The following is a 219,955-nucleotide window of genomic DNA, read 5'->3' as shown; positions in this document are numbered from 1 at the left end:
CCTAGTCAATGAAATGAAGATCGTCGCCGACCGCATGGGTATCGACATCTTTGAAGTAGTCGATGCCGCGGCGACCAAGCCTTTCGGCTTCACCCCGTACTACCCGGGCCCGGGCCTGGGCGGCCACTGCATTCCGATCGACCCCTTCTACCTGACCTGGAAGGCGCGCGAATACGGCTTGCACACCCGTTTCATCGAACTTTCTGGTGAAGTCAACCAGGCCATGCCTGAGTACGTGCTGGGCAAGCTGATGGATGGCCTGAACGATGCTGGCAAGGCACTCAAGGGTAGTCGTGTACTCGTTCTGGGTATCGCCTACAAGAAGAATGTCGACGACATGCGCGAGTCGCCATCCGTCGAAATCATGGAGCTGATCGAGGCCAAGGGTGGCGTGGTTGCCTACAGCGACCCGCACGTGCCGGTGTTCCCGAAGATGCGCGAGCACCACTTCGAGCTGAGCAGCGAGCCGCTCTCCGCCGATAACCTGGCAAGCTTCGATGCTGTGGTACTGGCCACCGATCACGACAAGTTCGATTACGCCCTGATCGAAGCCAAGGCCAAGCTGATTGTCGACAGCCGCGGCAAGTACCGCACGCCGACCGCGCACATCATCAAGGCCTGATTGGCGTCGCCAGCAAATTGATCCGCCTGCCCCTCAACGGGGCAGGCGGATTCATTCGTCTTCAAAGGAAGCCTCATGAAAAACTTTGCTCTCATCGGTGCTGCAGGCTACATCGCCCCTCGCCACATGCGCGCCATCAAGGACACCGGCAACCGCTTGGTCTCCGCGTACGACATCAATGACTCGGTAGGCATCATCGACAGCATCTCGCCTCAAAGCGAGTTCTTCACCGAGTTCGAGTTTTTCCTCGACCACGCCCACGGGTTGAAGCGCAACCCGACTACCGCCCTGGATTACGTCTCGATCTGCTCGCCCAACTACCTGCACTACCCGCACATTGCCGCAGGCCTGCGCCTGGGCTGTGACGTGATCTGCGAAAAGCCGCTGGTACCAACCCCGCAGCAACTGGACGAGTTGGCCCTGATCGAACAGGAAACCGGTAAGCGCCTGTTCAATATCCTGCAGCTGCGCCACCACCAGGCAATCATTGCCCTGAAAGACAAGGTTGCTCGCGAGAACAACCCACACAAGTATGAAGTTGACCTGACTTACATCACTTCCCGTGGCAAGTGGTACCTGCAAAGCTGGAAAGGTGACCCACGCAAGTCGTTCGGTGTGGCCACCAACATCGGCGTGCACTTCTACGACATGTTGCACTTCATCTTCGGCAAGCTGCAGCGCAACGTTGTGCACTTCACCTCCGAACAAAAGGCCTCTGGCTACCTGGAGTACGAAAAGGCACGCGTACGTTGGTTCCTGTCGGTCGACGCCAATGACCTGCCTGAGTCGGTGAAGGGCAAGAAGCCAACGTACCGTTCGATCACTGTCAATGGTGACGAGATGGAGTTTTCCGAAGGCTTTACCGACCTGCACACTACCAGCTATGAAGAAATTCTGGCAGGGCGCGGCTACGGCATAGAGGATGCTCGCCATTGCGTGGAGACCGTGGATGTCATCCGCAGTGCCGCTATTGCTCAGGCCAAGGACAACGAGGCACATCCTTTTGTCCTGGGCCTGTCCCGCTGACACAGCAGTGATACCGGGCGGCCTGCAGGCCGCCTTTCCTCGCGTAATATTCCTGCAAGGTCTTGGCCAGCTTGTCTAACAACAATGAAACATTGTCGCAGAACTTGAACTCGTTACGCTCGCGTAAGGACATGCGGCTGGACGTTCAAGGTTTGCGTGCGGTAGCGGTCCTGGCCGTTCTTGCGTACCACATGAATAACACATGGCTACCGGCGGGGTTCGTCGGCGTCGATGTGTTTTTCGTCATCTCGGGTTTCATCATTACGGCGCTACTGACGGAGCCAGGGCAGAAGATCCACCTGGCAGCCTTCTACCTGAACCGTATCAAACGCATTGTTCCCGCGTACGCCGTCATGCTGGCGCTTGTCAGCGTGGTGTCGTCAATGCTGTTTCTGACAGCGGACTTCGAGTTTTTCCATCAGAGCTTGAAGTCGGCAGCCATCTTTGCCAGCAACCTTTATTTCGCGGATTTTGGTAGCTATTTTGCGCCTCGTGCAGAAGAGCTGCCGCTGCTGCATACCTGGTCGCTCGCGATAGAGATGCAGTTCTATCTGTTCTTCCCCCTCCTGTTGCTGTGTTTGCCACGCTCTTGGCGTCTGCCCGGCCTCTCACTGTTGGCGGTTATTCTCTTCGTGTGGAGCAGCAAGAAAGTGCTGGGGGGGGGGCAGGGCAGCGAGTACTTCTCGCTCCTTGCTCGTGTGCCTGAATTCCTGGTGGGGGGGGTAGTGGCCCTTGGCCTGCGAAACCGTGAAATACCCGCACCTGTTTCGGCGCTTTTCGGCTTGCTGGGCTTGGGCTTGCTTGCAGCCAGCTTTGTACTGATCGATAAAACTCAATTCCCGGGTTTATGGTCGCTTGCACCCTGCATTGGTACGGCTCTGGTGATCGCGGCGCGGCGGGGGCCGATCAACAACCTCCTGTCCACCCCTGGGTTGGTATGGGTTGGTGGCATTTCCTACTCCCTGTACCTGTGGCATTGGCCGGTCTTGGCGCTCATTCGCTATTACATAGGACAGTGCGAACTAAGCGGCCAGTGGCTATCAGTCGCTTTGGTAGCTTCGTTTGCCCTGGCCTGGCTTTCCTATCGATTTGTAGAGCAGCCGGCGCGCAGATTGGTTGGTGTAGGACGCTTGGCGCCGAGCTTTGCGCTCGGAGTGGTCGGCATCGCTTTGGTTGCCCTGCTGAGTGCCAGGTACAACCCGCTGATGGTTGGCCCAGTGCCGGTCGAGCAGGCTCGCTATGCAGCACCTGAACTGATTTGCCATGGGCAGCAGGTGGGCGAATGCAAGCGGGGCCTGGCCGGCGCCGTCCCTTCGATTCTGGTAATTGGTGACAGCCACGCCGCTCAGTTGAACTACTTCTTTGATCAGGCCGGCACCGAACAGGGCGTTGCTTATCGCGTCCTTACTGCAAGCAGTTGTGTACCCATCCCGGGCTTCGACGTGGAGCGCCTCCCTGATTACGCCCAACAAGCTTGTCGCTCGCAGATCATCGCGGTGAAACAGGCACTGGTGACAATGGATAAAGTGATCATCGCAGGCATGTGGCAATACCAGATGCCAAGCCCGGCATTTGTAAAAGCGCTTCAGGCGTTCCTGGATGATGCTACAACAGCTCACAAGCAGGTCGTGATCTTGGGGCAAGTGCCCATGTTCCGTTCTGATGTTCAAAGGGTACGCAGGTTCAGGGAGCTTGGGTTACCGGCCACCCTGGCTTTCAATGATGAGTGGCGGGTTGCCAACCAGCAGGTGGAAAGGCTCGCTGCGGGCAGGGCTGGTGTGCACTTTGTGGACTTCTCCAATTCAGGCTTTTTTGCTGACGCACCCTATGAGCATGGAGAGCTTATCTACCAGGATACCCACCATCTGAATGAAATCGGCGCGCGTCGCTACGGGCATTTTGCAGGCGGGCAGCTACAACGGTTGTTCGACCAAACTCAATCCAGCGTGAGTCTCAAGCAATGAATCATTATCAGCATCCCAGTGCAATCGTCGATGAAGGCGCGCAGATTGGCAAAGATTCGCGCGTGTGGCATTTCGTCCATGTATGCAGCGGCGCTCGGATCGGCGCAGGCGTATCTCTCGGGCAAAACGTCTTTGTCGGTAACAAGGTCGTGATCGGTGACCGGTGCAAGATTCAGAACAACGTATCGGTGTATGACAACGTCACACTGGAGGAAGGCGTGTTCTGCGGGCCAAGCATGGTCTTCACCAACGTTTACAATCCGCGCTCGCTTATCGAGCGCAAAGACCAGTACCGGGACACCTTGGTGAAGAAGGGTGCGACACTGGGGGCCAATTGCACTATTGTCTGCGGAGTCACCATTGGCGAGTTCGCTTTTATAGGTGCTGGCGCGGTCGTCAACAAGGATGTGCCGGCGTATGCGCTGATGGTCGGTGTTCCGGCCAGGCAGATTGGCTGGATGAGTGAATTTGGCGAGCAACTGGACCTGCCATTGTCTGGGGAGGGAGTAGTATCGTGTGTGCACAGCGGCGCTACTTATGTATTGGCAGGGAGCGTTCTGCACAAGGAAATTTTGAAATGATCGAATTTATCGACCTAAAAAAACAGCAGGCACGTATCAAAGACAAGCTTGATGACGCCATTCAGCGTGTCCTGAGCCACGGCCAGTATATACTTGGTCCAGAAGTTGCTGAACTTGAAGAGAAGTTAGCTGCGTTCGTTGGAAGCAAATATTGCATTACGTGTGCGAATGGCACTGATGCGCTGCAGATTGCGCTTATGGCACTCGGTGTTGGTCCAGGTGATGAGGTAATTACGCCTGGCTTCACCTACATTGCAACTGCTGAAACTGTTGCGCTATTGGGTGCGAAGCCGGTTTACATTGATGTGGATCCGCGGACCTGTAATATGGATCCGGGCTTGTTGGAAGCTGCCATTACACCACGTACAAAGGCTGTTATTCCCGTCTCGCTGTACGGGCAGTGTGCTGATTATGACGAAATCAATACTATTGCAGCCCGGCATGGTGTAGTGGTGATTGAGGATGCTGCGCAAAGTTTTGGTGCCTCGTATAAAAATCGGCGGTCATGTAATCTGACGCAGATTGCCTGTACCAGTTTCTTCCCGAGTAAACCTTTGGCGTGCTACGGTGATGGCGGTGCATTATTTACCAATGATGATTCGCTGGCAGTAGTTTTGCGACAAATTGCGAGACATGGTCAAGAGAAACGCTACCACCATATTAGAGTGGGTGTGAATAGTCGGCTTGATACGATGCAGGCAGCTATTTTGTTGCCGAAGCTTGAGATATTCCAAGAAGAGCTTGAGTTGCGTCAATCTATCGCCAAGCAGTATGCTCGACATCTCGCTGAGGTAGATGGAATTACAGTGCCTCTTGTACATCCGCATAATATAAGTGCTTATGCTCAATATACATTAATTGTTCAAGATAGGCAGCGTCTGCAGAATGGGCTGCGTGAGGCGGGCGTACCATCAGCTATTCATTATCCGATTCCGTTAAATAAACAGCCCGCTGTTGCCGATGCGGCGGTATCTCTGCCTATTGGTGATCATTTGGCGGAGCATGTTATTAGCTTGCCGATGCACCCATATTTGTCCGAGGATGAAATTTCTTGCATAGCCTCGGTAGTAAGGCGCTGCGCTGAATGAAAGTCCCGGTGAAGCTTGATCACTTGTCGAAAGCGACCGGCATATTGATGGGGGGGACGGCCCTGGGGCAGGCTATTCTGCTTCTGGCGCTACCCTTGCTGACACGTTTATATACCCCTGAGCACTTCAATGTGCTCGCGGTATATGTAGCTATTGTCGGGGTTTTTGCGGGTGCTGCTTGCCTTCGCCTGGATGTGGCGATATCCATCCCTGAAACAGCAGACGAAGCAAGGCAGCTGTTGGTGCTCGCAGTAACCTGCGCCAGTATTGTATCGGTTGCTGTCGCAATAGGGGTATGGGCAGTTGGAGAGCTATTCTCAATAGACTATGGTGTTGATCGAGAATTTTTTTCGCTTTTGGTCGGAGCCGGGCTGTTCTCTATTGGGGCGCTGAATGCTTTTCAAGTTTGGTATGTGCGTGAAAAGAAATTCATGAGCATCTCGCTTGTGAAGTTGAGTCAGGCGATACTTTCGGTAATGGTACAGGTCGCATTTGGGCTACTGGAGGGAAAAACGTACGGTCTCCTTCTGGGGTATATAGCCAATAGCGCTGTTGGAGCTTCAGCTTTCGCAATGGGTTTGCTATGGAAGGCTATTCAAACGGCGCATATAGCGTTAAGCGAGTTGAAAAAGGTTTTCAAGGACTATAGCCGTTTTCCTAAGTATTCGACGCTTGAGTCACTGGCCAACGAAGGCGCATCGCAGGTACCTATCCTGTTAATAGCATTTTTCGTCGGTGGTGCGGAGGCGGGATTTCTGATGCTTGCGGCCCGGGTTCTGCAGGCACCTATAGCGCTGTTGGGTAATGCTGTCTCACAGGTTTTCCTTTCCGAAGCTCCGGAAAAAGAAAGGCAAGGTGTGTTGGGGGAGTTCGCGCTTGAAATGATGGTGCGTCTCGCCAAGGTAGGTGTGGGGCCTTTGATCGCAGCAGGTCTGTTAGCACCTGTACTTTTTCCTGTGGTGTTTGGAAGCCAGTGGCAACGCTCGGGTGAATTGATAAGCTGGATGACACCCTGGTTCATTGCCCAGTTTATGGTGTCCCCCGTCTCGTTAAGTTTACATGTTAAAGGGCGACAAAAGGTAGCATTGGTGCTGCAAGTGTTTGCGCTTGTTTTCCGAGTTGCGGTAGTTGGTGTTTGTGTGTTCGCTTTTTCAGGCTTCGTAGTTGAGGCCTATGCGATTAGCGGCTTTATTGTGTATGTCGTTTATCTTTTGTGTGTGCTTAAGGTTGTGGGGCTTCATCCTCTTAGTCTGCTGATTGCGCTTAAGAGAGCGCTTTTGCCAGTTGTGGCGTTCACGGGAATGGGGCTTTGCGTGCTCTTGGCTTTTGGTTTTCTTCAGGCTAAGGGAATAGTGTGATGCCAGATACTGCGCGACAAGGAATATCTGGTTTGGCCGGCCTGAGTATTCTGGTTATTATACCGTTATATTTTATTTATCAGTCTTTGGCTCAGGCGGGCTTGATTGCACCTGTTTTGAAAGGTTTTTTTACGGCGGGAATGCTTGCCACATCCCCGCTGCTGGTTCTTAGTGCTTTTTCTCAATTCAAAGTATTGGATTTTTTACAGCGGGGAACGTTTCTGGTTTTTCTTGTCTTCATGTTGATGTTTTTTGCATTGATGGTTTTTTCTGAGTTTTCGGGAGTCGATGCTGATATTGCCTATTACATTCAGCTGAGCTTTATGCGCTTTGTGTATATGTTCTTGCTTGCGTTGGCGCTGGTGAGGATGGGAAGTGTTTTTTCTAGGTTTATATATTATTTTATTGTCGGTTATTCGTTGTTTGTTCTGTTTTCATCATCTGGTGGCTTTGTCAGGCCTCCGGTTTGGCATGGGGCTTATATTTTTGAATTTGACTATCAGCAAGTTGCTTTTTGTTATTTGATTTTGTCGATGGTGTTACTGCCTTCCCTAGGGGCGTATCGTCGATATTTTTATTATTTGATGGTGGTTCCGGCGCTTTATTTAATCGGTGCGCGTTCTGAGTTTTTTGCGTTTTTCTTGTTGATGGTTATTATTGAAACAGTCAGGAACTGGCGGCTTATGGCGCTGGTTTCTGTATTGGTAGTGCTGGCTGGCGTTGCTGCGCTTGCCATGGCAGATGCATCGATTCTGAAAGATTTCAGAATGTTCTCGATATTTTTCGATGGGGCAGACCTGTCCATGGATGCCCGAACGATCTATGCGGCTAATGCGTATGATTTGATAGCCACAAACCCGATCTGGGGTGGCTTTGGCTCTCATCCGCCGGGCGAGTACATTCATAACCTATTAGCGGCATGGGTGGACATGGGCATTGTAGGGTTCGTTGTGTACCTGGCGATGCTAATAGTTCCCTTATGCGCACTTGTACTCTTGGGTTTAGATGCTTATCAGAAACCTGATTGGTTGCGCGCATTCTGTTTTGTCAGTGTCACGCTGTTTTTGCTGGTGCTCGCCAAAACCTATACCTATGGCTTGGTGCCTATGGTGGTTGCGGTTTATTGTGTTTACCGAAGTGGCGCGACGAGTGAGGCGCTTAAGTCAAGGTTGGATTGGTAACTATGACGCTCAAGATTTTGTACATTGATGGTGATGGTCCGATGGGGGGGGCTTCGAGAAGCTTGTTCGAGGCTGTTTCCCGTTTGGTGGGTTTGGGGGTATCGCCATATTTTCTCGTCTCATCGGGAACAGCCAGTGATTTTTATAGAAAAGTTTCTAATGAGCTTGTTGAAACAAGAGGGATGAGTAAGTTTGACAATACTCGATATGGCTACTATCGCGGTGTTCGTTGGCTGATTGTTCTGCGGGAAATTTTTCACGCTCCGTTCATGATTTCAGCCTTGCTTCGAGCCAAGCGAAAGTGGGGGGCGGTAGATGTCGTGCATGTAAATGAGTTTGTTTACATTCTACCTGCGCTGTTGGCCAAATGGCTCTTCCGAGCGCCCTTGGTTGTACATGTTCGTGCATTGGCGAGGGATCAGCAGGATTCACGGCGCGTGCGGATGTTGAATTGGGTATTCAACAGATATGTAGATAAGGTCGTGGCAATTGATGGTAATGTGAGGAATACATTGGCACCGGATCTGCCTATAGAAATTATCAATAACTCATTCAATACGGTAAGTTCTGGAGAGCCTGCCCCGGAATTTGTCGAGCGTTTGGCTGCGCTTGATAAGCAAAGTTTGAAGGTCGGTTTTGTTGGGAATCTTCATCTCTCAAAGGGGGTTTTGGAGATAGTTGAAGCCGCAGCGCTAATGCGAAAAACTGGAAGAAAAATCGATTTTGTCTTGGTGGGTGGTATCACCATTGAGGATAAGGGCTTCAAAGCCTGGCTTTTGTCAAAGCTTGGGTTTGCTCAAAACTTTGGAAGTGAAATAAAGCGATTGATCCATGAGGGGCAGTTGGAAGATACCCTGCATTTGATGGGGCCTACGCTGGATATCAAGTACGTCTATGATCGACTTGATGTTCTTCTGTTTCCATCGCATTTCGATGCGCCTGGGCGTCCAGTTTTTGAGGCGGGATTCTCGAGTGTTCCAAGTATTGTAGCGGCTGAAAACCCGACCCCCGATACATTTGTTCCCAATGAAACGGGTTTGGCAATCCCCGCAAGGAATTCTCGTGCATTAGCTGATGCTATCGCGTATATGTACGACTACCCGCAAGAGCGGGAACGCATGGGGCGGAACGCTCACGAACTGGCCCAGCAGAATTTTATGCCCGATACGAATGCAAAAAAACTACTGAGTGTGTATAAATCAGTCTTGGTCAAGCATCACGACTGATGCGAATGTGGAGATTCTGCTCGATGAGCAAAACGACGGATTATAAGATTTGTACTCGTTGCATCATGGATACCAGTGATCCGAACATTCGTTTCGATGAGCACGGCGTATGCGAGTACTGCGCAAATTTCGACAGTGTTATTAAACCCAATTGGGATACCGGTGCGCGTGGCGAATCGGAACTGATGGCACTTGCAGAAAAAATCAAGCAGCACGGTAAGGGCAAGGATTTCGATTGCATCATCGGTTTGAGTGGTGGTCTGGACAGCTCGTATGCCGCCTATATCGCCAAGAATGTCATGGGCCTGAGACCGTTGCTATTCCACGTTGATGCGGGATGGAATACTGACCAGGCCGTGGGCAACATTGAACGTCTGGTCGACGGGCTCGGTCTGGATCTCTATACCGATGTGATCAATTGGGAAGAAATGAAAGACCTGCAGGTGGCCTTCCTGCGCTCGCAGATTTCGGACCAAGACTTGCCGCAGGATGCTGCGTTCTTCTCCTCACTCTACAAGTTTGCGCGAAAGCACAAGATCAAATACGTCTTGACCGGTGGGAATTACTCGACGGAGTGCTGCCGAGAGCCGGAGGAGTGGGGCGGCTATCCGGGTATCGATAAAACGCTGTTCAACGACATTCATGGTCAATTTGGCAAGAGGGCACTGAAGAGCTTCCCTTTGGTTGATATTTTGACTTACAAGGTTTACTACCAGCGTATCCTGGGGATGCAGATTGTAAAACCTCTGAACCTCGTGCCCTATGTCAAAGCTGACGCAGAGGCCACGCTGGAGCGTCTGTTCGGCTGGAAGCGGTTCAAACATAAGCATCATGAGTCCCGCTTCACACGTTTTTACGAAGACTATTGGATGCCGCGCAAGTTCGGTTACGAAAAACGCCGCGCGCATTTTTCCAGCCTGATCATGACAGGTCAGTTGACACGCGAGGCGGCGCTCGAGCGCATTGCCAAGCCTGAGATGGACGAAAACTTCCTTAAGTCCGAGTTCGAGTACGTAGCGCACAAGCTGGACTTGACTGTGCCAGAGCTTCAAGGCATTTTCGAGGGTCAGAACAAGACCTTCCGTGACTACAAAAACAAGCGTTTCTTGATCGGCATCGGGGCGCGAGTGCTTAGCGCAATCGGATTGGAAAGAAGGCTGTTCAGATGATTACCATCATTGATTACGGCTTGGGCAACATCCAGGCCTTCGTTAACGTATATCGACGCTTGCACATTCCGGTGGCGGTCGCGCAAACGGCCGCACAGCTGGATGGCGCAACCAAACTGATCCTCCCCGGCGTCGGTGCCTTCGACCATGCGATCGAACGGCTGGATGCCTCGGGCATGCGTCCCACCATCGAGGAGTTGGTACAGCAGCATAAAGTGCCCGTGCTTGGCATTTGCGTGGGTATGCAGATCCTTGCCAACAGCAGTGAAGAAGGGCACCTGGCAGGCCTGGGTTGGGTGCCGGGGCGCGTTCGCTCCTTCAAATCCGTCCCGAATCTCAAGGACCTGCCGTTGCCTCACATGGGTTGGAATGACGTGGCTGCGCTCAACGACAACCCCTTGTTCAAAGGCTTCGAGGAGGAGGCACGGTTCTATTTCCTGCATTCATTCTTCTTTGAGTGCGAACAGGAGCAGCACCGAGCAGCGACGTCATCCTACGGGCTTGAGTTCAGCTGTGCCGTTCAGGCGGGGAACGTCTATGGCGTTCAGTTCCACCCTGAGAAGAGTCACCACTTCGGTGTCGGCTTGCTGAAAAACTTCGCGGAACTGTGAGCGGAAACTGACAAATGCTAAGACCCCGGATCATTCCATGCCTGCTCATCCAAGACGGTGGGCTGGTGAAGACGGTCAAATTCAAGGACCCGAAATACGTCGGAGATCCCATCAATGCGGTGAAGATCTTCAATGAAAAGGAAGCCGATGAACTGATCGTGATTGATATCGACGCCACTGCTCATGGCGTCGAGCCCAACTATATCCAGATCGCCAAGCTTGCAGCCGAGTGCCGCATGCCACTGTGCTACGGCGGGGGTATCCGCACCGCAGAACAAGCCAAGAAGATCATCCAGTTGGGTGTCGAGAAGGTGGCGATCAGTTCAGCCGCGCTCGAAAACCCTCAGCTTGTTACCCAGATTGCCGAGGAGATTGGCAGTCAGAGCGTGGTGGTGGTGTTGGACCACAAGTCGCGCCTGTTGAGCAAGCACCAGGAGGTGTGGACTCACAACGGCACGCGCAACACCAAGCGCAATGTCGTCGAAGTGGCACAAGAGCTGGAAAAGCTTGGCGCAGGGGAGATCGTCCTCAACTCCATCGAGAACGACGGGAAGATGAAGGGCTATGACCTCGATCTGGCCAGCAAGCTGCGTGCCGCCGTACATATCCCAATCACCATCCTGGGCGGCGGTGGCTCGCTCGAAGATATGGCCAGCGTGGTCAAGACATGCGGTGTAGTCGGTGTGGCGGCAGGCAGCTTCTTTGTGTTCAAGGGCGCCTATCGAGCCGTGCTGATCAGCTACCCCAGTGCCCAGCAGAAAGACGACATCATTTATTCCGCTCTACGAGCGCGCTAATTTCCAACCCGCGTTGCAAGGGTCAGATCATATGTTTAAAGGTAAGAAACTTCTCATCACAGGCGGCACCGGGTCTTTCGGCAACGCGGTCCTAAAGCGGTTTCTCGATAGTGACATTGCTGAAGTCCGTATTTTCAGCCGCGATGAGAAGAAACAGGACGACATGCGCAAGCGCTATGACAGTGCCAAGCTGAAGTTCTACATCGGTGATGTCCGCGACTACCAGAGCGTGCTCAATGCCACGCGAGGGGTCGACTACATCTTCCATGCGGCCGCGTTGAAGCAGGTGCCCTCCTGCGAGTTCCACCCGATGGAGGCTGTGAAGACAAACGTCCTCGGCACCGAGAACGTCCTTGAAGCAGCGATCCAGAACGAAGTGCAGCGTGTGGTCTGCCTCAGTACCGACAAGGCGGTATACCCAATCAATGCCATGGGTATTTCCAAAGCCATGATGGAAAAGGTCATGGTGGCCAAGTCGCGTAACCTCGACCAGACCAAGACGGTCATTTGCGGAACGCGCTACGGCAACGTTATGGCATCGCGCGGGTCGGTGATTCCGCTGTTCATCGAGCAGGTTCGCGCAGGCAAGCCATTGTCGATCACAGACCCGAACATGACTCGTTTCATGATGACGCTGGCTGACGCTGTCGATCTGGTTTTGTATGCCTTTGAGCACGGTAACAACGGTGACCTGTTCGTACAGAAAGCACCTGCTGCGACGGTCGAAACCTTGGCCATTGCATTGACCTCGCTGCTTGGCAAGCCCGAGCACCCTGTGCAGGTTATCGGTACCCGTCATGGCGAAAAACTATACGAGGCCCTGCTCAGTCGCGAAGAGATGGCCTGTGCCGATGACATGGGCAACTACTTCCGTGTACCGCCAGACCTGCGCGATCTGAACTACAGCAAGTTCGTTGAGCAAGGTGAAGAAAAGATCTCCCGAACTGAAGATTACAATTCGCACAACACCGAACGCCTGGATGTTACAGGCATGCAGGAACTGCTGCTCAAGCTCGAATTCATCCAGGCCATCCAGCGTGGCGAACATGCTACTCCGGAGGAGTGACTGATGAAGGTTCTGGTTACTGGCGGCAATGGCTTTATCGCACGCAACCTGCTGGTTCATCTCAAGGAACGTAAGGACATTGAGGTGAGCCTGTTTGTCCGTGGCGATGACCTGGGCACTTTGAACCGCAAGGTCGCCGAAGCGGATTGCATCTTCCATCTGGCAGGCGTGAATCGCCCCCAGGACCCCGCGGAGTTCGATAGCGGCAACAGCGAACTTACCCAGCAGCTGTGTGATGCGGTCAAGGCTTCCGGCCGCAAGATACCGGTGGTGTATTCGTCATCCGTCCAGGCGGAGCGTGATAACCCATATGGTGTCAGCAAGCTCGCGGCTGAGCGGGCCTTGACGACCTTGGGCCAGCAGAACGAAAGCCCTGTTTACATTTTCCGGCTGCCCAACGTATTCGGGAAATGGGCGCGACCGAACTACAACTCGGCCGTTGCGACCTTCTGCCATAACATTGCTCACGACTTACCCATCCAGATTCACGACGAGTCTGCGGCATTGAACCTGGTCTACGTAGACGATGTGGTCAGAAAGTTCCTCGCCATCATGGATGGTGAGGTAGTAAGCAGCGGCCTGGTGGATGTCGAGCCAGTTTACAGCACCACCGTAGGCGAACTGGCCGAGCAGGTACGCCGCTTCCGTGCCAGCCGCTCTACGCTGGTTACCGAGAACGTGGGTGTTGGCCTGGTCAGGGCGTTGTACTCCACGTACTTGAGCTACCTGCCGCCTGCAGCATTCACCTATGAAGTGCCCAAGTACGGCGACCCGCGTGGCGTTTTCGTGGAAATGCTGAAAACCCCCGAAGCCGGGCAGTTTTCCTTCTTCACCGCGCACCCGGGCATCACTCGTGGCGGTCATTATCATCACTCGAAAACCGAGAAGTTTCTGGTCATCAAAGGCAAAGCCAACTTCCGCTTCCGTCAGGTAGTGACAGGCGAGTTTTACGAGCTTCAGACCAGCGGTGAATCACCGACCATTGTCGAGACGGTACCAGGCTGGACCCACGACATCACCAATATCGGTGATGACGAGATGATCGTCATGCTTTGGGCCAATGAAATCTTTGACCGTGAACACCCGGACACCTATGCACTGCCGGTCTGCCCTTGAGCCGGCTGGCCCAGGAATGAGAATTGTATGAAAAAGCTCAAAATCGTCACCGTTGTTGGAACACGCCCAGAAATCATTCGCTTGTCCCGGGTCTTGAGTGCGCTCGATGAACACTGTGAACATGTGCTGGTGCACACCGGGCAGAATTACGACTACGAACTGAACGAGATCTTTTTCCAGGATCTTGGCATTCGCAAGCCGGATCACTTTCTGAACGCTGCCGGCGCTTCCGGCGCCGAAACCATCGGTAATGTGATTATTGCAGTGGACCGCGTGCTGGCCGAGGTGAATCCCGAGGCCTTGCTGGTACTGGGCGACACCAACAGCTGCATGGCTGTGATCTCGGCCAAGCGCCGCAAGATCCCTACCTTCCACATGGAGGCTGGCAACCGCTGTTTCGACATGCGCGTGCCCGAAGAGATCAACCGCCGTATCGTGGATCACACTGCTGACATCAACCTTACCTACAGCACCATCGCGCGTGACTACCTGTTACGCGAAGGATTGCCAGCCGATCGCGTGATCAAGACCGGCAGCCCTATGTTCGAAGTGCTCAACCATTACCGCGACGGCATAGAGGCGTCCGATGTGCTTGAGCGGCTTGGGCTTGAGGCGGGTAAGTTCTTTGTGGTCAGTGCGCACCGCGAAGAAAATATCGATTCCGACAAAAACTTCCTCAAGTTGGTCGACACACTCAATACTGTTGCCGAACAATTCGATCTGCCGGTTATTGTTTCTACCCACCCTCGCACCCAAAAGCGCGTCGATGCGATGGGGGTTACTTTCCATGCCAATGTACGCTTGCTGAAGCCCCTGGGTTTCAAGGACTACAACAAGCTGCAGCTCACCTCCAAGGCGGTGCTGTCCGATAGCGGCACCATCAACGAAGAGGCATCGATCCTCAACTTCCCGGCCTTGAACATCCGCGAGGCTCATGAGCGCCCGGAAGGCATGGAAGAAACGGCTGCGATGATGGTCGGGCTTGAGGCCGAGCGGGTCATGCAGGGGCTGAGCATTCTCGAAAGTCAATTGCGCGGCGAGCAGCGCAGCCTGCGATTGGTGGCTGACTACAGCATGCCGAACGTTTCGGACAAGGTGGTCCGCATCGTTCACAGCTACACCGACTACGTTAACCGCACAGTATGGAAACGGTACTGAACCCGTGGAAGGTATGCCTGAGAAGAAACTGAAAGTGTTGGTGGTCAGCCAGTATTTCTGGCCAGAGAACATGCGTATCAATGATATGGTCCGTGACCTCACGGAAAAGGGCCACGAAGTCACAGTGCTGACGGCTTGGCCAAACTACCCCGAGGGCAGGGTTTTCCAGCGATACAAGGATAATCCAGGGCAGTTCTCTAACTACGAAGGAGCTGAAGTCGTCAGGGTGCCACTGGTACCCCGTGGCAAGCGCAGTATCCAGTTAGTACTCAACTACCTTTCATTCGTACTTTCGGCATCTGTGCTAGGGCCACTCAAGCTCAGAGGCAAACAGTTCGATGCCATATTCGTTTATGCGGTGTCGCCGATCCTTGCCGCGATTCCGGCAGTGGTGCTCCGCCGCCTGAAGCGCGCGCCGTTGTTTATCTGGGTGCTCGACTTGTGGCCGGAAACGCTGCGCGCGGTGAATGTCATCCATAACCCCAAAGTGTTGGAGCTGGTGGGTTTGGCTGTGTCCTGGATCTACAACCGCACCGATTACCTGTTGTTGCAGTCTCACGGCTTTTTCGACAACGTGCGCCGTTACTGCACAAAGCCCATCGATGCAGATCGCCTGGTGTACTTCCCAAGCTGGGCGGAAGATGATTTTTCGGTGCAGGTGCTTGAGCCTTCGAAGCTGGTTAAACCCGATGATGCGACCTTCACCGTGGTGTTTGCCGGTAACCTCGGGGAAGCACAGGATTTTCCGGCAATTCTCGATGCCGCAGAGGCGTTGCGCGGCCAGGTTTCGGTGCGCTGGGTGATCGTTGGGGATGGTCGTATGAGTAGCTGGCTCGAAGAGCAGGTACGCAGCCGGGGGTTGGACAACATATTGCTGCTCGGACGTCATCCGTTAGAAGAAATGCCGCCGCTGTTCGCACAGGCTGATGCCTTGTTGGTGTCCCTGCGTACCAATGACGTCTTCGAGAAGACTATCCCCGGCAAGGTTCAGGCATACCTGGCATCCGGCCGCCCGATACTCGGCATGATCAACGGCGAGGCCGCGCGAGTGATCGAGGCATCGGGGGCTGGGTTTGCGTGCGAGTCAGGCAATGGCCGCGAGTTGGCCAGTATCACCCGGCAACTGGCTGAGTTGCCTGTTGCGCAACGCCAACAGATGGGAGCGGCGGGGCGGCAATATTACGAACAGGAATTTGCCCGGCCCGCACTATTGGCGCGCCTGGAACGCCTTTTTAGCAGTGCCACTTTGAGAAGGTCAGGACGATGAGCCACAAGGTTTTTCTTACCGGTGCCAGCGGTTTCGTCGGGAGTGCGATTCTGCGCAGGCTCGTGGCAGACGGGACGCCAGTGATTGCTGCTGTCAGGCAGGGGGGCGCGGCGCCGTCGGCGCTGGTACGAAGCGTAATGTTCCAGTCGTTTGAGCAGGACAACGACTGGGGTGGAGCGCTGGCTGAATGCGACGTCGTGGTCCATAGTGCGGCGCGTGTTCATGTCATGAACGACACCGAGACCGACCCCTTGGCAGCCTTTCGCCGAGTTAACGTAGAAGGGACACTGGCGCTGGCCCGCCAGGCCATTGCTGCTGGAGTCAAACGGTTTGTGTTCATCAGTTCGATCAAGGTGAACGGTGAAGGTACCCAGCCTGGCAGGCCTTATTCCGCCAGTGACACCCCTCGGCCGCAAGATCCGTATGGCGTTTCCAAACTGGAAGCTGAGACAGCATTGCAGGCATTGGCCCGGGAATCTGGCCTTGAGGTGGTAATCGTGCGCCCAGTGCTGGTATACGGACCAGGCGTGAAGGCCAATTTCCTTAACATGATGCGCTGGCTCGATCGGGGTATACCGTTACCATTTGGTGCCATAAACAATCGACGAAGCCTGGTAGCCTTGGAGAATCTGGTTGATCTGGTGGTTACTTGCATTGGCCACGCAGCAGCAGCCAACCAGGTATTTCTGGTCAGCGATGGGGAGGACCTGTCTACCACCGAATTACTGCGTCGAATGGGGATGGCGCTCGGCAAGCCTGCGCGCTTGTTGCCTGTTCCGGAGGGCCTGCTGAGTGCCGGTGCCAAAGCGCTCGGCAAAGGCAGTTTGTCCCAGCGCCTGTGCGGGTCATTGCAGGTGGATATCAAGAAAACGCGCGATTTGCTCGGCTGGTGTCCGCCGGTAAAGGTGGATGCTGCGCTTCGAGCTGCCGCTAGGCACTACCAGGAATACGATAGGAAATGATGCTTTTGTGGTTTCTTCCGGCCATTTTGATTATGTCACTCGTAATGACCGCGGGTCTGCGCCGCTATGCGCTGGCGCGTAGTGTGATCGATGTGCCCAATGCGCGGAGCTCGCATACGGTCCCTACACCAAGGGGCGGTGGCGTGGCTATCGTCCTGACATTCCTGCTGGCCATGGTTGGCCTCATGCTGTCAGGTGCAGAGCAGATCAGGATACTCTTGGCGCTCGGTGGGGCTGGAGCATTGATCGCGGTTATCGGCTTCATGGATGACCATGGTCACATTGCTGCCCGCTGGCGACTGCTTGGGCATTTCATCGCCGCAGCCTGGATGCTTGGCTGGTTGGGTGGGTTGCCCCCTCTGCTGCTGTTCGGCTGGACGCTGGACTTGGGGTGGTTGGGCGGCGCGTTGGCTGCGTTCTACCTGGTGTGGTTGCTTAACCTGTACAACTTCATGGATGGCATCGATGGCATCGCCAGCGTCGAAGCCATTACCGCTTGCTTGGGTGCTGCGTGGCTTTACTGGCTCGGTGGCCTCAGTGGTGCCGCTATGCTGCCGTTGCTGTTGGCGGCTGCTGTGGCAGGCTTCCTGTATTGGAATTTCCCACCGGCAAAAATTTTCATGGGCGATGCTGGCAGTGGCTTCATTGGCATCGTTCTGGGCGGGCTGTCGCTGCAGGCCGCCTGGGTTTCGCCGCCGATGTTCTGGTGTTGGCTGATTTTGCTCGGCGTATTCATCGTCGATGCTACCTACACGCTGGTGAGGCGCTTGTTGCGGGGTGATAAGGTATACGAGGCACACCGCAGCCATGCTTATCAGTTTGCGTCCCGCAAGTATGGCAAGCACTTGCCTGTTACGCTTACCGTGGCAGTGCTCAACCTTTGCTGGCTGTTGCCGGTTGCGTATTGCGTTGTGCAGCTTGGCTTGGATGGCGCATTGGGTGTGGTCATCGCCTATGTACCGTTGGTCGCCCTTGCGGTCCGATATCGTGCGGGCGACCTGGAAGACCAACGCTAGCGTTGGGTATAGCGTTTCGCTTAGGTAATGTGGAAGCCTTCAGAGGAATTATGGATAAGGTGCGTACAAAGCTGCTAGCTCTGCCACGGCGGCATAAAAGGCTGTTGCAGGTGATAACTGATATCGTGCTGATATGGGTTGCCTTGTGGCTGGCTTTTGTCGTGCGACTGGGCCTCGACGAGATGGCCAACCCGATCATTGATCACTCATGGCTCTTCGCGTGCGCGCCCGTGGTTGCGATCCCGCTGTTTATCCGTTTCGGCCTCTATCGCGCCGTAATGCGTTACTTCGGTAACGATGCGCTGATTGCCATCATCAAAGCCGTCACACTTTCAGCTTTGATTCTCGGTTTCATCATCTATTGGGCGAGCAACCATCAGAATGTGGTGCCACGCTCGATTACTTTCAACTACTGGTGGCTTAGCCTGATCCTTGTGGGCGGGCTACGTTTAGCCATGCGACAGTATTTTCTCGGCGACTGGTTCACCGCCGCAGTTCAGCATGTTCCATTCGCCAGTCGTGACGATGGCCTGCCTAAGGTTGCCATTTATGGCGCTGGTACAGCAGGCAATCAGCTCGTAGCGGCGCTGCGCATGGACAAAGTCATGCGCCCGGTCGCGTTCATCGATGATGATTCTAGTCTTACCGACCGTGTGATCGCTGGCCTGCAGGTATATCACCCGGAGCAATTGCAATGCCTGATCGATGTAACGGGTGCTCAGGAAATCCTTTTGGCAATCCCTTCTTCCACGCGTACACGTCGTCGGGAGATCCTTAACTTCCTGGAGGGCTTTCCGCTGCATGTCCGCACAGTTCCCGGCTTCATGGACCTGGCTAGCGGCAGGGTGACGGTGGACGACATCCGGGAAGTGGACATTGCTGACTTGCTGGGCCGTGATGCCGTGCCTGCGCAATCAGACCTGCTGGAACGCTGCATTGTCGAACAGACCGTGATGGTGACCGGTGCCGGTGGTTCGATCGGCTCGGAACTGTGCCGACAGATTCTGGGCCAGGCGCCGAAAACCTTGCTGCTGTTCGAGCACAGCGAGTTCAACTTGTACAGCATCCTCTCCGAACTCGAGCAGCGCATAGCGCGCGAATCGCTGTCGGTGTGCCTGGTACCAATCCTGGGTTCGGTCCGCAACCAGCCGCAACTGTTCGATATAATGAAAACCTGGCGGGTCGACACCGTCTATCACGCCGCCGCCTACAAGCACGTGCCGATGGTGGAGCACAACATCGCCGAAGGCCTGATGAACAACGTCATCGGCACCCTGCACACCGCCCAGGCTGCGCTGCAGGCTGGCGTTGCCAACTTCGTGCTGATTTCTACCGACAAAGCTGTGCGTCCTACCAACGTGATGGGCAGCACCAAACGCTTGGCGGAAATGACCCTGCAAGCCCTTAGCCGGGAAATGGCGCCAGTGCTGTTCGGCGACAGCAGCAATGTCTCGCAGGTGAACAAAACACGCTTCACCATGGTTCGCTTCGGCAATGTGCTGGGCTCGTCGGGCTCGGTGATTCCGCTTTTCCACAAACAGATCAAGGCAGGTGGCCCGCTGACGGTCACCCACCCGAAGATCACCCGTTACTTCATGACCATCCCCGAAGCGGCGCAGCTGGTGATTCAGGCCGGCTCGATGGGCAAGGGTGGTGATGTGTTCGTGCTGGATATGGGCGAGCCGGTGAAGATTGTGGAGCTGGCTGAGAAGATGATTCACCTGTCCGGCTTCAGCGTGCGCTCCGAACGTAACCCGATGGGCGATATTGCCATCGAGTTCAGCGGTCTGCGGCCAGGGGAGAAGCTGTACGAGGAGCTGCTGATTGGCGATAACGTGATTGCCACACGCCACCCGATGATCATGAGCGCCAACGAAGACTTCCTGGCCTGGGATATGCTCAAGGATGCGCTGCGGCAATTGCTGGCGGCGGTGGCGGCAGATGATTTTGTGCGGGTACGGCAGTTGTTGCGCGAAACTGTAAGCGGCTATTCGCCGGAAGGCGAGATTGTGGACTGGCTTTACCAGCAGCGACGGCTGGAACCCTGATTCAGCTGCAGTGCGCGGGTTAGTCTTGCTCAAGGCTCAAAAGTTTGCGCTTTCCCTGTGGGGCGGGGTTACCCGCGAATAATACGACGCCGTATTTGGCACCGGCTACGCCGGTGTTCGCGGGTAAACCCGCTCCCGCAGGGATAGTGAAGGCCTACCCCCACAATCTCCTGCCCCCATGCTTTACCTTTCAAGGCGGTTGAATGAAAGCAACCCCTCTCGCAATACCAGAAGTACTCCTGCTCGAGCCAAACGGATTCACTTTTCAGCAAACAACAAGTACCAAATCTGGGTACCGAAAGGCTTCGCGCATGGTTTCGTAGTGTTGTCCGACCATGCGGAATTCCTGTACAAGACCACGGCTCACTAGGCCCCCATTCGAACGTTGCCTAGCCTGGAATGACCCAGCGGTCGGTATTCAATGGCCTAATCGAGCAGCCGTTCCTATCAGGCACGGACCAATTGGGCAAAACGCTGCAAGAGTTGGAGTGCTTCGATTGAACGAAGTAACCCGCGCGGTCATGGTCGGGTGGTATATTGATGTCGCCTCTCGCTCTCGGATCAATCGCCGACAGGCTAGAATCCAGAAAGTGGGAGAGCAGAACATGACAGCGGAAGCAGACAAATATGACCATTCTGGTAACCGGCGGTGCAGGCTTTATCGGCGGGAACTTCGTGTTGGACTGGCTGGCCGGCAATGACGAGCCCGTGGTCAACCTCGATAAACTTACCTACGCAGGCAACCTGCAGACCCTGAGCAGCCTGCAGGACGACGCGCGGCACGTTTTCGTGCATGGCGACATTGGTGATTCCGCGCTGGTAGAGCAGCTGTTGAAAACCCACCAGCCACGCGCCATCGTCAACTTTGCCGCCGAGTCCCACGTCGACCGCTCGATCCACGGCCCGGAAGACTTCATCGAAACCAACATTGTTGGCACCTTCCGCCTGCTGGAAGCCGTACGCGCCTACTGGGGCGGCCTGGGTGAGCAGGCGCGCGTGGCCTTCCGTTTCCTGCATGTGTCCACCGACGAAGTGTACGGTTCGCTTGCCACCGACGAACCGGCCTTCACCGAAACCCACCAGTACCAGCCCAACAGCCCGTACTCGGCCAGCAAGGCCGCCAGCGACCACCTGGTGCGCTCGTACCACCACACCTACGGGCTGCCGGTGCTGACCACCAACTGCTCGAACAACTACGGCCCTTACCACTTCCCGGAAAAGCTCATCCCGCTGATGATCGTCAACGCCCTGGCCGGCAAACCGCTGCCGGTATACGGCGACGGCCAGCAGATTCGCGATTGGCTGTACGTCAAGGACCACTGCAGCGCCATCCGCCGCGTGCTGGAAGCCGGCAAGACCGGCGAGGTTTACAACGTGGGGGGCTGGAACGAGGTGCCTAACCTGGGCATTGTCCAGCGCGTTTGCGCGCTGCTCGATGAACTTCGCCCACGTGCCGACGGGCAGCCTTATGCCAGCCAGATCAGCTTCGTCACCGATCGCCCGGGCCACGACCGCCGTTATGCCATCGATGCCCGAAAGATCGAGCGCGAGCTTGGCTGGAAGCCTGCCGAAACGTTTGAAACCGGCATTCGCAGAACTGTTACCTGGTATATGGACAATCAGGAATGGGTCAACGGTGTTATGGACGGCAGCTATCGTGACTGGGTTGCGCAGCAATATGGGGCGAACAAAGTGTGAAGATTTTGCTGTTGGGGAAAAATGGACAAGTCGGTTGGGAGTTGCAACGTGCCCTCGCGCCATTGGGTGAGGTGATTGCGCTTGATCGCCAAGGCTCCGGTAGCTTATGTGGGGATCTGAATAACCTCGATGGTTTGGCGGTTACAGTACGCTCACTAGCCCCGGACGTGATCGTCAACGCTGCGGCCTACACGGCAGTGGATACAGCTGAAAGTGAGCCGGAGCTCGCCGCTCGGATCAATGCCGAAGCGCCCGGCGTTCTGGCGCGTGAGGCGGCCAAGCTGGGCGCTTGGCTGATCCACTACTCCACAGACTACGTATTCGATGGCGGCGGCCAGGCGCAATGGCATGAGGACGCCCCCACCGGCCCGTTGTCGGTCTACGGCCGAACCAAGCTCAATGGTGAGCTCGCCATTCAGGCCAGCGGTGCCTCTGCCGTGGTGCTGCGTACCAGTTGGGTGTATGCCGCGCGCGGCCACAATTTTGCCAAGACCATGCTGCGCCTGGCGGCCGAGCGCGATGTGCTCAATGTGGTGGCAGACCAGTTTGGCGCCCCCACTGGCGCAGAACTGATCGCCGATGTTACCGCTCATGTTCTGCGCCAGATATTCAGCGCGCAGGACGCAAGCCATTTGGCCGGCACCTACCACCTTGCTGCAGCCGGTGAAACCAGCTGGCACGGGTATGCCCAGTTCGTATTGGCACAAGCCAGCCGCAATGGCGTCGCCTTGAAGGTTTCAGCTGAACGGGTAGGCGCAATCAGTAGCGAAGCCTACCCGGTGCTGGCGCCACGCCCGCGAAATTCCCGGCTGGCATTGGCTAAACTCGAAGAAACCTTCAATCTCAAGATGCCGCTTTGGCAACAAGGTGTGCAACGCATGCTGGACGAAATCCAGCGCTAGGAGTTGTTATGGCACGTAAAGGACTCATTCTTGCGGGCGGCTCTGGCACTCGCTTGCACCCCGCCACGCTGTCGGTATCGAAGCAGCTGTTGCCGGTGTACGACAAGCCGATGATCTACTACCCGCTCAGTACACTGCTGCTGTCCGGCATTCGTGACATCCTGATCATCTCGACGCCACAGGACACCCCGCGCTTCGAGCAACTGCTGGGTGATGGTAGCCGTTGGGGCATCAACCTCTCGTATGCTGTGCAGGCTAGCCCGGACGGGTTGGCCCAGGCATTCACGATCGGGGCAGACTTCATTGGCAACGCCGTGTCCGCTTTGGTGCTGGGTGACAATATTTTCTATGGTCACGACTTCCAGGCGCTGCTACAGAGCGCTGACCAGCGGCAGACGGGGGCATCTGTCTTTACTTATCATGTCCAGGACCCGGAGCGTTATGGGGTCGCGGAGTTCGATGACAGCGGGCGTGTGCTGTCGATTGAAGAAAAGCCGAAGGTCCCCAAGTCCAACTATGCGGTCACCGGCCTTTATTTCTACGACAACCAGGTCGTCGACCTGGCCAGGCAGCTGAAGCCGTCGGCACGTGGCGAACTGGAAATTACCGACCTCAACAACTTGTACCTCCAGCAGCAGCAACTGCAGGTCGAGATCATGGGACGTGGTTATGCCTGGCTGGATACCGGTACCCATGACAGCCTGCTGGATGCCAGCCAATATATCGCCACCATGGAGCGGCGCCAGGGCCTAAAGGTCGCCTGCCCTGAAGAGATTTGCTACCGCGCAGGCTGGATCAACGCTGAACAGCTTGAGCGCCTTGCCCAGCCGTTGCTGAAGAACGGTTACGGGCAGTACTTGAAGAGGCTGCTTGAAGTGAAGGTATTTTGATGTTCGCTATTTCATTGGCCATTCCTGAAGTCTTCCTGTTTACCCCAAAGGTTTTCGGCGATGAGCGTGGCTTCTTCTACGAGAGTTTCAATGCGCGTTTGTTCAAAGAAGTGACCGGACTGCAGCCGGGCTTCGTTCAAGACAACCATTCCCGCTCGGTGAAGGGCGTGCTGCGCGGCCTGCATTACCAGTTGCCGCCCCACGCCCAGGGCAAGCTGGTGCGTGTGGTACAGGGTGAGGTGTTCGATGTGGCAGTGGATATCCGCCGTAGTTCGCCCACCTTTGGCAAATGGGTCGGTGCGCTGTTGTCGTCGCAAAACCATAACCAGTTGTGGATTCCACCGGGTTTCGCCCACGGCTTCGTGACGTTGAGTGAGACTGCGGAGTTTGTCTATAAGACCACTGACTTTTACGCGGCCCAGAGCGAGCGTTGCATTGCCTGGGATGATCCGCAAATTGCCATCGCGTGGCCGATAGACTTCGAGCCCACGCTTTCTACCAAGGACCAGATCGGCAAGGCGCTGGATCAGGCCGACCTGTTCGCCTGACGGTAGGGAAGGTCTGAAGCGAAGCCGTACCGAGGTAGCCATGCGATCTTTCGAGATCGCCACTCCTAAATGGGAAGATCCGTACCCAAGCCAAGCTGGCCAATGGCCCGAGTGGCTTTGTGCAATTTGCAGCCTGGTTCGAACGTCGTGCTGAATCTAGGCTCTGTACGAAATCCCGAGAAACCCAATCTGGGTAGCTATGGTGCTTTACCAACGACTTTCGAGTACGCCACGGGTGAAGATCTCGCGGCGCTTCATGCGCCCGATTTCCTCATGCTTGGCAAGCGCGTACACCCGGTTGAAGGCAGCACGTTGCACATCAGGGAAGTACTCGGCCAGTGCGCATTCAACCGCAGCATCGTAGTCCGCTTCGGTTATGTAGCGGTAGATTTCCCGGTAGTAGAAAAAGCCGAACTGAAAGCCCAGGGTTTCGCTGAAGAAATTGCCCGGCTCGGAGAAGCCGTTCTCCAGGTCGATGGCCTGCGCTTTGCCTTGTTGCGGGAGCATCACATTCGCGGCCCAAAGGTCCATGTGGGTGACCCCCGGCAGTGCAGGGCATGCAGCAGTTCGAAGGCGGCCTCGATTACCTGGTGCACCGCTTCGGGCATCCTGCGGATTCTTGCCAACCCGTCTTCGTGGCCACTGAGCAATTCGGTGATAAGGAAAAAGTCCTGCATCAGGCCGAACCTGGAGCGGCTGTAACCGTAGCCGACCAGCTTTGGCACCCGTGCACCGCGGCGGCCGGCTTCGCGCGTATTGATCAGTTCCTCGAGAGACCAGTCGTACATGCCGTTGCGCTTGGGCCTTCCGCGTTGCATGCGCAGCTTCTTTTTCAGTGAGTCGAGTTTTTCGCGCTTGGTGAACAACTGGCTCTGCACGCAGGCGAGCGGTGCGCTGACCCGTTTGGCGTTGGCGCTTTGCGCGATCAGCTCTTCGAAGGCTTGTCGGGTGTGAGGGGCAATGGGTCCCTGAAGGTGCAGGGTGGTGTCGCGATACCGCAGGGTGTGGGGGTATTCGTCTTGCCAGATCTGTGTGTCGCCAACCACGCTTCATCCTTGCGATATCAAAAAGCCATGTTTCAATGGATCCAATGTTACAGAACTTTCACGTTTTTCCTACAATTTATTGACGTTAGTTAACTTGATTGTATGGTACAGGGCCGCACCGGCGGCCTCTATTGCTCAAGCCTTGGGCGCCTTCTGCGCATCCTGCGCAACGGCAAAATCAGCGAGCGCCTGCACTATCCGCCCACACGCTTTACCATCGCCGTAGGGGTTATGCGCCACGCTCATCTCCCGGTAAGCCCCCTCATCCGTCAGCAACCTGGCCAATTCCCCGACAATAGTCTCAACCTCCGTACCCACCAGCTTCACCGTCCCCGCTGCCACCGCCTCTGGCCGCTCCGTGGTATCGCGCATCACCAGCACCGGCTTACCCAGCGCCGGCGCTTCCTCCTGAATGCCCCCCGAGTCGGTCAAAATTACATACGCCCGGCTCATCAGATAAACGAACGGCAGGTAATCCAGCGGCTCGATCAGGTAGATATTCCCCACATCCGCCAGCAGCCGGTTGACCGGCTCGCGCACATTGGGGTTGAGGTGCACCGGGTACAGCACATCCACCTCCGGGAACTGACGCGCAGTCTGTACCAAAGCCTGGCAGATGCGTTCGAAGCCACCGCCAAAGTTCTCGCGACGATGGCCTGTTACCAAAACCATGCGGCGGTTGGCAGCCAGGTAATCGAACTGGCGCTCGAACTGTGCCCTCATCGCCGGGCTCTCCAGTTTGTGCACCACTTCCAGCAGGGCGTCGATCACAGTGTTGCCGGTGGTGAAGATGCTCGCCGGGTCGATGCCTTCCCTTAGCAGGTTGTCACGCGAGGTGGCGGTGGGGGCGAAGTGCAGAGCGGCCAGGGTGCCGGTAAGGCGCCGGTTGCCTTCCTCTGGCCAGGGTGAATACAGGTTATTGGTGCGCAGGCCGGCTTCTACATGGGCGATGGGTATTTGTTGGTAGTAGGCTGCCAGGCTGGTAGCAAAAGTGGTCGCGGTGTCGCCATGCACCAGCACCACATCGGGCTTGAATTCGGCCAGTACCGGCTGGATACCCTGCAAAATCCCGGTGGTCACGCCGGTCAGGTCCTGGCCGGGTTTCATGATGTTCAAGTCGTAATCGGGGGTGATACCGAACAGTTCCAGTACCTGGTCGAGCATTTGCCGGTGTTGGCCGGTTACGCACACGCGCGACTCGAAGCGGGCGTCCTGGGCGAGTTGCAGGGCAAGGGGGGCCATCTTGATGGCTTCTGGACGGGGGCCAAATACAATGAGGGTCTTGAGGGGCACGGCGGTGATCCTCTTGCTGGACGGGCTGGTACGGGTGGGCCAAAAGGGGCCGGGCAGGCGCGCGGAGACTGGCCTTGTGGACGGGCCGGGAGCGAGGGCAAGCGGCGGGTGGGTGAGGGCATGCAGCTTGGGTCCTTCAAGCAAACGGCTGTCCATTGCTCAAAAAATCTAGCAGTTGGTTCATGTGATGCCAGTTGGCGTAGGGGGGGATGGCCCGCTGGAAAGTGCGGTTGTTCCTGCTCAGGCCGTGTTCACCGGAGGTTGTAGGAATGTGGGCAGGTTTTGCTGGGAATGCGGCATCGGACAAACGGGTATTCGGCTACAGGCCGTGATGCATGGCGCCAATGCTCTCGGGCTGGGGTGGTGGAGGGAAAAGGCGATTGTTTTTTGGGTTGGCGAAGTTGGCTGGGTGATTGATCGATTTGGTAACCATTCGCCGATGATGGTAGCTGTTTCGATGTCGGGTTTGCCGCTAGGGTTGATTACGCAGCCGAAGGAAAACGGCTGCTGGAAAATGACCAACACTAGGAGTGTTCACCATGCGTAACAACGTTCTGTCGTACTTGCTGCTGCCGCTGTTCGCCAGCCTGTCCTTTTCCCTCAGCGCTGCTCCGGCCAGCGCCCCGGCGATGCCCGAGCCAGTGCCGGTGGTGAGCCAGCAGCAGGCCCAGCAGCCGCAGCGGCTGGACCTGAACAAGGCTGATGCGGTCACCTTGCAGAAGGAGCTGAACGGGATAGGCAAGGCCAAGGCTGAAGCCATCGTGGCCTATCGGGAGGCCAATGGGCCGTTTGCTTCGGTGGATGAACTGCTGGAGATCAAGGGCATTGGCAATGCGTTGCTGGAGCGTAACCGGGACAAGGTGATGGTGGAGTAAGTGGGGGAGTAGGGCGAGCCTGTGGTTTGGGGTTGCCCTCTGGAACCGGGGCTGCAAAGCAGCCCTGTTTTTTGTCTGAAATGAGGCGGCTCAACACGAAAGGGGGCATGGATGACCGGCGATGGGTTCGCCGGGAGATGGAGTTAAGGCTGTCAGGTGTCCGTCTTGAGGTTTGAGGTGATGCGTATATCGAGCGCCGCCCGCGCGGCGCATCGCGAGCTGCGCTCGCTCCTACGTTTGTTTCGGGCCAATCATTCCTGTGCCATTTGCGCGCGAACGCCTCGGCACATGGCGCAATATCACGTCGTACAAACAAGGCGGTCGCGCGCGCCTGTCACAGGCGTTACTGGCCTGAAACAAACGTAGGAGCGAGCGCAGCTCGCGATGCGCCGCGCGGGCGGCGCTCGATCTCACCGGCACCACATAACCCACGCCAAGCAAAATGAGGCATTCAACCCCTTCTTAACCCCTAACGGTCCTGTGCATCCTTGGCATCCGCTTCGGCATTGCGCTCATGCACCTTGCGCAGTTGCTCTTCGGTCAGTGGCAGTTTTTTTGCCGTGTCGCGCAGCATCATCAAACCTCCGACGATGGAGCCGAGGGCTATGATGAGGATCAGCCAGGCATACCAGGGCATTGTCGTTCTCCTTTACAGAGTGATGTGCAGCGCTTGTACGATTTTTGAGCAATTGCACTTTCCAATAGTTCAATTATAGGAGCCAGCCCATGCTGGGCCAATTCCGTGACCTGCGGGCCCCAAAGCCTGCGTCACTTCGTTTACAATGCGCGCCGTTTTCGACTTGCAAAGAGACCCTGCCATGTCCGCCTGCCAGACGCCCCTGATCGTCGCCCTGGATTTCCCTACCCGTGAGGCCGCTCTGAAGCTGGCTGACCAGCTTGACCCTGCGCTGTGCCGGGTAAAGGTTGGCAAGGAGCTGTTCACCAGCAGCGCTTCGGGTATTGTCGAAACCCTGTGCGACAAGGGTTTCGAAGTGTTCCTGGACCTCAAGTTCCACGACATCCCCAACACCACCGCCATGGCAGTGAAGGCTGCAGCCGAGATGGGTGTGTGGATGGTCAACGTGCATTGCTCCGGCGGCCTGCGCATGATGGCGGCCTGCCGTGAAGAGTTGGCCAAGCGCAGCGGCCCGCAGCCATTGCTGATTGGCGTGACTGTGCTGACCAGCATGGAGCGTGAAGACCTGGCTGGTATCGGCCTGGATGTCGACCCGCAAGAGCAGGTGCTGCGCCTGGCCGCGCTGGCCGAGAAGGCTGGCATGGACGGTTTGGTGTGTTCGGCGCTGGAGGCCCCGGCACTGAAGGCGGCGCACCCGTCGTTGCAACTGGTGACCCCGGGCATTCGCCCTGCGGGCAGCGCGCAGGATGACCAGCGCCGTATCCTCACCCCGCGCCAGGCACTGGATGCCGGTTCGGACTACCTGGTAATCGGCCGCCCGATCAGCCAGGCTGCCAACCCGGCGCAAGCGCTGGCTGCGGTAGTCGCTGAAATTCGCGGCTGAACCTGACCAATGAAAAGGGCTGCGTATGCAGCCCTTTTTCATTTTGTGTCCTGTTAGCCCTGAGCTGTCGACCAGTCGATCCAGCCGAACTGCCAGGTAGCCAGAATCAATAAACCGAAGGCGATGCGATACCAGGCGAACGTCGCGTAGCTGTGGTTGGCGATGAACTTGAGCAGCGCACGCACGGCGATCATGGCGAAGATGAACGAGGTCACGAAGCCGATAGCGAACACCGGCAGGTCGCCGGGTTGGAACAGGTCACGGTACTTGTAACCCGAATACACGGCTGCGCCGACCATGGTCGGCATCGCCAGGAAGAACGAGAACTCGGTGGCCGCTTTGCGCGACAGGCCGAACAGCAGGCCGCCGATGATGGTGGACCCGGAGCGCGATGTGCCTGGTATCATCGCCAGGCACTGGATGAAGCCGATCTTGAGGGCGTGGCTCCAGCGCATTTCGTCCACGTGGTCCACCTCTACGCGGTGCTCGCGACGCTCGGCCCAGAGCATGATCACCCCGCCCACAACCAACGCCGCTGCCACAGTAATCGGGTTGAACAGGTAATGGTGGATCAGGTCGGCGAACAGCACGCCCAGCACTACTGCCGGCAGGAACGCCAGCAGCAGATTGCCGGTGAAGCGCCGCGCCGTGGGCTGGCTGGTCAGGCCGAACACCACTTCCAGGATCTTGCCGCGAAATTCCCACACTACCGCCAGGATCGCCGCCAGCTGGATGATGATGTTGAACGCTATCGCGCGTTCACCGCCAAAATCGATCAAATCGGCAACGATGATCTGGTGCCCGGTACTGGAAACTGGCAGAAACTCCGTGAGCCCTTCAACCACTCCCAGGATGATTGCCTGGAAGGCAGTCCATAAGTCCATTAATCCCCCGTTAGGGGCCGTGCTGCTTGCAAGGCCCATGCTCTTGATTTTTCTATGATTGTCGGTTCAGACAGCGAAGATTTTGGTGCGGGCCGGATGCTACCAGAGCAGCGGTTCGATGTGTGCGCCGGGACATCGGATCAAGGCTACCAGGTGCCGCCTTGGGTTTTGAGGTGGTGCGTAAATTGAGCGCCGCCTGTATGGCGGTAGAGGTGCGTCGCCTGTGAGATCGAGCGCCGCCCGCGCGGCGCATCGCGAGCTGCGCTCGCTCCTACGTTTGTTTCGGGCCAGTTATTCCTGGGGGATTTGCGCGCGAACGCTTTGGCGCTTGGCGCGATATTGCGTCGTACAAACAAAACGGTCGCGCGCGTCTGCCACAGGCGTTATTGGCCAGAAACAAACGTAGGAGCGAGCGTAGCTCGCGATGCGCCGCGCGGGCGGCGCTCGATTTCTGCAACACCATAAAACCCAAGGCAAACACACCCGGCCATTGCGCAACGTCATGCCAGGCGGTGTGACCTTGAGGGTATGGCGGTAGAGGTGCGTCGCCTGTGAGATCGAGCGCCGCCTGTATGGCGGTAGAGGTGCGTCGCCTATGAGATCGAGCGCCGCCTGTATGGCGGTAGAGGTGCGTCGCCGTAAGCGTCCGGCGAACTCACCTTCCGAACTCCAGCATTAAGGGCGATGGTGTCCGCGTATTTTTAAGCGGACGCGATCACCCTTATCGCCAGGATTTCCATGCGCCAACGAAGCTCTTATCCGAAACCATTCAAAGCCCAAGTCGTTCAGGAATGCCTGCAACCTGGCGCGACGGTGTCCAGTGTTGCCATCAGCCACGGCATCAATGCCAACGTCATCCGCAAATGGCTGCCGCTCTATCGAGATCAGCCTGCAGCAGCTTCACTACCGGCTTTCGTCCCGCTAAAAGCCCCACCTAAACGGCCAGTCGAGGCGTCAGTGATCATCGAGTTGCCCATGGCCGGGCAAGTGATCACGGTGAAATGGCCAACCTCAGATCCTGAGGGCTGCGCGCAATTTATCCGGGCTGTCTCTCAATGATCCGCATCGATGCGATCTGGCTGGCCACCGAGCCGATGGACATGCGCGCCGGTACCGAAACCGCTTTAGCCCGAGTAATCGCGGTGTTTGGTGCGGCGAAGCCGCACTGCGCTTATCTGTTCGCCAATCGCCGGGCCAACCGGATGAAAGTGCTGGTGCACGACGGCGTGGGCGTCTGGCTTGCCGCACGGCGACTGAACCAAGGCAAGTTCCACTGGCCCGGCATTCGCCATGGCTGCGAGGTCGAGCTCGACAATGAACAACTCCAGGCGTTGGTACTGGGCTTGCCGTGGCAGCGCGTTGGCGCCGGCGGTGTGATCAGCATGCTGTAAACGCCGGCCATTTGGCCGGTCTACTTGTCGTCGTCCCGCGCCTGCTCTGGCACAATCGGCGGCATGACTTTCTCGCCCAACCTCGACCAGATGACCCCGGAACAGCTTCGTGCCTTGGCGGCACAGGCGTTGCAGTTGCAATCACAGGTCGAGGCGATGAGCAGGAAGATCCAAAACGATGAAATCCTCATCGAACAGTTCAAGTTCGAAATCGCCCTGCTCAAACGGCACAAGTTTGCCAAGCGCAGCGAGCAAATCAGCCCGGCTCAAAGCAGCTTGCTGGATGACCTGCTCGACACAGACCTTGAAGCTATCGAGGCCGAGCTAAAACAGCTCCTCCCAGCTGCGCCACAGTCCGAACCACGGCAATCCCCGAAACGTGCGCCCTTGCCGCCGCAGTTTCCACGCACCGTCATTCGCCATGAACCCGAAAACACTCAGTGCGCCTGTGGTTGCCAGCTCCAACGCATCGGCGAAGACGTCAGCGAAAAGCTGGATTACACGCCGGGCGTGTTTACCGTCGAGCAACATGTGCGGGGCAAATGGGCCTGCCGTCAGTGTGAAACACTGATCCAGGCGCCGGTGCCGGCGCAGGTTATCGATAAAGGTATCCCGACCTCAGGTTTGTTGGCCCACGTGATGGTGGCCAAGTTTGCCGATCACTTGCCGCTGTATCGGCAGGAGAAGATTTTTGGCCGCGCCGGGCTGGCAATTGCTCGCTCGACCCTGGCGCAGTGGGTTGGACAAACCGGTGTGCGACTTCAGCCGTTGGTCGATGCACTGCGTGAAGCGGTGCTGAACCAGGGTGTGATCCACGCCGACGAAACACCGGTGCAAATGCTTGCGCCAGGCGAGAAGAAAACCCACCGGGCTTATGTCTGGGCCTACAGCACCACGCCGTTTTCGGCGCTCAAGGCGGTGGTTTACGACTTCAGCCCAAGCCGTGCTGGCGAACATGCGCGCAACTTCCTGGGTGACTGGAACGGCAAGCTGGTCTGCGACGACTTCGCTGGCTACAAAGCCGGGTTTGAACAAGGCATCACTGAAATCGGTTGCATGGCCCACGCCCGTCGCAAGTTTTTCGATCTGCATGTGGCGAACAAAAGCCAATTGGCCGAACAGGCGCTGCACTCGATCAGCGGCCTGTACGAGGTCGAACGCCAGGCGCGAGACATGAGTGATGAAGATCGTTGGCGAATACGTCAGGAACTAGCGGTACCGATCAGCAAAACACTGCATGAGTGGATGTTGGCCCAGCGTGACCTGGTGCCCAACGGATCAGCCACGGCCAAAGCCCTCGATTACAGCCTGAAACGCTGGGTAGCGCTGACGCGCTACCTGGACGATGGGGCTGTGCCCATCGACAACAACCAGGTCGAGAACCAGATACGGCCATGGGCACTCGGGCGCTCGAACTGGTTGTTTGCCGGGTCGTTGCGCAGCGGCAAACGCGCGGCGGCGATCATGAGCTTGATCCAGTCGGCACGCATGAATGGGCATGATCCGTATGCCTATCTCAAGGATGTGCTGACGCGGCTGCCGACCCAACGGGCCAGTGAGATCGGGCAGTTGCTGCCGCATCAGTGGGTACCGGCCTGACTTACGCAAGGTGAGTTGGGCGGACGCTTACGCGTCGCCTATGAGATCGAGCGCCGCCCGCGCGGCGCATCGCGAGCTGCGCTCGCTCCTACGTTTGTTTCGGGCCAATCATTCCTGTGGGATTTGCGCGCGAACGCTTTGGCGCTTGGCGCGATATTGCGTCGTACAAACAAAACGGTCGCGCGCGCCTGTCACAGGCGTTACTGGCCAGAAACAAACGTAGGAGCGAGCGTAGCTCGCGATGCGCCGCGCGGGCGGCGCTCGATCTCCCAGGCGACGCACCTCTACCGCCATACAGACGGCGCTCGATCTCCCAGGCGACGCACCTCTACCGCCATACAGACGGCGCTCGATCTCCCAGGCGACGCACCTCTACCGCCATACAGGCGGCGCTCGATCTCCCAGGCGACGCACCTCTACCGCCATACAGGCGGCGCTCGATCTCCCAGGCGACGCACCTCTACCGCCATACAGACGGCGCTCGATCTCCCAGGCGCTAAACCTCACAAGGCATGCACCCTAAACCCACCCCCCAATCAAACCTTCAACACCAACTTCCCAAAATTCTCCCCGCTAAACAGCTTCAGCAAGGTCTCAGGGAACGTCTCCAGCCCCTCCACCACATCTTCCTTGCTCTTCACCTGACCACTGGCCAGCCAGCCGGCAATCTCCAGCGCAGCCTTGCCATAGTCCTTGGTGTAATCCATCACCACAAAACCTTCCATGCGCGCGCGGTTCACCAGCAGCGACAGGTAGTTGGCCGGGCCTTTCACCGCTTCCTTGTTGTTGTACTGACTGATCGCGCCGCAAATCACAATGCGTGCCTTGAAGTTGATGCGCGTCAGCACGGCATCGAGGATGTCACCGCCCACGTTGTCGAAGTACACGTCCACGCCCTTGGGGCATTCTCGCTTCAGGCCGGCCAGCACGTCTTCGGCCTTGTAGTCGATCACGCCGTCAAAGCCCAGCTCGTCCTTCAGGTACTGGCACTTCTCGGCACCGCCGGCAATACCGACCACGCGGCAACCTTTGATCTTGGCAATCTGCCCGACAATGCTGCCCACCGCACCGGCCGCGCCGGAAATGACCACGGTGTCGCCAGCTTTGGGTTGGCCGACCTCCAGCAGGGCGAAGTAGGCGGTCATGCCGGTCATGCCCAAGGCTGACAGGTAACGGGGCAGGGGGGCCAGCTTGGGGTCGATCTTGTGCAGGCCCTGGGGCTCGCCGGTGAAGTAGTCCTGCACGCCGAGGGCGCCGCTTACGTAATCGCCCGGCTGGTAGCCGGGGTGATTGGAGGCAACCACCTCACCGACGCCCAGCGCACGCATTACCTGGCCCAGGGCCACGGGCGGGATGTAGGACTTGCCTTCGTTCATCCAGCCGCGCATGGCCGGGTCCAGCGACAGGTACAGGTTGCGCACCAGTACCTGGCCTTCGCCGGGTTGTTCGGCCGGTACGGTCTCGAAGCTGAAGTCGTCACGGCGCACGGCGCCGACCGGGCGTTTGGCAAGCAGGAAGCGGCGGTTGGTCTGGGTCATGGCGGGTCCTTGTGGGCTGTGGAGGAAGTAAGGCGTTCAATCTACCTTGTTGATGAAGGCGGTTCCTTAAAATCACTGACAAGCATGGTAGCCCAACCGTTGGTGTGATGATGCTGCCCGGCCGAGCGGTGGCTGACTATGCTCTGAACCCCACCAATCCCTCACAGGAGCACGCGATGAGCATGACCTTTTCTGGCCAGGTAGCCCTGGTTACCGGCGCGGGTGCCGGTATCGGCCGGGCAACCGCCCTGGCGTTCGCCCACGAGGGCATGAGAGTGGTGGTGGCCGACCTCGACCCGGTTGGCGGCGAGGCCACCGTGGCGCTGATCCAGGCGGCGGGCGGCGAAGCGCTGTTCATTGCCTGCGACGTTACCCGCGACGCCGAGGTGCGCCAGTTGCATGAGCGCCTGATTGCCGCGTACGGCCGGCTGGACTACGCCTTCAACAACGCCGGGATCGAGATCGAGCACCACCGCCTGGCCGAAGGCAGCGAAGCTGAGTTCGATGCCATCATGGGTGTGAACGTGAAGGGCGTGTGGTTGTGCATGAAGTATCAGTTGCCCTTGTTGCTGGCCCAAGGCGGTGGGGCCATCGTCAATACCGCGTCGGTGGCGGGGCTTGGGGCGGCGCCGAAGATGAGCATCTACAGCGCCAGCAAGCATGCGGTAATCGGCCTGACCAAGTCGGCGGCCATCGAGTACGCCAAGAAGGGCATCCGCGTGAACGCCGTGTGCCCGGCCGTGATCGACACCGACATGTTCCGCCGCGCCTACGAGGCCGACCCACGCAAGGCCGAGTTCGCTGCAGCCATGCACCCGGTGGGCCGCATTGGCAAGGTCGAGGAAATTGCCAGTGCCGTGCTGTACCTGTGCAGCGACGGTGCGGCGTTTACCACCGGGCATTGCCTGACGGTGGATGGTGGGGCGACGGCAATCTGAGGCGAAACACGCCGCCGGCTTCGCGGGTATACCCACCCCGGACGCAGGCGGCACTGTCGCCTATGGGCAGGATTCCCCCGCTCAGGCCTTCCTCCGATACGCAGGGCGACCTCGGCCAGCCTGATAGCGACACGTTCATAGCTATTTGACACTATTCTGGCGCCACCCTCTTGTTCATTGGCAGGCAACGTTGCCACCCTTAGCCTTCGGGATAACCTCACTGGCTGAAAGGGGATCGGCGATGGGCGCGAGCAAGCACGGTGTGCTGGCCAACCTGGGCATGGCCCGCAAACTTGGCCTGGGCTTTGCCCTGGTGCTGCTGCTGACGCTGGCGGTGGCGGCCATCGGCATCGTGGCGCTGCAAAGCGTTGGTCAGCGCTTCGACAGCTTGCGTCAGCTGGCCCAGTTCAATACCGACTTGCTGCGCTTGCGCGAGCATGAGCAGGCGTTTGCCCTGCGGTCCGACATGAAGGAGGCCGACGCTTTGCGTGTCGGCCTGCAGGGTTTGGTCGAACGCGCCCAAGGCCTGCCGGCGCTGGCGGCGGCGCAAACCGATCTCGCCGCCTATGGCCAGGCATTCGAAGCCTTTGTCGAGGCCGTGCAGGCCAAGGAGCTGGCGCTGGACATGGCCAGTTGGTCGGTGTCCAACGTGTCCAATAACCTTGATGTGCTGCAGGCCGGCCTGGCCGATGACGGCGCGTACACTCTCAAGCAGTCCCAGGGCCAGCAGGGTGGCGAGTTTCTTGAGCAAGCCGCGCAGGTGGCCCAGGTGTCGCGGCTGATGCTGCAGGCCATGGACGAAGCGCGGGTGCGTCTGGATAAAAGCCGCAAGGGCGAGGAGGATGTGAGCCAGGAGCGTATTGCCCAGACAGTGGAGGCCGCCGGCCTGGTCAGCCAGTTGCAAGGCGCGGTTGGCGATGCCGGTTACCAGAGCGTGCTGGGCGAAGTGGCTGGGCACATTGGCAGTTTCTCGGAAAAACTCAACGAATACACCGACCAGCTGGTCCGCGAGCAGGGGCTCAAGGCGCAGTTGCAGGCCAGCGCCGAGCGGGTTACCGGGCGTGTCGACCAAGCCTATCTTGGGCAGGAGCAGGCCCTGCAAGGGGAGCTGCAGCGTAATACCCTCGCCATCGGCCTGGCCACGGCGCTGGCGCTGCTTGTAGGCGTGTTGGCGGCCTGGCTGATTACCCGGGCTGTGGTCGGCCCGTTGAAGCATGTGATTGCCCGCGCCCAGCGCATCGCGGCGGGTGAGCTGGGCTTCGACGCCCAGGCGCCGCGCCGGGATGAGGTGGGGCAACTGATGCAGGCCATGCAGCAGATGGCGGCGGGGCTCTCGGGCATTGTCAGCGGCTTGCAGCAAGGCATCGAACAATTGGCCGGCAGTGCCCAGGCGTTGTCGACGGTGACCGAGCAGACCAACCGCGAGGTGGGCAGCCAGAAAGAGGAAACCGAACAGGTGGCTACCGCCATGCAGCAGATGACGGCCACCGTGCACGATGTGGCGCGCAATGCCGAAGAGGCGGCGCAGGCGGCCCAGGCAGCGGACGAGAAGGTCGACTCGGGTCAGCAGGTGGTGCGCCAGAGCATGCAGCGCATCGAGCAACTGGCGTCGGCGGCAGAAGCCGCCAGCGCCGGCATCGACAGCCTCAGTGCCGAAATCCACACCATTGGCGACGTGCTGGAAGTGATCAAGAGCGTGGCCGAGCAAACCAACCTGCTGGCGCTCAATGCCGCCATTGAGGCTGCCCGCGCTGGCGAGCAGGGGCGTGGCTTTGCCGTGGTGGCCGATGAAGTGCGTGCGCTGGCGCGGCGTACCCGGCAATCCACCGAGCAGATCGAGACCTTGGTGGCCAGCCTGCGCGGCAATGCCCAGCAGTCAGTGGCGCAGATCCGTGGGAGTACCGAGCTGGTGCGGCTGGCCGTGGCCGATGCACTGCAGACCGAAAGTGCGCTGGGCAGCATTGCCGCAGCGGTTTCATTGATTCAGCAGATGAACCAGCAGATTGCCGCAGCCGCCGAGCAGCAGAGTTCGGTGGCGGAAGAGATCAGCCGCAGTGTCACGCAGATTCGCGGCAGTGCGGACCAAGCGGCGTTGGCGATGCAGGACAATGCCCGGTCCAGTGTCGAGTTGGCGCAGTTGGGTACTGACCTGAAGGGGATGGTGGGGCATTTCAGGATTTAGGTGGCCTGGCGGGGGATGGTTGTTGGATTTGAGGCCTGGCGGGGGATGGTTGTTGGGTTTGAGGCCTGGCGGGGGATGGTTGTTGGGTTTGAGGCCTGGCGGGGGATGGTTGTTGGGTTTGAGGCCTGGCGGGGGATGGTTGTTGGGATTGAGGCCTGGCGGGGGATGGTTGTTGGGTTTGAGGCCTGGCGGGGGATGGTTGTTGGATTCGAGGCCTGGCGGGGGATGGTTGTTGGGTTTGAGATCGAGCGCCGCCCGCGCGGCGCATCGCGAGCTGCGCTCGCTCCTACGTTTGTTTCGGGCCAGTCATTCCTGTGGGATTTGCGCGCGTACGCCTTGGCGCATGGCTCGATATCGCGTCGTACGAGCAAGGCGGTCGCGCGCGCCTGCAACAGGTGTTACTGGCCAAAAACAAACGTAGGAGCGAGCGCAGCTCGCGATGCGCCGCGCGGGCGGCGCTCGATCTCACCATCAACACCGCTCTACCGCCATACCCTACCTCTACCATCAACACCACTCTACCGCCATACCCTACCTCTACCATCAACACCACTCTACCGTCATACCCTACCTCTACCGTCATACCCTACGCGGCCCAAGAATCATCAAGGCCAACACCCCCGCCACAATCCCCCAGAACGCCGAACCAATCGAGAACAAGGTCAGCCCCGAAGCAGTCACCATGAAGGTGATCACCGCTGCCTCCCGCTCGCGCGCTTCGCTCATGGCCACGGTCAAACCGTTCATGATCGAACCAAACAGCGCCAGTGCCGCAATCGACAGCACCAGCTCTTTCGGCAATGCCGCGAACAGTGCCGCCAAGGTGGCCCCGAACACCCCGGCAATGCCGTAGAAAATCCCGCACCACACTGCTGCGGTGTAACGTTTGTTCGGGTCTTCATGGGCATGCGGTCCGGTGCAGATCGCCGCGCTGATCGCAGCCAGGTTGACCCCATGCGAGCCGAACGGCGCCAGCACCAGCGAGGCAAAGCCGGTGGCCGAGATCAGCGGCGAGGCCGGCACCTGGTAGCCGTCGGCACGCAGGACGGCCACGCCGGGCATGTTCTGTGAGGTCATGGCCACCACGAACAGCGGAATGCCGATGCTGATGGTTGCTGCCAGCGAGAAGCTTGGCGTGGTCCACACCGGCTTGGCCACTTCCAGGTGGAAGCCGCTGAAGTCCAGCAGGCCCAGTGCACCAGACAACGCAGTGCCCACCATCAGTGCCGCCAGCACGCAATAACGCGGCGACAGGCGCTTGACCAGCAGGTAGCTGAAGAACATGCCCAGCACCAGCAGCGTGCGATGCTGCGCAGCCACGAAGATTTCGCTGCCGATCTTGAACAGGATGCCCGCCAGCAAGGCCGAGGCCAGCGAGGCCGGGATGCGTTTGACCAGGCGCTCGAAGCTGCCGGTCAGGCCGCACACCAGCACCAGCAAGGCGCAGGTAATGTAGGCACCAATGGCCTCGCCATAGCTGACCCCACCCAGGCTGGTGATCAGCAGCGCCGCGCCAGGGGTGGACCAGGCGATGGTGATCGGTGTGCGGTAGCGTAGCGACAGGCCGATGCTGCACACCGCCATGCCAATCGACAGCGCCCAGATCCATGACGAAATCTGCGCGGTGGTCAGCCCGGCCGCCTGACCGGCCTGAAACATCAGCACCAGCGAACTGGTATAGCCGGTGAGCATGGCAATGAAGCCGGCGACCACCGCCGACGGGGAGGTGTCTGCCAGGGGCCGCAGGCGTGCGGAAGTGGCATCGGTCATGAACAAAATCCTTGTAAAGGTGTAAGCAGTTTTTTCAGACTACAGCGAGCAAGGTTGATCCTTGCCATACAGCGGCCATTGCTTTTAGCCGTACAGTCGCCAAATATTGGGCGCAATTGCGAAACTGCTTTGCAGGGAGGGTCGATGTACAAGGTCTATGGCGACTACCAGTCGGGTAACTGTTACAAGGTCAAGCTGATGTTGAGCCTGCTGGGCCGGCCATATGAATGGCACCCGGTGGACATTCTCAAGGGCGAGACCGAAACGCCCGAGTTTCTGGCGATGAACCCCAACGGCAAGGTACCGGTGCTGGAACTGGAAGACGGTAGCTACCTGTGGGAGTCCAACGCCATTCTCAACTACCTGGCCGATGGCAGCGAGTTCCTGCCCAGCGAGCCGCGTCTGCGTACCCAGGTGCTGCAGTGGCAGTTTTTCGAACAGTACAGCCATGAGCCGTACATTGCCGTGGCGCGGTTCATCCAGTTCTACCTGGGGCTGCCGGACGAGCGCCTGGACGAGTACCGCAAGTTGCACAAGGGCGGCTACAAGGCGCTGAGGGTGATGGAGCGACAGTTGCAGATGACGCCTTACCTGGTGGGTGAGCAGTACTCGATTGCCGATGTGGCGTTGTATGCCTACACCCATGTGGCGCAGCAGGGCGGGTTCGACCTGGCAGAGTACCCGGCGGTAAGGGCCTGGCTGGAGCGGGTCAGCAGCCACCCTCGGCATGTGCCGATGGTGGGTTGAAACCGACCTGTTTTCCAGGCGCTTGCGCAACCCTTGTGGGAGCCGGCGTGCCCGCGAACACGGGCGCAGCCCGTGCCAACCACCGCGGTGTCTGCTTCGCGGGCTCGCCCGCTCCCACAGGGATCTGCTGCGTTAGTCAGATGGCGGCAAACCGCTCATCCAGGTAAGCAATGATTGCCTTGGACTCATACATCCAGGTCACCTTACCGGCTTCTTCAATGCGCAGGCATGGCACTTTCACCCGGCCGCCACCTTCTTGCAGGGCCTGGCGGTGCAGCGGGTCGTTCTTGGCATCGCGCAGCGCCACCGGCACGTTCAACCGGTGCAGGGTGCGGCGGGTTTTGACGCAGAATGGGCAGGCGTGGAACTGGTACAGCGCCAGCCCCTTGGCTGCTTGCTCGATGCGGGCCTGGGCGGCGGCGTCGCGCTTGCGCTTGGCCGGGCGGCTGATCCAGTCACCGAACACGATGAGCTGGCCGAGGCCAACCCGCAGGGCTTTGACGATCATGGACAACTCCTGAAATGCAAAAGCCGACCCTGAAGGGTCGGCTTGGGGCCAGCAACCAATCACTTGATCAGGCTGAGAAACTCGCTACGGGTGGCGGCGTTATCGCGGAACTCACCCAGCATCACCGAGGTGATCATGGTGGAATTCTGCTTCTCGACACCGCGCATCATCATGCACATGTGCTTGGCTTCGACCACCACGGCCACGCCTGCGGCACCGGTTACCTGCTGCACGGCTTCGGCGATCTGGCGGCTGAGGTTTTCCTGGATCTGCAGGCGGCGGGCGTACATGTCGACGATACGTGCCACCTTCGACAGGCCCAGTACCTTGCCCTTTGGCAGGTAGGCAACGTGTGCCTTGCCAATGAACGGCAGCATGTGGTGTTCGCACATCGAATACAGTTCGATGTCCCGGACCAGCACCATTTCGCTGTTGTCAGAGCTGAACAAAGCGTTATTGGTGACTTCTTCCAGTGTTTGCTCATAACCGCGGCAAAGGTACTTCATCGCCTTTGCAGCCCGCTTGGGCGTGTCGAGCAGGCCCTCACGGGAGACGTCCTCGCCAATCTGGCTGAGGATCTCGGTGTAGTTCTGTTCCAGGGACATGGATCTACCTGTGGGAAAAAATCGCAAAAACGAAGGGTACGGCGGTGAGGGCGGCGCTGCAAGCGCGGCGTTACTCGTCGCGCCCTTCGAGCATGGTTCGCTTCAGCATCACATACACAGCGCCAGTGCCGCCGTGGCGGGCACTGCACGAGGCAAAACCGAGCACTTGCGGGTGCTGGCGCAGCCAGGTGTTGACGTGGCTCTTGATCATCGGGCGCTTGCCGTCCAGGCGCGCGGCCTTGCCGTGGGTCACCCGCACGCAGCGCACCTCCAGTTTGGTGGCTTCGGCGATGAAGTCCCACAAGGTTTCGCGGGCCTTTTCCACTGTCATGCCGTGCAGGTCGAGGCTGCCCTCGAATGGAATCTGCCCCAGCTTCAGCTTGCGCAGTTGGCCTTCCTGCACGCCATCGCGGCGCCACATCAGCTCGTCTTCGGCGCCGACGTCGATGACAAACTGGTCGGACATGCCATCGATGACCAAAGCCTTGTCACTGCGCACGGTCGCTGCCTGGCGCAGGCCGGCCAGCTTCTGGCGGTCGGCCTTGGGCTTGCCGACGTCGGCACGGTCGTGGCTGATCGGCCTTACGCCGCGCACTTCGGCCTTGAACAGGGAAAAATCGTCGTCTTGCATGATGCCTCCACGTAGGCGACGTAGTTTACGCGACTGTGGGGCCGTGTGCAGCCTGTGCGGGCCTCTTCGCGGGTGAACCCGCTCCTGCATGGATATCACAGAGCCTGAAGGCGGCCGGGCACCTGTAGGAGCGGGTTTACCCGCGATGAGGCCCGCACAGGTTACGCAAAACCATCAATCGTGCTTCTTCATCAGGTGCGGCGACAGGTTCAGCTCCCGCCCGCGGCGCAAGCGGATACGGCTGCGCCGCCAGAAACGCACGCCCAGCCACAGCAGCAGCAAGCCAGCCACGGTGAGGATGCTGGACAACGGCTTGTTGGTGTTGAGTTCCTGCAGGGCAGGGTAGTTGCCCAGCAGGCCGGCGGCGCCGGCCATGGCCAGCAACACGCCCAGCGTCGCCAGCAGGGCCGACAGGCCGGCCGCCAGGCGGGCGCCCCAGTTACGCGGTTCGCGCGGGCGCAGGCGCTTGGCGTCGAAACTGCCTTTAAGCTTCATTCCGCTCTCCTCGGTGGATATCCGGAATTCGACCTGCTGCTGCCCATCGGGTTCCGCCCGGCTGCCGGGCGGTCCTGCAAGCCGCTCAGATGAGGCTGGCGGTGGGTGCCACGCAAGCGAAGTTGTCAGCCATCACGGCCATTTCGCACTGGTGAATCTGTGCGGCCGGAATGACGCCGTCCTTGAATGCCAGGTCGCGGGTTGCCGACGCGTCTTCTACCAGGGTGCACCGATAACCATAGTCCTTGGCGCGGCGAACGGTGGTGCTGACGCTGGAGTGGCTCATGAAACCACAGACGATCAGGTCAAGGTGGCCCAGCTCCTGCAATGTTTCATGCAGCTTGGTGTTCTTGAACGCGTTGGGCATGCGCTTTTCGATGACGATTTCACCTTCCAGCGGCTCCAGCCCCGGAATGAACTCGCCAGCCGGCCCCTGGGGGTCGAAGCGGCCCCCGACAGTGCCCAGGTGGCGAACATGGATGATCGGACGGCCGCTTTTACGTGCGGCGTCGAGCAACCTGGCGATGTTGGCCACGGCCTCGTCCATGCCCGACAGCTTCAGGGGACCACTGAGGTACTCCTTTTGTGCATCGATGATGATCAGGCTGGCGTGGCTCAGCTTGGCCGGCGGATAGTCGCGGCCAGTGAGGCGAAACATCGTGGTTGGAACGGACATCAAGGGCTCCTTGGATAGGGCTTTTGTATACCTATTCTCCCCTGCCTTGGCGCCAATGGGAATGGTTGACAACGCAAGCGGCATGGTTACTGGCCTGTGGCTAGCCTTTGGGCAAGGCAAAGGAACAAATGTGCGGGTGGGGCTGTTAGACTTTTGTCCGGTCTGAAAATAGGAGTACCCCGTGATCACATCCCGTCTGCGCACGCTGCGCGACTACATCCGCTGGGCGGTCAGCCGCTTCCACGAGCATGACCTGTTCTTCGGTCACGGTGCCGACAACGCCTGGGACGAGGCCCGCATGCTGGTGCTCGGTGCCGTGCACTTGCCATGGGAGGTGGCCGACAGCTACCTGGACTGCATGCTCGAGGACGACGAGCGGGTACGCCTGCAGCACCTGCTCAAACGCCGTATCGAAGAGCGTGTGCCGGCCGCCTACCTGCTGGGCGAGGCCTGGTTCTGCGGCATGTCGTTCATCGTCGACGAACGGGTGTTGGTGCCGCGTTCGCCCATTGGCGAGCTGATCGAAAAACGTTTCGAGCCGTGGCTGGCCAGCGACCCGGCGCGCATTCTGGACCTGTGCACGGGGTCGGGCTGCATCGGCATCGTCGCCGCCGACGTGTTCCCCGAGGCCGAGGTGGTGTTGGCCGACCTGTCGTTCCAGGCCCTTGAAGTGGCCAACCAGAACATCGAGCGCCATGGCCTGGACGGTCGTGTGTACACCGTGCAGGGCGACGGCTTTGGCGGTTTGCCGGGGCAACGTTTCGACCTGATCCTGTCCAACCCGCCGTATGTCGATGCCGAAGACTTCGACGACATGCCGGCCGAGTACCACCATGAGCCCGAACTGGGCCTGGCCTGCGGCAGCGACGGCCTGGACCTGGTACGGCGGATGCTGGCCGAAGCGGCTGACCACCTGACCGAGAAGGGGTTGCTGATTGTCGAAGTGGGCAACAGCCAGGTGCATGTCGAGGCGTTGTACCCCGAGGTGGACTTTGCCTGGCTGGAATTCGAGCGTGGCGGGCACGGGGTGTTCATGCTCACGGCCGAGCAGTGCCGCCAGCATCAGGAATTGTTCAAGGCCCGCGTTTAGGCTATTTGCGGCTGCTGTGCAGCCCATCGCGACACAAGCGTGATCCCGTGTGGGAGCGGGTTTACCCGCTAAGAAGACACCGCGGTGGATGGCACGGGCTTTGCCCGTGCTCGCGGGCAAGCCCGCTTCCACAGGGATCGCGCCAGCTTTGGAAATTGAGCAATACCTCGTGGGAGCGGCCTTGTGTCGCGATGGGCCGCCAAGCGGCCCCAAACTCCACCGGCTGATGCGGTCTTAGCGGGTTGCAATCCAGATCAACAGCCCTGCCTGGAACACGGCAAACGCCACCAGGCAGGTAATGGTGAAACGCAATCCGCCGTCTTCGCGCTGGTATTTGGCCACGCGCTCATCCCGCTCGCGCAGTTGCCCTTCCTTTTCCTGCAGTTGCTGGTCCGCCTGCTGCAGCAGGTTGGCGGCATCCAGAATCTCTACCCGCTGCAGGCGCTCGCTGTTCCAGACAGCCTTGAGCTGGGCCACCGTCATGTCCGCGGTACGGCCTTTCAGATGCTGGTTTTCCTCGTACTCCACCTCGATACCGACCCCGCGCAAGCAGTGGTCACGGCGCAGGCGTGAGTCCTCGTTCAGGGCGTCCTTGCTAGGCAGCGCCATACCTTCCACCCGGTAGTGCGACCACTTGCGCTGCAACCACTGGGCGGCCTGGGCCAGCATGAAACGGCCGATACCGCGGTTCACGGGCTCCACTTGCAAGCCATGTTCATTGCCAATACGCACCAGACGCTCGGCATGGTCGACGCGGATGTCCAGGCGGTTCTGCTCTTTGTGCACCTTCTGGCCGGGCAACTGGATTTCCATGCGCAGCAGGCTGTGTGCCTTGTCATGGCGCTCGGCATAGCCGAACTGCACAAAACGCAGCGGCCGCGCGCCGGTGCTGCGGTCGGTCGGCAGTGCTGCCAGGCGTAGCAGCTGGAAATGTTCGGCGGTCAGCTCGGCCCAAGGCAGGGCGGGGATTTCCTGGGGTTCTTCGGCCGGCTCGACGGCGGTGGGGGCGGTGGTCATCAGGGCTTGTCCTCAGCTATGCCTGCTGTATCGGCAGGCATGCCCGAGACCTGAGCCTGTTTGACTTACGCCGCAGGCAAATGCTGGATGAATGTCACAATTCGCTCACCCAGTTCGCGCGCCAGCGGTAGCTCGGGGTTGAGGTAGCTGTCGCGCTGCTGGCTCATGCCCTTGGGGCTGATGCGCAGCATGTGGTTCATGCCATCGATCAGGACCAGTTGCGCATCTGGTTTGGCCGCTTTCAGCCGCTGGGCGTCGGCCACGTCCACCTGCACGTCATTGCGCCCCTGCACGATCAGTGCCGGCATGGGCAGGCGGGCAAAGGCGGCTGCCGGGTTTTGCTGGAACAGCGAAATCAGGTATGGCTGCACGCTGGGGCGAAACACCTGGCGCAGCGGCGCTGGCACATCCAGGCTGGTCTGCCCGGCCTGCAGGCGGTCGAGCAGGGCACTGCCACCGGCCAGTTGCGCCGGCGGCAGGCGCTTGGCCAGTTGTTCGCGCAGTACCTCGGCCAGCGGCCGGCCGCTGCCGGCCAGGGTGATGACTGCGCTGGCCCCTGCCTGCTCGGCGGCCAGGCTGGCAATCAGCGCGCCTTCGCTGTGGCCAATCAGGATCAGCGGGCCGAAGCGCGGGTCGGCTTTGAGCTTGCGGCTCCAGGCGACCACATCGGCCACATAGCGCTCCACGCTGAGGTCACGCTCGTCAGGCGTGGCCGGCTGGCTGGCGGCCACGCCGCGTTTGTCGTAACGCACGCTGGCAATGTGCTCGTTGGCCAGCAACAGGGCCAGGCGCTTGAGGTTGTCGACCTTGCCGGAGGCCGGGTTGTTGCCGTCGCGGTCGGTGGGGCCGGAGCCGGCGATGATCAGCACCACTGGCGGCGGGGTGGCCTGTTGCGGCAGCAGCAGGCTGCCATGCAGCACGCCCTGGCCGGTGTCCAGGTCGATCGGGCGTTGCAGCACAGTGGGGGCGGCGGCCTGGGCCAGGCCGGTGCACAGCAGGAAGAGCAAGGCGACGAGGCGCGACATCATGCGGTACTACTTGGGGAGATATGGGTTTGACCCAATGTTTGCAGGAAGGTTCTGGGGGGCGAATTGCTGGTTCGGCCCTCTCGCGGGCACGCCCGCTCCCACAGGTATTTCACAGCATTTGGATCTGTGGTGATCCTGTGGGAACCGGCGTGCCCGCGAAGAGGCCCGCACAGGCGATCAAACCATCTGTATACTGCTGCTTTCGTCCATTTCAGGCAGAACTCGCGGAGCGTCCATGTCCGGCAATACCTACGGCAAGCTGTTCACTGTCACCACCGCTGGCGAGAGCCATGGCCCGGCGTTGGTCGCCATTGTCGATGGATGCCCACCGGGCCTGGAAATCTCCCTCGCCGACCTGCAGCACGACCTTGACCGGCGCAAGCCCGGCACCAGCCGGCACACCACCCAGCGCCAGGAAGCCGACGAGGTAGAAATCCTTTCCGGCGTGTTCGAAGGCCGCACCACCGGCTGCTCGATCGGCCTGCTGATCCGCAACACCGACCAGAAGTCCAAGGACTACTCGGCCATCAAGGACCTGTTCCGCCCGGCCCACGCCGACTACACCTACCACCACAAGTACGGTATCCGCGACTACCGCGGCGGCGGTCGCAGCTCGGCCCGTGAAACCGCCATGCGCGTGGCCGCCGGTGCTATCGCCAAGAAGTTCCTGGCCACCCAGGGCATCACCGTGCGTGGCTACATGAGCCAGTTGGGCCCGATCGAAATCCCGTTCAAGTCTTGGGAGTCGGTGGAGCAGAACGCCTTCTTCAGCCCCGACCCGGACAAAGTACCTGAGCTGGAGGCCTACATGGACCAGCTGCGCCGCGACCAGGACTCGGTGGGCGCCAAGATCACCGTGGTTGCGGAAGGCGTGATGCCCGGCCTGGGCGAGCCGATCTTCGACCGCCTGGATGCAGAGCTGGCTCATGCGCTGATGAGCATCAACGCGGTCAAGGGCGTGGAGATCGGCGCCGGCTTCGCCAGTGTGGCCCAGCGCGGCACCGAGCACCGGGACGAACTGACCCCGGACGGCTTCCTCAGCAACAATGCAGGCGGCATTCTGGGTGGTATTTCCTCGGGCCAGCCGATCGTTGCCCACCTGGCACTGAAGCCCACTTCCAGCATCACCACCCCGGGCCGCTCGATTGATGTCGATGGCAACCCGGTGGACGTCATCACCAAAGGCCGCCACGACCCGTGCGTGGGCATCCGCGCCACACCGATTGCCGAGGCGATGATGGCCATCGCGTTGATGGACCACCTGCTGCGCCACCGCGCGCAGAATGCCGAGGTGAAGGTCGCTACCCCGGTGCTGGGCCAGCTCTGATTTGCTTACGCCGGCCACTTCGCGGCTAAACCCGCGAAGCGGCCGGCACAGGTCCCACAAGGCCATCCCATGCAACCCATTCCCTACTGGCGCCTGTCCAGCTTCTACCTGTTCTACTTCGCCCTGCTGGGCTCCACCGCACCTTTCCTGGCGCTGTACTTCGACCACCTGGGCTTCTCCCCGGCGCGCATCGGCGAGCTGGTGGCCATTCCCATGCTGATGCGCTGCGTGGCCCCCAACCTGTGGGGCTGGCTGGGTGACCGCACGGGCCAGCGCCTGTTGATCGTACGCCTTGGCGCCCTATGCACCCTGGCCACCTTCGCCCTGATCTTCTTCGGCAAAAGCTACGCCTGGCTGGCGCTGGTGATGGCCCTGCACGCGTTCTTCTGGCATGCGGTGCTGCCGCAGTTCGAGGTCATTACCCTGGCCCACCTGCACGGGCAGACGTCGCGCTACAGCCAGGTACGTCTGTGGGGTTCGATCGGTTTCATCCTCACCGTGGTCGGCCTGGGCCGCTTGTTCGAGTGGTTGAGCCTGGACATCTACCCGGTGGCACTGGTCACGATCATGGCCGGCATCGTCGCCGCCAGCCTGTGGGTGCCCAATGCGCAGCCGGTGGAACAGGGCGGGCGCAGCGGCGCGGGGGGCTTCCTGCAGCAGTTGCGCGCCCCGGGGGTGATCGCGTTCTATGTGTGCGTGGCACTGATGCAGCTCAGCCACGGGCCGTACTACACCTTCCTTACCTTGCACCTGGAGCACTTGGGCTACACGCGCGGTGCCATCGGCCTGCTCTGGGCGCTTGGGGTGGTGGCCGAGGTGCTGATGTTCATGGTCATGAGCCGCCTGTTCGCCCGTTTCAGCGTGCAGCGTGTACTGTTGGCCAGCTTCCTGCTGGCAACATTGCGCTGGCTGCTGCTGGGCAACCTGGCCCAGGAGCCGACAGTACTGATCTTCGCCCAACTGCTGCATGCGGCCACCTTCGGCTGCTTCCATGCCGCCAGCATTGCATTCGTCCAGGCCAGCTTCGGCGCCCGCCAGCAGGGCCAGGGCCAGGCGCTTTACGCAGCGCTGTCGGGTACCGGCGGTGCGCTGGGGGCGCTGTACTCAGGCTACAGCTGGAAGCTGCTGGGCCCCACCTTCACCTTTGGTATGGCCAGTGCCGCAGCCCTGGCCGCAGCCGTTATCATTGCCCTTTGTTCGCAACCGACCAGGACCCGCCCCTGATGAGCATTCTCAGCGTTTTTCACCCCGCCAGCCCGGAACTGCCGAACAAGGTGCTGACTCACCACGACGATATCGCTGCCACCTTGGCTGAACAGGGCGTGCGCTTTGTCCACGCCGAACCTGGCCTGCGGGTGCGCCCGGGCACGGCCCAGGACGAGGTGCTGGATGCTTGCCGCGTGTATCTGGATGAGTTGATGACGGCGCATGGCAGCAAGGCCTTCGCGTTGCTCAACCGCGACGGTGAAGACCCGGCACAGGTCGATGTGCGTGATGAACATGTGCATGAGGCCGACGAGCTGTTCGCCGTGGTCAGCGGGCGGGCGCAGGTTGGCCTGCGGTTGGGCGACTGGGTGTATTCGGTGCTGTGCGAGAAAGGTGACCAGCTGCTGGTGCCGGCCGGGACGCGGCGCTGGGTTGAGCTGGGGGATGCACCGTTTTGCCTGGCGTTTCGCTTGTACGGCAGCGAGCAGGGCATGCAGGCGCGGTTTACCGGGGATGTAACGGCGCGGGCGTTTCTGGGGATCGACGAGTTGTAATGGCATTGCCGGCCTCTTCGCGGGTGAACCCGCTCCTACAGCGGTGGCGCCGCCCTTAGGCATCGCGCAGTCAATGTAGGAGCGGGTTCACCCGCGAAGAGGCCAGTTCAGGCAATACCCCCTCAGCGGTAAGTCGGCAAGGCAAACCGCTGCTGGCTCTGCAGCATCGAGATGACCGGCAACTCACTGGCCTCTTCAGCCAGGTCACGACGGATGGCACTGATTGCCCAGGACAGCTGTTCGGCACTGTGCAATTGCCCATAGGTCAGCACCCGGCGGGTAACCTTGCCATCCGCTGCGCGCAGGGTAAGCAGTACACCGCCATCGGGCCGGGCTTGGGTATTTACCTGATAGGCCGAAAATACCGAGGCGAACTTTTGCTGGATGAGGTCCATATCAACTCCTGGCTGGTGTGTGGCAGACATGAGTTGATGGTTGCAGTGACCGTGCCAGAATCCTGTTTGGCGAAAAATCCAGTAAATACAGGCTGTTACGGAGAATTTGCAGAAGCGGTATCGTGCAAGCTGCATGGTCGTGCATTTTGCACAGTGCATTTTGCACGGGTCAGCCAGTGCCTATCGGCCCGATAGAATCTGAACCTTTGACCGCCCTGGCATGCCTGACGAACACTTGGTCCATCAATTATGCCAGGAGGTTCCCTATGCCCAGCCAGACCGCACCCGCTACCATGACCGATGACGAAACCGCCGCGTTCGCCGAGCAGGTGTTCGAACGTGCCCGCCAGGGCGATGCCGACATGCTCGGGCGCCTGCTTGCCAGCGGCCTGCCGGCCAACCTGCGTAACCACAAGGGCGATACCTTGCTGATGCTGGCCAGCTACCACGGCAACCACGAGGCGGTGCGCGTGCTGCTGGCGCAAGGTGCCGACCCGCTGATTGCCAACGACAATGGCCAGTTGCCGATTGCCGGTGCCGCATTCAAAGGGGACCTGGCGATGATTCGCCTGTTGGTGGAGCATGGCGTGCCGGTGGATGCCGCCGCGCAGGACGGTCGCACCGCGCTGATGTTGGCGGCCATGTTCAACCGCAGCGAAATCCTCGACTACCTGCTGGCACAAGGGGCCAACCCGGCGCACCAGGATGCCCGCGGCATCACCGCCCTGATGGCGGCGCAAACCATGGGTGCAGCAGACACCGCCGCGCGCCTGCAAACGCTGGCCGGCTAACCGCCAGGGGGCATTTGCGGCTATCCTTGGCGACTTTTCACCCGTCGCAGGCCCCCATTCATGAAAACTCAGTTGCTCGAATTCATCAGCCTCATTGGCGCCGGCTGCATGCGTGAGGCAGACATCGAGCGTATTGCCGACGAGGCCGCCCAGGCCTACGCCGACCCTGTCGCCTTCCTGGCCGCCAACCCCGACATCAACTACGACGACACTTTCCCGATTCCCTTGGGCGAATGGGTGGTGCTCGGCAGCCTGCCGGATACCGTGGTGTTCCAGGCCGACAGCTACCAGGACCTGTTCCAGCAGATCAGCGACTCGTTCGACAACAGCGTGCCGTTTACCCTCAAGCCCAAGCAGTTGGCCCGTACCGAACCACTGACTGCGCTCAACCGCATTCAGGTGCAGATGGGCGCGCTGAACAAGGAGGCGGGTGGTTATGTGCTGCTCAACTTCAGCCAGTTGCTGGATGACGAACTGCAGATGGTCATGGTGGGGCAGCAGGACCTGGCGCGGGTGATGGAGCTGGGCGCAGAGCTGGGCATCAAGGTTGAGCCGGCGCTGGAGGCTTTGAAAGTCGCCGTCCACATCTGATACCAGTAATTGCTTGTTCGCGGGCATGCCCGCTCCCACAGGTACTCCACCGCATCAGGCCCTGTGATAACCCTGTGGGAGCGGGCGAGCCCGCGAAGAGGCCGGCTCACGAAACATCAATCTTCAGCCCAGCGCAGTGTCGAGAAACATCATCACCGCAAACCCGCCCATCAACCCCAGGGTCGCCGCTGTCTGGTGCCCATTGCGGTGGGTTTCGGGGATCACCTCGTGGCTGACCACAAAGATCATCGCCCCTGCCGCCAGCCCCATGCTGATCGGGTAGGCGAGGGCAAAGCCGGTAGAAATCCCCAGCCCGATCACCGCCCCTAGCGGCTCCATCAGGCCCGACCCAATCGCCACCAACGCCGCCTTGAGGTTCGAAAGCCCCGTGGCGCGCAAGGCCAGCGCCACGGCCAGCCCTTCGGGGATGTCCTGAATGGCGATGGCACTGGTCAGCGGCAGGCCGATGTTCATGTCGCCATTGGCAAAGCTCACGCCAATCGCCATGCCTTCAGGCAGGTTGTGCAGGGTTATCGCCAGCACGAACAACCACACCCGGCTGATGCGCTCGGCTTCGGGCCCGCACGGGCCGGTGCTTTCGTGTTCATGCGGGGTGAAGCGGTCCAGGCCCAGCATCAGCAGCACACCCAGGCCCATGCCCAGCACCACGGTAAACGCGGCGGCCGGGCCGTTGCCCGTGATCTCGCGGGCAGCCTCCAGGCCCGGCAGAATCAGCGAAAACGAGCTGGCGGCCAACATCATGCCGGCAGCAAAGCCCAGCATCACGTCCTGGGTGCGCGCGTTGACATCGCGCAGCACCACTGCCAGCACCGCGCCCAGCGCAGTGGCGCCAAAGCCGGACAACCCGCCCAGCATGGCCAGGTGCAGGTTGTCGGCATGGTCGCCGTTCACCGCGTTCCAGAAACTGGCGGCCAGCAGCACGCACACCGCCAGCAGGCTCAGCCCCAGGCCGGCGCTGAGCCAGGGGGTATCGGTGACCTGCTGGCGCCAGGCCTGCAGCAGTGAGGATGGGGCGGCGCTTTGGCTGTGGGCAGGGGGCATGCGAACCTCGAATCAATGAATGCAGTCAGTCTAACGAGGGACCCGCGACTTCCGCCAAGGATTCCCTTCTATTGGCGCGATAGCTGACTATGCTGTGCAGCAAAGCCTCTGACAGGAATTCAGACATGGGATCTACCTTCAACAGCCTGGTCGGGCTGATCATTCTGGCACTGGATATCTGGGCCATTCTCAACGTGATCAAGAGTGGCAGCGAGGTGGGCATCAAGGTGTTGTGGATCTTGTTGATCGCACTGCTGCCGGTGGTGGGGCTGGTGATCTGGGCGATTGCCGGGCCGCGGGGGAATGTGCGGCTCTAGGCGCGTTACTGACATAGCCAGAAATAGGGCCGTGACAAAATTTTCACATGGGTTTAAACAGAATCCGCACCCGCATAATGCTGCGTTGGTCTAGCGCCATCGCCTCTTCGCAAACCGCAATCCTAGGACCTTCCCATTCATGGCTAACACGGACGCCTTGAAGCAACAGGGCGCGCGAACGTCGTTTTCGCCGACCCTGAAATCCCACCTGGCCTACACGCTGCTCAGCGGCCTGGTGATCATGCTGATGCTCAGCCTCGTGCGCCTGGCGCTGCTGGCCTACAACAACGACATGGTCGGCGATACCCCTTATGCGACTGTCGCCGAAGGCTTCCTCAACGGCTTGCGCTTCGACCTGCGGGTGGTGGTGTACATCAGCATCCCACTGCTGCTGGCCATGCTCAGCCCTTGGGCCATGGCCCGGCGTGGTGTGTTCCGTTTCTGGCTGACCCTCGCTTCGAGCGTGGTGATGTTCCTCGGCCTGATGGAAATGGACTTTTACCGCGAGTTCCACCAGCGCCTCAATGGCCTGGTGTTCCAGTACATCCAGGAAGACCCTAAAACCGTCATGAGCATGCTCTGGTACGGTTTCCCGGTGGTGCGCTACCTGCTGGCCTGGGCCCTCGGTACCTGGCTGCTGAGCCTGCTGTTCAAAGGTATCGATCGCGCTACCCGAGCCGAAGGCCTGTACCGCGTTGCCCCGTGGTACAAGCGCCTGGCGGTATTCATGGTGATCTTGCTGGTGGCCGTGGTCGCTGCCCGTGGCACCCTGCGCCAGGGCCCGCCGATGCGCTGGGGTGATGCCTTTACCACTGACTCCAACTTCGTCAACCAGCTGGGCCTGAACGGTACCCTGACCCTGATCGACGCCGCCAAGAGCCGCTTCAGCGAGGACCGTGCCAACATCTGGAAGCCAGTGCTGGAGCAGGACGTGGCCACGCAAAGTGTGCGTGAGCAACTGCTGACGGCCAACGACACACTGGTCGACGCCGACGAAGCCGCTATCCGTCGCGACTTTGTACCGCCGGCTGACCGGACCCTGCCGATCAAGAACGTGGTGGTGATCCTGATGGAAAGCTTCGCCGGCCACTCGGTAGGTGCGCTGGGCAGCCCCAACAACATCACCCCGTACTTCGACAAGCTGGCCAAAGAAGGCCTGCTGTTCGACCGCTTCTTCTCCAACGGCACCCATACCCACCAGGGCATGTTCGCCACCATGGCCTGCTTCCCCAACCTGCCAGGTTTCGAATACCTGATGCAGACCCCGGAAGGCGGCCATAAGCTGTCGGGCCTGCCAGCCCTGCTCGGCGCCCGTGACTACGACGACGTGTATGTCTACAACGGCGACTTTGCCTGGGATAACCAGTCCGGGTTCTTTGGCAACCAGGGGATGACCACCTTCATCGGCCGTAATGACTTCGTCAACCCGGTGTTCTCCGACCCGACCTGGGGTGTGTCCGACCAGGACATGTTCGACCGCGGCAACGAAGAGCTGGCCAAGCATGATGGCAAGAAGCCGATCTACGCGCTGCTGCAGACGCTGTCCAACCACACGCCATATGCGCTGCCGAAGGACTTGCCGGTAGAGAAGGTTACCGGCCAGGGCCGTCTGGACGAGCACCTGACCGCCATGCGTTACTCGGACTGGGCACTGGGCCAGTTCTTCGAGAAGGCGCGTAAAGAGCCTTACTTCAAGGACACCCTGTTCGTCATCGTCGGTGACCATGGCTTTGGCAACCACCAGCAGGTTACCGAGCTGGACCTGGGCCGTTTCAACGTGCCGTTGCTGCTGATTGCCCCGGGCATTCAGGAGAAGTTCGGGGCGGTGAACCACACCGTGGGTACCCAGGTTGACATCGTGCCGACCATCATGGGGCGCCTGGGCGGCAAGACGCGCCATCAGTGCTGGGGGCGCGACCTGCTCAACCTGCCTGAGGGTGACCAGGGCGTGGGCATGATCAAGCCGTCGGGCAGCGAGCAGATCGTCGGGCTGGTGCAGGGTGACCGTATCCTGATCGAGTCCAAGGACATGAGCCCGCGGATGTACCGCTACCAGCTGGGCAGCGAGTTCAAGGCCGAGCTGATCGAAAGCCCGGACCAGCCGGAAATGCTCAAGAGGCTGGAAGCGTATATCCAGACTGCGACCAAGAGCCTGCTGGATAATACCGCTGGCGCAGTGCACAGCACGCAGAAGTAAACCGGGGCCGCGTTGCGGCCCATTCGCAGGCTTGCCCGCTCTCACAGGCATTGCTCAGGGTTCGAACCTTGTGCTGGCCCTGTGGGAGTGGGCAAGCCCGTGAAGGGGCCCCGCACAACTTTCCCGGACTGAACATTCTCCCCGCCCCAAGGTCAGTTATTCAGGCATCACACACCTGGTGTTCGTTGACTGAGAGGGTCCGTTCAATGAAAGAGTGGGAAGTCATCTTTGCCGACCAGAAGGGCGAACCGTCCGCATTGCTGTTGCATGCCGAGCATTGCCCCAGCGAGGAAGACGCTGCGCGGGCCATTCGCTCACACTTGTTTCCGGTGATGGACGAGCTGGACCTCAACGACTTCCAGGACCGTATCATCTCCCCGACTGCTCGCTGGCTCAAAGAGCACAGTGGTGTGACCATCACCAGCATTCACGAAGCACCCTGAACCACACGTTTGCGTGCTGCCTTGGCAGGCGCTACGCTAGTGGAGGGCCTGCCTGTTCTGCGGGTTGGCGCCGCCTCAATAATTCGCGTCTTGCATCAGCTCGAACTGCCCGGCCAATGCCGGCAGGTGCGTAGTGCACGGAAAGTCTATCCATTGCTTTATTCAGGAGGACGATTCATGAGCAGCCAGAACGACGATATCAGCAGCAACGTCCTGCGCCAGATGAAAGCAGGCGGTTTCGACTTCACCCAGATCCACCCCATCGAGTTCTATGCCGTATTCCCGGACGAAGCAGGGGCCCGTCGTGCCGCCGGGCAGTTTCGCGGGGAATCGCTCAATGCCCAGGTGAAGGAGCTGGGCGACGGTGCCTGGCACCTGGAACTGAGCAAGGTCATGTACGCCACCCATGGGGGGATTGGCGACTTTGAAGAGGCCTTCGAGCAGTTGGTGACACCGTATGGGGGTGAGGTGGAAGGGTGGGGCGTCAAGCACGAACGGCTCACGGCCTGACAGTTTTGTGTAGGCCCCTTCGCGGGTTTACCCGCGAAGAGGCCGTCAAGGCTTACGCGTTGCCATGTGCCCCAAATAGGCCAGCAGCGCATCCAGTTCCTGCTCATTCAACACACTTTCGGCAAACCCCGGCATCTTCGCCTGCGGCCACTGCCGCAGGCTCTGCGGGTCCCGTATCAACTTGCGCAAATAAACCGGCTGAAAATACTCGGTCGGGTTATGCGGCACATTCAAGTCCGGCCCCACCTGCCCATCTCCCGCACCGTTCAACCGGTGGCACACCAGGCAGTTCTGCTGGAACAGGGCAAAGCCCTGGCGCACCGGGCTGTCGGCCGGCAGCTTCGGGTCGGGCAGCAGTGCGGGAAACCGCTGGTCCACCGGGGCCAGCTTGCGAAGGGTGGCGATCTGGAAGGGCCACTGTTCAGGGCGGATGCCGCTGGCCTGCGGTGCAGTCCACACCAGGTAGAACGGCCCGGCACTTGGCTTGCCTTTACCCAGTGGCGGCCACGGTTTGCCTGGGTCTTCCACGGCCAACCAGGCCCTTGCCGGCCCTGGCTGCAGCAATGCCGCGGCGGGCATTTCGGCGGCAAAGCCATCCAGCGCCACGGCCTGCAGGTGATCGCTCGCGCTCACACCTTCCAGCAGCGTGGCCAGCGGCACCGCCCGATAGCGCATGGGGCGTTTGTAGGAAACGTCCTGTTCGATGCTGATATCCTGGGCCTCAGGATGGCCAAGCAGTTCGGCGCTGCTCCACTGGCGCGGTGTAGCCCCCAGTTCAAGGTGCAGTTGCGCCGCCGACAATGGCAGGCTCAGGAGCAACGCTAGCAAGGCAAGGCAGTGGCGCATAGGCAATCTCCGACCATCAAGGCCAGCAGGTTACCTGTGCGTTGCCCCTTGGCGCCACTGCCGCCGTCAGCCAAACAAACGTGTAAGGTTCGGCAAGATCAATAGCAATGTAGTGGCGAATAGAATGAGCCCAGCTTGGCGAATTTTCGATTGTCTGAACATGGCGGACCGCCTTCTTGTTGTTATTCCTGAATACCCGTTGGCTTCCTTGTCGCGTTTCGGGTCGATCACAGTGGCGTTGCGTGGCGCCTGACTGCTTGCCTCTTGAAAGTGGATATACATCCAACAGTAGGGTGTGCGTTATCCATGCTTGAGAACCCTTTGTTCTAAATGCTTGGTAAAAACATTTCTTTTGGCTATGAGGCCAAGTGCCAGCCAGCTGGCATGCTCTATCTAGACACTGGCGCAAGTGCCAGGCGCGCACCGACGAAATGTGACCGTTCGTCAGCGCAGCCTACTTGCTTGTACGTGCCTTTCGCGGCAGTCTCTACAGCAGATTCCCACCCATGTCGTTCAGGACTACCCCTATGTCGTTACGCATCTGCATCCTTGAAACCGATGTCCTGCGACCGGAGTTGACGGCGCAATATCAGGGCTACGGCAGGATGTTCGAGCAGCTCTTCTCGCGTCAGCCGATTGCCGCCGAATTTTGTGTGTACAACGTGATGCACGGCGACTATCCCGCCGACAGTGAAAAGTTCGATGCCTACCTTGTGACGGGCAGCAAGGCCGATTCGTTCGGTACCGATCCGTGGATCCAGACCCTCAAGGCCTACCTGCTCAAGTTGTACGAGCGTGGTGAGAAGCTGCTGGGCGTGTGTTTTGGCCACCAGTTGCTGGCCTTGACCCTGGGTGGCAAGGCCGAGCGGGCCGAGCAAGGCTGGGGCGTGGGTATCCATCGCTACTCGTTGGCGGCGCATGCGCCGTGGATGGACCCGGAGGTGTCGGAGCTGACCTTGCTGATCAGTCACCAGGACCAGGTGACCGAGCTGCCGGAAGGCGCCACGGTGATCGCCTCCAGCGATTTCTGCCCGAATGCGGCGTACCACATTCGCGACCAGGTGCTGTGCTTCCAGGGCCACCCGGAGTTCGTGCACGACTACTCCCGCGCACTGCTCGATGCGCGCCAGGAATACCTGGGTGACGAGGTGTACCACAAGGCCGTCGCCAGCCTGGCCACCGAGCACCAGGGCGATCTGGTAGGGGAGTGGATGTTGCGCTTTATCCAGCAGCCGTCAAAGGCCGGCGACAGCGCCGCATAATCGGTTGCAACCCTTCGCGGGTACGCCCGCTCCCACAGGTTGCGCACAATGCTGAAAATTGTGAGCAACCTGTGGGAGCGGGCGCGCCCGCGAAGAGGCCATCAAAGCCAACCCGATTTCTTGAAGCTGGCATACAACCCGGCACACCCCGTCGCAATCACCCCCAGTACCGCGAAGTAACCGTAGTGCCAGCTCAGCTCTGGCATGTTCTGGAAGTTCATGCCGTACACCCCGGCAATCGCCGTAGGGAACGCCAGAATCGCCGCCCAGGCCGCGAATTTGCGCTGCACGATGCTTTGCCGTGACGACTCCAGCAGCATGCCGATCTCGATGGTCTGGCTGGCAATGTCGCGGATGCCGGCCAGGTCTTCCATCTGCCGTGTCACGTGAATCTGCACATCACGAAAGTACGGGCGCATGTTCTTGTCGATGAACGGGAAGTTCAGGCGCTGCAGTTCTTCGCTCACTTCAACCATGGGCGCCACGTAGCGGCGCAGGCGCAGAATGTCGCGGCGCAGGCTGTGCAGGCGGCGGATGTCGTCTTCCTGCAGCGAGCCGCCCAGTACGCTTTCCTCCAGCTCTTCGATCTCGCCATGTATGGCCTCGCTGACCGGCTGGTAGTTCTCGGTGACGAAGTCGAGCAGGGCGTACAGCACGAAGTCTTCGCCATGTTCCAGCAGCAGGGGCCGGGCCTCGCAGCGCTGGCGTACCATGGCGTAGGATTTGGAGTGGCCGTTGCGGCAGGTGATGATGTAGCCGTTGCCCGCGAAGATATGGGTTTCGATGAATTCCAGCTTGCCTTCGTGGCGCACGGGCGAGTAGGTGACGATGAACAACGCGTCACCGAAGGTTTCCAGCTTGGGCCGGCTGTGTTTTTCCAGGGCATCTTCGATGGCCAGTTCGTGCAGGTTGAACTGGGACTGCAGGTTGGCCAGTTCCTCGGCATTGGGCTCTTCCAGGCCGATCCACACGAAATGCCCCGGCTTGCGCGCCCACTCGCTGCCTTCGTCGATGCTGATGTTGGTGACCTTTCTGCCGGCGCTGTACACCGCCGATGCCACGACTCGACCCATGGTTGTCCGCTTATTCGGTTGAACACGGATACAGCTTGGGCTGTACCCGGCGCCAGAGCAACCCGGATCAGGCCAGTTCTTTTTCCATGCGGTCAATGCACTGCTGCATTTGCCCCCGGCACTGCTCGATCAGCGCTGGCAGATCCTGCGGCGTCATGCCCGTCGTGGCAATGGGCGGCAGCGAGCGCACTATCACCGTGCGCTGACGCCAGCTGTTCAGGCTCAGGCGCCTGGCATAGCGGCTGACGCAGACCGGCACGATCGGCACACCGGCTTCGATCGCCATATGAAATGCGCCTTTCTTGAACGCCAGCAAATGCTCGCCGGCATTGCGGGTGCCTTCGGGGAAAATCCAGATCGAGGTGTCGTCCTGCAGAACCCGGGTGGTCTTCTGTATGGCCTTGCGCGCCTGATAGGCATTCTTGCGGTCGACCAGCACGTTGCCCCCCAGCCAGAACAATTGGCCGAACAGCGGGATCCAGCCCAGGCTCTTCTTGCCGATGGCGACGGTGCGTTGTGGCACCACTTGGCCCAGCACGAACAGGTCGAAGTTGGACTGGTGGTTGGCCACGATCACACAGCCGGGCGGGTGGTCCCACAATGGGCCGACTTCGGCCTTGACCTTGATGCGCATCAGCCAGGTGGCCGGCAAGCTGTAGAGCCGGGCGAAAACGCGGCTGTTGTCAGGGTTGAAGGGGCGGCACAGGCCAATGATCAGGCCCACGACGCCAACGGCAAGAAAATGCAGCCCCAGCAGGAACATACGCAATGAATAAAGCATGGTACGACTCACACCAGACAGTCGCCGGGCAGTGTACGGGTGTGCACTGGTTGGGGCAAACCTTGGTGCAGGCCTGTTCCGGCCCTTTCGCGGGCAAGCCCGCTCCTGCACAGGTTGCGTATGCCCGTTGAATTACGGATTTCCCCGCGTAGAGGGCGGATGTGCAGGCGCGGGCTTGGCCGCGAAAGGGGCCGTGCCGCTAGCCCATATGCTGCTGGTCCAACTCGATCGCCTTGTCCAGCGCCTCCAGCAGCCCTTTACGCACTTTCAGCTTGGTGTTCTTGTGCGCCAGCATGTTCAGCTTCTTCAGCTCCCGCGCCGCGGTCATTGCCGCTTCCTGCAACTGCTCGGCCGGCACGACCTTGTCGAGGAAGCCGGCATCCACTGCACCCTGCGGGTCAAACACTTCGGCGTTGATCACCGAGCGGTGGAAGGCCGAGCGTCGCAGGCGGTCGCGGGCCAGTTCAATACCGGCGTGGTGCATGGTCATGCCGATTTGCACTTCGTTCAGGCATACCTTGTACGGCCCTTCGACACCAATGCGGTAGTCGGCCGACAGCAGCAGGAAAGCGCCCTTGGCCACGGCATTGCCGGGGCAGGCGACCACCACCGGGAACGGGTGCGACAGCAGCCGGCGGGCGAGGGTGGAACCGGCGGTGACTAGGCTGATGGCCTCTTTGGGGCCGCTGGTCATCACCTTGAGGTCGTAACCGCCCGACAGAATGCCCGGCTGCCCGGTGATGATCACTACTGCACGCTCCTCGGTAGCGCGGTCCAGCGCTGCATTGAAGGCAGTGATGACGTCCGGCGAGATGGCATTGACCTTGCCGTTGTTCAGGGTAAGGGTGGCGATGCCGTCTTCGGCGTGGTAGGTAATCAGCTCGCTCATGGCAGAGTCCTTTTGTTGGCGTGGCGACGACGTTACCCAGCGTCAGGGGCGAGGTAAAGCAGCAAGGCTGACTGGTCGGTCAGCGCTCACGGCAGCCCAAGTGCAAATACATGAAAAAATTGAAAAAAATGCTTGCCAAAGGGAAAGTCTTTCACTAAATTAGCGCACCTCGACGGGCCGCAAGGCTTGAAGAGAAACGGTGAAGTGTCCGAGTGGTCGAAGGAGCACGCCTGGAAAGTGTGTATACGAGAAATCGTATCAAGGGTTCAAATCCCTTCTTCACCGCCACATTCTACGAAGAGCCCCCGCGCTGAAAAGCACGGGGGCTTTTTGTCTTCAGGGCCATTGGGGCTGCTTCGCAGCCCATCGCGACACAAGGCCGCTCCCACAGGCGTACCCGATTCCCTGTGGGGGCGGCCCCGGTAATCTAGAAGCTGATCGAAGCCGAAAGCCGAGCGGTACGCGGTGCCCCCTGGAACAGGTAGTTGTCCCCCAGGTAATCGCCCACATCGCGCCAGTAACGCTTGTCGAACACATTATCCACCGTCAGCCGCAGCACCGTGTCATACCCGCCGACCCGCGTACGGTAACGGCTACCCAGATCGAACACGGTGTACCCGCCAACCTCCACATTGCCCGCCTGGCTCGCATACTTGCTGGCGCTGTAGCGCGCCCCACCCAGCAGCGCCAGGCCCGTTACTGGCAGGCTGTATTCGGCATGCAACGCCGCGCGGAACCGGGGAACGTTGATTGCCTGGTGGCCTTCGTAGTCATCGGTACCGCTGTTCTGCACCCGCGCCCGGATGGCTGCCGCACTGGCCTGTACCTGCAGCTTCGGGGTCACCCAGCCGCTGGCGCCCAGTTCCAGGCCGGTATTTTTCTGCTGGCCTTGCTGCACGTAGGTGAAGTTGCCGGTGCCGTCCGGGCGCGCGTACTGGTAAGCCTGGCGGATCTGGAACAGGGCGGCACTCAGGCTCAGGCCTTGCCAGTCGTGCTTGAGGCCAAGTTCAAGTTGGCGGGAGGTGGTGGGTGCAAGGATCTCGAATCTGTTCTCAGTGGAAAATGGTGCGGTACCGCCTGCAGACAGCCCTTTGGCGTAGCTCGCATATACAGTGGTGTTCGGCTGCAGCTTATAGATAACTGCAGCATTGGGCAGCAGCTCGTATTGGCGGGTATGGCGCCCGGCTATGCCGTTCTCGTCCCAGGTCTTTTCATCCAGGCGCACTTCACGGGCACCCAGCACGGTCTGCCATTTCTCGTTGAAGCTGATTCGATCGCTGACGAACAAGCCGTACTGACGGCTGTCCAGTCGGCGCTCGCTGGCGCCTACGGGTTTGTCGGACGGGTCGAATGCAGGGGCGCCGGTGTTGATGTTGCCGGTGCCGACCCATTCCATATAGCTGGGGCGCTGATCCAGTGTGCGTCGCTGCGCACTGGTACCCACGGTCAGCTCGTGCCCTACGCCCAGCGCATCGAAGTGCCCGTTGAGCATGGCCTGTGCCTCGTCGGTACGACGGGTATCGTCGGGGCTGCGAAAGTCATAGATGTCGTAGTCACCATTGCTGCCGAAAAACGCCCCCTCGCTCGAACCCCAGGCAAACGCGCTGTAGTCGTCGATCACCACTTTGCTGCGGGAGGCGCTCAAGGTACCGGTCCAGGTATCGTTGAAGCGGTATTCGAAGCGCCCGCCCAGGTTCAGCGAGTCGTTCTGCACGGGCTTTGCCCAATGCTGGTAGGCCAGGCGGTCTTTCGGGTCGATGCCGTGGGGCACTTCAGTGCCTCCGAGCAGCTGGTAACCCGGCACCGACGCCTGTTCGCGGTGCTGGTACTCGGCATCCAGCTGCAGCGTGGCATCCGGGTTGATCTGCCAGTCGAACGCCAGCGAGGCGAAGTCGCGCTTGCCGTCAGCGTGGTCGACGTAGGCGCGGATGTCTTCATGGGCCAGATTGGCGCGCAGGCCGAACTGCTTTTCGCTGCCGAACCAGCCGCCAAGGTCGGTGGCCAGATAGCGTTCGCCCTGTTCGTTGGTCGAAACCGTGACGCTGCGTATGTCTTCGGCGCGCTTGGTCACATAGTTGATCAAGCCGCCCGGCTCCGACATACCGCTCTGCAGCCCGGACAGGCCCTTGAGCAATTCCACCTGCTGCTTGTTCTCCAGGGCTACGTTCTGCTCTCCGGCAATGGTCTGGCCATTGATGCGATAGCTACTGGCGGCGTTCAGCTCGAAGCCGCGCACATTGAAGTTTTCGTAGTAGCCGATGGGGGCATAGCTTTCGCCGACCGAGGCATCGCTTTGCAACACTTCGCTAAGCGTGCGGACCTGGCGGTCTTCCAGTAGCTGCTGGCTGAACACGCTGACAGAGGCGGGGGTGTCGAGCAGCGGCGCGGGCTGGAAACCGCCCACAGCCGCCTGGCGTGCCTGGTAGCCATCACTGGCGAAGGTGTCGGAGACCTGCAAGGGGGCAAGCACCACGCTGTCTTCGGCAAGCACAGGCGGGCACTGCAGGGCCAGGCTCAGGCTGAGCAGGCTCAGGGGCAGGCGGGGGTGATGCGGGGGCATGCGGTGGGGCTCCTGGATGCGCGATACCTGTACTGGCCCTTTCGCGGGTAAACCCGCTCCTACACCGGGTGGTGATACACCGGTTGGTGATATCCCTGTAGGAGCGGGTTTACCCGCGAAGAGGCCGGTAGAGGCCATGAAAAAGGCGGCATCTTACCAGCCGCCTTCTGCATAAAACGATCCAGACCCGGCGTATTCAGTCAGCCTGTCCTGATCGGCCGCTTGTGCTGCCGCCAGTTATCGTCGATCTTCGACCAGGTCTTGCCATCGGTAATGGCCATCAGCTTGCGTCCATCCTTGAATGTGGCCAGGAAGGTGGCTTCTTCTTCCTTGCCGCCCAGCCACAGCCCGGCCAGCAGCCCCACTGGCCCTGCCACCAGGGCGCCGGCCACGCCCCAGCCCAAGGCGCTGCCCAGGCTGCGGTTGGTTTCCAGGCTGGCCAGCCGCAAGTCGCTGATGCGTGCCAGGGAAATCCGTTCACCGGGTGAGGGGCTGCGCGCGGTCTTGAGTGTGAGCGATCCATTGCGATACTCGCCTTCACCTTGCAAGAAGTCGCCGGATTGCACCGTGAGTCTTGTCATAAAGTCATCCTGTCAGGGAAAGGGCATTTTCCAGCGCTTACTGAGCGCTGCCCCGGCAAGCAAGTCAACGGCATTGCGACGGAGGGTAGTGCGGTACTTTGTCGCCGTGGCCAATGGCCTCTTCGCGGGCACGCCAGCAGGTGTATCACTGCCCTGAGGTTTGTGAGGCACCTGTGGGAGCGGGCGTGCCCGCGAAGAATCCAGTGGTCATTTATCAGGCCACCTGCAAGGTGTTCTTGCGCTTACGCTCGGCCAGGCCCCACACCAGCAATCCCAGCCCGCCAGTCACCAGCCCAGCCACCACAATCCCCATCCAGCCCTGGCGCTGGAACAGCTGTGTGCCCAGCAACGACCCAAGCGCCCCGCCAATGAAGTAGCAGGTGATATAACCGGCATTCAGCCGCGTACGTGCCTCCGGCCGCAGGGCGATCACCGCGTTCTGGTTGCTCACATGCACCAGCTGTACCGCCAGGTCGAGCATCAGCACGCCCAGCAGCAAGGCGAGCAGCGACTGTTCGGCAAACCCCAGCGGCACCCACGACAGCAGCAACACCACCAGGCCCACGGTGGTGCCCAGCGACCCCTTGCCACGGTCCGCCAGGCGTCCGGCCCAGTTGGCCGACAACGCACCCGCCGCACCGGCCAGGCCGAACAGGCCGATCACCGCATCCGAATAGTGATAGGGGCCTTTCGCCAGCAGAAACGCCAGGGGTGTCCAGAACAGGGCGAACAGGCTGAATGCCAACAGACCGAGCAGCGAGCGCAGGCGCAGCACGGGTTCTTCGATGAACAGGCGGAACACGGAGCCGATCAGTGCAGGGTATTTCAGCCCGGCGTGGCTGTGGTGCTGCGGCAGGCTGCGATATAGCGCCAGCGCGGTAAGTGCCATCAGCACGGCGGCCAGCACGTAGATACTGCGCCAGCCACCCAGCTCGGCCATGAAGCCGGCAGCAGTACGCGCCAGCAGGATGCCCAGCAGCAGGCCGCTCATCAGCGTGCCGATCGCGCGCCCGCGCTGATGCGGCTCGCTCAGGGTCGCTGCCATCGGCACGAGGATCTGTGCCACCACCGAGAACAGCCCGGTCAGCGCCGTGCCGAGCAGCAGCCAGGGCAGGCTGGGTGCACAGGCGCTGATGACCAGGCCCAGGGTGGAGACAACGGTCATCACGGTAATCAGCCGGCGCTGCTCGAACAGGTCGCCCAGCGGTGCCAGCAGCAACAGGCCGGCGCCATAGCTGAGCTGCGCGGCAATCACGATGCTGCCGGCACTGGCGGTGCTCAAGCCAAATTGCTGGGCGATGCTGTGCAACAGCGGTTGGGCGTAGTAGTTGCTGGCCACGGCCAGGCCTGTGGCGGTAGCCATCAGCAGGATCAGGGCGCGGCTGAGAGTGGGGGTGTGCATGCAATACTCGTGGGGGCAGTCGTGTGTGGTGATGATTATCAGCAAGTGTCAGGCATGACACCAATGTATAGTTTTCAACCTATTCATCTTGAAAGCAGATAGATCGATGAACCTCAAGCAGCTCGAATATGCCCTTGCCGTGGCCGACACCGGCAGTTTTACCCGTGCGGCGGAGCGCTGCCATGTGGTGCAGTCGGCCCTTAGCCATCAAGTGGCGCGGCTGGAGGCGCAGCTGGGGGTGAGCCTGTTCGAGCGTAGTTCGCGGCGGGTACGCCTGACCCCTGCGGGGGAAGCCTTTGTGCTCAGCGCGCGGCCCGCGGTGGAAGCGGCCCGGCGCATTGCCGATGACGTGGCGGCGGCCTGCGGCCAGGTGCGCGGGCGGCTGGCGATTGGTGAAATCAGCTCGCTCACCGCGCTGGATCTGGTCGACCTGTTGGCGGTGTTCCACGGTCGTTATCCGGATGTGGATGTGCGCTGGCTCACGGCCAAGAGCGAATTGCTGATCGCTGACGTACTCGAGCGGCGCCTGGACGTCGGCTTTATCGGGCTTTGGCAGGGCGAAGTAGTGCAGGGGGTGCAGCATCGGTTGCTGGCCCGGGAAGAACTGGTGGCGGTGTTGCCGTTGGGGCATCGCCTGGCGGGCAGGGCACAGCTGGCGCTGGCTGACCTGGCAGGCGAAGTGTTGGTGGACTTCCCCGAAGGCACCGGGGCGCGACGACAGACCGACGAGGCGTTTCAGGCAGTGGGGTTGCAGCGTCGGGTGCAGTTCGAGATAGGGCATGTTCGTCTGGTGGAGAAATTCGTGCAGCGGGGCATGGCCGTTGGCCTGGTGCCTGAGCGGGTAGCTCAGGGCATCGAAGGGGTGGCAGTGGCGCGGTTGGTGGATGCGCCGGTGCGGCACTTGTATGCGGTGTGGTCGTCCAGCCCCACACCGGCTGCCCGGGCTTTTCTGGACGTGATGGAACAGTGCCTGGGGGCAAAGAAAGGCTAAGCCTGTGCCGGCGCTGTCGCGGCACAGGCAACCTTTCAATCAGGCTGCAAACCCACCGTCCACCGTCAGGCTGGTCCCGGTGATATACCCGGCTTCAGGCCCTGCCAGGTAAGCCACGAAGCTGGCAATCTCCTCCGGTTCGCCATACCGCCCAATGGCCATTAGCGGAATCAGGCTCTCGGCGAACTCGCCACTGGCCGGGTTCATGTCGGTGTCCACCGGCCCGGGCTGCACGTTGTTCACGGTAATGCCCTGCGGCCCGAGGTCGCGTGCCATGCCGCGGGTCAGGCCAACCAGTGCCGACTTGCTCATGGCGTACGGTGCACCGCCGGCAAACGGCATGCGCTCGGCGTTGGTGCTGCCAATGTTGATGATACGACCTCCCTGGCCCATGTAGCGTGCCGCGGCCTGGCTGGCGACGAATACGCTGCGTACGTTTACGGCCAGCATGTGATCGAAGTCGGCCAGGTCGAACTCGGTCACCGGGGCCACTGCCAGCACACCGGCGTTGTTGACCAGGATATCCAGCCGGCCCAAGGCCTTCACGGTGTCATCCACCGCCAGCTGCACGGCCGCGGCATCAGCGCTGTCAGCCCGCAGGGCCAAGGCTTTGCCGCCGTTTTCGGTAATTTCCCGGGCCAGTTCTTCGGCCGGGCCGGCAGAGCTGACATAGGTGAAGGCCACTTGCGCGCCTTCGCGGGCCAGGCGCCTTACGATAGCTGCGCCAATGCCTCGGGAACCGCCCTGAACCAGGGCCACTTTGCCTTCGAGTGTAAGTTGCTTGGACATGCTGTTCTCCTGCTGGAAGCCAGGCCGAAATGCCTTGGATGGGCACAGTATCGGCGCTCGATTGCCTACTGATAAGATGGTAATCACTATCAGCAGAGTAAACCTTTGGTTGCTAATCATGGCCATGGAATCATTCAGCGCGTTGGAATGCTTTATCCGCAGTGCCGAGGTTGGCAGTTTTGCCGAAGCCGCCAGGCGCCTGAGCCTTACCCCGGCTGCTGTGGGCAAGCACGTTGCGCAGCTGGAAGCGCGCCTGGGTGTGCGGTTGTTCCAGCGTAGTACCCGCAAGCTGACCTTGACCGAAGCGGGGCAGCGTTTTCTCGGCGAGGTCAGTGACAGCTTTCGCACCATTCAGTACGCCGTGGCCAACCTGGCCAGTGCCGAAGGCCAGCCAGCCGGGTCGTTACGGGTGAGCATGGGCACGGTGTTCGGGCGTTTGTATGTGCTGCCGTTGCTGGGGGAGTTCTTGCGCCGCTACCCGGCGATTACCCCGGATTGGCATTTCGACAACCGCCAGGTCGACCTGATCGGCCAGGGCTTCGATGCTGCGATTGGCGGTGGCTTCGAACTGCCGCCGGGGGTGGTGGCGCGCAAGCTGACCCCGGCGCACCGGGTGTTGGTGGCGGCGCCGGCCTATCTGCAGCAGCACGCGCCGATAGAAGACCCGCAGGTGCTGCAACGCCATGAAGGTATCCTGGTCCGGTCACCGCAGACCGGTCGGGTGCGCTCGTGGCCGCTGACCAGCCGTTGGCAGGTGCAGCAGCCACTGCAATTGCGCCAGGCGATGACCATGAGCGATTCGGACGCGGCATGCGCGGTGGCCGAGCAGGGGCTGGGCATTGCCCTGGTGAGCCTGCCGTTTGCCGTGCCCTACCTGCTGGCCGGGCGGCTGCTGCGGGTGTTGCCGGACTGGTATGTGGACGATGGGCATATCAGCCTGTATTTCGCCGAGCACAAGCTGTTGCCGGGCAAGACCCGGGCGTTCGTCGATTTTGTGGTGGAGCAGTTTGCCGAGCAGGGGCTGGCGGGGCGGTTCGATGCCTTGCAGGCCCTTTAGAGAATTATTGCCTGTGCCGGCCCTTTCGCAGGCCCGCCCGCTCCCACAGGGATATCACAGCCCTGAAGACAGTGGGCCCCTTGTGGGAGCGGGCGGGCCCGCGAAGAGGCCGGTTCAGACAACATCGACAATGAACGATACCTGCGCCCCCAGGCTCACCTCGTCATCCACCCGCTTGCCCAGCAACAGCTGCCCCAGCGGCGAACGCGGAGTAATCACCGTCACCAGCCCGTCCCCCTCGCCAATCTTCAGCCCCGCTGCCTCAGGCCCCAGAAACAGCCGACGGTGCCCGCCCTCTTCTTCTTCCAGGGTCACCAGGTTGCTTACCTGCACACCGCGCGCCGTGTCGTAGTCACGCAGCAGCAACTGCTGGTAGATCACCAGCGCCTGGCGGATCTCGGCACTGCGGCGGGCCTGGCCGGTGGCCAGGTACGAGGCCTCCAGGCCCAGCGTGTCATACTTGTTCTCGGCAATGTTCTCTTCGGCGGTGGCGGCCTCGTAGGCGGTTTGCGCCGCGCGGGTCAGCACGTCCAGGTCATGCTCGAGGGTGGCGACAATCAGCGCCAGCAGGTGGGGCTTGTCCATGGTCAGTAACAGAACTCCAGCACGTTGGCCTGGCTTTTTTCGGTGGGCGCGGTACGGTTTTGCTGTAGCCAGAACTGGCACTTGGGGCTGTTGAGGTTGCGCGGATTGCCCTGTGCGGCATCGGCGGCCTGTTGCAGCTCCTGTTTGTGCAGGATGTCCTTGTAGCGTTCGAACATCTCGGCCTGGCCATCCTGGGCAGTGGTCGGCGCGGGTGTTGCAGCGGGTCGGTAGGCGTGGGGGGCCACAACCTGGGCCAGAGGTTGCACCTGCTGTGGCCACAACTGCTGGGCCAGCCACAGGCTCACGGCAATGGCCATGGCGCCCAGCCATAGGCCCAAGGCTACGCACATGATCAACGGCAACGGCTTGAGGGTGATCTTCAGTTCACGGTGGCGCGGCATGTCAGCCTCCTGGCAGCGTGGTAGGGGGGCATTGTCGCATGCGCTTGGGCATTTTTCTGCGCAGGTGCTTTTGTCAGCGCCAATTTATGCGCAGAATTCGCGGTTTTTGCACCAGCACGGGAGGGGCGCATGAAAGCCACCTGGGACATCTTCTGCAGCGTCGTCGACAACTACGGCGATATCGGCGTGACCTGGCGCCTGGCCCGGCAGTTGGTGGCCGAGCACGGCCTGGCGGTGCGCCTGTGGGTGGATGACCTCAACGCTTTCACGCCTATGTGCCCTGGCGCCGATGCCACGGCGGCGCAACAGTGGCAGCACGGTGTGGATGTGCGTCACTGGCCGGCAGCGTGGTTGCCGGTGGCCCCCGCCGATGTGGTGATCGGCGCGTTCGCCTGCCAGTTGCCGGCGGCGTATGTCGAGGCCATGCGTGCCCGTCCGCAGCCGCCGCTCTGGCTCAACCTCGAGTACCTGAGTGCCGAGGACTGGGTAGAGGGTTGCCATGGGTTGCCTTCGCCGCAGCCCAACGGTTTGCGCAAGGTTTTTTTCTTCCCGGGCTTTACCGACAAAACGGGCGGTTTGCTGCGCGAGGGTTCGCTGCTGGCCCGGCGTGATGCGTTCCAGCAGTCGGCGGATGCGCGCCGTGCCTTCTTGCTGGGGCTTGGTGTAGACCCTGTGCCGGGTGCGCTGCTGATCTCGCTGTTCGCCTATGAAAACCCACAGCTGGGCAACTGGCTTGATGCCTTGGCCACGGCTGACCAGGCCTGCCACCTGTTGGTCCCGCAGGGGCGCATCGTCGCGGGGCTCAGCCAGTGGCTGGGCGAGGGGCCGCTGCACGTGGGTGATGTGCGCACGCGTGGGGCGCTGACCGTTCAGGTGCTGCCATTCGTCAGCCAGGACGACTTCGACCGGCTGTTATGGAGCTGCGATTTCAATGCCGTGCGTGGCGAAGACTCGTTCGTGCGTGCGCAGTGGGCGGGGCAGCCGATGCTGTGGCACATCTATGTGCAGGACGAGAATGCCCATTGGGAAAAACTCGAAGCGTTCCTCGCGCATTATCGCTGCGGCCTGTCAGACGAAGCCGATGCAGCCCTGCTGGGCCTGTGGCGTGCCTGGAACATGGATTTCGACATGGGCCAGGCCTGGCGGGCGGCCCGCCAGCATTGGCCGGAACTGCAGCAGCATGCCCGCCGTTGGGGGGCGCGACAGGCCGCTCAGCCGGACCTTGCCGAAGCGCTAGTACACTTTTACCGAAATTCGCTATGATACGCGGCCTCGATTTTTATAAATCCATCCAGATTCGGATACTTCGTAATGAAAACTGGTAAAGAACTGAAACCCGGTACCGTACTGCGGATCGACAACGACCCGTGGCTGGTTCAAAAAGCTGAGTTCACCAAGTCGGGCCGTAACAGCGCGATCATGAAGACCAAGCTGAAGAACCTGCTGACCGGCTACAAGACCGAAACCGTATACGGTGCGGACGACAAGCTGGACGACGTGATCCTGGATCGCAAAGAAGCGACCCTGTCGTTCATCAATGGTGACGAGTACACCTTCATGGACACCACCGACTACACCATGTACGAGCTGAACGCCGAAGACATCGAAGCCGTTCTGCCGTACATCGAAGAAGGCATGGAAGACGTCTGCGAAGCCGTGTTCTTCGAAGGCCGTCTGGTGTCGGTTGAACTGCCGACCACCATCAGCCGTAAAGTTGTCTACACCGAGAACGCTGCTCGCGGTGACACCTCCGGCAAAGTCATGAAGCCTGCCAAGCTGGCGAACGGTACCGAGATCTCGGTTGCCGACTTCATCCAGATCGACGAGTGGATCGACATCGACACTCGCGACAACAGCTTCAAAGGCCGCTCCAAGAAGTAATGCTTCTTGCGAGACGCAAAAAACCCGGCGCAAGCCGGGTTTTTTTATGCCTGTGTGCTCGTGCTTTTGTGGGTGCAACTGTCGTGCTCAATGTCTAAAAGCTGGCGCAGATCCGTGTGGGAGCGGGCTTGCCCGCGAACACGGGCGAAGCCTGTGCCATCCACCGCGGTGTTTTCTTCACGGGTAAACCCGCTCCTACAGGGCATTGCGCAAGCCTTTGCGCCTTAGACGGTTACGTGCAGGCGCACATCCACATTACCGCGGGTGGCATTGGAGTACGGGCACACCTGATGCGCCTTTTCCACCAGCCCTTCGGCATCGGCCTGGGCCAGGCCCGGCAGGTTGATGTGCAGGTCGATGTCCAGGCCGAAACCGCCCGGGATCTGGCCGATGCCCACCTTGGCGGTGATCGAGGTATCTGCCGGCAGGGCTTTCTTCTCTTGCCCGGCCACGAATTTCAAGGCGCCGATGAAGCAGGCCGAGTAACCGGCGGCGAACATCTGCTCGGGGTTGGTGCCGTCACCGCCCGCGCCGCCCAGTTCCTTGGGGGTGCTCAGGCTGACGACGAGCTTGCCGTCGCTGGAGCGGGATTTGCCGTCGCGCCCACCGGTGGAGGTAGCTTCTGCGATGTACAGCGGAGTGACCTTTTGCATCTTGAGCCTCGCTAATGTGCTGTGCACTCCCGTTTGCAGGAGGGCGGGGGTTGGTGTGGGATTTAAATTAGCGCGCAATTAGTTAGCGCGCAAGATAAATCATCGCCGTTCATCGGAACGGCCATTTCACAGCATAGCGCTCAGAGGTTTTTCTGCAGGTTTTCGCGCAGGTTCAGCAGGTCGGCTTGCAGTTGCTGCAGCTGCTCCAGGCTGCGCCCGCTGGCCTTGAGAATGCACGGCGGCACCTCTTTGGCCTGCTGTTGCAGGGCGCGGCCCTTGTCGGTCAGTTGCACCATCACTACCCGTTCATCTTCGCGGCTGCGGTTGCGCTGCAACAGGCCTTCGCTTTCCAGGCGTTTGAGCAGCGGGGTCAGCGAGCCTGGGTCGGTCAGCAGGTGCTGGCTGATTTCGCCCACGGTCAGTCCGTCACGCTCCCAGAGCACCAGCATGGCAAGGTATTGCGGGTAGGTCAGGCCCAGCGCCTGCAGCAGCGGCTTGTAGACCTTGGTCATCAGCAACGAGGTGGAGTGCAGGGCAAAACAGACCTGGTTGTCCAGCAGCAGCTCGTCACAGGAGGCTTGGGTGTCGGCGTTCATGCAGGTCCTTGAAAGTGATCAATGGAAAATTCTGGCACGCTGATCATCAGTGCGCGAGTTAATCGCGCAGTTCACTGCGCAAGGCCAGGTCCCAGGGTGGTATCGGGCTGAATCGGCTCTTGAGGAATTCGAGCAGCAAACGGCTGCGAGAGTTCGTTTCATGTGCCAGGCGTAACGCGTAAATGCCACTGGTCTCGGCTTCAGGCAAACCGCCGTCGCAGAACAACGGGATAAGCTCGCCGCGTAGCAGGTATTCACTGCTCAGCCAGGTGGGCAGGTGGGCTATCCCCAGGCCGGCGAGGGCGCCGAACAGCAGGGTTTCGGCATTGTTGGCGGCCATGCGCATGCGCGCGGGGCGGTACAGGCGGGTTTGCCCGGCCACACTGAAGCGCCAGGCGAACGGCGGCGCCAGGCCATCCCAGTCCAGCCCGTCATGCCCGGGCAGTTCGCTGGGGCAGGTGGGGATGCCGCGGCTGGCCAGGTAGGCGGGGCTGGCGCAGGCGATGCGCACCATGTAGGCGAGCGGCGTGGCGACCAGACGGGTGTCGGCCAAAGGGCCGGCGCGCAACACCAGGTCGACCTCGCCCAGGTGGCTGCCATGCAGGTCGACGAAGCTGTCGATCAACCGCAGTTGCACGTCCAGGCCCGGGTAGGCCACCAGGAAGTCGGCAATGGCCGGGGCCAGGTGGCGGCGGCCAAACGCGGCAGGTGCGTCGATGCGGATCAGGCCTTCCGGGGCATTGCTCAGTGACACCGCTTCGGCCCGGGCCAGGCGCAACTCCTCGATGATGCGCCTGGCCCGCTCGGCAAAGGCGTTGCCTGCAGGCGTGGCCCGCACCGCGTGGGTGCTGCGGGTGAACAGGCGGCTGCCGACGGCGCTTTCCAGGTTGTCGATGCGCCGTGCTACCGCAGACGGGGTCAGCGGGTGGCGACGGGCGGCGGCAGAAAAGCTGCCGGTTTCCAGCACATCAAGGAACAGGCTCAATTGGTCGGTCAGGGTATCGGGGCTCATGGCTGCCTTGCTTTTGCGAAAAACGCACAGCCATTGTGCGCTGCTGTGCGTTTCCCCGCCAGCGCACACTCGTTAGCATGCTCGCTTTATTGGTACAGGCGGACGAGGCCCTGATGATCGAGTGGTTGTTGTATATCGTGTTGGGCGCTGCCCTGGGCACCATGGGGGGCTTGTTTGGCATTGGTGGCGGGCTGATCGCGATTCCGGCGTTGGGTGTGCTGTTTGGCCTGGACCAGCAGTTGGCGCAGGGGACCGCGTTGGTGATGGTGGTGCCGAACGTGCTGCTGGCGTTGTGGCGTTATCACCAGCGCAACCGTATTGCGTTGCGCCATGCGTTGCCGCTGTCGGTATGCAGCTTCTTGTTCGCCTGGCTGGGGTCGATCTGGGCGGTGGGGCTTGATGCGCACTCCATGCGCCTGGGTTTTGTCGGCTTTTTGGTAGCCTTGGCAGTGTGGAACGTGGTGCGGATGTTCATGAAGGTGTCGTCGCCGAGTGCCGAGCTGCGTCATGCCTGGCCGTGGCTGGGTGTGCTGGGCAGCTTTGCCGGCACCATGGGCGGCTTGTTCGGCGTGGGTGGGGCCGTGGTGGCCACGCCGATCCTGACCAGTGTGTTTGGCGCTACTCAGGTGGTGGCGCAGGGGTTGTCACTGGCGCTGGCGGCGCCGAGTACCTTGGTCACGCTGGTGACCTATGGCGTGCACCATAGCGTTGACTGGGGGGTTGGGATTCCCTTGGCGGTGGGTGGCTTGCTGAGCATCAGCTGGGGCGTGAAGCTGGCCCACGCGTTGCCGGAGAAGGTACTGCGGGCGATGTTCTGTGTGTTCCTGGTGGTCTGTGCGGTGATGCTGGGGTTTGAGCTTTGAGATTGTGGGGCCGTTTTTCGGCCCCCGATCACTTGAAACCCTCAACGATGTAGTCGGCCATGCAGTCGGTGATTGGCGAGGGGGATTGCGTACTGCGCACCAGCATCACATTGGCCATCGGCAACTGCGGTAGCCCTTCGCTTTCACCCAGTATGCGGATGTTGCCCCCGATCAGGCTCTGCAGCTGCGCGGTCACTGCCAGCCCGGCGGTGACGATGGCAAAGATCGCTGCCAGGCTCGGGCTGGTGTAGGCAATACGGTAATCGATGCCCTGTGCCTCCAGCGCATTGCAGGTCCAGGCGCGACAGAAGCAGTCGGTGTTGAACAGCGCCACCGGCATCGGCCGCTGTTCGTGCGGGCAAAAGCCTTCTGCCGCGGCCCACACCAGGCGTTCCTGGCGCAGCAACTGGCCAATCTCGTTGCCGGGCTCGCGGGTGACGATGGTCAGGTCCAGATCCTGGCGCAGCATCAAGTGCTTGGACGAATCGCAATGCACTTCCACCTGCACCAGCGGGTAGGCCTGGGCAAAGCTCGACAGGATGGTCGGCAGGAAGCGCATGGCGTAGTCGTCCGGTGTGCCGATGCGCACCAGGCCAACCATGTGCGGCATGCGCAGGGTGTTGAACACTTCGCCATGCAACTTGAGAATGCGTCGGGCATACCCCAGCAGGACCTGACCTTCGGCGGTCAGCCGCACCTGACGGCCATCACGTTCGAAGAGCTGGCGCTGCAGAACGTCTTCTTCCAGGCGTTTCATCTGCATACTGACTGCTGACTGGGTGCGGTTGACCACTTCGCCTGCTCGGGTAAAGCCGCCTTGCTCGGCAATGGCTACGAAGGTGCGCAGGACGTCCGCGTCGAGGCTTTGGTACTGGGACATTGCATCAATCTCCGAGATGCATCGCATCAGAAACATTCGTTGGATTGATCTTATGCCTGGCGTGAGACTGAGGCCATCAACACGGAGGGCTTCACGATGAAAGGTCATGTCAGCAGCATCCAGCAACCAGCCTTTTCCCTGAGCTACCTGTGGCACGCGGCTCTGCAGCGCCCGGCGCGTTGGCTGGAGCTGTACCGTCAGCGTCAGGAGTTGGCCAGTCTCAGTGATGCAACCTTGCACGATCTGGGGTTGAGTCGGGCGGATATCCATCAAGAGGCCGAGCGGCATTTCTGGGATGATCCACTGAGGAAGTGAGTTGGGTCCAAGCGCCTGGCTTCAGCTTTTCAGCGTCCGGGAGATCGAGCGCCGCCCGCGCGGCGCATCGCGAGCAAAGCTCGCTCCTACATCTGTTTCGGGCCAATTTTTCCTGTGGCATTTGTGCGCGAACGCCTTGGGCGCATGGCGCGACATCACGTCGAACTAACAAGGCGGTCGCGCGCGCCTGTCACAGGCGTAACTGGCCCGAAACAAATGTAGGAGCGAGCTTTGCTCGCGATGCGCCGCGCGGGCGGCGCTCGATCTCCCAGGCGCTACAAAACTCAAGGCATGCGCCCCAGCCTCACCGCCGCACCTGCTTGAGGGTTTCGGCAATCAGGAACGCCAACTCCAGCGACTGATCGGCATTCATCCGCGGATCACAATGGGTGTGATACCGGTCCGACAACGCATCCTCGGTGATCGGCCGGGCACCGCCAATGCATTCGGTGACGTTCTGCCCAGTCATCTCAATATGGATACCGCCAGCATGGCTGCCCTCGGCCTGGTGTACCTGGAAGAACTGCTTAACCTCATCCAGAATCTGCGCAAAATCGCGGGTCTTGTAACCGCTGCTGGCCTTGATGGTGTTGCCGTGCATCGGGTCGGAGCTCCACAACACCTTGCGCCCCTCGCGCTCGACAGTGCGGATCAGCCCCGGCAAGTGGTCGCCAACCTTGCTCGCGCCCATGCGCACGATCAGGTTCAGACGCCCCGGGTCGTTGGACGGATTGAGCGTGTCGATCAGGCGGATCAGCTCTTCGGGGTTCATGCTCGGGCCAACCTTGACCCCGATGGGGTTGTGCACGCCACGCAGGAACTCGACATGGGCGCCATCGAGCTGGCGGGTGCGGTCGCCGATCCACAGCATGTGCGCCGAGCAATCGTAGTAGTCGCCGGTCAGGCTGTCCTGGCGCACGAAGGCTTCTTCATAGTTCAACAGCAGCGCCTCGTGGGCCGTGAAGAAGCTGGTTTCGCGCAGTTGCGGCGCACTGTCCAGGCCACAGGCACGCATGAACGCCAGGGTTTCATCGATGCGATTGGCCAACTGGTGGTACTTGTCGGCCAGCGCCGAGTTGGCGATGAAGTCCAGGTTCCACTTGTGCACCTGGTGCAGGTCGGCAAACCCGCCCTGGGCGAACGCGCGCAGCAGGTTGAGGCTGGCGGTGGCCTGGTGGTAGGCCTGCAGCAGGCGCTCCGGGTCCGGAATACGGCTTTTGGCGTCGAAACTGATGCCGTTGACGATGTCGCCGCGGTAGGCGGGGAGGGTGACGTCGCCGATGGTTTCATCGCCAGATGAGCGCGGTTTGGCGAACTGCCCGGCCATACGCCCCACTTTCACCACCGGGCAGCCGGCGGCAAAGGTCATGACAATCGCCATTTGCAGCAACACCTTGAAGGTGTCGCGGATTTTTGCAGCCGAGAACTCGGCGAAGCTCTCGGCGCAATCGCCGCCCTGAAGCAGGAAGGCACGGCCTTCAGTGACTTCGGCAAACTGCCGGCGCAGCTCGCGCGCCTCACCCGCGAACACCAGCGGCGGGTAGCTGGCCAGGGTCTGTTCAACCTTCAGCAGGTGCGCGGCATCGGGGTAGGTCGGTTGCTGCTGGATCGGCAGGGCGCGCCAGCTGTCGGGGCTCCACGGTTGGTTCATCTTGGGCTCGGTCTTGTCGGTTGTAGGCTATGGGCCATGGTAACAGTTGGCGCTGCGCTTGTTGCATCAAGGGTGTTGGCGGACAATGCGCGTTTTTGCGCAGGCGGGTGGTGGACATGACGGCGGAACGGCAAGAGCGGCTGCTGGCACGGGTGGAAGATGCGTTTGGCGTCATCAGCGTGTACGAAGTAGACGACTACCGCTTTCTGGAATTCGGCGATGCGATCGAGCAAAGCTGCGTGTTCACCGCCGACCCCAGCTGGCTGGAGTACGACTACACCCGCGCCATGCTGGTGGGGGCGCTGTGCCACGAACTGCCTGAGAGTGCACTGTTTCTGGGCCTGGGCGCCGGCACGCTGACCCAGGCCTGCATGAAGTTCCTGCCGCTGGAAGACATCGAGGCCATCGAGCTGCGCCCGGATGTGCCGCGCCTGGCCATGGATTACCTGGGCCTGGACGACGACCCGCGGCTGTATGTGCGCATCGGCGATGCCCTGGAGCTATTGCCCACGGCAGAGAAGGCCGACCTGCTGTTCGTTGACTTGTACACCGATCATGGCCCTGGGGTCGGGCACCTGGCGTGGAACTTTCTGGAGAACTGCCAGCAACACCTGAACCCAGGCGGCTGGTTGGTGATCAACCAGTGGGCCACCGATGATGGCAGGCCGCTGGGCGCGGCGTTGTTGCGCGGGTTGTACCATCGGCATTACTGGGAGCTGCCTGTGAAGGAGGGCAATGTGATTCTGCTGGTGCCGGCAGACCTTGAGCAGTCGCTGGACCTGGACGGTTTGAGAGCCCGGGCCGAGGCGCTGGCGCCGCGTTTGGGGTACAGCCTCGATGGGCTGATCCGCGAGATTCGGCCGGCTACCTGAATGGCTGACGCGCGCCGACACCGAGCAAGTAAGGCTTCAGGGGATTATCGATTCAGCCTGTCGTGCGCGATGGCCCGATACTGGCCCTGCCCCCATGAAAATTTTCCTCACGTACGCGACTATTTCAGGTATAGTACGCGCCGGTCTTTTAGCGGACCTCAAAATCAGGTGGTGCAAATCCTCCGAGTCCAGCTTCGGCTGCGCGTCCGCTAGGCGGACCTTCCCAAGTTTTCTTTTTCAATCGTTTTCGCAAATCCCCGCCGCCAAAGCTGCCTGGGTGACCTTACGGTCTTTCAAGGCATGTGCAGCTTTGGAGCATGGGTCTTTGCGGATGCACCTAGAGGCAGACCCATGACCCAGGAAACCGGCGGCTTCGCCGCTCTCGATCTTAATCCGAACATTGTTGCTGCCGTTGTGGCTACCGGCTACGAAGAGCCGTCCGCCATTCAGCAACAATCGATCCCGATCATCCTCGCCGGTCACGACATGATCGGCCAGGCGCAGACTGGCACCGGCAAAACCGCTGCCTTCGCCCTGCCGATCCTGAACAAGATCGATGTGAGCAAGCGCGAACCGCAAGCCCTGATCCTGGCGCCAACCCGTGAGTTGGCGCTGCAAGTTGCTACCGCTTTCGAAACCTACGCCAAGCAGATGCCGGGCGTGAACGTTGTCGCCGTCTACGGTGGTGCCCCGATGGGCCCACAGCTGCGTGCGATCCGCAACGGCGCGCAAATCGTCGTGGCCACCCCGGGCCGTCTGTGCGACCACCTGCGTCGTGACGAAAAAGTCTTGTCGACCGTACAGTACCTGGTACTGGACGAAGCCGACGAGATGCTGAAGCTGGGCTTCATGGACGACCTCGAAGTGATCTTCGACGCAATCCCGGCTACCCGTCAGACCGTACTGTTCTCCGCAACCCTGCCGTCGTCGATCCGTTCGATCGCCGAGCGCCACCTGCGCGAACCCAAGCACGTCAAGATCCAGACCAAGACCCAGACCGTTACCGCGATCGAGCAGGCCCACCTGATGGTCCACGCGGACCAGAAGATCCCGGCTGTGCTGCGTCTGCTGGAAGTGGAAGAGTTCGACGCGCTGATCGCCTTCGTGCGTACCAAGCAAGCCACCCTGGACCTGGCCGCCGCGCTGGAAGCCAAGGGCTACAAGGCTGCTGCGCTGAACGGCGACATCGCCCAGAACCAGCGTGAGCGCGTGATCGACTCGCTCAAGGATGGCCGCCTGGACATCGTCGTCGCCACCGACGTCGCTGCCCGTGGCCTGGACGTACCGCGCATCACTCACGTATTCAACGTTGACATGCCGTACGACCCGGAGTCCTACGTACACCGAATCGGCCGTACTGGCCGTGCCGGTCGCGATGGCCGTGCACTGTTGCTGGTTACCCCGCGTGAGCGCCGCATGCTGCAGGTGATCGAGCGTGTTACCGGGCAGAAGGTTGCCGAAGCGCGCCTGCCGAATGCCCAGGCCGTGCTGGATGCCCGCATCAAGAAGCTGACCTCGAGCCTGGCGCCGCTGGTAGCCGAAGCAGAAGCCACCCACGGCGAACTGTTCGACCGCCTGACCACCGACCTGGGTTGCAGCGCGCGTGCCTTGGCTTCGGCCCTGCTGCGCAAGGCCACCAATGGCCAGGCGCTGGACCTGGCGGCGGTAGAGCGCGAGCAGCCGCTGGTGCCGAGCTTCGCCCCGCGTGGTGAGCGTACCGAGCGCGGTGAGCGTGGCGAGCGCCCTGACCGTGGTGATCGTGAGCGCCGTGCGCCGCTGCCGTTGGCCGAAGGCCGCGTGCGTTGCCGTACCGCCCTGGGTGCCCGTGATGGCATCGCTGCCAAGAACCTGCTGGGGGCGATCCTCAACGAAGGTGGCCTGGCGCGTGACGCTATCGGCCGCATCCAGGTGCGCGACAGCTTCAGCCTGGTCGAGCTGCCGGAAGACGGCCTCGAGAAGCTGCTGTCCAAGCTCAAGGACACCCGCGTGGCTGGCAAGCAGCTGAAGCTGCGTCGCTACCGCGAGGATTGATCCTGGCGTAACGAAAAAATCCCCGGCTTAGGTCGGGGATTTTTTTTGCCTTTACCGGCCCTTTCGCGGGCAAGCCCGCTCCTACAGGTACCCCACAGATTTCAGTACCTGTAGGAGCGGGCTTGCCCGCGAAGAGGCCCTTCAGTCGAACCGATAGATGTCCATCCCCAGCGCGCCCAGGGTAAACCCCTGATGCACCACGCCGAACTTGCTCCCGGCCCCGAGGGCAAAGAACAGCGGCAGCAAATGCTCGTCACTGGGATGGTTGCGCAGCGCAAACGGTGCCTGCTGCCGGTAATCTAGCAACGCCGCCTGGTCATCCTCCTGCAGCCGGTCTACCACCCAATCCCTGAACGCCAGGGCCCATTGCTCAATCACATCCGGCCCTGCATGCCAGTCCAGCTCACCCAGGTTGTGGGTAATGCTGCCCGAACCTATCAGCAGTACATCCTCGGCACGCAACCCTGCCAGTGCCTGGCCCACTTTTAGCTGCAGCGCCGGCCCTATGTGGCTGGGCAGTGAAACCTGCACCACGGGAATGCTCGCATCCGGGTACATCAGCGACAGTGGCACCCAGGCGCCATGGTCGAATGGGCGCTGCATGTCCAGCCGCGCGGGTAGCCCCGCAGCCTTCAACCGCTCACTGACCTGGCCAGCAAGCCCGGGCTCGCCCGGCGCCGGGTACTGCACCGCATACAGGGCCGGTGGGAAGCCGTAGAAGTCATGCCAGGTTTCGGGCTGTGCGCTGGCGGTGACCAGCAGCTCGCGGCTTTCCCAGTGCGCCGACACCACCACGATCGCTTTCGGCCGGGGCAGGGCGTTGGCCAACCCGGACAGTGCCGGCCCGCTGGCGCCGGGTTGCAGGGCAAGCATGGGGGAACCATGGGAAATGAACAGGCTGGGCAGCATGGCGGGGTCCTGAAGGTTAAGATGCAACCATCTTCGATTAACTACAGATCGAAATCCAAACCAAGTTTTACCGACAAATCATCTAAAAATCGGGAGTAATCATGGAACCAGCGTTCTGGCAGCAGCGGTGGGCCGATAACCAGATCGGCTTTCACCAGGCGCAGGTGAACCCCTATCTGCAGACGTATTGGCCGCAGTTGCAGTTGGCGCCCGGCAGCAGGGTGCTGGTGCCGTTGTGTGGCAAGAGCCTTGACCTGGCCTGGCTGGCAGGGCAGGGCCATCGCGTATTGGGTGTGGAGCTGTCGCGGCGGGCGGTGGAGGATTTTTTCCGTGAGCACGGGCTTGAGGCCGAGGTGCGGCAGCAGGGCGCATTCGAGGTTTGGCGCAGTGGAGATGTGCAGCTGTGGTGTGGCGACTTTTTTGCCTTGCGGGCAGAGGATGTGGCTGACTGCGTGGGGCTGTATGACCGGGCGGCGGTGATTGCGCTGCCGGTGCAGATGCGTGCGCGGTATATGCAGCTGTTGTCGGGGTTGCTGCCGACAAGCTGCCGGGGGTTGGTGGTGACGCTGGAGTATGACCAGTCATTGTTGGCCGGGCCGCCGTTTTCGGTCAGGGATGAAGAGCTGAGGCAGGGGTTTGCGGGGTGGCAGGTGGAGCAACTGGAGGCTGTGGAGGTGATTGAGGAGAGCCCGAAGTTTGTGCAGGCCGGGGCGTCGAGTTTGTTGGAGCGGGTGTACCGGCTCAGCCGGTAAGCAGGTAGGGCAGGCTGCCCCGGCCCATGTGGGAGCGGGCGGCGCGTTAGATGGCACCGGCTTTGCCGGTGTTCGCGGGCGCGCCCGCTCCCACAGAAGCTGCGTAAGGCCGGGAATAAAAAAGGGCGACCGAAGTCGCCCTTTGTTTTCTCAGGTGGATCAGCCGCGGCGGCGCAGGGCCTCAATGCGTTCTTCCAGCGGCGGGTGGCTCATCAGCAACCCTGCCAGGCCGTGCTTGAGGCCGCCATTGATGCCGAAAGCCTTCATGGTGTCAGGCATGTGCACTGGCAGGCCTTGTTCCACGCGCAGGCGCTGCAGGGCGCCGATCATTGCCGCAGTACCGGCCAGTTGCGCACCGGCTTCGTCTGCGCGGAATTCGCGGCGGCGCGAGAACCACATCACGATCATGCTGGCCAGGATGCCAAGGATCAGCTCGGCAACGATGGTTGCTACATAGTAGGCAATGCCTTGGCCCTCTTCGTTCTTGAAGATCACCTTGTCGACAAAGTTGCCGATGATGCGGGCAAAGAACATCACGAAGGTGTTCACCACGCCCTGCACCAGCGCCAGGGTGACCATGTCGCCGTTGGCAACGTGGCCGATTTCGTGGGCCAGTACCGCACGCACTTCATCGGGCGAGAAGCGCTCCAGCAGGCCCTGGGACACCGCGACCAGCGCGTCGTTGCGGTTCCAGCCGGTGGCGAAGGCGTTGGCCTCGTAAGCCGGGAAGATACCCACTTCAGGCATTTTGATGCCCGCTTCGCGGGACAGCTCTTCGACCGTTTGCAGCAGCCACTGCTCGTGGCGGGTGCGCGGCTGGCTGATGATCTGGGTGCCGGTGGTCATCTTCGCCATCCACTTGGAGATGAACAGCGAGACGAGGGAGCCGGCAAAGCCGAACACGGCGCAGAACACCAGCAGGCTGCTGAGGTTCAGGTCGACCCCGTTGGCGGCCATGAACCCGTTGAAACCGAACAGGCTCAGGGTAATGCTTGCAACCAGCACCACCGCGAGGTTGGTGGCTACAAACAACAGAATGCGCATCATGGTTGTTACGTTCTCCTGACGGATGAGTTGTCGCTTACTGCGGGGTATATAAGGGGCCTGCCGCGCCGATTCAATCGGGGGACTATTTCAAACTGTGTACGGCGGAGTATGGCAGAGGATGGCTCGGGGGCTGTGGGATAGAGCGTTGCAGGATGTAAGAAACCTTCGGCTTGGGGGCTGCGTCAAGGGCGCTGGGTGTTTGCCGCAAGTGGGGTGGCGCCTGTGAGATCGAGCGCCGCCCGCGCGGCGCATCGCGAGCAAGCTCGCTCCTACATTTGTTTCGGGCCAATTATGCCTGTGGGATTTGCGCGCGAACGCCTTGGTGCATGACGCGATATCGTGTGGTACGGGCCAGGCGGTCGCGCGCGCCTGTCACAGGCGTAACTGGCCCGAAACAAATGTAGGAGCGAGCTTGCTCGCGATGCGCCGCGCGGGCGGCGCTCGATCTACGCCCCACCATCAATCTTTCGTCGAACCCCTCGTCGCCCCCTCCCGGCGCCCCCCCCTCCCGGCGCCCCCATCGAACCCTACTGCGAATACCCCTTCAGGAAATTGCCGATCCGGCCAATTGCCGCTTCCAGGTCATCCACCCGCGGCAAGGTCACCACGCGGAAGTGGTCCGGCCACGGCCAGTTGAACGCCGTCCCCTGTACGATCAGCAGTTTCTCCGACAGCAGCAGGTCAAGGGCGAACTTCTCGTCGTTGAGAATCGGGCAAACCTTCGGGTCGATCCGCGGGAACGCATACAGCGCCCCCATCGGCTTCACGCAGCTGACCCCGGGGATATCGTTGAGCAGTTCGTAGGTGCGGTTGCGCTGCTCCAGCAGGCGCCCCGGTGGCAGCACCAGGTCGTTGATGCTCTGGTATCCGCCCAGCGCGGTCTGGATGGCATGCTGGGCCGGCACGTTGGCGCACAGGCGCATGTTGGCCAGCATGTCGATGCCTTCGATGTAGCTGTGTGCGTGGTGCTTGGGCCCGGAGATGATCAGCCAGCCAGAGCGGAAGCCCGCCACCCGGTACGACTTGGACAAGCCGTTGAAGGTCAGGCACAGCAGGTCCGGGGCCAGCGAGGCGGTGCTGATGTGCACAGCTTCATCGTACAGGATCTTGTCGTAGATCTCGTCTGAGAACACCACCAGGTTGTGCTGGCGGGCCAGCTCCAGCATGCCCAGCAGCAGCTCTTTGGAATAGACGGCGCCGGTCGGGTTGTTCGGGTTGATGATCACCAGCGCCTTGGTGTTCGGGGTGATCTTCGCCTTGATGTCCTCAAGGTCGGGGAACCAGTCGGCCTGCTCGTCGCACAGGTAGTGCACCGGCTTGCCGCCGGCCAGGCTCACGGCGGCTGTCCACAGCGGGTAGTCGGGGGCCGGGATCAGAACTTCGTCGCCGTTGTTGAGCAGTGCCTGCATCGACATGACGATCAGCTCGGACACACCATTACCCAGGTAGATGTCCTCGATGGTGACGCCTTCGATTTCTTTCTGCTGGCAGTACTGCATCACCGCCTTGCGCGCGCTGAACAGGCCTTTGGAGTCGCTGTAGCCCTGTGCGGTGGGCAGGTTGCGGATCACATCCTGAAGGATTTCATCAGGCGCCTCGAAGCCAAACGGCGCCGGGTTGCCGATGTTCAGCTTGAGGATGCGGTGGCCTTCCTCCTCCAGGCGTTTGGCGTGCTTGAGCACTGGGCCGCGAATGTCGTAGCAGACATTGGCGAGCTTGTTCGATTTGCTGAACTGCATGATGGGATCCCGATTGAGAAAACGCGCTACGCCCCGCCGAAAGGTTTGAAAGGGCAGGAAGCGGGTGCCAGACTGAACGCCTGGCACACGAAGCCAACTAATATACGTGCCACCCGCGCCCCGGAAAAGACGGTGTGGGGTGAAATTCAGCCTGCCGAGGTTTCTACATGAAAAAGATCGAAAAAACCCTGGACGAATGGCGGTCGATGCTCGACCCCGAGCAGTACCAGGTATGCCGCCTCAAGGGCACCGAACGGCCATTTAGCGGCAAGTACAACAGCGAGCGCCGCGACGGTATCTATCACTGCATCTGCTGCGGCCTGGCGCTGTTCGATGCGCAGACCAAGTTCGACTCTGGCTGCGGTTGGCCAAGCTTCTACGCCCCGATCGAGGACAGCGCGATGATCGAGATCCGCGACACGTCCCACGGCATGATCCGCACCGAGGTCACCTGCGCCCGTTGCGACGCGCACCTGGGGCATGTGTTCCCTGACGGCCCGCCACCGACCGGCCTGCGCTACTGCATCAACTCGGTGTGCATCGACCTGCGCCCGCGCGACTGACCGGAGCCCGACAATGGCTGCATCGATACTGGACATCCCCTGCGTGACCCTGGGCGGCGAGCACAAGAAGCTCGGCGACTTCCCGGGCAAGGTACTGTTGGTGGTCAATACCGCCAGCCAGTGCGGGTTTACCCCGCAGTACAAGGGCCTGGAACAACTGTGGCAGGCCTACCGTGACCGTGGCCTGGTGGTACTGGGCTTTCCGTGCAACCAGTTCGGCAAGCAGGAACCTGGCGATGCGCGGGAAATTGCGCAGTTCTGCGAGCGTAATTTCGGCGTGACTTTCCCGCTGTTTCGCAAGGTCGAGGTCAACGGCCCGGGCGCTCACCCTCTGTTCGTTGAGCTCAAGCGGCGCGGCCCGGGCATTCTGGGTAGCCAGAAGATCAAGTGGAACTTCACCAAGTTTCTGGTCGACCCGGCCAGTGGCCAGGTCAAGCGCTATGCCCCCACCACCAAGCCACAGGCCCTTGAGGCGGACATCGAGCGTTTGCTCAGCCGCTGAAGGGCACCCAATGGTCGACCAAGGCCAGTAGCTCTTCGCGGCGGAATGGCTTGGCCAGGTAGTCGTTCATGCCCGCCGCCCGGCAGCGTTCGCGCTCTTCGGGCATGGCGTTGGCGGTGAGGGCAACGATCGGCAACTCGGGCCAGCGGCCGCTTTGGCGGATGCGCCGGCTGGCCTCGTAGCCGTCCATCACCGGCATGTTGCAGTCCATCAGCACCAGGTCGAATTCCTCACGCGCCAGCAGCTCAAGGGCCTCCGCGCCCTGGGTGGCCAGTTGCACCTGGCAGCCGAGCTTGGCCAGCATGCCCTTGGCCACCAGCTGGTTCACCGGGTTGTCCTCTACCAGCAGAATCCTCGCACGGCCTTGCTCCTGGGTAATGGCCGGGATGGCCAGCGGGTGTTCGGGCTCATGGCCTTGCAAGGTGCGGCGCAGGGTCTGGTACAAGGCGTTGCGTGCCAATGGCCGGGCTAGCTGGTGCAGCGGGGCCAAAGCCAAGGACTGCTCGTTGGGCAGGAAGTTGCCGTAGGCAGTCACCAGCAGAATCGGGGTTTTCAATGCCGGGCGCAGCTCGAACAGGTGCTCGACGTCGTCGGTGATCAACAGGTCGATCGCTTCGGCATCCAGCGTGGCGCATCTGTCATGGCGCTGGTAGGTCAGGCCCCAGGCGGGCAGCAAGTGCTGCAACAGTTCACTGAGCCCGCTGCCGGCTGCACTCAATGCTGCCACGCGGCCATGCAAGGGCGCTGGCGGGATGGCTTCGGTGTGCACGGTCAGCGGCAATTCGGCGGTAAAACAACTGCCAAAGCCCGGCTCGGAGCGAATGTGCAGGTGACCCTGCATGGCCTTGCACAGGTTGCGCGTCAGCGCCAGGCCCAGGCCGGTGCCGCCGTACTGGCGGGTGATGCCGGCACCGGCCTGGGTGAAAGGCTGGAAGATGCGCGCCTGGGCGTCTTCGGGGATGCCGATGCCGGTATCCCGTACCTCCAGACGCACACCGCCGACAATGGCCGCCAAGCGCACATCGACGCGGCCGAAGCGGGTGAACTTCAGCGCGTTGGACAGCAGGTTGCTGACGATCTGCCGCACACGCGTGGGGTCGCCAAGCACGCTGCTGGGGAAGTCGCTGGCGATCAGGCAGGTCAGCTCCACGCTTTGCGCGGTGTTCTGCGACAGCAGGTTGGCGGTGTCTTCCACCATTGAGCCCATGTCGAACGCAATGCGTTCCAGTTCCAGTTGGCCGGCATCGAACTTGGACAAGTCGAGAATATCGTTCAGCAGCTCTACCAGCACCTTGCCCGAGTCATGGGCGATAGCCAGTTGCTGGCGTTGCTCGCTGGGCAGCGGGTTGTCCAGTGCCAGGGCGATCATGCCGAGCATGCCGTTGAGCGGGGTGCGGATTTCGTGGCTCATGTTGGCCAGGAAGGCGGCGCGTGCCTGGGCCATGTCCAGCGCTCGGCTGCGGGCTTGTTCCAGCTCCTGGTTGGACAGGCTCAGGCTGCTGTTGCTGGCCTTGAGCTCGTTGGTGCGTGCCGACACAATGTCTTCCAGCTCGTTCAGGTACTGGGTCAGACGGTTTTCCGCGGTGCGCCGCTGTTCAATCTCGGTGGCCATGCTGACGAACTGCTGGTTGGCGACCTTCACCAGCACGCCGATTTCGTCATGCTCGTGTCCGTGGGGGCATTCCAGGCGCGTTTGCCGGGGGTTGCGCGGGTCGCGGCCGCTGAGTGCGCCGATCACCGTCACCAGCGGCTTGGTCAGCATCATGTAGAACAGCGCCAGCAAGATGCCGGTGAGCACCAGGCTGCGGGCGAAACCATTGAGCAGGGTAATGCCGGCACGGTCGAGAAAGCGGCTGCCGAAGGCGAAGGTGTCGATGTCCAGATACAGGGTGCCCAGGTATTGCTCTGGCATGTGGGTCAGGTACAGGCGCTCCTTGAACTGCCGCTGCTCGCCGAACAGGAAGTCGCTGAGTGGCCGGTAGCGGTCTTGCAGCTTGGGCCGCTCGACATCGGCCAGTACCGTTTCGTTGTTGTCGATCAGCCGTGCGCGGATGACGGCCGGCGACTGCAGCAGGCCGCGTGTCAGCTCCAGCGCCAGTTCCGAGTCGATGTTGTAAGCGATGCGCGAGGCCGGGTTGTGGCTGATTTGCAGCAGCGCGTTCACTTCACGGTTGATGGACGCGTCTTCGCTGGCATAATCGATGCCGATCTGGATGAGACTGAGCAATGTTCCCAGGATGAAGCCGACCAGGACTGTCAACCGGGCTTGCTTGTATGACAGGCGATTGGTGAACTTGATATCCATGAGTCCCGAGCCGGTTTCCCGTTCCTTGCGCTGCGCAAGCATAGCCGAATAGCCCCGGCTGCTGGTGGGTCTGTCTGTTCATTTCAGTTGATCGCCAGGCGGGGGCCGCTTGGCGCCCCTTCGCGGGCTTGTCCGCTCCCACAGGTACAGCTTAGCCCCAGGCTGAAGGCAAGCCCTGTGGGAGCGGGCAAGCCCGCGAAGGGGCGCGCAGCGGCCCCCACAAAACTGAGATTGTTAGGAGTCGTCATGGACGCTCGCTTGATCGCTTTTCTGGACCGCGCCGAATCGGTACTGGCGCGCCTTGAACCCCTGTTGCCGGCACAACGCCCGCACATCGACTGGGGCACCACACTGGCCGCGCGCTGGCAGCGTGATGGCCGCAGCGGCTACCTGCTGCCGCTGGACGTCAGCCTGGACATTCGCCTGACCGACCTGATCGGCGTCGACAAACAGTGCGACCAGCTGGGCCGCAACACCCACCAGTTCATCAATGGCCTGCCGGCCAACCACGCGCTGCTGTGGGGCTCGCGCGGTACCGGCAAGTCGTCGCTGGTACGTGCCTTGCTGGCTGAGCACGCCAGCGCCGGCCTGCGCCTGATCGAAATCGAACGTGACCACCTGGCCGACCTGCCACGGGTGGTCGAGCAACTGCAGAAGCTGCCGCAACGCTTCATCCTGTTCTGCGACGACCTGTCGTTCGAAGCCGGGGAGGGCGACTACCGGGTGCTCAAGAGCGTGCTCGACGGCTCGCTGGAGCAAGCCCCGGACAATGTGCTGCTGTACGCCACCTCCAACCGCCGCCACCTGGTGCCCGAGAAGGAAAGCGACAACGAGAACTGGAAGCGTGTCGACGGCGAACTGCACCCCAGTGAAGCAGTGGAGGACAAGATTGCCCTGTCTGACCGTTTTGGCCTGTGGCTGTCGTTCTACCCGTTCACCCAGGACCATTTCCTGAATGTTGTGGAGCACTGGATTGGCCAGTTGGCACAACCTGCGGGCCTTGTGTGGCAGCGCACCGAAGAACTCGACATCCTCGCCGTGCGCTGGGCCACCGGCCGCGGCAACCGTAATGGCCGTTGTGCCTATCAGTTCGCCCGCTACTGGGTCGGGCTGCAATTGCTGGAGCAAAAATAAATGATCGACCTCAATGCCAGTGGCGCCGGCCTCGACGGCTACAACCTGCTGGCGGCGCAAGTGCAGGCGCTGTTCGCTGACGAGCGTGACTTCATCGCCAACGCCGCGCAGTTTTCGGCGTTTCTGTATAACCAGGTGGACGACCTGAACTGGGCGGGGTTCTACCTCAACCGCAACGAAGAGCTGGTGCTGGGCCCGTTCCAGGGCCAGGTGGCGTGTGTGCGCATTCCGTTCAGTAAAGGTGTGTGCGGGGCCGCGGCGGCAACGCGGCAAGCCCAGCGGGTCGAGGATGTACATGCATTCCCGGGCCACATTGCCTGTGACAGTGCCTCCAACAGCGAGCTGGTGATCCCGTTGGTGAAGGACGGCAGGTTGATTGGCGTGCTGGACCTGGACAGCCCGACGGTCGGGCGGTTCAGCGAGGCGGACCAGGTGGGGCTGGAGCGGTTGGCGGCGATCTTTCTGGCGTTGACTGACTGCTGATCGATGTTGCCTGTGCCGGCCTCTTCGCTTGTAGGAGCGGGTTTACCCGCGAAGAGGTCGGTACAGGTTAACCAATCAGTCGTAGATCACCTTCTTCTTCCAGGTCTCTTCCTCATCGGTCTTGAGCCCATCAGTCAATTCGTTGTGCTCGTCCTCCGCCGGTGCCATGCGGTCCATTACCTGGGCATTGGCCCGGGCCAACAGTTTCTCAAGATACGTCAGCTGCTCTTCATACACCTTCGGCTCCGGCTGCTTGCGCAAATACTGCACGCCGCGCTCGAAGGCCAGGCGCGCCTGGCCGGGCTGGCCTTTCTGCAAAGCCTGCTGGCCCAGGTTGTTGAAGAACTCGATATGCAACAACACCAGAATATGGCGGATCTCCTTGACCCAGTGCTTGGCCTCGGTCGTTGGCAAGAAGCCTTCCTGGGCTGCGCGGGTCACCTGATTGTGCAGCGCCTCCAGCAAGAAGCGTACGTCCTTGGCCTTGATCTCGGTGTGGATCGGGTTAGGAGGGTTGCAGACCGGGAGCTTGTCGCCCAGGGCAATCAGCCCTTCCAGTTCGGCGATGCGCGCCTTGAATTCGGCATTGTGCTTGTCCACCGCCAGCAGGCGCTGGTTGAGGTTCAGCTCCAGGCGGGTCAGCAGCAATTTGAGAGCCGGGGTCATGAACTGGCCGGGGAACGTCTCGGTGATTTCGCCACAGCGACGCAGGCGGTCGGCGAGCTCGATCTTCGTCCGGGCGCGCTCAAGCTTGCCATTCTCGACCACATTGTTGAGGTAGCCGATCACGATCAGCAACGCGATGCCCGCCACGATGAGCAGGGTGATCAGAAGTGGTGTCACCGTTAATGCCTCATGAATAGGTTTGCATATTGAGTGTAGGAGCGAGCTTGCTCGCGAGAGGCCCTGACAGCCATTCTCTTTTTCTATCGGCAAACTGTGCCATGACTGGATGCTGGCACATTAATGCTGACTTGACGCCAGAAAATCAACGCCAAACCCCGGCAGGCTTGCCAAAACAGCGCTGGGTGTACCCGGAAGTCATTGATTTAAATAAATTTCTACAAAGGGGTTGACGCCTTCCCGAACCATCCATAGAATGCGCGCCACTTGCAGCGTAAAGCACACAGCGAAACGCAGCAGGGAGTGAAAGCAGGCAGTAATGCCAGCAGCGTGTCCCCTTCGTCTAGTGGCCTAGGACACCGCCCTTTCACGGCGGTAACAGGGGTTCGAGTCCCCTAGGGGACGCCAATGCGGGAATAGCTCAGTTGGTAGAGCACGACCTTGCCAAGGTCGGGGTCGCGAGTTCGAGTCTCGTTTCCCGCTCCAGTTTCTCCGGCACTGCTTAACGGCGGGGCAGGAAAAGAAAATCCAGGCTGAATCGTGAGGTTCATGTTCTGGTGCACTGAAAAGTGTTGTGTGTCCCCTTCGTCTAGTGGCCTAGGACACCGCCCTTTCACGGCGGTAACAGGGGTTCGAGTCCCCTAGGGGACGCCAAATGCGGGAATAGCTCAGTTGGTAGAGCACGACCTTGCCAAGGTCGGGGTCGCGAGTTCGAGTCTCGTTTCCCGCTCCAAGTTATGATCCACAGACTTCTACTGACGTCTGTAAGTCGTTGAAAAGAGGGGCTTCGGCCCCTTTTTTCATTCCAGCGAGCGCCACGGAAATCCACCCACAGCCAGCCTTTTTTAGGCGCCAATCTAGGCACAGGAATACGGGTGAGGCGGCTTCCGGATAGTTGCTGGGGCTGAGCGGGAACCATGACGAGCATAGGGCCTAAGTCATTACTTAGGAGTCTCGAAATGGCACTCTCTGATCTGATCGTCCGGCAGGCCAAGACCACCGGCAAACGCTACACCCTCTACGACAACGACTGCCTGAGCCTGATGGTCTCTGCCGCAGGCGGCAAGTCTTGGATGTTCCGCTACTCCTGGCTGGGCAAGCAAAAGCGCATGGCCCTGGGCGGCTATCCTGCCCTCAGCCTGCGCGAGGCCCGCGCCGAGCGGGACAAGGCCCAGGCCCTGATCGCCAGGGGGATCGATCCCCAAATCGAACGCGATCAGCGTCGGCACGCGGCCAAGCTGGCCGGCGAATACACCTTCAAGAACGTCTTCGATGCCTGGGTCGAGCATCGCCGCAAGGAACTCAAGGAAGGCCGCCAGAGTACGCTTTCGCAGATCCTGCGCATCTTCAACAAGGACGTGCTGCCCACCCTAGGGAAGATGTCCATCTATGACATTCGCCGGCCCCAGCTCCTGGGCGTCCTGGCGGCGATCGAGAAGCGCAAGGCGTTCACCACGGCCGAGAAGGTCCGCACCTGGTTCAACCAGATGTTCCGCTATGCCTTGGTCATCGCCGAGGGGCTGGAAGTCAACCCGGCTGCGGACCTGGACGTGGTGGCCGAGCCCAAGCCCCCGGTGGCCCACAACCCCTATCTGCACCTGCCCGAACTGCCCGAGTTCCTTCAGAAGCTGCGACGCTACAACCCCCGGGGCTGGCAGACCCAGCTTGGCGTGCGGCTACTGTTCCTGACGGGGGTGCGCACGGGCGAGCTGCGGTTGGCCGAACCCGAGCAGTTCGACCTCGACCGGGGCTTTTGGATCATCCCGCCGGAGGTCGTCAAGCAACTCCAGGACGAAATGCGCAAGGCCGGCAAGCGGCCGCAGGACGTGCCGCCCTACATCGTGCCCCTGTCCCTGCAGGCCATCGAGATCGTGCGCTATCTCCTGGGCGTGATGCGGCCGGCGCAGAAGTACCTGCTGTCGCACCGCAGCGAACTCAAGAAACGCATCAGCGAGAACACCCTCAACAAGGCCGTGCAGCTCATGGGCTACGAGGGGCGCCTGACCGGGCACGGCATCCGCGGCACCATCTCGACGGCACTCAACGAGATCGGCTACCCGAAGATTTGGGTGGACGCGCAGCTTTCGCACTCCGACCCCAACAAGGTGAGTTCGGCCTACAACCACGCCAAGTACGTGGAGCCGCGTCGCCGCATGATGCAGGACTGGGCCGATCGCCTGGACCTGCTCGAACAGGGCGAAGTGCAAGCTGCGAGCGCGCACCTGACCATCCGTATCGACGGGGTGCCAGCGATGGCGGAAGTGGAGGAAGCGGTGGACGTGGCCCCGACGGTCGCCGAGCCCGGTGTCTCCGGCTCACCGCCCGTGGCGGCCACGCCCATCGTCGTGACCCCCAACAGCGGCGGAATCACGTTCCAGCGCCTGTCGCAGGTGCCGCCGCCTCCGGCGCATGCTCCTGAGTCGGAGGTCTCTGCCATCCAGCGCGAGCGTGAGGAAATGCTGGCCATGTACGAGTCGCCGAACAATCTGCCGGTCGCGCTGTTCGGGAAGCTGGCTGGGAAGTCCAAAGACCAGATCAACCGCGAGCTGAAGGCAGGCAAGCTACTGTCCATCAGCTTGGGCAACCGGGGGCAGCGCGTTCCCGACTGGCAACTGGTGCCGCTCAAGCGCCGGCTGGCCCAAGCGCTCATGAACCAATGCCCGCATGTAGATTCTTGGGCGCTGTATCGTCTGTTGACCAAGCCCCATTCCAACCTCGGAAACCGTGCAGCCATCGATGTCGTCACACCGACCAACGTGGGCAAAGTATTGCAAGCCGTCACGCCCTATAAGGAGTTCGAGCGCTCCAGTACAGACGAGACACCCCAGTTCTCCGAGTTCGTTCGCCAGTTGCAACGCCACGTGAATGCGCTCGAAGAAGCGCCGTGCTGACGAGCCAGGACTTCGACGCCAACGGCGTGCCGCAACGCGTGTTTACCTAGACGCTAGGAGTGCGTTAAATCCCGTCGTGGGCGGCTATTGCAACGAACTGATCAACCAGACGGCCAAGACCGACTGCAATTCCTCCCGGTAAGGTTTTTCGCCTCCGCGTCCGGATGTCCGTTCCTTGAGCGGCGGGTAGGAGGCCTGTACCCAGGATTTATGAGGTTCCCCGCCCCAAGGTCCATTCCCATGTGCGAACCGACAGCTCGGCAAACAGACCTGCCTGTACGTAGGGGTCGTGGGCCACGAAGGCGTGCACGTCGTCGATATGCGCCGCCTGCACAACGAGAAGCGTGCCATCCATGGCGCCTTGCGTGTCCAGCAACGGCCCCCCATGGACAACATTGATCGCGTGGCCCGGATGCTCGCGCAGCCAAATGCGATGCGACGGCCGTACCCGCGCACGCACTTCAGACATGCCAGGATGATCGGTTGCAATGACGATGAAGAAAGAAGCAATACTAGGCGCGCCTTCCGGCGATGCTGGCTGATTGGCATTCATGGCGAGTTCTTTCGGAGCTGTGGTGGGGCATGTTCTATGAAGAGTCGTTAGATCACAGCGATCAAGAGTCGCGGCCCAATACCACGCCTGCAGCAGGCCGCCCTGTCGCCCACGATTCCTTGGCCGCCTCCTTTTCATTCGATGCCGACTTCGCATGGTCAATGCAGAAGATCAAGATCGCCGCCAGCAAGCCTGGAATGCCGATGGCAACGAAGTTGAGCCCCAGAGGCAATTCGGCGCCCACAAGCGCACCAATCACGATCGGCGCCACAATGGCTCCCACACGCCCGACACCAAGGAACCATCCCAGCCCGGTTGCACGAATCGTGTTCGGGTAGAACTGGCCCACGTAGGCGCAGCCTACGATCTGCGTACCGATGGTCGTTCCGCCTGCAAGACCGATCAGCACATAACGCAGGCTAGTGCTGACCTCCTGCCCCAGCATGGCCAACGAGCCTGCCGCAATCAGATACATGCTTGCGAGCACGTACTTGATGTGGAGCCGATCCGCTAGTGTAGTGTTGCATTCTGTTTGGAACTTAATCGGCTATTGGCGCGGATGACCTTTTGCAGGATGTCGCGAGCGTTCTTGGTCCAGATGAACGGCTTGGGGTTGGTGTTGTGATGCGCGATGTACTCATCGATGGCCGAGACGAGTTCGGGCACGCTGGTGAACACCCCGCGGCGTAGCCGGTTCTCGGAGATGTCGCGAAAGAAGCGCTCGACCATGTTCAGCCACGATGCCGAGGTCGGCGTGAAGTGCATGTTGAATCTGGGGTGCTTGGCCAGCCACTCCTGCACAGCTGGATGCTTGTGCGTGGCGTAGTTGTCGGCGATCAGATGCAGCGTCTTGTCCTTGGGCGTCTCCCGATTGATTTGACGCAGGAACTTCAGCCACTCGATGTGGGTGTGGCGCTGCTGGCACTGGCCGATGACCTGACCGTTGAGCACGTTGAGCGCAGCGAACAAGGTGGTTGTGCCGTTGCGCTTGTAGTCGTGCGTCATGGTGGCCGCGCGCCCCTTCTTGAGCGGCAGCCCGGGCTGCGTTCGGTCCAGCGCCTGCACCTGGCTCTTTTCGTCGCAGCACAGCACCAGCGCATGCTCGGGCGGCGACATGTAAAGCCCCACGATGTCTTCGAGCTTTTGCACGAACTGCGGATCGCGCGAGACCTTGAAGCCGCGCACGATGTGAGGCTTGAGACCGTGGGCCTGCCAATGGCGCATCACGGTGCTGGCGCTGACGCCCAACTCAGCGGCCATCGTGCGCGTGCTCCAGTGCGTGGCCGCCTCGGGCTTGGTCTGTGTGGTTAGCTTCACAAGCTTGGCCACATCCACCTTCACCGGCGGTGCGCCGCGCGGCAAGTCGCGCTCGATACCTTGCAGCCCCAATTGCAGGTAGCGTTCACGCCAGCGCGCCACCTGCACGCGCCCAATGCCAAGCTGCTCGGCAATATCCTTGTTTTGCAGCCCCTGCGCGGCCAGCAGCACGATCTGGGCGCGCTGGGCCAATCTGACGCTGGTGCGCTTGGAGCGCGCCAGCCGGCTCAGCTCGCTTTCCTCTTCATCCGTCAACACAATCGTCGGGGCAACTCGCAATTTTTCACTCCAATGCAAACCGTAGTAGAGCATTGGAGCGTGGTTGCTCAATTAAGTTTCATTAAGAATCAAACACTACACTAGCCAGCCGCCAGCGATCGCGCCCAAAATTCCTCCCAGGTTCATCACGATCACGAAAGTCAAGGCTGAGCCGATGCTGTAGCCCGCCGAAGCCATCAGCTTGGTCAACCAGGAGCTCAGCGCGTACACCATGAACAGGCACATCACGCATGACAGCCAAAACAGTACGGTGCTCGGCGTGCGACCGTCCTGGAAGAGCTGCCTGACCGGCGCGGTTGCACCGGCTTGCTCGGCGCCGATGCCGACAAAGGTGTCATCCTGATGGGGTGTGTACGTGGGATCAATTTTCGCGGCGAGCTGTTGCAACGCGCGCGCGTCCTTCCTCCGAATGAGGAACGGCACCGACTCAGGCATGCTGCGGAGGATGAACGGGATCAACACGATCGGCGCGGCGGCCAAGAGAAAGACCGACTGCCAGCCATGGACCTCAATCAGCGATTTTCCAAGCACTGCCGCCAGCACCCCACCAACACAATATCCGCTGAACATCAGCGCGACCAACATGGCTCGCTGCGCATTCCACTGATGGCGGACAGTGATTCCATTCCCATCGCGGACAGCGTTCCAGGCGATGGCGGACACGTTGCGCGGGTGTCCTGAGTGACGCTCAAATCGTAGCCGAAGTGTCCGCCATCAGCGTGGAATGGCGGTCGGCGCGGCCGGCTCAGACGGCCTTGGTGAGCTTGCGCATCGACTCGCCCTTGAGGGCTATCTTGTGCGAGCCGTGCACGATGCGGTCCAGGATGGCGTCGGCCAGCGTGGGCTCGTCCAGCCAGGCGTGCCAGGCCGTCACCGGCAACTGGCTGGTGATGAGCGTCGAGCGCGTGCCCACCCGGTCGTCCAGCAATTCCAGCAGGTCGTTTCGCTCGTGCGCGGCAATCGGCGCGATGCCGAAGTCGTCCAGGATGAGCAGGTCCAGCCGCGCCAGTTGCGCCAGCCGTTTGCCCAGGCTGCCATCGCCGTGGGCCACGTGCAGCTCCTGCAGCAGCCGTGGCGCGCGGGTGTAGAGCACCGAGAAGCCCAGGCGCGCGGCCTGCTGCCCCAGTGCGCAGGCGAGCCACGTCTTGCCGCACCCGGTGGCGCCGGTGAGCAGCACGTTGTGGCCATGGCGCAGCCAGTCCCCGCCGGCCAGGCTGGTGATGACCTCTCGGCTCAGGCCCCGGCTGGCGCGCCAGTCGATGTCCTCCAGGCAGGCACTGGAGACCTTCAAGCGGGCCGCCTTCAACAGGCGCTCCAGGCGCTTGCTGTCACGCCAGTCCACCTCGCGCTGCACCAGCAGCGCCAGGCGTTGTTCAAAGGGCAGCTCGCTGGCCGTGATGTGGGTGGCCGCGTCGCTGAGGGCGGCCACCATGCCGTCCAGGCGCAGGGCGCGCAGTTGGTTCAAGGTCTGTTCGTTGAGCATGGTTCTTCCTTGTTAGGTTTGCTTGCACGTTGGAGTTCAGTGGTAGTAGCCCGGCCCGCGCACGTTCTCGTGCAGCGGCAGGTTCGCCTGTGCGGCCATCGGCGCATCCAGCGGCCGCTGGTCCAGGCCGCAGCCCAGGATGGAGGCGATGCTCTTGTAGGACGGTGAGCGAATCGACTGCGCCCGCGCACAGGCGGCCTCCAGCCGGTCAGCCCCGTACTCACGGCCCAGGCGCATGAGGCCCAGACAGGAGCGGTAACCCTGCTCGGGATGCTGGCGGTGCTCCATCTGCCAGCGCACCACGGCGGCGGTGGCCGCGCCCACGCGCTCACCCCAGGCGATGAGCTTGGCCGGCGTCCACTGCAGGTGCGCCCGGTGCGAGGCCGGCATGTGCTCGGGCGTGGTGGTGTGTGCACCCCGTCGGGGATTGAGGGCGTGGGCGGCCACGCGTTTGCTGCCGTGCAGGACTTCGAGCGTGCCGGCCGTGATGCGCAACTCCACCGGCTCACCCACCAGGGCGTGGGGCACCGAGTAGTAGTGGCCATCGAGCTCAACGTGGTAATCGATGTTGACGCGGGCGGGTTTGAAGCGCGCGATGGGCATGCGCACCGGCGGCAGGGGGCGCAGGGCTGGCCGGTCGAGTTCGGCGAAGGCGCTAGTGCGGTTGCCCGGCAGCTTCTTGAACGCGCGCTGGTTCAAGTCCACCAGCAAGGCGGCAATCGCCCGGTTGAGCTCGGCCAGGCTGAAGAAGGTCTGGTGGCGCAGCCTGGCCAGAATCCAGCGCTCGACCACCTGCACAGCGACCTCCACCTTGGGTTTGTCGCGTGGCTTGGCCGGGCGCGCGGGCATCACGGCCAGGCTGTAGTGCGCACAGAGCTCTTCGAGCAGGCGGTGCGCGGTGGGCTCGTAACGGTCGGGTCGGGCCATGAGGGCGCGCGGCTGGTCAGGCACCAGCAGGCGGGGCACGCCGCCGATGAACTCCAGCGCGCTAATGATGCTGGCCACCCAGTCGGTGGCCTTCTGGCTGGCGGTGGCGCAGGCGTAGGTGTAGTTCGATGCGCCCAGCACGGCCACGAAGACCTGGGCCTGGCGTATCTCGCCAGTGTCGGCATCCACCACGGGAACGGTCTGGCCGGCGTAGTCCACAAAGAGCTTGTCACCGCCCGTGTGGGTCTGGCGCATGGAGCGCTGCAGGCGCCGGGCCCAGGCCTTGTACTTCTCGCAGAAGGCGCTGTACTTGTACGCCTGCCCGCTGTGCTGTTGCTGGTATTCCTCCCAAAGCAACTGCAGCGTCACGCCAGGTCGGCGCAGTTCGCGGTGGATGTGGGCGTGGTCGGGTTCAAGGTGCCGGGACTCGCGCGCCACGGGTGGCTTGTAGAGCCGGGCCTGGAGTTCGTCGTCGTTCAGGCTCTGGGCCAGTGCCCAGTCCACGCCGGCCACGCGCGCGTAGCTGGCTATCTCGCTGACAGTGGATTTGGAGATGCCGAGGGCGGCACCGATTTGACGGGTGCTCAAGGCCCCGCGGTGCAGCAGTTGCAGTGTGTGTCGTAGTTTGCTCATGGTGACCCTGGGTGTGGGCATCGCTGGTTCCGGTCAAAAAACCGGGCAGCGTATGCCGCGTTCGGGTCACTCAGAACACCCCGCAGGTGTCCGCCATCAGTTTGGAATGCTGTCCGCCTTCAGCGTGGAACACTGTCCGCCATCACGCTGGAACACTGTCCGCCATCAGCATGGAATCGTGTCCGCCATCGCGTGGAATACGCACCACCGATCCCCCTCGTCCCTGCGGCTCCTTGAGAACGGCGATCTGGTAGGTTTCTGCAGCGGTGTCGCATAGCGAATATTGGCGCGTCAGGCCGCCCGGCAGTTGCACATCGATGTGTGCCCCCGCGGTGAACGTGGGAAGAGGCTGGCCGTCCACACTGGCCAACTCAATCAGGACAATGTCCTTTGTTAGAGCCTCTTTGCGCACGACACGAACACGCAATGAAGCAGGATCGGGAAGGAAGGCAGTATTCATCGTTCTCACAAAATAGTCATTGCCTCACCGTTTGAGTGGCGGCCTGCATTGAGAGGTTGCATACGGAAATCGGCATTCTCAACATCGCCGCCAAGTCTCAGATCGGAGTGGCCAGCAGAGTCTGTACGCGCAAGGTGTCGTACATCACACGCTTGGCGCGATAACGCCAAACGCCGTTCGCCTTGACTACTTCGTCTTGGTAGGCCCCCGCCTGATAGATAGAGGACTCGCCAGTCAGGCCGGTGATGACCACGACATAACTTGACGTCGTTTGCACGGTGTCCTGTGCCACGTTCGTCAGAACCAGGCCCGAAACCAGGTGCCGGTAGGTGTGGCTTTCGTAGATGTTGGCATTGCGCAGCGAGGTCACCCGGTCGCGTAGCATCTTCTGATTGCGACAGTAGATGACCGGCGCCGGCAGCCCTGCATCCACGTTCTCCTTTGGAATGATTTCGTATCGACAGTCCTCTGTGAAAAATTGCGGCCACGCCTCAAGGTTTCCGCTGTCGAGCGCGCTCACGTACTGGTGCTGCAAGATTGCGATTTCGGTCCAGAGTTGTGCGTTGTTCGTATCCATGCTCAGTACCCCATCAATGCCTGGTAGCTGGTCCAGAAGCGTCGGATCATGTATTCCGTGATCGAAGAGTCCGTCTCCTCTGGAACGTCCTGGGCCATAGCGATGTACGAATGGCTGTCCGGATCCATGCGCGTGGCGCGCTGCACCAGTTCTGTGGCCTCCGTGTCCTCCATCGAGATGTAGCCTGCGGGACCGACGAGGTTGGCCTGGAGGAGGCGCAGTTCGCGCAACTCCGGGGTATCGTCCTCGTAGCCGAAGAAATGAAAGATCAGCTCGAAGTTGTTCGGACCCTTGGGGAGCAACTGGCGCGCCGCCAGCGTGTTGTGGATCTGCTGGATCACCAATTGGGGGAAGATGGCCTGGATGTTGTTGGTGGTGATTTCTTCGTACTCTTGGATCTGCCCGAGCAGGGTTGGGTCTTCCAGCACGAGCTTGTTGTTCATCGTGCGCACCTTCTGGGCCTCGTAGGCCGTGACCTGCCCCCTTCCAGCCGTACCAACGTAGTGGCAGCGAAGTCCGTCAACTTGGAGAATGACGGACATGAGAAAGAGCAGATTTACCGAGGAGCAGATCATCGGTTTCATCAAACAGGCCGAGGCCGGTTTGCCGATCAAGGATCTGTGCCGCAAAGGCGGCTTCAGCGACGCGACCTTCTACAAATGGCGCGCCAAGTACGGCGGCATGGACGTGCCCGACGCCCGGCGGCTGCGTGAGCTGGAGGCGGAGAACAACAAGCTCAAGAAGCTGTTGGCCGAGGCGCACTTGGACATCCACGCACTGAACACCGCCTTCGGGGTAAAGCGCTAGCCCCACAGGCCAAGCGTGCGGCCGTTGCCACCATGATCGAGCGATGCGATCTGAGCGAGCGGCGCGCCTGCGGGCTTGTGGGGCTCTCCCGCGACAGCTACCGCCATCCACCTGAGGCCGATGCCATGACGAAAGAGCTCAGCAGCAAGATCGTCGAGATCGCACATGCACGCCGACGCTTCGGCTATCGGCGCATCCATGACATGCTGCGCCCGCACTTCCCGGGTGTGAACCACAAGCGCGTCTACCGCCTGTACAGCGCCGCCAATCTGGCGGTGCGCAAGCGCAAGAAGGTCAAACGCCCCGCCAACGAACGCGTGCCGCTGCAACTGGCCACGACGGTCAATGAGGTGTGGAGCATGGACTTCGTCAGCGACAGCCTGAGCACGGGACGGCGCATCAAGTGCTTGACGGTCGCTGATGACTTCAGCCACGAGTGCGTGAGCATCACGGTGGACTGGGGCATCTCGGGCCAGTACGTCACGCGGCTGCTCGACCGGGCCGCCGTCTTCAGGGGCTACCCGCTGGCCGTGCGCACCGACAACGGCCCGGAGTTCACCAGCCGGGCCTTCATGGGCTGGGCGCAGACCCACGGCATTCGCCACATCCTGATCGAGCCGGGACGGCCCATGCAGAACGGCTACATCGAGAGCTTCAACGGCAAGTTCAGGGACGAATGCCTGAACGAACAGTGGTTCAAGACGCTGCAGCAGGCCCGGTCGGCCATTGCCGTCTGGAGGCAGGACTACAACGAGGTCAGGCCGCACAGCAGCTGTGGGCGAATGCCACCGGCGAAGTTCGCCGAGCTGCATCGCCAGCGCGCTGGCGATGCAGCTCGAGCCAACTCAACGACCACCGAGATCGAGATCAACTAATCTTGCAACCCCGGACTTCCTCGTTATGAATGGCACGGCAAAAGGGGGCAGGTCAAAGTCGTACACGTTCGGGATCTCCGCCTCCAAGCCGAGGAAGGACCAGGTCGCACCGCGAAAGATTCGCTCCTGCTCGCGGTCATACACTTCCTGCGAACTAAAGACCCGAAAAGGCACTTCGGAACCATTGGGCTGTAAAAAAGACACTGTGCGCTCGGCATGCGCAGACGGCTTGGCGACCATTTCGGACATGGCTTAGAACCTATCCGTAAATTATGTTGACCTCGGCAGGCACCTTGCGGAACGCGATGATTGCGGCTGCAAGATGGTTGAGCGCCACGAAGCTTCGTTCGAGTTTTTCGTACCGAACGAGCAGCTTACGGAATCGGTTGAACCAACTGTGACAGACCTCGACAACCCACCGTCGCGCCCTCCTGCTTGGATCACGCCGCTTGGCATCTGCCTCTGTGCGCCGGCCCACGACATGGGGGATGTAGCCGTGGTCTTCAATGGTGCGAAGGTGGGCGACACCACGGTAGCCCGCATCAGCGCACAGGTGCTTGCTTCTTCGATGCGGCGGATTCTTGCGCTTGACGACGATGGCAGTGAGAACGTCGTCCAGCCGCTTGCAGTCATGCACATTCGCCCCGGTGACGACGAGCGACAAGGGGACGCCACGACCGTCCACCAGAAGATGGCGCTTGCTGCCTTTTTTTCCCCCGATCCGTCGGGTTTGGGCCGACGGCTTCTTGCGCCAATGGTGCCTTCATCATCGCGCCGTCGATGCTCTGCCAGCGCCACGCGATCCCTTCCATCTCGTCGTACTCTGCCAGACCAGACTTCCACAGATCCTCGAAGAAGCCAGCGGCTTCCCATTCGAGAAACCGCTTGTGAACTGCGCTCGCGCTTCCGAAGCGCTCCTTGGGCAACGCCTTCCACTGGCAGCCGGTGCGCAGCACGAAGACAATGGCCTCGAACACCAGTCGAGGTGGCTTTGGTGGGCGCCCCGCACCGGGCCTGCGCACGTAGGTCTTGTTTGCCACCGGGCGCGCCGGTATCAGCGGCTCTACTCGTCGCCAGAACTCATCGCTCACCACCCAGGAATCAACGCGCTTTGCCAAGGTCTCGATCCAACGCCGCATCAACTACAGCTCGGATCGAGAGTTTAACTATTTACGGATAAGTTCTTAGTCTCCTTTTTCAACATTGCGTTGAATGGAGTCTAGGAACGCCTGCTCATCTCAGCTATCCGCTGCGCGAATATGTATATGAATCAGAATCCGGATTGCGAAAATCCAAGGGATATCCCCAGAGTCCGAAACTGGTGAAAATAGAAAGACCCCAGGCGACATGCCATGCGGCCGGCCTTAGCGCGTGCGCGTACTTTCTTAATTGTTGAATTGATCGGCTGGGCGATTCCGTACCTTGGAGCGGCGCCAAGAAGGCCGTATCAGACGGATGTCAGCGATGAAGAGTGGAGCTTTGCTGCGCCGTACCTTGCTTGCCTTCATGGCCGAGGACGCTCCGCACCGCGATCCATTGCCTTAACGAACTGAGGGCTTGGCACTCCGGGGCGTCCACACACGCTCTCAGGCTGGTACTGCTACGGTGCTGTCTTGGCTGCCTCCGCCGCCTGCGTAAGCATGGGGCATAGACCAAGGGCAGGATCAGGATCACCACGTCTGCGGCACCGAGATAAGCGATGAAGCGATGGATGGGGGAATCCGGTTCGCTAACACCAGGCAAGACGCCACAGCCCATCCGTCAGGCAACATTGACTCCAGTTGCCGTTACGCGGGTCAGCAAGGATTTGAGCCGGTCTGGAAGGACGGTGCCAAGGCCTCGAACGGTTCGGCCCCGCAACAGCGGCAGCCCATCCTGCAGATCCTGCAGCGCGCAAACCAGTCGTGCTCGCGAGAGACATACCGGCCGTCGCCACGCCGTAGCGCTCGGCATGCACTGACGCTGCGATATCGCAGTCAGGAGAGAGCGCAACACCGGCGCTGCGCCGTCTGGTGCGGTGACTCTCCGAAGCGTTGCCGGTAGTAGGCGGCGAATCGGCCGAGGTGGCCGAATCCGTAGAACAGGGCTGTCTCGGTGATGTTGGCACTCGGGTGCTCGGATAGCCACGCATGGACAGCATCCAGGCGCATGTCTCGTAGCAACTCCATGGGGCTCATCTGCCGGTGACGTTGACAGGTCTGCTGCAGGACCCGGGCGCTGACGCCGGCCGCACCTGATAGGTCTGCCAGTCCGATAGGCGCCCCAAGGCGCTCACGCATATAGTCTTCCATGGCCTGAAGCCGGGCGATGGGGTCGCGCGCAACGAAGTTCCGATCGCTCGACTCGCGCGGCAAACTACAGGAACTGGCCGCGCGCAGCAGCGAAGCCAAGCCCTGCTCGATATGCTCCACCCACGCGGCGGGCTCTCCCGCGCAGGTCGGTGCGGACGACGCGCCCAGCAACACCTGGACCAGCAGCAGCCACTGCGTATCCAGCCCTGCTGGCAAAGTCGCAAGTGGTGCCATCGGTGCGATACCACCCGCCTCGATCATGTCGCGCGGAATTTTCAGGATGAGTTGCTCACACCCCGCCTCCCAGCGCATGCGCCAATTTCGCCGTGGGGCCATCCAGCCGGTGCGCCCTTGGGGCAATACCATATGCTGGCCGTCAACGCTCAATTCTGCGGCGCCTCTGATCGAATGATGCACCACGATGAACTCCTCGCTCGGTCTTGGTGCAATTTCGACCTCTGCACCATAGCGAAAGGAGAACAGGGTTAGGCGCCGCGCGCGTGCCTTGTACAAAGCCGCATCGACGTTGCCCGAACGCCATGTCAGGCTATGGTCGGCCAACTCTCGCGCTGCCGCGTCATGCATGCGCACGGCCTGATGGGACTGGAATACACGTTGTCGGTAAAGGGCGTCGAAATTCCTCGGAGGAGAGTAGGACAGATGCGCCATCGCAACCTCGTGGTGGTGGTGGTGTTGTTGTGTTCACTCCGCCCGGCTGTGCGGCTGGAGTGGCCAACGCCTGGGGCGTCAACTTGTATCAAAAGAAAATTCCATGCCAACCTCCTCAAGCGGAAGGCGGGCGTCCGTGGTACGCATCGCGCAGCAATGCAAGCAATGCGTCTCGATCCAGTTCCCGCGGATTGGGATAGCGGTCCTGCAATGCCAGGTCGCCAACATGCTCAATATCCTCCTCGCGCATTCCGAGATCGCGCAAGGCCACGGGTGCGCCATTGTCGCGAGCCAATTCGTACAAGGCCGTGGGTGGATCGTCATGCCCCAGGGCAATGCGCAGCACACGCATTGCGTCTGGCACCGCGCGCGCGTTATAGGCCAGCGCGTGGGGCAGCACGACCGTATGGGTCTGGGCATGAGGGAGATCGAGCGTTCCTCCCAGCGTGTGGCACAGCTTGTGGTGCAATGCCATACTGACGTTGCCAAGCACGCTCGCGCAGAGCCAAGCGCCATAAAGCGCGTCGCCGCGAGCCTGAAGATCTCTTGGTGATTGATACATTCTGGAAATCGCGCGTACCGTCGCTGCGATTCCTTCCTGGGCCATGATGGTAAGCAGCGGCGTGGCATCTGGCGCATACAGGCCTTCAACTGCATGGGCTATTGCATTGATCGCGCTGGTCACGCTGATGCTAAGGGGTAGCTCTAGGGTCAGCCGGGGCTCGTAGATAACTGCACGGGGCATGACACGCGCGTCGCGGCCGGTTTTCTTGACGCCACCCTCTGTGATACCGAAGATGGACGTCATCTCGCTACCTGCATATGTCGTGGGCACAGCGACGATGGGCAACTCTGTACGGAGCGCCACGATCTTAGCGAGTCCGATAGTAGATCCCCCACCAATCGCAATGACGCCATTAGCCTCACTCGTGCGCGCAATCTTGCAGGCCTCCTCAGCCACCAAAGCGGGTACATGCATGGTCGCACCATCGTAGAAGGCTGCCACGTGGCCGATGACCGGCTCGGCTACTTGCCGTCCCAGGGGCGCCTGCTCAGGCGTGGTCAACACGAGCGCCCGGTCAATGCCGAGACGTTCCAGTTCCTGCGGCAATCGGGCGAGGCTGTCGGGTCCAAAAATCACCCGCGGGGAACGATAGTCGTGAATGAAATTCATGGCTTCTTGCTCTGCAAGGGCGCCAGGAAATCCAGTGTACGTTCGTTGGCCAACGCCGCGGCACTCGCCACATAGCCCGAACTGCTCGTCCTGGCGAACGAGTGTCCGGCCTCTTCGTACCAGTGCACTTGCAGCAATGGATTGGCACCGAAGCCTTCAGTAATCAGCTGGCGGCTTGGCGCGGGCACGAAGTGGTCTTGGCCGCCCATGTGAAACAACGCCGGATGCTTGACTTCCGGGACCTTGTTGAGCTGCTTCTCCAGTCCAACACCGTAGTAGCCTACGGCGCGATCCACGTATCCTTTGGCGGCCACTAGAAAGGCAAGCGCACCGCCCAGGCAATACCCCACCAATCCCACCTTGCCGTTGCTGTAGGGTTGGTGTCGCGCATAGCGGATAGCAGCCTCCAGATCGCCCACGCCGGCCTCCATGTCGAAGGCCTGCCAGAGCTTGTAGGCTTGCTCTCTCTGCGCCTCATCCTGCGGATCGAGTGCTGTACCTGGCGCCTGGCGCGCGTACAGATCAGGGCAAACTGCCGCATACCCCTGGTCGACCAGCCATGACACCGTTTCTCGCATGAACGCGTTCACACCAAATATTTCTTGAGCGATCACAATCACGGGAGCGGGCGCTTTGGCCGGCGAGCCCACGAGCGCGCCGAATGTATGCCCGTCATACGATTGAATCGATATCCCTTCAGTCAACATCTTCATCTCTCCGATTACAGTTCATTGGGTGTTGAGTCGATGGTGGACGATCAACTGGCCCCATCGGTCGATCTCGTTGTCCCATAAGACGCCCAGAGCTTGCGATGTTCCCCCCTGCGCTGAAGCGCCGATATCCGCCAGCGCCTTTTGTACCTCCGGGGTCTTCAGTGCTTCATTCATTGCTGTGTTGAGCACCTTGACGATGTCCGGCGAGGTACGTGACGGCACAAATAAGCCAAACCATGTCAGGACCTCGAACTTCGGTTGGTCGGCTGCTTGCGCCAGGGGAGGAATCCCAGGCAATGAGGGCGCGGGTTGCAAGCTGGTGACACCCAGCGCACGCACCCGTCCAGATTTGATAAACGACTGCTGTGCGGTGATCGAATCGACCATCATGGAGACTCGCCCCGCGATCAGGTCGGCGGCAGCTGGCGTGCTCCCTTTGTAGGGCACGTGGAGCAGGTCAACCCCGGCCTGAGCGGCCAGCAGAGCGGCCGCCAGATGGACCGACGTCCCCATGCCTGCAGAGGCGAATGACACCTTACCGGGGTTGGCCTTTGCGTACGCTAGTAGGCTCCTGGCATCCTTGTATGGGGAATCAGCCGGCACCACTAGAACGCTGGGGATAGTTGCCAACAGCGCCACGGGGGCAAATGCTTTCCGAGCATCGTAGGCGACGTTCGGATAAAACCACTTGTCCACTGCCAGCCCTGTCGAGTTCACCAGCAGCGTATAACCGTCAGCCGGGGAGCGCGCGACCTCCGCGCTGCCGATGATCCCGCCCGAGCCCGGACGATTCTCCACTGTCACCGGCTGCCCCAGCGTTTGCGACACGCGCTGGGCCAAGACACGAGAAACCATGTCGATTGCACCGCCCGGCGGGAATGGAACGATCCATCGAATGGGCTTGCTCGGGTAGTCTGCAGCACTCGCCGTTACTGCCAGCAAGCTCAAGCCTACGCAGCCTAGCCAGACGACCAAACGAATTGATAAACGAGACAACATGGTGATTTTCCCCTAACTGACTTCAATCAACCCGCGCGGGTGAAGTGGCGCAGCTTGTCCGGATCGATATCAACACCCAACCCAGGACCCGAGGGCAACCGAATCTCGAAGTCCTTGATCTCGAGTTGGGTCTGCGTAAGCGTGTCGGCTAACACCCAGGGCCCTAGCAGTTCACATCCGAAGGGCATCGTCGGCAATGTGGCATACACATGGAGAGCAGCAGCGGTGCCGATTGATGAATCCAACATGGTGCCCCCATAGGACGCAATGCCCGAGGCTTCCGCGATCGCAGCGACCTTGAGGGTATTTGCCACCCCGCCCATGTTGCACAGCTTCAGCGAGAAGGCGTCGACGCAATGATGGCGCGCCAGTTCGAAGGCGGACGCCAGCGAGCTCAGGCTTTCATCGGCCAGGATGGCCACCCCGTTGTCGGCCGACAGGCGCCGAAGCGCATCGAAGTTGCTGCGTGCCACCGGCTGTTCGACCAGTTCGACACCGGCCGCCTCCAGGCGCGGAATCCACACCGATGCCGTGTTCTCATCCCAGGCCTGGTTGATATCGACCCGCACCGCAGCACGGTCACCGACGCGCTCGATAATCTTCTCGATATGGCGCAAATCATCTGCCGGGGAGCGCACGCCAAGCTTGATCTTGAACCGGTTGTGCCGGCGCCGCTCGATCATTTCCTCGGCGATTGCGATGTCCCGCTGCGTGTCGCCGCTCGCCAGGGTCCAGGCAATGGGGATGCCCTGCTGGATCGCGCCGCCGATCAAATCGCTCAGCGGCAGGTTCAGAGAGCGTGCCTTCAGATCATGCAGCGCAACGTCGATGGCCGCCTTGGCCGAATAGTTTCCGGTTACGGCGCGCTCCATTAAGTGCTGGAGCTCTCGCAGATTTGTCGCGTCCTTGCCGATCAGGAGCGGCGCCAAGTACGTTTCGATGATGACCTTGATGGTTTCAGCGCATTCGGAACTCCAAGTCGGCCCACCTACGCTGCTGCCCTCGCCGATGCCGACAAGCCCGCCCGCACGGATCTGCACGATCGCATAGCTCTGCTTCTGCACCGTGGTAAACGACATCTGGATGGGACGCGAAGCTGGGACGTCCACCAGCGTCACATCGATCGCTTCGATCTTCATGCCACTGTCTCCGTAGCCGACTTGCGTTGCTCGGCCTGCTCACGCTCGATTACGAAGTCCAGGGTCATGACCCGCACCCCGTCCTCGATCGTCTCGGGCGTAATCAGGTCGGGGGTGACGCCGTGACAGCAGTCATCGTCCACCCATTTGCCCCCTTCGAAGTAGTATTGCGTGGTCAACGGTTCGAAACCGTCCTTGCGCACCTTGAAGTGCACGTGCGCGGGACGCCACGTATGGCTTCCCATCATTTCAAGCAGCGCGCCGGTCGGTCCCTTGTTCTGGATCTGGTACGGGGCGGGCATGGTGGTGCGCACGGCGTACTTGCCCTGCGCATCGGCCACGACCTTGCCGCGGTACAAGTCGGTCGGGATCTGGTCATGAAAGCCGCTGTACTTGCCGTCGGGCGTGGAGTGCCACACGTCGATGACAGCGCCAGCGAGCAACTCGCCCGTGTCCGAGCGCACCGTACCGCGAATGATCAGCGGTTTGTGGTCGTCGGTATCGTAGGTCTTGAGGACGCCTTCAACTACAGGAGCACCTTCCAGGAAGTACGGCCCCTGGATCGCAGGCGCAGAGGTCCGCGAGCGCCACGCCTTGCCTTCGATGATGGTGCTGTTCAGGAAAACGTCCAGAAGCAGCGCGGTTTCCCGCGTCTGTGCGACCTCGGTGAGATAGTCGACACCCGCGCGGTATTCGGCTTCCGTGACGCGCTTGTCCAGCAAAATTTTGCGTACTGCCTCGACGATCGCGCCTGCGACCTCGGCAACTCGTTTATCCATGACTCGTCTCCTTTCAAGATCTCATGGTTGAAACACCGATGAGTTGGTGCTTCAAACATGAATGCTAAGATTCGCGTGTCATGCGGTCCAATACCTTTTTTTAGCCTTTGCAATACGGGATCGGTATGGCTTAGGGAAACTCTGAAGAAGACTTCCTAATTTTGGCAAAATGTCCGAATCCCACCCGCCGAGTTTTCCGATGAAGCAGATGACCTTCGCCGACGCCGAGTACGCCGGCAAGCGCAAGCAGACCCGCAAAGAGTTGTTCCTGATCGAGATGGATCGGGTGGTGCCGTGGAAGGGTTTGATCGCCTTGATCGAGCCGCATTACCCCAAGGGTGAAGGCGGTCGTCCGGCCTATCCGCTGATGGCGATGTTACGCGTGCATTTGATGCAGAACTGGTTTGGCTACAGTGATCCGGCGATGGAAGAGGCGCTCTACGAGACCACTATCCTGCGCCAGTTCGCGGGTTTGAGCCTGGAGCACATCCCCGACGAAACCACCATCCTCAACTTCCGTCGTCTGCTGGAAAAACACGAGCTGGCCGCGGGCATCCTGGCGGTGATCAATGGCTATCTGGGTGACCGGGGTCTGTCGCTGCGCCAAGGCACGATCGTCGACGCCACGCTGATCAATGCGCCGAGTTCGACCAAGAACAAGGACGGTAAGCGCGACCCGGAGATGCACCAGACCAAGAAAGGTCAGCAGTATTATTTTGGCATGAAGGCCCACATCGGCGTGGACGCCGAGTCCGGCCTGGTGCACAGCGTGGTGGGCACAGCAGCCAATGTGGCGGATGTAACCCAGGTCGATAAGCTGCTACACGGCGAGGAAAACATGGTCGGTGCCGACGCGGGTTACACCGGCGTCGAGAAGCGCCCCGAGCATGCGGGCCGTCGAGTGATCTGGCAGGTTGCGGCGCGCCGCAGCACCTACAAGAAACTCGATAAGCGCAGCGCGCTATACAAAGCCAAGCGCAAGATCGAGAAGGCCAAGGCTCAGGTCCGCGCCAAGGTCGAGCATCCGTTCCGAGTGATCAAGCGTCAGTTCGGTTATGTGAAGACGCGCTTCCGTGGCTTGGCCAAGAACACCGCACAACTGATGACGCTGTTCGCCCTGTCGAACCTGTGGATGGCACGCCGACATTTACTGACGAATGCAGGAGAGGTGCGCCCGTAATGTGGGCAATAGCCGCCGCGAGGTGCTCGCGGCGGCTGGAAACAGAGAAATAAGCGGGTGATCCGAGCGTTTTTGATCGTTTTGCCGCTTTTAAAATCAGTGGAGACTGAAGTCAGCCAGAAATGCATGGCTACTTCAGAGTATCCTTAGCGGTGTCCACCCCTAGGGAAAACCAGAGGTCTTAAATGGAATTTCGGCAGCTTCGCTATTTCATCGCGGTCGCAGAAGAGGGAAATATCGGTGCTGCGGCAAGACGCCTGCATATTTCCCAGCCGCCCATTACCCGCCAAATACAGGCCCTGGAACAGGATCTCGGCGTGGTGCTGTTTGAACGCACGCACCGCGGCGTCGAATTGATGGCAGCGGGTACAACATTTTTAGAGGATGCCAGGCGCCTACTGCACGTTGCCGAGATCTCAAGGGTGAGATCACGTGCAGCATCGCGCGGTGAAATCGGGGAATTGCGCGTCGCCTATTTCGGAACCGTCGTTTTGCATACGCTACCGCTACTGCTGCGGCAACTCTTGTCGGTTGCTCCCTCGGCAACTGTGTCCTTGACGCAGATGAGCAAGAACCGCCAGATTGAAGCGCTGGACGCTGGCACCATCGATATCGGGTTCGGGCGTTTCTACCCCTATCAGGAGGGTGTAGTTGTCCGAAACGTAACCAATGAGAGGCTATTTCTGGGTGCGCAAAAGTCGCGCGCTCGCTCGTTTGGTGAGCAAGTTCATTGCAGCGCGCTTCGTAACGAGCCCTTGATCCTGTTCCCGCGAGAAGGACGCCCCAGTTTCGCAGACGAAGTCATCGGCGTATTCAAAAACGCGCGAGTGGAGCCAAAGGTTGTCGCCATAGTTGAAGACGTCAATGCAGCCATGGCTCTGGCGTTGGCCGGCGTCGGCGTGACAATTGTTCCCGAGACAGTAGCCATGATTTCGTGGCCTGACTTCGGCTTCACTGAACTCGTGGGCTCCAAGGCCACTGTACCGGTCAGTTGTATCTACCGTCACGATCACATTGCGCCGATTCTGAAAACATTCTTGAACTTGCTACCTATTCGAGAATCGCAATAGATGCCAATCGTTAGGTTGTCGAGCCCGCAATTCGGCATAACACTGGCCGTAAAGCGGGCATCAATCGCTGTACTCCAACTCTTACTGCGACATGGCTCACGCTAAAAGGAAGGCACGCGCAGCGAGGGCAATGCCCGACGCAATCAGCGCCGGGCCACCGCTATCAGTACTCCGAAGCCGACCAGCCGCCCGCCGAAGGCACGGTCGATCCAATGGCGGAAAGCCAGCAGACGATCGCGCACGGCACCGGCAGAGAAGCATAAGGCCACCAGGCTAAACCAGCCCATGTGCGCCGCAGCGATGAAAGCGCCATAGCCAATCTGCACTGCCAGCGGAGTGTCGGGCCGCACCACCTGCATAAACAGGCTGACGATGAATACCGTGGCTTTGGGGTTCAGCGTATTGGTCAGGAAACCGGTACGCAGCGCAGCGCCATCCGAGAGCGGCGCCATACGCTTTTCGGTCAGTGCGCCGCCAGCTTTCGTGCACAGCATTTTTATGCCGAGATAAATTAGATAGGCAGCACCGACCAGTTGATGGGGCTCTGTTGCAAAGATTGGCGGCAGTCAGAGGTAGGCTGTCGCTCTGCGCCGATCAGGCGGCTGCTGCGAAATGGTGGTTGAGCATGCCCATGGCCTCCGTCAGCGCCGAGGGCCCAATGCCAAAAGCTCTCTCCACAAGGCGCACCTCGCCCCTGATGCCGGGCTGCAGGCACCAGGGGCGAGCCTGTCCTTTGCGCAGGGCTCGCATGACTTCGAATCCCTTGATCGTGGCATAGGCCGTGGGGATCGATTTGAAACCGCGCACCGGCTTGATCAGTATCTTGAGCTTTCCGTGATCGGCCTCGATCACGTTATTGAGATACTTCACCTGCCGGTGGGCCGTCTCCCGGTCCAGCTTTCCTTCGCGCTTCAATTCGGTGATCGCTGCACCATAGCTCGGCGCTTTGTCGGTATTGAGCGTGGCAGGCTTTTCCCAGTGCTTCAGGCCTCGCAGGGCCTTGCCCAGGAACCGCTTCGCTGCCTTGGCGCTGCGGGTCGGCGACAGGTAGAAATCGATCGTGTCGCCCCGCTTGTCGACTGCCCGGTACAGGTAGGTCCACTTGCCCCGCACCTTGACGTAGGTTTCATCCAGGCGCCAGCTCGGATCAAAGCCACGCCGCCAGAACCAGCGCAGCCGCTTCTCCATCTCCGGGGCGTAGCACTGGACCCAGCGATAGATCGTCGTATGGTCGACCGAAATGCCGCGTTCCGCCAGCATTTCCTCAAGGTCGCGATAGCTGATCGGATAGCGACAATACCAGCGCACCGCCCACAGGATCACATCACCCTGGAAATGGCGCCACTTGAAATCCGTCATCGTTCCGTCCGTCCAATCTCCGCCAAGCATGCTCAAGCTTCACGATTTTTGCAACAGAGCCCGCGCCCTCAAGGCTAAATTACCGGCGGTGCTTTGTCTCACCGTCGTTGGCACAGAGGGCCGGCCTGAGAATGCGATACGGCGCTGTTGTTGAGAAACTAAGTGTACTATCCCAGGCCGGCACGACAGCCGCCACCAGATCCGCTTTACTAGCAAGTCTCATGCCAAGGCTTCCGCGTTCGACGAGCGAATCAAATCACGCAGTTTCACGCTGGTATCAGCGAGCTGTTCGGAACGGATAGTCGCCCTGTTATCGACCAATGTCTTGGCCAATGCGAAGTCCTTTGGAGCGTCGATAGCAACAGCGGCCACTAATCGCCCCTCGCATATTCGAAAAAACAGTGCGGCACCTTCTCCCGGAGTGCCACGGAATACATATTCGCCCGCTCCTTCGATATCGCCAGCCATCTGCATTCGATGACCCGCAATTTCGGTCCACGACAAAGGAGTTTGCGGCGCTTCGACTGCGGTCCCCATTATTGCTGCTGCGACGGCGGCCGCCTGAGTCTGGCAATTGAGATAAGTCTCAAGCGACCGTTGGCCGCCGTCGAGGAGTGGCCATGTAGCAGCATCGCCGACCGCGTAAATTCCGTTGGAGGACGAAGCGCCATAACCGTTGACAATCACCCCGCGGTTACAGGCTAAGCCTGCCTCGCTTGCCAGCTCGTCGACGGGTTGGGCGCCGATGCAGATCAGTGCACAATCGGCGTCGAACCGCCGTCCGTCGCTACTGATGACCTCGCGAAGGCGACCTTCTCCAACAAATTCGACAACGCCTGTGTTCAATACAACATTGATACCAAGAGCGCCCAATCTGCCTCTACACCATGCTCCGATCGTCCTTCCTAGTACTCGAGCTAACAGCTCGTCAGCCGCCTCAAGAATAGTTACCTCCAGTCCTAACTTATGAGCCGTGGTAGCCACCTCACAGCCAATCAAACCGCCTCCCATAACGACAAGGCGCGCTCCCCGGATACAACTGAGTTTAAGCCTCTGCACATCGTCAAAATCACGGAGGGTCATAACTCCAGACAGATCCACGCCGGGCAAAGTAGGAACGCGTGCGCGACTACCGGTAGCGATGACTATCCCATCAGCTCTCATGACACGGCCGTCATCTAACGTAACTTCCTGGCGCGCAGCCTGAATCTGCGTTACAGATCTCCCGAACATAGTTTCGACTCTGGCCTCTTCGAACCAGCCCTCTGGCGTTAGCGGGGGAGGGCTTCCAATATCTCCGCTGAGCACCGCCTTTGATAGCGAAGGTCGGTCGTAGGGCATATATGGCTCTCGTCCAATCAAGCAAATGCCCTCCTGGTATCCTTGCGCCCGCAAAGCTTGAGCGGTGCTGACGCCAGCTATGCCACTACCGATGATGATGATTTGTTTCATGAGGACTTGACCTCTCCTCCATCAAGATCGACGAGAACGTCATCACCATCGACTTTGACAGGAAACACTCGAAGCGCCTGGCACGGCGGCATGGCTTTGACCTTACCGGTCCGGACACAAAACTTGCCCCAATGGAGAGTGCATTCCACTATGTCGCCATCGAGATACCCATCAGAGAGGGACCAATCTCCATGAGTGCACGTGTCCTGAACCGCGAAAAATTCCCCGCCAACGTTGCATATGAGGACGGGCTCTGACCCGCCCTCATAACGATGCATTTCGCCTTTCGGTAGATTCTTTCGCTCTATTACTTTCGTGTATCCCACAATCCGATCCTCAGAAGAAGAAGCTTAAGTTATTCGACAGAATTGTGGACTGGTCGATCAGGATCGTGCGATTGACGATTTCAAAGCCGGCATCAGTACGGGTTCGACGCAGGCGATCTCGACGTTCGCCAGCAAAGATGTCGAGTTGACGCTCCAACCGATTACGGTAGACGATGAATGCTGCGGACACTTCATACTCGCCGGACCTATCCCCTTCTTCGATCATTACGTTAGAGATAACATGACGGGTGCGCGAAGCGGGGTTCTCAGACCATCCAACGTCAGATGTTATCTTCCGGATGCGCCCAGTCATCATTTGATGATCGTCATCGAAGTGGGCGAAGCTGCGCGAGTCACCAAACTCGTTTCTTGCTTCCCGCATGACACGAGTCGTACGGATTGGCATGAAATAGTGGATATCTTGGGCCAAGAGAGAGAACCACTCTTCATATCGACGATCATCAAGAAGCCTCGCTTCCCAATAATAGAATTGTTCGATCTCGTGCTGTAGATTCAGCGGCACGAGGCGGGGCTTCATCTGTCCACTTTCTGTTGTTACCGACATGCTCACATCCCCCTCCTTGTGTCGCTTTCTTGCGAATAGCCGGCCGATTGTTCTACGGAATCGGTATGGATGCCGTTTGAGTCCAACTTATTTACCGATCCAGGACGCGTCTGATTCAATGCCGCCCAATTCGGCGAGGTCATCATACGCGCCCAGTGCGTATAGAAGCCACGCACCGCGTTCTCGTTGTAGATATAGCCAATGCGGCCTGGGTAGTCCGGGTGGCTTCCCTCGTCCCTGCCGATTCCCATGGAAACGGCGAATGGTCTGCTCCGTGCTTTATAGCCTTTCAATACTTGCTGAATCTCGACCCAGTTCTCGCCGTCGTCCTGCTCGAACACTCCGCCTGCTGAAAACGTGCGCATGGACTGCCTACGAAATTCATCCTTGATCTCGTCTGAAGCATCCGCATCCACGACCGCAAAATTCCACACTTCCATCTCATTGGGTCCGCGGGGATGCCACATTCGGAAAAAGTTGGCGCCTGCAAGTAAGGAGAGGTTTGGAAACACTGTCATGTGCATGAGGCCCATCTGTGCTTGCGTCGTGGCACCGAAACGCAGCGCAGCCTTTTCAGCAGCGGCACCTTTAGTCCAGTAATCGACTATTTTCTCACTGCTCGTCGCAGCCATCATATTGGTGTCGTCCACGAAGAATCCTGCGCCATGCCCCCCCCATAATGCGCGGTACTGATGACCTTTCGTCGGCAGCGACAGATCACTCAGGCCCTTGTCAGCTGGCAGCCCGGCGAGAACGCCCGAAATGTGAGAGGTCGTACCTGCGTGATACATGTCACTACAGGATTGTTCTGCCCCAAACTTCCAGTTACAGGGGACTACCCATTTCTCAATGCCGGGAATAGCGACCGTGCCAGCCTCTGTCCGGTCGAGTATAGTGTCCAGATAGAATCTAGCTTCGCCCAGATAGGTGGCTAAATCCGGCGCCTCGGTATCCCAATTCGCGAAGATCAAGCCTTTATACGTTTCGACACGTGCCTGAAGCGGTCCCGATTCTTTCTTGTCCAACGTCGGAAAGCACTCGCTGTAGGGAACATCTACCAACGTTCCCGCAGTGTCGTACGCCCAACCGTGATAGCTACAGGTAAACGACTTAGCATTGCCGCAATCTGCTCGACAAAGCCGCATTCCTCGGTGACTACATTGATTGAGAAAGACTCGGATGCTAGCGTCCTTCTGCCGAACGACAAGCACCGGATCCTCACCCATATAGTTGGTCATGAAGTCGCCGGCCTTTGCGATCTGCGATTCGTGCCCCAACAACAGCCACGATTTTGCGAAGATCCGCTCGAGCTCCAATTGATAAAGAGCTTCGTCTGTATAGATGCGTGGGTCAACCCATCCGTGCTGTTCACTCACCAATGCGGCTATATCTTCTTCCGCCCATTTCGTCGCTTCCGAGGCAGTGCGGACGTTATCGGTCATAGTTTTCATGGTCATATCTCCGTTTCAACATTGAAGTCACTCATAACAGATCGTTCTGGCATCGCCTCGCCCGGCTCGCCCGGCCATGAGTCTAGGAAGCTCAGAACCGCATAGCTCTGCTTCTGCACCGTGGTAAACGACATCTGGATGGGACGCGAAGCTGGGACGTCCACCAGCGTCACATCGATCGCTTCGATCTTCATGCCACTGTCTCCGTAGCCGACTTGCGTTGCTCGGCCTGCTCACGCTCGATTACGAAGTCCAGGGTCATGACCCGCACCCCGTCCTCGATCGTCTCGGGCGTAATCAGGTCGGGGGTGACGCCGTGACAGCAGTCATCGTCCACCCATTTGCCCCCTTCGAAGTAGTATTGCGTGGTCAACGGTTCGAAACCGTCCTTGCGCACCTTGAAGTGCACGTGCGCGGGACGCCACGTATGGCTTCCCATCATTTCAAGCAGCGCGCCGGTCGGTCCCTTGTTCTGGATCTGGTACGGGGCGGGCATGGTGGTGCGCACGGCGTACTTGCCCTGCGCATCGGCCACGACCTTGCCGCGGTACAAGTCGGTCGGGATCTGGTCATGAAAGCCGCTGTACTTGCCGTCGGGCGTGGAGTGCCACACGTCGATGACAGCGCCAGCGAGCAACTCGCCCGTGTCCGAGCGCACCGTACCGCGAATGATCAGCGGTTTGTGGTCGTCGGTATCGTAGGTCTTGAGGACGCCTTCAACTACAGGAGCACCTTCCAGGAAGTACGGCCCCTGGATCGCAGGCGCAGAGGTCCGCGAGCGCCACGCCTTGCCTTCGATGATGGTGCTGTTCAGGAAAACGTCCAGAAGCAGCGCGGTTTCCCGCGTCTGTGCGACCTCGGTGAGATAGTCGACACCCGCGCGGTATTCGGCTTCCGTGACGCGCTTGTCCAGCAAAATTTTGCGTACTGCCTCGACGATCGCGCCTGCGACCTCGGCAACTCGTTTATCCATGACTCGTCTCCTTTCAAGATCTCATGGTTGAAACACCGATGAGTTGGTGCTTCAAACATGAATGCTAAGATTCGCGTGTCATGCTGTCCAATACCTTTTTTTAGCCTTTGCAATACGGGATCGGTATGGCTTAGCGGTGTCCACCCCTAGGGAAAACCAGAGGTCTTAAATGGAATTTCGGCAGCTTCGCTATTTCATCGCGGTCGCAGAAGAGGGAAATATCGGTGCTGCGGCAAGACGCCTGCATATTTCCCAGCCGCCCATTACCCGCCAAATACAGGCCCTGGAACAGGATCTCGGCGTGGTGCTGTTTGAACGCACGCACCGCGGCGTCGAATTGACGGCAGCGGGTACAACATTTTTAGAGGATGCCAGGCGCCTACTGCACGTTGCCGAGATCTCAAGGGTGAGATCACGTGCAGCATCGCGCGGTGAAATCGGGGAATTGCGCGTCGCCTATTTCGGAACCGTCGTTTTGCATACGCTACCGCTGCTGCTGCGGCAACTCTTGTCGGTTGCTCCCTCGGCAACTGTGTCCTTGACGCAGATGAGCAAGAACCGCCAGATTGAAGCGCTGGACGCTGGCACCATCGATATCGGGTTCGGGCGTTTCTACCCCTATCAGGAGGGTGTAGTTGTCCGAAACGTAACCAATGAGAGGCTATTTCTGGGTGCGCAAAAGTCGCGCGCTCGCTCGTTTGGTGAGCAAGTTCATTGCAGCGCGCTTCGTAACGAGCCCTTGATCCTGTTCCCGCGAGAAGGACGCCCCAGTTTCGCAGACGAAGTCATCGGCGTATTCAAAAACGCGCGAGTGGAGCCAAAGGTTGTCGCCATAGTTGAAGACGTCAATGCAGCCATGGCTCTGGCGTTGGCCGGCGTCGGCGTGACAATTGTTCCCGAGACAGTAGCCATGATTTCGTGGCCTGACTTCGGCTTCACTGAACTCGTGGGCTCCAAGGCCACTGTACCGGTCAGTTGTATCTACCGTCACGATCACATTGCGCCGATTCTGAAAACATTCTTGAACTTGCTACCTATTCGAGAATCGCAATAGATGCCAATCGTTAGGTTGTCGACCCCGCAATTCGGCATAACACTGGCCGTAAAGCGGGCATCAATCGCTGTACTCCAACTCTTACTGCGACATGGCTCACGCTAAAAGGAAGGCACGCGCAGCGAGGGCAATGCCCGACGCAATCAGCGCCGGGCCACCGCTATCAGTACTCCGAAGCCGACCAGCCGCCCGCCGAAGGCACGGTCGATCCAATGGCGGAAAGCCAGCAGACGATCGCGCACGGCACCGGCAGAGAAGCATAAGGCCACCAGGCTAAACCAGCCCATGTGCGCCGCAGCGATGAAAGCGCCATAGCCAATCTGCACTGCCAGCGGAGTGTCGGGCCGCACCACCTGCATAAACAGGCTGACGATGAATACCGTGGCTTTGGGGTTCAGCGTATTGGTCAGGAAACCGGTACGCAGCGCAGCGCCATCCGAGAGCGGTGCCATACGCTTTTCGGTCAGTGCGCCGCCAGCTTTCGTGCACAGCATTTTTATGCCGAGATAAATTAGATAGGCAGCACCGACCAGTTGATGGTGTTAAACAACCAAAGCGATTGCTGGATTAGCAGGCCCACGCCGATCAACGTATAGGTGATATGTACCAGTATGCCTAAGCCTATGCCCAATGCGGTCAGCACGCCCGCGCGGCGCGACAGCATCAAGCTATTGCGCGTAACCGTTGCAAAGTCCGGCCCAGGGCTGATGACGGCCAGCAAGGTGATTGTGACGACAGCTATTAATTCGGTCATTGGCGTATCCGGTCGGAAACAATGAAATTAAGGCAGATGATATTCAAAATCAACGTGAAGGAATATCGATCTTTCCGGCCAATAATGGAGAACTGAATTCGACATCTTCCGGTACGCGTCAGCCTTCCTAGCGGGTGCTACGCTGTTTCGAGGCTGCCGCCCACTTGGAGAATTCAGCCGTGCGATGGTCGAGTCGCATCTAACCCACGGCGCAGTCAACCGCGTGGCACGTTCACTCGAAAACGCATCGCGGTAGCGTGAGCAGCGTAGCCGGCGCGTATTCCTGACCAATCCAGTCCTCAAGAGCGCGTCCACTATGCAGCACTCGCCCTTGCGACCTGCAACGCTCTTCGCTCGAATCGCTCCACAACGGAACTGGTTGGCTCCTGGGGCCGCTGCAGGTGTGTCACGATCTCGTAGGGGCCATCGATGAGCGGCCGCATCGTGATCCCCCATCTGTGAGCGTGCTCGATGCGCGATTGCGCGGACACCCCGACGCCGTAGCCGGCCGCGACCCACGTGGCCAACAGGCCAAACGAAGTGACGTACCGGATGTTCTGTCGACCTGTCGGCAGGGGCGTGGAAAGCCGCTCATCCAACTTGGAACAGATTTCCGCCTGCCAGCGATACAGGGCGAAGTCCAGCAGATCGGCGATCGTGAGTGTCGCCTGATCAAGCAATGGAAATCGTAGCGGCATGGCGACGGCCATGCACTCGGCCCACAACGGCTGCGCTTTAAGCGCCGCGTCGCTCGATACCTGAATTGAAACCCCCGCGTCGTAACGGCCGTCATGTAGTCCCGCATGCAGATCGCGACCTGAAACCTCAAAGAAGGCGAGAGCGACATCGGGCTCTTCCGCGCGTTGCAGCGCCAGCAGTGCCGACAACTGTGGCGACGGCGCGCCTGGCGCTATGGCGAGCCTGAGACGGGGGGACTGGCCGGTAGCGTTGTGCATAAGGGCACCGCAGAGGCGGCTAATCAGGTCAAGGAGGAGCCCATATGATAAGCAAGAGTGAACTTTAACGTCTATAAATTTAACGTGGTTAATTTCAGAGGTTTGTCCGACGCTTCTGCAAATGCAGAAGCCCACTATTCAGCCAGGCCGCCCCGCTGGCACATCGACGTATGAATCCGAACCAGCGTTGGCCTTCGGACAGGCCGTGCGCGTTGCGCGCGTCGCTCAAGGTATTGCTCAAGACGAATTTGCATCCCGGGCAGGCATCTCGCGCTCGCACATGGGCAAGATCGAGCGCGGGGAGCACGTGCCCACGCTTCCTGTCATATTGAAAATTGCCATGGCGCTCAGAATAAGCGCCGCTGACCTGATGGCTGCAACGGAGCACTACCTTGGCATCGGCGCCCGGACCGATTCTTGAAGCTGAACGTCCGTGGTTGGCTCTGTCAGCCACCTAGATTCTCACGTAGGCGGACGAGATCACGCAGACGAACGATGAAGCGCTCCAACGACGCCGGCACGTCATCGCCGCCGCCGAGTCGGAGCAGATAGGTCGTGATTACTGCCGAATCCACCGCCAGGGGGCGGGTCAGCACATCTGGTCGTGGACTGACAGCAACCCTGGTCGCCGTCGTGAAGCCGACGCCAAAGCCCGCGCTGACCAAGGTAAGCATCATCTCCAGCGAAGATACGTGCTCGACCACATTCGGTTCGCGCTCCAGAAGCAGTAGAAGCCGAGCCAGTTCACGGCAGTAACCTTCGCACACCTGTGGATCGCAGAGTACAAGGGGATGGCCGCCGAGTTCATGGAGCGGGACTGCCTTGTGGGCAAGCAGCTCATGCCTGACAGGTACTGCGATCACCAGCGGGTCTTGCCAGATCGGCTCAGCAACAATGCCCTCGCCGACTTCGGCCGTGTGCGCGAACCCGAGGGTGAAGTCGCCGGCTCGCAGGCCACGCAGTTGCTCGGACAAAGGTACCTCGGACAAGCGGATCTCGATGTCTGGCTCTTCAGCGCGGCAACTGGCGAGAAAATCCGATAGCCAGGGATCGATCGCGCCATCGGATACTGCGATGCGCAGGCTGCCTCGCGAGCCCGCCGCAACGGCCTTGGCATTCTCTCTTGCTTGCTCCAGGACGGTGAACAATCGGCGAGTGTCTTGCAGGAACGCGGTGCCTGCTGCGGTCAACCGGGTTCCCCTGCGGTCCCGATCAAAGAGCAAGACCCCTAGCTCATCTTCCAACTCCTTGATGGCCCGGGATAAGGGGGGCTGCTCGATATGCAGACGTTCGGCGGCACGAGTGAAATGCAGTTCTTCAGCGAGGGCAACAAAGTAGCGAAGGTGACGTAGCTCCATGAAGCGCCCCCGATTCCCGTTTCACGGCCGTGGTTCTGTGAGGGACAACGGTTTGCTATCGAGGTCAAGTTGAAGCGCGTCCTGATTGCACAATTGCGGCAGGCGCAATAAGGCATGTATCTCGCTTTGTTTGAGCGCCGCCGTCAATTCCGCAAGCGCGGAGCGCCAATGAGACTTCAACTCGTCTATCGCCTTGTTTCCGCGCTCAGTCAGAACAATTTCGATCACTCTTCGATCGTGCGGGCGATCGGCGCGCTCTTGCGCCGCTCTCTGGATCATGCCCTTCTTCTCAAGCCGATCTAACAGCCTCGTCACCGAAGAGGAATCGACTACCAGACTACGAACCAACGTGCTGGGCGTACATGCTGGAATAGCCGACATGTGGTGTAGCGCCATCACTTGAACCGCAGTCAAACCAAATGGAGCAGCCAAGCGATTCAGCACTTGATTCCGTGCAGCAAAAAGTCGCGTGATGGCCGTAGAAAGCTCCATCAGCCGAAGGGCCGCATCAAATTGCTGTGTGCCGCTTGACCCACTCGTCATCATGATCGGGAGCGTTTACTGGACGCTTCCTCACGGCGGCCATAGGCACGCATGAATGTCACCACCGCCGCGTTCGCCCACTGGTCAATCTGCGCCGAGGAAGGCGCGGCATCCGGATGGGTCAGACACTGAAGCTGAGGCTCGCCCCGAACCAGGTTGATAAACAGACTGGCAGCCGTCTCACGGCCAATCTCACCAAGATCGACCTCACCGGATGCCGCTGCGTTAGCCAGTTGCTCGGCCACCATCGTCGTCATGACCTGCGGGCCAGCCAGGTAGAACGTCCGTGCGAGCTTGGGAAAGCGCGGGCCTTCAGCGATCACGACGCGAAAGACGGCCAACCCGCTGGGCGAAAGCACGATGTCCAGGTAGGCCCGGGCTAACATGGTCAACGTCTCTCGCAGCTTTCCAGGGCGGAACTCGATGCCATGCACCGTGTTCGTGAACGCCGCACATTCGGCCTCGATCACCGCTGTGAAGAGGGCTTCCTTGTTCGCGTAGTGTGCGTATACCGTGGACTTCGACACCCCAGCCTCGCGCTGGATCATGTCGGTAGTTGCCGCGCTGAACCCATGGGTCAGGAAGACGTGGCGTGCCGCGCGCAGGACGGTAAGAGCCTTGGCGTTCAGCTCGCCGCTGCTCGGTGGCAAGGTGGTCATGACTTGGTTAGTGCGTTGCATCTGCATGGAGCGGGATTCCCGACACAAGGGCCTAGATGAAGCATAGTACCAAACCGCTCGGTACGCTTCAACTTTGAATAGCACATTCCCTAGCGCGCCGGCGCATTGCTTATATCGACTTGTGAGATAGCTGCCAGTTTGATCTTAATTGCGCTATGGCACACCGAGCGATTCGGTACACCAGCGTGCTGCATCCGCCAGTGGTAGACGAGTAGTGTCTGGCCAGCGTCGGCGCAGTTCATTCCTGCCAGCGGGCTCTTCCGACCTTGACGAGGATGCCGCCAACGACTTGCCCAAAAGAGCTGCTGCGACAGCAGCCCAATTGCAGGCCACGCAGCTCGTGCTGTGGTGAGATGCCGAGATTGGCAGGCAGCGACGGCCGTCAATCGGATGAGGACAACGCAAAGCCGCGATCAGGGCTTTCCGTGAAGTGCGCCTAGAGGAATTGCACCGACGAAGGTGGGCGAGTGAAGGCGACATCCCGACTCCAACCGTATTTGCTGGCCAGAAGGACATCAATCCGTCGCTCTAAAAGGAACTCTCGCACTGCAACAGCGGGGTTGCCAGTCAGTTGCCTAACTCCTTCGCCGACAGCGTGAGCGTCGCCGCGCCGCATGATTCGGTCCGTTGCTACCAGTCCTGCTGCAATCGATGCCGGCACGCCGGCGCCCGTGAGCGTTGCCAGGACGACGTCGTCATCGACATGGGCAGGCTCGATGTGTGCACCAAAGATGAGGTTGATCTCGCGCACAAGTTCACCCATAGAAAAGTCTTGCGTGCCCGAAATAACCAAGTCAGCGCCTGGCAGAGTGTGTGCATTTAGTGCAGCAGCACTGGCACTGAAAGCGTCGTCACGTAAAACGTAGCTCGTACGGCCCTTGCCTGCGGAAGTCGGCCATACACCGGATCTCAGGGCTATCGGCAACCGATGAAAAATGCAGTCGGCCAGGGTGCCAATGCGTAAGATCGTAAATCCAATACCGCTTTGCGCAATGAGGCGCTCCGAGGCCAGATGCCGATATGCCCAGGGCAGCGAGACGGCCGCCACCGAGGGATAGATAAGGTGTTGTACGCGCTCCTGGATTGCAGCCTGCACAATCGCTTGTACCTGAGCCAAGTGGTACACGGCAGCATCAGCCCTACTGGCCGGCACTATCAAAAGTCGATCGACCCCATGCAGCGCATCTCTGAGCAAAGCGGCATCGTGAAAGTCGACTTTCAAATTTGTCGAGTGTCGTGAGGCAAGCTGGGTAACCTGCTTTGCGTGCAAGCCTTGTGCGACGATGGAGGTGGTTCCTGCGCCAAGCAGTACCTCTGCCATCCGGCGACTAGGCACGGCGCCAGAAGCAGTGAGGATGCGAATATAGGAGAAATCGAACATGATTAATTCCCGCGGCGTAGATCAAATCAGATGCCACCACAAGATAACAGCGCTCCGGCTGCAAAGCTCAATCAATGCACGAGCAACTCCAGCTTGCACCAGACCCGTCTAAACGCATGGGCCAACTAAAACGGCGGTTGGGCGCCTATTTGCCGGAACGAAGACGCTTGTGCAGGTGACCGGCAATGCTGGCAGCAATCAATCCGCCAATTAACGAGATGTGTTCAAGTGCAACATACAAGGCGGGCATTGCTTCCGCCTCGGGGAGAGCCCAAAAGCGATGTACCACAACAATCGTAAGGAACAAAAAAAAGCCCAGTGCTCCAGCGCCAACCCATAAGAGTCGATCCAGCAGCAATAGTGCAGACCCGCCTAGCATCGTTACGATCGTTGCTATATTGAACAGACCTTCTGGCGATAATCCAGCCCCTCGCATTTCAGCCAGCCCGCCCTCAAAGTCTATGAGTTTGGCCAATCCGGAGGATAGAAAAACTACCGCTAAAAGCACGCGGGCTACCAGCCAAAGCCAGCGACTACCCAGAATGGAATCGACGATGTTACGCATGCACTCTTACTCCAGTACGTGAGAATGGTCAAAAAATTGAGAGCACCGGCCTGCCGTCGGCTCAACCGTGAACCGCCAGAACACTGCTTCGATGTGCTCAGCCGACATATCCCTAGCCGTAGTGCGCAGTAAATGGGTAACCTTCATCGTGCTTCCCATATATTTTCATGAAGATATCTATTCCTCGTCTGACCCGCTGCGTTATCTCATTCGCTTTCATGGGTTGACGAACACCAAGCTTGATTTCGAGGTTAACGAACCCGAGCCAAAGACCGGTCAACGCATCGGCGGCATAAGCTGCGTCATCAGTTTCAATCTGACCGCTCGCTACAGCGTCCGCGATCATCTTCGTCAGCAAACGTTGACCGCGACCTGGGCCTAGATCAAAAAATCGCTTGGGTAGCTCGGTTTGATGGGCTTCCAGAGAGGCGATCAATCGATCCCAGCCGAGCAGGTCACGGTGGTTGATGAATCTGACGAACTGCACCCCAAACTCAAACAGCGCATCTGCGATGGGGGCCTTAGCCAGCCGGACAAGCTGCTCATCCGTGATGGTCATGTCCGACTCTCGTCGGATCACGGCTTCGATAAGAGCGTTCTTATCCGCGAAATTCGCGTAGACGGTCGCCTTTGCGATGCCGGCGCTCGCCGCGATTTCATCTATCGTGACGTCAGGACCGCGGGCCAGGAGCAATGCGCGTGCAGCGTCCAGCAAAGCTGTTTTCTTCGCATCGTCTTTCGGTCTTCCGCGGGGCCGTTTCTCTCTTGTCATGAAATGCTCCAGCTTTGCGTATCACGGCAAAGGCAGCGTCGAAAGAATGCCCGCAAGCATGAGGCCACCCACGACAGTGATGTGCTCAAGCGCGATATGAAACTCACCCGTGCGTTTTGGTTCTTCGAACTTCCAAAAAGGATGACCTATGGGAATTGTGAGAAGAAGAAAGACCGTCAAGCCAAAAGCACCAATCCATCCAAGTCCAGCGAAATTCGTGATCACCAGCGCCGAGCCAGTGAGCTGGGTAGCCATTGTTGCAATCGCAAATAAGCGAGGCGATGGCAAGTTTGCATCGATCATCTCCTGAACAATGACTTTGAAGTTGAAGACACCGAACAGGCCTGCCGTCCAGAACACGAAGGTCAGCACGACCTTGGCGACCACCAAGGTGACGGGATGAGTGAGCAGCGGCGTGAAGAAGCTTTCCATGGCGCACCAAGCACATTTAGCAGACTTGCGAGTATAGTAAATAGATTGAGCCAGGGCAAGGTACACGTGGCAAGTCGGAGGGACATGAGGCCCATGCGGGGTTTTGGGCGTGATTGCAGGCACGGGCTCGAACGAAGAACCATTGCTCCGTCGATGCAACGCCGTGCCCACTCTGGTCGAACACGGACTGTGCGAATGACGCGGCGGCGTCATCGCCCGGACCATGCGTGCACATGCCGTCCAATCGAGGACCGGAGAGCAGGAGCAGGGCCGACAGCGCCGGTCGTGATGCCAGCCTGGGCAACGCCGTCCCGCCAGTCTCCTCCGGCATCGGGCGCGCATCCATCGTGCTCCGTCACTTTGTCGAGCGGCAGTGACGGAGGATGGACGATGACATGGAACTCACGCCTACTGACTGACGCTCATTGATGGAACACCACCTGAGCGGGGGAATGTCTCGGCTCAATTGCTCGCGTCCGATCAGGCTCGATCACTGTCTTCGGCGATCAAGCGTAGGCACTTGACGAAAAGGCCGCGGTACTCCTCTGGCAGGCGAGCGAGCAGCTGGTCTTCAACGGATCCATCGCGTGGCATCACTCGATTGAGCAACTCGATTCCCGCAGGTGCCACGTAGAGCTGGTAGGCGCGAGCATCGGAGGGTGATGGTCTGCGCTCGATCAAACCACTGCTGCTCATCCGTCGAACCATCTCGGCCACCGTGTTGCGATCCATCGCCAAGCGTTCAGATAGCGCGCTCTGGCTGAGGCCTGGCTCCTGGTAAAGCAACACCAGGGTCGCCTTCTGCCGTGGCGTGACCCCTTCCTCGGAAAACGCATTGGCGAAGATCTCCTCGGCCTTGAAGTGTGCGCGGCGTAGCAGGTGGGAAGGCACATCCTCAAGCCGGAAATGCCGAAGGAGGGCTTGAACCTCCTTCGTGAGAGCACGAGACGACGAGTTGGAATTCATTGCGGGTGGCAGTCGTATGTAGCGGTAGGTACTGAATATTACGATAGGTCCCATCATATTGACAATACGTCGTGTACGTACTATAGAGTGGACCCAGGAGGGGTTTTTTTGAGTATTTGAGGCGATAAACATAGGGTTATCACCTATATTCCGGTGCGTGGACGCCCCTTACGATAGTACGTATACGTTTCATACGGACGCAGACAATCAAAGGATCAGCGTAAACCATGCGAACCATCAAGCCAACGCCACAGGTTCTGTTGCGGCGCATCGAACGGTCAGACGCGCTCCCGCCCCCTCACTTCCGCTATTCGCCTGCAGTCCAGGTTGGCTCGGATGTCTATGTCTCGGGGCTTGTTGGTCTGGACCCGGCTACGGGCGGCCTGGCCGCTGAAACGGCTGCGGGGCAGACCCGGCAAATCTTCAGGAATATCCAAGCCCTCTGTGCGGAACAAGGTTGGTCCCTTGAGCGCGTTGTGGTGGCGCGTGTGTACTGCGCCGGCGAAGGTGCAGCAGATGGCATGAACGAGGTGTGGAGCGAATTTTTTACTCAGCTCGCTCCACCCGCCAGAACCTTCACGGTCGTGAAGTCCCTCCCGCTGGGTGCTGCGGTGGAAATCGAGTTTCAGTTGTCAATTTGAGGAGAACTGCTATGAACGAAGGCAAGATTCTGTCCGGCCTCTTGGCGCCCCATCCGCCGCATCTGGTCTATGGGGAGAACCCGCCTCAGAACGAACCGAGGTCGCAAGGCGGCTGGGAACCGCTGCGCTGGGCCTACGATCAAGTGCGCGAGAACATCGAGCATCTGAAGCCCGATGTTCTGATCGTCCATTCCCCGCACTGGATCACTCAGGTGGGCCATCATTTCCTGGGCGTACCTCGGCTTACGGGGCGCTCGGTCGATCCCATCTTTCCGAATCTGTTCCGCTACGACTTCGGCATGAACGTCGATGTGGAACTGGCCGAGGCCTGCTGCGAGGAAGCAACCAAGCTGGGTCTGGTCAGCAAGATGATGCGCAACCCGAGCTTCCGCGTGGACTACGGGACCATCACCACGCTGCACATGGTCCGCCCGCAATGGGATATCCCCGTGGTGGGGATCTCGGCCAACAACACGCCGTACTACCTCAACACCAAAGAGGGGCTGGGCGAGATGGACCTTCTCGGTCGTGCCACGCGAGAAGCTATTCGGAAGACGGGGCGGCGTGCAGTCCTTCTGGCGAGCAATACGCTGTCGCACTGGCACTTCCATGAGGAGCCTGCGCTGCCTGAGGACATGTCCAAAGAGCACCCGGAGCGCTACGACGGCTACTTGTGGGATGTACGCATGATCGAACTCATGCGCAAGGGCCACATGAAGGAAGTCTTCGAACTGCTCCCTCAGTTCATCGAAGAAGCCTTTGCTGAAATCAAGTCCGGTGCATTCACTTGGATGCACGCAGCGATGGGTTATCCCGAACTGGCCGGCAAGCTACATGGCTACGGCACCGTCATCGGCACTGGCAACGCGGTGATCGAGTGGAACCTTGAGGATGTCGGCCTTTCCCGTTTGGAGTCCGTGGCGTAAGCCGCCTGAGTCCACCATAAGCATAAGAAGCAGGAGACTTCAACATGACCATCGTTTCTGCATTCCTCCTCCCCGGCAGCCCACTGCCGCAGTTGCGGCCCGATATCACGCCTTGGGGGCGCATCCGCGAAGGCCTTTCGCGAGCCGGCAAAGCACTTGCTGAATCGAAACCCGACTGCGTGCTTGTTTATTCAACGCAATGGTTCGCGGTGCTTGACCAGCTGTGGATCACACGCGCGCGCAGCACCGGCGTGCACGTGGATGAAAACTGGCACGAATTCGGCGAGCAGGCCTTCGACATCCACTCGGACTGCGCCCTGGCCCAGCGCTGCGTAGACGCCTGCAATGCTGCGGGGATCAAGACACGCGGTGTCGATTACGACCAGTTCCCGATCGACACCGGAACGATCACCGCCACGACGCTGATGGGTTTCGGCTCAGCCAGCCTGCCGGTCGTCATCGCAGCGAACAACCTGTACCACAGCGCCGAGCAAACGGAGCAACTGGGCGCGATCGCCTCGGCTGCGTTGCAGGACAAGCGCGCGGCCGTGCTGGGAATAGGTGGCCTGTCCAACAGTGCGTTCCGCGAGAACATCGATCTGGAGAAAGACCACATCCTGTCCGAAGCCGATGACAAGTGGAACCAGCGAGTGCTGGCGCTCATGGAAAGCGGCGACATCGAGGCGATTCGCGCGATCCTTCCGCAGTACTCCACCGAGGCTCGCCCCGACATGGGCCTCAAGCACTTCTATTGGCTGCTCGGTGCCATGAACGCCAGTTTCAAGAAGGCGACGGTGCATGAGTATGCCCCGCTTTACGGCAGTGGTGGCGCTATTGTCCAGTTTGACGTCCAGTAGCGCATTATCGACAGGGCTTGCGGCGCAAGCCCAAATTTGCCTCCAAAGGAGCATTCGTTTTGAAGCAGTACAAAAACTTCATTAATGGCCGGTTCGTCGAGAGCGACAAGCGGTTTGCAGGGATCAATCCGGCGACCGGCGTTCGTTTCGCCGATGTGCACGAGGCCACCAGGGAGATGGTTGATGAGGCTGTCTCGGCCGGCCATCGGGCCGTCCGCGGCTGGGGCTCGGCCAGTGTCTCGGATCGGGCCGACATGCTGTATCGCATTGCAGACGAGATTGATCGACGCGCCGATGACTTCCTGACCGCCGAGGTCAGCGACACGGGCAAACCCGTGTCGCTCGCCTCAAAACTGGACATTCCCCGGGGCGCCGCGAACTTCCGCATCTTTGCGGATATTCTGAAGACGGCCCCGCTGGACACCTTCCGCACGGATCTGCCTGGCGGCTCCCATGCGATCAACTACGCCGTGCGCAAGCCCTTGGGCGTGGTCGGCATCATTTCTCCTTGGAACCTCCCGCTGCTCTTGTTCAGCTGGAAAGTCGCCCCCGCACTGGCCTGCGGAAATGCGGTGGTGGCCAAGCCATCGGAGGAGACGCCTGGAACCGCCACACTGCTCGCCGAGGTCATGCAGACGGTAGGGTTACCTGCTGGCGCTTTCAACCTGGTGCATGGCTTCGGCCCGAACTCGGCTGGGGAGTTCATCACCACGCATCCGGGCATCAATGCCATCACCTTCACGGGCGAGTCGAAGACGGGCACCGCCATCATGCACGCCGCTGCGGAAGGCGTGAAGCCCGTGTCGTTCGAACTGGGCGGCAAGAACGCCGCCATCATCTTCGCCGACTGCGACTTTGACAAGACCGTGGCAGGCATGACGCGCGCGGCATTCCTCAATAGCGGCCAAGTCTGCCTGTGCTCCGAGCGCATATTCGTCGAGCGGCCAATCTATGACCGCTTCGTGAAGGCACTTGCCGAACGCGCGAAACAGATCAAGCTCGGTGACCCCACCGACGAGGCGACGTGCATGGGGCCTGTCATCTCTGCCGCCCATCGCGACAAGGTGCTCAGCTACTACGCGCTGGCGCGCGAGGAAGGCGCAGAGTTCATCACAGGCGGCGGAACACCCTCTTTCGGCAACCAGCTCGATGGCGGCTTCTGGGTTGAACCGACACTACTCGCCGGCCTGCCCGACGACGCACGATGCGTCACGGAAGAGATTTTCGGGCCGATTGGTCACGTCACGCCCTTCGACTCGGAGGCAGAAGTTATCCAGCGCGCGAACGCGACGCCCTATGGCTTGGCCGCGACGATCTGGACGAGCAATGTGAACAAGGCTCATCGCGTCGCGCAGTCCATGAACGTGGGCGTCGCCTGGGTCAATGCCTGGTTCCTGCGCGACCTGCGAACCCCGTTCGGTGGCAGCGGCCTGTCGGGTATCGGCCGTGAGGGGGGGCTCCACTCGCTGAACTTCTATTCCGAGCTCACGAATGTCTGCATCCATGTAGATGCGCCGGATGGCTCCCATGACAGATAAGACCGTGAGCACGGGCGCTACATCGTCGGCCGTGGTTGAAGGCCGCTCGCAGCCGCGCGGCAAGTTTCCCCACATCAAGCGCGCCGGCGATTTTCTTTTTGTCTCAGGCACCAGCTCGCGCCGTCCCGACAACAGCTTTGTCGGCGCCGAGGCCGACCCCATGGGCGTCCTGGATGCAGATATCCGTGCGCAGACCCGCGCGGTCATCGAGAACATCCGGGCCATCCTGCAGCCCGCAGGCGCGGATCTGACGGATCTGGTCGAGCTGTCGGCCTACTTGGTCGATATGGGCGACTTCAAGGGCTACAACGAGGTTTACGCCGAGTACTTCGGCTACGACGGTCCAACCCGCACTACGGTGGCTGTCCATCAGCTGCCTCACCCGATGCTGCGCATCGAAATCAAGGCAGTGGCCTACAAGCCGCCGGCCCCAGACGCATAGAGGAAGGTTCTATCGTGACACCACAACAACGCGAAGAGGCCGCTCAGTCTCTTTATCAGGCGATGCAAAGCGGCAAACCGATCGCGCCCCTGCGCGACACGTTCCCGGACATGAACGTGGACGACGCTTACGCGATCCAGAGCATCAACACACAACGGCGAATCTCGCTGGGCCGGCGCGTGGTCGGTCGCAAGATCGGCCTGACATCCGTCGTCGTTCAACAGCAACTCGGTGTGGACGAGCCCGACTTCGGTGCTCTCTTCGATGACATGTCCTTTGGCGATGCCGAGACGATCCCTCTGTCGATTCTTCATCAACCGAAGGTCGAGGCAGAAATCGGCTTTGTCCTCGGCCGCGACCTGGACACGGAGCAGCCTACGCACCAGGAGGTCCTGCAGGCTGTGGACTACGTGGTTCCAGCGCTGGAAATCGTGGGTAGCCGCATCGCTGACTGGAACATCAAGTTCGTCGATACCGTGGCCGACAACGCTTCGAGCGGAGTCTACGTGTTGGGATCGACGCCGATTTCTCCCCGTGGCCTGGACCTGAGCTTGGTAGGAATGTGCCTGTCGCGCCGCGGGGAGCCGGTGTCTACCGGCGCAGGCGCGGCCTGCCTGGGCACCCCCCTGAACGCTGTGGTCTGGCTGGCGCGCACCATGTCCCGCCTGGGCAAGCCGCTGCGTGCCGGCGAACTCATCCTTTCGGGCGCGCTGGGCCCGATGGTCGCGGTCAAGCCGGGCGACGTGTTCGAGTGCCACATCAATGGCGTGGGAAGCGTTCGCACAGAGTTTGAATCCAACCAAATGAATGGAGTTGCGGCATGAGCGTGCACGAAGAAATCATCATCCGCCTGGACGACGCCGCAAGATACGCGCACGAGGTCCCACAGTTCGACACCGACAACACACTGAACCTGCCCGACGCCTACGAGATCCAGCGCGGCTCCATCGCCCGTCGACTTGAGCGGGGCGAGCGGCGTGTCGGCGTGAAGATGGGGTTCACCAGCCGGGCCAAGATGGTTCAGATGGGGCTGTCCGATGTCATCTGGGGCCGATTGACTGACGCCATGCAATTGGAGGAGGGCTCCAATGTCGAGCATTCGCGTTTCGTGCATCCCCGGGTCGAGCCGGAGCTGGCATTCCTGCTGAAAAAGCCTCTGGCGGGCAATGTCACCGGAGCCGAGGCGCTGGCGGCGGTCGAAGCGATTGCACCTGCTTTGGAGGTGATCGACTCCCGCTATCAGAACTTCAAGTTCACGCTGCCGGAGGTCATCGCGGACAACGCGTCTTCCAGCGGCTTCGTGGTTGGCGGCTGGCATTCGCCGGCCACGGACTTCGGCAACCTGGGGCTGGTCATGAGCCTGGACGGCCGCGCCGTGCAGGTCGGCTCCACGGCGGCGCTGCTCGGCGATCCGCTGCGCTCGCTGGTCGCCGCAGCGCGGGTTTCGGCCGCTGCGAACGAACCCTTGGAGGCCGGTTGGATCGTTCTGGCCGGGGGGGCGACGCCCGCGGAGTGGATCTATCCCGGTCAGCACATTTCGATGCGCATGCAGGGCTTGGGGAGCGTTAGCTTTCAACTGGTTTGATTGGGGTCTTGCGCGTCAAGCGCACCACCGCACTTGCAGCGTCTATATCTGGAGTTCTCTATGACCCGAAAATTCAAAGCCGCCATCATCGGCAGCGGAAACATCGGCACGGACCTGATGATCAAGATCATGCGTCACGGCCGTCACATCGAAGTAGGGGCCATGGTGGGGATCGACCCTGCCTCGGACGGTCTTGCCCGTGCTTCTCGCCTGGGCGTAGGCACCACACACGAAGGTGTAGAGGGTTTGACGCGTCTGCCCATCTTCGAGGAAATCGACTTCGTGTTCGATGCTACGAGCGCCGGGGCTCACGTCCACAACGATGCACTGCTGCGCAAGTACAAACCCGGTATCCGCGTCATTGACCTGACGCCGGCCGCCATCGGTCCGTACTGCATCCCCGTAGTCAATGGCAAACAGAACTTGGATGCGCTGAACGTCAACATGGTGACTTGCGGCGGCCAGGCAACTATCCCCATGGTAGCCGCGGTCTCTCGCGTGACCCAGGTCCACTATGGCGAGATCGTGGCTTCTATCGCTAGTAAGAGTGCCGGGCCAGGGACTCGGGCCAACATCGACGAGTTCACCGAGACAACCTCAAAGGCCATTGAAGTTGTGGGTGGCGCATCGAAAGGCAAGGCCATCATCGTGTTGAACCCCGCCGATCCGCCCTTGATCATGCGCGACACCGTGTACACGCTCAGCGACGTGGCTGACGAAGCAGCTATTGCCGATTCGGTTGCCCGGATGGCCGCCGATGTCCAGAGCTACGTGCCAGGATATCGATTGAAGCAGACCGTGCAGTTTGATCGTGTCGAGAACCTGAACGTGCCAGGCGTGGGCCGCATCTCCGGCCTGAAAACCAGCATTTTCCTGGAAGTCGAAGGCGCAGCGCACTACTTGCCGGCTTACGCGGGAAATCTCGACATCATGACCAGCGCCGGCCTTCGCACAGCCGAACAAATGGCAGCACGGATGACGGCCGGGACGGTCGCCGCCTGAACGAGGAGCACAACGATGAGCATCAACGGGAACGCCGCAGCGTCCAAGCTTTATATTTCCGACGTCACTTTGCGCGATGGAAGCCACGCTATCCGCCATCAATACTCTGTGCCTCAGGTACGTCAGATCGCCCTGGCGCTGGACGAGGCCCGCGTTGACTCCATAGAGGTCGCGCACGGGGATGGCCTTCAGGGTTCGAGCTTCAACTACGGCTTTGGCGCTCACACCGACGTGGAATGGATCGAAGCTGTAGCCGATGTTGTGAAGCACGCCAAGATCGCGACACTCCTGCTGCCAGGCATAGGCACCGTGCATGATCTGCAGGCCGCGTACAACGCCGGCGCGCGCATCGTGCGTGTCGCCACCCACTGCACTGAAGCCGATGTGTCGCGCCAGCACATCGAACTCGCTCGCAAGCTGGACATGGACACGGTGGGCTTCCTAATGATGAGTCACATGTCCTCGCCGCAAGCTCTGGCTGAGCAGGCCAAGCTCATGGAAAGCTACGGCGCGACCTGCTGCTATGTCGTCGATTCCGGCGGCGCGATGAACATGAACGATGTTCGAGATCGTGTTCTCGCGCTGCGTGAAGTCTTGCAGCCGGAAACTGCCATTGGGATTCATGCGCATCACAATCTCAGCCTCGGCGTGGCCAATTCCATCGTGGCCGTAGAAGCAGGCGCTATCCGTGTCGACGCAAGCCTGGCTGGCATGGGCGCGGGTGCCGGGAATGCGCCGTTGGAGGTATTCATCGCCGCCGCGGAACGCATGGGCTGGCAGCATGGTACGGACCTGTACAGATTGATGGATGCCGCCGATGACATCGTTCGCCCTCTGCAAGATCGTCCAGTGCGTGTTGATCGAGAGACGCTCGCGCTCGGCTATGCCGGTGTCTACAGCTCATTCCTGCGGCACGCCGAGGCCGCCGGTCACAAGTATGGTCTGAAGACGGTCGATATTCTGGTGGAGCTTGGCAAGCGTCGTATGGTTGGTGGGCAAGAAGACATGATCGTCGATGTGGCGCTCGATTTGGCACAACAGACGACAACGTAGCTAGCGGTTAGACGAATGGCATCGGGGAGCAGCTACTCGCTCCGCTCTAGGCGTTTGGGAAAACGCATTACCCATGCCGAACCTATTGAGCCGATCCACAGGAGACTACATATGAAGCTGTATCGGGAGTTCACTACGCAAGAAGAAATCGACCTCCAATGCGACTGCGAGGCGCCCCAGGATATGCGCGCCATCTGGGAATGGGTCACGTCGCACAGCAAGCTGGCGCACAGCAAGCTGGCGCGCAGCGAGTTGGACTGCTATCTGGACGAGCGCTTCGGTCCCACCGTGGATGAGACTGTCGACATTTTTCCGTCCAGTCGCACCGGCTCGCCTCTCGTCGTCTTTATCCACGGTGGCTGGTGGAGCTCGACTACCAGCAAGGAATGGAGCCTTATGGCGCGCGGACTTGTACCGCACGGCGTAACCGTGGCGGTGACCAACTACACCTGTGCCCCAAGGCATCGATCGATGAAATCATCCGACAGAGCCGCGCTGCCGTGGCTTGGTTGTACCGTAACGCGCAGCGCTACAACGTTGATCCAGACCGAATTTACGTCGCCGGCCATTCCGCAGGCGGCCATCAAGTCGGCATGATCGCTCTCACTGATTGGCAAGCTGACTATGGTCTACCGCCAGACCTCGTCAAAGGCGATGTCCCTGTTAGTGGACTTTTCGACCTGACACCGTTCCGCTATTCGTGGTTGCAGCCCAAGCTCCAACTAGACCACGACACCATTTTTCGCCAAAGTCCCTTGTTCCATGTGCCGACCGATACCTCGCGATTCCCTCTGGTGATCACCGTCGGCGGCGACGAGCCTCCAGATTTTCAGCGCCAGTCGACTGCCTTTGCCGATGCTTGGCGCGCCGCAGGCGCACAGGTTCGCCAGTTGGATCAGCACAACTGCAACCATTTCACGGCAGTCGCGGGCTTCGAAGATCCGGAGAGCCGGCTCGTGCAGGCTGTGCTGGAGCTGATGGATGGATGAATAGCGCCCCCCGAAACGCTCGGTACCACGACCGATCTGGGCGTGCCGTGCAACTATTCCGGCCACCAACTCGCCCCGTGCTCCGGGCGCCTGATGGCGTCGCGGCAGGGGAAACCGCGCTGTGCTGACGCCGCTCGAAGTGATGCAGGTCATCAGAAGGCCCGCCGTGGTGATGGCGTCCAGCGCTGCGCCGATTCGCTCGAGAAATTTTGCTACTACGCCTACGCCAATTTCAGGCGCTGCGTGCCGCCGCTGCGTTGGTCAGCTAGTGTCCTGAGTTAGAAGTTCGTAGACAAAATCTCTCGATACTGGCGAGGATGTCGTCGGCTGACTTGGCCCAGACGAATGGTTTTGGATCGGCGTTGTTGAGTTCGAGGTATTCGCGGATTGCTTGCTCGAGCTGTCTCGTTGATCTGTGCGTGCCGCGACGGATGTACTTGTCAGTCAGGGTGGCGAACCAGCGCTCGACCTGGTTCAGCCACGATGCGGATGTGGGCGTGAAGTGCACATGAAACCTGGGATGTCGGGCGAACCATGCCCTGATTGAGGCGGTCTTGTGCGTGCCATAGTTGTCCATCACCAGATGCACGTCCAATCCAGCAGGCACGTTGGCTTCGATCGTGCGCAGGAATTGCAGGAACTCCGTGCTGCGATGACGCCTGTGCAACTGCCCAATGACTTCACCCGTGGCAATGTCCAGCGCCGCAAACAGCGTCGTCGTGCCATGGCGCATGTAGTCGTGGGTTCTGCGCTCGGGGATGCCCGGTGCCAGCGGCAGGATCGGCTGTGTGCGGTCCAGTGCCTGGATCTGGCTCTTCTCATCGACGCACAACACCATCGCCTTGAGCGGCGGATTGAGGTACAGGCCCACAATGTCGCGCACCTTCTCGACAAACAGCGGATCACTGGAGAGTTTGAAGGTCTCCTGGCGGTGCGGTTGCAAGCCGAAAGCCCGCCAAATCCGGCTCACAGCCGTCTGTGACACATCCATGGCGCGTGCCATGCTGCGCGTGCTCCAGTGCGTGGCACCAGCGGGCAAGGACTCGAGCGTCTTGGCGATGACGGCATCGACCCGGGCATCATCGATCGTGCGCGGTGCGCCCGGGCGCGGCGCGTCAAGCAGACCGTCGAGCCGCAACTCGACAAAACGACCACGCCACTTCGAAACCGTCTGCTGCGTGACCCGCTGACGCGCTGCCACCACTTTGTTGTCCAAACCTTCGGCACAGGCCAGTACGATGCGTGCTCGCAAAGCTAGAGCCTGCGCTGTCTTGCGGCGCTTGGTCAGCGCGTTCAGCTGTTCGCGCTCCGTCGCGCTCAACACCAATGGTGTCTTGGGTCTTCCGCTCATGGCCACCTCGTCGTGCAACACATTACACGACTGATTGCATTGGCAGAAAATAATTCAATGAATTTTTAACTCAGGACACTAGTCGGCCACCACCGTTTGTATGGCCTGCCAGGCTGGCCAGAGTGAATGCCTCTGCAAGAGCCTGCGCAAGCGCGGCCTTCGGCGATCACAATGCCACAACCAACCAGTCCGCCGCTCGGCGGTATGGCGGTCATGGCTTGATCCATGCATCGCACCTGCTTGGGGTGTTTTGACACAACGCCCCGAAATCGGTATAGTACCAAACCGCTCGGTACGGTCAAACTCAACCACGCCGCCGCTGAGCATCCGAAGTTATGAGGATGCTCGGAATTTATTTGAACTGCTGGTTAACTTTTCTTTTATGTCAAACCGAGCGGTTCGGTACTATTCGTATATTGGGTGAACTTTCATGACGTCACAACCGCTGCTCTCACAACTGCTGCGACAGGCAGGCACGGCACTCTGCACGATCTCCCTGGTCGGTTGCGCGGTTGGTCCTGACTTCGTGAAACCCGACGACAGGCTCGCAGCCGTTCAACTGTCGCCCAGGGCGGACTACGCGCAGGCTCAGGAGACATCCGCCGCGAACTTCCCGTCTTCATGGTGGACGTTGTTCAACGATGACGTACTGGCGGATCTGCAAGCCCGTGCGCAGGCGGGCAACCTGAACCTGCAGATGGCTTCCGAGCGCATCGAGCAAAGTCGGGCGCAGTTGGGGATTGCCTCCTCGCTGCTGCTGCCCAGTGTGGGTGCTTCGGCGGGCTATTCCCGCGAGGCCATCAGCGAGCACGGCAAGTTTGCCGCGTTGGGTGCTCCGACGAGCGCGAGCGACTTCTGGCAGTTGGGATTCGACGCCAGTTGGGAACTCGACCTATGGGGCCGCGCGCGTCGATCGCGCGAAAGCGCCGCGGCTGCCTTCGAGGCCACGGTGTATGAGCGCGAGGCGGCACGCGTGGCCCTGTCCGCCGAGGTGGCCCGTACCTATCTCCAATTGCGCGGCACGCAAGCGCAACTGGACATCACCCGGCAGAACCTGGAGGTTGCCGATCGCACGCTCCGCCTTGCCGAAAGCCGTGAGCGCAATGGCGTCGCCACACGTTTTGAAACCGCTTCGGCGCGCGCGCAACTGGCAACGGTCGAGGCGCTGGTACCCGAATTGGTCCAGCGCCGCAACACGCTGATGAACGTCCTGGCATTGCTGCTGGGAGAGCAGCCGCGCGCCCTCGATGCGCAGTTGCTTGAAGCGATGCCTCTGCCGTCGCTTCCTTCCAATGTGCCGGTGGGCCTGCCCTCCGAATTGGCGCACAGGCGGCCGGACATACAGCGCGCCGAAGCCCAGCTCCATGCTGCGACGGCAGCCATCGGCGTCGCCAAAGCCGATTTCTACCCGCGAATCGGCCTCAAAGGCAGGGTCGGCGTCGAAGCCTTCGAGTTCAACGACCTCGACAGTTGGGATTCCCGGTTCTTCTCCGTCGGCCCCACGGTCTATCTTCCCATCTTCCAGGGCGGGCGTCTGAAGCAGCGCCTGGCGCTGAACGAGGCACGGCAAAGAACTGCCGCCATCGGCTACCGGCAGACGGTGCTGCAAGCCTGGCATGAAGTGGACAACGCCCTGGACGCCTGGGCAGCCCAGCAGAACCGCCATGCCGAGTTGGTGGTTTCGTACGAGCAGAACCAGCAGGCGCTGCATGCTGCCGAGCGCGGCTATCAGGAAGGCGCTGCCGACTACCTGAACGTCCTGGCCGCACAGCGCGGTGTCCTCGCAAGCCAGACCAGCCTCAATGCCAGCGCGACCAACGCCGCGCTCACCCTGGTCAATCTCTACAAATCCCTGGGCGGTGGCTGGGACCCCGGCGCATTCTCTTCCGAGCAGCAGACCGGCGGCGACGCGTCGCTGACGACCGCTGTGTCGTCGGCCACCTCGCAATCGAAGGTTGACCAATGAGCGCCGCAGCGTCGCAGTCGTCGACGGCGCCGCCGCCCGCGGCAACCGCTGCGGCAGCCCCTCCGAAGCGGGCGATTGCGGGACTGGTCGGCATCCTCATCGCGGCCATGATGGCCGGACTGAACAACCGCGTGGGCGCGCTGGCACTGGCCGACGTGCGTGGCGCGCTGGGCTTCGGCCTGGACGATGCCTCCTGGCTCACCACCGTCTATAGCGCGGGCGAAGTGATCGCCATGCCATTTTCAGCGTGGTTCGCCGTCACGCTTTCAGTGCGCCGCTTCGAGTTGTGGATGATTGGCACGTGCACTTTGCTGGCGGTGTGCATCCCCTTCATCCATGACCTCGATCTGCTGCTGGCCATGCGGTTTCTGCAGGGCATCGCCAGCGGCACAATGATTCCCGTGCTGATGATGGCGGCGTTGAAGTTTCTGCCGCCCCCCATCCGACTGCACGGACTGGCGCTGTATGCACTGACGGCCACCTTCTCGCCCAATCTCTCGATCTGGCTGGCGGGGCAATGGACGGATGGCCTGTTCGATTGGCGCTGGGTGTACTGGCAGATTCTTCCGCTCGCGGCGATTGCCGCCTTGATGATCGGATGGGGCCTGCCCAAAGACCCCATCCAGACAGACCGTTTCCCGCAGGCCAACTGGCCCGGTATGGCCTTCGGCGCACCGGCATTCGGCCTGATTGCCGTCGCCTTGGATCAGGGCGTTCGGCTGGACTGGTTCAATTCACCCCTCATCGTCGTCTCGCTGGTGGCCGGGCTGACGCTGCTGGGGGCCTATCTGCTAACGGAGTGGTATCACCCCACGCCGTTCATCAAGTTGCAGATGCTCAGCCGCCGCAACCTGGCGCTGGGCTTCACCTTGTTCATCTGCCTTCTGGTCGTGCTGACCTCCGGCGTGATGTTGCCAATGACCTTTCTCGGGCCACTGCAGAGCTACCGACCGCTTCAGATGGCACCGATCGGGCTGATCGTCGCGCTGCCTCAACTCGCCCTGGGTTCCGTGGTGGCGCTGTTCCTGTACCGGAAATGGGTCGATGCCCGATTCGTGTTCGCGGGCGGCCTGCTATTGATCGGCCTGGCGTGCTTCCTTGGCGCGCAACTGACTTCCGACTGGAACCGCGACCAGTTCGTGCTGACGCAGACGCTGCAAGCCTTTGGCCAGCCCATGGCGGTCGTCTCGCTGCTGTTCCTGGGTACCAGTGTCGTGCACCCCAGCGAAGGCCCGTATGTGTCGGGGAACATCAACACGCTGCGCGCCCTGGGGTCGCTAATCGGGGGCGCCGTGGTTGGGCAACTTGTGACCGTGAGTCAGCGGGTCCACGCGGAAATGCTGCTGGATCACGCTGCATTGGTAGGCAACTCCGTTCCGCTTGCCCTGGAGCCCGCTCAACTGATGGGAGTCATCGCCCAGCAGGCACTGGTACTGTCGGTCGCGGATGCCTATCGCGTCCTGGGCGTCTTGGCGCTGGTGATGGTCCCCTTCGTATTGCGACTGACCTACATTCCCGCTCCCATTTTGCAGGCCCCCGCTTCGCAATCCACATCGTCGTCCCAAGGATAGTTCCACCATGGCCATGCCGAAAAAAGCCAAGATCACCAGTGCCGTGCTGCTCCTCGCAGTGGCAGTGGGCTGTGTCATTTATCTGAATCGCCCCGAATCCAGCGCATCGACCCAATCCACGGACGACGCCTATGTACAGGCCGATTTCACCCTCGTCGCCCCCCAGGTGTCGGGAGTGATCGGCAAGGTGCTGGTCGAAGAAAACCAACCAGTGAAAGCCGGGGATCTGCTTGCGGCCATCGACGATCGAGACTTCATCGTTGCGGTGGACGCGGCAAAGGCACAAGTCGCCGCCGCGAAGGCCAGCGTCGCGGGGCTTGCCGCGCGCGTGGCGCAGCAGGAGACCGCCATACGTCAGGCTCAGGCGACAGTCGCGGTGGACGACGCAGAACTCAAATTGGCAGAGGCCAACCAAAGGCGTTATCGGAACCTGGCTTCAGACGGATCAGGTTCGATCCAAGCGCGCCAACAGGCCGAGGCGCAGTTGGCCATTCGGCTGGCCAGCCGAGACAGGAACCGCGCGGGCCTGCAAGCGGCACGGCAACAGACGGACATCCTCAAAGCCGATCTTGAAAAAGCCAAGGCTGCACTTTCCCAAGCGCAGGCGGCGCAGGACGCGGCGGAGTTGAAGCTCTCCTATACCCAAATCACAGCGCCCATCAGCGGCCTCATCGGTCAGAAGTCAGTGCGCGTCGGCGCATTCGTGAATGCTGGCAAGCCGCTGGTGGCGGTGATCCCGCTCGATGCGGTCTACATCACGGCCAACTTCCGCGAAACGCAATTGGCACGTGTGCAGCCAGGGCAGTCGGTGGACATCAAGGTGGACGCCTTGCCGGGGGCCGTACTGAAGGGCACCGTGGAGAGCCTCGGACCGGCCAGTGGCGTCAGCTACTCGGCCGTCGCGCCACACAACGCCACGGGCAACTTCACCAAGATCGTCCAGCGCCTACCCGTGCGCATTCGCATTGACCCCGACCAGCCTGGTGCCGCGAATTTGCGCGTCGGTATGTCCGTGACGCCGAGGATCCACATCGGTGAATAGCGCCATTCGTCCAGCATGAGGAGCCATACAAATGAGGCAATACCGATATCGCGTAACTGTGGAGCAGTTGACTGATTCGCATGGCATCCCCAGCGATCGCAAGCCTCTGCAATTTGAGGCCGGAAATCATGACGACATCATCTCCGTCGTGACATGGCTTCGCAGCAGAGGTGACTTCAGTAGCCAAGATGACGCGGCGGCATTTGCGGTCGGGTTGAAGCTGTTTGCCTGGGCGATCCTGGCAAACAAGGATAACCCGCTTCTGTCTTCGTTCCTGCCGCATCTATATCAGTTCGTGAAGGAGCTAAAGGCTGGGTCGAAGACGGACCGATGACCCAGCTGCTCGCGCAACAAAGGATATGAAGGGACGCTGGGTCATGACACCTTGCTCAGAAACCACAGATAGGCTCGCCGGACTGAGGACCTGCAACGGTGGTGGGCATCGCGGCACTGTCATTGAACACGGCGTGCGCATTCTCTTTGGCACGGCCGTAGGTGCTCTGCCGGCTGTTTCTGCGGCCCAGGCTCGCTTTGTCGACGCGAAGATGTATGTGCAGGCTGGAGCGACTTCTTTGCAAGGCGACGCAACACGCGCAATGAACGTGGGCGTGATGGTGCCTTCTGGCCTCTTCAAGGGCATCAGTCGTGATGCGGGTCCGCTGACCCTGCATTGGGATCTATGGGGTGGCCATTGGAGGTCGCACCATGCTGATGGCACAACAGGCGGCTATTCCCAGCTTGGAGCCCTGATGGCTTGGCGCTACCAGCCCGCCGGACCGAAATCTCCTTGGTTCTTTGAGGCAGGCCTGGGAGGGAGCGTCTTGGACGGTCTCTACAACTCAGGGCAGCGTCGATTCAGCACGGCCTTCCAGTTCACGGAAGTGCTGGCAATTGGCTACCGCTTTGGGCCGGAAAAGGCCTACGAGGTTTCCTTGCGTGTACAGCACTTCTCGAATGCCGGCATCAAGAAACCCAATCCGGGTGAGAACTTTATGTCCTTGCGCTTCTCTCTCCCGTGGTGAAGGCGGCCGGGCATACTCGGGTGCCTGCGGTGGCACATACTAGGCCCGCCATGAGCGCCGAGAAGACGGCGCTCGTTATGTCCGGTGGCGGTGCACGCGCTGCCTACCAGGTTGGCGTGTTGCAGGGTCTGGTGAGATTGCGCCGCGAACGTCTGGGCGACGGGGCTCCGAACCCATTCGGCATCCTATGCGGTACTTCGGCAGGTGCAATCAATGCCGCCGCTTTAGCCTGCCGGGCAGACTCCTTTGATGCGGGCGTGGAGACAATCGCCGCAGTTTGGCGAAACTTTCGCGCTGATCAGGTGTATCGCACCGATGCGCTTGGTATCGCCCGCAGCGGTGCACAGTGGCTGAGCGCGATTTCGGTAGGCTGGATGTTGGCGCGCTGGCGCAAAGAAGGGCCACGTTCGCTGCTGGACAATGAACCTTTGGCCGAACTGCTGCGACATTGGGCGCCGCTGGAACTGCTACCGCGCATGCTGGCCGAGCGTCATCTGCACGCGCTGGCGCTAGGCGCGTCCAGCTACACCAGCGGCGAACACCTCACCTTCTTTGAGGCCACCGGCGACATGACGGGCTATGAACGCTCGCAGCGGCTGGCCGTACCCATGCGACTGGGGCTGGAGCACCTGCTCGCTTCGGCGGCGATCCCCTTCGTATTTCCAGCACAGCGTATCGAGCATGCGGAGCACGCCGGCTGGTACGGCGACGGCTCGATGCGGCAAACCTCACCGATCTCGCCGGCGATCCATCTCGGTGCGCAGCGTATGCTCATCGTTGGTGCCGGTCGGCTGCATGAACCGCGTGGGCGAATCGTGCGTGATGGCGGTTACCCGACACTGGCTCAAGTTGGTGGGCACGTGCTGTCGAACGTCTTTCTCGATTCGCTCGCGGTGGACATCGAGCGTATGGAGCGCGTCAACCGTACCCTGGAAATGATGACGCTGGGGCAGCGCCTTGCCACCTCACTGCGGTCGGTGAAGGCGCTGGTGATCGCGCCAAGCGAGCGCATTGACGACATCGCGGCTCGGCACCAGAAGTACCTGCCGCGAACGGTGCGCGCGCTGTTGCGCGGCGTGGGTTCGTCCAGCGCGAGCAGTGACCTGAGCGGTTCCGCTCTGGCGAGCTACCTGTTGTTCGAGGCTCCTTTCACCCAGGAGGTAATGGCGCTGGGTGAGCGCGACACGTTGGCACAACGGCAGGCAGTCTGTGATTTCTTCGGGTGGCTTTGAGGCGTGCGCTTCACCCCCAAGCCGAGGCACTTCCAGGAAAGGCGTTGGCAGACCATTCGCGCAGTGGAACGCACCCCATATGGCGCTTCGAGGGCAAGGGATTTCCGATCGACGTGCCCGTGCGTAGCCGCAAGGAAGCGTCCGAAGGTCCGCCGCTGATCCAGGCGCATGGCTTTGGCGTGATCTATGTGCCCTCGCTGGTGGTGCAGCCGCAGAGGGACCAAGGCGAACTGACGCGGTGTTGCGGGGCTATGGATGCACCGGTGCGTATTCCACGCGATGGCGGACACGATTCCATGCTGATGGCGGACAGTGTTCCAGCGTGATGGCGGACAGTGTTCCACGCTGAAGGCGGACAGCATTCCAAACTGATGGCGGACACCTGCGGGGTGTTCTGAGTGACCCGAACGCGGCATACGCTGCCCGGTTTTTTGACCGGAACCAGCGATGCCCACACCCAGGGTCACCATGAGCAAACTACGACACACACTGCAACTGCTGCACCGCGGGGCCTTGAGCACCCGTCAAATCGGTGCCGCCCTCGGCATCTCCAAATCCACTGTCAGCGAGATAGCCAGCTACGCGCGCGTGGCCGGCGTGGACTGGGCACTGGCCCAGAGCCTGAACGACGACGAACTCCAGGCCCGGCTCTACAAGCCACCCGTGGCGCGCGAGTCCCGGCACCTTGAACCCGACCACGCCCACATCCACCGCGAACTGCGCCGACCTGGCGTGACGCTGCAGTTGCTTTGGGAGGAATACCAGCAACAGCACAGCGGGCAGGCGTACAAGTACAGCGCCTTCTGCGAGAAGTACAAGGCCTGGGCCCGGCGCCTGCAGCGCTCCATGCGCCAGACCCACACGGGCGGTGACAAGCTCTTTGTGGACTACGCCGGCCAGACCGTTCCCGTGGTGGATGCCGACACTGGCGAGATACGCCAGGCCCAGGTCTTCGTGGCCGTGCTGGGCGCATCGAACTACACCTACGCCTGCGCCACCGCCAGCCAGAAGGCCACCGACTGGGTGGCCAGCATCATTAGCGCGCTGGAGTTCATCGGCGGCGTGCCCCGCCTGCTGGTGCCTGACCAGCCGCGCGCCCTCATGGCCCGACCCGACCGTTACGAGCCCACCGCGCACCGCCTGCTCGAAGAGCTCTGTGCGCACTACAGCCTGGCCGTGATGCCCGCGCGCCCGGCCAAGCCACGCGACAAACCCAAGGTGGAGGTCGCTGTGCAGGTGGTCGAGCGCTGGATTCTGGCCAGGCTGCGCCACCAGACCTTCTTCAGCCTGGCCGAGCTCAACCGGGCGATTGCCGCCTTGCTGGTGGACTTGAACCAGCGCGCGTTCAAGAAGCTGCCGGGCAACCGCACTAGCGCCTTCGCCGAACTCGACCGGCCAGCCCTGCGCCCCCTGCCGCCGGTGCGCATGCCCATCGCGCGCTTCAAACCCGCCCGCGTCAACATCGATTACCACGTTGAGCTCGATGGCCACTACTACTCGGTGCCCCACGCCCTGGTGGGTGAGCCGGTGGAGTTGCGCATCACGGCCGGCACGCTCGAAGTCCTGCACGGCAGCAAACGCGTGGCCGCCCACGCCCTCAATCCCCGACGGGGTGCACACACCACCACGCCCGAGCACATGCCGGCCTCGCACCGGGCGCACCTGCAGTGGACGCCGGCCAAGCTCATCGCCTGGGGTGAGCGCGTGGGCGCGGCCACCGCCGCCGTGGTGCGCTGGCAGATGGAGCACCGCCAGCATCCCGAGCAGGGTTACCGCTCCTGTCTGGGCCTCATGCGCCTGGGCCGTGAGTACGGGGCTGACCGGCTGGAGGCCGCCTGTGCGCGGGCGCAGTCGATTCGCTCACCGTCCTACAAGAGCATCGCCTCCATCCTGGGCTGCGGCCTGGACCAGCGGCCGCTGGATGCGCCGATGGCCGCACAGGCGAACCTGCCGCTGCACGAGAACGTGCGCGGGCCGGGCTACTACCACTGAACTCCAACGTGCAAGCAAACCTAACAAGGAAGAACCATGCTCAACGAACAGACCTTGAACCAACTGCGCGCCCTGCGCCTGGACGGCATGGTGGCCGCCCTCAGCGACGCGGCCACCCACATCACGGCCAGCGAGCTGCCCTTTGAACAACGCCTGGCGCTGCTGGTGCAGCGCGAGGTGGACTGGCGTGACAGCAAGCGCCTGGAGCGCCTGTTGAAGGCGGCCCGCTTGAAGGTCTCCAGTGCCTGCCTGGAGGACATCGACTGGCGCGCCAGCCGGGGCCTGAGCCGAGAGGTCATCACCAGCCTGGCCGGCGGGGACTGGCTGCGCCATGGCCACAACGTGCTGCTCACCGGCGCCACCGGGTGCGGCAAGACGTGGCTCGCCTGCGCACTGGGGCAGCAGGCCGCGCGTCTGGGCTTCTCGGTGCTCTACACCCGCGCGCCACGGCTGCTGCAGGAGCTGCACGTGGCCCACGGCGATGGCAGCCTGGGCAAACGGCTGGCGCAACTGGCGCGGCTGGACCTGCTCATCCTGGACGACTTCGGCATCGCGCCGATTGCCGCGCACGAGCGAAACGACCTGCTGGAATTGCTGGACGACCGGGTGGGCACGCGCTCGACGCTCATCACCAGCCAGTTGCCGGTGACGGCCTGGCACGCCTGGCTGGACGAGCCCACGCTGGCCGACGCCATCCTGGACCGCATCGTGCACGGCTCGCACAAGATAGCCCTCAAGGGCGAGTCGATGCGCAAGCTCACCAAGGCCGTCTGAGCCGGCCGCGCCGACCGCCATTCCACGCTGATGGCGGACACTTCGGCTACGATTTGAGCGTCACTCAGGACACCCGCGCAACGTGTCCGCCATCGCCTGGAACGCTGTCCGCGATGGGAATGGAATCACTGTCCGCCATCAGTGGAATGCGCACACCGGTATGTGGCTCTCCGCTGCATACTTGGAGCGGCGTCACAACAGCGCCGCGCAGCGGGCGCTGCTGGACGACCTGGAGGCGCGCACCGGCCAGCGCGGGCGGTATGGCGGCAAGGCGCTACGCACGACGTCTAGCACGGGAAGTTCCGCGGCGCCGCCTCGCTGAGCAACTCGGAAGCATTGCCGCTTACCCGCGCAGCGCGGCACTGGCCTCGCGGGGTCTTGGTTCGCTCTTATTTTGCCGTTCTGCGGTCTTCGCGCGCGCGAACGACTTCATAGATGTCCAGGCCGCCCTTGCCACCAGGACGATCAGACACGAAAGTCAGAATCTCGCCGTCCCCAGTGACTGCTGGCATTTGATCTTCATACTTGGTGTTGATCGGCGAGGGCAGAGGCTTGATAGGCTTCTTCCATTGCGACGGGTCCCTGGCATTCGCACCAGCCTCAAATTGCCAGATGTCGCTGCCGCCAACGCCGTCCGGGTAGATCGCCCACACATAGCGATGCTTGGGGTCAATGTGACCATCCATGTCCGGGATGCTGTTCGGCAGGATTCTCGCAGCGCCTGCCTTGCGGGTGAGTCGGTCGAAGCGGGTGACCTTGAAATCGAGATTGACCGGGTTCGCATCCTTCGCAGAAGTGAAGTAGATGTTGGCCTTTCCGTCGTAGTTGGGGCAGGAATCGATTCCTGAACTGTTCGGCCCGCCATCGTTCTCGCAACCGAGATTGACTGGCTGCTCCCATGCCATGTCGTCTCTGATGTTTCTACGGTAGCTGGCATACAGATCGAGTCCACCGCACCCCCCGGGCCGATCGCTTGCGAAGAACAGCCAATGACCATCATCGGATTGGAGCGCGCTGTGATCCGCATAGCCGCTGTTCACGCCCCTGGGCAGCAACTTCGGATCGCCCCAAGGAGAACTGCGTGTTGCGCGGTGGCTTACGTACACGCTATAGCGCGTTGGTGTGCCGTCCTTGCCCATGTACCATCCGTCCTCCGCGTTCGCGGGCGCCACGCCGCCTGGCCGATTCGACGAGAAGTACAAGGTCAGTCCGTCACCCGTGATCGTGGCCCAGCCGTCGTGGTACTCGGTGTTGATCGGTGCGCCGGCGTTCTTGACCATCCAGACGCTATTGGCGGAACCTGGATTGGGTGCGATGCGCTCGGCATGTACCTGTGCTTGAGTGGTGAGCGCAAGCGCCACGAGGCCAAAGGCCGCGGCCGCAGGACGGGACTTGAGAATAGACAAGATTGTTCTCGCGGACACGGATGTCTCCTTTCTCGGTAAATTCACTCATTCGCCTTGGGTGTTGTATTCGGTGGGGTCGGCCTGGAAGCTGTGAACGCGGGTCGCCGGCTTCGAATTCCACAGCAGCCGAACGACATCGGGGCGGGAATAGTGTCCGGTGGGGTCATATGCCGCCTTGGCCACGCCGATGAAGCCAAGATCTACATCGGCGTAGAGCAAGCCCTCTTGCGTCTCCGGAAACGGCTCGCACAGCGGCTTGGCGTCCGGACCGAAGATCTGCGCGAATCCCCCACCTTCAAGCAGCAGCTGCCGTTTCTGCGGCGTGTCAGCCAGCATCTCCAGCATTTCCTTGGACACCAACGCGCAAGGAGCCAGCACATAGCAGCCGCCCTCGAGCGCATACACTTGGCTTGCAGCCAGATTGGCTTCCGGGCTCAGCTGAAAGGCTGCCCCTCTGTAGACTGAAAAGCTCGGCCAAGCCGCCACATGGATCTGCTCATTCTGCGAATACATGGCGTACTTGCTGAGCGGTTGAATGTGCTCGGCGCAAGACAGTGCGCCAATGCGGCCGATGCTCGTTTGATGCACCGAAAGATGGCTTCCATCGCCCTCGCCGTAGACAGTCCTTTCGGCATGCGTTGGCTTGAGCTTTCGACGGGTGCTCACGACTCGCCCTTCATCGTCGATGATGGCTTGAGCAATGTACAGCGTACCGTCCTGACGCTCGCAGAACCCGAGGACAACGAATATCCTGTGCTCGGCAGCAGCAGCGCATAGGCGTTCCCACTGCGGACTTCCCACCAACAGGGCATTCTCGAAATGCCTCTGGACAAACTGCATGCCCCATGCAGGCGAGTCGAGCCAGATCCACCACGGGTACCCCGGAAGCCAGACCTCGGGAAACGCAATCAGCTTGGCGCCGTTTTTCGCGGCTTCTTCAATAAGGCGGACCGCCTTCTCGACGCCCTTGTCCAAATTAAGAAACTCTGGGGCCGCCTGAACGGCGGCGACCTTGTACTTGGCAATTTCAGAAGTTGTCATCTAGATGTCCTATCTGAAGTAAATGGAGTTCCGCTACAGCCGCGGCTGGCGTTGATCAGGCGGAGAGCACTCGAACAACGCGGGGGACCTTGAATTTGGCAAGGCGCATCCCGAGTTCGGCGCGAATGCGCTGCGTCCATTCCTCGTCGGAGGCTTGCGAGTCCTCGGTCACCAGTTCAGCAACCAGCGTGATGCCCCAAGGTGGCATGTCCTCGCCTGTAACGCGTGCCTGACGAATCCCGGGAATTGCCATGAGAGCCTCTTCGATCTCCTCGGGATAGATGTGGTATCCAGCGCAATTGATCTGGCGATCAGATCGTCCCAAATGGAACAGGAACCCGTCGCCGTCTCGACGGACGATGTCGCCTGTGTGGCACCAGCCGTCGTTGTCGGCGAACTCCTTGACGACGGTATCGGCACGAACGCACAGTTCCCCTTCGGCTGGGCCGTCATGATGTCCGCCGACGGTGACTTCGATGCCGGCGATCGGGCGTCCGCAGCTGTTCATTCGGTCTTCGCGCAATCTGCCGTCGTGGCAAAGCTCGTCCCCACGCAGGATCGACAAGGGCCAGCCTGCTTCCATGCGACCATAGATCTGGTGCAGCGAAGGCCCGAACGCATCGATCGCTATCTGCAACTCATCGACGCCCAGAGGTGCACCGCCATAGACGACCCGACGAAGACGGTGCAGCGGGTACATGTCCACGCCTTCAGCGGCACTGATCCGCTTGACCATTTCTGAGATCAACACCACGGAAGTCACTTTGTGATCCGAGATCGCCCGCAAGACGGTGGCGACATCGAAGCGAGGGAGTACGACTTGCGGCAGGCCCATGGCGATGAAAGGAAATGTCCCGATCTGACAAGTCCCATGAATGATCTGCTGGGTCGTAAGAAAGTGGTCGTCGCCGCTAACGGGAGCGCCGTATGCGCCCGTCATGAATAGACGCATGCTCGTCGTCAGCGATGCAGCCCAGTTCCGGTACGACATCGTGACAGCCACCAGCTCGCCGTTTGTGATCTGCCTTGGGTAGACGACGGCAGGTTCGTCGCGAACCCACTCACCGGGCGAGAGAGCCGTCCCCTCCAGTGGCGTTGCGTCGCTGTGCACCAGCGCATCGCCTCCGAGCAGATCTGCGTGCTCCGGATCGGCGACGATGCGGTCGACCCCTGCCGCCAGAAAGAGCTTGCGCGCTTCGTCCACCGCTAGGGCGGGATCGGCGGCTACGCGGACCGCCCCCAGCCACTCCACGGCGAGAAATGCTTCGACGGCAGCGATGCTGTTCGAATACCAAAGGCCGATGCGCTTCCGGCGCAGGCCACGCTCTGCCAGATTGCCAGCCAATGCAGCCACGACCGCAGCCAGTTCGAAACCCGTCTTTCCGCTGCCATCAACTCTAGAGAGGATGCGCTGGTGGCCTGCGCGCATCAATCCATGGTGGGTGAGCTGTCCTGCGATCAGCTGCATGTCAACCCGCATGCCGTGCCGTGAGCTGCGCCTGCAGGTCGGCGCGTCTAACCTTCGCGCCGGAGAGCACGGTCGGCAGCTCGTCCAGGATGAACACGGCGTGCAGTGTCTCGTGGGGCTTTAGTCTCTTACAACCGGCAAGACGGATTTCGGCTGCCATGGCGTCGCCGGATTCGGCGCCGGGACGCAGCGCGACGCCCGCCACCAGGCGATCCACCCCGCCGATGCGCACCGCGACGACGCCGCACTGCCGCACGCTCGGGTGCGCAAGGATCTGTTCTTCGACCGTATGTGGGTAGACGGTGCGGCCGTTGATGTTGATGACGTCGGTGCAGCGATCGACGTAGTAGGCGAAACCACACTCGTCCATGTAGGCCAAATCGCGGGGTTTGAACCAGTCATTGGCGTCGAGTGCTGAAAGATCCAGCCGGTCTACGTAACGACCGCGAGACATTGGACTGCGTGCGCGGATCTCGCCAACTTCGCCCGGCGCCTGCCGTTCGCCGAGATCATTGACGACGTCCAGCTGAAATAGGAACGACGCGGGTCGGCCGATGCTTCCCCAGCGGCGTTCATCGTCCTCTACATCGCTCCACAGCAACCGCGTCGCGACGCCTCCCATCTCAGTGACACCGTACGCATGGCACCACACGTCGCCCAGCAACCGGCTGGTCCGTTGCAGCAGCTCGGGCGTGGCAAAGAAGACGATCAGCCTGCGCAGGCAGTGCTCGATGCCGCCGCGCGATTCGATTTCGTCGAGGAGCTGAGGTAGCAGGGGGCCTGGCACGAAGGCATTGGTGACCCCGTGTCGCGCGATTGCATCGACCACCCTCCCTGGATCGAACCGCTCGTCGTCCAGTATCACGTTCCGGGCTCCCCGGACGATGTGCGGGTAGAGATTGTGTGCACCGCTGCACCATTGCAGAGAATGGAAATGCAGGCACACGTCGTCCTTGGAGAGAGAGCCCGCGTTGGGACCAAAGGAGTCCAGGTGCTCCAGATTCTGCGAGACCATCGCCAGCCATGCGCGGTGGGACATTTCCCAGAGCTTGGGCATGCCAGTAGTGCCGCTCGTCGGCTGAAGATAGTAGGGAGCGTCATCGTCCACCTCGAAGTGCGGCTCCTCGTCACTCGCTTGATCTAGTGTAGTGTTGCATTCTGTTTGGAACTTAATCGGCTATTGGCGCGGATGACCTTTTGCAGGATGTCGCGAGCGTTCTTGGTCCAGATGAACGGCTTGGGGTTGGTGTTGTGATGCGCGATGTACTCATCGATGGCCGAGACGAGTTCGGGCACGCTGGTGAACACCCCGCGGCGTAGCCGGTTCTCGGAGATGTCGCGAAAGAAGCGCTCGACCATGTTCAGCCACGATGCCGAGGTCGGCGTGAAGTGCATGTTGAATCTGGGGTGCTTGGCCAGCCACTCCTGCACAGCTGGATGCTTGTGCGTGGCGTAGTTGTCGGCGATCAGATGCAGCGTCTTGTCCTTGGGCGTCTCCCGATTGATTTGACGCAGGAACTTCAGCCACTCGATGTGGGTGTGGCGCTGCTGGCACTGGCCGATGACCTGACCGTTGAGCACGTTGAGCGCAGCGAACAAGGTGGTTGTGCCGTTGCGCTTGTAGTCGTGCGTCATGGTGGCCGCGCGCCCCTTCTTGAGCGGCAGCCCGGGCTGCGTTCGGTCCAGCGCCTGCACCTGGCTCTTTTCGTCGCAGCACAGCACCAGCGCATGCTCGGGCGGCGACATGTAAAGCCCCACGATGTCTTCGAGCTTTTGCACGAACTGCGGATCGCGCGAGACCTTGAAGCCGCGCACGATGTGAGGCTTGAGACCGTGGGCCTGCCAATGGCGCATCACGGTGCTGGCGCTGACGCCCAACTCAGCGGCCATCGTGCGCGTGCTCCAGTGCGTGGCCGCCTCGGGCTTGGTCTGTGTGGTTAGCTTCACAAGCTTGGCCACATCCACCTTCACCGGCGGTGCGCCGCGCGGCAAGTCGCGCTCGATACCTTGCAGCCCCAATTGCAGGTAGCGTTCACGCCAGCGCGCCACCTGCACGCGCCCAATGCCAAGCTGCTCGGCAATATCCTTGTTTTGCAGCCCCTGCGCGGCCAGCAGCACGATCTGGGCGCGCTGGGCCAATCTGACGCTGGTGCGCTTGGAGCGCGCCAGCCGGCTCAGCTCGCTTTCCTCTTCATCCGTCAACACAATCGTCGGGGCAACTCGCAATTTTTCACTCCAATGCAAACCGTAGTAGAGCATTGGAGCGTGGTTGCTCAATTAAGTTTCATTAAGAATCAAACACTACACTAGCAGAGTGGCAAAGGGAGTCGCCCATCCAGGCACCTCGTGTTCTGCACCGATGCCGACCAGATGGAGGGCCTTGAGCGCGTCGAGATGCTCGGCGATCGCCTGCGCGAACCGCACATCGAACACCAGAACCCGCGCCTTCGCGGCACGTAAAGTCGCGATGTGAGTCTGGATCGGGAGATGCGCATGCAAGGCGACGCGAGGAAATCCGAACTTGTCGAAACCGAGCCAGCAGTGAACAATTTCCCTTCGGTTGTACGACAAAACCCCGATGGCGCTGCCCCGCGGGATTTTTAGTCGATCAGCGATTGCGGAACCAGCCTTGTTCGCCTGCCTGTTGAGTTCAAAGTATGTTTCCTGTCCGTCGTCCGTCACCAGTGCGGTGCGTTCGGCATACTGCGTTGCCGCAGTCGCGATGGCCAGTCCCGGCTCGATCTTCATGTCTTCCTCTCGTGGTAGTTCGTCCTATTTGCCGTTTTCGCTACGACTGACGCCGATGCCTCTGCACTTCGGCATGTGTCTGCGTTCAGGCGCCCGACGGACATTCGGGACCCCGTGCAAGACCTATGTGTCGCTGCGGGCATCGCAATGTAGGATGCAAAAGCCACAAAAGTTTTCCTCCTAGCGCAGCGTTTCTTGTCCTGGAGTGCAATATGCAGACGAGCTCCTGCTTCACCACGGACGGGATGGCGATGGCGGATCGCCTCCCGTACTGGAACGAGGTCGTTTCGAGTACGTTCATCCCGTCGAGCGTGCAGCCTCCCCGTGCAGGCGAGTTCCGAGCAAGCCTGCACAACGAGCGACTGGGCGAGGCGGAGCTTACGGTTGTTCGCGCTTCGCCACAGCGCGTGGCGAGAACCAGCGCACTGATCCGCCTGTCGAGCGATGAATGCCTGATGTTCGGCTTTGCGCCCAAAGCCCGATGGAAAGTCAGCCAGCACGGCCGAACTGTCCAGGTTGCACCGATGCAGTTCGTGCTCTACGACTCGAACTATCCCTTCGAGCTTGAGTTCGACGAGGACTTCGACCTGCATGTGCTGCAGTTGCCGCACGCAAGTCTTGCGTTTGCTGGGAGCAGGCTTTCGGATGTTGCGGGCAGGCCGTTCGACGCAGTGTCAGGCGCGGGTAAGTTGCTGGCGTCCTTGATCGAGGAGGTCCGCAGCGGCCATACGTCTTCCGGAGTGATTGCCAGGACATCGCTTGGCAGCGTCGCAGTCCATCTGGCAACCTCGATGGTTTCCGAGTTGCTCGAGCTTCGAACCGATGAGGCCAACGAGCGCGAACTCCGGCTGCTCAGGGTGAAATCGTACATTGAGTTGAACCTGGCCAACCCGAGGCTCGACCCGCATGCGATTGCATCGGCCAACGGAATGTCGGTACGCACGCTGCATGGGCTCTTCAGCGCCGAGGAACTGGGAGTGTCGACCTACGTCACCCATCGGCGTCTTCTGCGGTGCAAAGAGGACCTCGGCAATGCGATGCACTCGTCGCTGTCCGTGGCCGGGATCGCGATGCGATGGGGTTTCTGGAATAACGCCTACTTCAGCCGCGCATTCAAGCGGATGTTCGGCATTTCGCCGCGCTCATACCGGATTGGTCGGAGACCGTAGCACGACTCCAGCCCGGTGCTCGCAGCGCTGCAAACGAGCGATAACGGCGTCAGAAAAATGCGTGCGCCGCCTAGTAGGTCTGCATCGGGGTCGCGTCGCGGCCTCCAAGTGAGTGCTGCGGGCGACGCTCTTGCGCCAGCTCGAGCGTGAGCTCGGCTCAGGTGCGAGTGCCGGCAGGTTAAATGTCAAGGGCGCTTGCCGGACTCGCGACCGGATTGCGCAGTGTCACGATCTCTTCAGCCAAAGTCGGATGGATGCCGATAGTGCTGTCAAATACGGCTTTGGTAGCCCCGGCCTTTATGGCCACTGCGAACCCCTGCACAATCTCGCCTGCGTCCTGGCCAACAATATGCAGGCCTACGACGCGGTCGCTGGCGGTATCTACCACCAACTTGACCAGGGCGCGCTCGGTGCTGCCCGACAGAGTGTGCTTGAGCGGCCTGAACGCGCTTCGATACACCGCCACTTCCCCGAATTCTTTGCGCGCCTGCGCCTCGCTGTATCCCACGGTTCCGATGCTGGGGTCCGTGAAAACGGCCGTGGGAATGAAGTCGTAGCGCATCTTGCGTTGTCCTTGCCCAAAGTGTCCGCGCCGAAGTAAATCTGAGCCACCGGGGGTGCGGCGGATTTCTTGGACTGGTTATGCCATGAGCCCCAGGCTCTTGCGATATTCAACAGGGCTGAGAGCGCCCAGTGAGATCTTGATCCGTTTCTCGTAGTGGGTAGCCCCACCGTCTTACGACGACGGGGCCCCCGAAGAACGCAGCATGCGACTTTCACCGCACTGCGCTCGAGCACAGCATTAAGCGTCGCGCTGACGCCGGTCTCGCTAACGGCACGAGCCCTTCGCAAGCATCACATCGTTGATTCGTCTCATCGCTGAGACGAAGGGCGCTGAACCGTGACGATACCGGTCTCTCACAAGCTTCCCCTCGATGAATCTCAAACGTGGACCTGCGACAACTGCACCACGCGGAAGTCTGCACCCTTTCGGGTTAGGGCAAATCCTGAACCCCTATACGGACTATTACCGCCCGTCATTCGCTTTTTCCGCGTTCTCTTATCCACTTGTCCAACAGATCCCCTTGCGGGTCTCCTGCCCAAGTCAAACTGCTGACTCGGGCGGACAATTGGACTTACCACGTTCCCGTTTCTGCCAACCCGGATGCTTTCGGGCTTATCCGTTTAGCGCCCGTCTATTCCCCGGCAGCATGATGACGACGTACCCCCGGGTACAAAGGGAGTAACCGGCTGCATACCTTTTGGTCTGGGCCCATTAGCCGCTTCGGCCCACTATCCGTCACGAGGTTTATCGACGATTCACGTCTGTTGCGCATGCGGAACTTGCCTTGCCTCGACGCCACATTGCGGCTCGCAGCGTCACCACATATCGTCACCAAATGCGGTGTCTTTCGACGAGCACGTTGTCGTTGGAGCTTCAGACCCGGCAGTTACCCGCCACGCCTGTCCAACTAGGCAACTACTGGCCGTACAGCAGGTCACGGCAACGCGTTACCTTGCGAAGCGTGACAAGACAAAAACGAGCTTTACCGCCTAGTGCATGCCGCTTGACGCGCGGCAGACGGCGACACGTGTCGCACTGTACCAGCGGATGTATGCGTCCAGGGCCTGGGTGAACTGCTCGATGCTCGCGGCTTTCCAGTCTCGAGGGTAGAACATTTCCGTCTTCAGCCTGCCGAAGAAGCCCTCGCAGGCGGCGTTGTCAGGCGAGCACCCTTTGCGTGACATCGAACGAATCGTAAGCCGTCAATTGACCACGCCCTTGTTCAGGGAGCGATGAGCTGTGAGGCTACGTGCCCATGTATATAGCACCATGAAGCGGCCCCGATTCCCGTTTCACGGCCGTGGTTCTGTGAGGGACAACGGTTTGCTATCGAGGTCAAGTTGAAGCGCGTCCTGATTGCACAATTGCGGCAGGCGCAATAAGGCATGTATCTCGCTTTGTTTGAGCGCCTCCGTCAATTCCGCAAGCGCGGAGCGCCAATGAGACTTCAACTCGTCTATCGCCTTGTTTCCGCGCTCAGTCAGAACAATTTCGATCACTCTTCGATCGTGCGGGCGATCGGCGCGCTCTTGCGCCGCTCTCTGGCTCATGCCCTTCTTCTCAAGCCGATCTAACAGCCTCGTCACCGAAGATGAATCGACTGCCAACGACTTGCCTAATAACTGCTGCGGCAACAGGCCGTGGTGCGGCTGGTATGAATGAATAACTGTGCGCCCGGTTCGTCCTCTAGTTCCTTGATTGCACGCGACAGCGGCGACTGTTCGATGTGCAGTCGTTCGGCCGCTTGCGCGAAATGCAGTCTTTCGGCTACAGCTAGTGTAGTGTTTGATTCTTAATGAAACTTAATTGAGCAACCACGCTCCAATGCTCTACTACGGTTTGCATTGGAGTGAAAAATTGCGAGTTGCCCCGACGATTGTGTTGACGGATGAAGAGGAAAGCGAGCTGAGCCGGCTGGCGCGCTCCAAGCGCACCAGCGTCAGATTGGCCCAGCGCGCCCAGATCGTGCTGCTGGCCGCGCAGGGGCTGCAAAACAAGGATATTGCCGAGCAGCTTGGCATTGGGCGCGTGCAGGTGGCGCGCTGGCGTGAACGCTACCTGCAATTGGGGCTGCAAGGTATCGAGCGCGACTTGCCGCGCGGCGCACCGCCGGTGAAGGTGGATGTGGCCAAGCTTGTGAAGCTAACCACACAGACCAAGCCCGAGGCGGCCACGCACTGGAGCACGCGCACGATGGCCGCTGAGTTGGGCGTCAGCGCCAGCACCGTGATGCGCCATTGGCAGGCCCACGGTCTCAAGCCTCACATCGTGCGCGGCTTCAAGGTCTCGCGCGATCCGCAGTTCGTGCAAAAGCTCGAAGACATCGTGGGGCTTTACATGTCGCCGCCCGAGCATGCGCTGGTGCTGTGCTGCGACGAAAAGAGCCAGGTGCAGGCGCTGGACCGAACGCAGCCCGGGCTGCCGCTCAAGAAGGGGCGCGCGGCCACCATGACGCACGACTACAAGCGCAACGGCACAACCACCTTGTTCGCTGCGCTCAACGTGCTCAACGGTCAGGTCATCGGCCAGTGCCAGCAGCGCCACACCCACATCGAGTGGCTGAAGTTCCTGCGTCAAATCAATCGGGAGACGCCCAAGGACAAGACGCTGCATCTGATCGCCGACAACTACGCCACGCACAAGCATCCAGCTGTGCAGGAGTGGCTGGCCAAGCACCCCAGATTCAACATGCACTTCACGCCGACCTCGGCATCGTGGCTGAACATGGTCGAGCGCTTCTTTCGCGACATCTCCGAGAACCGGCTACGCCGCGGGGTGTTCACCAGCGTGCCCGAACTCGTCTCGGCCATCGATGAGTACATCGCGCATCACAACACCAACCCCAAGCCGTTCATCTGGACCAAGAACGCTCGCGACATCCTGCAAAAGGTCATCCGCGCCAATAGCCGATTAAGTTCCAAACAGAATGCAACACTACACTAGAAAGCAGCGCAAATACCGCAGTTCTATAGTGGCACCTACGCTTTTTCACGGATGTATTTTGTATGGCGACGATAGGATGCTCGCACCTGTCCGACCACGACGATCAGCACGATACCCATAAGCAGGCTCTGCGACGCAATACCACGGACAGCGCCCATATGATCCGCCGCTATACCGGCAATCCACGGCGTTACACCAGCTATCAGGTAGCCCCCAGATTGTGTCAAGCCACTTAGGCGTGTTGCTTCACTGCGGGACGAAGAAAATTCAAGCGGGAGAAGCAACGCAATTGGGAATAAGCCACCTGTCGCAACGCCAAGAAGCACGGCCGCTCCCCAAACTGTCTGTGGAAGCCACCACAGCATAAAGAAGCCAGCGATAGCCAAGGCGGTGAAAGTGACCATTGCACCGGCAACGCCCGCACGCAGGGTTCGCATGACAACAGGAAAAAACAGGCTAGTCGATGTCTGTAGTATTAGGAACAGTGCGATCAATGCGCTGCTCGCGTGCTGGGAGAATCCCGAGGCAAGGTACAGGCTAGGCAGCCACGCAACAATCGTGTAGTTGATGCCGGCCTGCAAACCGAAGAACAGCGTCAATGCCGCTACTTCCAGCCGATTTAGCCCATGCTTGTGCCCATGTTGCACATGGGCAGCTTCATGTGCAGCACCTGGCCACATGGCCCACAACACGCCGGCTACAGCCGCAGGGATTGCCCAAAATGCTAGGCCGCCTTGCCAACTCTCAGTGCCGCTAGACAGGAATGGTGTTGCGTATGCAGCAGCGGCAGAACCGACACCCATTGCTGTGGCATACAGCCCCATAGCCGCATGTGTTTTATTGTGAAAGGTCTCTTTAATGAAGCCGCTCAACAGTGGCCGAATGATGGCGTCACCAACACCGACCAATGCTGCGGTCAGAAGGAGAAGGCCATAAGTTTCTGCATGAAGGCGAAGTGCCAAGCCTATCGTTAGCACGGCGAGCGCCACAATCATGGACTTTTTTAGACCAAGATGGCGATCGAAGGCATGGCCGAGCGGTGACAACACACCCATGCAGACAACCGGGATGGCAGTCAACAGGCCCAGGGAGCTACTGCTGATGACAAGTTCCTGCTGGATTTTATCAAGCACCGGGGAAAGTGACGAGATACCGGTACGCAGGCAAAGGCCTGCACCAAACACCATCAACCAGGGCAGCAACAGCTTATATTTCATGCGATTAATTCCTAGCACTAAATAACGATAGGATATCGGTCGCATCCCAGGCGCGCTTTCGATACAATGCCAACATATATCGAGTAGCTGCCAACGGAGATTAGATCGTGATGGCTAGAATCCACAATCGGGATTGGTGTCTTGCCTGCACCTCTTCGCTGAAGGAGTTGCCTCGGCATGTGTATTTTCGTGCATATAGCCTCAAGGGGGGAACCTGTGTCCAGGGCCACGAGCATGTCTGGTGGCAATTTCTATTCGCCCGAAATGGCCTGATGCAGGTGCAAGCGGGGGCGACTACATTGACATTGCCGCCCGACTACGGAGTGTGGATACCTCCTGGCTGTGTTCATACCCTATGGATTGGCGAAGAGGTCGAGTTGGAAAGTTTGTATATCGAACCAACTGCTGTAGCCATACAAGATCAAGAGCCACGGGTGGTAATGGTGGATGAGTTTGTCCGTGCATTCATCCATCACGGCTGTACATCTATACCTGTTAAGTATGATGAAGACGGTGCAGACGGACGAAAGGTTAAAGTGCTGCTAGATTCGTTGCAATCGCTGCCGGATGCCCCGTTTAATCTGCCGTTCCCTACTGAACCTAGACTACTTGAAGTTTGCTTGACAATTCAGAGCGCCCCACATCTAGCCCATACACTCGATGAGTCCGCAGGTCTTGCTCGCATGTCGTCACGTACATTTACTCGACATTTCCTGCGGGCTACGGGTTTGCCGTATCACACATGGCGACAACGCATGCGGCTTCTTGGCTCGCTTGAAATGTTGAGGTCAGACATTACAGTGACAGAGGTGGCATTAACAATTGGCTATTCCACGCCTTCGGCATTTACTCATGCCTTTAAACAGCTATTCGGCAAATCCCCCAGCCGTTTTACAAGACCAGAGCCTAAATAAAAAACGCCGAGACTAAGCAAGCCAAGTATCTACGATTGGGAGGATCGCTGCCGCCCGATCTTCCACGACACACCGCCACCACGCGCCGTCGCGACGATCCGCTGCCCCAGCCGCTGTTCAATCACCGGTCGCCAAGGCACCAGGCTGAATTCCATGCCGTCATCGAGGACGGCATAACGCCGGCTCAAGTCGTGAAAATGGTCAAAAAAAATTGAGAGCACCGGCCTGCCGTCGGCTCAACCGTGAACCGACAGAACACTGCTTCGACGTGCTCAGCCGACGTATCCATCGCCCTGAACCAACACTCGTGCGTCGGTCGCACAATCAACAAATACCCCTGGCCCAGCACATTAGTCAGCTAGGCCTGTTGGACGGTGAAACAGTGCGCAGGAAATGGTTAATCTTCATCGTGCTTCCCATATATTTTCATGAAGATATCTATTCCTCGTCTGACCCGCTGCTTTATCTCATTCGCTTCCATGGGTTGCAGACCGTATTTGTTCCTTGTTGCGCGCTAAATGCTTTGCAAGATTGACAAGTAAGGATTATTCGGCGGTACTTTGCCGAATAAGGGCAGCGGATCACGAAGGAGATAGCCGTGCAACTGGCGTGACTTGCGCGATCCTGTAACGGAGCACGCCCAGACGTTTAGGCCATTGATGTGTTTGCGGTGCAACTGCAATTTCTCGAAACGCTTTTGCACCCATTGCCAATCCTGCTGGCTCTCTTGCTTAGCAAGCATGCCTACCTGCGGGTGCTCTCGTGCGTATCGCTGGAACACGCCTGGGCTGACCAGGTAAGCCGTGTCGCTCACGGTATGCACGAGCGCTTTCGCATCATTGATGATGAGCCGGCGCGAAACGATTCCCTGCTTCAGCCATGCCATGAAATGCTCGCCGGATGGCTGCGCAGTAGCGGACGATGGCGCAGCCGGGGGCACAGGCGATGGTGGTGAAGCTGCAGCCATCGCTGGCATAGGGGCTTCGGATGGTGTTGCGTCGGCCGCATGCGAGGTGGCCTCCTCATCCTGCTGCGTGCCGGACGAATTGCCCATTCCCACCATCGCCAGCATGTCCTCCAACACGTCGGGTACTGTTTGAGTCGCGGGCGACGGTACCGCGACGCTGCTGCTTTCCCATGGTGGCGCTTCTTGGCCTTCCTGGGTCGTTTCCGCGACGGCTGCCGGCTGGGCGACCGACTTATCGTTGGGTACGGCGTCGATCGCCACCGTCCCAGCGAAAGGAACGGGCCGTTCGCCTGGTTCCCATATCAGCGCGGGAGCGAGGCGCAACAGAGTGAACGAGTGGGACCACCCGGTCGCGCTGGTCACGGTCGCGCGCCAGACTGCTTTGCCGTCCGTCGTGGGATGCAACATGCCGTGATCCTGCAGCACGTTGAACACGGCGGTGTTGTTCGCGGGAATGCCGTCAATACCTTGGGACAGCAGATGCGCGCGCAGCTTGTCGGAAACCGTCTTGCTCACCAGCCATAGTGCGTCCTCGGTGAGCCAGCCATCAGAGGCCTCGGGCTGGTTCAGCTTCAACTCTTCCTTGAGCAGATAGCGCAACCCGTCCAGCAGTTTGCGCTGTAGCGCATGCTTGGGCGCGGCCATGGCGCGCGCCGGATCGCCGCCCAGCTCTTGGGCGACGGAGGCGCGGTCGGCCTGCACGACCAGCTCGCCCAGCACCCCGGCGTGCTCGTACTGGCCAGCCAGGACGTAGAGCAACGGCCCCCAAAGGGCGGGGTAGCCACTGAGCCAGTCCAGAAGCTGGGCGTCCAGCAGTTGGCGGTAGAGCAAGCCCGTTGCGGCGCTATGGAGGCGGTACTCGCGGTCCTCGCGGTAGCGGAAGCGGTACGGCTGGCGCAGGGGGCCGTGCCAAGGGTGCCACGTGCTGCCGTCGGCCAGCTCGACGTGGAGATCGACGGCGAGCTTGCCGACGTCGTGCAGCAAGGCCGCGTAGGCGACGGCGGCGGTCCAGGCTTCGGATTGCGCGGCCTGGTCCTCCGGGGTGCTGCCGGCCGGGAGCAGGTGCGATTGACGCAGCTTGAGGGCGTAGGCAACGATCTCCAGTCCGTGGTCCAGCATGCCGCCGGGGTACGCATGGTGATGGGCCTCCGAGGCGGGAAACCGCTGGACCAGCTCGGCGTAGCGCTCCAGCGGTGCGCGATAGAGGGTGGCGAACTGCTTGCGCGACAGCGACGTGCGCTGCCAGATGTGTTCCAGTAGCTTCTGCCGGCGCGGTGTCGCCAGCAGCGAGGCGGCCGACTCGGGCCGCAGCCGCCCTTTCGGGAGGTCGTTGGAGGGCGCTGGCGACGGAGCAGAAGCGACCACGGGCCGTTTTCGCTGGAACAGAGAGAGCATGTGGGTGTCCTAGTGGCGGGCCGACCGGGAGGCCTTTTGCCTTTTCGAGGTAGGGCCTTTCCCCTTGCAGCCCCTTCCATTGCCCTTTCGGCCCTTTGGCCTTTAACCATTTGGATATAGGGCGGCGTGCGCTTGCCGTCCACCACCAATGCGGGTTGCAGCGGGCCGGATTGGTGCGTGAAGGCTCGCTGTTCCCCCCCATACGATGGCCCGATTCTTGGACTCTGGAGAGCATCATGAGGGCTAACATTGACACGGTAAGGAAATTTCCTTACCATAGTGGTGTCGCTATCAGGAGAACCACCATGCCTGCCATTCATGAAGTTGCCACGCTGACGTCCAAAGGCCAGATCACGCTGCCCAAGCCCATCCGGCAGGCGCTCGGTGTCGATGCCGGCGGCAAGCTCGCGTTCGACCTGCGGGGCAGCGAAGTCGTTGTCACCCGCGTTGACGCCGAGCACGAGGACCCCGCCATCGGCGCGTTCCTGAGCCTGCTGGCCCGCGACATCGAGGCTGGTCGGAATGTCCAGGGCCTGCCCGAGGACTTGGCTCGTGCCATGCTGGAGCATGCAGGTCATAGCGTGAACCTGGGCGAGGAGATCGACGGCGAAGTGGAACTCTGATGCAACGGCATGGCTGGGCATTGCTGTTCCACGACTGTGTGATCGAGCAGTTGCAAAAACTGCACGGAGCCGCACGGCGCGCGCAAGAGAACGACCCGGAGGGCTTCGAGTCCAACGCCAACGTCAAGCTCTTCAGGGCCTTGAATCAGTTGATATTAGATGTGGTGCCCGGTGATCCGGCACGCGACGAGTACCGCCAGGGCAACACCCTGGGGCCCGCCCACCGGCACTGGCGACGGGCCAAGATCGGAAGGCGGTTCCGGTTGTTCTTCCGGTACGACTCGAAGGCCAAGGTCATCGTGTACGCCTGGGTCAATGATGAGCAGACCTTGCGGTCTTCGGGGAGCAAGTCAGATCCCTATGCCGTGTTCGAGAAAATGCTCGGACGTGGAAATCCGCCAGACGATTGGAACGTATTGGTGCAGGCAAGCAAGCAGGATTGGAGCAAACTGGAATAGGCATTCCTCATGTAGCAGGAGACGACCATGAACACGACAACCCGCATCAGCACCGCAGAACGCCTCGGCCGCAGCGTTGGCCGTGGATGGCGCGCCTATGCGCGCGGCGAGCGAAGGTTGTCGTGTTGGCTCGCCTCCAAGGGGATGCCGCTTGCCGGGGCCACCGTGCTCGTATGGGTAGTGAAGCTGGTCGCGCTGGGATTGCTGTTCTACGCCGCGTTCTGGCTGGCGTTGGTGCTTCTGGTTGGGGTTGCCGCAGCATGGACGGCCAGCAATTCGACGGTCGATGATGATCGCTGGACGCAACCGGACGAACTGCGAAACGGCGAGGCAGGCTTTGGCCTGTATTCGTCCAGCGGTCAGCGGATCGATCCGCACGACCCGAACGATCCGTTCAACGACTGAAATGGGCGACCGATCAAAGCACCTTGCCGGTAACCTTGTTCACGCCTGATCCCGCGCTATCGCGTGCTTCCTTGGAACCGACAGCCAGGTTCTGAGCGATTACCCCGGCTTTTACTCCGACCCACCCAAGAGCTGCCACCCAGAAAGTCGGCAGGACCAAGAACATCGTGCCGGTGACGAACATCAAAAGCATGTCGCCGAAGGCATTGTTCAGCCCCACCAGCGGGTCGAAGTTGGTATGCGGCCGGTTCCAGCCAAAGCCCCACCCGTAGAGCGCATCGAGGATGGTGCTGTCGATCCAGCGTGCGAGCTGAAACCAGAAGTCCGTGAAGAACAGCGCGAACTGGACGGTGCTGACGGTGACGACCATCTTCAGGTCATAGGTGCCCACGACCAGCACTAGCGGAATGCAGATCACGAGCGCCATCTTGAGCAGCGCGAGCACCATGGGCAGTGCTTGGCGCACTACGTCCATTGCCGGGAAGGCGGCGAGAGCCCCAACCGCCAAGCCAACATCGCTGGTGGCACGGTTGACGACATTGGGCAACGTCTTGTCGATCTGACCGCCGTAGTCCGTATAGACGCTGCCTTGGTTCAATTTCTGCTGCCGCGGTGACGCGATGGCGCGGATCACGGAGTCGTCCACCTCGGCCCGGCTCAGGAATCCAGCCCAGCCCGCCAGGCGATTCAGCAGGCTCGGGTCCACTTGCCCCAGCAGCCGCGCGCGCAGTCCGTTACTGCCGTCGGACCACCACTGCTTGCAGGTCGGGTAGCCGCCACCATTGGTAACCTGCGCGAGCCCAGCATCGCGGGTGTCGTCATAGGGCCATGCCTCTCGCGCCGTACTGGAGCGGTAGCTGTCGTAGTAGCCACCTGTGTCCGTGAAAAAGCGCGAGCCGATCCAGGTCACGTCGTGCATCTGCTGCTCATCGAGATCCGGGCGCTGCATGAACAGCTTGGCGCGCGCCGGTCCATAGCAGTCCCGAGAGAAATCCGCCACTTCCTGAGCCAGCACCGGGTCGTCGATACGGGTCGCATCGATCTCCATACGCATCTGCCTCAGATCTGTGCCGCACGGGATCGCAGCCACCGAAGCGCTCGTGACGGCGCGCGAAAGCGCGTGCATGAACGCCCACCAGACCGGAACCTTCGCCGACTGGTTGTTGATGGTGCTGAAGGACTGCGACCAGCCAGTTTGCGCAGGCTGTGGCACGCTGACCTGGCACTGCGCCGAGCGCGAGCTGTCGTACTGGATAGTGCTGAGGTCGACGTCGATGAACGGAATGCCGGCGAACATCACGACCACGATGGCCACAAATACTCGGTTCTCGATGCGCGCCGCCGAGAGCACGCCCTTGTTGCCTTCGTCGGCGCCCTCCGCTCTGGCCTTGAGCCATTCCTGGATGACGATCGCCACAAAGGGCAGCGCAAACACCCCGCTGGACACCAGCACGGCCCAGATGCCGTTGTTGACGATCCAGGACACGAGGGTGAGGTAGTACTCCAGGTAGTCGGTCGTGAAAAGCGTCATGGCCTCGATCTCCCCTCAAGCGGCCTGCATCAACAGGCTGGCTTCGAGCGCCACGATGGCGACGACGCCGGCGACCTCGGCGCGGATCAGCCGACGTCGCGCCTGCGCGTTGTCTTCGCGGGCCAGCAGCCGACGGCGCATCCAGACCCATCCATAGACCGTCGCGCCGTACAGGCACAGCCGCCAGATGAAGAAATACCCTGCGGACGCCGCCAGCCAATGCTCCCAGGCCGCAACACTGCCGACCAAGTAGATGCCGGCGACGTTGGCCCCCACCGCGGCGGCCACGACCAGCACAAGCCACAGCAAGGTTTTCACCGCGCGCCGGCTGAACAGCCAGCGCGGACGCAGCCAACTGGCGTGCATCGGGCTCATGGGTTGCCTCCCGGATTGCCCTTCTGGAGCCGGTCGAGACGGTCGGGGATGGGATCGCCCTCGTAGATGCCGCGCGAGCCTGCCGCACGCGTGCCATGCCGCTGGATGATGGCCATGGGCGAGTTATTCGCCAGTTCGCGCCGTAGCTCCAGTTCGGTCTTGAGGTTGCGGATTTCGCGGTCGAGCGTATCGCTCTCCTTGTTCACGCTCTCCACCGCAAGCTCGTTGGCCGCGACGTTGGGCTCTTTCTTGCCCGTGAGCAGCGTGCGCTGTAGCAGCAGCGCCTTCTCCAGCACTGAGGACAGCGCGACCTCGGACGCCAGGCGCTGCGACAGCAGGTGCTGGTCCGGCTCGTCGCGCAGCGCCTCGATGACGCCGCGGGTGATGGGCAGCGATGCACTGCCAGCTTCGCGCAGGTTCTCGGGCGTCGTGTTCTTCGCCTTGGACACCAGATCCTGGAGCGCCTGCAGCTTGGCGTCGTACTCTTCCTGGATCAGCGGCGTCAGTCCTACGCCGGGCGTCGTCTCGGTTTTGGTGCAGGCATCGCAAGTGCGCTGTTCCTTCTCGCCGAGTACGCGCGTGGCCCACTCGACGGCGGCCTGCGGCGAGGTCCAGGTCTGGCACGAGAGGCTGCTACAACTGGTCGGTGCGATAGACGACGTATCGGTCACGCCGCGGCCGTTGACTAGGTTGTAGCCGGCGCGGGTGACATCGCCGACGACCTTAATCGCGGGCTGACCAGAGCCCCCCGCGTTGCTACCCCCGACCCACGGCACACCGTCATTGCCGCGGCGCGTTTCGGCCTGCTCGATGGCCGAGACCGCATCCGTGCTTGACACCGCATCGCGCAGCGCCAAACCTTCTGCCATCCGGCTCCAGCCGAGCTGGCCGCCCGCTGTGTCGGCCATCTTCTCGGCCATTGCGCGGCACGTCAGCTTGGAACGGTCGAAATCCAGCCGCGCTTGCAGCACGCCATTGGTGAGCAGGTTGTACAAGCCCGGGTCGGCGCGCTGAATGATCAGCGCAGGCAGGGATGCCACGGCGCTGGTGGCGCTCTGGATCACGTTCCCCATGATCTGCTGAAAGCCGTTCGTGATGCCGTTGAGCTGGTTGCGCAGAGTGGTCTGGAGGCTCATGTCGCCGCAGACGAGATTTGAGTTCCAGCCCACGCCCACGCCGATCGATTGCATTCCTGCGGCACGTCCCATGGACACTGCGCTGCCGCCACCGATGGAGTACATGACGTCATCGCCGATGACGCTGCCGCCCGTCTGGTAGCCCAGTTGGCCCCAGGCCACGCCGCTGGCCAAGGCCAGCGCACCAGCCAGCGCCAGAACGATCTTCGTGCGACGTACACGGGGGGAGAACGGATTGAATGCAGGACGAAACTTCATGGCACCACCTCAGAGGAAATCGACGCTGCCGAGAAACACTTGGCCCCGGCGTTCGCAGCACGCATACGGCCGCCATAGCGCCCAGGCGTAATCGCCCTGCTGGGCCTGGGTCAGGGAGCCGCTGCGCGGGAAGACCGAGCAGGACGATGACAGGACGGGTGTGAGTTCCTGCCACTTGCCTGTCGAGGCATCGCCCTCCATCAGCGCGCCAGCCGGCCAGTAGCCATCGCGGGGGTTGGCAAGCAACGGCTGATAGACGTGGAGTTGCCCGCGGCGCGTGACGACATCGCCTGCGCGCTGGGCGATCACTGCGCCGGTCTTGTGGTCGTCGGTCTGGTGCAGAAAACCACCGCGGGGATACACGTTGCCCCAGAGGTTCATCGTGGTGCGTGCGCCGACCTCGCGCATGCCAGGAATCAGCGCCTCCGGGTAGGCCATCTCGGGCACGTTGTAGCGCCAGGCCAGCGTGTCCAGGGTGCTGAGCAAGTACGGCATGAACGCCGTGCCCGCACCCTCGCAGAAGTAGCCCGAGGACGACACGAACTGGTTGAACACCTCGGCGCCCGGGTGGCCGATGACGTCCGCATTCTTGAACTTGGCGAGGTTGTTTTCGTGGTCCTCGTTCGTCGTTCCGTCCCCGCCGGCTTGGGCGGATGGGTTGGGCGTGCTCATCGGCCGGACTTCGATCCAGGGGTTTTCGCCGGTGTTGCTGTAGCTGGAGACGACCGCATCGGGGATGTAGTGGCGGACCTTGATGGACGTGCGTACCGTACAGCCCGTCCAGGTACAGTAGAGCCAGTAGCAGATCCCGACGACGCGGTATTCGAGGCAGTCTGGAGATGCCACCGAGCCGACGATGGTTGCGGTGTTGAGCGCGTAGCTGCCCGTGGCGCTGAGCAGCAGCACGGACGCCACGCCAGCACGCAGGCGGCGCATCAGGTCGAATGCACGAGTCACGGCTGAGCCCTCCGGTGCTGCTGAACGCGCGCGACGGCGCGGGCCACGTCCGGCTCGCCATAGACCACGTAGCGCTGGTCCACCACGACGGCTGGGATGCTGGTGATGCCCAGGCTCCATGCGTCGGTGACGCCCTGGTATGCGGACGCAATGCGGCGCTGGAGGTCGGCACCGCCACTATTCAGCCGACGCTTGACGACGGCGGCAGCCTGTTCAGAATCGGCGGGGAGTTCGACAGAAAGCTCCGCTTCAATCCGATGCGCTTCGTCCAGCTCGATCAGCCGTTCGCCGCCCATGGTCTTGAGGGGGTGCCGGCTGTCGGTGACGACCAGCACGTCGGCGGCGAAGGTGGCCGGGCAAAAAGCGGCCAACGCCACCGGCAGCGCAACGGCCAGGCCGAGGGTTCGCCAGCGCGGCGAGAACCTGGAAAAAGAAGCTGGCATGTCGCGTGCCCCTGGAAGTTGATCAGGGCCATAGTCAAACGCGAACCGGATGCAGCCCCAACAAACAATGCGCATCACGGACACCCCGCATACCTGCTTGTCCCGCTGCGAAGAAAAACGGAGGCCGAAGCCCCCGCAGTGATCAATGAGGCGATGCGCTACAGCAGGCCGTGCTCAGCGAAGGAATAGGGGTTTCCCAGACCGACGACGATGTGGTCCAGTACCCGAACATCGATGAGCGCCAGCGCAGCCTGCAATCGCTGGGTCAGCGCGCGATCGGCGTTCGACGGTTCGGTGGAACCCGAAGGGTGCTGGTGCGCGAAGACCACTGCGGCGGCTTTCAGCTCTAATACACGCTGTACGACGACACGCGGATAGACCGCAGTCGAATTGATCGTGCCCCTGAACAGCGGCTCGTAGGCCAACACTTGATGCATGCTGTCCAGGAACACGGCTGCGAACACTTCATTGGGCTCAGCGACCAGTTTTAAACGCAGATAATCCCGCACGGCCGCCGGTCCGCTGAGGCACGGTCCGACTTTGAAGATCCGTCTCTCCAGCAACGCGATAGCCTGCTGGATGATCCAGTCCTCATGATGGGCTGCGACGGCGGAAAGCGACTCCATGCAGGAGTCATTGACGACGAAAGACATGGCGAACCTCCGGAGGGTGAGATCGGAGGGCGCACACCCTGGGAGGGCAAGCCCTCCTGGGATAGAAACAACGGAACAAGGTGCATCCACCACCGCGCAGCGGTGATTGTTCGCGGCCAGGATGCGGAGCGAACGGGTATCGGTCAGCGCGGGCAACCGCGCCGTAGCCTTGAAGACCGAGGACTACCTGGGCATGTCGCCGACAACGTCGGCAGGCATTTCGGCGGTAGGTGTGGCGGCTGGTTCGGCAGCGGACAGCATGTCCATCGCCGACAGCAAGGCATCGCCTTCGATCGGCCCCTGCAGCAGGATGGCCTGGCCCGTCTGGCGATCAAGCAGGCGCAGCGACGGCGTGGCCGTTACACCACTTTTCGTGGCTTCCACGGCCTGGGCATGGATGACTGCATCGGCCCGCTCGCTTGCCATGCACTGTTCGACGGCCGGCGTAGATTCGGGGTAGCGCAGGCCATCGGGCAATCCCTGGCCGTCGCTGCGTGTGTGAGCATAGACCCACTCGACGGCCTGCCAGAAGGCAGCATGCCCGCCAGCTTCGGCGACGCACTCGACAAGACGCGCCTCGGCCGACGCGGCCGGCTCGTGCGCGGCCAACGGCTGGTGGTGCCATTGCAGGACCACATCGGCGTTGCGGCCGACCCAGCGCTTGAGCTGCGGGAAGTACTCCCGGCAGAATGGGCATTCGAGATCCGCATAGAGCGTCAGCGTGAAACGGCCCTCCGGGTTGCCCATCTGCCAGGGAGGCCCGGCCACCTGCGCCGTGCTGACCGGCGTCGGCGATTGCGGTGAGGATTCGCCGGGCGACCGGGACACGAGCCAGATCAGCAGCAGCGCGATCAGCGCAACCGCCAAGGCCCAAGGCCAGCGGGGCCGCCAGTGACGACGACGGAACGCCTGCACCTGTATCGGAATGGAAGGACGTTTCTGTTCCATGGCGTTCTCCGGCTTACGACAGTTCCAGGGCTGGCGACTCGATGCCGCGTGCCTGGTCGATCTTCTCGGCCACCTTGAAGGCCGCTTCCAGTTCGGTGCAGCCGTATTGCTGCATGAGCTGGTAGCGGTCGGCCTTCTCTTCGGGTTCGGTTTGCGCGAGCGCGAGGTAGAGGCTTGGCGGCACAGCGCGGAAGAGCACTTCCATGCTCTTGGAGAGGATGACGCCCTCGGTGAATTTCCCCGCCTCTTTGCGCGCCGAAAGCATCAGCGCCTTCTGCGCGGGCGAGAGTTCGCGGAACCGGGCGATCTTCTCCACCTCGTCCGGCGGCATCGACAGGCAGATCCACCACTCGATCATGTTGAGCATGGGCTCTGCGGCACGCGGCAGGTCGTCGATGTTCTGCGTCGCGAGCCAGAACCAGGCCCCCAACTTGCGCCACATCTTCGTGATCTTGACCACGTAGGGCGCGAGCAGCGGGTTCTTCGTGATGATGTGCCCTTCGTCGGTCACGTTGATGATCGGGCGGCCCAGATACTGGTCGCGCTCGGCGATGTTGTTCACCGTGCTGATCAGGCTGATGTAAGCGATGGAGAGCTGGGCGTTGTAGCCCTCACGAGCGTAGGTCGCCAGATCCACCAGCGTGATGTCGGCTTCGGGCCACGGCGTGCCGTCGCGGTCGAACATTTCGCCGTCCGTGCCTTGGCAGAACATGTCCATCGCGTCTGCCATCTCCAGCAGCCGCACGCGGCGCATCTCGGGCAGTGTCGGGTCCTGGCCCCGGGCGCGCAGCGCATTGCGCACGTCGCGCGTGAGGACCGTGCGCTTCTCGGCCACGCAGTGCTCGGCGGCGTCGAGGATGCACTGGCGGATGAGCGAGCGATCGGCCCGCGTCATCCGGGCTTCTTCCTTGTCTTCGCCGCCGGTGATCATCAGCCGTGCCGTGATCTCCAGTTCGCCCAGCACGTCGCGCTGCTCGTCTGCCTCCATCGCCGCGACATCCGGTGGCAGGTCTTCGTCCAGCGCATCGGCATCGAGCGTCTGCACGTCGCTGGGCGTCTCGATCAGCCGGCGCGCGTCGGCGAAGGGGGCCAGGCTGATGCCCGAGCCGGGGGCCAGCTTGACCCGGTTCACGGTCAGGCCCAGGCGCTTGGCGAAGTCGCTGAACAGGCCGAAGCTGTTGCCGGCTTCCACGATGAACAGCCTTGGCCGGTAGATGGCCGTGACCTGATTCAATAGGTTGTTGAGCGTGGCGCTCTTGCCGGAGCCGGTGGGGCCGAACAGGAACAAGTGGGCGTTCATCTGTCGGTCCAGGCGGTTGAGCGGATCGAACGTGATCGGGCCGCCACCGCGGTTGAACATCGTGATGCCGGGGTGCCCCGTACCCTGGGCGCGGCCCCACACCGGCGACAGGTTCGCCGCGTGCTGGGCGAACATCAGTTGGGTGTACCACTTGCGCCGATCCTGGCCGGGGTTGTAGCAGCACGGTAGCCAGCGCAAGTAGCTGTTGAGCGGCGCCACCTCGTCGTCCTCGCGCACCGGCTGCAAGCCGGCATTGAGCATGACGTTCGCCAAGTCCAGCCCGCGCCGGTCCAGTTCCGCCTCGTCGCGCCCGCGCAGGTAGAACGCCAGAGTTCCCCGGTAGAGCTTATGCGCGCTGCCGATCAGCGAGCGGGCCTCCTGCACGTCCTTGAGCGTCTGCTCCGACGCCAGCGTCTCTCCCACGGCCTTCTTTGCCAGGTGGTTGAGGTCCGCTTCCAGGACATCCTGCGGTGTGGCAACCATCGTGAGACACATCAGCGTGTCTTCCGGCATCTGGTCGAACAGGGTGTTGATCGCATCGCCCTTGCGGGTTTCGCCGGTCAAGTGCCCCGTGCCGGGCGGCATGCGCAGGCGGTCGGTGATCAGCACGCGATGCGGCATGCCGTCGAAGTGCCAGGTGCCGTGCGCCACGTCGGATCGCGGCTGGCCGAAGAACAGCCGCTGGCTGAAATCACGCCCGCTCGCAAGCTCGATCTCGCCTTCCTCGGTCTCGTCAGGGTAGCGCGCGAGCGCGTAGAACCGCTCGCGGTCTTCCACGCCCGGCCCCAGCAGAGTTGGGCGCGGGTTGAACCAGCGCAAAAGCCAATCGTGAACCCCGGCCGCATCCATGCGCCGAGCCTGGATGCCAGCGTTCGCCAGCCCGCCGCACAGGCGGTCGCAGACGATATTGAGCATTTGTTCTGGCGTCTGGCCGCGGCGGCTCGCCTGTCCGGTGGCCCGGCGATAGACGACCATGCGCACGCGCCGCGTCTGACCCCGCCAGCGCAGCCGCGTGACCACCGTGTCCTCGAACAGCCCGCCCGGCTTGGCCACCGCCCGCAGGTGGTGGCCGAAGAAGCGCAAATAGAACTCCGTGAACGCCGTGCCGCGGGCGCGCGGCTGCACGTAGTCGCGCAGGGTCTGCATGTACTGGTCGAAGCTGGGCTCGTCCTGCGCGTAGAGCTGAAGCACCCAGGGGTTCTCGTCCAGTTCGTCGAACGAGTCTTGCAGCGCGTTTTCGAGCGCATCTCGGGCATGCGCGAGCCAGCCGGGTTCCCGACCTTCGGTGCCCAGCGGCACCAGCTCGTAGAAGGCCGCGACCGATTGCCCGTCCTCCAGCAGCATGGACTTCGATTGGGGCAGAAACTCCACCCAAGGCAGCAGTTCCGTGAAGGACGGCGCGACGTCGTACAGCGCCTGCTCGTCTGCCAAGGTCGCCGGCCTGCGGTCCTGGACCGCCGCGCCGGGTTCAGGGATGCCGGCCTGTCGCAAGGTCTCGACGTGGCGCTGCCAGCCGTCCGGCTGCTCGTCCTCGCCAGCGCCGGATGCGGCCAGCTTCGGCCAGGGGAGTTTCCAGCGCATCAGTAGTCCTCCACGCGCTCGCCCGGCATGGCGTACTGCACGCGCTGGTAGAGGGGGAAGACCGTCGTGTAGCCCGGAACCGGCACGGGGTCCGTGCCCGCCAGATGCGGGTACACGTACATCACCAGGTCGGGATTGGGCAGACGCTGGAACTGGCGATAGACCTCGTTGCGCGCGGTCCGCGTGTAGCGCATCTGCTCGGCGGGCGCGGCCTGCACGTCGGCGTCGGTCAGCGGCCGGCGCAGGCTCTGGCGTGCATCGAGCAATTGCCTGCGCGCCACTTGGCCGGCGCCACCGCCGCCGTCGCCGGCGTTGGTCTGCCAGATGTCCATCATTGTGCTGTCGCCGTGCGGCAGCAGCTTTTCCTTACTGGTGGCGCAGCCGCCGAGCACCGCGACGGCAAGAGCCAGCGCCAGGCCCTTATTCAAGTTCGAGAGCATGGCTTTCTCCTGCGCGGTGATCGACCTTGCGGCCTTCGGGATCGAAATCGATGGCGAGCGGCTTTTCGAGATGGACGGCGACCTTCGCGCCGGGTTGGACATAGACGGCGGCGAAGGCCTGGCCGTACAACTTGTTCACCCAATCGGCCATGTCCCGCACGCCACCGGCCAGGATGCGACCTACGGCTTCGTTGCTGGAAATGCCGACGCTGCCGATGGAACCGTCTGCGCCCACGTAGGACATCTGGCCGCTGTCGCTGTCGATAAGCGAGGCCACGCCCGCACCCGCCGCGGTGATGAGCGCCTGCGAACCGAGGTATTGCTGGGCGTTGCTGCGCCGCTCTCCACTGACGCAAGGAATGCCATACGGGTCGCTGATCCAGCCCAATCCGTCGCGCTGCTGATTGTTCTGCTGGTTGCCGTCGCGGTCTTCGGGAATCGTCCGAATGGTTCCGTCATGGAACACAAAGGTGATGCTGCGCACCTGGCCGCGCACACAAGAGAGCGTCCAGTCGCCCGAGGCAGTGCCGGAAAACACGGCGCCGGCCACATCGGGAATGTCGATGCCGTTTGCCGTGAGGTTGTCGGGGCCGACCAGGACTTTGAACGGATACGGATCGTTGACCGTGCCGTCAATCGGCACGCGGCCGATCAGCGCCGTCATAGCCACCGACCCCATCAGCGTCGAGTTGGTAGGCACCGTATAGACCGGCTTGGCGCTCTTGACGCCTGCGGCGCGGGCGCCCGCGTTCGCCACGGTTTTCGCCGTGGTTTCCAGCGTGCTCTGCGCAGGGCCGAAGCTCGTCGGAAAGCTCGTGCCGCCACCCGTGGCACGACTGCCGTTACGCCCATCAGCGGGCTTAGCGTCGTTCGGCTCGACCCAGCGCACGCCGCCTTCCATGCCTGCCTCGTCGCCGTCACGCAGTCCCAGGCCCACGGGTAGATCGGCGTGGCCGCCGCCACGCCCGCCGATGCTTTCCAAGCGCCGCTGTAGGTCGGCGAGCAGCCCCTCGGTCTGCTGGCGCTCGCTGGCCGCCTGCTGCTGGTCGCGGCGCAGGTTGGAGCGCTCGGATTCGAGGGCCGAATTGATGCGCTGGTCGATCGAGTTCTCGCGTTGGCGCAGGCGCTGGTTCTCCTCGCGCTGGGACTTGTTGTCGGACAGGACCGTCTGAAGCTCGGTGCGCAACTGCTTCACCTGCGCCACGAGCGTCGCTACGGTATCGCGGGGGGTATCGCCCTCGATGCCCAGCGCCTTCATTTCCTCCGGCGTGAGCTTGGCGCCGGCATCCGCGGCGGGAGGCGCAGACGAGCTTCCACCCGAAAACATCCGGATGGCGACGAACAGCACCAGCAGGGCCACGGGGATCATCAACCACTTCAGGAGTCCGTTACTGCGCATGGCGGGACTCCTTGCTGGCGGTGGTGGCCTCGGCTTCGGGTTGCGGCAAATGCGCGGCTGGGTCGAAGCGGTTGATCGCCGGCAGCAGCGACTGGGCAAGGCCGTGCCCGCGCGTCACCAGGTACAGCACGGTCGTGTCCTCGGGCGTTCCGCGCGGGCCGAGTGCTTCGTGCTGGAAGGTGGCGGTGAGGAAGTCGCCTTGCAGCACGCGGGGGTCGAGAGTGATCCAGCCGCCGCTGCTATTGGTCAGGCGCACGGCCGTGACCCACTGGTCTTCCAGACGCCACGACGCGAGCGCGACCGCGCGCACCGGCAGCGTCGGCATCAGCGTGCCGAGGTCGAAGTCGCGGCGCAGGTTCACCCGCATGACGCCCGGTAGCGGCTCCACAGTGCGCAGCGGTGCGTAGAGGTTTTGCGCGGCATAGCGCGTCAGCACGACCGGAACCGGGGTTTCGCGGCGCGTTGCCCGCGTGCCTGTCGGGTCCTGGGCGCGTGCCGGGGCATCGTCGGCATCGCCGGGCTGATCGCCATAGCGTGCCGGGGTGCTGTTGCCCTCGACGATGCGCACCGGCTCCAGCTCGGCTTCCCCGTCCTTGGGCGGCTCGGCCGCAATGTCCAGCAGGATCAGCGCGCCCGTGTCGGCGTCCTGCAGTTGCAGCCGTGTGGGCTCGATCGGCTCGCTGGCGCGCAGGTACACCGCGCCGCCCGCGCTCTGCACCCGTAGGCGTTCGCTGACGCCAGCGGGCACGCCGACGCGGACGTTCTTGTCGATGAACACGACGCGCTCCTGGCCGACCTTCAAGGGCACCGCCAGCGGCATGCGTTCCCAGCGCAGGATTTCCACCGCCTGGGCAGCGGAGGACATGACCACTGCGGCGGCCACGGCCAACAGCCCCGGCAGCTTGAATACAGGGTGCTTCATGGGGTGCTTCCTCCTTGGGGCGCTTGTGGAGACAGGCCGCTTGGCGCCGGGCGCGTTGGCTCCGGCGTACTGATGCGCTGGGGCGTGCCGTCGTAGCAGTCGAGCGCCAGGCCGAACGGGTTGCGCGTCGGATCGACGTCCACCCGCGTGACCTTCACGGGGTAGCGCACGAGGGCCCGCTTGACCTGCTCGGCGCCGTAGTACTCGTCGGCGGTGATGTCCAGCGTCACCACCCAGTCGCGGTCGGACACCACGCGCACGCGCGCCGTGGGGTCGTCGCCATAGCCGCGACCGGGGATTTCGTAGATGCCGCGCACGCGCTGGCGCAGCTCGCCCGTGGAGCGGCGGTAGTCGTAGTCCGCCCGCAGGAAGGCCTGGCAGGACGGCGTGAGGTACGGCGAGAGCGTGTGGAGATTGCGTGCGTAGTCCTCTTCACCATTCGTCGGCCAGCGGTTGAGGGTCTGAAACACGTAGAACGTGAACGCATAGACCGATTCGGGCGGCACTTCCCACCACTTGCGGGTACTGCCGGAGCGCAGATCAGGAGGGACGTGGATGGTCAAGTCGCGCGGAGCGCTCCACCAGCCGCCGCCCATGACCAGGGCGACGATGACCAGCGCGCCAGCACCCAGGCGGAGCGTCTTGATGTGCGCCTGCAGATGGGTGATCTCGTTCTTGAAACGGCTCATCGTGACCCCCTTGCTGCAGACCTTCGGGTGGTCCAGAAGCCGGAGCGTGAGATCAGTACATGGCCGCCCACCCAGCCTGCCACCAGCGGGTGGCGCGTGGCGATGCGCCACTGGAGTTGCCGATACAGCCAGGTGTCGGGACGCCCACGCTTGAGGCGACGCAGGATGCCGCCCCCGATGAACACGCCGAAGGCCACGCCCAGCACGACGAACGTGGGTGCAAGCGCGATCGTGCGGAACACCCAGGACAGCGGCGCACCGACCAGCAGGCCGGCGGCGCCGGACAGGCCGCAGCAGATCCACAGCTCGTCGGCGGTGAGGCCGCGCACAACAACGGGATGGCGGTTGAGCCGGTGCGGAAGGAACGTGACCGTCCCGTCAGCACGGACGTGCTGCTGCTCGGACATACCAGCCTCGCCTTACAGGATGCCGGTGGCTTCGGTGAGCAGCCAGATGCCGATCACGAGCAGCACTGCGCCGATGGCGACCGTGAGGCCGAATTGGCCCCAGGTTTTGCGGCCAGTGTGGATTTCCGCGTAGGTCCCGTAGGCGTGGTAGCAGACGCCAATAAACATCGACGCCACAACCAGCAATGCCACGAGCATGATGATGTCGTAGCCGTAGTTGCGGATCGTCTCCATGATGCCGTTGCCGGTGCCACGGGTCGGGTTCTCCAACTGCGGCAAACCCTGCGCGAACGACAGCGCGGGCAGCGCGGCGATGCCCAGGGCCACGGCGGCGCGCTGGGCGAGACGGGAATTGAGGATGCGGTTTTGCATGGTCATGCCTTTCAGGTCAAGAGAGGAGGAAGAAACTCAGGACGAGGTACATCGCGACGAAGCGGATGCAGACGCCGAGGAACTGGCGCTGGTTGAGGCGGCTCTCGGACCACCCCACGTAGGCCGTTCGGATGGCCCAGACGCCCCAGACGAGCAGGACCGCGAACACGACGCCGACCAGGACGGTCGCCATCGCTGAAGGCGCGATGCCGCTGTTGGCCTGAAATGCCGAGACCTGGGCGCCGTTCATGGCTTGTTCTCCACAGTCGTCGGCAGCGATCCCTCGACGGCCCGCTCGGTGCGGTAGCCGCCGGCCAGTTCGGAGGTGTCGCGCGGCTGGGCACGCGACGGGGTAAGGTGGGCCTGGATGCCAGCGCGCATACGCGCTAGATCAGCCAGCAGCCGCGGGTAATCGAAGTGATAGCGTTCGCCCGGCTGGATGGAGGCATGCGCGGCGCTGTCGGCGACGGTGCGCTCCAGCGCGTCGAGCTGGCGCAGCGCGGCGACCAACTCCTGGCGCTGCGCCGGGGACTCGCCCAACGCCATCGGGGACTGGCCCAGCAGGGCCGTCACGAGAAAGATGGGCACGCCGCGATGCGCGGCACGCTGCCAGGTTAAAGCCACCATCGCGCCATTCCTGTGTGATCAGCAATGGCTTGATCGTGGAGATCAGCGCTGCTTTAGGCTGCAAACAATAGGAACCCGCAGATGACCGGATTCATGGGCTTTCGACACGGATTCGAGGCCCGGAAAGTGCCTATCGGCGCCGTGCTGAACTCCGGGCAGACCGATGGCGAAGATTGGGGAGAGAAATGGAGTTGGGGTACTCTTTCAGCATGGCTATTCCCCGTCCTCCACGCCTCATGCACTACAAGCTCGATGGCCGTCGCTCCGTGCCGTGCGACAGTCTCGTTGAGTGGTCTATGTGGATGGCGGAAGGCGACAGGCGTGTGGCGGAAACATGGATAGATGACGTCCGTATCTCCACGGTTTTTCTCGGCCTGGACCACAACCACGCGCTAGGCGGCGATCCCCTCTTGTTCGAGACGATGGTCTTCGTGGACGGCGAGACGCACGAGATGCGCAGGTACTTCATCTGGGAGGAAGCCGAAGCCGGCCACGCCGAGATGACCGAACTGATCAGGGCCGAAATGGAGGCGGCACAGGTTCGTGCTGCAAAGGCCTGGGAACAGGTGTACGCACGGTTGAAGGTCTGAGCATCGACTACTTCCTGCGCTGCCGGTGGCGAGCACTCACAGGTACTTTTTGAAGCTCCCCGCAGTCAGAGACACCGCCAGTCCCAGCAAGGCGGCGCTCGGCAAGAGGATCAGTAATGGGTGTACCGAGATCGGCAAGGCCAGGTACGTGACCCAGGGCAGAACGGCTATGGGCATCAGGCTGGCTTTCGCACGGTGGTAGATGAAACCCGATTCGCGGCCCGCGCCGAACCGGCGCACGTCCCTGCGCACCAAGCCGTCGATCAGGCCGACGAACGCCGCAGTGGAGATCAGCGGCAACGTGAGCACAAGGACCAGCAGGCGCACAAGGAAGGTCAGCGTCGTGAAGGCCGCGGCGATCAGGTAGCTCTCGGTCCAGACATAGACCTGGCTGATGTAATAGCGGAAGTTGCGCGTCTGCCCGTGGCTGGGCGCACGGGCACGCTCGGCGGTCTGGCTCATGCGTTCCAGCAGTCCCGAGCGCACGAATACCCATTCGTAGCCGGTGTCCACCAGCTCATGCGCCGTGCGCCCTGGCTCCCGCACGACGACGCTGCGCGTGAAGTGGTTGGACAGGTGCCCCAGCTCGTACTGCAACATCTGCTGGGAGTGACGCCAGCCCTGGTCCTTCCAGAACAGGTGCATGCCGACGCATTCCACGACGATGGAGAACAGCAGTGAGCCGATCAGCACCCCGAGCAGCCGGAACGGCAAGGTGATGGTGCCGACGATCAGGCCTTGGCGCTGGTTCTGCTCCCGCTGCGCGGTCGAGGCGGCATCCTTCATGGCGAGGCCTCGTTGCCGGCGCTGTCGTCGGTGGCCACAAGGCCAGGTTCGACCGCAGCAGCATCATCCAGCAGGTCGTCGGGCAAGGCCCCGTCCTGCAGCGCCGGGGAGCTGGTGAACTCCCACCACTGCGTGGCCTCGCTGTAGCTCTGGCGCATGTAGCCCGCGAGTTGTTGCAGATCCTGTGGCATGACCTCATCGGGGTCCGGTGCCGGCAGCGGCATGCGAACCTTCCAAAGTTGGCCGCCCTGCAACAATGCAAAACACTGGCCCTTGGGCAAGCCGACGATGTGCGACGGCTCGATCATCGGCACGCTGGACATGCTGATGCGGTCCTGAGTGTTGGACGTGAAATCCGTCGCCCCGCGAATGTCCGAGCTGTCGGTCGCGCCGCTGACGATGGTGGTCGTATAAACCTCGACCTTCGGTAGTTGCCGGGTCAGCAGTTCAGCGGTCGCGGTCTCGCGCACGCGCAGCATGAACAGGTTGTTGAAGTTGCCGATGACCTGACCGGCCTTGGCGCGGTTGCCAATGCGGGCCTCAATGTCCGAGAGGGTCTGCGTGTACGCGGTGACTTGCAGCCCGGCGCCACCACCTTTGTTGATCAGCGGAATGAACTCGTCACCCATCAACTCGTTGAACTCATCGGCATGGACGTTGATCGGCACGCGCGCGCCGGCCGAAGCGCCCGGCAGGCCATCGTCGATCCCGTGCTTGTAGATATGGCCTGCGACCGAGACGAGATCGCTGAACATCGAGTTGCCGACCGCTGCGGCGACCTCGGCATCGGACAGCGCGTCCAGGCCCACATAGACGATGGCCCGCTTCCTGATCACCTGCATCCAATCGAAGATCGGGCGCGGGTCGGCCAGGTCGGAATAGTTCGGGGCCAGGAGCTGCGCGATCTTGCCGCTCGTGAGTTTTTCCAGCAGAGGCAAGAGGCTGGCGACGATCTTGTCGAAATACGTCTTGTCGTACCGCACGGCAGAGCGCAAACCGTCCAGCACAGGGTCGTAGTTGCGGGCTTGGGACAGGTACTGCTCCAGCGCCACCACGCGCTTCTCGCGCCCGATCATGTTGCGCGGGATGTTCTTCTCGTTGAGCTTGGCCTCGATCTGGACGATCACCTCCCAGGCTTTCGGCTCCGTCTTGGCGAAGTAGTGCTGGGCGTACTCGATGAACAGCGCGTCGATGTTGATGACATGCCGCTGGATCAGCATGTAGTCCGGACGCTGCCCCAGTTCCACCAGGGCGCGGGCGATGATGTTGACGAAGCGCCAGGCAAATTCCCTGAAAGCCGCCGAGTTGCCTTCACCGGAGAGTTGCCCTGCAATGCGGGTCGCCACCTCGCTGATACGTCCAAAGCGCCCCACGGCGTTGTAGCGGGCGGAAATGTCCGGCCAGCCCAAATGGAAGACATAGAACTCGCCCTCGCGGCCCGCGCGTTGCGCCTCGACGTACATCCGCTTCAGCAGATCGGCATCCCCTTTGGGGTCGATGACGATCACGACCTCGTGCTCTCCCGCCGCGTTCTTTCGCCGGATGTCCTGGGTCACGAACAGTTCGGCCAGCCGCGTCTTGCCCACGCGGGTTGTCCCCAAGACCAATGAGTGCCCGACGCGCTCGCCGAGCGGCAGGCTGACGTCCACCTCCTCGGGTTCGATGCCGTGCAGCCGAGGCAGTCCGCCCACGGGCGGCAGCGGGCGCACTGGGTTGAAAGGCACGTCCCAGCCGGTGAGTTTCGGCAGCCGGGAAAGCGGGAACCGCGCGAACTCCAGCCGTTCCTCCAGGCGCCGCGTCAGTCGGTAGGCCGGCGTCGGCTCGACGTAGCGCCGAAACTCCGGCCGGTATGTCTGCATGAGCCTATGGGTGTGTTTCTGCTCCCACAAAAAGCCGCGCCCCACAAACAGACGTTGCTGGCTGACCGGCACGTCCTTGCTGGTCATCACGTAGCGCGGCAGGCGGCGGATGTTGCGCCGGTAGCGCAGGATGATGCGGGCATCGCGGTAGCGGATCGCGCCGTAGGCGCCGAACGCCAAGGCGCTGCCGATGCCCATGGCCGGGCTCAGCGCGAGCGACCATGGGGCCACCAGGCACAGAAACGCGGCGCCTGCACACGCCGCGACGGTGTATAGCTCCACCGCTGGGCGTAGCAGAACCTCGACCGGCTGTTTGCCTGACATGGCTTCATTGCTCGATGCCGGTGGCCGTGATCAGCGCCGGGTAGTGCCGCAGGCCCAGGCGATCGGCCAGGTCGTCGCCGGCCACGGGCGCGAGCGGTACGCCAGGCACCAGGGCGCGCAGCCGCGCCAGGCCCTGCGCGGTCTCGACGTTGACCACCAGGCCGACCACGCCGCGTTCACGCAAAGCGGCGGCGCGGCGCTGCAACCAGGCCCGGGAAGCCTCGTCGTCGCCCACGACCACAAAGGGACGCAGGCCCGGCGCCTCGATCACCCGCCGCGCGACGGTGCCGGGCGTGAGCTTGGCGCTGCGCACCGGCAGCATCGCGGCTTCGTCCGCTGGCGTGGCGGGAACCCGGGGCGTCGGGATGGGCGGCCGCGCCGGTGCGTTGGCGCGCGGCTGCAGGTTCAGGGCTTCGTAGTACGGCAGCGCCGACGTGCCGCCGCGGTCCTCGACAACGATCAGTGGCTCGCCGGCACGCGAGGCCAGCGGCAGACCAGCCAGCAGCACGAGCAGGCCTTTCGCCGCGAGATGGGCCAGATGGGATTTCGTCATGGGGAGGTCTCCTGGCGCGCGGCGAGGACCGCGGCGGTTGGGTGCGTGCCCTGCACGCGCGCGAGGTGGCGGGACACGCTGCGGCGATAGCGGGCAGCGGGCTCACCGCCCGCCGGACGGTGGTAGCGGCCGATCGCCAGCAACCAGTCCTCACCGGCGGTGTGCTGCTCCTTCAGGATCTCGGCAGCGATGGCGAGGTTGCGGTACGGGTCGAGCAAGTCGCACGCGCTGGCGTAACGCTGCTGTTGGTAGCCGAGGTTGATCTGACCCAGGCCCACGTCGATGCGCGTGTGCGGCGTGGAGCGCATCGCCTGCTGCAAACCGGCGCAGGCGTCGGCGCGGGTCGCGTAGCGGCGCGACTGGCCGGCGACGTTGAGGGACCAAGGCCACGGGACGATGCGTCCGTTACGCCGGATGCCGCTCTCCTGCAAGGCCACGGCGTAGAGCACCGCCGAGGGAATGCCCGCGCGCTGGGCGGCAAGCTGGTAGGCCGGTGGTGGAATTTCCTGGGCCCGGGCGGCGCAGACGCAGAGGCCAGCAGCGAGCACCAGTGCGCGCAACGGCGCCGTCAGGGTTGGCGCTGCCATTGGCCGTTCACCTCGCGCACGACCGCTGGGAGATCGCCGGGCAGGCCCAGCGACAGCCAGCGGCCGCCGTCATGGTTGAGCGTGATGCTGCCGCTGCGCACCCGTGCCGGGTCGATCTGCGCGCGCTTGGCCCAGTCGCGGATGCGCGCGTCGTCCTGGCGGCTGCCGACCATGTACAGGTCGAACTCAGTACCCGAGGATTGCAGGCGCTGCACGAGTTGCCCGCAGGCCACGCAGCCGTCCTTGACGAACACCGCCATACGGCCGCTGCTGCGCACTGCGCCGGGCTTGTCGTCAGGCAGGTTCACCCGTTGCATGCCGGGGTTCAGGCGCTGCCAGGCATCGTCGTAGGCGCGCTGGTAGGCGAGCAATTTCTCGACGCGGCGTGCTTCGACCTGCACCTGCAGTTCTGCGTAGCGCCGCCGTTCTTCATCGGTGCGGGCCTCGATGCCCAGCGCGGACAGCGGGTCCAGGTTGGGCGAGTAGATGCCCAATGGCCCGTCCATCAGCTCACGATAGCGCGCCCATTCCTGCGGTTGCAGGCCCCACTCACTTGCTACCTGGTCGTTCGGGGTTCGGGCGACCAGCGGACGCTCCTGGCTCTGCGCATTGCGGGCCGGGGCGGCGGACGGCTGCTGCGCCCAGGCGGGCAACTGGGTGGATGCCAACAGGAACGCGGAAAGGACGATCGACGGCTTCATGCGGTGTGCTCCGGTCAGGGAATCGCCACGCGACGGGTCTGGTCGCCGGACTGGAACACGGCGGTGTTTCCCTCGACCGCCTGCAAGCGCCACGGGCCGAGCGCATCACCTGGCAGCAGCACCTGAAGCTGGTCGGGCGTGAAGTCCGCGCTGCTCGGCGCGACGGATACGCTGCGCTGGCCAGCGCGCAATTCGGCGCCGACGACGCGGAACGGCATCGGCGGCGGTTCGGGCTTGGCGGCGGCCTTGCCCGATGCGCGCGGTCGTGCGGGTGCTGCGGCGCGCGGAGCGGGCGCAGCGGTCTGGCGCGCCTTGATCTGCTCAACTTCCACGCGCAGCGCCTGAAGGTCGTCGGCAGCGGCATAGCTGCTGAGCGTTTTCTCAACCTGGGCAGCGCGTGCTTCCAGGATTTGTCGGGTGTCTTTGAGGTCTGCCGCCGTTGCGACGGCCGGACGCTGCTGGATGGCCTCGATGGTCTCGGCCAGGCCCGCCGCCTGCGCTTCCAGGCGTTGCAGGCGGGAAGCGAGCTGTTCCTGGTCGGCCTGGTCGTTCATGGTCTGGTAGCCCAAGGCTACGAAGATGCTGAGGCCGATCAGCCAGAGCCACATAAGGCTCTGCACCACCACCGCAGCGGCCGGGCGCCGGGCAGACTGCGGGGCGGTCATGGCTGGCCTCCCGAAACAGAAGGCTCCAGCGGGAACGTCTGCACCGCCTCGGCGGCGGGTGACTCGGATGCGGGTTCGATGGCCGCGCTGTCGGCAGGCCGTTCGAAGCAAATCTGCCGTGCGCGATCATCCACGTGCAGTTCCCAGGCGGGGCCAGCCAGTGTGAGCAGCGCATCGCGCAAGGTCATGGGGCCGAGGTGCAAGTGCGCCGCCGGCAGCGGCAGCGCGTACAGCTCGATCACCGCGTGCGCCGTCTGGCATAGGCTGTAACCGCTGCGCTTGAGCACATGCCGCAGCCCATCGCCGACGGTGGCACGGGCATCTTCGGGCATGGACACGTCGATGGTCTGCAACAGCAGGTCCCGCTGCGCCGCCGTGGGTGCCAGCTCGACCAGCGTGTAGCGACCGTAGCGCACGACGGGGATGTACTCGGGCGCCTCGGATTCCGGCGCGGCCAAGACTTCCTCGAAGGCATCGGGCGGGGGCGGCGCAGTCGTCGTCGCGCAGCCAGCAGCCAGCACCGACCAGAGCAGGCCGAGGACTCCCGCCAGCAGGCGGCGTTCGGGATGGTGAAACCAAGGTGGAGAGGGGCACATAAGCTCGGCGTCCTGAAACATCGAGCCCTCACCATCGCCTCTCGGGCCACGAGCGGCAGCAAACAATGCGAACCAGGCAGCGCCCGATTTACCGACAGCCTCCCTCCAAAGAAAAAGGCCCCCGAAGGGGCCAGTGAAAACGCACATCGAGCGCGCTGAATCAATCCCGAGCCAGCTTCAGACCGGGATCGACCTGTGCCAGTTGGGTGTGCGACCAGCAGCGCACGAACTGGCCGTTCTCGCCGAGCGGCCGGTTCGCAACCGCCACCGAATACTCTTCGGTGTCGCTGGTGTCGTAGCAGATGACCTTGATCTCGCCGCTGTCGCAGCGGATGGAGTGGATCTGGCCGTCGGTCATATCGACCACGACAACCTGCGGAACAAGACCCAGTTCGCGGGCGGCCGACAGGATGGGGCCATATTCGGCAGCGTCGAAGCAGACGAACGGCCCCTCGTAGTGGGCTTCTTTGGCGAAGTCCTTGGCCTTGTCGTAGTGGATACCCAGGTCGTATTCCTCCTGGGTGATCCTGACCTTGAAGACCGGCACGTCGGGGCTGCCGGAGGCACCGATGCAGGCGACCGCGACTTGCATCTCGATCTCACCGCCGTCGGCAGGTTCGGTCGAGGGGATGACGGCTCGGCCCGTGAGGGCGTCGTCGTCCATGCCCATGCGCTCGCGCATCTCGTCGGTGAATGCCTCGGGGGCCATCAGGCCATAGCGTGCCAGGCGCATGGGAATGTCCTCGGCACCGAGGTTGCCGTCCTCGATGCGCTGTTGCATGAAAGCGGCGATCTCGGCTTCCAGGGTTTCGCGGTCGGCAGCCGAAGGCACCTCGGATACATCGATCGACCAGGCGTCCACTTCCACGGCGGTCTCGTCGGTCAGCAAACCCTCGCCGATGGCGCGTTCGCACATGCGTTCCAGCCGAGCCAGCACTTCAGGCGCGGCCTCGCCGTTGAGCAGATAGGTCACGTCTAGCGTCAGGCGAGCATTGACGGTTTCGGGCGTGGCTTGGATATGGGTGTTCATGAAACTCTCCTTGGGATAGGAAAAGCGCAGCCACGTCCACGGAGACCGTGGGCGTGGCTGCAAGTTGGGAATAACAAGAAACCGGCGGCGCTAGGCCGGCGTTGGCGTGGGGATCAGGCGGCGACTAGTGTAGTGTTGCATTCTGTTTGGAACTTAATCGGCTATTGGCGCGGATGACCTTTTGCAGGATGTCGCGAGCGTTCTTGGTCCAGATGAACGGCTTGGGGTTGGTGTTGTGATGCGCGATGTACTCATCGATGGCCGAGACGAGTTCGGGCACGCTGGTGAACACCCCGCGGCGTAGCCGGTTCTCGGAGATGTCGCGAAAGAAGCGCTCGACCATGTTCAGCCACGATGCCGAGGTCGGCGTGAAGTGCATGTTGAATCTGGGGTGCTTGGCCAGCCACTCCTGCACAGCTGGATGCTTGTGCGTGGCGTAGTTGTCGGCGATCAGATGCAGCGTCTTGTCCTTGGGCGTCTCCCGATTGATTTGACGCAGGAACTTCAGCCACTCGATGTGGGTGTGGCGCTGCTGGCACTGGCCGATGACCTGACCGTTGAGCACGTTGAGCGCAGCGAACAAGGTGGTTGTGCCGTTGCGCTTGTAGTCGTGCGTCATGGTGGCCGCGCGCCCCTTCTTGAGCGGCAGCCCGGGCTGCGTTCGGTCCAGCGCCTGCACCTGGCTCTTTTCGTCGCAGCACAGCACCAGCGCATGCTCGGGCGGCGACATGTAAAGCCCCACGATGTCTTCGAGCTTTTGCACGAACTGCGGATCGCGCGAGACCTTGAAGCCGCGCACGATGTGAGGCTTGAGACCGTGGGCCTGCCAATGGCGCATCACGGTGCTGGCGCTGACGCCCAACTCAGCGGCCATCGTGCGCGTGCTCCAGTGCGTGGCCGCCTCGGGCTTGGTCTGTGTGGTTAGCTTCACAAGCTTGGCCACATCCACCTTCACCGGCGGTGCGCCGCGCGGCAAGTCGCGCTCGATACCTTGCAGCCCCAATTGCAGGTAGCGTTCACGCCAGCGCGCCACCTGCACGCGCCCAATGCCAAGCTGCTCGGCAATATCCTTGTTTTGCAGCCCCTGCGCGGCCAGCAGCACGATCTGGGCGCGCTGGGCCAATCTGACGCTGGTGCGCTTGGAGCGCGCCAGCCGGCTCAGCTCGCTTTCCTCTTCATCCGTCAACACAATCGTCGGGGCAACTCGCAATTTTTCACTCCAATGCAAACCGTAGTAGAGCATTGGAGCGTGGTTGCTCAATTAAGTTTCATTAAGAATCAAACACTACACTAGTTGCCGGGCCAGTGCGACCTCGACGGAATCACCGTCTTGGTTGAGCACATCCAGCCCGGATTCGGGCACGTCGCCCGAGGTGGACTGCGAGACCATGATCTTCTTGGCCATCAGTTCAAGGCAGGTCATCTGCGAGGAACCGGCGTAGCCGAGGTAGATCACGCGCACGTGCAGTTTCTGCCCGATGCGCCATGAGCGGCGTGCCGCCTGCTGGAGCGAATACACGTTGTAGCCCGACTGCATGAACACGATCGTCGGAAACTCCAACAGGTCCAGTCCCGTTTTCACAAGCTCGGGGTTGGTGATGAGCACGTCGATGCCACGGTCCAACTGCTCGGCGATCCAGTCCTCGCGGCGGCTGGCGTCCACGCTCGCGCGTAGCACCGCGACCTTGAAGCCTTCCTGCTCCAGCAGCATCTTCAGACGCGACGTGGTGTCGCGTGTGCCGGTATAGACCGTGTAGGCCAAGACCTTCCGGCCCTGCGCCTTCTCTTCCTTGCAGATGTCGATCAGCTCGCGCTCTTTCGGCGTCACCTCGAACTCGTTGAACTGAGCCGGGACGAACGCCAAGGTGTTGCGCGTGCGCGGATGCACCACGGTCTCCGACCTGAAGCAGCAGTCCGGCCAGGCCAGCAGCACGTTGAGCACCACACCCAGCAGCGTCGTGTCGCGTCGCGCCAGAGCCTGTTTCAGCTCCGCGGTCAGCCGACCCGCCAGGTCACGGTAGGCCGCGGCTTGCGCCACGTCCATCTGGACTTCACGAAACTGTTCGTCATACGGCGGCAGGACGTTGCCACCGATGTCCTTGAGCTTGAGGAAAATCGTGAACGGCAGGATGCACCGCAAGACCCCTTTCGGCCCGAAGCCGGGAGCCTTGACCGTGCGCACCGATACCTTGGTGCCCCTGGCCGTCTTGTGCGCCGTGCCGGCGCTTTCGGAGTAAATGTCCTTGAGGACCCCGTGGTCCCTCATGAACGCCATCGCGGCCGAGGTCATGCTCCCGCTCGTGGTCGGGCGGTAGCCGTCTTCGATCATCCGCCCAGGCAAGGCGCGGAACAGCAGATAGAAAAGATCGTCCCCGTATCCGCCCATCAGCGTGCCGGTCAGCAGCAAGGTCTTGCGAGCCTTCGCCGCCAGCACGCCCATGGCCTGGCCTTGGGCGCTACCGCCGTTCTTGTACTCGTGCGCCTCGTCGGCGATGAGCAGGTCGAACGTGCCTTGTGGCAGGTAGCGCTTGATGAACTCGGACGGCTGGTAGCCACCCTCACCGAATCCAAACTCCATGTTGGCCATCGCACGTTCCATGCGCGTGGCCTGACGATCGGAAAAAACCAGCTCGCCGTTGCCATCCATGAGGTTGATGAACTCGTGGATGTTGTCGCCCAGCATCGACGCCAGGAACCCGTCGCCGAACTTCTGCATCAGCTTCTGCGCGGTGACTTCCCCGATGGTCGGGATGCGCTTGAGGGCTTTCAGCACTGCCGAGGACTGGTCGCTGCCGGACAGGCTGCGCGGGCGGATCAGCGTCCACAGGGGCGCGGCGCAATGGCTGCACTTCCTGCGGTATTCCTCGGCTTGGAGCGCCACCGGGTTGACCGGCTCGCCGTCGAGGTCGGTGATGACCGTACCGCAGTCAGGGCACGCTGCCACGTCGCCATGGCGAGTGCGCCGCGTGGTGAAGACAGGCTTCCAGTGGAATCCCATCCGCATCCTGACGCGCCCCAGGACAAAGAACTCCTGGCCCGTGGGCTGCACACCCATCTGCTCGCGCAGCTTGATGAGCTTGACCAGCGTGTCCGGGCCGTTGAGCACCCAGACCTTGGCGCCTGCCACCGTCTCTTGGATCTCGCGCCGCCACTTGTAAACCAAATGAGGTGGCGAAAGAACTAAGGTTCGGCGGTAGCCTTCGGCGTTGAGGACGGCGGCCGTGGCGATGCCGACGGTCGTCTTGCCGCAGCCCATTTCGCCATTGACGATCGCGGCGCGCTCGCCACGGTCGATCAGCAGCTCGGCGGCGGCATGGACGACTTCGGCCTGGGCCTGGAACAGCTTGCGCTTGAGGCTGGCGACGATGAGTTGCCGGTGCGCCTGCGGCTCGCCGGAATAGACCGGCGGGTTGGCGCTGTTGAGGGCGTCGAGCAGTTCGTCGCCGAACTCACCGACGAAATCCTGAAGGCTCAGGGTCAGTGGGGAAGATTCCGCGTCGAGCAGTTCGCCCTGTACGGACGTGGCTTCGGCGGTGGTGGTTTCGAGATCGAGGGACATGGTGATGCTCCAAAGAAAATGGGGCATGCACCACCCCCGACGGGGCGATGGCATGCCCCGTGGTGGGAAAAAAGACGGCGAACCGTCGGTGAAAAGCGATCAGCGGATGGTCAACACCTCGCCCCGCGTAGCGGAGCTAGGCGTCATGTCCCACGCGCGGATGACAGGCACGAACTTGTCGGTGAGGATGCGGGTCTCGGCGATGGAGCCGTCTTCGCGTTCGGTGAATTCCCGCTGGAGCGTCTTGTCCTTGTGGGTGTCACCTTTGACGACGAGCACGCGCCCGGTCTTGGAGCGCACAACCCCCGAGATCGCGCCCGCGGCCAGAGCCAGGGCGAGATGCCAGTGGGACAAGGCACGCGCCGGTGGACGCAGCGATTGCTGCGCGGCCCCCAGGTGCGTGTCCAGCGACGGCCAGAGGCCTTGCAGCCGACCAACCTCATCGGCGAACTGCTCCGGCTCCATCGTCACGCGGAAGAAATGCTCCGGCTCGGCCGGACTGGCGGGGACGATGTACGGCAGGAACGGCCATTCGCTCGGCAGTTCCTCGGCTTCGACTTCGCCAAGCCCAACCTGCAGCAGCAGATTGCGCACGGCCTTGACGCCATCGGGTGCCAGCTCCCGCTGACGGACCCGGCGGCCGAAGATCACCACCTGCTTGAACTGCGTTTCCACCGCTCGGTAGATACGCAGATCGGTGTAGTGGCGCGTCAACCAGCCGACCAGCTCCGCGTCGAGCACGTAGCCGGGGACGATGAAGACCAGCACGCCGCCGTATTGCAACAGCGACAGCGAACGCTGATAGAACAGCTTTTCGAGGCGGGCACGGCCCTGGCCCTGATAGCCGATGTTGCCGTTGACGTCCTTGGACAGGTCGCCATACGGTGGATTCAGCCACAGTAGTCCGAAGGACTGCTTGGAGATCATCGTGTCCATCAGGTCCGCGTGCAGGCAGTGATCGACCAGGCCGCGGGCATGGCGCGCCCGCTCGGCGTCGAATTCGACGGCGAACGCCTTGGCCTGTTCGCGCCCGAGGGCATGAGAGGCTTCGGCGATTGCCACGCCTTCACCGGCGCAGGGATCGAGGATGCACATCGGCCCGTCGCTGGGCATCAGTGCGTTGAGGGCTCTTTCGAGCGTGGGTTCATCCGTGGGGAAGTATCCGTTTTTCACGAAATTGCGGGCGAGCCGCGGGAACATGAGGGCCATGGAAGTCTCCTGGTTGGCGGGGATGAAAGGCGGAAGCACGCAGAGGCGTGCTTCCGCGGGTGGGTCAAGCCGCTACCGCTTCCGGCGTCCAAATCTTGGCCGGATAGGGATAGGCGGTGAGTACGTCACTGCGGATCAAGGTGCCCAGCGCCAGGGTCAGCGCCGGCACGTCGATGGCGAGCCGATGACCTTCCAGTGGCCCGAGGGCGAACGGAAGGCGGGCCAGCATCTCGCGGGTTTGCAGCAGTTCCAGCACGGTCTCGCGCCAGTGGTCGAGCAGCGGCAACGGGCAGGTGTCCCGCACCAGCATCCACAGGCGGTCAAGCCGGTGGGCGCTGTCACGTGGCAGCAGTGCCAATGCGCTGGCGTTGGCCTTGTCGGGCTTGACGCAGCGTCGGTCGAACAGCCACACGTTGGACAGCGAACCGAACAGCGTTCGCCGGTAGGCGCGCGTGATGCGCTTTTCCAGGCGATCGACGTTGCCGATGAATACCGGGACGCTGCCGCCCTGGTCGGTGATGACGTGGAACTGGTCCAGTCCCTGCTCGTCGCGCCCGAGGGTCAGGCGAGCGAGGAACTGCTGGACGGCGGTGTCCCGCGCCCAGATGGACAGGAAGATCAGGTTGCCCTGGTCATCGCCGACGCAGGCGTCGGCCATCACGTCCGGGCATTCGTCGATGCGGTACAGCGTGGAAGAAGTGTTTGCGGGCATGGTGGTGTCCTCGGATGAACGGGAACAGCACCGCCCGCTGGGGCAAGTACTGCCCCAGGGGGTGGAAGAAAACCGCTCAGTCCGGCTCGAACTGCCGGGTGTGCGGGTTGAAGTGAAGCGGCTCGTCCGCCGAAGTGATCGGCGTGAAGCCTTCCAGGTAGATGTTGTTGAGGTACTGGTCGCGGTAGGTCAGTGCCTGCCGTGCCTGGTCCTCGGTGAGGCCGTTGTCGATGAAGTACGCCAGCATTTCCTCGTCGGAAGAAACTTCGTCGTTGGACAGACTCCCTTCGACGAGCTTCAACAACGCGGGCGGGAGCGCAGCCAGGATCGGGTCCATGTCGGTTCCTCCTGGCTCAGACCAACAGCGCTGCGGCGGGTGCCGTGGAAGCCGTCGGTGTGCGCCGCCGCGCGTGGTGGGCGCGAACGCCTGCACGCCATTCGGCGGACTGCTCCGGTGCGAGATCCAGATAAGACAGCGGGCACGAGTAGTAGTACGGGTGCATGGACTCTTCCAGTGGCTTGTAACCCCACTGGCTTCCGCCGCGTTCAAGCAGATCGCAGCGGATGTAGCGCAGGGATTGACCCGGTGCGAGATCACGATGCACGCCTTCGACCTTGGCCGTCACTTCCGCGACGGACCAGAGGACGTTGCCACGCAGCGCGTGGGCGATGACCTTGACGCTGGCGCGCTCGGTCTCTTGCGGTGCGATCAGTTCCGCGATCAGTTCAGATCGCGATTGGGGGGAGAAATACCAGCCCATGAAAGGCCTCCTGAAAAGTGGAGCCGGAGGCCTCCCCGCGGGGGAGAACCCCCAGCGGGTGATGGAATGCCGCGTTAGCAGCGATGAAGTCGCGTGTCAGTACTCAAGATCACCGCAACCGGCCGGGCAGCAATCCCGATCGATGCCGTGCATGCAAATGCCGTTTTCGGCATTCCAGTCCTGAGTCTCCTGCCTTTCGGCGGGTGTTGCGTAGTCCCCGTATTCCTCTGCTATCTGCAGGGCATATGCCTGCTGATGCTCGGGTAACCGATGTACTTGCGCGTCAACTTCTGAACTGAACCGTTCCACGTACCAGTCGTGAGACTGTCCGCAGCCATGGATGGCTTGCTTGGCAGCCGTCTCGCAGACAGCCCGCCACGCGGTTTCATCCAGTGCGGAACGGTGGGTATCTGAAGCGATGTTGGACATGATGGAGACCTCCAAAGAAAAGGCCAGGGTCTCCCCCGCATGGGGAAAGAACCCCGGCGGGTGGATGAAGAACACCGCGGATGCGGCGTCTGCGATCACGCAGGTTGCAGTTCGGCCTGGCGGCTCCACTCCTGGGTCTTGAAGTCCAGCGCGTAGCCAAGTTCGCCCAGGCGAACGATCTGCGCGCGCAGGGTGCGGCGGTCGATGGTCGAATCCAGCTTTACGGATTCTCCCAGCGGCCACAGCAGGCCGAACAGTGCAGCGTCGCCATCTTCGGTGCTGCCGGGGGCAGCAGCCGCAGCGGGTGTCGGCGCATCCACACCGAAGGGCGTGGTATCGACCAGCGGGTCCGCAGACGCCAGCACGGGTGCGGGCTTGGCGGGCCTGGATGTTTTGGCAGGTTTGGCCGGCGTTGCCGCAGGCTGCGTCCCTTGCTCTTCGTCAAGGGGATCGACCTCCTGGGTGGCGAAGCTCCGGGCCTCGTCACGGCTCAGTTTGTCGATGCCGTTGAGCGTCATACCGTCGAGGTTGGCGCGAACTTCAAACCGCGCGCCGCCCGCGACCGGATAGGACTTGGCGAAGATATAGCGAATGACGAATTCCCCGTCGTACTTGCCTTCGGGGTACTGCTCCAGCTCCGCGTCCTTGACGGCGAACTCGCCGATGGGGGTGGTCAGACGACCGACCGTGAACGGGCCGTTCTTGCCGCGGATGGTCCGCAACGTGAGCTGGCCCGGGACGACGATGGGCAGGACTGATCTCGTAGGTGCCGATGTGGCTGCCATGATGGTTCTCCTTGGGAAATAGGAAAAAGGCAAGGCCCCGTGAGGGGCCATGCCGGATCAGAACGAAGCAGCCAGTTCCGGCTCCTGCTCCTCGGCTTCACCTTCCGGCTCGCGCTCGGCGGGTTCGGCAGATTGGTCGGCAGCGATTTCGGCGGCAACCTCGGCTTCGGGCGCGGGTGCGTCCTCGGCCTGCGGCGCCTCGGCTTGCGCCTGGCTCGTCGGATAGACCTGGGTGCCGTCGATCTTGATGAGACCGATGTGGACCAGCGTCGATTCAAGGCTCGCTCCCGGTTCCCCGGCGCGCTCGCCTTTGGTGCGGATGTACGGATCGATCTTCATGTCGTTCAGACGGAAGGCGATCAGCACCTTGCGGTCCCCTTCGATGGCCTGCACGCACCGGCGAACCAGGTGCTCGGCTTCAGGGGTAGCGACGATGGTGTCGAAGTACCGATATTCCGGTTCACCGACAGGCCCGGCCAGCGCCGCGACGCTGCACGACAGGAACGGATCGCCATCCTTGCGGGTGACGTCCTTCGGACGGCTGAGGTAGCCGATGCCGCGGGTGATCAGCTCGTGCTGCTTGATCGAAGCCAGTTCGGCCCGGTCGAGCGGCTCGGCCTTGAGCAGTCGCGCCTTGAGGGACGCGGCGGCCTGGCCCTTGTGCTCACCCTTGTCGCGGATGTACGCATCGCCCCACAGGTCGCCGAGGCGGAAGCGCACCAGCGGGCGCTGCTTGGGATCGTCAACGCCGATGTAGCGCTGGACCAGTTTCTTGGCCTCGGCACCCGAGACCTTGACGTCGAAGTAGCGGTAACTGGGATCCTTGGCGGAACCGACCAGTGCGGCGATGGTGCATGCCAGGAAGGGCTGCGCACGGCGGCCGCCCCGGACAGGCACTTCGCGGGCACGTTGGATGTAGCCGATGCCCGAGGTGTGAAGGTCGAAGTATGATTTCTCGTTGGAAGTGGTGTTCATGGTGAATCTCCATTGGAAGAAGCGGAGACACACCAGGCCCACGCATGCGGGGAAGGTGCGTAACCCCGCGGTGGGTTGATAAGGCGAAAGCATCCGCCACCAGAGACTGGTGGCCGCTCGCGGACGGATGCGGTGCGAGCTGGCTCGGTCACGCAGTGGGAACTGCGCCGCAACCTCGATGACCGATGGTTGCCTGGCATGTCGCTGACAACGTCAGCAGGCATGGGGGCAGCATGGCCGGGCTCCGCGCGCGCGACAGCAATCAATCGGCACCCAGACGTTTCCCTTTGTCCACGCCGCCCGATGCCTGCCACAGGCACTTGGGGCCGCGCAGGTGGTCGGGGGTGTCGGCGCGGGGACGGCTGGGACGGCTCCAAGCGCCGCCGCCGCGCGTGCCGACCAGCCGCCAGCCGGCGGCGCGCAGGCTGGCACCACCTTCCTCGGGCAAGGTATAGGTGATCAGCCGCGTGTAGCCGAGGGCCTTGGCCGCCTTCCAAGCGGCGCCATAGAGCTTGCTGCAGGCGTTCGGCGCACCGTCGGTACATAGCCTCGTTACTTCGAGGGTCCAGCCGTCGTCCAAGTGCCGCGCGACCGGGCGACCGACGATGGCCACACCGCAGATGCAATCGCTGCCGCGCGGGGCAACGGCCAGGGCGAACTTCGCCCCTTGGACCGGGCGGTGGTGGCGGTGGTGGTCCTGTACAAAGCCATTAGCGACCCGTAGCGACACGGGCAGGAGTTGCAGCCGTGGCGCGATCAATGGCCTGTCCATGCGCATCAGTCGCCGCAGAAGCAGGCAATGGCTTCCTCGGCGCCATCGAACAGATCGCCCTGGTCGGCAGCGAAGCGCGCCAGATCGGCATAGCTGGGGCCATCGGCGCGGAACCGGGCGCCGCTGGGCTTGCTCGCGAGGTTCAGGGATTCCATGCGAATCCACCACACGGCGGCCTCGGGCCGGGCCTTGATAAGGGCCAGGCGCTGCCCACGCGGCTTGAGGAAACACAGGTCGCAGTTGCCTTCGAGCGTGCGTCCGTTCACCGTCAGCAGGTCGAGGTCGAACGGCTGCGCCTGCCAGAACGCGCTCACGTCGCGCACGGTGACGCCGGCATCCGCCAGCGGCATGCACATGGTCTCGTGGGTCGATTCGGTGGAGTGGCCGCGCGCACGAATCTTGGAGACGCGTCGCTGCTCGTCGGCGCGGATGCCGATCATCTGGTCCCAGTCCGTCCATCCCTGATGCCGCAGGAAGCGGTGCATCGGGCGAATCTTCAGGCTGGTCGTGCAGCCCCGCGCAACGGGATTGGGCAGGTACTGGCGTTTGCGGATCAGCGCCTCGAACGGCTCACCCTGGCGGCTGGCCCGATCGAAGTCGATCAGAGCGAAGCCCGGTTCCATGGGCACGTATTCGAGCCAGCGGATCGGCACCTGCCAGTGCTCGGCGCAATCGCGCACAAAGCGCAAGGTCGCTTCGACTTCCTTGCCCGTGTTGGCGAAGCAGACCTCGGTATCGGCAGGCAGGCCGCCATTGGTCTGCAGCACGCGCCAGAGCATGTAGGCGCTCGTGCGCCCGCCGCTGAAGCTGATGCAGGTGGGCTGGGTGATCTTGAACGGGTCGTGCATGCGTCGTCTCCAGTGGCATGCCGGCGGGCTGGCCGGCGAGGCAGGCCTTGGCGGCCGGAGACGAGCGCGCACGCGGGGACATAGCCGCTGTGCGGAGGAAAAAAGCCCCCGGGGAACCGGGGGCTGAGCAGGACGTGCTGCTGCTTTAAACGGGAGGCACGACCTCCAACGACAAGTGGGTGGCGGTGGCCGACAGCATCAGATCGTCCGCTGTGTGCAAGATGCGGGTGAATACGCCGTCCTTCGGGTCGAAGTACTCGGCGAAGTCGTCGCCGCCCAGCTCGCGTTGGGCGAGGAACCACCAGTCATCGAACGGATCGGTATCCGGGTCGCAGCCGACTGCATAGGCCAGCAACTTCTGGCGTCCGTCCGGGCGGCGTTCCCCGCGCTCGGCGAGGATGTACACGCCTTGGTCCTTGACGAGGACGGCTCGGCACTGGTTGGCGATCGCTTCGGTCAACACAGGGCGCAGGTCGGCGCCCTTGAATCGCAGTGACATGGTTGAAATCTCCTGTACGGATTAGAGAAAAGGCTCTCCACCGAATGGATGGAGAGCCTGTGCGGCACTTGGCCGGATGGACTGAACCGCCGTGGCGGGAACCTCGGGTCAGTCGTGGAGTTGCCTGGCTTCGTTTCGAGGCGTCATGCCGGCACCGCTTGGCGCTGCCGGGGAGCCTTGGTGTCGATCACGCTCACGTCGATCAGGCGCCAGCGACCATCGTCGATGAGCCGCTCCAACACTGCGCCAAGCATGTCGAAATACACCTCGTCGTACCGATCGACCAATTCGCCATCGCGGTGAAGTTCCACCACGTAGGCGTCGCCGCCGCGGTCGTACAGCACCGTGACGCGACCCTTGAACTTCGCGGTCGAGGTCGTGAAGCTGATCGCCGGAGGCGTCTCGATGATCTTGGATGGCTTGGGATCGACCCAGGTGAAATCCCGTGCACCTGCATCGACCAGCATGTGGGTGATCCGCCGGAAGCCATCGGGCGCCGGCATTTCCTCCAGTTGTTCGATGAGCTGGCCCAGTTCCATGCACTGCGGCTTGGGGATGGGCAGCTTGGCGGGCGCGGAGCCAAGGATGTGCGTCTTGACGGTGTAGGGAATGCCGTCGGACGTCATCTCCGTGCGCTCTTCCGGGGTGTCCGCGCGCAGGCCGTCGAAACGGCGCCGTGCGTAGGGTTGGACACGCACCTTGGCGCCTTCGCTGGGAACAGAGGTGACAAGGTTGGGATCGAGCACGGCGAACTCGGATGGCTTGAGCTTGACGACGATGGCATCGTCAGTCGCCGCGACCACCTTGCCGTCGAAGGGCTGGGGATCGATGGCGAAGCCCAGCGTCGAGGACTGCGGCTGATCATCGAACACGCGGTACTTGAACGACCGCACGTTGCGGGGCACATGGCCTGCGACAAGCGAAGGCATCATGGATTTGATGAGGGAACGGTCCATGGGAATCTCCTTGAGGAAGGACAAGGGATTCCCGCCCGCAAGGGAGAGATCCCTTGTGGGTGGCGTGGATGGACGCGGAACGTCCGATAAGAAAAAAGACCAGCACGGTTTCCCGCACTTGCAGCCTTGAAGGTCTCGGCTGTCTGGGCATGTGTCGGCAACGCCGACGAACATGGGGCAAGGATGGCCTCGGAATGGGCGGCTCACCCGCATGAAACGGCACCGCGCCGCACCCGGTTTCCTGCGCTGCGGGCAAGAAAAAGCCCCTCGAAAGGGGCTGGATGGATCAGGCTTCGTACACGAAATAGTGTTCGCGCTGACGTGGAAAGAACACGTGCTTCCACGTGTCGCCGCTGGTGTTGCCACCGTCGAAGACGACCATTTCGTAGTCGTCAATGTCGCTGTCCACCAGGTCGGCGCTGGCGATATGGCGCATGTGTAGCATGCCTCTCGTGCGCTCGAATACCAGGATCTGGCCGATGGCGTCGTCCTGGCTCATGGCGTTGACGCAGGCTCCGAGCTGGTGCTCGAAGTCGGGTGCATGCGAGATGAGGTCGGGGAACATGAGGTTGCTCCTATGAAAATGGATCAGCCCAGCTCCGGGTGGGAGACGGGCTGACATGGGGGAGAACAAAGAGGAAGAATGGTGCGTGGCGCGACTGCTAGGACTCGGCCAGCGGCAAGCCCAGTAGCGCGGGCGCATCAGCGTCGAGGATGAGAATGCGCACATCGGCCTGGCCAGCCAGTTCAAGGATGTTCGCCAGGTCGTCCGGCATGCCCTTGTTCCGGTGCTCTTGTCGAAGCTGCTCCGCGCCGATGCCCTCGGCATGCTCCAGGTTCTGGTCCGTCCAGGGCGTGGAAATCAGCTTGACGCCGATCGCCGGGCTGTACGGAACCCGGAAGGCGATGAACAGAAAGGCCTCCGGCGTGGCGAGGTCTGCCAGGTTGGCGAGGTACTGGCCGGTTTTCCGGCTGATGTGCGCGCTGCTGATTTCCCAGCATCGGCTGTAATAGCCGGTCTCGAAACTCAACCGCTGCACCACGTCTCGCGCGGCTTCGGCCGAATAAGTGTCACCGACGTGGATCGGGCGGCCGTCGAAGTCGTCGCCATGAATGGCATAGACCACGGCACCAACTACGCCTTCGCCGCTGACGCCTTCAACAGCATTGCATTCGGCCATCAGTTCGGCGCTGACAGGTTCAGTGCCATTCCTGACCACCGCGAACTCGCTGGTGACGATGCAGGGGGAAGAAACCAGTTCCTCATCGGAGAGGTGCTGTTGGCTCACGTGGATGGCTCGCCACACATGCGGGCTTCCGTCCTCGTAGCTGATGGACAGCGTGCGGACGATTTTCAGATTCCAGTAGCCGCGGACAAAGGGATTGGGATTTTGGGACATGGGATTTCTCCAGATTGAATAATGGAGCCAATCCCCGCCACCGGGAATTGGACCCGGTGGGTTGAAAAGAGAAAATGCGTCAGTCGGCACTGATCGTTGGCGTCTGGGCCAGCCGTTCGGCGATGCGATGGCGCACATTCAGGCGGAAATGCTCGTCGTTGATGCCCGCGAGCAGATTGGCGGCCTCCAGTGCGATCAACGCCGAGGCCTCTTCGATGTCGCTGGCCTTAATGGCTTTGCGCAGTTGGTCGCCGAGTTGGAGTGCCTGCGAGGACGTTCTGAAGACCTGGACCTCGCGGCTCAGGTAGCAGCCGCTGCCGCCGAACTCGAACAGCCTTGGCTTGCTGCAATACCAGCAGCCCTCGAACTGGATGGCGGTCAGGTCATGGCCGTCGTCGAAGCAGGTTGCGATCAGAAGTAAGGCCTCCAGATCGGCGCTGTCCTCGAACTGGTGTTGTTCGATCAGGTTCTGCAGTTCCTGATCCTGGTCGGCTCCGAAGTGCACGGCCAGCAGTTCGAGCAGTGGAGGAATCGACAAGCCTTCGTCGTCGGGCATGGGTATGCCGAGTTGCGCTGCGAGGTCTTCCAGGCCGCCCAGCACATTCGACCATTGCGGATAATTGGTCTCGGCGATCCTGGCGATGTAGGCATGCCCGTTGCCGGGATAGCTTTCATCCAATGCGAAGACGCCGAACAGCGCCTTGATGACGGGGGTAACACGATCAAGCATGAGAACGCCCGTGCCCTCGTAGTAGTTGTTTGCCATGGTGGCTCCTTTCGAGAAGTGAGCGGAGCCAGCCCATGCGGACGGTGGCATCCGCAAGTAATAGCCCGAGGCCGTTGGCGCTGGGCGATGGCGAAGAAATTGAGGAACATGGCTTTGTGGGCGCATGTCCCTCTCGGGGGGAACGAAAAGCAGTGGTGCGCCGGGGACCGGCTCACCAGCCGTTGTAGTTCACCAGCAGGTCGGCGATGACCTTGCGGCGTTGCAGATCGAGACCGTCGAAGTCCGACAGTCCGTTGAAGTGGCAGCGCTTGAGCATGGCACCGCCCTCGCGCGCGTTGTAGAAGCTGACCATGGCGGACAGGAACATGCGTTCGCCGCTGCTCAGGACGCCGAGGGCATCGTTGAGCTGCAGCATGTTGGGACGCAGATCCCACTTGCTCTTGGCCTGGTTCAGACCTTCACGGGTGCCGTCACCGAACCATTCGGGGCCAGCGATCTCGACACCGCGCTTCCAGGCCTCGAAGAAGGCTTGGGGCGCGGCAGCGAAATGCTGTTCTTCCCGCATGATCTGATCGACGATTTCCCGCGGCAGTAGCTGGTTCATGACGTGATTCCTCCAGTTGGATCAGGGAATGGCGAGCTGGGACCAGCCGCCTCTTTCGAGGGCACGTTGAGCCGCGGCATGGCTGCGGAAGTACTCGCGGGATTCCCGCGAAACGGGGCCTTCGGTATCGCGCGTGCCGATGTAGTGACCGGCGGCGCTTTGCAGGACTTCGAGCGGCAGAAACTTGCCGCAGTAGGTCAGGGCCAGTTGGCCGAAAGAGGCTTGCTGGGACATGGACGGGCTCCTTGGAAAAGCGGGGCCTCGTCCCTCACGGGATGGCAGCTCCCGCACGCGGTTGATAAAAAGCATCGACGTCACGGGGACGCGCGTCCGCAGACTTGATGCGATGCGGACTGGTGGGCAACGCGGGAGAGACCCGCGGCAGCCTGAAACCCTGGCTGCTGGCATGTGCTGACGAATCAGCGAACATGCGGGCAGCTTCGTGCGCGGGCCGCGCTGCGTCAGTTGGAAAACGGCATCCGGCCCAGCCCCGATTGATGGGCACCGAAAAAAAGAAGCCCCGCATCGAGTGCGGGGCTGTCAGGAGGGGGCGTCGGCGCTGGGTCAGGCGGGCTTGTCGCCCAGGACATGCTGCTTCCACAGGTCAAATGCTTGCTCGGGCGGAAGCTCGGCGAGGATGACGATGGGTTGGGCCTGTCGGGCGCGCAGCGAAGCGAAATACGCTTTGCGGTCGGCGATGGCCTTGAGCTTGATGCCCTTGATGAACAGCAGTTTGCCGTCCTTGATGAACAGCACCTTGTTGCCGATGTCGCGGTTGAACGCGGCTCGCACCTTGCGCTCGGCGTGCATGGCATCGGCCAGTTCATCGATCAGGAAGTCGAGCGTCATGTCGATGTAATGAGGGTCTTCACCCTCGTGGCCGAGGTCGAGCGGTGCAGGCGGCAGGCCCTTGGCGAAGGCTTCGGCCTGCGCCAGCAGCGCCGCCTTGCCATTGAGCGCGTGGACGAACGTCGAGCCGCCGTGGCCGTCGTTGCGGGCCTCGGCGATGGGAGTGCCGTCGAACACGACGGTGGCGCTGAAGCACATCGTTTCCTCGCTGGCGAAGTCGGCCACCTTGAGGTTCTTCAGCGTGATGCGGTCTTGCTTGGTGATGTTATCCATGGGAAGTCCTGAAATCGACCGGGTGGCGACATGCCCCCGACGGGACGTGGCGGCCATCCCGTGGGTTGGAAAAAAAGAGGCATCGATGCCCCGGTGGGCAGCGTTCGCCGGTGAGATGCCGAGGCGAACTGGTGGGTGGCGCGGGTAGAACCCACGGCAGCCTGGACACCCCGGCTGCTGGCTGCTGCCGACACGTCGGCAATGCAGGAGGAAGAATGGCGTGGCCCGCTGGCGACGTCGTGCATCAATCCGGAGCTGTCGATCCCGTCTTGTGCAGGCACTGCACCAGCCGCTGGCCAAGCCACGCAACGCACGGCACCGCCATGGAATTGCCGATTGCCTTGTAGCGCGGAGCATCCGCGGCGGGCTTGCCGCGGTACGGGATCAGCGTGTAGTCGTCGGGCATGCCTTGCAGCCGCTCGCATTCCACGGGCATTAGCCGCCGCACCCGCCAGTGCGACCAGTCGCCGGGGCCGGGCTCGCTCCAGTCGTAACGGAAATGCGCCTCGAAGTCGGGTGCCAGCACATGGGGCTTGTCAGCGCCGCCGCCGCTGGTGCGCAGTGCGTCCGATACGCCGCCGCCCAGTTCCGCGGTAAGACCCTGCTGCCGTCCCCGCAGGGCAACGCAGGCCACCATCGGCACGCCATAGCCCGGCTTGCCGTTGGAAAGGACGGTGCAAGCTACCTGCCCATGGCCCGACTCGAAACGCACTTCGCCGCGGTTGTTCTGCGCGAAGGCGATGGCGGGCACGACACCGGCGTTCGCATGGCTGTTGCGGTGCCCACCTGCACGCAGCGTCGGAGCCCGATCCATCGTGGCATCCGCGCCGCTGCCCTGCGCGGTGAAAGCGATGATCGGCACACCCTTGCCCGTACCGTCTTCGCTGCTGCCCTTGCCGCCGTTGGCAGTGTCGAGGGTGTGGGCGATGCTGCCGGCGATCGACTGCACCATGAACGTCTCCGTGCGGATGTCGTGCTTGGGGCCTGCGGCCATGAGACATGCCGCCACATCGACGGGGCCGGTGCCGCCACTGAATCCGAAGGTCATCGTGACCGTGCCGTAGGGCTGCTTCAGTCCTGCGTATCCGCCTGCTGCTTCAGCACCCGATCCAGCAGCACGGGCAGCTTCTTGCCACGGCGCGCTGCCCGCAGAAGAATCCCCGAGCAGGCCTGTGCGCTCAAAAAGTACTTCGACGGGATCGAGGCCATCTCCACCACTTGCCACAAGAAACACACGCTTGCGGCGTTGGGCGACACCGAAATATTGAGCGTCGAGCACGCGCCAGGCGATGCGGCGCCGGGGTCCAGACACACAACCTGCGTGCGCCCATTTTTCCCCTGGCGGTTGGAGCGCACAGCCTTCTCCGGCCAGTGCGCCCAGGAAATGCCCGAAGGCAATGCCCGAAGGCATTGCTGCGGTCGTTGAGGACGCCGGGGACGTTTTCCCAGACGAGCGTGGCCGCCGGGCGGCGGTCTTGTTGGCGGGTTTGGTCGATGGCATTGGCAAGCTCCACATAGGCAAGGGAAAGGGCTCCGCGCGGGTCGTCCAGCCCACGACGGCTACCTGCAACGCTGAACGACTGGCACGGTGTGCCGCCGACCAGGATGTCGGGCGCCGGCACGGTGCCGGCGCGCACCTGGCGGGCGATCGCAGTCATGTCGCCCAGGTTGGGCACGTGGGGGTAACGATGGGCGAGCACGGCGCTCGGGAACGGCTCGATCTCAGCGAACCACGCAGCTTCGAGGCCGAGGGGTTGCCAGGCGAGGCTCACGGCCTCGATGCCGCTGCACACGCTGCCGTAGAGCAGCGGCGCGTTGCGCGGCCTGCCGTGTGTTGGGGGGCAAGGATGGGGGTTCATGTCGGGTCTCCTGTTCGTGTGGCCCAGGGCCGTTGGGCGGGGGGCCGGGACATTGATGGGCAGGAGAAAGGCGCCGAAGGCCCTGCGGCCTTCGGCTCGGGAGGAAAGAGGAACCACCCGTGGGCTGATTGGCAGGCCCGGTCGTCGCTAAAACCGTCTGCTGTCAGCAATCACACCCGGCCCATGTCGTGGCTGGGGCCGGCATCGTCTGGCGCACATCCGCGCACAAAGGGAGCCCGTTTTTGCGCCGGCGGGCACCGGCACCGAATACCGCTGACCACGAACGGTCTCCGGGTGGCTCGTGCAGTTCGACAAGCCATCGGGAGACCCTTCGCAGTGGGCGGAAGAAATGCAGATCAGCAGAACGCGCGGGATGCGGTTCGCGGAGAAGCTACCTTCAGGTCCCGTGGCCGGAGCGGCCAGGCGGGACGCGCGCACGGATCAAGAAGGCGTTGCGCGCTGGGCGTCCCGCAGGGCGTGCGGGACAAGGGCCACGCCGCCGATGGCGGGCACGGCTCACGGGGAACGGGGTCGGGTCAGGAACCTTGGCGGCCGCTGCGGTGCGGGCGCGAGGCACCGCGCTTGGACGTGCCGGATTCGACCGGCAGCGTGCCTTTGCAGTCGGGGTAACGACTGCACGACCAAAACGGGCCGCTCTTGCCGCTGCGCTGACGCGTGGGTGCGCCGCACTGCGGGCATGCCGGCCCTTGGGGAACCTTGATGGACAGGGACGCGATGCTGTACTGCGCGATCAACTGCGAAATCCATGCAGCCTGCTTTCCGATGAATACGTCCAGCGTAAGCTGTCCAGCTTCGATCATGTCGAGCGCCTGTTCCCAGACAGCGGTAGTGCCAGGGTCGGCGATCGCCGCGGGCACGGCGTCGATCAGTGTGAAAGCAGCATCGGATGCGCGGATGGCGCGCCCCTTCTTCACGATATAGCCGCGTGCGATCAGGCCGCTGATGATGTTGGCTCGCGTCGCTTCGGTGCCGATGCCGACCGTGTCCCTGAACTTCTGCTTCAGGCGCGGGTCCGTCACCAGCTTGGCGACTCCCTTCATGGATTTGACAAGTTCGCCCTGCGTGTACGGCCTGGGTGGCAGCGTCTTGAGCGCCTTCAGATCGACGTCGGCCACCAGACATGCCAAGCCCTCGCGCAGCGCGGGAAGCACCTGGCTGCGCGCCGCAGCGTCGCCGTCCTCGTCGGGCTGAGGCTCGGTCAGTACCAGGGGCCAGCCCTTCACCACGACCTGCTTGCCCGTGGCCGCCAGTTTCTGCTGGCCGCAGGCTAGGTTCGCCACGGTGCGATCGAACTCGTGGTGAGGGAGGAACTGCGCGAGGTAATGCGCCCGGATCAGCCGGTACACCGCCAACTCCTTCTCGCTCATGGCCGAGAGGTTCGCTGGTTCGAGCGTCGGAATGATGCCGTGGTGCGCCGTGACCTTGCCGTCATTCCATGCACGCGAGCGCTGGGAGCGGTCGAGCTGGTCCATGATCGGGCGCAGCGAGGGATCGGTCCTGAGCAGACTGTCGAGAACCGTGGACACCTCGGCGAACATGCTTTCGGGCAGATAGCCGGAATCCGAGCGCGGGTACGTCGTGGCTTTGTGCGTCTCGTACAGGGCCTGGGCGATCTCCAGGGTTTCCTGCACGTCCAGCCCAAGTTGCTTGGAACAAACCTCCTGCAAGGTGCCCAGGTCGAACAGCAGCGGCGGGCCTTCGCGCACGCGCTCGGTCTCGACCGACACCACCTGCGCGCTGCCCGCGCCGCGAATCTGCTGCGCGGCCCGCTGTGCGACCGGCTGCTGCAGGCAGCGGCCCGTGTCGTCGGTGTAGGCATCGGGCGGAACCCATTGCGCGGTGAAAGACTGGCCGCTTGCGGACAGGGACACGTCGATGGCCCAGTACGGTACGGACACGAAGGCCGCAATTTCGCGGTCGCGGTCCACCACGAGCTTGAGCGTCGGTGTCTGCACGCGGCCGACCGACAGCACGCCGTCGTAGCCCGCTTGTCGACCGAGCACGGTGAACAGGCGGCTGAGGTTCATTCCCACGAGCCAGTCGGCCCGCGATCGTGCCAGCGCCGAGTAGTACATCGGCAGCGTCTCGGCCGATGGCCTGAGCTTGCCCAGTGCGGCGCGGATGGACGCATCGTTGAGTGCCGACAACCATAGCCGCTCGATGGGGCCGCGGTAGCCGCACAGTTCGATGATCTCGCGAGCGATCAACTCGCCTTCGCGGTCGGCATCGGTGGCGATGACAAGCTGGGTCGCCTTCGCCAGAAGCGCCTTGACGACCTTGAATTGCGTGGCGGTCTTCGGTTTGACCTCGACCCGCCAATTCTGGGGAATGATGGGCAACTGCTCAATGGACCAGCGCTTCAACTGCTCGTCGTAGGCTTCGGGCGCAGCGGCTTCTACGAGATGGCCGATGCACCAGGTGACAGTGACGCCGGAACCGTTGAGACAGCCTTCACCGCGCTGCGTGGCGCCGAGAATCCGGCCAATGTCTTTGCCCTGGGAGGGCTTCTCGCACAAGAACAGCCGCATATCCGTCCATCCGATTCCCGTGGTTCATGGAGTTGCTGGGATCGAGCATGCCGAGCACCACCAGGAGCAGCAGCAAACAAGCGGCACGCGGCGGCGACCGCTTTCACGGATGGAAGGGCTTGTGCGGGGATGGCGAGTGGCCGGAGGTATGCGGGTCGGGAGCGGCGATTCGCGGGTACGCGTGGAAGTCAGTGGACGTTGATGGAGCTATCCCCTGGGGATAGCTCGCGGCACATGGAGGGCGGCTAAGCACCGCGGCAGCCGCCCTCCGTGCCGGGTCACTTCCTGCGCTTCGTCTCTTTCGGCGCGGTCGATTCCTGGTCGGCCTGCGGCTTCGGTTCTGCCTCCTGTGGCTTCGGGCTGAGGACCACAGACTCGATGCGGTACGGCAGAATGCCGACGCTGCGCGCGTTGACTTGCCAGGTCTCGCGTGGCTGATCTTCGTTGTCCGTCCAAGGCTCGCGCTCCATGCGGCCGATCACCAGCACCCGCATACCCTTCTGGTAGAGGCGCTGCCAGTGCTCGGCGTCGCGGTGCCAGATTTCCACCGGCGCCCAGAAGCCGCCACGGTCCTCAAAGGTGCCATCCTTCTTGGGAACGGGGTTGTCGAAATAGACGTTCAGGCGCAGCAGGCGGGTGGGCTCGTCGTTGCCATTGGGGAATTCGCGGTACTCCGGTGGCGAGCCGATGTTGCCTTCGCCAGAAAAATGCGTGCTCATGGTGTGATCTCCGTGGTGGTTGAAATACCCGTGCCTCGTCGGCGCCGGGCGCGTGCTGGGATGGCTGGCGCAATCACCGATCGCGCATTGCGGGTGGGGTGGACGTGAGCCGGCGCAGGTAGGCGTTGTCTGCCTCGGCCGCTTTGCTGGCGCATTCCTGCGCCTGCCTGCCCAAGGTGTGCAGCAGGCTGATCTGCATGTTCAACGTGATGCGCTGCAGCTCGATCGCGTGCAGGTCGGCCAGCAGGTTGGCCGGCGTGCTGGTGCTCGCCATCAGCTCCTGCCACAGGGCTACGCCCATGGCCGAGCGGTCGTGCTTGCGCCAGCGAAGGAACGTCGTTCCCGCGCCAGTTGTCTGCTGGGCCAGCTCGATGGGTAGCAGGTGGAAGGGATGCCCGACTGCCTGTTGCAGCACCTGTCGCTGCGCCAAGCCAATCAGTTCGTCGCGCATGGCGAAGCACTGGCTGGCCCAGGCCTCGAAGTCCCCTTTACCTTTAAAAGGCTTTAAAAGGCCTTTTAGAGAGGCCGCGTGTTCCAGCCGCATGAAGGCTTCCTGTTGCAGGCCCCGGAAGTAGCGGATCGGTTGGTTCAGATCGCTCATGCCGGTTCGTCCTCACCGGCTGCGGTTTCGGATGGCTCGGCGGTGATGGCTTCATCGCCGGACGGAGGCGCTGCGGCAGAACCATCGCTGCGCTGTTGCAGGCCACGGCGCGCGATGGGCGGCGCAAACTTCGAACGGCGTGTGCCTTCGAGCACCTCCTGGGGCAGTTCGCCGAACTTCTCCAGCGCCGCCCGTGCTGCGGCATTTTTGGCCGCGAAGTCGTCCCGGGTGCAGCCCGAGTAGCGGTACTGCTGCGCCAGACTGAACAGGCTGCGCAGCGCGTGGGCGCCTTCGTTGAGCCATCGCTCCAATGTCGAGCGATCGATCAGCGCGGTGTGATGGGCGAGGATCAACTTGCGGGCGATGTCGTCGTAGTCGGCCAGGAGATAGACCGCCGCGAAGCCGAGCTGCGCGTTCACAAATAAGGGGAGCTTCACCGGCTGCACGTTGAGGTTTTCGCCCAGGCTCAATGCTGCGGGTACGCCGGCCAGCGCCTGGTCAACTTGCTCGCGCAGCGATTGCAGCGTGGATTTGGTCTGGTCGAGCTTTTCCTCGATGCGCAACATCCACCAGTCGCTGTACGGGTCGTCTTGCTCCGATCCGCGCTTCATCTTGTTCATCACGGCGATGTAGCCGTTGAGCCCGACAATGCCCGGCCGCCCCTCAGCGGCGGCACGCCCATGCCAGATGCGCGAGGCGTGGTGGGTGTGAAGCGTCAGCGACATCGCGCTGCGCAAGGAGCCGAGATTGAGTTGTAAAGGTTCGTTGGTTGCCATGGTGACCGCCCGCTGTGGAAAAGGAGCCGTCAGGATCGACACGCAACGGAAGGCAGTCAGTCAACAAACCGAAATGAATCAGTCCCCGGTTGTCATGGCAGTGCCAGCCCGAGGCACGAGCTATCCCCAGGGGATAGCTCCATCAAACGCCATGGAGCACTGTTCGCGCGAATGTCAGCGTCGCTCCTGAAACCGGCGCCATCGCAGTGCGGTGGACGAAAGTACCGGGCCGTACCTGTCGGCGTTACGCCTTGCATTACATCTATCCCCTGGGGATAGCTCTACTGACGGCCACGGATGTCTGCTTCATGACCATGCCGCTCGTAACGATCAGCTCTTGCGCAGAAGGTCACGCAGCCGTTCGATGTGCTGTTTGGCCACCTCGGGTGGAACCACATTGCGTGGTGCCTCAGACGGCGCATCTCGCGCGGCGGTGGGGGGTGCTGTCGCGCCAGCCTGCTTGGCCCACGCGTTGAACTCGCCACGGATGGCGCGCTGGATGATGCCGAACAGGTAGCCGGCCGGGTTGCGGATGGTGTTGCCGCGACAACGATCGGCCCATTCGTCCAGCACGGCCTGACGCAGCGGGACATCGACCTGCTGCAATGCCACCATCGCCCCGGCCTGCTGCTCTTCTTTCAAACCAAGGAAGCGATCAGGCAAGCGGACACCTTGCATCGCGCGCACCTGCCCACGCTCGCGCGCGGTAGTACGTACTTCATTAATACGACTACTACGTACAGTACGGTCCTGCTTCGGATTCCGAAGAGAGCCGTCTGACGCGGGTTTCGGCCCTGCTTCGGATTCCGAAGACGGGTGCTCGGGATTCCGAAGAAGGCTTGGAGCCCCTTCTTCGGAATCGTGAACCATGTCCTCCTGTGGATAACTCTCTTGCGTCCCGATGCCCTGGCTGGCGAGGCGTTCGGCAAGGACCTGCAGCCGCGAGGGCAGCGTGCGGCCGGACAGCAACGGGTCTTCGGCGATCTCCTTGAGGGTGTGCAGACCCACGACCTGAACGGCCTTGGCCGAGTGGCCCAGAGCCTGGCTGACGAGCTGCAAGTAGTCTGCGTCGAGCTGCATCGCCTCGAATGGAGTCAAGGGCTCGTCGTGCAGAACATAGAGGTTGCCGAGAATACGGCCGGTCTTGGGGTCGCGTCTGCGCCGCACGAGACTCAACCAGCGTGTCAGGCGCAACAGCGTCAGCGCGCGTGCGACGGTCTCGTGGGAGGCTTGTCCAGCGCAGGGTGTTGACGCGAGCCATGGCCGAAGTTGCTCATATGTCGGAAACGCAGTGACGCCATCCTCGTTGAGCATCATCCGAAACACTTGCCACGCATTGCGCTCCAGCGGTGTCAGGCGTCGGTCGAGAAAGAGCCGCCGCGGCACGCTCTCGTGACGATTGCCGCTGAAAAGGAAACCGTCACCAGATGTTGACCCAGGCGACGGTGCAGATGCAGGTGCGGATGCGGGCGCCCGGGGTTTGGGCGCAAGGTCTTTCAGCGCGCTGTTGAACAGATCAGCGAGGGCGACGGGGCCATGGCGTGATGCTCGTGGTGCTGAGTCATCCACGGCCATAACTCAACCCAATCCTTGATCGATCCAGCCTTTGATCGCAGCCCAGACCACCGACAGCGGCAGTTCCATGCCTTCGGCGAGGTCCATTGCCGCATCAAGGACCGAGGTTTCGTCCTCCAGATCGACATTCCTGCTGCTGGTCACGGCCTTCCAGCGCCGCCACAGTTCCGTGTCCTGCTCCTCGTCCAGAACCGGATGGCGCCCCTTGCGTTTGGGCAGACCGAGAACTTCGCGTCGTAGCGCGACTTCCTGATGCGTAAGCCCGTAGAAGCGACTCACCATTTCCGTACTGGCGCCCAGGCGCAGCATGCGATCGACGGTGGCGATCTCCTTCTCCACGTCCTGCGCCTGCTTGAGCAAGCGTCGGAGCACTTCGCGGTTCACGGAGACAGAGCACCAGGAGACGTTGGCATTGGCCAATACGCTGATGAGCGCTGGATGCTTGAGCGCATCCAACTCTTCCTCCCCGAACCCCATCGCCTTGCATCGACGCAATTGGCCGTTGCGCAGGTCGTAGAGCGCCTGGGCGAGGACGGCCTGATTGAGTGGGTTCGGTGCGGACATGCTGGCAACCCTCGTTCAGGTCCCAGAACCGACAGCGCCGGCTTCCAGGTCCAGGAGGCGTCGGGCCAACCGCAGCAGTCGGAACAGCTTGACCAGCGCGGTGTCGCTCAATCGCAAGGCCGCATCGTCCTGGCCGTGCAGCAGTGCCGGCAGGTCGGTGACGATTTGCCCGCTGTCCAAGCCGACGTCGGCCGGCGTCTGACCGGCCAGAGAAACCAGCAGCGCGAGCACGGCGCGTCCCAGGGGCGACGAAGGCCGTGCCTGGGCGCGGCACGCGAACCCGATGCCATCGGGACGATCCGCGACGTACTCGTCCAGCTCGGCCTCGCCTGCGATCTCGCGCGCGAACTGCGCGATGTGGATGCGTAGCCGATCGGGCGTATCCAGTCCAGGGTCGATATACCAGATGTCCGAGATGGGATAGAGGCCACCGGCCTGCACTGGAATCGACTGCAATACGTTGGCTGAGAAATCGGGCGGTAGCGCGTCGCCTAACTGATCGGCGACCATGCGCTGGATGGACTGGAGCCGCTCCGTCGTTGGTGCCGGGGAGATGATGTGCTCCTGAAGCAAATCGCCGACCCCTGCCGTAGGGCTGGCCGCGGAGGCCTCCCTCGGGGCCGTGTCGTCCTCGCGCCGCGTAGGCGCGGCCGCTGCATGGCCTGGACGTGGTGCAGGCGTGATAGTGGATGGTGCTGATTCAACCGGCGATCGCGCGATGGCCCCAGGCTCAGGCAATGCGGGCGGCGCCGATGGCGGCGTCGGGTCGCTGACCAACGCACGGTGACGGCTCTCCGATTCGGTCAGGTCCAGCGCCAGGACGTCGTAGTCGATGCCCAGCAATTCGGACATCTGGCCGATCAGCTCGTCTTGCACTCGCTGCGGCGAAAACTCGTCAGCCTGCGTGTCGAATTGCGACAGCACTTCCTGAAAGAAGCCGTCGAAATCCAGAGGAAGAGAGCGGCCTTTGGCGTACTGCTCCCAGGTGCGCTCACAGGCCTTGCGCATGACCGATAGCCGCTCGACCTGGTGGCGGCCCAATCCGCCATAGAGCACGGTCGGGATCGCGGGCAGCAGATAGCGGACCGCATCGACCATGCGGCTGATGTGCGACTGCTGTACCGGGTAGCCATCGGCGGCCAGGCGGCGAGCCAGTTCGGACTGGCTCAGCGTGGTGCCGCTTTCCTCTTCGTAGAACTCACGCGCTTTCTCGACGCCGAGGGCTCGCTCGATGAACGTCAGGCCGCCGCGTAGCTCGTTCTCCGCAAGGTGCCCGGTCAATGCGACGATCTCGCCACGTGCGGGCCAGGGGCGGAACAAGCACGATATGCGGAAGAATCGCTCGTCCTTGGTCTCCGACCAGAGTTCACGCAGGATCGCCAGCCGCGTGTTGCCGCCGTTGCGGATGATGTAGTGATCTTCGCCTGGACGGCGCGTGATGGCCGGCGCCGCATCCAGGCCGCGTTCACGGATGGAAGCCTTGATTTCCTCGTAGGCGGAATTGCGCTTCTTGCGTGGATCGTGATCGTAGGGACGCAACTGGTCCAACGTCACGACCATCGGCGTGTCGACAATCGGGTCGCTCAAGGCGGTGGCGGATGGACCGCTACGTTCGAACCCGGCGGCAAGCAGCTTGCCAGCCATGTCCTGGGACCTCATATCAGCCATGGCCGCATTCCTTTACGCTCGCGGCCTGGGCTTGGGCCTGGCGCTCGGCACGGCGGATCTGCGCGCGGGCGTTGAGGGTCGCCCGGTGGTCGCTCGCGGTCGAGCTGGTGTAGATCGCGGCGCAGCCGACCTTGGTGAACTTGAGGTGTCCACCCGGTGTGCGTTTGACGTGCCAGCCTTCGCTGATCGCAAATTCGATCAGGACGCGTAGCCGCTTGTGGCCGCGGGCCAGTTCATGTGCGCTTGCCATGCTGCCTCCCAGTCTCAGAAGGACGCTGCTGGCGGCCGGACACGAAGGCCAATTGATCCTGCCATTGCGGGAACAACTCGCTGGCAAGGGCGCGCATGGTGTCGAGAGCGGCTGGCGCGACTCTGCCCGGTGGCTGTCGGTACTCGACGCGATGCACCGGCAGGCCGCGGGTCGCAGCGCGCGGATAGGCTTCGATAGCCGGCACGTCAGTAGCCAGCACACGGATGCCAGCATGCTCCTGGAACAGGTCGCGCAGGGCCTGCTGGATCAGCCGCGCGTTGGCGGACACGGGGTGGACGCGGTTGATGAGCAGGTGCAGCGGCGGCGGTTCGATGCCGAGGTGTCGGTACGGCGCGATGTCCTCCAGCAACTGCATGGTGCCGCGCCGCAACTCGCGGGCCGCGAGGATTTCCGGGGTCACGGGCGACAGCGCAAGATCGGACGCGAGCACGGCCATCTCCAGCAAGACGCTGCGCGCGCCCTGGGTGTCGATCAACAGCAGGTCATAGAGAGGCGCCAGCACCGGCAACAGATGGCGTAACCGCAGGCGCCCGTCCGGCGCATGCAGCAGCAAGGTGTTCAGTTCGCCTCGGTGGTCGTTGGAGAGCACTAGGTCCAGGCCCGCGATGCTCGTGCGGGACACGAGCCGGTCGAGATCGCGCTCGTTGAAGGCCAGCAGCTCGTAGATGCCACCGGGCGCGCGGTGGGCCAGTTCGTAATAGGACGACAACGTGGGCTGCACGTCGAGGTCGAGCAGCAGTACGCGCAAGCCCGCGTCGGCGGCAAGACCGCCGAGGTTGGCTGCGGTGGTCGTTTTGCCGACGCCGCCCTTGGTCGAGATGATGGATACAACCTGCATGGCGCTCTCCGTCTAGGGATAGGGAATTCCGAGGGAGAGCCGCTCAGGTGCGATTGTTGAGACGTTCGGCGATCCACTGGTCGATCTCGACCGAATCCCAGCCCACTGCACGCACGCCCAGACGCAGCGCCTGGGGGAACTTGCCGGCACGCATCAGGTTGTAGATGTGGGCACGCTTGAAGCCGGACTTGGCCTCGACTTCATCGAGACGCAAGATGCGGCGCTCGTTGGGCGGTAGTACAGGTATCTGCGACATGGCGGTCACTCCTGAACGCTCAGTGGCGTTTGTTGGCGTGACACCTATTCAAATGTCGACTTCTGTCTCAGGCCACCGTAAATGCGGTTTCCGTGACCGCAGATTCGGGCTTGCAAATATCAGGAAACGGCGGCCCGCAGCTTGCGGCGGGCTTGTGCAAACTTGGCTTGCAGCGTGCGATCGGTAATGCCCATGAGTTCGCCGTGATGCGCGATCATCGCGGTAGCGATAGCCTCCTGGCTATTGAAACTGGAATACGGTGTGCCCGACGGAGATTGGCCGAGCATCAGTTCCAGCATGGTGCCGATGATGTGGAGGTAGGTGGCCTCGGCCCGGTCGCTGATGGGGCATTGCGCGCAGGCGGGAATGACCGTGGACTGCTTGAGTAGCGCGTCGTGCTGTTCTTGCAGCTCGCGCATTTGGCGCTTGCACTGCTCCAGAGCGGATTTGAGGGCCAATCGCTCGACCAGCATGGCTTGGCCGGTCTCCAGGGAGATGACGGGATGGGCGATGCGTTCGCTGCGAGAGAAGAGAAAGCCGGGCCGCTGCTCGGGGTAGTGCTGGCGCATCCATCGCTTCAGATCGACGTGGCGAACCGTCAGATCAAGGGACTCGATCAGTGCGGTATCGCGTGTTGTGATGCCGTTCTGCCCGAAGGGCAGTTCCCCATTGAGGATGCCGTCGTAGATTCGGTCGGTGTATAGCCGCAGTTCGCCCCAGCGCGGGCAATCCAACGACTGTGGCAGATTCCTTGGCGATAAAACCGAGGCCAGGATCACCTGCTCGTATCGCAGCAGCCCAGCCCAGCGGATGGACGCTTCGATCGGGCGGTAGAACACCTTTGATGTTGGTGCATCATTCTTGTTCTCGTGCATGCTCCGTCTCCTTCCAGGAGAAGAACTACATGGCCGACTCCTTTGACGCCGACCCCGTGGTCGGGCAGTTGTCTGTGTAGGAAACGAGCCCCGAGGCCCGGTCCGTTATGGGTGCTTGAGCACTTCTCACCAGTGCGCTTTTACCGGTGGCTGTCATGTGCCCAATGTGCAAAAATTCATCGGCCGCTAGAAGGTCGAGCATCGGGACGTAGGCTCGACAGTGACGCTCACGCTATCAGCGTCGTAATAAGTTGCGGATTCTGCAAATCTGTCTCGGTATGGCCTTATATGCCAGCGGTTTCACAAGGCGCGACGAGATGGTGGTCGTTGTCCAAGGTCTAGGAAAACTGGGCGAATCCACGCCTGTCATACCCGCCCTGGCATCCTGATATACCGATAAAGAATCGCGTGCTGACGCGCCACGGCTAGGGTGCGCGTTCTTCCTGCGTGACTTGCTTGCGCAGACGGGCAATGCAATGCGCGTTGCATGCGGCTCGTAGATGGCATCCGAACTGGGCCGGCACCGAGAGGATCGGCCTGGGCGTCATCGCGGAAGCGGATGCGGGAACTGAGAGCAGGGGCACGGGCGGCCAGTTCGAGACCGTCGCCGATGACGTTGTGACGACTGCGGGTCTGGTGTGCTGGGTGTGGGTCTATGGATGCCAGTGGAACTCTTTGGACGATCTTTGTTGGCGGGGACGAAAAAATAGGCTACAATCTAGGTCTTCGCTGGCCACCTCGGCGAAGAAAGAGCTTGGGAATCAACGACTTACTGCCCTAGTAAACGTCTCGTTTCCCGCTCCAGTTTAAATACTGTGGCGTCTATGCGGTGCAGTGGTGGTGAAGGTCGTCAAGGCGCTTCACGCCAAAAGCGGTAAAGTTTCACAATGCGGGAATAGCTCAGTTGGTAGAGCACGACCTTGCCAAGGTCGGGGTCGCGAGTTCGAGTCTCGTTTCCCGCTCCAAACGTAAGATAAAAAAGGGACCTCAGGTCCCTTTTTTTTCGTCTCGATTTCACCCCGATACAACCCTGTGCTAAAGCCCCTTGTTCAGGGGCTTGCACTGTTCAACGGTAGTGAACGGTGAAGTTCAGCGCGCCAGCGGCCACGCCAGGTGTCACCCGGGCCTCGGTCTGCACGTAGCGGGCATTGAAATGCAGCACGGTTTGGCCAATATCCAGTTCCTTGATCAACTGCTCGGACTGCAGGGGCATCGGTGTAGTGTTGTCGCTGTGCAGTATCTGGATGCCGACGCCGTCGGCGCTGCCTGATCCCGGGAGTATGCTGAACACGCCTTCGGTGGGGTCGATGGGGACTGAGCCTTGGCTGGTATCCAGCATCAGATGGATATCCGCACGCTTGGTACCCGGGGCACTGCTGTCCACGCAGTTGTTGAGGGTGATCTGGAATGGAACGGAATTTAGGGGCGTGCCGACCCCCTTGAAGTCATCGATGCTGTATTCCCCCATGTTCACAAGGCCGGGATTCACCTGGTTTCCTGCCAGGGAGCACTGCGCGCGGGTGATGGTGGCCTGGACCTTGTAATCCATGACTTTGCCTAAGTCATGGATGAAACCATGAAACACCTCCACGTCGACCTCTTGCGGCCCAGGGTCGATATCGCCAATCTTGATGAAGCTGGCCTTGCCGCGGATTGCGTCCAGTGGCAGGCTAAACGAGGTCGGCTTGGTCATGGTCCCTGTGTAGGGGATGCCAGTGCCTGCGTCGGGCGTGAAGGTGTTGTCGGCACTGCCATTGAAGGGGAAGCCAAGATCGATGGCAACGCCCACGCCCTTGATGTTGGTCTGCATCACCATGCCATCCACGTTCTTGTTGCCCATGAGGGGCAGGCTGCCGACGAACGGTGGTGCGCTGTTGGGCAGCCTGGCAGTGACTGGGGTGGCAGCGTTATAGAAGCAGGTCAAGGTCGCCCCTTGGTCATTTTTAGCGTATAGACTGGCCTCGCCGATGAGCGTCCCGACGGGTGCATCGCGCGGGATCGAAAAACTGACCTTCTGGTTTTTGAAGGTCATGTAGGTTGCGCTGCCGGCGCCCCAGCTGCAGTTGGCCTGCGCGCTGGTCGCCGCCAGCCAGGGCATGAGGTTGCAGAGGGTTAAGGCAAGCAGGCGCAGGCGGCGGGTGTGGGGCGGGGTCATTAGGCGTGTTCCTGTGAGTCGTCGGCAGATGCCGGTTTGGTGTCGTCAACCGATACGGGCAGGCATTGCAGCGTTTGCATGCGGAAGCCATCGAGCAGTGGCAGGTTCTGCGGGTTCACCGCAACCTGGCAGTGTTGATTACCGTCGTCCTGCCAGCGTACCGTCAGGTGTTGCGGACCTTGCTGGGTGCTTGCCAGCAGGGTTTGCCCAGCCTGGCCGACCACGGCCAGTGACTTGCCTTGCTCATCGCTGACGTCGGCGCCGAACGGCAGTGGGCGGCCGTCGGGGTGTTGCAGCGTGAGCACCATGCGCACCACCCGGCGTGCGTCGAAGCGGGCCTTGACCACTGCACCTCGGCGTGGAACCACTTGCTGGCTGCCATTTTCGATGACCACTTCGGGGGGCAGTTGGTCGGTGTCGAGTACCAGTGAATTGACCCGATAGGGGCGCAGGTATGGGACCAGCAGGTATCCATCGGCATCTGTCCGTGTCGAAGTGGCATTCTGCATGCCGAGATCGGCGACGTCGGGTACGTGTACAAGCGCCGTGGTCTCCCCCATGTAGCTGCCGAAGGTGATGCCGTCGGCATGGGCCAGCATCGAGCCACTGGCGTTCAGCGACAGGGTGCGATAGTTGCTGCCCTCGCTGTAACCTACGCCATAACTGGCCTTGCTGCCCTGGTAGGCAAGCGATAGGTTGCCGCTCTTGCGGTTGTTCTGGTCGTTGGCCAGCGCCGCATAGTAACTGAGGCGGTCATCCAGCAAACCGCCTTGCAGGCTGGCGCGCTCGCTATACTGGCCGTTGACGCGTTGCAGGTCGAAACGGGTGGTCTGCCGGCGGCCGAAGTCCAGTGGCAGGCTCAGGCTCAGCCCGAACATCCTGCTGTCGGTATTGCGTTCGCTCAGTGATTGCGAAGCGAAGAGATTGACCCCGAGGTCACCCAGGCGTGTGTTGTACTGCAGCTGGAACTGACGACGCTGGTAGTCGCTGCGCCAGTAGTCTTCTTGCGACAGGGTCAGGCTCAGCGAGCTGCTTTGGCCCATGGTCTGGTATGCCGAGGCTTCCAGGCGGCTGCGCCGGCTACCGGCAAACCGCGAAGCGCTATTGCGTTGCAGGACGGCTTCGTCAAAGTCGCGGTAGCCCTCGGTGGAGTAGCGGTAGCCGGCAAAGCGCAGGCTGGTGCGGGTCTGGAAACTTTTGCCATAGCGCAGGGCAACGCTGTGCCCCTGCACTTGCCCCAGCGAACCACCCAGGTCGGTGCTCGCCTGGGTGACGTCCAGCGACAACGCACCCAGGTCAGCGAAGTCGCGGGCCGCCCCCAGTGCGTAGGCGCGATAGTAGTCACTGGCCAGCAGGCCGCCATAAAGCGTGCTGTTCCAGGTGCCGCCGCGGGCCAGGGTGGTTTGCCAGAACCCTGGCTTGTCGAGGTGTTCGGCACCGTTGTAGCGGCCAGCGGTGCCCGTATAGCGCCACACCCCTTCGCGTAGCAGGCTCCCCAGCGATGAATAGGGCTGGATGAAGCGGCTGACCTGCCCATCGCTTTCGGTCACCACCACCTCCAGCTCACCGTGACCGGCACCGACGCTGAGGTCGTCGATGGCATACGGTCCCGGGGCTACATAGCTGGAATAGATCGGGAAGCCGTTGCGCAGCACTTCGATCTTCGCCCGAGTTTGTGCAACACCGCGGATGACCGGAGCATATTGCTGCAGGGTATCGGAGAGCATCTCCTGGTCGGAGGCCAGGCGCACGCCAGAAAAAGCAAAGCTGCGAAACACATCGCTGCCGGTAAAGGTTTCGCCCAGGGTGAGGTTCGCGCGCAGGCCGGGCAGGTCACGCTGGGCGTAGGTGTCGCTGCGGCTCCATTGCCGTGTACCGTCATCGCCCTGGCGCAGTGCCTGTTGGCTGCGCAGGCGCCAGGCACCCAGGTTGATCCCACTGTTCAGGTAGAGGTCTTGGCTGCTTGTGTTGCGCCCTTCGCGCAGGCTGCTGTGCTGGGCCGATACCTGATAGTTGACGAACGCTGCATTGATGCCCGCGTCCCAGCGCTCTTGCGGCACGTTGCCCGAGCGGTCCTGGCGCAGGGCAACCTGTGGGATCGACAACGACAGGCGCAACTGCGCCGGGTCGAAGTCGACACTGGCCTGCGGGATCAGGGTTGCCAGGTCGACACAGCTATCATCCTCGGGCAGGGCTGTCTCAAGCGCTTGCTCGCGCAGGTCCAGGGCACGCAACACGTCGCCGGTCAGGCAGGGTTGCAGGCCACTACCATTGGCAGCGGCATGGAACTCCAGCTCCCGCTCTTCGATGGGGGCAAGGTTTACCAGCAGGGCAACGCGATAGCGCCCTGCTGGTAGCGGGGTATGTGCAGCCAGGCTCTGCAGCGCCACTGCCCCGGCATCCGTCGCCTGGCCGGGGGGCTGGCGCATGAAGCCTGCCTGGAACGTGACAGGTGAGGTTTCGGCAAGCGTGGAGGTGGCGGGTGCCAAGGTCACAAAGGCACCCAGCAGTGGCGAAAGCGGGGCAAGGCGTAGGCGTGATGGCAGGTGCCTGCGCCGATCGAGTCGAGGCATTGGGGGGTCCTGAGCTGCGCTACCGGTCAGTGCCAAGGCAGTACCGGTGGGGTGGCTGTGTTGTGAAGCGAGCAGCGGCGCAGGGGTGCTTCAAAAGACGGTGTACGCCGAGTTCGAGGGCGCTAGGTTAGGCGGGGCGGGGGTGAGGTAATGTAGGAAGAGTCTTCAGTGTCTGGCGGAGTAATCAGCGTGAGCGAGGGGTAATGCATTGTGGGAAGGTTCCCGCTGCGTTGCGCAGCGGGAACTTGGTTGGGGTCAGTCCGCAGGTCATTAATCTAAATATGTAAAGTGTCCGGAACGTACACCTTTTCCTGGTTCTGCCCACTCGAATGCTCTCGTAAAATCCGGTGGACCCTCCAGCCAGACAGGTGAGGATGGAGTTGAAGTGCCAGACGATTGACCAGAGTTTTGGGTTGTCTCAGCGAAGTTTTCCCCGCGGGAATTGTTGTTCGAGGTACGGCTCGTGACGGAGTTGGAACGGGTGGGGTTAGGTGAATTCCGAGAAGTATTCGAAGGGTTAACCACCGACCTGTTAGAATTTGTTCTGGTCAAGATCCTTGGGCTGTTACTTCCTCTGGTAGCCATTGTCGAGGCTCGGGAGAGCGAACCCCCACCGGCAGAAGATGGGTTTGCCACTGGTGAGAGCTTGCCCCCATGTTTGATGATACCTGCGTTCATCTCGCCAATGTTTTTGAGCGCTGCGCTTATTCCACTCGTTCTGGCGGCAGCCGCTTTGGCCGCGTGGAGCGCCGCTCTGCTAGCCTTGATCCCGACCCCCGAAGCGAAACCGCCCGCAAAGGAGAGTCCAAAGAGTATGTATTGCAGGTTCTGGTCCTCTTCATTGTTGACGGCGATATAGATCTGTCCAAAGAACGCGATGCCGTTGGCGGTGACACCCGCGACCCCCAAGGCGAATTTAGGGGCTAAACTAAGACTCAATGGCGCTGACCACGGCATTAAGTATACTGAAGCGGCGAATATCACCCCGGCTATGGCCACGCCTATCCAAGCGCCCCAAGGCGCTTTGGGCTTCTCGGGCGGGTCGATATACGATGGTGGTACACGGTCAGGAGGGATGCCTTGGACACGGTGCCCGGTAGGGTCGCGCCAGTTCACCGGGTTGCCTAGGGCGTACAGGTAGGGATTGATGCCTGCTTCCTCCTGGCTTAGCGAGTCTGGGCTGTGGAAGCGCATCAGTCCTGGGTTGTACGCACGATAGCCGCTGCCGAGCAGATACCAGCCAAGCGCTTCTTCGCGGGCTTCGCCGTTGAACGCCAGCAGGGTGCGCATGCCGTTGTCGGCAGGGCGCTCGCCATAGACGCTGTAGTTGGCGTGGCGGGTACCCTGGGCATCGGTTTCGCTGACCACGCTACCGGCGATATCGCTGTGCAGCAGCCGTGTGGCCTCGGGGGCGGCCGGGTATTGCTGAACGCCCAGGGGCTGGATGCCGCTGTACAGGTATTGAGTCAGGACATCGTTTTCCAGCGTGCTGTCCAGCTGATGGCCCAGGAAACGGCGATGTACCTGGCGGCCGTCGGCATGCCGCGATGCCAGCAATTGATCATGCCCGTCGTACTGGTACTCCACCAGCGTGGTTTTGCCGTCGACATCGATGACCCGTTGCAAACGGCCAAGGGTGTCGTACTCAAGCTTGCGGCCAAGTTCGTCATTGAGCATGTTGCCTTGCTCGTCATAGGTGAACGTCTGCTCTTCGTCGAATGTCTGCTCCTCTTCGAATGCCTGCCATTCATCGTCGAAGGCCTGTTGGGCGGTGTAGCCCTCGAGCAGGCGATAGGCAACCTTTTCCAATTGGAAACTGCCATCCTCTTTGTAGGTAAAGTCGGCTCTCTCGCTGTTGCCATCGGCAAACTCGGTGGCGCGACGGGTTAGCCGGTCCAAATCGTCGAGGCGGAACAGCTGGACACTGATCTGGCGCCCTTTGGTGTCGCTGGGCAGGTCCTCGCCAGTGCAGGTGTACTGGACCAAGCGATCGAGTTCATCGTACTCGAAGGTTTCCTTGCGCACCTCCTTTGCGTCCCGAACCAGCGTACGGCTATAGAGCAAGTCATTGTCGTACCATTCCAGGCTCAACACTTGTTCTGCAGCGCCATTTACG

Annotated in this window: 223 protein-coding genes, 6 tRNA genes and 9 pseudogenes (2 of these 238 running past the window's edge); 95 read left to right on the top strand and 143 right to left on the bottom strand. The window is 61.5% G+C overall.

Annotated features, from left to right (window positions below; translation table 11 throughout):
* The 23 genes from wbpA to rfbC all read left to right on the top strand — a co-directional run.
* On the top strand, positions 1 to 622 hold the 3' portion of the coding sequence (wbpA, locus tag ACE4QZ_RS20365) for a UDP-N-acetyl-D-glucosamine 6-dehydrogenase (RefSeq protein WP_100413220.1). 689 nt of this gene lie to the left of the window's left edge; only the last 622 of its 1,311 coding nucleotides appear in the window; the start codon falls outside the window, past its left edge; the stop codon is at positions 620 to 622.
* Between the two features lie 75 nt (positions 623 to 697).
* Positions 698 to 1,648 (top strand): UDP-N-acetyl-2-amino-2-deoxy-D-glucuronate oxidase, encoded by a 951-nt coding sequence (wbpB, locus tag ACE4QZ_RS20360; RefSeq protein ID WP_100413221.1) that lies wholly within the window; start codon positions 698 to 700, stop codon positions 1,646 to 1,648.
* Positions 1,649 to 1,779: 131 nt separating this feature from the next.
* Positions 1,780 to 3,612: an acyltransferase family protein gene (locus tag ACE4QZ_RS20355; RefSeq protein ID WP_410480464.1), complete on the top strand. Its 1,833-nt coding sequence runs from the start codon at positions 1,780 to 1,782 to the stop codon at positions 3,610 to 3,612.
* The gene (gene wbpD / locus ACE4QZ_RS20350; RefSeq protein ID WP_100413223.1) at positions 3,609 to 4,193 is read left to right on the top strand and encodes a UDP-2-acetamido-3-amino-2,3-dideoxy-D-glucuronate N-acetyltransferase; all 585 of its coding nucleotides are present in this window, start codon (positions 3,609 to 3,611) and stop codon (positions 4,191 to 4,193) included. The genes ACE4QZ_RS20355 and wbpD overlap by 4 nt, the downstream gene beginning before the upstream one ends.
* Positions 4,190 to 5,281 carry a DegT/DnrJ/EryC1/StrS family aminotransferase gene (locus ACE4QZ_RS20345; protein ID WP_100413224.1) on the top strand — a complete coding sequence of 364 codons (1,092 nt, stop codon included), beginning with the start codon at positions 4,190 to 4,192 and terminating at the stop codon, positions 5,279 to 5,281. The genes wbpD and ACE4QZ_RS20345 overlap by 4 nt, the downstream gene beginning before the upstream one ends.
* Positions 5,278 to 6,639, top strand: coding sequence for an oligosaccharide flippase family protein (locus ACE4QZ_RS20340; protein WP_100413225.1), 1,362 nt, complete (start codon positions 5,278 to 5,280; stop codon positions 6,637 to 6,639). The genes ACE4QZ_RS20345 and ACE4QZ_RS20340 overlap by 4 nt, the downstream gene beginning before the upstream one ends.
* Positions 6,639 to 7,820 (top strand): O-antigen ligase family protein, encoded by a 1,182-nt coding sequence (locus ACE4QZ_RS20335; RefSeq protein WP_137108971.1) that lies wholly within the window; start codon positions 6,639 to 6,641, stop codon positions 7,818 to 7,820. Before ACE4QZ_RS20340 ends, ACE4QZ_RS20335 begins: the two co-directional genes overlap by 1 nt.
* 2 nt (positions 7,821 to 7,822) lie before the next feature.
* A complete protein-coding gene (locus ACE4QZ_RS20330; protein WP_274148140.1) occupies positions 7,823 to 9,046 on the top strand; it encodes a glycosyltransferase family 4 protein in 1,224 nt (407 codons plus the stop codon).
* Between the two features lie 23 nt (positions 9,047 to 9,069).
* Positions 9,070 to 10,215, top strand: a complete 1,146-nt coding sequence (locus ACE4QZ_RS20325; protein ID WP_100413245.1) for an N-acetyl sugar amidotransferase — start codon at positions 9,070 to 9,072, stop codon at positions 10,213 to 10,215.
* Complete coding sequence (gene hisH / locus ACE4QZ_RS20320; RefSeq protein WP_015269323.1) at positions 10,212 to 10,826, top strand: imidazole glycerol phosphate synthase subunit HisH; 615 nt, start codon at positions 10,212 to 10,214, stop codon at positions 10,824 to 10,826. Before ACE4QZ_RS20325 ends, hisH begins: the two co-directional genes overlap by 4 nt.
* A gap of 14 nt (positions 10,827 to 10,840) precedes the next feature.
* Positions 10,841 to 11,623, top strand: a complete 783-nt coding sequence (locus tag ACE4QZ_RS20315; protein WP_025338118.1) for an AglZ/HisF2 family acetamidino modification protein — start codon at positions 10,841 to 10,843, stop codon at positions 11,621 to 11,623.
* Between the two features lie 31 nt (positions 11,624 to 11,654).
* Positions 11,655 to 12,689: a polysaccharide biosynthesis protein gene (locus ACE4QZ_RS20310; RefSeq protein ID WP_015269325.1), complete on the top strand. Its 1,035-nt coding sequence runs from the start codon at positions 11,655 to 11,657 to the stop codon at positions 12,687 to 12,689.
* Positions 12,690 to 12,692: 3 nt separating this feature from the next.
* Positions 12,693 to 13,805 (top strand): UDP-2-acetamido-2,6-beta-L-arabino-hexul-4-ose reductase, encoded by a 1,113-nt coding sequence (gene wbjC, locus ACE4QZ_RS20305; protein ID WP_015269326.1) that lies wholly within the window; start codon positions 12,693 to 12,695, stop codon positions 13,803 to 13,805.
* Between the two features lie 27 nt (positions 13,806 to 13,832).
* Positions 13,833 to 14,963, top strand: coding sequence for a non-hydrolyzing UDP-N-acetylglucosamine 2-epimerase (gene wecB / locus ACE4QZ_RS20300; protein ID WP_015269327.1), 1,131 nt, complete (start codon positions 13,833 to 13,835; stop codon positions 14,961 to 14,963).
* 13 nt (positions 14,964 to 14,976) lie between these two features.
* Positions 14,977 to 16,230: a glycosyltransferase family 4 protein gene (locus ACE4QZ_RS20295; protein WP_102084496.1), complete on the top strand. Its 1,254-nt coding sequence runs from the start codon at positions 14,977 to 14,979 to the stop codon at positions 16,228 to 16,230.
* On the top strand, positions 16,227 to 17,192 hold the full coding sequence (locus ACE4QZ_RS20290; protein WP_015269329.1) for a UDP-glucose 4-epimerase family protein: 966 nt from the start codon (positions 16,227 to 16,229) through the stop codon (positions 17,190 to 17,192). The genes ACE4QZ_RS20295 and ACE4QZ_RS20290 overlap by 4 nt, the downstream gene beginning before the upstream one ends.
* Entirely contained in the window at positions 17,189 to 18,208 is a 1,020-nt protein-coding gene (locus tag ACE4QZ_RS20285) for an MraY family glycosyltransferase (protein WP_100413229.1), read from the top strand. The genes ACE4QZ_RS20290 and ACE4QZ_RS20285 overlap by 4 nt, the downstream gene beginning before the upstream one ends.
* 50 nt (positions 18,209 to 18,258) lie before the next feature.
* Complete coding sequence (locus tag ACE4QZ_RS20280; protein WP_100413230.1) at positions 18,259 to 20,256, top strand: polysaccharide biosynthesis protein; 1,998 nt, start codon at positions 18,259 to 18,261, stop codon at positions 20,254 to 20,256.
* Between the two features lie 178 nt (positions 20,257 to 20,434).
* Complete coding sequence (locus tag ACE4QZ_RS20275; protein ID WP_371857130.1) at positions 20,435 to 20,626, top strand: dTDP-4-dehydrorhamnose 3,5-epimerase family protein; 192 nt, start codon at positions 20,435 to 20,437, stop codon at positions 20,624 to 20,626.
* Positions 20,627 to 20,883: 257 nt separating this feature from the next.
* Complete coding sequence (rfbB, locus tag ACE4QZ_RS20270; protein ID WP_100413231.1) at positions 20,884 to 21,954, top strand: dTDP-glucose 4,6-dehydratase; 1,071 nt, start codon at positions 20,884 to 20,886, stop codon at positions 21,952 to 21,954.
* Positions 21,951 to 22,856 carry a dTDP-4-dehydrorhamnose reductase gene (gene rfbD, locus ACE4QZ_RS20265; RefSeq protein ID WP_100413232.1) on the top strand — a complete coding sequence of 302 codons (906 nt, stop codon included), beginning with the start codon at positions 21,951 to 21,953 and terminating at the stop codon, positions 22,854 to 22,856. The genes rfbB and rfbD overlap by 4 nt, the downstream gene beginning before the upstream one ends.
* An 8-nt stretch (positions 22,857 to 22,864) precedes the next feature.
* The gene (gene rfbA, locus ACE4QZ_RS20260; RefSeq protein WP_100413233.1) at positions 22,865 to 23,746 is read left to right on the top strand and encodes a glucose-1-phosphate thymidylyltransferase RfbA; all 882 of its coding nucleotides are present in this window, start codon (positions 22,865 to 22,867) and stop codon (positions 23,744 to 23,746) included.
* The gene (gene rfbC, locus ACE4QZ_RS20255; protein ID WP_100413234.1) at positions 23,746 to 24,294 is read left to right on the top strand and encodes a dTDP-4-dehydrorhamnose 3,5-epimerase; all 549 of its coding nucleotides are present in this window, start codon (positions 23,746 to 23,748) and stop codon (positions 24,292 to 24,294) included. The genes rfbA and rfbC overlap by 1 nt, the downstream gene beginning before the upstream one ends.
* Positions 24,295 to 24,501: 207 nt before the next feature.
* Here the strand turns inward: rfbC and ACE4QZ_RS20250 are convergent, their stop codons facing one another.
* From ACE4QZ_RS20250 to wecB (ACE4QZ_RS20240), 3 genes are all read right to left on the bottom strand, one after another.
* Complete coding sequence (locus ACE4QZ_RS20250; protein WP_410480157.1) at positions 24,502 to 24,801, bottom strand: hypothetical protein; 300 nt, start codon at positions 24,799 to 24,801, stop codon at positions 24,502 to 24,504.
* A complete protein-coding gene (locus ACE4QZ_RS20245) occupies positions 24,801 to 25,340 on the bottom strand; it encodes a hypothetical protein (protein WP_274148138.1) in 540 nt (179 codons plus the stop codon). The genes ACE4QZ_RS20250 and ACE4QZ_RS20245 overlap by 1 nt, the downstream gene beginning before the upstream one ends.
* A gap of 135 nt (positions 25,341 to 25,475) precedes the next feature.
* On the bottom strand, positions 25,476 to 26,633 hold the full coding sequence (wecB, locus tag ACE4QZ_RS20240; protein WP_274148137.1) for a non-hydrolyzing UDP-N-acetylglucosamine 2-epimerase: 1,158 nt from the start codon (positions 26,631 to 26,633) through the stop codon (positions 25,476 to 25,478).
* A gap of 539 nt (positions 26,634 to 27,172) precedes the next feature.
* Here wecB (ACE4QZ_RS20240) and ACE4QZ_RS20235 point away from each other — a divergent pair.
* Complete coding sequence (locus ACE4QZ_RS20235) at positions 27,173 to 27,508, top strand: ComEA family DNA-binding protein (protein ID WP_028697093.1); 336 nt, start codon at positions 27,173 to 27,175, stop codon at positions 27,506 to 27,508.
* Positions 27,509 to 27,977: 469 nt separating this feature from the next.
* On the opposite strand, the gene ACE4QZ_RS20230 is transcribed toward ACE4QZ_RS20235, so the two are convergent.
* Positions 27,978 to 28,145: a DUF2897 family protein gene (locus ACE4QZ_RS20230; protein ID WP_003252762.1), complete on the bottom strand. Its 168-nt coding sequence runs from the start codon at positions 28,143 to 28,145 to the stop codon at positions 27,978 to 27,980.
* 181 nt (positions 28,146 to 28,326) lie between these two features.
* On the opposite strand from ACE4QZ_RS20230, the gene pyrF reads away from it, so the two are divergent.
* Positions 28,327 to 29,028: an orotidine-5'-phosphate decarboxylase gene (gene pyrF, locus ACE4QZ_RS20225; RefSeq protein WP_021783074.1), complete on the top strand. Its 702-nt coding sequence runs from the start codon at positions 28,327 to 28,329 to the stop codon at positions 29,026 to 29,028.
* A 53-nt stretch (positions 29,029 to 29,081) separates the two neighbouring features.
* On the opposite strand, the gene ACE4QZ_RS20220 is transcribed toward pyrF, so the two are convergent.
* Positions 29,082 to 29,912: an undecaprenyl-diphosphate phosphatase gene (locus tag ACE4QZ_RS20220; RefSeq protein WP_028696964.1), complete on the bottom strand. Its 831-nt coding sequence runs from the start codon at positions 29,910 to 29,912 to the stop codon at positions 29,082 to 29,084.
* Positions 29,913 to 30,650: 738 nt separating this feature from the next.
* Here ACE4QZ_RS20220 and tnpA point away from each other — a divergent pair.
* From tnpA to tnpC, 3 genes are all read left to right on the top strand, one after another.
* Complete coding sequence (gene tnpA / locus ACE4QZ_RS20215; RefSeq protein WP_014754842.1) at positions 30,651 to 30,971, top strand: IS66-like element accessory protein TnpA; 321 nt, start codon at positions 30,651 to 30,653, stop codon at positions 30,969 to 30,971.
* A complete protein-coding gene (gene tnpB, locus ACE4QZ_RS20210) occupies positions 30,968 to 31,303 on the top strand; it encodes an IS66 family insertion sequence element accessory protein TnpB (RefSeq protein WP_014754843.1) in 336 nt (111 codons plus the stop codon). Before tnpA ends, tnpB begins: the two co-directional genes overlap by 4 nt.
* A gap of 63 nt (positions 31,304 to 31,366) precedes the next feature.
* The gene (tnpC, locus tag ACE4QZ_RS20205; protein WP_014754844.1) at positions 31,367 to 32,902 is read left to right on the top strand and encodes an IS66 family transposase; all 1,536 of its coding nucleotides are present in this window, start codon (positions 31,367 to 31,369) and stop codon (positions 32,900 to 32,902) included.
* A 536-nt stretch (positions 32,903 to 33,438) separates the two neighbouring features.
* Here the strand turns inward: tnpC and ACE4QZ_RS20200 are convergent.
* The gene (locus ACE4QZ_RS20200) at positions 33,439 to 34,440 is read right to left on the bottom strand and encodes an NADP-dependent oxidoreductase (RefSeq protein ID WP_028697136.1); all 1,002 of its coding nucleotides are present in this window, start codon (positions 34,438 to 34,440) and stop codon (positions 33,439 to 33,441) included.
* 176 nt (positions 34,441 to 34,616) lie between these two features.
* Between ACE4QZ_RS20200 and ACE4QZ_RS20195 the strand changes: the two genes are divergently transcribed.
* The 3 genes and pseudogenes from ACE4QZ_RS20195 to ACE4QZ_RS20185 all read left to right on the top strand — a co-directional run bounded on the left by ACE4QZ_RS20195 (position 34,617) and on the right by ACE4QZ_RS20185 (position 37,560).
* Entirely contained in the window at positions 34,617 to 35,378 is a 762-nt protein-coding gene (locus ACE4QZ_RS20195) for an SDR family oxidoreductase (protein ID WP_028697137.1), read from the top strand.
* A 241-nt stretch (positions 35,379 to 35,619) separates the two neighbouring features.
* Positions 35,620 to 36,651: pseudogene (locus ACE4QZ_RS20190) on the top strand (methyl-accepting chemotaxis protein); the annotation flags it as partial.
* Positions 36,652 to 36,678: 27 nt separating this feature from the next.
* On the top strand, positions 36,679 to 37,560 hold the full coding sequence (locus tag ACE4QZ_RS20185; protein ID WP_373939452.1) for a methyl-accepting chemotaxis protein: 882 nt from the start codon (positions 36,679 to 36,681) through the stop codon (positions 37,558 to 37,560).
* Between the two features lie 579 nt (positions 37,561 to 38,139).
* On the opposite strand, the gene ACE4QZ_RS20180 is transcribed toward ACE4QZ_RS20185, so the two are convergent.
* Positions 38,140 to 39,330, bottom strand: a complete 1,191-nt coding sequence (locus ACE4QZ_RS20180) for a benzoate/H(+) symporter BenE family transporter (protein ID WP_028698243.1) — start codon at positions 39,328 to 39,330, stop codon at positions 38,140 to 38,142.
* A 144-nt stretch (positions 39,331 to 39,474) separates the two neighbouring features.
* Between ACE4QZ_RS20180 and ACE4QZ_RS20175 the strand changes: the two genes are divergently transcribed.
* Positions 39,475 to 40,077 (top strand): glutathione S-transferase family protein, encoded by a 603-nt coding sequence (locus ACE4QZ_RS20175; RefSeq protein WP_021783080.1) that lies wholly within the window; start codon positions 39,475 to 39,477, stop codon positions 40,075 to 40,077.
* Positions 40,078 to 40,213: 136 nt separating this feature from the next.
* Here the strand turns inward: ACE4QZ_RS20175 and ACE4QZ_RS20170 are convergent, their stop codons facing one another.
* The 5 genes from ACE4QZ_RS20170 to ACE4QZ_RS20150 form a co-directional block, all read right to left on the bottom strand.
* A complete protein-coding gene (locus ACE4QZ_RS20170) occupies positions 40,214 to 40,585 on the bottom strand; it encodes a glutaredoxin (protein WP_021783081.1) in 372 nt (123 codons plus the stop codon).
* A 59-nt stretch (positions 40,586 to 40,644) separates the two neighbouring features.
* Positions 40,645 to 41,190 carry a GTP cyclohydrolase I FolE gene (folE, locus tag ACE4QZ_RS20165; protein ID WP_003252789.1) on the bottom strand — a complete coding sequence of 182 codons (546 nt, stop codon included), beginning with the start codon at positions 41,188 to 41,190 and terminating at the stop codon, positions 40,645 to 40,647.
* A 70-nt stretch (positions 41,191 to 41,260) separates the two neighbouring features.
* A complete protein-coding gene (locus ACE4QZ_RS20160; RefSeq protein WP_021783082.1) occupies positions 41,261 to 41,821 on the bottom strand; it encodes a Smr/MutS family protein in 561 nt (186 codons plus the stop codon).
* A gap of 174 nt (positions 41,822 to 41,995) precedes the next feature.
* Positions 41,996 to 42,316 carry a hypothetical protein gene (locus tag ACE4QZ_RS20155; RefSeq protein WP_021783083.1) on the bottom strand — a complete coding sequence of 107 codons (321 nt, stop codon included), beginning with the start codon at positions 42,314 to 42,316 and terminating at the stop codon, positions 41,996 to 41,998.
* 85 nt (positions 42,317 to 42,401) lie between these two features.
* Positions 42,402 to 42,992 carry a cysteine hydrolase family protein gene (locus ACE4QZ_RS20150; RefSeq protein WP_021783084.1) on the bottom strand — a complete coding sequence of 197 codons (591 nt, stop codon included), beginning with the start codon at positions 42,990 to 42,992 and terminating at the stop codon, positions 42,402 to 42,404.
* Positions 42,993 to 43,173: 181 nt separating this feature from the next.
* Here ACE4QZ_RS20150 and prmB point away from each other — a divergent pair, with 181 nt between their 5' ends.
* Positions 43,174 to 44,082, top strand: coding sequence for a 50S ribosomal protein L3 N(5)-glutamine methyltransferase (prmB, locus tag ACE4QZ_RS20145; RefSeq protein WP_021783085.1), 909 nt, complete (start codon positions 43,174 to 43,176; stop codon positions 44,080 to 44,082).
* A 234-nt stretch (positions 44,083 to 44,316) separates the two neighbouring features.
* Here the strand turns inward: prmB and ACE4QZ_RS20140 are convergent, their stop codons facing one another.
* Positions 44,317 to 45,099, bottom strand: coding sequence for a hypothetical protein (locus ACE4QZ_RS20140; RefSeq protein WP_021783086.1), 783 nt, complete (start codon positions 45,097 to 45,099; stop codon positions 44,317 to 44,319).
* A gap of 65 nt (positions 45,100 to 45,164) precedes the next feature.
* Positions 45,165 to 46,127 carry an alpha/beta hydrolase gene (locus ACE4QZ_RS20135; RefSeq protein WP_053870500.1) on the bottom strand — a complete coding sequence of 321 codons (963 nt, stop codon included), beginning with the start codon at positions 46,125 to 46,127 and terminating at the stop codon, positions 45,165 to 45,167.
* Between the two features lie 235 nt (positions 46,128 to 46,362).
* Between ACE4QZ_RS20135 and aroC the strand changes: the two genes are divergently transcribed.
* The 3 genes from aroC to ACE4QZ_RS20120 all read left to right on the top strand — a co-directional run bounded on the left by aroC (position 46,363) and on the right by ACE4QZ_RS20120 (position 49,214).
* Positions 46,363 to 47,454, top strand: a complete 1,092-nt coding sequence (gene aroC / locus ACE4QZ_RS20130) for a chorismate synthase (RefSeq protein WP_021783088.1) — start codon at positions 46,363 to 46,365, stop codon at positions 47,452 to 47,454.
* Positions 47,455 to 47,523: 69 nt separating this feature from the next.
* Positions 47,524 to 48,678 carry an MFS transporter gene (locus ACE4QZ_RS20125; protein ID WP_021783089.1) on the top strand — a complete coding sequence of 385 codons (1,155 nt, stop codon included), beginning with the start codon at positions 47,524 to 47,526 and terminating at the stop codon, positions 48,676 to 48,678.
* Complete coding sequence (locus ACE4QZ_RS20120; protein WP_084852266.1) at positions 48,678 to 49,214, top strand: oxidase; 537 nt, start codon at positions 48,678 to 48,680, stop codon at positions 49,212 to 49,214. Before ACE4QZ_RS20125 ends, ACE4QZ_RS20120 begins: the two co-directional genes overlap by 1 nt.
* Positions 49,215 to 49,336: 122 nt before the next feature.
* On the opposite strand, the gene ACE4QZ_RS20115 is transcribed toward ACE4QZ_RS20120, so the two are convergent.
* Entirely contained in the window at positions 49,337 to 49,609 is a 273-nt protein-coding gene (locus tag ACE4QZ_RS20115) for a DUF3509 domain-containing protein (RefSeq protein WP_021783091.1), read from the bottom strand.
* 266 nt (positions 49,610 to 49,875) lie between these two features.
* On the opposite strand from ACE4QZ_RS20115, the gene ACE4QZ_RS20110 reads away from it, so the two are divergent.
* Both ACE4QZ_RS20110 and ACE4QZ_RS20105 read left to right on the top strand, forming a co-directional pair.
* Entirely contained in the window at positions 49,876 to 50,400 is a 525-nt protein-coding gene (locus tag ACE4QZ_RS20110) for an ankyrin repeat domain-containing protein (RefSeq protein ID WP_410480156.1), read from the top strand.
* A gap of 60 nt (positions 50,401 to 50,460) precedes the next feature.
* Entirely contained in the window at positions 50,461 to 50,991 is a 531-nt protein-coding gene (locus tag ACE4QZ_RS20105) for a hypothetical protein (RefSeq protein ID WP_028698247.1), read from the top strand.
* 123 nt (positions 50,992 to 51,114) lie between these two features.
* On the opposite strand, the gene ACE4QZ_RS20100 is transcribed toward ACE4QZ_RS20105, so the two are convergent.
* On the bottom strand, positions 51,115 to 52,053 hold the full coding sequence (locus ACE4QZ_RS20100; protein WP_021783094.1) for a ZIP family metal transporter: 939 nt from the start codon (positions 52,051 to 52,053) through the stop codon (positions 51,115 to 51,117).
* Positions 52,054 to 52,178: 125 nt separating this feature from the next.
* Here ACE4QZ_RS20100 and ACE4QZ_RS20095 point away from each other — a divergent pair, with 125 nt between their 5' ends.
* The 4 genes from ACE4QZ_RS20095 (at position 52,179) to ACE4QZ_RS20080 (ending at position 55,520) form a co-directional block, all read left to right on the top strand.
* On the top strand, positions 52,179 to 52,370 hold the full coding sequence (locus ACE4QZ_RS20095) for a PLDc N-terminal domain-containing protein (RefSeq protein ID WP_003252818.1): 192 nt from the start codon (positions 52,179 to 52,181) through the stop codon (positions 52,368 to 52,370).
* 139 nt (positions 52,371 to 52,509) lie between these two features.
* A complete protein-coding gene (locus ACE4QZ_RS20090; protein ID WP_028698248.1) occupies positions 52,510 to 54,567 on the top strand; it encodes an LTA synthase family protein in 2,058 nt (685 codons plus the stop codon).
* Between the two features lie 206 nt (positions 54,568 to 54,773).
* The gene (locus tag ACE4QZ_RS20085; RefSeq protein WP_021783096.1) at positions 54,774 to 55,010 is read left to right on the top strand and encodes a hypothetical protein; all 237 of its coding nucleotides are present in this window, start codon (positions 54,774 to 54,776) and stop codon (positions 55,008 to 55,010) included.
* 177 nt (positions 55,011 to 55,187) lie between these two features.
* Positions 55,188 to 55,520, top strand: coding sequence for a ribonuclease E inhibitor RraB (locus tag ACE4QZ_RS20080; RefSeq protein ID WP_003252824.1), 333 nt, complete (start codon positions 55,188 to 55,190; stop codon positions 55,518 to 55,520).
* A 45-nt stretch (positions 55,521 to 55,565) separates the two neighbouring features.
* On the opposite strand, the gene ACE4QZ_RS20075 is transcribed toward ACE4QZ_RS20080, so the two are convergent.
* Positions 55,566 to 56,366, bottom strand: a complete 801-nt coding sequence (locus ACE4QZ_RS20075; protein WP_325948629.1) for a cytochrome c — start codon at positions 56,364 to 56,366, stop codon at positions 55,566 to 55,568.
* A gap of 527 nt (positions 56,367 to 56,893) precedes the next feature.
* Between ACE4QZ_RS20075 and ACE4QZ_RS20070 the strand changes: the two genes are divergently transcribed.
* Positions 56,894 to 57,628, top strand: a complete 735-nt coding sequence (locus ACE4QZ_RS20070; RefSeq protein ID WP_010952873.1) for an amidotransferase — start codon at positions 56,894 to 56,896, stop codon at positions 57,626 to 57,628.
* Positions 57,629 to 57,729: 101 nt separating this feature from the next.
* Here the strand turns inward: ACE4QZ_RS20070 and ACE4QZ_RS20065 are convergent, their stop codons facing one another.
* The 3 genes from ACE4QZ_RS20065 to ACE4QZ_RS20055 form a co-directional block, all read right to left on the bottom strand.
* Positions 57,730 to 58,701 carry a magnesium and cobalt transport protein CorA gene (locus ACE4QZ_RS20065; RefSeq protein ID WP_021783098.1) on the bottom strand — a complete coding sequence of 324 codons (972 nt, stop codon included), beginning with the start codon at positions 58,699 to 58,701 and terminating at the stop codon, positions 57,730 to 57,732.
* Between the two features lie 67 nt (positions 58,702 to 58,768).
* On the bottom strand, positions 58,769 to 59,482 hold the full coding sequence (locus ACE4QZ_RS20060; RefSeq protein WP_021783099.1) for a lysophospholipid acyltransferase family protein: 714 nt from the start codon (positions 59,480 to 59,482) through the stop codon (positions 58,769 to 58,771).
* A gap of 199 nt (positions 59,483 to 59,681) precedes the next feature.
* Positions 59,682 to 60,371 (bottom strand): crotonase/enoyl-CoA hydratase family protein, encoded by a 690-nt coding sequence (locus ACE4QZ_RS20055; protein WP_028698250.1) that lies wholly within the window; start codon positions 60,369 to 60,371, stop codon positions 59,682 to 59,684.
* Between the two features lie 198 nt (positions 60,372 to 60,569).
* Between ACE4QZ_RS20055 and ACE4QZ_RS20050 the strand changes: the two genes are divergently transcribed.
* Positions 60,570 to 60,659 (top strand) — tRNA-Ser (locus ACE4QZ_RS20050).
* Between the two features lie 139 nt (positions 60,660 to 60,798).
* Here the strand turns inward: ACE4QZ_RS20050 and ACE4QZ_RS20045 are convergent.
* The 3 genes from ACE4QZ_RS20045 to ACE4QZ_RS20035 form a co-directional block, all read right to left on the bottom strand.
* The gene (locus ACE4QZ_RS20045; RefSeq protein WP_410480155.1) at positions 60,799 to 62,931 is read right to left on the bottom strand and encodes a TonB-dependent siderophore receptor; all 2,133 of its coding nucleotides are present in this window, start codon (positions 62,929 to 62,931) and stop codon (positions 60,799 to 60,801) included.
* A gap of 200 nt (positions 62,932 to 63,131) precedes the next feature.
* Complete coding sequence (locus tag ACE4QZ_RS20040) at positions 63,132 to 63,512, bottom strand: hypothetical protein (RefSeq protein WP_012053335.1); 381 nt, start codon at positions 63,510 to 63,512, stop codon at positions 63,132 to 63,134.
* Between the two features lie 214 nt (positions 63,513 to 63,726).
* A complete protein-coding gene (locus ACE4QZ_RS20035; protein ID WP_410480154.1) occupies positions 63,727 to 64,914 on the bottom strand; it encodes an MFS transporter in 1,188 nt (395 codons plus the stop codon).
* A 106-nt stretch (positions 64,915 to 65,020) separates the two neighbouring features.
* On the opposite strand from ACE4QZ_RS20035, the gene ACE4QZ_RS20030 reads away from it, so the two are divergent.
* Entirely contained in the window at positions 65,021 to 65,905 is an 885-nt protein-coding gene (locus tag ACE4QZ_RS20030; RefSeq protein WP_064490986.1) for a LysR family transcriptional regulator, read from the top strand.
* 39 nt (positions 65,906 to 65,944) lie between these two features.
* On the opposite strand, the gene ACE4QZ_RS20025 is transcribed toward ACE4QZ_RS20030, so the two are convergent.
* Positions 65,945 to 66,694, bottom strand: a complete 750-nt coding sequence (locus tag ACE4QZ_RS20025; RefSeq protein ID WP_410480153.1) for a 3-oxoacyl-ACP reductase family protein — start codon at positions 66,692 to 66,694, stop codon at positions 65,945 to 65,947.
* A 118-nt stretch (positions 66,695 to 66,812) separates the two neighbouring features.
* Here ACE4QZ_RS20025 and ACE4QZ_RS20020 point away from each other — a divergent pair, with 118 nt between their 5' ends.
* Positions 66,813 to 67,751 carry a LysR family transcriptional regulator gene (locus ACE4QZ_RS20020; protein ID WP_021783105.1) on the top strand — a complete coding sequence of 313 codons (939 nt, stop codon included), beginning with the start codon at positions 66,813 to 66,815 and terminating at the stop codon, positions 67,749 to 67,751.
* A gap of 114 nt (positions 67,752 to 67,865) precedes the next feature.
* On the opposite strand, the gene ACE4QZ_RS20015 is transcribed toward ACE4QZ_RS20020, so the two are convergent.
* Both ACE4QZ_RS20015 and ACE4QZ_RS20010 read right to left on the bottom strand, forming a co-directional pair.
* Positions 67,866 to 68,336 carry a transcription elongation factor GreAB gene (locus tag ACE4QZ_RS20015; protein WP_410480152.1) on the bottom strand — a complete coding sequence of 157 codons (471 nt, stop codon included), beginning with the start codon at positions 68,334 to 68,336 and terminating at the stop codon, positions 67,866 to 67,868.
* A 2-nt stretch (positions 68,337 to 68,338) separates the two neighbouring features.
* A complete protein-coding gene (locus ACE4QZ_RS20010; RefSeq protein WP_021783107.1) occupies positions 68,339 to 68,737 on the bottom strand; it encodes a hypothetical protein in 399 nt (132 codons plus the stop codon).
* Positions 68,738 to 68,866: 129 nt separating this feature from the next.
* Here ACE4QZ_RS20010 and earP point away from each other — a divergent pair, with 129 nt between their 5' ends.
* Both earP and efp read left to right on the top strand, forming a co-directional pair.
* Positions 68,867 to 70,000: an elongation factor P maturation arginine rhamnosyltransferase EarP gene (gene earP, locus ACE4QZ_RS20005; protein WP_021783108.1), complete on the top strand. Its 1,134-nt coding sequence runs from the start codon at positions 68,867 to 68,869 to the stop codon at positions 69,998 to 70,000.
* A gap of 48 nt (positions 70,001 to 70,048) precedes the next feature.
* On the top strand, positions 70,049 to 70,618 hold the full coding sequence (gene efp / locus ACE4QZ_RS20000) for an elongation factor P (protein ID WP_003252871.1): 570 nt from the start codon (positions 70,049 to 70,051) through the stop codon (positions 70,616 to 70,618).
* A 224-nt stretch (positions 70,619 to 70,842) separates the two neighbouring features.
* Here the strand turns inward: efp and ACE4QZ_RS19995 are convergent, their stop codons facing one another.
* The 3 genes from ACE4QZ_RS19995 to ACE4QZ_RS19985 form a co-directional block, all read right to left on the bottom strand.
* Positions 70,843 to 71,271 (bottom strand): organic hydroperoxide resistance protein, encoded by a 429-nt coding sequence (locus tag ACE4QZ_RS19995; protein ID WP_021783109.1) that lies wholly within the window; start codon positions 71,269 to 71,271, stop codon positions 70,843 to 70,845.
* 140 nt (positions 71,272 to 71,411) lie between these two features.
* Positions 71,412 to 71,867 (bottom strand): MarR family winged helix-turn-helix transcriptional regulator, encoded by a 456-nt coding sequence (locus tag ACE4QZ_RS19990; RefSeq protein WP_010952890.1) that lies wholly within the window; start codon positions 71,865 to 71,867, stop codon positions 71,412 to 71,414.
* Between the two features lie 58 nt (positions 71,868 to 71,925).
* Positions 71,926 to 72,879 carry a LysR family transcriptional regulator gene (locus ACE4QZ_RS19985; RefSeq protein WP_021783110.1) on the bottom strand — a complete coding sequence of 318 codons (954 nt, stop codon included), beginning with the start codon at positions 72,877 to 72,879 and terminating at the stop codon, positions 71,926 to 71,928.
* 113 nt (positions 72,880 to 72,992) lie between these two features.
* Between ACE4QZ_RS19985 and ACE4QZ_RS19980 the strand changes: the two genes are divergently transcribed.
* Positions 72,993 to 73,742 (top strand): sulfite exporter TauE/SafE family protein, encoded by a 750-nt coding sequence (locus tag ACE4QZ_RS19980; RefSeq protein WP_033730015.1) that lies wholly within the window; start codon positions 72,993 to 72,995, stop codon positions 73,740 to 73,742.
* A gap of 28 nt (positions 73,743 to 73,770) precedes the next feature.
* Here ACE4QZ_RS19980 and ACE4QZ_RS19975 read toward each other — a convergent pair whose 3' ends face one another.
* Entirely contained in the window at positions 73,771 to 74,622 is an 852-nt protein-coding gene (locus tag ACE4QZ_RS19975) for a LysR substrate-binding domain-containing protein (RefSeq protein ID WP_031322250.1), read from the bottom strand.
* A gap of 96 nt (positions 74,623 to 74,718) precedes the next feature.
* On the opposite strand from ACE4QZ_RS19975, the gene ACE4QZ_RS19970 reads away from it, so the two are divergent.
* The gene (locus tag ACE4QZ_RS19970; RefSeq protein ID WP_021783113.1) at positions 74,719 to 74,937 is read left to right on the top strand and encodes a DUF1127 domain-containing protein; all 219 of its coding nucleotides are present in this window, start codon (positions 74,719 to 74,721) and stop codon (positions 74,935 to 74,937) included.
* A gap of 304 nt (positions 74,938 to 75,241) precedes the next feature.
* On the opposite strand, the gene ACE4QZ_RS19965 is transcribed toward ACE4QZ_RS19970, so the two are convergent.
* The gene (locus ACE4QZ_RS19965; protein WP_021783114.1) at positions 75,242 to 76,588 is read right to left on the bottom strand and encodes a class II 3-deoxy-7-phosphoheptulonate synthase; all 1,347 of its coding nucleotides are present in this window, start codon (positions 76,586 to 76,588) and stop codon (positions 75,242 to 75,244) included.
* A gap of 116 nt (positions 76,589 to 76,704) precedes the next feature.
* On the opposite strand from ACE4QZ_RS19965, the gene ACE4QZ_RS19960 reads away from it, so the two are divergent.
* Positions 76,705 to 77,460 (top strand): spermidine synthase, encoded by a 756-nt coding sequence (locus ACE4QZ_RS19960; protein ID WP_021783115.1) that lies wholly within the window; start codon positions 76,705 to 76,707, stop codon positions 77,458 to 77,460.
* A gap of 317 nt (positions 77,461 to 77,777) precedes the next feature.
* Positions 77,778 to 79,491 (top strand): annotated as a pseudogene (locus tag ACE4QZ_RS19955) (DEAD/DEAH box helicase).
* A gap of 141 nt (positions 79,492 to 79,632) precedes the next feature.
* On the opposite strand, the gene ACE4QZ_RS19950 reads toward ACE4QZ_RS19955, so the two are convergent.
* The gene (locus ACE4QZ_RS19950) at positions 79,633 to 80,400 is read right to left on the bottom strand and encodes a DODA-type extradiol aromatic ring-opening family dioxygenase (protein ID WP_084852253.1); all 768 of its coding nucleotides are present in this window, start codon (positions 80,398 to 80,400) and stop codon (positions 79,633 to 79,635) included.
* Positions 80,401 to 80,501: 101 nt separating this feature from the next.
* On the opposite strand from ACE4QZ_RS19950, the gene ACE4QZ_RS19945 reads away from it, so the two are divergent.
* Positions 80,502 to 81,152, top strand: coding sequence for a thiopurine S-methyltransferase (locus ACE4QZ_RS19945; RefSeq protein ID WP_004575938.1), 651 nt, complete (start codon positions 80,502 to 80,504; stop codon positions 81,150 to 81,152).
* Between the two features lie 159 nt (positions 81,153 to 81,311).
* Here the strand turns inward: ACE4QZ_RS19945 and htpX are convergent, their stop codons facing one another.
* The gene (gene htpX, locus ACE4QZ_RS19940; protein ID WP_004575939.1) at positions 81,312 to 82,199 is read right to left on the bottom strand and encodes a protease HtpX; all 888 of its coding nucleotides are present in this window, start codon (positions 82,197 to 82,199) and stop codon (positions 81,312 to 81,314) included.
* A gap of 527 nt (positions 82,200 to 82,726) precedes the next feature.
* On the bottom strand, positions 82,727 to 83,938 hold the full coding sequence (locus tag ACE4QZ_RS19935) for a pyridoxal phosphate-dependent aminotransferase (protein ID WP_003247100.1): 1,212 nt from the start codon (positions 83,936 to 83,938) through the stop codon (positions 82,727 to 82,729).
* Positions 83,939 to 84,105: 167 nt separating this feature from the next.
* Between ACE4QZ_RS19935 and msrB the strand changes: the two genes are divergently transcribed.
* Positions 84,106 to 84,501, top strand: coding sequence for a peptide-methionine (R)-S-oxide reductase MsrB (gene msrB, locus ACE4QZ_RS19930; protein WP_016715103.1), 396 nt, complete (start codon positions 84,106 to 84,108; stop codon positions 84,499 to 84,501).
* Positions 84,502 to 84,514: 13 nt separating this feature from the next.
* Positions 84,515 to 85,003 carry a glutathione peroxidase gene (locus ACE4QZ_RS19925; protein WP_103443893.1) on the top strand — a complete coding sequence of 163 codons (489 nt, stop codon included), beginning with the start codon at positions 84,515 to 84,517 and terminating at the stop codon, positions 85,001 to 85,003.
* On the opposite strand, the gene ACE4QZ_RS19920 is transcribed toward ACE4QZ_RS19925, so the two are convergent.
* A complete protein-coding gene (locus ACE4QZ_RS19920) occupies positions 84,993 to 87,350 on the bottom strand; it encodes an ATP-binding protein (protein ID WP_028696976.1) in 2,358 nt (785 codons plus the stop codon). The genes ACE4QZ_RS19925 and ACE4QZ_RS19920 overlap by 11 nt on opposite strands.
* Before the next feature lie 204 nt (positions 87,351 to 87,554).
* Here ACE4QZ_RS19920 and ACE4QZ_RS19915 point away from each other — a divergent pair, with 204 nt between their 5' ends.
* Positions 87,555 to 88,442: an ATP-binding protein gene (locus tag ACE4QZ_RS19915; RefSeq protein ID WP_084851602.1), complete on the top strand. Its 888-nt coding sequence runs from the start codon at positions 87,555 to 87,557 to the stop codon at positions 88,440 to 88,442.
* Entirely contained in the window at positions 88,443 to 88,925 is a 483-nt protein-coding gene (locus tag ACE4QZ_RS19910; protein ID WP_319299014.1) for a GAF domain-containing protein, read from the top strand.
* Positions 88,926 to 89,000: 75 nt separating this feature from the next.
* Here ACE4QZ_RS19910 and ACE4QZ_RS19905 read toward each other — a convergent pair whose 3' ends face one another.
* The gene (locus ACE4QZ_RS19905; protein WP_021784794.1) at positions 89,001 to 89,768 is read right to left on the bottom strand and encodes a hypothetical protein; all 768 of its coding nucleotides are present in this window, start codon (positions 89,766 to 89,768) and stop codon (positions 89,001 to 89,003) included.
* A 332-nt stretch (positions 89,769 to 90,100) separates the two neighbouring features.
* Here ACE4QZ_RS19905 and ACE4QZ_RS19900 point away from each other — a divergent pair.
* The 5 genes from ACE4QZ_RS19900 to ACE4QZ_RS19880 all read left to right on the top strand — a co-directional run bounded on the left by ACE4QZ_RS19900 (position 90,101) and on the right by ACE4QZ_RS19880 (position 92,659).
* Positions 90,101 to 90,176: transfer RNA gene (locus ACE4QZ_RS19900), tRNA-Glu, on the top strand.
* Between the two features lie 2 nt (positions 90,177 to 90,178).
* Positions 90,179 to 90,254 (top strand) — tRNA-Gly (locus ACE4QZ_RS19895).
* 92 nt (positions 90,255 to 90,346) lie between these two features.
* Positions 90,347 to 90,422: transfer RNA gene (locus tag ACE4QZ_RS19890), tRNA-Glu, on the top strand.
* A 3-nt stretch (positions 90,423 to 90,425) separates the two neighbouring features.
* A tRNA-Gly gene (locus tag ACE4QZ_RS19885) sits at positions 90,426 to 90,501 on the top strand.
* A gap of 226 nt (positions 90,502 to 90,727) precedes the next feature.
* The gene (locus ACE4QZ_RS19880; RefSeq protein WP_011489372.1) at positions 90,728 to 92,659 is read left to right on the top strand and encodes a tyrosine-type recombinase/integrase; all 1,932 of its coding nucleotides are present in this window, start codon (positions 90,728 to 90,730) and stop codon (positions 92,657 to 92,659) included.
* Positions 92,660 to 92,867: 208 nt separating this feature from the next.
* Here the strand turns inward: ACE4QZ_RS19880 and ACE4QZ_RS19875 are convergent, their stop codons facing one another.
* From ACE4QZ_RS19875 to ACE4QZ_RS19835, 9 genes are all read right to left on the bottom strand, one after another.
* A complete protein-coding gene (locus ACE4QZ_RS19875) occupies positions 92,868 to 93,212 on the bottom strand; it encodes a YciI family protein (protein ID WP_011489371.1) in 345 nt (114 codons plus the stop codon).
* 61 nt (positions 93,213 to 93,273) lie between these two features.
* A complete protein-coding gene (locus ACE4QZ_RS19870; protein WP_410480151.1) occupies positions 93,274 to 93,687 on the bottom strand; it encodes a hypothetical protein in 414 nt (137 codons plus the stop codon).
* Between the two features lie 35 nt (positions 93,688 to 93,722).
* A complete protein-coding gene (locus tag ACE4QZ_RS19865) occupies positions 93,723 to 94,808 on the bottom strand; it encodes an IS630 family transposase (protein WP_087748270.1) in 1,086 nt (361 codons plus the stop codon).
* 75 nt (positions 94,809 to 94,883) lie between these two features.
* Positions 94,884 to 95,471 (bottom strand): MFS transporter, encoded by a 588-nt coding sequence (locus tag ACE4QZ_RS19860; protein WP_410480150.1) that lies wholly within the window; start codon positions 95,469 to 95,471, stop codon positions 94,884 to 94,886.
* Positions 95,472 to 95,553: 82 nt separating this feature from the next.
* Entirely contained in the window at positions 95,554 to 96,291 is a 738-nt protein-coding gene (gene istB / locus ACE4QZ_RS19855; RefSeq protein ID WP_011805003.1) for an IS21-like element helper ATPase IstB, read from the bottom strand.
* Positions 96,292 to 96,327: 36 nt separating this feature from the next.
* Positions 96,328 to 97,872 carry an IS21 family transposase gene (gene istA, locus ACE4QZ_RS19850; protein ID WP_024099860.1) on the bottom strand — a complete coding sequence of 515 codons (1,545 nt, stop codon included), beginning with the start codon at positions 97,870 to 97,872 and terminating at the stop codon, positions 96,328 to 96,330.
* A 121-nt stretch (positions 97,873 to 97,993) separates the two neighbouring features.
* Positions 97,994 to 98,311 (bottom strand): hypothetical protein, encoded by a 318-nt coding sequence (locus ACE4QZ_RS19845; protein ID WP_410480149.1) that lies wholly within the window; start codon positions 98,309 to 98,311, stop codon positions 97,994 to 97,996.
* Between the two features lie 97 nt (positions 98,312 to 98,408).
* Positions 98,409 to 98,888, bottom strand: coding sequence for an anthranilate 1,2-dioxygenase small subunit AndAd (gene andAd, locus ACE4QZ_RS19840; RefSeq protein WP_011489368.1), 480 nt, complete (start codon positions 98,886 to 98,888; stop codon positions 98,409 to 98,411).
* Between the two features lie 2 nt (positions 98,889 to 98,890).
* On the bottom strand, positions 98,891 to 99,331 hold the full coding sequence (locus tag ACE4QZ_RS19835; protein WP_410480148.1) for a hypothetical protein: 441 nt from the start codon (positions 99,329 to 99,331) through the stop codon (positions 98,891 to 98,893).
* Positions 99,332 to 99,428: 97 nt separating this feature from the next.
* On the opposite strand from ACE4QZ_RS19835, the gene ACE4QZ_RS19830 reads away from it, so the two are divergent.
* Positions 99,429 to 100,570, top strand: a protein-coding gene (locus ACE4QZ_RS19830; protein ID WP_152528043.1) for an IS3 family transposase whose coding sequence is annotated in 2 segments (ribosomal slippage) — positions 99,429 to 99,690 and positions 99,690 to 100,570 — 1,143 coding nt in all. Because the reading frame shifts where the segments join, the coding sequence is not laid out codon by codon here.
* Here ACE4QZ_RS19830 and ACE4QZ_RS19825 read toward each other — a convergent pair.
* The 8 genes and pseudogenes from ACE4QZ_RS19825 to ACE4QZ_RS19790 form a co-directional block, all read right to left on the bottom strand.
* The gene (locus ACE4QZ_RS19825) at positions 100,541 to 100,819 is read right to left on the bottom strand and encodes a hypothetical protein (protein WP_410480147.1); all 279 of its coding nucleotides are present in this window, start codon (positions 100,817 to 100,819) and stop codon (positions 100,541 to 100,543) included. The two genes, ACE4QZ_RS19830 and ACE4QZ_RS19825, sit on opposite strands and share 30 nt — an antisense overlap.
* A 10-nt stretch (positions 100,820 to 100,829) precedes the next feature.
* Positions 100,830 to 101,709 (bottom strand): annotated as a pseudogene (locus ACE4QZ_RS19820) (IS5 family transposase).
* A gap of 837 nt (positions 101,710 to 102,546) precedes the next feature.
* The gene (locus ACE4QZ_RS19815; RefSeq protein ID WP_011489358.1) at positions 102,547 to 103,530 is read right to left on the bottom strand and encodes an AraC family transcriptional regulator; all 984 of its coding nucleotides are present in this window, start codon (positions 103,528 to 103,530) and stop codon (positions 102,547 to 102,549) included.
* 115 nt (positions 103,531 to 103,645) lie between these two features.
* Positions 103,646 to 104,704: a maleylacetate reductase gene (locus tag ACE4QZ_RS19810; protein ID WP_011489357.1), complete on the bottom strand. Its 1,059-nt coding sequence runs from the start codon at positions 104,702 to 104,704 to the stop codon at positions 103,646 to 103,648.
* The gene (locus ACE4QZ_RS19805) at positions 104,701 to 105,411 is read right to left on the bottom strand and encodes a dienelactone hydrolase family protein (RefSeq protein ID WP_011489356.1); all 711 of its coding nucleotides are present in this window, start codon (positions 105,409 to 105,411) and stop codon (positions 104,701 to 104,703) included. The genes ACE4QZ_RS19810 and ACE4QZ_RS19805 overlap by 4 nt, the downstream gene beginning before the upstream one ends.
* 21 nt (positions 105,412 to 105,432) lie before the next feature.
* Positions 105,433 to 106,416 carry a Bug family tripartite tricarboxylate transporter substrate binding protein gene (locus ACE4QZ_RS19800; protein ID WP_410480146.1) on the bottom strand — a complete coding sequence of 328 codons (984 nt, stop codon included), beginning with the start codon at positions 106,414 to 106,416 and terminating at the stop codon, positions 105,433 to 105,435.
* 26 nt (positions 106,417 to 106,442) lie between these two features.
* Positions 106,443 to 107,555, bottom strand: a complete 1,113-nt coding sequence (locus ACE4QZ_RS19795) for a muconate cycloisomerase family protein (RefSeq protein ID WP_011489354.1) — start codon at positions 107,553 to 107,555, stop codon at positions 106,443 to 106,445.
* Complete coding sequence (locus ACE4QZ_RS19790; RefSeq protein ID WP_410480140.1) at positions 107,552 to 108,334, bottom strand: chlorocatechol 1,2-dioxygenase; 783 nt, start codon at positions 108,332 to 108,334, stop codon at positions 107,552 to 107,554. The genes ACE4QZ_RS19795 and ACE4QZ_RS19790 overlap by 4 nt, the downstream gene beginning before the upstream one ends.
* Positions 108,335 to 108,533: 199 nt before the next feature.
* Here ACE4QZ_RS19790 and ACE4QZ_RS19785 point away from each other — a divergent pair, with 199 nt between their 5' ends.
* Complete coding sequence (locus ACE4QZ_RS19785) at positions 108,534 to 109,514, top strand: IS5 family transposase (protein WP_410480145.1); 981 nt, start codon at positions 108,534 to 108,536, stop codon at positions 109,512 to 109,514.
* A gap of 185 nt (positions 109,515 to 109,699) precedes the next feature.
* Positions 109,700 to 110,584: a LysR substrate-binding domain-containing protein gene (locus tag ACE4QZ_RS19780; RefSeq protein ID WP_410480144.1), complete on the top strand. Its 885-nt coding sequence runs from the start codon at positions 109,700 to 109,702 to the stop codon at positions 110,582 to 110,584.
* Positions 110,585 to 110,727: 143 nt separating this feature from the next.
* Here the strand turns inward: ACE4QZ_RS19780 and ACE4QZ_RS19775 are convergent, their stop codons facing one another.
* From ACE4QZ_RS19775 to ACE4QZ_RS19740, 8 genes are all read right to left on the bottom strand, one after another.
* Positions 110,728 to 111,078 (bottom strand): LysE family translocator, encoded by a 351-nt coding sequence (locus ACE4QZ_RS19775; protein WP_012248461.1) that lies wholly within the window; start codon positions 111,076 to 111,078, stop codon positions 110,728 to 110,730.
* 100 nt (positions 111,079 to 111,178) lie between these two features.
* Positions 111,179 to 111,943 carry an IS6-like element IS6100 family transposase gene (locus tag ACE4QZ_RS19770; protein ID WP_001389365.1) on the bottom strand — a complete coding sequence of 255 codons (765 nt, stop codon included), beginning with the start codon at positions 111,941 to 111,943 and terminating at the stop codon, positions 111,179 to 111,181.
* A 219-nt stretch (positions 111,944 to 112,162) separates the two neighbouring features.
* Positions 112,163 to 113,395 carry an NAD(P)/FAD-dependent oxidoreductase gene (locus ACE4QZ_RS19765; RefSeq protein ID WP_410480143.1) on the bottom strand — a complete coding sequence of 411 codons (1,233 nt, stop codon included), beginning with the start codon at positions 113,393 to 113,395 and terminating at the stop codon, positions 112,163 to 112,165.
* Positions 113,392 to 113,673 (bottom strand): non-heme iron oxygenase ferredoxin subunit, encoded by a 282-nt coding sequence (locus ACE4QZ_RS19760; protein ID WP_410480463.1) that lies wholly within the window; start codon positions 113,671 to 113,673, stop codon positions 113,392 to 113,394. The genes ACE4QZ_RS19765 and ACE4QZ_RS19760 overlap by 4 nt, the downstream gene beginning before the upstream one ends.
* A gap of 58 nt (positions 113,674 to 113,731) precedes the next feature.
* Positions 113,732 to 114,286, bottom strand: coding sequence for an aromatic-ring-hydroxylating dioxygenase subunit beta (locus ACE4QZ_RS19755; RefSeq protein ID WP_410480462.1), 555 nt, complete (start codon positions 114,284 to 114,286; stop codon positions 113,732 to 113,734).
* A 2-nt stretch (positions 114,287 to 114,288) separates the two neighbouring features.
* Positions 114,289 to 115,737, bottom strand: coding sequence for an aromatic ring-hydroxylating dioxygenase subunit alpha (locus tag ACE4QZ_RS19750; RefSeq protein WP_410480142.1), 1,449 nt, complete (start codon positions 115,735 to 115,737; stop codon positions 114,289 to 114,291).
* A 2-nt stretch (positions 115,738 to 115,739) separates the two neighbouring features.
* Entirely contained in the window at positions 115,740 to 115,931 is a 192-nt protein-coding gene (locus ACE4QZ_RS19745; protein ID WP_410480141.1) for a hypothetical protein, read from the bottom strand.
* Positions 115,928 to 116,710 (bottom strand): chlorocatechol 1,2-dioxygenase, encoded by a 783-nt coding sequence (locus tag ACE4QZ_RS19740; RefSeq protein WP_410480140.1) that lies wholly within the window; start codon positions 116,708 to 116,710, stop codon positions 115,928 to 115,930. Before ACE4QZ_RS19740 ends, ACE4QZ_RS19745 begins: the two co-directional genes overlap by 4 nt.
* Before the next feature lie 169 nt (positions 116,711 to 116,879).
* Here ACE4QZ_RS19740 and ACE4QZ_RS19735 point away from each other — a divergent pair, with 169 nt between their 5' ends.
* Positions 116,880 to 117,764, top strand: coding sequence for a LysR substrate-binding domain-containing protein (locus ACE4QZ_RS19735; RefSeq protein WP_410480139.1), 885 nt, complete (start codon positions 116,880 to 116,882; stop codon positions 117,762 to 117,764).
* Positions 117,765 to 117,907: 143 nt separating this feature from the next.
* Here ACE4QZ_RS19735 and ACE4QZ_RS19730 read toward each other — a convergent pair.
* Positions 117,908 to 118,518, bottom strand: a pseudogene (locus ACE4QZ_RS19730) (LysE family translocator).
* 314 nt (positions 118,519 to 118,832) lie between these two features.
* A complete protein-coding gene (locus ACE4QZ_RS19725; RefSeq protein ID WP_011489351.1) occupies positions 118,833 to 119,474 on the bottom strand; it encodes a substrate-binding domain-containing protein in 642 nt (213 codons plus the stop codon).
* A gap of 121 nt (positions 119,475 to 119,595) precedes the next feature.
* On the opposite strand from ACE4QZ_RS19725, the gene ACE4QZ_RS19720 reads away from it, so the two are divergent.
* Positions 119,596 to 119,895: a helix-turn-helix domain-containing protein gene (locus ACE4QZ_RS19720; protein WP_011489350.1), complete on the top strand. Its 300-nt coding sequence runs from the start codon at positions 119,596 to 119,598 to the stop codon at positions 119,893 to 119,895.
* A 25-nt stretch (positions 119,896 to 119,920) separates the two neighbouring features.
* Here ACE4QZ_RS19720 and ACE4QZ_RS19715 read toward each other — a convergent pair whose 3' ends face one another.
* The 8 genes from ACE4QZ_RS19715 to ACE4QZ_RS19680 all read right to left on the bottom strand — a co-directional run bounded on the left by ACE4QZ_RS19715 (position 119,921) and on the right by ACE4QZ_RS19680 (position 126,096).
* Positions 119,921 to 120,832, bottom strand: a complete 912-nt coding sequence (locus ACE4QZ_RS19715; RefSeq protein ID WP_011489349.1) for a LysR family transcriptional regulator — start codon at positions 120,830 to 120,832, stop codon at positions 119,921 to 119,923.
* 21 nt (positions 120,833 to 120,853) lie between these two features.
* A complete protein-coding gene (locus tag ACE4QZ_RS19710; RefSeq protein WP_410480138.1) occupies positions 120,854 to 121,378 on the bottom strand; it encodes a MarR family winged helix-turn-helix transcriptional regulator in 525 nt (174 codons plus the stop codon).
* A complete protein-coding gene (locus tag ACE4QZ_RS19705; protein WP_011489347.1) occupies positions 121,375 to 122,061 on the bottom strand; it encodes a TetR/AcrR family transcriptional regulator in 687 nt (228 codons plus the stop codon). The genes ACE4QZ_RS19710 and ACE4QZ_RS19705 overlap by 4 nt, the downstream gene beginning before the upstream one ends.
* Before the next feature lie 430 nt (positions 122,062 to 122,491).
* Positions 122,492 to 123,436 (bottom strand): NAD(P)H-binding protein, encoded by a 945-nt coding sequence (locus ACE4QZ_RS19700; RefSeq protein ID WP_038457521.1) that lies wholly within the window; start codon positions 123,434 to 123,436, stop codon positions 122,492 to 122,494.
* 145 nt (positions 123,437 to 123,581) lie between these two features.
* Positions 123,582 to 124,001: a DoxX family protein gene (locus ACE4QZ_RS19695; RefSeq protein ID WP_011489345.1), complete on the bottom strand. Its 420-nt coding sequence runs from the start codon at positions 123,999 to 124,001 to the stop codon at positions 123,582 to 123,584.
* Between the two features lie 112 nt (positions 124,002 to 124,113).
* Positions 124,114 to 124,773 carry a TetR/AcrR family transcriptional regulator gene (locus ACE4QZ_RS19690; RefSeq protein WP_011489344.1) on the bottom strand — a complete coding sequence of 220 codons (660 nt, stop codon included), beginning with the start codon at positions 124,771 to 124,773 and terminating at the stop codon, positions 124,114 to 124,116.
* A 21-nt stretch (positions 124,774 to 124,794) separates the two neighbouring features.
* Positions 124,795 to 125,205, bottom strand: a complete 411-nt coding sequence (locus tag ACE4QZ_RS19685; protein WP_020205766.1) for a DoxX family protein — start codon at positions 125,203 to 125,205, stop codon at positions 124,795 to 124,797.
* A 480-nt stretch (positions 125,206 to 125,685) separates the two neighbouring features.
* On the bottom strand, positions 125,686 to 126,096 hold the full coding sequence (locus ACE4QZ_RS19680; RefSeq protein ID WP_274147209.1) for a MarR family winged helix-turn-helix transcriptional regulator: 411 nt from the start codon (positions 126,094 to 126,096) through the stop codon (positions 125,686 to 125,688).
* Between the two features lie 302 nt (positions 126,097 to 126,398).
* On the opposite strand from ACE4QZ_RS19680, the gene ACE4QZ_RS19675 reads away from it, so the two are divergent.
* The 11 genes from ACE4QZ_RS19675 (at position 126,399) to ACE4QZ_RS19625 (ending at position 135,204) form a co-directional block, all read left to right on the top strand.
* Positions 126,399 to 126,812, top strand: a complete 414-nt coding sequence (locus tag ACE4QZ_RS19675; protein ID WP_011489341.1) for a RidA family protein — start codon at positions 126,399 to 126,401, stop codon at positions 126,810 to 126,812.
* An 11-nt stretch (positions 126,813 to 126,823) separates the two neighbouring features.
* Positions 126,824 to 127,738 carry a tRNA U-34 5-methylaminomethyl-2-thiouridine biosynthesis protein gene (locus ACE4QZ_RS19670; RefSeq protein WP_011489340.1) on the top strand — a complete coding sequence of 305 codons (915 nt, stop codon included), beginning with the start codon at positions 126,824 to 126,826 and terminating at the stop codon, positions 127,736 to 127,738.
* Between the two features lie 44 nt (positions 127,739 to 127,782).
* Positions 127,783 to 128,595 (top strand): tRNA U-34 5-methylaminomethyl-2-thiouridine biosynthesis protein, encoded by an 813-nt coding sequence (locus tag ACE4QZ_RS19665; protein ID WP_011489339.1) that lies wholly within the window; start codon positions 127,783 to 127,785, stop codon positions 128,593 to 128,595.
* 59 nt (positions 128,596 to 128,654) lie between these two features.
* Positions 128,655 to 130,133 (top strand): 2-hydroxymuconic semialdehyde dehydrogenase, encoded by a 1,479-nt coding sequence (locus tag ACE4QZ_RS19660; RefSeq protein WP_011489338.1) that lies wholly within the window; start codon positions 128,655 to 128,657, stop codon positions 130,131 to 130,133.
* Complete coding sequence (locus ACE4QZ_RS19655) at positions 130,123 to 130,575, top strand: RidA family protein (RefSeq protein ID WP_038457523.1); 453 nt, start codon at positions 130,123 to 130,125, stop codon at positions 130,573 to 130,575. Before ACE4QZ_RS19660 ends, ACE4QZ_RS19655 begins: the two co-directional genes overlap by 11 nt.
* 14 nt (positions 130,576 to 130,589) lie before the next feature.
* On the top strand, positions 130,590 to 131,399 hold the full coding sequence (mhpD, locus tag ACE4QZ_RS19650; protein WP_011489336.1) for a 2-keto-4-pentenoate hydratase: 810 nt from the start codon (positions 130,590 to 130,592) through the stop codon (positions 131,397 to 131,399).
* Positions 131,396 to 132,160 carry a 2-keto-4-pentenoate hydratase gene (locus ACE4QZ_RS19645; RefSeq protein ID WP_011489335.1) on the top strand — a complete coding sequence of 255 codons (765 nt, stop codon included), beginning with the start codon at positions 131,396 to 131,398 and terminating at the stop codon, positions 132,158 to 132,160. Before mhpD ends, ACE4QZ_RS19645 begins: the two co-directional genes overlap by 4 nt.
* A gap of 60 nt (positions 132,161 to 132,220) precedes the next feature.
* Entirely contained in the window at positions 132,221 to 133,162 is a 942-nt protein-coding gene (locus tag ACE4QZ_RS19640; RefSeq protein ID WP_175202451.1) for an acetaldehyde dehydrogenase (acetylating), read from the top strand.
* Between the two features lie 15 nt (positions 133,163 to 133,177).
* The gene (gene dmpG / locus ACE4QZ_RS19635) at positions 133,178 to 134,215 is read left to right on the top strand and encodes a 4-hydroxy-2-oxovalerate aldolase (RefSeq protein WP_011489333.1); all 1,038 of its coding nucleotides are present in this window, start codon (positions 133,178 to 133,180) and stop codon (positions 134,213 to 134,215) included.
* Between the two features lie 111 nt (positions 134,216 to 134,326).
* On the top strand, positions 134,327 to 134,812 hold the full coding sequence (locus tag ACE4QZ_RS19630; RefSeq protein ID WP_254604638.1) for a hypothetical protein: 486 nt from the start codon (positions 134,327 to 134,329) through the stop codon (positions 134,810 to 134,812).
* A complete protein-coding gene (locus tag ACE4QZ_RS19625) occupies positions 134,716 to 135,204 on the top strand; it encodes an alpha/beta hydrolase (protein ID WP_231401701.1) in 489 nt (162 codons plus the stop codon). The genes ACE4QZ_RS19630 and ACE4QZ_RS19625 overlap by 97 nt, the downstream gene beginning before the upstream one ends.
* Positions 135,205 to 135,469: 265 nt before the next feature.
* On the opposite strand, the gene ACE4QZ_RS19620 is transcribed toward ACE4QZ_RS19625, so the two are convergent.
* On the bottom strand, positions 135,470 to 136,555 hold the full coding sequence (locus tag ACE4QZ_RS19620; RefSeq protein ID WP_410480137.1) for an IS630 family transposase: 1,086 nt from the start codon (positions 136,553 to 136,555) through the stop codon (positions 135,470 to 135,472).
* Between the two features lie 430 nt (positions 136,556 to 136,985).
* Here ACE4QZ_RS19620 and ACE4QZ_RS19615 point away from each other — a divergent pair, with 430 nt between their 5' ends.
* From ACE4QZ_RS19615 to istB (ACE4QZ_RS19575), 9 genes are all read left to right on the top strand, one after another.
* On the top strand, positions 136,986 to 138,521 hold the full coding sequence (locus ACE4QZ_RS19615) for an efflux transporter outer membrane subunit (protein ID WP_011489330.1): 1,536 nt from the start codon (positions 136,986 to 136,988) through the stop codon (positions 138,519 to 138,521).
* Positions 138,518 to 140,092: an MFS transporter gene (locus ACE4QZ_RS19610; RefSeq protein WP_175202450.1), complete on the top strand. Its 1,575-nt coding sequence runs from the start codon at positions 138,518 to 138,520 to the stop codon at positions 140,090 to 140,092. Before ACE4QZ_RS19615 ends, ACE4QZ_RS19610 begins: the two co-directional genes overlap by 4 nt.
* Before the next feature lie 7 nt (positions 140,093 to 140,099).
* Positions 140,100 to 141,134, top strand: coding sequence for an HlyD family secretion protein (locus ACE4QZ_RS19605; RefSeq protein ID WP_011489328.1), 1,035 nt, complete (start codon positions 140,100 to 140,102; stop codon positions 141,132 to 141,134).
* A 31-nt stretch (positions 141,135 to 141,165) separates the two neighbouring features.
* Complete coding sequence (locus tag ACE4QZ_RS19600; RefSeq protein WP_020205774.1) at positions 141,166 to 141,468, top strand: DUF3861 domain-containing protein; 303 nt, start codon at positions 141,166 to 141,168, stop codon at positions 141,466 to 141,468.
* Positions 141,469 to 141,601: 133 nt separating this feature from the next.
* The gene (locus tag ACE4QZ_RS19595; RefSeq protein ID WP_049782195.1) at positions 141,602 to 142,156 is read left to right on the top strand and encodes an acyloxyacyl hydrolase; all 555 of its coding nucleotides are present in this window, start codon (positions 141,602 to 141,604) and stop codon (positions 142,154 to 142,156) included.
* 50 nt (positions 142,157 to 142,206) lie between these two features.
* Positions 142,207 to 143,388 (top strand): patatin-like phospholipase family protein, encoded by a 1,182-nt coding sequence (locus ACE4QZ_RS19590; RefSeq protein WP_175202449.1) that lies wholly within the window; start codon positions 142,207 to 142,209, stop codon positions 143,386 to 143,388.
* Positions 143,389 to 143,501: 113 nt separating this feature from the next.
* A complete protein-coding gene (locus ACE4QZ_RS19585) occupies positions 143,502 to 143,714 on the top strand; it encodes a hypothetical protein (protein ID WP_410480136.1) in 213 nt (70 codons plus the stop codon).
* Positions 143,715 to 143,835: 121 nt separating this feature from the next.
* Positions 143,836 to 145,380, top strand: coding sequence for an IS21 family transposase (istA, locus tag ACE4QZ_RS19580; RefSeq protein WP_024099860.1), 1,545 nt, complete (start codon positions 143,836 to 143,838; stop codon positions 145,378 to 145,380).
* A 36-nt stretch (positions 145,381 to 145,416) separates the two neighbouring features.
* Positions 145,417 to 146,154 (top strand): IS21-like element helper ATPase IstB, encoded by a 738-nt coding sequence (gene istB, locus ACE4QZ_RS19575; RefSeq protein ID WP_011805003.1) that lies wholly within the window; start codon positions 145,417 to 145,419, stop codon positions 146,152 to 146,154.
* A gap of 389 nt (positions 146,155 to 146,543) precedes the next feature.
* Here the strand turns inward: istB (ACE4QZ_RS19575) and ACE4QZ_RS19570 are convergent, their stop codons facing one another.
* From ACE4QZ_RS19570 to ACE4QZ_RS19545, 6 genes are all read right to left on the bottom strand, one after another.
* Entirely contained in the window at positions 146,544 to 147,560 is a 1,017-nt protein-coding gene (locus ACE4QZ_RS19570; protein WP_175202447.1) for a PD40 domain-containing protein, read from the bottom strand.
* A 45-nt stretch (positions 147,561 to 147,605) separates the two neighbouring features.
* Entirely contained in the window at positions 147,606 to 148,601 is a 996-nt protein-coding gene (locus tag ACE4QZ_RS19565) for a carbon-nitrogen hydrolase family protein (protein WP_011489323.1), read from the bottom strand.
* Positions 148,602 to 148,656: 55 nt separating this feature from the next.
* Positions 148,657 to 150,069, bottom strand: coding sequence for a class I adenylate-forming enzyme family protein (locus tag ACE4QZ_RS19560; protein ID WP_011489322.1), 1,413 nt, complete (start codon positions 150,067 to 150,069; stop codon positions 148,657 to 148,659).
* Between the two features lies 1 nt (position 150,070).
* Complete coding sequence (locus ACE4QZ_RS19555; protein ID WP_410480135.1) at positions 150,071 to 151,177, bottom strand: class I adenylate-forming enzyme family protein; 1,107 nt, start codon at positions 151,175 to 151,177, stop codon at positions 150,071 to 150,073.
* A gap of 32 nt (positions 151,178 to 151,209) precedes the next feature.
* Positions 151,210 to 152,295: an IS630 family transposase gene (locus tag ACE4QZ_RS19550; protein ID WP_087748270.1), complete on the bottom strand. Its 1,086-nt coding sequence runs from the start codon at positions 152,293 to 152,295 to the stop codon at positions 151,210 to 151,212.
* 75 nt (positions 152,296 to 152,370) lie between these two features.
* Complete coding sequence (locus ACE4QZ_RS19545; protein ID WP_410480134.1) at positions 152,371 to 152,817, bottom strand: AMP-binding protein; 447 nt, start codon at positions 152,815 to 152,817, stop codon at positions 152,371 to 152,373.
* 212 nt (positions 152,818 to 153,029) lie between these two features.
* Here ACE4QZ_RS19545 and ACE4QZ_RS19540 point away from each other — a divergent pair, with 212 nt between their 5' ends.
* Positions 153,030 to 153,986, top strand: coding sequence for a helix-turn-helix domain-containing protein (locus tag ACE4QZ_RS19540; protein WP_020205777.1), 957 nt, complete (start codon positions 153,030 to 153,032; stop codon positions 153,984 to 153,986).
* Between the two features lie 178 nt (positions 153,987 to 154,164).
* Here ACE4QZ_RS19540 and ACE4QZ_RS19535 read toward each other — a convergent pair.
* From ACE4QZ_RS19535 to ACE4QZ_RS19520, 4 genes and pseudogenes are all read right to left on the bottom strand, one after another.
* Positions 154,165 to 154,587 (bottom strand): annotated as a pseudogene (locus ACE4QZ_RS19535) (glutathione-disulfide reductase); the annotation flags it as partial.
* Between the two features lie 953 nt (positions 154,588 to 155,540).
* Positions 155,541 to 155,744 (bottom strand): annotated as a pseudogene (locus tag ACE4QZ_RS19530) (IS3 family transposase); the annotation flags it as partial.
* A gap of 99 nt (positions 155,745 to 155,843) precedes the next feature.
* Positions 155,844 to 156,101, bottom strand: coding sequence for a MarR family winged helix-turn-helix transcriptional regulator (locus ACE4QZ_RS19525; protein WP_233518771.1), 258 nt, complete (start codon positions 156,099 to 156,101; stop codon positions 155,844 to 155,846).
* A gap of 74 nt (positions 156,102 to 156,175) precedes the next feature.
* A pseudogene (locus ACE4QZ_RS19520) lies at positions 156,176 to 156,310 on the bottom strand (LysR family transcriptional regulator); the annotation flags it as partial.
* A gap of 98 nt (positions 156,311 to 156,408) precedes the next feature.
* Between ACE4QZ_RS19520 and ACE4QZ_RS19515 the strand changes: the two are divergent.
* On the top strand, positions 156,409 to 157,494 hold the full coding sequence (locus tag ACE4QZ_RS19515; RefSeq protein WP_087748270.1) for an IS630 family transposase: 1,086 nt from the start codon (positions 156,409 to 156,411) through the stop codon (positions 157,492 to 157,494).
* A 35-nt stretch (positions 157,495 to 157,529) separates the two neighbouring features.
* Here ACE4QZ_RS19515 and ACE4QZ_RS19510 read toward each other — a convergent pair whose 3' ends face one another.
* A complete protein-coding gene (locus ACE4QZ_RS19510) occupies positions 157,530 to 158,711 on the bottom strand; it encodes a CynX/NimT family MFS transporter (protein ID WP_038457537.1) in 1,182 nt (393 codons plus the stop codon).
* Between the two features lie 377 nt (positions 158,712 to 159,088).
* On the opposite strand from ACE4QZ_RS19510, the gene ACE4QZ_RS19505 reads away from it, so the two are divergent.
* Positions 159,089 to 159,625, top strand: a complete 537-nt coding sequence (locus ACE4QZ_RS19505) for a helix-turn-helix transcriptional regulator (protein WP_274147198.1) — start codon at positions 159,089 to 159,091, stop codon at positions 159,623 to 159,625.
* 29 nt (positions 159,626 to 159,654) lie between these two features.
* Here ACE4QZ_RS19505 and ACE4QZ_RS19500 read toward each other — a convergent pair.
* Positions 159,655 to 159,810 (bottom strand): annotated as a pseudogene (locus ACE4QZ_RS19500) (DUF3363 domain-containing protein); the annotation flags it as partial.
* Positions 159,811 to 160,139: 329 nt separating this feature from the next.
* Positions 160,140 to 161,987 (bottom strand): MobH family relaxase, encoded by a 1,848-nt coding sequence (gene mobH, locus ACE4QZ_RS19495; RefSeq protein WP_011489317.1) that lies wholly within the window; start codon positions 161,985 to 161,987, stop codon positions 160,140 to 160,142.
* A gap of 305 nt (positions 161,988 to 162,292) precedes the next feature.
* On the opposite strand from mobH, the gene ACE4QZ_RS19490 reads away from it, so the two are divergent.
* The 3 genes from ACE4QZ_RS19490 to ACE4QZ_RS19480 are packed head-to-tail and all read left to right on the top strand — an operon-like array spanning position 162,293 to position 163,473.
* Positions 162,293 to 162,610: a type II toxin-antitoxin system PrlF family antitoxin gene (locus tag ACE4QZ_RS19490; RefSeq protein WP_003290252.1), complete on the top strand. Its 318-nt coding sequence runs from the start codon at positions 162,293 to 162,295 to the stop codon at positions 162,608 to 162,610.
* Positions 162,610 to 163,068 (top strand): type II toxin-antitoxin system YhaV family toxin, encoded by a 459-nt coding sequence (locus tag ACE4QZ_RS19485; RefSeq protein ID WP_011489315.1) that lies wholly within the window; start codon positions 162,610 to 162,612, stop codon positions 163,066 to 163,068. The genes ACE4QZ_RS19490 and ACE4QZ_RS19485 overlap by 1 nt, the downstream gene beginning before the upstream one ends.
* Before the next feature lie 27 nt (positions 163,069 to 163,095).
* Positions 163,096 to 163,473 (top strand): DUF3742 family protein, encoded by a 378-nt coding sequence (locus ACE4QZ_RS19480; RefSeq protein ID WP_011489314.1) that lies wholly within the window; start codon positions 163,096 to 163,098, stop codon positions 163,471 to 163,473.
* A 13-nt stretch (positions 163,474 to 163,486) separates the two neighbouring features.
* Here ACE4QZ_RS19480 and ACE4QZ_RS19475 read toward each other — a convergent pair whose 3' ends face one another.
* The 16 genes from ACE4QZ_RS19475 to ACE4QZ_RS19400 form a co-directional block, all read right to left on the bottom strand.
* Complete coding sequence (locus tag ACE4QZ_RS19475) at positions 163,487 to 165,004, bottom strand: conjugal transfer protein TraG N-terminal domain-containing protein (RefSeq protein WP_011489313.1); 1,518 nt, start codon at positions 165,002 to 165,004, stop codon at positions 163,487 to 163,489.
* A 15-nt stretch (positions 165,005 to 165,019) separates the two neighbouring features.
* A complete protein-coding gene (locus ACE4QZ_RS19470; RefSeq protein WP_011489312.1) occupies positions 165,020 to 165,379 on the bottom strand; it encodes a hypothetical protein in 360 nt (119 codons plus the stop codon).
* A complete protein-coding gene (locus ACE4QZ_RS19465; protein ID WP_175202444.1) occupies positions 165,376 to 166,773 on the bottom strand; it encodes an integrating conjugative element protein in 1,398 nt (465 codons plus the stop codon). The genes ACE4QZ_RS19470 and ACE4QZ_RS19465 overlap by 4 nt, the downstream gene beginning before the upstream one ends.
* A 9-nt stretch (positions 166,774 to 166,782) precedes the next feature.
* A complete protein-coding gene (locus ACE4QZ_RS19460; RefSeq protein WP_011489310.1) occupies positions 166,783 to 167,730 on the bottom strand; it encodes a TIGR03756 family integrating conjugative element protein in 948 nt (315 codons plus the stop codon).
* The gene (locus ACE4QZ_RS19455) at positions 167,727 to 168,173 is read right to left on the bottom strand and encodes a TIGR03757 family integrating conjugative element protein (RefSeq protein WP_011489309.1); all 447 of its coding nucleotides are present in this window, start codon (positions 168,171 to 168,173) and stop codon (positions 167,727 to 167,729) included. Before ACE4QZ_RS19455 ends, ACE4QZ_RS19460 begins: the two co-directional genes overlap by 4 nt.
* A 158-nt stretch (positions 168,174 to 168,331) precedes the next feature.
* Positions 168,332 to 168,826: a RadC family protein gene (radC, locus tag ACE4QZ_RS19450; RefSeq protein WP_274147199.1), complete on the bottom strand. Its 495-nt coding sequence runs from the start codon at positions 168,824 to 168,826 to the stop codon at positions 168,332 to 168,334.
* A gap of 183 nt (positions 168,827 to 169,009) precedes the next feature.
* Positions 169,010 to 169,774, bottom strand: a complete 765-nt coding sequence (locus ACE4QZ_RS19445) for a DsbA family protein (protein WP_011489307.1) — start codon at positions 169,772 to 169,774, stop codon at positions 169,010 to 169,012.
* A gap of 13 nt (positions 169,775 to 169,787) precedes the next feature.
* Positions 169,788 to 172,655 carry a conjugative transfer ATPase gene (locus tag ACE4QZ_RS19440; protein WP_410480133.1) on the bottom strand — a complete coding sequence of 956 codons (2,868 nt, stop codon included), beginning with the start codon at positions 172,653 to 172,655 and terminating at the stop codon, positions 169,788 to 169,790.
* Positions 172,655 to 173,095, bottom strand: a complete 441-nt coding sequence (locus tag ACE4QZ_RS19435) for a TIGR03751 family conjugal transfer lipoprotein (RefSeq protein ID WP_003290235.1) — start codon at positions 173,093 to 173,095, stop codon at positions 172,655 to 172,657. Before ACE4QZ_RS19435 ends, ACE4QZ_RS19440 begins: the two co-directional genes overlap by 1 nt.
* On the bottom strand, positions 173,076 to 174,494 hold the full coding sequence (locus ACE4QZ_RS19430) for a TIGR03752 family integrating conjugative element protein (protein ID WP_011489305.1): 1,419 nt from the start codon (positions 174,492 to 174,494) through the stop codon (positions 173,076 to 173,078). The genes ACE4QZ_RS19435 and ACE4QZ_RS19430 overlap by 20 nt, the downstream gene beginning before the upstream one ends.
* Complete coding sequence (locus tag ACE4QZ_RS19425) at positions 174,484 to 175,416, bottom strand: TIGR03749 family integrating conjugative element protein (RefSeq protein ID WP_003290231.1); 933 nt, start codon at positions 175,414 to 175,416, stop codon at positions 174,484 to 174,486. The genes ACE4QZ_RS19430 and ACE4QZ_RS19425 overlap by 11 nt, the downstream gene beginning before the upstream one ends.
* The gene (locus tag ACE4QZ_RS19420) at positions 175,413 to 176,105 is read right to left on the bottom strand and encodes a PFL_4703 family integrating conjugative element protein (RefSeq protein WP_410480132.1); all 693 of its coding nucleotides are present in this window, start codon (positions 176,103 to 176,105) and stop codon (positions 175,413 to 175,415) included. The genes ACE4QZ_RS19425 and ACE4QZ_RS19420 overlap by 4 nt, the downstream gene beginning before the upstream one ends.
* Positions 176,102 to 176,512, bottom strand: coding sequence for a TIGR03750 family conjugal transfer protein (locus tag ACE4QZ_RS19415; protein WP_003290229.1), 411 nt, complete (start codon positions 176,510 to 176,512; stop codon positions 176,102 to 176,104). Before ACE4QZ_RS19415 ends, ACE4QZ_RS19420 begins: the two co-directional genes overlap by 4 nt.
* Before the next feature lie 12 nt (positions 176,513 to 176,524).
* Positions 176,525 to 176,884 carry a TIGR03745 family integrating conjugative element membrane protein gene (locus tag ACE4QZ_RS19410; protein WP_003290228.1) on the bottom strand — a complete coding sequence of 120 codons (360 nt, stop codon included), beginning with the start codon at positions 176,882 to 176,884 and terminating at the stop codon, positions 176,525 to 176,527.
* Between the two features lie 16 nt (positions 176,885 to 176,900).
* Positions 176,901 to 177,134: a TIGR03758 family integrating conjugative element protein gene (locus ACE4QZ_RS19405; protein WP_003050225.1), complete on the bottom strand. Its 234-nt coding sequence runs from the start codon at positions 177,132 to 177,134 to the stop codon at positions 176,901 to 176,903.
* The gene (locus ACE4QZ_RS19400) at positions 177,131 to 177,511 is read right to left on the bottom strand and encodes an RAQPRD family integrative conjugative element protein (RefSeq protein ID WP_410480131.1); all 381 of its coding nucleotides are present in this window, start codon (positions 177,509 to 177,511) and stop codon (positions 177,131 to 177,133) included. Before ACE4QZ_RS19400 ends, ACE4QZ_RS19405 begins: the two co-directional genes overlap by 4 nt.
* A 209-nt stretch (positions 177,512 to 177,720) precedes the next feature.
* Between ACE4QZ_RS19400 and ACE4QZ_RS19395 the strand changes: the two genes are divergently transcribed.
* Entirely contained in the window at positions 177,721 to 178,101 is a 381-nt protein-coding gene (locus ACE4QZ_RS19395; RefSeq protein WP_234421387.1) for a hypothetical protein, read from the top strand.
* Positions 178,102 to 178,137: 36 nt separating this feature from the next.
* On the opposite strand, the gene ACE4QZ_RS19390 is transcribed toward ACE4QZ_RS19395, so the two are convergent.
* The 39 genes and pseudogenes from ACE4QZ_RS19390 to ACE4QZ_RS19200 form a co-directional block, all read right to left on the bottom strand.
* On the bottom strand, positions 178,138 to 178,887 hold the full coding sequence (locus tag ACE4QZ_RS19390; RefSeq protein WP_003290222.1) for a TIGR03747 family integrating conjugative element membrane protein: 750 nt from the start codon (positions 178,885 to 178,887) through the stop codon (positions 178,138 to 178,140).
* On the bottom strand, positions 178,884 to 181,070 hold the full coding sequence (gene traD, locus ACE4QZ_RS19385) for a type IV conjugative transfer system coupling protein TraD (RefSeq protein ID WP_410480130.1): 2,187 nt from the start codon (positions 181,068 to 181,070) through the stop codon (positions 178,884 to 178,886). Before traD ends, ACE4QZ_RS19390 begins: the two co-directional genes overlap by 4 nt.
* A gap of 4 nt (positions 181,071 to 181,074) precedes the next feature.
* Entirely contained in the window at positions 181,075 to 181,623 is a 549-nt protein-coding gene (locus tag ACE4QZ_RS19380; protein ID WP_410480129.1) for an integrating conjugative element protein, read from the bottom strand.
* Entirely contained in the window at positions 181,620 to 182,210 is a 591-nt protein-coding gene (locus tag ACE4QZ_RS19375) for a transglycosylase SLT domain-containing protein (RefSeq protein WP_011489301.1), read from the bottom strand. The genes ACE4QZ_RS19380 and ACE4QZ_RS19375 overlap by 4 nt, the downstream gene beginning before the upstream one ends.
* Positions 182,192 to 182,911, bottom strand: coding sequence for a TIGR03759 family integrating conjugative element protein (locus ACE4QZ_RS19370; RefSeq protein WP_003290214.1), 720 nt, complete (start codon positions 182,909 to 182,911; stop codon positions 182,192 to 182,194). Before ACE4QZ_RS19370 ends, ACE4QZ_RS19375 begins: the two co-directional genes overlap by 19 nt.
* 14 nt (positions 182,912 to 182,925) lie before the next feature.
* Positions 182,926 to 183,576, bottom strand: coding sequence for a hypothetical protein (locus tag ACE4QZ_RS19365; protein ID WP_011489300.1), 651 nt, complete (start codon positions 183,574 to 183,576; stop codon positions 182,926 to 182,928).
* Positions 183,573 to 184,172: a PilL N-terminal domain-containing protein gene (locus ACE4QZ_RS19360; protein ID WP_011489299.1), complete on the bottom strand. Its 600-nt coding sequence runs from the start codon at positions 184,170 to 184,172 to the stop codon at positions 183,573 to 183,575. The genes ACE4QZ_RS19365 and ACE4QZ_RS19360 overlap by 4 nt, the downstream gene beginning before the upstream one ends.
* A gap of 160 nt (positions 184,173 to 184,332) precedes the next feature.
* Positions 184,333 to 185,202 (bottom strand): hypothetical protein, encoded by an 870-nt coding sequence (locus ACE4QZ_RS19355; protein ID WP_011489298.1) that lies wholly within the window; start codon positions 185,200 to 185,202, stop codon positions 184,333 to 184,335.
* A 124-nt stretch (positions 185,203 to 185,326) separates the two neighbouring features.
* Positions 185,327 to 186,412, bottom strand: a complete 1,086-nt coding sequence (locus ACE4QZ_RS19350; protein ID WP_087748270.1) for an IS630 family transposase — start codon at positions 186,410 to 186,412, stop codon at positions 185,327 to 185,329.
* A gap of 75 nt (positions 186,413 to 186,487) precedes the next feature.
* Entirely contained in the window at positions 186,488 to 188,761 is a 2,274-nt protein-coding gene (locus tag ACE4QZ_RS19345) for a helicase-related protein (RefSeq protein ID WP_410480128.1), read from the bottom strand.
* A gap of 99 nt (positions 188,762 to 188,860) precedes the next feature.
* The gene (locus ACE4QZ_RS19340; RefSeq protein ID WP_410480127.1) at positions 188,861 to 189,970 is read right to left on the bottom strand and encodes a DUF6094 domain-containing protein; all 1,110 of its coding nucleotides are present in this window, start codon (positions 189,968 to 189,970) and stop codon (positions 188,861 to 188,863) included.
* Positions 189,971 to 190,034: 64 nt separating this feature from the next.
* Positions 190,035 to 190,682, bottom strand: a complete 648-nt coding sequence (locus tag ACE4QZ_RS19335; protein WP_410480126.1) for a hypothetical protein — start codon at positions 190,680 to 190,682, stop codon at positions 190,035 to 190,037.
* A gap of 76 nt (positions 190,683 to 190,758) precedes the next feature.
* A complete protein-coding gene (locus ACE4QZ_RS19330) occupies positions 190,759 to 191,019 on the bottom strand; it encodes a hypothetical protein (RefSeq protein ID WP_410480125.1) in 261 nt (86 codons plus the stop codon).
* 16 nt (positions 191,020 to 191,035) lie between these two features.
* A complete protein-coding gene (locus ACE4QZ_RS19325) occupies positions 191,036 to 191,443 on the bottom strand; it encodes a hypothetical protein (RefSeq protein ID WP_003460301.1) in 408 nt (135 codons plus the stop codon).
* A gap of 96 nt (positions 191,444 to 191,539) precedes the next feature.
* Positions 191,540 to 191,872 carry a hypothetical protein gene (locus ACE4QZ_RS19320; protein WP_003460300.1) on the bottom strand — a complete coding sequence of 111 codons (333 nt, stop codon included), beginning with the start codon at positions 191,870 to 191,872 and terminating at the stop codon, positions 191,540 to 191,542.
* A 95-nt stretch (positions 191,873 to 191,967) separates the two neighbouring features.
* Entirely contained in the window at positions 191,968 to 192,657 is a 690-nt protein-coding gene (locus ACE4QZ_RS19315) for a DUF3275 family protein (RefSeq protein ID WP_003290199.1), read from the bottom strand.
* Between the two features lie 57 nt (positions 192,658 to 192,714).
* Complete coding sequence (locus tag ACE4QZ_RS19310) at positions 192,715 to 193,632, bottom strand: DUF3577 domain-containing protein (RefSeq protein WP_003290197.1); 918 nt, start codon at positions 193,630 to 193,632, stop codon at positions 192,715 to 192,717.
* 262 nt (positions 193,633 to 193,894) lie between these two features.
* Complete coding sequence (locus tag ACE4QZ_RS19305) at positions 193,895 to 194,362, bottom strand: XF1762 family protein (RefSeq protein WP_242411177.1); 468 nt, start codon at positions 194,360 to 194,362, stop codon at positions 193,895 to 193,897.
* 47 nt (positions 194,363 to 194,409) lie between these two features.
* Complete coding sequence (locus ACE4QZ_RS19300) at positions 194,410 to 195,252, bottom strand: phosphoadenosine phosphosulfate reductase family protein (RefSeq protein WP_011489292.1); 843 nt, start codon at positions 195,250 to 195,252, stop codon at positions 194,410 to 194,412.
* A 145-nt stretch (positions 195,253 to 195,397) separates the two neighbouring features.
* Positions 195,398 to 195,751 (bottom strand): DUF3085 domain-containing protein, encoded by a 354-nt coding sequence (locus ACE4QZ_RS19295; protein WP_003290193.1) that lies wholly within the window; start codon positions 195,749 to 195,751, stop codon positions 195,398 to 195,400.
* 143 nt (positions 195,752 to 195,894) lie between these two features.
* Positions 195,895 to 196,707, bottom strand: coding sequence for a hypothetical protein (locus ACE4QZ_RS19290; RefSeq protein WP_003290192.1), 813 nt, complete (start codon positions 196,705 to 196,707; stop codon positions 195,895 to 195,897).
* Positions 196,708 to 196,993: 286 nt separating this feature from the next.
* A complete protein-coding gene (locus tag ACE4QZ_RS19285; RefSeq protein WP_003290191.1) occupies positions 196,994 to 197,272 on the bottom strand; it encodes a hypothetical protein in 279 nt (92 codons plus the stop codon).
* 97 nt (positions 197,273 to 197,369) lie between these two features.
* Positions 197,370 to 198,107, bottom strand: a complete 738-nt coding sequence (locus tag ACE4QZ_RS19280) for a hypothetical protein (protein WP_011489289.1) — start codon at positions 198,105 to 198,107, stop codon at positions 197,370 to 197,372.
* A gap of 79 nt (positions 198,108 to 198,186) precedes the next feature.
* A complete protein-coding gene (locus tag ACE4QZ_RS19275) occupies positions 198,187 to 198,873 on the bottom strand; it encodes a hypothetical protein (protein ID WP_011489288.1) in 687 nt (228 codons plus the stop codon).
* A gap of 172 nt (positions 198,874 to 199,045) precedes the next feature.
* Entirely contained in the window at positions 199,046 to 199,438 is a 393-nt protein-coding gene (locus tag ACE4QZ_RS19270; RefSeq protein WP_011489287.1) for a hypothetical protein, read from the bottom strand.
* Between the two features lie 21 nt (positions 199,439 to 199,459).
* Positions 199,460 to 199,672: a hypothetical protein gene (locus ACE4QZ_RS19265; RefSeq protein WP_410480124.1), complete on the bottom strand. Its 213-nt coding sequence runs from the start codon at positions 199,670 to 199,672 to the stop codon at positions 199,460 to 199,462.
* 330 nt (positions 199,673 to 200,002) lie between these two features.
* Entirely contained in the window at positions 200,003 to 200,560 is a 558-nt protein-coding gene (locus ACE4QZ_RS19260) for a hypothetical protein (RefSeq protein WP_011489285.1), read from the bottom strand.
* 244 nt (positions 200,561 to 200,804) lie between these two features.
* A pseudogene (locus ACE4QZ_RS19255) lies at positions 200,805 to 202,419 on the bottom strand (DNA cytosine methyltransferase).
* A gap of 536 nt (positions 202,420 to 202,955) precedes the next feature.
* Entirely contained in the window at positions 202,956 to 204,968 is a 2,013-nt protein-coding gene (locus tag ACE4QZ_RS19250) for a DNA topoisomerase III (protein ID WP_011489283.1), read from the bottom strand.
* A 278-nt stretch (positions 204,969 to 205,246) separates the two neighbouring features.
* Entirely contained in the window at positions 205,247 to 205,687 is a 441-nt protein-coding gene (locus tag ACE4QZ_RS19245; RefSeq protein WP_011489282.1) for a single-stranded DNA-binding protein, read from the bottom strand.
* A 73-nt stretch (positions 205,688 to 205,760) separates the two neighbouring features.
* Positions 205,761 to 206,288 (bottom strand): DUF3158 family protein, encoded by a 528-nt coding sequence (locus tag ACE4QZ_RS19240; protein ID WP_003460292.1) that lies wholly within the window; start codon positions 206,286 to 206,288, stop codon positions 205,761 to 205,763.
* Positions 206,285 to 207,064 (bottom strand): PFL_4669 family integrating conjugative element protein, encoded by a 780-nt coding sequence (locus ACE4QZ_RS19235; RefSeq protein ID WP_011489281.1) that lies wholly within the window; start codon positions 207,062 to 207,064, stop codon positions 206,285 to 206,287. The genes ACE4QZ_RS19240 and ACE4QZ_RS19235 overlap by 4 nt, the downstream gene beginning before the upstream one ends.
* A gap of 330 nt (positions 207,065 to 207,394) precedes the next feature.
* Entirely contained in the window at positions 207,395 to 208,639 is a 1,245-nt protein-coding gene (locus ACE4QZ_RS19230; RefSeq protein WP_011489280.1) for an STY4528 family pathogenicity island replication protein, read from the bottom strand.
* A 3-nt stretch (positions 208,640 to 208,642) separates the two neighbouring features.
* Positions 208,643 to 209,203: a DUF2857 domain-containing protein gene (locus tag ACE4QZ_RS19225; RefSeq protein WP_011489279.1), complete on the bottom strand. Its 561-nt coding sequence runs from the start codon at positions 209,201 to 209,203 to the stop codon at positions 208,643 to 208,645.
* Between the two features lie 15 nt (positions 209,204 to 209,218).
* Complete coding sequence (locus ACE4QZ_RS19220; RefSeq protein ID WP_011489278.1) at positions 209,219 to 210,871, bottom strand: ParB family protein; 1,653 nt, start codon at positions 210,869 to 210,871, stop codon at positions 209,219 to 209,221.
* The gene (locus ACE4QZ_RS19215) at positions 210,864 to 211,121 is read right to left on the bottom strand and encodes a hypothetical protein (protein WP_003460282.1); all 258 of its coding nucleotides are present in this window, start codon (positions 211,119 to 211,121) and stop codon (positions 210,864 to 210,866) included. The genes ACE4QZ_RS19220 and ACE4QZ_RS19215 overlap by 8 nt, the downstream gene beginning before the upstream one ends.
* Positions 211,105 to 211,980, bottom strand: a complete 876-nt coding sequence (locus ACE4QZ_RS19210; protein ID WP_011489277.1) for a ParA family protein — start codon at positions 211,978 to 211,980, stop codon at positions 211,105 to 211,107. The genes ACE4QZ_RS19215 and ACE4QZ_RS19210 overlap by 17 nt, the downstream gene beginning before the upstream one ends.
* Positions 211,981 to 212,023: 43 nt before the next feature.
* Complete coding sequence (locus ACE4QZ_RS19205) at positions 212,024 to 212,236, bottom strand: AlpA family transcriptional regulator (RefSeq protein WP_003460278.1); 213 nt, start codon at positions 212,234 to 212,236, stop codon at positions 212,024 to 212,026.
* 119 nt (positions 212,237 to 212,355) lie between these two features.
* Positions 212,356 to 213,111 carry a hypothetical protein gene (locus tag ACE4QZ_RS19200; protein ID WP_003460276.1) on the bottom strand — a complete coding sequence of 252 codons (756 nt, stop codon included), beginning with the start codon at positions 213,109 to 213,111 and terminating at the stop codon, positions 212,356 to 212,358.
* An 889-nt stretch (positions 213,112 to 214,000) separates the two neighbouring features.
* Here ACE4QZ_RS19200 and ACE4QZ_RS19195 point away from each other — a divergent pair.
* Positions 214,001 to 214,076, top strand: a tRNA-Gly gene (locus ACE4QZ_RS19195).
* A 101-nt stretch (positions 214,077 to 214,177) separates the two neighbouring features.
* Here the strand turns inward: ACE4QZ_RS19195 and ACE4QZ_RS19190 are convergent.
* The 3 genes from ACE4QZ_RS19190 to ACE4QZ_RS19180 all read right to left on the bottom strand — a co-directional run.
* Positions 214,178 to 215,266 (bottom strand): fimbrial protein, encoded by a 1,089-nt coding sequence (locus tag ACE4QZ_RS19190; protein WP_028696975.1) that lies wholly within the window; start codon positions 215,264 to 215,266, stop codon positions 214,178 to 214,180.
* Complete coding sequence (locus ACE4QZ_RS19185; protein ID WP_021784796.1) at positions 215,266 to 217,839, bottom strand: fimbria/pilus outer membrane usher protein; 2,574 nt, start codon at positions 217,837 to 217,839, stop codon at positions 215,266 to 215,268. The genes ACE4QZ_RS19190 and ACE4QZ_RS19185 overlap by 1 nt, the downstream gene beginning before the upstream one ends.
* A gap of 270 nt (positions 217,840 to 218,109) precedes the next feature.
* On the bottom strand, positions 218,110 to 219,955 hold the end of the coding sequence (locus tag ACE4QZ_RS19180) for an RHS repeat domain-containing protein (protein WP_410480123.1). The gene runs 3,326 nt beyond the window's last position; 1,846 of the gene's 5,172 nt are visible here — the last part of the coding sequence; the start codon falls outside the window, past its right edge; its stop codon occupies positions 218,110 to 218,112.

The organism is Pseudomonas sp. DCA-1 (genome assembly GCF_046523955.1).
Classification (GTDB): Bacteria; Pseudomonadota; Gammaproteobacteria; order Pseudomonadales; family Pseudomonadaceae; genus Aquipseudomonas; species Aquipseudomonas putida_Y.
This window is presented reverse-complemented; position numbering and strand designations above follow the sequence as displayed.

Excerpts from the sequence above, each read along its gene's own strand:
- ACE4QZ_RS19920 (WP_028696976.1), bottom strand. The coding sequence starts at position 87,350 with ATGCTTGCGCAGCGCAAGGAACGGGAAACCGGCTCGGGACTCATGGAT.
- ACE4QZ_RS19360 (WP_011489299.1), bottom strand. The coding sequence starts at position 184,172 with ATGTGCCCCTCTCCACCTTGGTTTCACCATCCCGAACGCCGCCTGCTG.
- ACE4QZ_RS19260 (WP_011489285.1), bottom strand. The coding sequence starts at position 200,560 with ATGGATAACATCACCAAGCAAGACCGCATCACGCTGAAGAACCTCAAG.
- ACE4QZ_RS19975 (WP_031322250.1), bottom strand. The coding sequence starts at position 74,622 with ATGTCCCAGTACCAAAGCCTCGACGCGGACGTCCTGCGCACCTTCGTA.
- ACE4QZ_RS20290 (WP_015269329.1), top strand. The coding sequence starts at position 16,227 with ATGAGCCACAAGGTTTTTCTTACCGGTGCCAGCGGTTTCGTCGGGAGT.
- ACE4QZ_RS20100 (WP_021783094.1), bottom strand. The coding sequence starts at position 52,053 with ATGCCCCCTGCCCACAGCCAAAGCGCCGCCCCATCCTCACTGCTGCAG.
- ACE4QZ_RS19185 (WP_021784796.1), bottom strand. The coding sequence starts at position 217,839 with ATGCCTCGACTCGATCGGCGCAGGCACCTGCCATCACGCCTACGCCTT.
- ACE4QZ_RS19300 (WP_011489292.1), bottom strand. The coding sequence starts at position 195,252 with ATGCACGACCCGTTCAAGATCACCCAGCCCACCTGCATCAGCTTCAGC.
- ACE4QZ_RS19700 (WP_038457521.1), bottom strand. The coding sequence starts at position 123,436 with ATGTTCGATTTCTCCTATATTCGCATCCTCACTGCTTCTGGCGCCGTG.
- ACE4QZ_RS19735 (WP_410480139.1), top strand. The coding sequence starts at position 116,880 with ATGGAATTTCGGCAGCTTCGCTATTTCATCGCGGTCGCAGAAGAGGGA.
- ACE4QZ_RS19670 (WP_011489340.1), top strand. The coding sequence starts at position 126,824 with ATGAACGAAGGCAAGATTCTGTCCGGCCTCTTGGCGCCCCATCCGCCG.
- ACE4QZ_RS20075 (WP_325948629.1), bottom strand. The coding sequence starts at position 56,366 with ATGCGCCACTGCCTTGCCTTGCTAGCGTTGCTCCTGAGCCTGCCATTG.
- ACE4QZ_RS19725 (WP_011489351.1), bottom strand. The coding sequence starts at position 119,474 with ATGCACAACGCTACCGGCCAGTCCCCCCGTCTCAGGCTCGCCATAGCG.
- ACE4QZ_RS19365 (WP_011489300.1), bottom strand. The coding sequence starts at position 183,576 with ATGACCGCCCCGCAGTCTGCCCGGCGCCCGGCCGCTGCGGTGGTGGTG.
- ACE4QZ_RS19795 (WP_011489354.1), bottom strand. The coding sequence starts at position 107,555 with ATGAAGATCGAAGCGATCGATGTGACGCTGGTGGACGTCCCAGCTTCG.
- radC (WP_274147199.1), bottom strand. The coding sequence starts at position 168,826 with ATGTCTTTCGTCGTCAATGACTCCTGCATGGAGTCGCTTTCCGCCGTC.
- ACE4QZ_RS19485 (WP_011489315.1), top strand. The coding sequence starts at position 162,610 with ATGCAACGGCATGGCTGGGCATTGCTGTTCCACGACTGTGTGATCGAG.
- wecB (WP_015269327.1), top strand. The coding sequence starts at position 13,833 with ATGAAAAAGCTCAAAATCGTCACCGTTGTTGGAACACGCCCAGAAATC.
- ACE4QZ_RS19545 (WP_410480134.1), bottom strand. The coding sequence starts at position 152,817 with ATGAAGATCGAGCCGGGACTGGCCATCGCGACTGCGGCAACGCAGTAT.
- ACE4QZ_RS20175 (WP_021783080.1), top strand. The coding sequence starts at position 39,475 with ATGTACAAGGTCTATGGCGACTACCAGTCGGGTAACTGTTACAAGGTC.
- ACE4QZ_RS19800 (WP_410480146.1), bottom strand. The coding sequence starts at position 106,416 with ATGTTGTCTCGTTTATCAATTCGTTTGGTCGTCTGGCTAGGCTGCGTA.
- ACE4QZ_RS19935 (WP_003247100.1), bottom strand. The coding sequence starts at position 83,938 with ATGCAGTTCAGCAAATCGAACAAGCTCGCCAATGTCTGCTACGACATT.
- ACE4QZ_RS19250 (WP_011489283.1), bottom strand. The coding sequence starts at position 204,968 with ATGCGGCTGTTCTTGTGCGAGAAGCCCTCCCAGGGCAAAGACATTGGC.
- ACE4QZ_RS19415 (WP_003290229.1), bottom strand. The coding sequence starts at position 176,512 with ATGTCCGAGCAGCAGCACGTCCGTGCTGACGGGACGGTCACGTTCCTT.
- ACE4QZ_RS19610 (WP_175202450.1), top strand. The coding sequence starts at position 138,518 with ATGAGCGCCGCAGCGTCGCAGTCGTCGACGGCGCCGCCGCCCGCGGCA.
- ACE4QZ_RS19710 (WP_410480138.1), bottom strand. The coding sequence starts at position 121,378 with ATGATGACGAGTGGGTCAAGCGGCACACAGCAATTTGATGCGGCCCTT.
- wbpD (WP_100413223.1), top strand. The coding sequence starts at position 3,609 with ATGAATCATTATCAGCATCCCAGTGCAATCGTCGATGAAGGCGCGCAG.
- ACE4QZ_RS19540 (WP_020205777.1), top strand. The coding sequence starts at position 153,030 with ATGCAGACGAGCTCCTGCTTCACCACGGACGGGATGGCGATGGCGGAT.
- ACE4QZ_RS19400 (WP_410480131.1), bottom strand. The coding sequence starts at position 177,511 with ATGGTGGCTTTAACCTGGCAGCGTGCCGCGCATCGCGGCGTGCCCATC.
- ACE4QZ_RS19655 (WP_038457523.1), top strand. The coding sequence starts at position 130,123 with ATGACAGATAAGACCGTGAGCACGGGCGCTACATCGTCGGCCGTGGTT.
- ACE4QZ_RS19785 (WP_410480145.1), top strand. The coding sequence starts at position 108,534 with ATGAAGCAGATGACCTTCGCCGACGCCGAGTACGCCGGCAAGCGCAAG.
- ACE4QZ_RS19745 (WP_410480141.1), bottom strand. The coding sequence starts at position 115,931 with ATGAAGATCGAAGCGATCGATGTGACGCTGGTGGACGTCCCAGCTTCG.
- ACE4QZ_RS20055 (WP_028698250.1), bottom strand. The coding sequence starts at position 60,371 with ATGAGCGAGCTGATTACCTACCACGCCGAAGACGGCATCGCCACCCTT.
- ACE4QZ_RS19690 (WP_011489344.1), bottom strand. The coding sequence starts at position 124,773 with ATGACAAGAGAGAAACGGCCCCGCGGAAGACCGAAAGACGATGCGAAG.
- rfbC (WP_100413234.1), top strand. The coding sequence starts at position 23,746 with ATGTTCGCTATTTCATTGGCCATTCCTGAAGTCTTCCTGTTTACCCCA.
- ACE4QZ_RS19205 (WP_003460278.1), bottom strand. The coding sequence starts at position 212,236 with ATGTCGCAGATACCTGTACTACCGCCCAACGAGCGCCGCATCTTGCGT.
- ACE4QZ_RS19665 (WP_011489339.1), top strand. The coding sequence starts at position 127,783 with ATGACCATCGTTTCTGCATTCCTCCTCCCCGGCAGCCCACTGCCGCAG.
- ACE4QZ_RS19425 (WP_003290231.1), bottom strand. The coding sequence starts at position 175,416 with ATGAAGCACCCTGTATTCAAGCTGCCGGGGCTGTTGGCCGTGGCCGCC.
- ACE4QZ_RS20250 (WP_410480157.1), bottom strand. The coding sequence starts at position 24,801 with ATGCTCCCGCAACAAGGCAAAGCGCAGGCCATCGACCTGGAGAACGGC.
- istA (WP_024099860.1), top strand. The coding sequence starts at position 143,836 with ATGCCCACACCCAGGGTCACCATGAGCAAACTACGACACACACTGCAA.
- ACE4QZ_RS19790 (WP_410480140.1), bottom strand. The coding sequence starts at position 108,334 with ATGGATAAACGAGTTGCCGAGGTCGCAGGCGCGATCGTCGAGGCAGTA.
- ACE4QZ_RS19740 (WP_410480140.1), bottom strand. The coding sequence starts at position 116,710 with ATGGATAAACGAGTTGCCGAGGTCGCAGGCGCGATCGTCGAGGCAGTA.
- ACE4QZ_RS20035 (WP_410480154.1), bottom strand. The coding sequence starts at position 64,914 with ATGCACACCCCCACTCTCAGCCGCGCCCTGATCCTGCTGATGGCTACC.
- ACE4QZ_RS19925 (WP_103443893.1), top strand. The coding sequence starts at position 84,515 with ATGGCTGCATCGATACTGGACATCCCCTGCGTGACCCTGGGCGGCGAG.
- earP (WP_021783108.1), top strand. The coding sequence starts at position 68,867 with ATGAAAGCCACCTGGGACATCTTCTGCAGCGTCGTCGACAACTACGGC.
- ACE4QZ_RS19465 (WP_175202444.1), bottom strand. The coding sequence starts at position 166,773 with ATGAAGTTTCGTCCTGCATTCAATCCGTTCTCCCCCCGTGTACGTCGC.
- ACE4QZ_RS19430 (WP_011489305.1), bottom strand. The coding sequence starts at position 174,494 with ATGCGCAGTAACGGACTCCTGAAGTGGTTGATGATCCCCGTGGCCCTG.
- ACE4QZ_RS19295 (WP_003290193.1), bottom strand. The coding sequence starts at position 195,751 with ATGTCACTGCGATTCAAGGGCGCCGACCTGCGCCCTGTGTTGACCGAA.
- ACE4QZ_RS20340 (WP_100413225.1), top strand. The coding sequence starts at position 5,278 with ATGAAAGTCCCGGTGAAGCTTGATCACTTGTCGAAAGCGACCGGCATA.
- ACE4QZ_RS19380 (WP_410480129.1), bottom strand. The coding sequence starts at position 181,623 with ATGACGAAATCCCATCTGGCCCATCTCGCGGCGAAAGGCCTGCTCGTG.
- ACE4QZ_RS20115 (WP_021783091.1), bottom strand. The coding sequence starts at position 49,609 with ATGGACCTCATCCAGCAAAAGTTCGCCTCGGTATTTTCGGCCTATCAG.
- ACE4QZ_RS19720 (WP_011489350.1), top strand. The coding sequence starts at position 119,596 with ATGCAGAAGCCCACTATTCAGCCAGGCCGCCCCGCTGGCACATCGACG.
- ACE4QZ_RS19470 (WP_011489312.1), bottom strand. The coding sequence starts at position 165,379 with ATGAGCCCGATGCACGCCAGTTGGCTGCGTCCGCGCTGGCTGTTCAGC.
- ACE4QZ_RS19370 (WP_003290214.1), bottom strand. The coding sequence starts at position 182,911 with ATGAAGCCGTCGATCGTCCTTTCCGCGTTCCTGTTGGCATCCACCCAG.
- ACE4QZ_RS19600 (WP_020205774.1), top strand. The coding sequence starts at position 141,166 with ATGAGGCAATACCGATATCGCGTAACTGTGGAGCAGTTGACTGATTCG.
- ACE4QZ_RS20010 (WP_021783107.1), bottom strand. The coding sequence starts at position 68,737 with ATGCCGCGCCACCGTGAACTGAAGATCACCCTCAAGCCGTTGCCGTTG.
- ACE4QZ_RS19285 (WP_003290191.1), bottom strand. The coding sequence starts at position 197,272 with ATGTTCCCCGACCTCATCTCGCATGCACCCGACTTCGAGCACCAGCTC.
- tnpA (WP_014754842.1), top strand. The coding sequence starts at position 30,651 with ATGCGCCAACGAAGCTCTTATCCGAAACCATTCAAAGCCCAAGTCGTT.
- ACE4QZ_RS20135 (WP_053870500.1), bottom strand. The coding sequence starts at position 46,127 with ATGATGTCGCGCCTCGTCGCCTTGCTCTTCCTGCTGTGCACCGGCCTG.
- ACE4QZ_RS19775 (WP_012248461.1), bottom strand. The coding sequence starts at position 111,078 with ATGCTGTGCACGAAAGCTGGCGGCGCACTGACCGAAAAGCGTATGGCG.
- ACE4QZ_RS19315 (WP_003290199.1), bottom strand. The coding sequence starts at position 192,657 with ATGGCAGCCACATCGGCACCTACGAGATCAGTCCTGCCCATCGTCGTC.
- ACE4QZ_RS19525 (WP_233518771.1), bottom strand. The coding sequence starts at position 156,101 with ATGAGCCAGAGAGCGGCGCAAGAGCGCGCCGATCGCCCGCACGATCGA.
- ACE4QZ_RS19960 (WP_021783115.1), top strand. The coding sequence starts at position 76,705 with ATGACGGCGGAACGGCAAGAGCGGCTGCTGGCACGGGTGGAAGATGCG.
- andAd (WP_011489368.1), bottom strand. The coding sequence starts at position 98,888 with ATGGATACGAACAACGCACAACTCTGGACCGAAATCGCAATCTTGCAG.
- ACE4QZ_RS20220 (WP_028696964.1), bottom strand. The coding sequence starts at position 29,912 with ATGGACTTATGGACTGCCTTCCAGGCAATCATCCTGGGAGTGGTTGAA.
- ACE4QZ_RS20150 (WP_021783084.1), bottom strand. The coding sequence starts at position 42,992 with ATGTCCGTTCCAACCACGATGTTTCGCCTCACTGGCCGCGACTATCCG.
- dmpG (WP_011489333.1), top strand. The coding sequence starts at position 133,178 with ATGAGCATCAACGGGAACGCCGCAGCGTCCAAGCTTTATATTTCCGAC.
- ACE4QZ_RS20235 (WP_028697093.1), top strand. The coding sequence starts at position 27,173 with ATGCGTAACAACGTTCTGTCGTACTTGCTGCTGCCGCTGTTCGCCAGC.
- rfbA (WP_100413233.1), top strand. The coding sequence starts at position 22,865 with ATGGCACGTAAAGGACTCATTCTTGCGGGCGGCTCTGGCACTCGCTTG.
- ACE4QZ_RS20310 (WP_015269325.1), top strand. The coding sequence starts at position 11,655 with ATGTTTAAAGGTAAGAAACTTCTCATCACAGGCGGCACCGGGTCTTTC.
- ACE4QZ_RS19870 (WP_410480151.1), bottom strand. The coding sequence starts at position 93,687 with ATGTATCTGATTGCGGCAGGCTCGTTGGCCATGCTGGGGCAGGAGGTC.
- ACE4QZ_RS20355 (WP_410480464.1), top strand. The coding sequence starts at position 1,780 with ATGCGGCTGGACGTTCAAGGTTTGCGTGCGGTAGCGGTCCTGGCCGTT.
- ACE4QZ_RS20325 (WP_100413245.1), top strand. The coding sequence starts at position 9,070 with ATGAGCAAAACGACGGATTATAAGATTTGTACTCGTTGCATCATGGAT.
- ACE4QZ_RS20140 (WP_021783086.1), bottom strand. The coding sequence starts at position 45,099 with ATGACCACCGCCCCCACCGCCGTCGAGCCGGCCGAAGAACCCCAGGAA.
- aroC (WP_021783088.1), top strand. The coding sequence starts at position 46,363 with ATGTCCGGCAATACCTACGGCAAGCTGTTCACTGTCACCACCGCTGGC.
- ACE4QZ_RS19215 (WP_003460282.1), bottom strand. The coding sequence starts at position 211,121 with ATGGCAAGCGCACATGAACTGGCCCGCGGCCACAAGCGGCTACGCGTC.
- ACE4QZ_RS19965 (WP_021783114.1), bottom strand. The coding sequence starts at position 76,588 with ATGAACCAACCGTGGAGCCCCGACAGCTGGCGCGCCCTGCCGATCCAG.
- tnpB (WP_014754843.1), top strand. The coding sequence starts at position 30,968 with ATGATCCGCATCGATGCGATCTGGCTGGCCACCGAGCCGATGGACATG.
- ACE4QZ_RS19615 (WP_011489330.1), top strand. The coding sequence starts at position 136,986 with ATGACGTCACAACCGCTGCTCTCACAACTGCTGCGACAGGCAGGCACG.
- ACE4QZ_RS19880 (WP_011489372.1), top strand. The coding sequence starts at position 90,728 with ATGGCACTCTCTGATCTGATCGTCCGGCAGGCCAAGACCACCGGCAAA.
- ACE4QZ_RS19410 (WP_003290228.1), bottom strand. The coding sequence starts at position 176,884 with ATGCAAAACCGCATCCTCAATTCCCGTCTCGCCCAGCGCGCCGCCGTG.
- ACE4QZ_RS19630 (WP_254604638.1), top strand. The coding sequence starts at position 134,327 with ATGAAGCTGTATCGGGAGTTCACTACGCAAGAAGAAATCGACCTCCAA.
- ACE4QZ_RS19475 (WP_011489313.1), bottom strand. The coding sequence starts at position 165,004 with ATGACGCTTTTCACGACCGACTACCTGGAGTACTACCTCACCCTCGTG.
- ACE4QZ_RS19590 (WP_175202449.1), top strand. The coding sequence starts at position 142,207 with ATGAGCGCCGAGAAGACGGCGCTCGTTATGTCCGGTGGCGGTGCACGC.
- istB (WP_011805003.1), bottom strand. The coding sequence starts at position 96,291 with ATGCTCAACGAACAGACCTTGAACCAACTGCGCGCCCTGCGCCTGGAC.
- efp (WP_003252871.1), top strand. The coding sequence starts at position 70,049 with ATGAAAACTGGTAAAGAACTGAAACCCGGTACCGTACTGCGGATCGAC.
- ACE4QZ_RS19510 (WP_038457537.1), bottom strand. The coding sequence starts at position 158,711 with ATGAAATATAAGCTGTTGCTGCCCTGGTTGATGGTGTTTGGTGCAGGC.
- ACE4QZ_RS20070 (WP_010952873.1), top strand. The coding sequence starts at position 56,894 with ATGTCGTTACGCATCTGCATCCTTGAAACCGATGTCCTGCGACCGGAG.
- ACE4QZ_RS20275 (WP_371857130.1), top strand. The coding sequence starts at position 20,435 with ATGCTTTACCTTTCAAGGCGGTTGAATGAAAGCAACCCCTCTCGCAAT.
- ACE4QZ_RS20110 (WP_410480156.1), top strand. The coding sequence starts at position 49,876 with ATGCCCAGCCAGACCGCACCCGCTACCATGACCGATGACGAAACCGCC.
- ACE4QZ_RS19685 (WP_020205766.1), bottom strand. The coding sequence starts at position 125,205 with ATGGAAAGCTTCTTCACGCCGCTGCTCACTCATCCCGTCACCTTGGTG.
- ACE4QZ_RS19980 (WP_033730015.1), top strand. The coding sequence starts at position 72,993 with ATGATCGAGTGGTTGTTGTATATCGTGTTGGGCGCTGCCCTGGGCACC.
- ACE4QZ_RS20020 (WP_021783105.1), top strand. The coding sequence starts at position 66,813 with ATGGCCATGGAATCATTCAGCGCGTTGGAATGCTTTATCCGCAGTGCC.
- ACE4QZ_RS19945 (WP_004575938.1), top strand. The coding sequence starts at position 80,502 with ATGGAACCAGCGTTCTGGCAGCAGCGGTGGGCCGATAACCAGATCGGC.
- ACE4QZ_RS19210 (WP_011489277.1), bottom strand. The coding sequence starts at position 211,980 with ATGCAGGTTGTATCCATCATCTCGACCAAGGGCGGCGTCGGCAAAACG.
- ACE4QZ_RS19780 (WP_410480144.1), top strand. The coding sequence starts at position 109,700 with ATGGAATTTCGGCAGCTTCGCTATTTCATCGCGGTCGCAGAAGAGGGA.
- ACE4QZ_RS19420 (WP_410480132.1), bottom strand. The coding sequence starts at position 176,105 with ATGAGCCGTTTCAAGAACGAGATCACCCATCTGCAGGCGCACATCAAG.
- ACE4QZ_RS19970 (WP_021783113.1), top strand. The coding sequence starts at position 74,719 with ATGAAAGGTCATGTCAGCAGCATCCAGCAACCAGCCTTTTCCCTGAGC.
- ACE4QZ_RS19265 (WP_410480124.1), bottom strand. The coding sequence starts at position 199,672 with ATGTCCCAGCAAGCCTCTTTCGGCCAACTGGCCCTGACCTACTGCGGC.
- ACE4QZ_RS19480 (WP_011489314.1), top strand. The coding sequence starts at position 163,096 with ATGAACACGACAACCCGCATCAGCACCGCAGAACGCCTCGGCCGCAGC.
- ACE4QZ_RS19645 (WP_011489335.1), top strand. The coding sequence starts at position 131,396 with ATGAGCGTGCACGAAGAAATCATCATCCGCCTGGACGACGCCGCAAGA.
- ACE4QZ_RS20335 (WP_137108971.1), top strand. The coding sequence starts at position 6,639 with ATGCCAGATACTGCGCGACAAGGAATATCTGGTTTGGCCGGCCTGAGT.
- ACE4QZ_RS19345 (WP_410480128.1), bottom strand. The coding sequence starts at position 188,761 with ATGTCCCTCGATCTCGAAACCACCACCGCCGAAGCCACGTCCGTACAG.
- ACE4QZ_RS19280 (WP_011489289.1), bottom strand. The coding sequence starts at position 198,107 with ATGTCCCAAAATCCCAATCCCTTTGTCCGCGGCTACTGGAATCTGAAA.
- ACE4QZ_RS19225 (WP_011489279.1), bottom strand. The coding sequence starts at position 209,203 with ATGTCCGCACCGAACCCACTCAATCAGGCCGTCCTCGCCCAGGCGCTC.
- ACE4QZ_RS19715 (WP_011489349.1), bottom strand. The coding sequence starts at position 120,832 with ATGGAGCTACGTCACCTTCGCTACTTTGTTGCCCTCGCTGAAGAACTG.
- ACE4QZ_RS19220 (WP_011489278.1), bottom strand. The coding sequence starts at position 210,871 with ATGGCTGATATGAGGTCCCAGGACATGGCTGGCAAGCTGCTTGCCGCC.
- ACE4QZ_RS20285 (WP_100413229.1), top strand. The coding sequence starts at position 17,189 with ATGATGCTTTTGTGGTTTCTTCCGGCCATTTTGATTATGTCACTCGTA.
- traD (WP_410480130.1), bottom strand. The coding sequence starts at position 181,070 with ATGTCAGGCAAACAGCCGGTCGAGGTTCTGCTACGCCCAGCGGTGGAG.
- ACE4QZ_RS20180 (WP_028698243.1), bottom strand. The coding sequence starts at position 39,330 with ATGACCGATGCCACTTCCGCACGCCTGCGGCCCCTGGCAGACACCTCC.
- ACE4QZ_RS20155 (WP_021783083.1), bottom strand. The coding sequence starts at position 42,316 with ATGAAGCTTAAAGGCAGTTTCGACGCCAAGCGCCTGCGCCCGCGCGAA.
- istB (WP_011805003.1), top strand. The coding sequence starts at position 145,417 with ATGCTCAACGAACAGACCTTGAACCAACTGCGCGCCCTGCGCCTGGAC.
- ACE4QZ_RS19310 (WP_003290197.1), bottom strand. The coding sequence starts at position 193,632 with ATGAACACCACTTCCAACGAGAAATCATACTTCGACCTTCACACCTCG.
- ACE4QZ_RS19695 (WP_011489345.1), bottom strand. The coding sequence starts at position 124,001 with ATGCGTAACATCGTCGATTCCATTCTGGGTAGTCGCTGGCTTTGGCTG.
- ACE4QZ_RS19330 (WP_410480125.1), bottom strand. The coding sequence starts at position 191,019 with ATGGACCCGATCCTGGCTGCGCTCCCGCCCGCGTTGTTGAAGCTCGTC.
- ACE4QZ_RS19810 (WP_011489357.1), bottom strand. The coding sequence starts at position 104,704 with ATGAATTTCATTCACGACTATCGTTCCCCGCGGGTGATTTTTGGACCC.
- ACE4QZ_RS19825 (WP_410480147.1), bottom strand. The coding sequence starts at position 100,819 with ATGTCCGAAATGGTCGCCAAGCCGTCTGCGCATGCCGAGCGCACAGTG.
- ACE4QZ_RS20080 (WP_003252824.1), top strand. The coding sequence starts at position 55,188 with ATGAGCAGCCAGAACGACGATATCAGCAGCAACGTCCTGCGCCAGATG.
- ACE4QZ_RS19200 (WP_003460276.1), bottom strand. The coding sequence starts at position 213,111 with ATGCACGAGAACAAGAATGATGCACCAACATCAAAGGTGTTCTACCGC.
- ACE4QZ_RS19750 (WP_410480142.1), bottom strand. The coding sequence starts at position 115,737 with ATGAAAACTATGACCGATAACGTCCGCACTGCCTCGGAAGCGACGAAA.
- wbjC (WP_015269326.1), top strand. The coding sequence starts at position 12,693 with ATGAAGGTTCTGGTTACTGGCGGCAATGGCTTTATCGCACGCAACCTG.
- ACE4QZ_RS19325 (WP_003460301.1), bottom strand. The coding sequence starts at position 191,443 with ATGGGCTGGTATTTCTCCCCCCAATCGCGATCTGAACTGATCGCGGAA.
- ACE4QZ_RS19605 (WP_011489328.1), top strand. The coding sequence starts at position 140,100 with ATGGCCATGCCGAAAAAAGCCAAGATCACCAGTGCCGTGCTGCTCCTC.
- ACE4QZ_RS19770 (WP_001389365.1), bottom strand. The coding sequence starts at position 111,943 with ATGACGGATTTCAAGTGGCGCCATTTCCAGGGTGATGTGATCCTGTGG.
- ACE4QZ_RS20195 (WP_028697137.1), top strand. The coding sequence starts at position 34,617 with ATGAGCATGACCTTTTCTGGCCAGGTAGCCCTGGTTACCGGCGCGGGT.
- ACE4QZ_RS19435 (WP_003290235.1), bottom strand. The coding sequence starts at position 173,095 with ATGCTCTCGAACTTGAATAAGGGCCTGGCGCTGGCTCTTGCCGTCGCG.
- ACE4QZ_RS19915 (WP_084851602.1), top strand. The coding sequence starts at position 87,555 with ATGGACGCTCGCTTGATCGCTTTTCTGGACCGCGCCGAATCGGTACTG.
- ACE4QZ_RS19985 (WP_021783110.1), bottom strand. The coding sequence starts at position 72,879 with ATGAGCCCCGATACCCTGACCGACCAATTGAGCCTGTTCCTTGATGTG.
- ACE4QZ_RS19640 (WP_175202451.1), top strand. The coding sequence starts at position 132,221 with ATGACCCGAAAATTCAAAGCCGCCATCATCGGCAGCGGAAACATCGGC.
- ACE4QZ_RS19390 (WP_003290222.1), bottom strand. The coding sequence starts at position 178,887 with ATGAAGGATGCCGCCTCGACCGCGCAGCGGGAGCAGAACCAGCGCCAA.
- ACE4QZ_RS19620 (WP_410480137.1), bottom strand. The coding sequence starts at position 136,555 with ATGAGCGGAAGACCCAAGACACCATTGGTGTTGAGCGCGACGGAGCGC.
- ACE4QZ_RS19560 (WP_011489322.1), bottom strand. The coding sequence starts at position 150,069 with ATGCAGCTGATCGCAGGACAGCTCACCCACCATGGATTGATGCGCGCA.
- ACE4QZ_RS19235 (WP_011489281.1), bottom strand. The coding sequence starts at position 207,064 with ATGGCAACCAACGAACCTTTACAACTCAATCTCGGCTCCTTGCGCAGC.
- ACE4QZ_RS20085 (WP_021783096.1), top strand. The coding sequence starts at position 54,774 with ATGAAAGAGTGGGAAGTCATCTTTGCCGACCAGAAGGGCGAACCGTCC.
- ACE4QZ_RS20040 (WP_012053335.1), bottom strand. The coding sequence starts at position 63,512 with ATGACAAGACTCACGGTGCAATCCGGCGACTTCTTGCAAGGTGAAGGC.
- ACE4QZ_RS20330 (WP_274148140.1), top strand. The coding sequence starts at position 7,823 with ATGACGCTCAAGATTTTGTACATTGATGGTGATGGTCCGATGGGGGGG.
- ACE4QZ_RS19270 (WP_011489287.1), bottom strand. The coding sequence starts at position 199,438 with ATGAACCAGCTACTGCCGCGGGAAATCGTCGATCAGATCATGCGGGAA.
- ACE4QZ_RS19245 (WP_011489282.1), bottom strand. The coding sequence starts at position 205,687 with ATGAGCACGCATTTTTCTGGCGAAGGCAACATCGGCTCGCCACCGGAG.
- rfbB (WP_100413231.1), top strand. The coding sequence starts at position 20,884 with ATGACCATTCTGGTAACCGGCGGTGCAGGCTTTATCGGCGGGAACTTC.
- ACE4QZ_RS20230 (WP_003252762.1), bottom strand. The coding sequence starts at position 28,145 with ATGCCCTGGTATGCCTGGCTGATCCTCATCATAGCCCTCGGCTCCATC.
- ACE4QZ_RS20030 (WP_064490986.1), top strand. The coding sequence starts at position 65,021 with ATGAACCTCAAGCAGCTCGAATATGCCCTTGCCGTGGCCGACACCGGC.
- ACE4QZ_RS19950 (WP_084852253.1), bottom strand. The coding sequence starts at position 80,400 with ATGCTGCCCAGCCTGTTCATTTCCCATGGTTCCCCCATGCTTGCCCTG.
- ACE4QZ_RS19995 (WP_021783109.1), bottom strand. The coding sequence starts at position 71,271 with ATGCAAAAGGTCACTCCGCTGTACATCGCAGAAGCTACCTCCACCGGT.
- ACE4QZ_RS20125 (WP_021783089.1), top strand. The coding sequence starts at position 47,524 with ATGCAACCCATTCCCTACTGGCGCCTGTCCAGCTTCTACCTGTTCTAC.
- ACE4QZ_RS20095 (WP_003252818.1), top strand. The coding sequence starts at position 52,179 with ATGGGATCTACCTTCAACAGCCTGGTCGGGCTGATCATTCTGGCACTG.
- ACE4QZ_RS20090 (WP_028698248.1), top strand. The coding sequence starts at position 52,510 with ATGGCTAACACGGACGCCTTGAAGCAACAGGGCGCGCGAACGTCGTTT.
- ACE4QZ_RS19405 (WP_003050225.1), bottom strand. The coding sequence starts at position 177,134 with ATGAACGGCGCCCAGGTCTCGGCATTTCAGGCCAACAGCGGCATCGCG.
- ACE4QZ_RS19290 (WP_003290192.1), bottom strand. The coding sequence starts at position 196,707 with ATGGACCGTTCCCTCATCAAATCCATGATGCCTTCGCTTGTCGCAGGC.
- ACE4QZ_RS20105 (WP_028698247.1), top strand. The coding sequence starts at position 50,461 with ATGAAAACTCAGTTGCTCGAATTCATCAGCCTCATTGGCGCCGGCTGC.
- ACE4QZ_RS19805 (WP_011489356.1), bottom strand. The coding sequence starts at position 105,411 with ATGTTGACTGAAGGGATATCGATTCAATCGTATGACGGGCATACATTC.
- ACE4QZ_RS19240 (WP_003460292.1), bottom strand. The coding sequence starts at position 206,288 with ATGAGCGATCTGAACCAACCGATCCGCTACTTCCGGGGCCTGCAACAG.
- ACE4QZ_RS19990 (WP_010952890.1), bottom strand. The coding sequence starts at position 71,867 with ATGAACGCCGACACCCAAGCCTCCTGTGACGAGCTGCTGCTGGACAAC.
- ACE4QZ_RS20295 (WP_102084496.1), top strand. The coding sequence starts at position 14,977 with ATGCCTGAGAAGAAACTGAAAGTGTTGGTGGTCAGCCAGTATTTCTGG.
- ACE4QZ_RS19815 (WP_011489358.1), bottom strand. The coding sequence starts at position 103,530 with ATGGCGCATCTGTCCTACTCTCCTCCGAGGAATTTCGACGCCCTTTAC.
- ACE4QZ_RS19910 (WP_319299014.1), top strand. The coding sequence starts at position 88,443 with ATGATCGACCTCAATGCCAGTGGCGCCGGCCTCGACGGCTACAACCTG.
- istA (WP_024099860.1), bottom strand. The coding sequence starts at position 97,872 with ATGCCCACACCCAGGGTCACCATGAGCAAACTACGACACACACTGCAA.
- ACE4QZ_RS19565 (WP_011489323.1), bottom strand. The coding sequence starts at position 148,601 with ATGACAACTTCTGAAATTGCCAAGTACAAGGTCGCCGCCGTTCAGGCG.
- msrB (WP_016715103.1), top strand. The coding sequence starts at position 84,106 with ATGAAAAAGATCGAAAAAACCCTGGACGAATGGCGGTCGATGCTCGAC.
- ACE4QZ_RS20345 (WP_100413224.1), top strand. The coding sequence starts at position 4,190 with ATGATCGAATTTATCGACCTAAAAAAACAGCAGGCACGTATCAAAGAC.
- wbpB (WP_100413221.1), top strand. The coding sequence starts at position 698 with ATGAAAAACTTTGCTCTCATCGGTGCTGCAGGCTACATCGCCCCTCGC.
- ACE4QZ_RS19320 (WP_003460300.1), bottom strand. The coding sequence starts at position 191,872 with ATGTCCAACATCGCTTCAGATACCCACCGTTCCGCACTGGATGAAACC.
- ACE4QZ_RS20060 (WP_021783099.1), bottom strand. The coding sequence starts at position 59,482 with ATGCTTTATTCATTGCGTATGTTCCTGCTGGGGCTGCATTTTCTTGCC.
- pyrF (WP_021783074.1), top strand. The coding sequence starts at position 28,327 with ATGTCCGCCTGCCAGACGCCCCTGATCGTCGCCCTGGATTTCCCTACC.
- ACE4QZ_RS19675 (WP_011489341.1), top strand. The coding sequence starts at position 126,399 with ATGCGAACCATCAAGCCAACGCCACAGGTTCTGTTGCGGCGCATCGAA.
- ACE4QZ_RS20065 (WP_021783098.1), bottom strand. The coding sequence starts at position 58,701 with ATGGGTCGAGTCGTGGCATCGGCGGTGTACAGCGCCGGCAGAAAGGTC.
- folE (WP_003252789.1), bottom strand. The coding sequence starts at position 41,190 with ATGTCCCTGGAACAGAACTACACCGAGATCCTCAGCCAGATTGGCGAG.
- ACE4QZ_RS19375 (WP_011489301.1), bottom strand. The coding sequence starts at position 182,210 with ATGGCAGCGCCAACCCTGACGGCGCCGTTGCGCGCACTGGTGCTCGCT.
- ACE4QZ_RS19355 (WP_011489298.1), bottom strand. The coding sequence starts at position 185,202 with ATGAACACCCATATCCAAGCCACGCCCGAAACCGTCAATGCTCGCCTG.
- ACE4QZ_RS19835 (WP_410480148.1), bottom strand. The coding sequence starts at position 99,331 with ATGAACAACAAGCTCGTGCTGGAAGACCCAACCCTGCTCGGGCAGATC.
- ACE4QZ_RS19455 (WP_011489309.1), bottom strand. The coding sequence starts at position 168,173 with ATGCCAGCTTCTTTTTCCAGGTTCTCGCCGCGCTGGCGAACCCTCGGC.
- ACE4QZ_RS19445 (WP_011489307.1), bottom strand. The coding sequence starts at position 169,774 with ATGGAACAGAAACGTCCTTCCATTCCGATACAGGTGCAGGCGTTCCGT.
- ACE4QZ_RS19190 (WP_028696975.1), bottom strand. The coding sequence starts at position 215,266 with ATGACCCCGCCCCACACCCGCCGCCTGCGCCTGCTTGCCTTAACCCTC.
- ACE4QZ_RS19845 (WP_410480149.1), bottom strand. The coding sequence starts at position 98,311 with ATGAATACTGCCTTCCTTCCCGATCCTGCTTCATTGCGTGTTCGTGTC.
- ACE4QZ_RS19490 (WP_003290252.1), top strand. The coding sequence starts at position 162,293 with ATGCCTGCCATTCATGAAGTTGCCACGCTGACGTCCAAAGGCCAGATC.
- ACE4QZ_RS20160 (WP_021783082.1), bottom strand. The coding sequence starts at position 41,821 with ATGCAAGACGACGATTTTTCCCTGTTCAAGGCCGAAGTGCGCGGCGTA.
- ACE4QZ_RS20280 (WP_100413230.1), top strand. The coding sequence starts at position 18,259 with ATGGATAAGGTGCGTACAAAGCTGCTAGCTCTGCCACGGCGGCATAAA.
- htpX (WP_004575939.1), bottom strand. The coding sequence starts at position 82,199 with ATGATGCGCATTCTGTTGTTTGTAGCCACCAACCTCGCGGTGGTGCTG.
- ACE4QZ_RS20025 (WP_410480153.1), bottom strand. The coding sequence starts at position 66,694 with ATGTCCAAGCAACTTACACTCGAAGGCAAAGTGGCCCTGGTTCAGGGC.
- ACE4QZ_RS19705 (WP_011489347.1), bottom strand. The coding sequence starts at position 122,061 with ATGCAGATGCAACGCACTAACCAAGTCATGACCACCTTGCCACCGAGC.
- ACE4QZ_RS20185 (WP_373939452.1), top strand. The coding sequence starts at position 36,679 with ATGCAGGCCATGCAGCAGATGGCGGCGGGGCTCTCGGGCATTGTCAGC.
- ACE4QZ_RS19340 (WP_410480127.1), bottom strand. The coding sequence starts at position 189,970 with ATGGCCCTCATGTTCCCGCGGCTCGCCCGCAATTTCGTGAAAAACGGA.
- hisH (WP_015269323.1), top strand. The coding sequence starts at position 10,212 with ATGATTACCATCATTGATTACGGCTTGGGCAACATCCAGGCCTTCGTT.
- ACE4QZ_RS19875 (WP_011489371.1), bottom strand. The coding sequence starts at position 93,212 with ATGAATGCCAATCAGCCAGCATCGCCGGAAGGCGCGCCTAGTATTGCT.
- ACE4QZ_RS20045 (WP_410480155.1), bottom strand. The coding sequence starts at position 62,931 with ATGCCCCCGCATCACCCCCGCCTGCCCCTGAGCCTGCTCAGCCTGAGC.
- ACE4QZ_RS19765 (WP_410480143.1), bottom strand. The coding sequence starts at position 113,395 with ATGAAACAAATCATCATCATCGGTAGTGGCATAGCTGGCGTCAGCACC.
- tnpC (WP_014754844.1), top strand. The coding sequence starts at position 31,367 with ATGACTTTCTCGCCCAACCTCGACCAGATGACCCCGGAACAGCTTCGT.
- ACE4QZ_RS20170 (WP_021783081.1), bottom strand. The coding sequence starts at position 40,585 with ATGATCGTCAAAGCCCTGCGGGTTGGCCTCGGCCAGCTCATCGTGTTC.
- ACE4QZ_RS19275 (WP_011489288.1), bottom strand. The coding sequence starts at position 198,873 with ATGGCAAACAACTACTACGAGGGCACGGGCGTTCTCATGCTTGATCGT.
- ACE4QZ_RS20315 (WP_025338118.1), top strand. The coding sequence starts at position 10,841 with ATGCTAAGACCCCGGATCATTCCATGCCTGCTCATCCAAGACGGTGGG.
- ACE4QZ_RS19395 (WP_234421387.1), top strand. The coding sequence starts at position 177,721 with ATGGCTATTCCCCGTCCTCCACGCCTCATGCACTACAAGCTCGATGGC.
- ACE4QZ_RS20200 (WP_028697136.1), bottom strand. The coding sequence starts at position 34,440 with ATGACCCAGACCAACCGCCGCTTCCTGCTTGCCAAACGCCCGGTCGGC.
- ACE4QZ_RS19440 (WP_410480133.1), bottom strand. The coding sequence starts at position 172,655 with ATGCGCTGGAAACTCCCCTGGCCGAAGCTGGCCGCATCCGGCGCTGGC.
- ACE4QZ_RS19760 (WP_410480463.1), bottom strand. The coding sequence starts at position 113,673 with ATGCATCGTTATGAGGGCGGGTCAGAGCCCGTCCTCATATGCAACGTT.
- ACE4QZ_RS19755 (WP_410480462.1), bottom strand. The coding sequence starts at position 114,286 with ATGTCGGTAACAACAGAAAGTGGACAGATGAAGCCCCGCCTCGTGCCG.
- ACE4QZ_RS20015 (WP_410480152.1), bottom strand. The coding sequence starts at position 68,336 with ATGGACAAGCCCCACCTGCTGGCGCTGATTGTCGCCACCCTCGAGCAT.
- ACE4QZ_RS19230 (WP_011489280.1), bottom strand. The coding sequence starts at position 208,639 with ATGGCCGTGGATGACTCAGCACCACGAGCATCACGCCATGGCCCCGTC.
- ACE4QZ_RS19335 (WP_410480126.1), bottom strand. The coding sequence starts at position 190,682 with ATGCCCGCAAACACTTCTTCCACGCTGTACCGCATCGACGAATGCCCG.
- mobH (WP_011489317.1), bottom strand. The coding sequence starts at position 161,987 with ATGCTCTCTCTGTTCCAGCGAAAACGGCCCGTGGTCGCTTCTGCTCCG.
- ACE4QZ_RS20120 (WP_084852266.1), top strand. The coding sequence starts at position 48,678 with ATGAGCATTCTCAGCGTTTTTCACCCCGCCAGCCCGGAACTGCCGAAC.